The sequence below is a fragment of the Mixta hanseatica genome, from assembly GCF_023517775.1.
Classification (GTDB): Bacteria; Pseudomonadota; Gammaproteobacteria; order Enterobacterales; family Enterobacteriaceae; genus Mixta; species Mixta hanseatica.
Map to the genome: position 1 here is coordinate 1,478,990 of NZ_CP082904.1, position 230,686 is coordinate 1,709,675.

204 protein-coding genes, 3 tRNA genes and 2 pseudogenes (2 of these 209 cut by a window edge) are annotated in these 230,686 nt (G+C 55.2%); 112 read left to right on the forward strand and 97 right to left on the reverse strand.

The window, feature by feature from the left end:
* Together K6958_RS07195 and K6958_RS07200 are read right to left on the reverse strand one after the other, a co-directional pair.
* A protein-coding gene (locus K6958_RS07195; protein WP_249894000.1) for a L,D-transpeptidase family protein crosses the window boundary here: on the reverse strand, nucleotides 1–846 show its 5' portion. 312 nt of this gene lie to the left of the window's left edge; the window shows 846 of its 1,158 coding nt (coding positions 1–846); it begins with the start codon at nucleotides 844–846; its stop codon lies off the left edge, out of view.
* 192 nt (nucleotides 847–1,038) lie between these two features.
* Nucleotides 1,039–2,853: a glycoside hydrolase family 15 protein gene (locus K6958_RS07200; protein WP_249894001.1), complete on the reverse strand. Its 1,815-nt coding sequence runs from the start codon at nucleotides 2,851–2,853 to the stop codon at nucleotides 1,039–1,041.
* A 122-nt stretch (nucleotides 2,854–2,975) separates the two neighbouring features.
* Here K6958_RS07200 and K6958_RS07205 point away from each other — a divergent pair, with 122 nt between their 5' ends.
* The 3 genes from K6958_RS07205 (at nucleotide 2,976) to fetB (ending at nucleotide 5,287) form a co-directional block, all read left to right on the forward strand.
* The gene (locus K6958_RS07205) at nucleotides 2,976–3,761 is read left to right on the forward strand and encodes an SDR family oxidoreductase (protein ID WP_249894002.1); all 786 of its coding nucleotides are present in this window, start codon (nucleotides 2,976–2,978) and stop codon (nucleotides 3,759–3,761) included.
* A 114-nt stretch (nucleotides 3,762–3,875) separates the two neighbouring features.
* Entirely contained in the window at nucleotides 3,876–4,529 is a 654-nt protein-coding gene (gene fetA / locus K6958_RS07210; RefSeq protein WP_249894003.1) for an iron efflux ABC transporter ATP-binding subunit FetA, read from the forward strand.
* Complete coding sequence (gene fetB, locus K6958_RS07215; RefSeq protein WP_249894004.1) at nucleotides 4,526–5,287, forward strand: iron efflux ABC transporter permease subunit FetB; 762 nt, start codon at nucleotides 4,526–4,528, stop codon at nucleotides 5,285–5,287. Before fetA ends, fetB begins: the two co-directional genes overlap by 4 nt.
* On the opposite strand, the gene K6958_RS07220 is transcribed toward fetB, so the two are convergent.
* Nucleotides 5,284–5,859, reverse strand: a complete 576-nt coding sequence (locus tag K6958_RS07220; RefSeq protein ID WP_249894005.1) for a DedA family protein — start codon at nucleotides 5,857–5,859, stop codon at nucleotides 5,284–5,286. The two genes, fetB and K6958_RS07220, sit on opposite strands and share 4 nt — an antisense overlap.
* 176 nt (nucleotides 5,860–6,035) lie before the next feature.
* Here K6958_RS07220 and K6958_RS07225 point away from each other — a divergent pair, with 176 nt between their 5' ends.
* Both K6958_RS07225 and pbpG read left to right on the forward strand, forming a co-directional pair.
* On the forward strand, nucleotides 6,036–6,623 hold the full coding sequence (locus tag K6958_RS07225) for a Yip1 family protein (RefSeq protein ID WP_249894006.1): 588 nt from the start codon (nucleotides 6,036–6,038) through the stop codon (nucleotides 6,621–6,623).
* A gap of 341 nt (nucleotides 6,624–6,964) precedes the next feature.
* Nucleotides 6,965–7,900, forward strand: coding sequence for a D-alanyl-D-alanine endopeptidase (gene pbpG, locus K6958_RS07230; protein WP_249894007.1), 936 nt, complete (start codon nucleotides 6,965–6,967; stop codon nucleotides 7,898–7,900).
* Nucleotides 7,901–7,904: 4 nt separating this feature from the next.
* Here pbpG and K6958_RS07235 read toward each other — a convergent pair whose 3' ends face one another.
* Nucleotides 7,905–8,423 carry a GNAT family N-acetyltransferase gene (locus K6958_RS07235; RefSeq protein ID WP_249894616.1) on the reverse strand — a complete coding sequence of 173 codons (519 nt, stop codon included), beginning with the start codon at nucleotides 8,421–8,423 and terminating at the stop codon, nucleotides 7,905–7,907.
* A 210-nt stretch (nucleotides 8,424–8,633) separates the two neighbouring features.
* Between K6958_RS07235 and K6958_RS07240 the strand changes: the two genes are divergently transcribed.
* Nucleotides 8,634–11,075 carry a DUF3772 domain-containing protein gene (locus K6958_RS07240; RefSeq protein WP_249894008.1) on the forward strand — a complete coding sequence of 814 codons (2,442 nt, stop codon included), beginning with the start codon at nucleotides 8,634–8,636 and terminating at the stop codon, nucleotides 11,073–11,075.
* A gap of 249 nt (nucleotides 11,076–11,324) precedes the next feature.
* Here the strand turns inward: K6958_RS07240 and K6958_RS07245 are convergent, their stop codons facing one another.
* From K6958_RS07245 to dld, 4 genes are all read right to left on the reverse strand, one after another.
* Nucleotides 11,325–11,582: a bacteriocin immunity protein gene (locus K6958_RS07245; protein WP_249894009.1), complete on the reverse strand. Its 258-nt coding sequence runs from the start codon at nucleotides 11,580–11,582 to the stop codon at nucleotides 11,325–11,327.
* 5 nt (nucleotides 11,583–11,587) lie between these two features.
* On the reverse strand, nucleotides 11,588–12,322 hold the full coding sequence (locus K6958_RS07250; RefSeq protein WP_350355807.1) for a pyocin-S2/colicin E7-DNase domain-containing protein: 735 nt from the start codon (nucleotides 12,320–12,322) through the stop codon (nucleotides 11,588–11,590).
* Nucleotides 12,240–14,405, reverse strand: a complete 2,166-nt coding sequence (locus tag K6958_RS07255; RefSeq protein WP_249894011.1) for a colicin-like bacteriocin tRNase domain-containing protein — start codon at nucleotides 14,403–14,405, stop codon at nucleotides 12,240–12,242. The genes K6958_RS07250 and K6958_RS07255 overlap by 83 nt, the downstream gene beginning before the upstream one ends.
* Nucleotides 14,406–14,786: 381 nt before the next feature.
* Nucleotides 14,787–16,526 carry a D-lactate dehydrogenase gene (gene dld / locus K6958_RS07260; RefSeq protein WP_249894012.1) on the reverse strand — a complete coding sequence of 580 codons (1,740 nt, stop codon included), beginning with the start codon at nucleotides 16,524–16,526 and terminating at the stop codon, nucleotides 14,787–14,789.
* A 192-nt stretch (nucleotides 16,527–16,718) separates the two neighbouring features.
* On the opposite strand from dld, the gene bglX reads away from it, so the two are divergent.
* Complete coding sequence (gene bglX / locus K6958_RS07265; RefSeq protein ID WP_249894013.1) at nucleotides 16,719–19,016, forward strand: beta-glucosidase BglX; 2,298 nt, start codon at nucleotides 16,719–16,721, stop codon at nucleotides 19,014–19,016.
* Between the two features lie 125 nt (nucleotides 19,017–19,141).
* Here bglX and K6958_RS07270 read toward each other — a convergent pair whose 3' ends face one another.
* Both K6958_RS07270 and K6958_RS07275 read right to left on the reverse strand, forming a co-directional pair.
* Entirely contained in the window at nucleotides 19,142–19,891 is a 750-nt protein-coding gene (locus tag K6958_RS07270) for an SDR family oxidoreductase (RefSeq protein ID WP_249894014.1), read from the reverse strand.
* Between the two features lie 157 nt (nucleotides 19,892–20,048).
* Nucleotides 20,049–20,540: a YciE/YciF ferroxidase family protein gene (locus tag K6958_RS07275; protein WP_249894015.1), complete on the reverse strand. Its 492-nt coding sequence runs from the start codon at nucleotides 20,538–20,540 to the stop codon at nucleotides 20,049–20,051.
* 256 nt (nucleotides 20,541–20,796) lie between these two features.
* Between K6958_RS07275 and K6958_RS07280 the strand changes: the two genes are divergently transcribed.
* The 4 genes from K6958_RS07280 (at nucleotide 20,797) to idi (ending at nucleotide 25,643) form a co-directional block, all read left to right on the forward strand.
* A complete protein-coding gene (locus tag K6958_RS07280) occupies nucleotides 20,797–21,669 on the forward strand; it encodes an oxygenase MpaB family protein (RefSeq protein WP_249894016.1) in 873 nt (290 codons plus the stop codon).
* Between the two features lie 89 nt (nucleotides 21,670–21,758).
* The gene (locus tag K6958_RS07285; RefSeq protein ID WP_249894017.1) at nucleotides 21,759–22,868 is read left to right on the forward strand and encodes a suppressor of fused domain protein; all 1,110 of its coding nucleotides are present in this window, start codon (nucleotides 21,759–21,761) and stop codon (nucleotides 22,866–22,868) included.
* A 155-nt stretch (nucleotides 22,869–23,023) separates the two neighbouring features.
* Nucleotides 23,024–24,919: a methyl-accepting chemotaxis protein gene (locus tag K6958_RS07290; RefSeq protein ID WP_249894018.1), complete on the forward strand. Its 1,896-nt coding sequence runs from the start codon at nucleotides 23,024–23,026 to the stop codon at nucleotides 24,917–24,919.
* Between the two features lie 160 nt (nucleotides 24,920–25,079).
* Entirely contained in the window at nucleotides 25,080–25,643 is a 564-nt protein-coding gene (idi, locus tag K6958_RS07295; RefSeq protein ID WP_249894019.1) for an isopentenyl-diphosphate Delta-isomerase, read from the forward strand.
* On the opposite strand, the gene K6958_RS07300 is transcribed toward idi, so the two are convergent.
* Complete coding sequence (locus tag K6958_RS07300; RefSeq protein ID WP_249894020.1) at nucleotides 25,601–27,082, reverse strand: MFS transporter; 1,482 nt, start codon at nucleotides 27,080–27,082, stop codon at nucleotides 25,601–25,603. The two genes, idi and K6958_RS07300, sit on opposite strands and share 43 nt — an antisense overlap.
* A 198-nt stretch (nucleotides 27,083–27,280) precedes the next feature.
* Here K6958_RS07300 and osmF point away from each other — a divergent pair, with 198 nt between their 5' ends.
* The 4 genes from osmF to K6958_RS07320 are packed head-to-tail and all read left to right on the forward strand — an operon-like array spanning nucleotide 27,281 to nucleotide 31,045.
* A complete protein-coding gene (gene osmF / locus K6958_RS07305; RefSeq protein ID WP_277614718.1) occupies nucleotides 27,281–28,201 on the forward strand; it encodes a glycine betaine ABC transporter substrate-binding protein OsmF in 921 nt (306 codons plus the stop codon).
* Nucleotides 28,174–29,382 carry an ABC transporter permease gene (locus K6958_RS07310; RefSeq protein WP_249894021.1) on the forward strand — a complete coding sequence of 403 codons (1,209 nt, stop codon included), beginning with the start codon at nucleotides 28,174–28,176 and terminating at the stop codon, nucleotides 29,380–29,382. The genes osmF and K6958_RS07310 overlap by 28 nt, the downstream gene beginning before the upstream one ends.
* A complete protein-coding gene (locus K6958_RS07315; RefSeq protein WP_249894022.1) occupies nucleotides 29,379–30,314 on the forward strand; it encodes an ABC transporter ATP-binding protein in 936 nt (311 codons plus the stop codon). Before K6958_RS07310 ends, K6958_RS07315 begins: the two co-directional genes overlap by 4 nt.
* Nucleotides 30,311–31,045, forward strand: a complete 735-nt coding sequence (locus tag K6958_RS07320) for an ABC transporter permease (RefSeq protein ID WP_249894023.1) — start codon at nucleotides 30,311–30,313, stop codon at nucleotides 31,043–31,045. The genes K6958_RS07315 and K6958_RS07320 overlap by 4 nt, the downstream gene beginning before the upstream one ends.
* Here the strand turns inward: K6958_RS07320 and K6958_RS21360 are convergent.
* Together K6958_RS21360 and K6958_RS07325 are read right to left on the reverse strand one after the other, a co-directional pair.
* Nucleotides 31,026–31,133: a hypothetical protein gene (locus K6958_RS21360; RefSeq protein WP_491562428.1), complete on the reverse strand. Its 108-nt coding sequence runs from the start codon at nucleotides 31,131–31,133 to the stop codon at nucleotides 31,026–31,028. The two genes, K6958_RS07320 and K6958_RS21360, sit on opposite strands and share 20 nt — an antisense overlap.
* A 79-nt stretch (nucleotides 31,134–31,212) precedes the next feature.
* Nucleotides 31,213–31,947, reverse strand: a complete 735-nt coding sequence (locus K6958_RS07325; protein ID WP_249894024.1) for a MerR family transcriptional regulator — start codon at nucleotides 31,945–31,947, stop codon at nucleotides 31,213–31,215.
* A 188-nt stretch (nucleotides 31,948–32,135) separates the two neighbouring features.
* Here K6958_RS07325 and K6958_RS07330 point away from each other — a divergent pair, with 188 nt between their 5' ends.
* The 3 genes from K6958_RS07330 to ybiB all read left to right on the forward strand — a co-directional run bounded on the left by K6958_RS07330 (nucleotide 32,136) and on the right by ybiB (nucleotide 35,938).
* Entirely contained in the window at nucleotides 32,136–32,654 is a 519-nt protein-coding gene (locus tag K6958_RS07330; RefSeq protein ID WP_249894025.1) for a GNAT family N-acetyltransferase, read from the forward strand.
* A gap of 143 nt (nucleotides 32,655–32,797) precedes the next feature.
* A complete protein-coding gene (dinG, locus tag K6958_RS07335) occupies nucleotides 32,798–34,966 on the forward strand; it encodes an ATP-dependent DNA helicase DinG (RefSeq protein WP_249894026.1) in 2,169 nt (722 codons plus the stop codon).
* Between the two features lie 3 nt (nucleotides 34,967–34,969).
* Complete coding sequence (ybiB, locus tag K6958_RS07340; RefSeq protein WP_249894618.1) at nucleotides 34,970–35,938, forward strand: DNA-binding protein YbiB; 969 nt, start codon at nucleotides 34,970–34,972, stop codon at nucleotides 35,936–35,938.
* A gap of 9 nt (nucleotides 35,939–35,947) precedes the next feature.
* Here ybiB and K6958_RS07345 read toward each other — a convergent pair whose 3' ends face one another.
* From K6958_RS07345 to K6958_RS07360, 3 genes and pseudogenes are all read right to left on the reverse strand, one after another.
* Nucleotides 35,948–37,117 carry a M20 aminoacylase family protein gene (locus tag K6958_RS07345; protein WP_249894027.1) on the reverse strand — a complete coding sequence of 390 codons (1,170 nt, stop codon included), beginning with the start codon at nucleotides 37,115–37,117 and terminating at the stop codon, nucleotides 35,948–35,950.
* A gap of 101 nt (nucleotides 37,118–37,218) precedes the next feature.
* Nucleotides 37,219–38,303, reverse strand: a pseudogene (locus K6958_RS21245) (aldo/keto reductase).
* A gap of 144 nt (nucleotides 38,304–38,447) precedes the next feature.
* Nucleotides 38,448–39,080, reverse strand: coding sequence for a flavin reductase family protein (locus K6958_RS07360; protein WP_249894030.1), 633 nt, complete (start codon nucleotides 39,078–39,080; stop codon nucleotides 38,448–38,450).
* A gap of 124 nt (nucleotides 39,081–39,204) precedes the next feature.
* Here K6958_RS07360 and rlmF point away from each other — a divergent pair, with 124 nt between their 5' ends.
* Entirely contained in the window at nucleotides 39,205–40,140 is a 936-nt protein-coding gene (rlmF, locus tag K6958_RS07365; RefSeq protein WP_249894031.1) for a 23S rRNA (adenine(1618)-N(6))-methyltransferase RlmF, read from the forward strand.
* Nucleotides 40,141–40,144: 4 nt separating this feature from the next.
* On the opposite strand, the gene ybiO is transcribed toward rlmF, so the two are convergent.
* From ybiO to rhtA, 6 genes are all read right to left on the reverse strand, one after another.
* Complete coding sequence (gene ybiO / locus K6958_RS07370) at nucleotides 40,145–42,415, reverse strand: mechanosensitive channel protein (protein ID WP_249894032.1); 2,271 nt, start codon at nucleotides 42,413–42,415, stop codon at nucleotides 40,145–40,147.
* Nucleotides 42,416–42,839: 424 nt separating this feature from the next.
* The gene (glnQ, locus tag K6958_RS07375; protein ID WP_249894033.1) at nucleotides 42,840–43,562 is read right to left on the reverse strand and encodes a glutamine ABC transporter ATP-binding protein GlnQ; all 723 of its coding nucleotides are present in this window, start codon (nucleotides 43,560–43,562) and stop codon (nucleotides 42,840–42,842) included.
* A complete protein-coding gene (gene glnP / locus K6958_RS07380) occupies nucleotides 43,559–44,218 on the reverse strand; it encodes a glutamine ABC transporter permease GlnP (protein WP_249894034.1) in 660 nt (219 codons plus the stop codon). The genes glnQ and glnP overlap by 4 nt, the downstream gene beginning before the upstream one ends.
* 94 nt (nucleotides 44,219–44,312) lie before the next feature.
* Complete coding sequence (gene glnH / locus K6958_RS07385; RefSeq protein ID WP_249894619.1) at nucleotides 44,313–45,059, reverse strand: glutamine ABC transporter substrate-binding protein GlnH; 747 nt, start codon at nucleotides 45,057–45,059, stop codon at nucleotides 44,313–44,315.
* A gap of 335 nt (nucleotides 45,060–45,394) precedes the next feature.
* Nucleotides 45,395–45,898 (reverse strand): DNA starvation/stationary phase protection protein Dps, encoded by a 504-nt coding sequence (gene dps / locus K6958_RS07390; RefSeq protein WP_249894620.1) that lies wholly within the window; start codon nucleotides 45,896–45,898, stop codon nucleotides 45,395–45,397.
* Between the two features lie 380 nt (nucleotides 45,899–46,278).
* Nucleotides 46,279–47,190: a threonine/homoserine exporter RhtA gene (gene rhtA / locus K6958_RS07395; protein WP_249894035.1), complete on the reverse strand. Its 912-nt coding sequence runs from the start codon at nucleotides 47,188–47,190 to the stop codon at nucleotides 46,279–46,281.
* Between the two features lie 390 nt (nucleotides 47,191–47,580).
* On the opposite strand from rhtA, the gene ompX reads away from it, so the two are divergent.
* From ompX to K6958_RS07420, 5 genes are all read left to right on the forward strand, one after another.
* The gene (ompX, locus tag K6958_RS07400) at nucleotides 47,581–48,093 is read left to right on the forward strand and encodes an outer membrane protein OmpX (RefSeq protein ID WP_249894036.1); all 513 of its coding nucleotides are present in this window, start codon (nucleotides 47,581–47,583) and stop codon (nucleotides 48,091–48,093) included.
* A gap of 581 nt (nucleotides 48,094–48,674) precedes the next feature.
* Nucleotides 48,675–49,136 carry a manganese-binding transcriptional regulator MntR gene (gene mntR / locus K6958_RS07405; RefSeq protein ID WP_249894037.1) on the forward strand — a complete coding sequence of 154 codons (462 nt, stop codon included), beginning with the start codon at nucleotides 48,675–48,677 and terminating at the stop codon, nucleotides 49,134–49,136.
* A 282-nt stretch (nucleotides 49,137–49,418) separates the two neighbouring features.
* The gene (locus K6958_RS07410; protein ID WP_434085195.1) at nucleotides 49,419–50,543 is read left to right on the forward strand and encodes an HlyD family secretion protein; all 1,125 of its coding nucleotides are present in this window, start codon (nucleotides 49,419–49,421) and stop codon (nucleotides 50,541–50,543) included.
* On the forward strand, nucleotides 50,540–52,108 hold the full coding sequence (locus K6958_RS07415) for a DHA2 family efflux MFS transporter permease subunit (protein WP_249894039.1): 1,569 nt from the start codon (nucleotides 50,540–50,542) through the stop codon (nucleotides 52,106–52,108). Before K6958_RS07410 ends, K6958_RS07415 begins: the two co-directional genes overlap by 4 nt.
* A gap of 1 nt (nucleotide 52,109) precedes the next feature.
* On the forward strand, nucleotides 52,110–53,651 hold the full coding sequence (locus K6958_RS07420; RefSeq protein WP_249894040.1) for an efflux transporter outer membrane subunit: 1,542 nt from the start codon (nucleotides 52,110–52,112) through the stop codon (nucleotides 53,649–53,651).
* A 36-nt stretch (nucleotides 53,652–53,687) separates the two neighbouring features.
* Here K6958_RS07420 and K6958_RS07425 read toward each other — a convergent pair whose 3' ends face one another.
* Entirely contained in the window at nucleotides 53,688–54,041 is a 354-nt protein-coding gene (locus K6958_RS07425; protein WP_249894041.1) for a hypothetical protein, read from the reverse strand.
* Here K6958_RS07425 and K6958_RS07430 point away from each other — a divergent pair.
* Both K6958_RS07430 and K6958_RS07435 read left to right on the forward strand, forming a co-directional pair.
* Nucleotides 54,040–55,536, forward strand: a complete 1,497-nt coding sequence (locus K6958_RS07430) for a sugar porter family MFS transporter (RefSeq protein ID WP_249894042.1) — start codon at nucleotides 54,040–54,042, stop codon at nucleotides 55,534–55,536. The two genes, K6958_RS07425 and K6958_RS07430, sit on opposite strands and share 2 nt — an antisense overlap.
* Before the next feature lie 194 nt (nucleotides 55,537–55,730).
* Complete coding sequence (locus K6958_RS07435; RefSeq protein WP_249894043.1) at nucleotides 55,731–57,323, forward strand: ABC-F family ATPase; 1,593 nt, start codon at nucleotides 55,731–55,733, stop codon at nucleotides 57,321–57,323.
* Nucleotides 57,324–57,381: 58 nt separating this feature from the next.
* Here K6958_RS07435 and K6958_RS21170 read toward each other — a convergent pair whose 3' ends face one another.
* The 3 genes from K6958_RS21170 to moeA are packed head-to-tail and all read right to left on the reverse strand — an operon-like array spanning nucleotide 57,382 to nucleotide 61,024.
* Entirely contained in the window at nucleotides 57,382–58,974 is a 1,593-nt protein-coding gene (locus K6958_RS21170; RefSeq protein WP_277614719.1) for a sensor domain-containing diguanylate cyclase, read from the reverse strand.
* 48 nt (nucleotides 58,975–59,022) lie between these two features.
* Nucleotides 59,023–59,787 carry a molybdopterin-synthase adenylyltransferase MoeB gene (moeB, locus tag K6958_RS07445; protein WP_249894044.1) on the reverse strand — a complete coding sequence of 255 codons (765 nt, stop codon included), beginning with the start codon at nucleotides 59,785–59,787 and terminating at the stop codon, nucleotides 59,023–59,025.
* Nucleotide 59,788: 1 nt separating this feature from the next.
* On the reverse strand, nucleotides 59,789–61,024 hold the full coding sequence (gene moeA, locus K6958_RS07450; RefSeq protein ID WP_249894045.1) for a molybdopterin molybdotransferase MoeA: 1,236 nt from the start codon (nucleotides 61,022–61,024) through the stop codon (nucleotides 59,789–59,791).
* Nucleotides 61,025–61,276: 252 nt separating this feature from the next.
* On the opposite strand from moeA, the gene K6958_RS07455 reads away from it, so the two are divergent.
* The 8 genes from K6958_RS07455 to K6958_RS07490 all read left to right on the forward strand — a co-directional run bounded on the left by K6958_RS07455 (nucleotide 61,277) and on the right by K6958_RS07490 (nucleotide 70,543).
* On the forward strand, nucleotides 61,277–62,233 hold the full coding sequence (locus tag K6958_RS07455) for an isoaspartyl peptidase/L-asparaginase family protein (protein WP_249894622.1): 957 nt from the start codon (nucleotides 61,277–61,279) through the stop codon (nucleotides 62,231–62,233).
* 9 nt (nucleotides 62,234–62,242) lie between these two features.
* Nucleotides 62,243–64,099, forward strand: a complete 1,857-nt coding sequence (locus K6958_RS07460) for a dipeptide ABC transporter ATP-binding protein (RefSeq protein WP_249894046.1) — start codon at nucleotides 62,243–62,245, stop codon at nucleotides 64,097–64,099.
* 47 nt (nucleotides 64,100–64,146) lie between these two features.
* Nucleotides 64,147–65,685: a glutathione ABC transporter substrate-binding protein GsiB gene (gsiB, locus tag K6958_RS07465; protein ID WP_249894047.1), complete on the forward strand. Its 1,539-nt coding sequence runs from the start codon at nucleotides 64,147–64,149 to the stop codon at nucleotides 65,683–65,685.
* A 50-nt stretch (nucleotides 65,686–65,735) separates the two neighbouring features.
* Complete coding sequence (gene gsiC, locus K6958_RS07470; protein WP_249894048.1) at nucleotides 65,736–66,656, forward strand: glutathione ABC transporter permease GsiC; 921 nt, start codon at nucleotides 65,736–65,738, stop codon at nucleotides 66,654–66,656.
* Nucleotides 66,657–66,665: 9 nt separating this feature from the next.
* On the forward strand, nucleotides 66,666–67,571 hold the full coding sequence (gene gsiD / locus K6958_RS07475) for a glutathione ABC transporter permease GsiD (RefSeq protein ID WP_249894049.1): 906 nt from the start codon (nucleotides 66,666–66,668) through the stop codon (nucleotides 67,569–67,571).
* Between the two features lie 80 nt (nucleotides 67,572–67,651).
* On the forward strand, nucleotides 67,652–68,620 hold the full coding sequence (locus tag K6958_RS07480; protein WP_249894050.1) for a Gfo/Idh/MocA family protein: 969 nt from the start codon (nucleotides 67,652–67,654) through the stop codon (nucleotides 68,618–68,620).
* A gap of 65 nt (nucleotides 68,621–68,685) precedes the next feature.
* On the forward strand, nucleotides 68,686–69,108 hold the full coding sequence (locus tag K6958_RS07485; protein WP_249894051.1) for a lysozyme inhibitor LprI family protein: 423 nt from the start codon (nucleotides 68,686–68,688) through the stop codon (nucleotides 69,106–69,108).
* Between the two features lie 319 nt (nucleotides 69,109–69,427).
* Complete coding sequence (locus K6958_RS07490) at nucleotides 69,428–70,543, forward strand: PQQ-dependent sugar dehydrogenase (protein WP_249894052.1); 1,116 nt, start codon at nucleotides 69,428–69,430, stop codon at nucleotides 70,541–70,543.
* Nucleotides 70,544–70,599: 56 nt separating this feature from the next.
* Here the strand turns inward: K6958_RS07490 and K6958_RS07495 are convergent, their stop codons facing one another.
* Complete coding sequence (locus K6958_RS07495; protein ID WP_249894053.1) at nucleotides 70,600–71,256, reverse strand: HAD family hydrolase; 657 nt, start codon at nucleotides 71,254–71,256, stop codon at nucleotides 70,600–70,602.
* A gap of 252 nt (nucleotides 71,257–71,508) precedes the next feature.
* Here K6958_RS07495 and K6958_RS07500 point away from each other — a divergent pair, with 252 nt between their 5' ends.
* The gene (locus K6958_RS07500) at nucleotides 71,509–72,711 is read left to right on the forward strand and encodes a serine hydrolase (protein ID WP_249894054.1); all 1,203 of its coding nucleotides are present in this window, start codon (nucleotides 71,509–71,511) and stop codon (nucleotides 72,709–72,711) included.
* Between the two features lie 60 nt (nucleotides 72,712–72,771).
* Here K6958_RS07500 and K6958_RS07505 read toward each other — a convergent pair whose 3' ends face one another.
* The 4 genes from K6958_RS07505 to K6958_RS07520 all read right to left on the reverse strand — a co-directional run bounded on the left by K6958_RS07505 (nucleotide 72,772) and on the right by K6958_RS07520 (nucleotide 77,635).
* A complete protein-coding gene (locus K6958_RS07505; protein WP_249894055.1) occupies nucleotides 72,772–74,058 on the reverse strand; it encodes an HAAAP family serine/threonine permease in 1,287 nt (428 codons plus the stop codon).
* Nucleotides 74,059–74,575: 517 nt separating this feature from the next.
* Complete coding sequence (gene ybjG, locus K6958_RS07510; protein WP_249894623.1) at nucleotides 74,576–75,172, reverse strand: undecaprenyl-diphosphate phosphatase; 597 nt, start codon at nucleotides 75,170–75,172, stop codon at nucleotides 74,576–74,578.
* Nucleotides 75,173–75,174: 2 nt separating this feature from the next.
* Entirely contained in the window at nucleotides 75,175–75,912 is a 738-nt protein-coding gene (locus K6958_RS07515) for a phosphatase PAP2 family protein (protein ID WP_249894624.1), read from the reverse strand.
* Nucleotides 75,913–76,111: 199 nt separating this feature from the next.
* Complete coding sequence (locus K6958_RS07520) at nucleotides 76,112–77,635, reverse strand: aspartate:alanine antiporter (protein ID WP_249894056.1); 1,524 nt, start codon at nucleotides 77,633–77,635, stop codon at nucleotides 76,112–76,114.
* Nucleotides 77,636–77,925: 290 nt separating this feature from the next.
* Between K6958_RS07520 and ybjM the strand changes: the two genes are divergently transcribed.
* Entirely contained in the window at nucleotides 77,926–78,300 is a 375-nt protein-coding gene (ybjM, locus tag K6958_RS07525; RefSeq protein ID WP_249894057.1) for an inner membrane protein YbjM, read from the forward strand.
* Between the two features lie 55 nt (nucleotides 78,301–78,355).
* Here ybjM and K6958_RS07530 read toward each other — a convergent pair whose 3' ends face one another.
* Complete coding sequence (locus K6958_RS07530; protein WP_249894058.1) at nucleotides 78,356–78,619, reverse strand: GrxA family glutaredoxin; 264 nt, start codon at nucleotides 78,617–78,619, stop codon at nucleotides 78,356–78,358.
* Nucleotides 78,620–78,810: 191 nt separating this feature from the next.
* On the opposite strand from K6958_RS07530, the gene nfsA reads away from it, so the two are divergent.
* From nfsA to rlmC, 9 genes are all read left to right on the forward strand, one after another.
* The gene (gene nfsA, locus K6958_RS07535; protein ID WP_249894059.1) at nucleotides 78,811–79,533 is read left to right on the forward strand and encodes an oxygen-insensitive NADPH nitroreductase; all 723 of its coding nucleotides are present in this window, start codon (nucleotides 78,811–78,813) and stop codon (nucleotides 79,531–79,533) included.
* 19 nt (nucleotides 79,534–79,552) lie between these two features.
* Nucleotides 79,553–80,455 carry a 30S ribosomal protein S6--L-glutamate ligase gene (rimK, locus tag K6958_RS07540; protein ID WP_249894060.1) on the forward strand — a complete coding sequence of 301 codons (903 nt, stop codon included), beginning with the start codon at nucleotides 79,553–79,555 and terminating at the stop codon, nucleotides 80,453–80,455.
* An 89-nt stretch (nucleotides 80,456–80,544) separates the two neighbouring features.
* Nucleotides 80,545–81,030, forward strand: coding sequence for a YbjN domain-containing protein (locus K6958_RS07545; RefSeq protein ID WP_249894061.1), 486 nt, complete (start codon nucleotides 80,545–80,547; stop codon nucleotides 81,028–81,030).
* 388 nt (nucleotides 81,031–81,418) lie between these two features.
* Nucleotides 81,419–82,531, forward strand: coding sequence for a spermidine/putrescine ABC transporter substrate-binding protein PotF (gene potF / locus K6958_RS07550; protein WP_249894062.1), 1,113 nt, complete (start codon nucleotides 81,419–81,421; stop codon nucleotides 82,529–82,531).
* 121 nt (nucleotides 82,532–82,652) lie between these two features.
* A complete protein-coding gene (potG, locus tag K6958_RS07555; protein ID WP_249894625.1) occupies nucleotides 82,653–83,786 on the forward strand; it encodes a putrescine ABC transporter ATP-binding subunit PotG in 1,134 nt (377 codons plus the stop codon).
* Nucleotides 83,787–83,796: 10 nt separating this feature from the next.
* Nucleotides 83,797–84,741: a putrescine ABC transporter permease PotH gene (potH, locus tag K6958_RS07560; protein WP_249894063.1), complete on the forward strand. Its 945-nt coding sequence runs from the start codon at nucleotides 83,797–83,799 to the stop codon at nucleotides 84,739–84,741.
* The gene (gene potI, locus K6958_RS07565) at nucleotides 84,738–85,583 is read left to right on the forward strand and encodes a putrescine ABC transporter permease PotI (RefSeq protein WP_249894064.1); all 846 of its coding nucleotides are present in this window, start codon (nucleotides 84,738–84,740) and stop codon (nucleotides 85,581–85,583) included. The genes potH and potI overlap by 4 nt, the downstream gene beginning before the upstream one ends.
* Nucleotides 85,584–85,704: 121 nt before the next feature.
* On the forward strand, nucleotides 85,705–86,181 hold the full coding sequence (locus K6958_RS07570) for a YbjO family protein (protein ID WP_249894065.1): 477 nt from the start codon (nucleotides 85,705–85,707) through the stop codon (nucleotides 86,179–86,181).
* Nucleotides 86,182–86,240: 59 nt separating this feature from the next.
* Nucleotides 86,241–87,368 (forward strand): 23S rRNA (uracil(747)-C(5))-methyltransferase RlmC, encoded by a 1,128-nt coding sequence (rlmC, locus tag K6958_RS07575; RefSeq protein ID WP_249894066.1) that lies wholly within the window; start codon nucleotides 86,241–86,243, stop codon nucleotides 87,366–87,368.
* A gap of 80 nt (nucleotides 87,369–87,448) precedes the next feature.
* Here rlmC and K6958_RS07580 read toward each other — a convergent pair whose 3' ends face one another.
* The 6 genes from K6958_RS07580 to K6958_RS07605 all read right to left on the reverse strand — a co-directional run bounded on the left by K6958_RS07580 (nucleotide 87,449) and on the right by K6958_RS07605 (nucleotide 91,977).
* Nucleotides 87,449–88,180: an arginine ABC transporter substrate-binding protein gene (locus K6958_RS07580; protein ID WP_249894067.1), complete on the reverse strand. Its 732-nt coding sequence runs from the start codon at nucleotides 88,178–88,180 to the stop codon at nucleotides 87,449–87,451.
* A gap of 151 nt (nucleotides 88,181–88,331) precedes the next feature.
* Entirely contained in the window at nucleotides 88,332–89,000 is a 669-nt protein-coding gene (artM, locus tag K6958_RS07585) for an arginine ABC transporter permease ArtM (protein WP_249894068.1), read from the reverse strand.
* Nucleotides 89,000–89,716: an arginine ABC transporter permease ArtQ gene (gene artQ / locus K6958_RS07590; RefSeq protein WP_249894069.1), complete on the reverse strand. Its 717-nt coding sequence runs from the start codon at nucleotides 89,714–89,716 to the stop codon at nucleotides 89,000–89,002. The genes artM and artQ overlap by 1 nt, the downstream gene beginning before the upstream one ends.
* A 4-nt stretch (nucleotides 89,717–89,720) precedes the next feature.
* Nucleotides 89,721–90,452 (reverse strand): arginine ABC transporter substrate-binding protein, encoded by a 732-nt coding sequence (gene artJ / locus K6958_RS07595; RefSeq protein ID WP_249894070.1) that lies wholly within the window; start codon nucleotides 90,450–90,452, stop codon nucleotides 89,721–89,723.
* Between the two features lie 14 nt (nucleotides 90,453–90,466).
* Nucleotides 90,467–91,195: an arginine ABC transporter ATP-binding protein ArtP gene (artP, locus tag K6958_RS07600; RefSeq protein WP_249894071.1), complete on the reverse strand. Its 729-nt coding sequence runs from the start codon at nucleotides 91,193–91,195 to the stop codon at nucleotides 90,467–90,469.
* Between the two features lie 233 nt (nucleotides 91,196–91,428).
* Nucleotides 91,429–91,977 carry a lipoprotein gene (locus tag K6958_RS07605; RefSeq protein WP_249894072.1) on the reverse strand — a complete coding sequence of 183 codons (549 nt, stop codon included), beginning with the start codon at nucleotides 91,975–91,977 and terminating at the stop codon, nucleotides 91,429–91,431.
* Nucleotides 91,978–92,085: 108 nt separating this feature from the next.
* On the opposite strand from K6958_RS07605, the gene K6958_RS07610 reads away from it, so the two are divergent.
* Both K6958_RS07610 and K6958_RS07615 read left to right on the forward strand, forming a co-directional pair.
* Nucleotides 92,086–92,406, forward strand: coding sequence for a heavy metal-binding domain-containing protein (locus K6958_RS07610; RefSeq protein ID WP_249894073.1), 321 nt, complete (start codon nucleotides 92,086–92,088; stop codon nucleotides 92,404–92,406).
* A complete protein-coding gene (locus K6958_RS07615; protein WP_249894074.1) occupies nucleotides 92,403–93,227 on the forward strand; it encodes an N-acetylmuramoyl-L-alanine amidase in 825 nt (274 codons plus the stop codon). The genes K6958_RS07610 and K6958_RS07615 overlap by 4 nt, the downstream gene beginning before the upstream one ends.
* Before the next feature lie 41 nt (nucleotides 93,228–93,268).
* Here the strand turns inward: K6958_RS07615 and K6958_RS07620 are convergent, their stop codons facing one another.
* The 8 genes from K6958_RS07620 to K6958_RS07655 form a co-directional block, all read right to left on the reverse strand.
* The gene (locus K6958_RS07620; protein ID WP_249894075.1) at nucleotides 93,269–94,033 is read right to left on the reverse strand and encodes a ZIP family metal transporter; all 765 of its coding nucleotides are present in this window, start codon (nucleotides 94,031–94,033) and stop codon (nucleotides 93,269–93,271) included.
* Nucleotides 94,034–94,131: 98 nt separating this feature from the next.
* The gene (ltaE, locus tag K6958_RS07625) at nucleotides 94,132–95,133 is read right to left on the reverse strand and encodes a low-specificity L-threonine aldolase (protein ID WP_249894076.1); all 1,002 of its coding nucleotides are present in this window, start codon (nucleotides 95,131–95,133) and stop codon (nucleotides 94,132–94,134) included.
* A 108-nt stretch (nucleotides 95,134–95,241) separates the two neighbouring features.
* Nucleotides 95,242–96,915, reverse strand: a complete 1,674-nt coding sequence (locus tag K6958_RS07630) for a glycoside hydrolase family 13 protein (RefSeq protein WP_249894077.1) — start codon at nucleotides 96,913–96,915, stop codon at nucleotides 95,242–95,244.
* A gap of 40 nt (nucleotides 96,916–96,955) precedes the next feature.
* A complete protein-coding gene (locus K6958_RS07635; RefSeq protein WP_249894078.1) occupies nucleotides 96,956–98,623 on the reverse strand; it encodes a glycoside hydrolase family 13 protein in 1,668 nt (555 codons plus the stop codon).
* A complete protein-coding gene (locus K6958_RS07640; RefSeq protein ID WP_249894079.1) occupies nucleotides 98,607–99,764 on the reverse strand; it encodes an ABC transporter ATP-binding protein in 1,158 nt (385 codons plus the stop codon). The genes K6958_RS07635 and K6958_RS07640 overlap by 17 nt, the downstream gene beginning before the upstream one ends.
* An 85-nt stretch (nucleotides 99,765–99,849) precedes the next feature.
* Entirely contained in the window at nucleotides 99,850–100,695 is an 846-nt protein-coding gene (locus K6958_RS07645; RefSeq protein ID WP_249894080.1) for a carbohydrate ABC transporter permease, read from the reverse strand.
* Nucleotides 100,692–101,687 carry a carbohydrate ABC transporter permease gene (locus K6958_RS07650; protein WP_249894081.1) on the reverse strand — a complete coding sequence of 332 codons (996 nt, stop codon included), beginning with the start codon at nucleotides 101,685–101,687 and terminating at the stop codon, nucleotides 100,692–100,694. The genes K6958_RS07645 and K6958_RS07650 overlap by 4 nt, the downstream gene beginning before the upstream one ends.
* Nucleotides 101,688–101,777: 90 nt before the next feature.
* Entirely contained in the window at nucleotides 101,778–103,046 is a 1,269-nt protein-coding gene (locus K6958_RS07655) for an ABC transporter substrate-binding protein (protein WP_249894082.1), read from the reverse strand.
* 184 nt (nucleotides 103,047–103,230) lie between these two features.
* Here K6958_RS07655 and K6958_RS07660 point away from each other — a divergent pair, with 184 nt between their 5' ends.
* Nucleotides 103,231–104,163 carry a LysR family transcriptional regulator gene (locus K6958_RS07660; protein WP_350355808.1) on the forward strand — a complete coding sequence of 311 codons (933 nt, stop codon included), beginning with the start codon at nucleotides 103,231–103,233 and terminating at the stop codon, nucleotides 104,161–104,163.
* Between the two features lie 33 nt (nucleotides 104,164–104,196).
* On the opposite strand, the gene K6958_RS07665 is transcribed toward K6958_RS07660, so the two are convergent.
* From K6958_RS07665 to K6958_RS07680, 4 genes are all read right to left on the reverse strand, one after another.
* A complete protein-coding gene (locus K6958_RS07665) occupies nucleotides 104,197–104,481 on the reverse strand; it encodes a PTS sugar transporter subunit IIB (protein ID WP_249894084.1) in 285 nt (94 codons plus the stop codon).
* A 124-nt stretch (nucleotides 104,482–104,605) separates the two neighbouring features.
* A complete protein-coding gene (gene hcr / locus K6958_RS07670; RefSeq protein ID WP_434085212.1) occupies nucleotides 104,606–105,598 on the reverse strand; it encodes an NADH oxidoreductase in 993 nt (330 codons plus the stop codon).
* Complete coding sequence (gene hcp, locus K6958_RS07675; protein WP_249894086.1) at nucleotides 105,598–107,247, reverse strand: hydroxylamine reductase; 1,650 nt, start codon at nucleotides 107,245–107,247, stop codon at nucleotides 105,598–105,600. The genes hcr and hcp overlap by 1 nt, the downstream gene beginning before the upstream one ends.
* A gap of 137 nt (nucleotides 107,248–107,384) precedes the next feature.
* The gene (locus K6958_RS07680; RefSeq protein WP_249894087.1) at nucleotides 107,385–108,284 is read right to left on the reverse strand and encodes a LysO family transporter; all 900 of its coding nucleotides are present in this window, start codon (nucleotides 108,282–108,284) and stop codon (nucleotides 107,385–107,387) included.
* Between the two features lie 240 nt (nucleotides 108,285–108,524).
* Between K6958_RS07680 and ytfE the strand changes: the two genes are divergently transcribed.
* Nucleotides 108,525–109,190, forward strand: coding sequence for an iron-sulfur cluster repair protein YtfE (ytfE, locus tag K6958_RS07685; RefSeq protein WP_249894088.1), 666 nt, complete (start codon nucleotides 108,525–108,527; stop codon nucleotides 109,188–109,190).
* Between the two features lie 262 nt (nucleotides 109,191–109,452).
* Here the strand turns inward: ytfE and cspD are convergent, their stop codons facing one another.
* The gene (gene cspD / locus K6958_RS07690; protein ID WP_249894089.1) at nucleotides 109,453–109,680 is read right to left on the reverse strand and encodes a cold shock-like protein CspD; all 228 of its coding nucleotides are present in this window, start codon (nucleotides 109,678–109,680) and stop codon (nucleotides 109,453–109,455) included.
* 322 nt (nucleotides 109,681–110,002) lie between these two features.
* Between cspD and clpS the strand changes: the two genes are divergently transcribed.
* Complete coding sequence (gene clpS, locus K6958_RS07695) at nucleotides 110,003–110,323, forward strand: ATP-dependent Clp protease adapter ClpS (protein ID WP_249894090.1); 321 nt, start codon at nucleotides 110,003–110,005, stop codon at nucleotides 110,321–110,323.
* 56 nt (nucleotides 110,324–110,379) lie between these two features.
* Nucleotides 110,380–112,656, forward strand: coding sequence for an ATP-dependent Clp protease ATP-binding subunit ClpA (gene clpA, locus K6958_RS07700; RefSeq protein WP_249894091.1), 2,277 nt, complete (start codon nucleotides 110,380–110,382; stop codon nucleotides 112,654–112,656).
* A 162-nt stretch (nucleotides 112,657–112,818) separates the two neighbouring features.
* On the opposite strand, the gene infA is transcribed toward clpA, so the two are convergent.
* From infA to K6958_RS07730, 6 genes are all read right to left on the reverse strand, one after another.
* A complete protein-coding gene (infA, locus tag K6958_RS07705) occupies nucleotides 112,819–113,037 on the reverse strand; it encodes a translation initiation factor IF-1 (RefSeq protein ID WP_002211347.1) in 219 nt (72 codons plus the stop codon).
* A gap of 304 nt (nucleotides 113,038–113,341) precedes the next feature.
* On the reverse strand, nucleotides 113,342–114,064 hold the full coding sequence (aat, locus tag K6958_RS07710; protein WP_249894092.1) for a leucyl/phenylalanyl-tRNA--protein transferase: 723 nt from the start codon (nucleotides 114,062–114,064) through the stop codon (nucleotides 113,342–113,344).
* A 33-nt stretch (nucleotides 114,065–114,097) separates the two neighbouring features.
* Nucleotides 114,098–115,828, reverse strand: coding sequence for a heme ABC transporter ATP-binding protein/permease CydC (gene cydC, locus K6958_RS07715; protein WP_249894093.1), 1,731 nt, complete (start codon nucleotides 115,826–115,828; stop codon nucleotides 114,098–114,100).
* A complete protein-coding gene (gene cydD, locus K6958_RS07720) occupies nucleotides 115,828–117,594 on the reverse strand; it encodes a heme ABC transporter permease/ATP-binding protein CydD (protein WP_249894094.1) in 1,767 nt (588 codons plus the stop codon). The genes cydC and cydD overlap by 1 nt, the downstream gene beginning before the upstream one ends.
* A gap of 145 nt (nucleotides 117,595–117,739) precedes the next feature.
* Nucleotides 117,740–118,708 (reverse strand): thioredoxin-disulfide reductase, encoded by a 969-nt coding sequence (gene trxB / locus K6958_RS07725; protein WP_249894095.1) that lies wholly within the window; start codon nucleotides 118,706–118,708, stop codon nucleotides 117,740–117,742.
* A gap of 14 nt (nucleotides 118,709–118,722) precedes the next feature.
* A complete protein-coding gene (locus K6958_RS07730; protein WP_249894096.1) occupies nucleotides 118,723–118,965 on the reverse strand; it encodes a hypothetical protein in 243 nt (80 codons plus the stop codon).
* A 265-nt stretch (nucleotides 118,966–119,230) separates the two neighbouring features.
* Here K6958_RS07730 and lrp point away from each other — a divergent pair, with 265 nt between their 5' ends.
* The 6 genes from lrp to K6958_RS07760 all read left to right on the forward strand — a co-directional run bounded on the left by lrp (nucleotide 119,231) and on the right by K6958_RS07760 (nucleotide 128,476).
* The gene (gene lrp, locus K6958_RS07735) at nucleotides 119,231–119,725 is read left to right on the forward strand and encodes a leucine-responsive transcriptional regulator Lrp (RefSeq protein ID WP_017347019.1); all 495 of its coding nucleotides are present in this window, start codon (nucleotides 119,231–119,233) and stop codon (nucleotides 119,723–119,725) included.
* A 118-nt stretch (nucleotides 119,726–119,843) separates the two neighbouring features.
* Nucleotides 119,844–123,503 (forward strand): DNA translocase FtsK 4TM domain-containing protein, encoded by a 3,660-nt coding sequence (locus K6958_RS21365; RefSeq protein WP_249894097.1) that lies wholly within the window; start codon nucleotides 119,844–119,846, stop codon nucleotides 123,501–123,503.
* 190 nt (nucleotides 123,504–123,693) lie between these two features.
* Nucleotides 123,694–124,305 carry an outer membrane lipoprotein periplasmic chaperone LolA gene (gene lolA, locus K6958_RS07745; RefSeq protein WP_249894098.1) on the forward strand — a complete coding sequence of 204 codons (612 nt, stop codon included), beginning with the start codon at nucleotides 123,694–123,696 and terminating at the stop codon, nucleotides 124,303–124,305.
* Nucleotides 124,306–124,312: 7 nt separating this feature from the next.
* Nucleotides 124,313–125,656 (forward strand): replication-associated recombination protein A, encoded by a 1,344-nt coding sequence (locus tag K6958_RS07750; RefSeq protein WP_249894099.1) that lies wholly within the window; start codon nucleotides 124,313–124,315, stop codon nucleotides 125,654–125,656.
* Between the two features lie 98 nt (nucleotides 125,657–125,754).
* Nucleotides 125,755–127,047 carry a serine--tRNA ligase gene (gene serS, locus K6958_RS07755; protein WP_249894100.1) on the forward strand — a complete coding sequence of 431 codons (1,293 nt, stop codon included), beginning with the start codon at nucleotides 125,755–125,757 and terminating at the stop codon, nucleotides 127,045–127,047.
* A gap of 277 nt (nucleotides 127,048–127,324) precedes the next feature.
* A complete protein-coding gene (locus K6958_RS07760; protein ID WP_249894101.1) occupies nucleotides 127,325–128,476 on the forward strand; it encodes an MFS transporter in 1,152 nt (383 codons plus the stop codon).
* A 51-nt stretch (nucleotides 128,477–128,527) separates the two neighbouring features.
* Here K6958_RS07760 and pflA read toward each other — a convergent pair whose 3' ends face one another.
* From pflA to ycaO, 4 genes are all read right to left on the reverse strand, one after another.
* Complete coding sequence (pflA, locus tag K6958_RS07765) at nucleotides 128,528–129,271, reverse strand: pyruvate formate lyase 1-activating protein (RefSeq protein WP_249894102.1); 744 nt, start codon at nucleotides 129,269–129,271, stop codon at nucleotides 128,528–128,530.
* Between the two features lie 167 nt (nucleotides 129,272–129,438).
* Nucleotides 129,439–131,721: a formate C-acetyltransferase gene (pflB, locus tag K6958_RS07770; protein WP_249894103.1), complete on the reverse strand. Its 2,283-nt coding sequence runs from the start codon at nucleotides 131,719–131,721 to the stop codon at nucleotides 129,439–129,441.
* Between the two features lie 83 nt (nucleotides 131,722–131,804).
* Complete coding sequence (gene focA, locus K6958_RS07775; protein WP_249894104.1) at nucleotides 131,805–132,662, reverse strand: formate transporter FocA; 858 nt, start codon at nucleotides 132,660–132,662, stop codon at nucleotides 131,805–131,807.
* Between the two features lie 344 nt (nucleotides 132,663–133,006).
* A complete protein-coding gene (gene ycaO / locus K6958_RS07780) occupies nucleotides 133,007–134,764 on the reverse strand; it encodes a 30S ribosomal protein S12 methylthiotransferase accessory factor YcaO (RefSeq protein WP_249894105.1) in 1,758 nt (585 codons plus the stop codon).
* A 12-nt stretch (nucleotides 134,765–134,776) separates the two neighbouring features.
* On the opposite strand from ycaO, the gene K6958_RS07785 reads away from it, so the two are divergent.
* From K6958_RS07785 to kdsB, 12 genes are all read left to right on the forward strand, one after another.
* Nucleotides 134,777–134,995 carry a hypothetical protein gene (locus tag K6958_RS07785; protein WP_249894106.1) on the forward strand — a complete coding sequence of 73 codons (219 nt, stop codon included), beginning with the start codon at nucleotides 134,777–134,779 and terminating at the stop codon, nucleotides 134,993–134,995.
* Nucleotides 134,996–135,073: 78 nt separating this feature from the next.
* Entirely contained in the window at nucleotides 135,074–136,159 is a 1,086-nt protein-coding gene (serC, locus tag K6958_RS07790) for a 3-phosphoserine/phosphohydroxythreonine transaminase (protein ID WP_249894107.1), read from the forward strand.
* 77 nt (nucleotides 136,160–136,236) lie between these two features.
* Nucleotides 136,237–137,523 carry a 3-phosphoshikimate 1-carboxyvinyltransferase gene (gene aroA / locus K6958_RS07795; protein ID WP_249894108.1) on the forward strand — a complete coding sequence of 429 codons (1,287 nt, stop codon included), beginning with the start codon at nucleotides 136,237–136,239 and terminating at the stop codon, nucleotides 137,521–137,523.
* 205 nt (nucleotides 137,524–137,728) lie between these two features.
* Entirely contained in the window at nucleotides 137,729–138,412 is a 684-nt protein-coding gene (gene cmk / locus K6958_RS07800; RefSeq protein WP_249894109.1) for a (d)CMP kinase, read from the forward strand.
* A gap of 117 nt (nucleotides 138,413–138,529) precedes the next feature.
* Nucleotides 138,530–140,203 (forward strand): 30S ribosomal protein S1, encoded by a 1,674-nt coding sequence (gene rpsA, locus K6958_RS07805; RefSeq protein WP_103058073.1) that lies wholly within the window; start codon nucleotides 138,530–138,532, stop codon nucleotides 140,201–140,203.
* Nucleotides 140,204–140,290: 87 nt separating this feature from the next.
* Nucleotides 140,291–140,575, forward strand: coding sequence for an integration host factor subunit beta (gene ihfB, locus K6958_RS07810; protein ID WP_038627039.1), 285 nt, complete (start codon nucleotides 140,291–140,293; stop codon nucleotides 140,573–140,575).
* Nucleotides 140,576–140,779: 204 nt separating this feature from the next.
* Entirely contained in the window at nucleotides 140,780–143,041 is a 2,262-nt protein-coding gene (locus tag K6958_RS07815) for a ComEC family protein (RefSeq protein WP_249894110.1), read from the forward strand.
* A gap of 35 nt (nucleotides 143,042–143,076) precedes the next feature.
* Nucleotides 143,077–144,825, forward strand: coding sequence for a lipid A ABC transporter ATP-binding protein/permease MsbA (gene msbA / locus K6958_RS07820; protein WP_249894111.1), 1,749 nt, complete (start codon nucleotides 143,077–143,079; stop codon nucleotides 144,823–144,825).
* The gene (lpxK, locus tag K6958_RS07825; RefSeq protein ID WP_249894112.1) at nucleotides 144,822–145,796 is read left to right on the forward strand and encodes a tetraacyldisaccharide 4'-kinase; all 975 of its coding nucleotides are present in this window, start codon (nucleotides 144,822–144,824) and stop codon (nucleotides 145,794–145,796) included. Before msbA ends, lpxK begins: the two co-directional genes overlap by 4 nt.
* Before the next feature lie 61 nt (nucleotides 145,797–145,857).
* Entirely contained in the window at nucleotides 145,858–147,078 is a 1,221-nt protein-coding gene (locus K6958_RS07830) for a winged helix-turn-helix domain-containing protein (protein ID WP_249894113.1), read from the forward strand.
* A 68-nt stretch (nucleotides 147,079–147,146) separates the two neighbouring features.
* Nucleotides 147,147–147,329, forward strand: coding sequence for a Trm112 family protein (locus tag K6958_RS07835; RefSeq protein WP_249894114.1), 183 nt, complete (start codon nucleotides 147,147–147,149; stop codon nucleotides 147,327–147,329).
* Nucleotides 147,326–148,072: a 3-deoxy-manno-octulosonate cytidylyltransferase gene (gene kdsB, locus K6958_RS07840; protein ID WP_249894115.1), complete on the forward strand. Its 747-nt coding sequence runs from the start codon at nucleotides 147,326–147,328 to the stop codon at nucleotides 148,070–148,072. Before K6958_RS07835 ends, kdsB begins: the two co-directional genes overlap by 4 nt.
* 83 nt (nucleotides 148,073–148,155) lie before the next feature.
* Here kdsB and elyC read toward each other — a convergent pair whose 3' ends face one another.
* Nucleotides 148,156–148,974: an envelope biogenesis factor ElyC gene (gene elyC / locus K6958_RS07845; RefSeq protein ID WP_249894116.1), complete on the reverse strand. Its 819-nt coding sequence runs from the start codon at nucleotides 148,972–148,974 to the stop codon at nucleotides 148,156–148,158.
* A 123-nt stretch (nucleotides 148,975–149,097) separates the two neighbouring features.
* Here elyC and cmoM point away from each other — a divergent pair, with 123 nt between their 5' ends.
* The 7 genes from cmoM (at nucleotide 149,098) to K6958_RS07880 (ending at nucleotide 159,737) form a co-directional block, all read left to right on the forward strand.
* Complete coding sequence (gene cmoM / locus K6958_RS07850; RefSeq protein WP_249894117.1) at nucleotides 149,098–149,883, forward strand: tRNA uridine 5-oxyacetic acid(34) methyltransferase CmoM; 786 nt, start codon at nucleotides 149,098–149,100, stop codon at nucleotides 149,881–149,883.
* The gene (gene mukF / locus K6958_RS07855) at nucleotides 149,880–151,202 is read left to right on the forward strand and encodes a chromosome partition protein MukF (RefSeq protein ID WP_249894118.1); all 1,323 of its coding nucleotides are present in this window, start codon (nucleotides 149,880–149,882) and stop codon (nucleotides 151,200–151,202) included. Before cmoM ends, mukF begins: the two co-directional genes overlap by 4 nt.
* Nucleotides 151,183–151,899: a chromosome partition protein MukE gene (gene mukE, locus K6958_RS07860; protein WP_249894119.1), complete on the forward strand. Its 717-nt coding sequence runs from the start codon at nucleotides 151,183–151,185 to the stop codon at nucleotides 151,897–151,899. The genes mukF and mukE overlap by 20 nt, the downstream gene beginning before the upstream one ends.
* Nucleotides 151,896–156,374 (forward strand): chromosome partition protein MukB, encoded by a 4,479-nt coding sequence (gene mukB / locus K6958_RS07865; protein ID WP_249894120.1) that lies wholly within the window; start codon nucleotides 151,896–151,898, stop codon nucleotides 156,372–156,374. The genes mukE and mukB overlap by 4 nt, the downstream gene beginning before the upstream one ends.
* Before the next feature lie 147 nt (nucleotides 156,375–156,521).
* Nucleotides 156,522–158,327, forward strand: a complete 1,806-nt coding sequence (gene ldtD / locus K6958_RS07870) for a L,D-transpeptidase (protein ID WP_249894121.1) — start codon at nucleotides 156,522–156,524, stop codon at nucleotides 158,325–158,327.
* Between the two features lie 185 nt (nucleotides 158,328–158,512).
* Nucleotides 158,513–159,067, forward strand: coding sequence for a peptidoglycan L,D-endopeptidase MepK (gene mepK / locus K6958_RS07875; protein ID WP_249894122.1), 555 nt, complete (start codon nucleotides 158,513–158,515; stop codon nucleotides 159,065–159,067).
* Nucleotides 159,068–159,107: 40 nt separating this feature from the next.
* Complete coding sequence (locus K6958_RS07880; RefSeq protein ID WP_249894123.1) at nucleotides 159,108–159,737, forward strand: MBL fold metallo-hydrolase; 630 nt, start codon at nucleotides 159,108–159,110, stop codon at nucleotides 159,735–159,737.
* A gap of 48 nt (nucleotides 159,738–159,785) precedes the next feature.
* Here the strand turns inward: K6958_RS07880 and K6958_RS07885 are convergent, their stop codons facing one another.
* From K6958_RS07885 to pncB, 4 genes are all read right to left on the reverse strand, one after another.
* Nucleotides 159,786–160,976, reverse strand: coding sequence for an amino acid aminotransferase (locus K6958_RS07885; RefSeq protein ID WP_249894124.1), 1,191 nt, complete (start codon nucleotides 160,974–160,976; stop codon nucleotides 159,786–159,788).
* Nucleotides 160,977–161,161: 185 nt separating this feature from the next.
* Entirely contained in the window at nucleotides 161,162–162,253 is a 1,092-nt protein-coding gene (gene ompF, locus K6958_RS07890; RefSeq protein ID WP_277614720.1) for a porin OmpF, read from the reverse strand.
* 300 nt (nucleotides 162,254–162,553) lie between these two features.
* On the reverse strand, nucleotides 162,554–163,954 hold the full coding sequence (asnS, locus tag K6958_RS07895) for an asparagine--tRNA ligase (RefSeq protein WP_249894125.1): 1,401 nt from the start codon (nucleotides 163,952–163,954) through the stop codon (nucleotides 162,554–162,556).
* A gap of 196 nt (nucleotides 163,955–164,150) precedes the next feature.
* Nucleotides 164,151–165,356 carry a nicotinate phosphoribosyltransferase gene (gene pncB, locus K6958_RS07900; RefSeq protein WP_249894126.1) on the reverse strand — a complete coding sequence of 402 codons (1,206 nt, stop codon included), beginning with the start codon at nucleotides 165,354–165,356 and terminating at the stop codon, nucleotides 164,151–164,153.
* 252 nt (nucleotides 165,357–165,608) lie between these two features.
* On the opposite strand from pncB, the gene pepN reads away from it, so the two are divergent.
* Nucleotides 165,609–168,224 carry an aminopeptidase N gene (gene pepN, locus K6958_RS07905; RefSeq protein WP_249894127.1) on the forward strand — a complete coding sequence of 872 codons (2,616 nt, stop codon included), beginning with the start codon at nucleotides 165,609–165,611 and terminating at the stop codon, nucleotides 168,222–168,224.
* 95 nt (nucleotides 168,225–168,319) lie between these two features.
* On the opposite strand, the gene ssuB is transcribed toward pepN, so the two are convergent.
* The 5 genes from ssuB to ssuE are packed head-to-tail and all read right to left on the reverse strand — an operon-like array spanning nucleotide 168,320 to nucleotide 172,586.
* Nucleotides 168,320–169,108 (reverse strand): aliphatic sulfonates ABC transporter ATP-binding protein, encoded by a 789-nt coding sequence (gene ssuB / locus K6958_RS07910; protein WP_249894128.1) that lies wholly within the window; start codon nucleotides 169,106–169,108, stop codon nucleotides 168,320–168,322.
* The gene (ssuC, locus tag K6958_RS07915) at nucleotides 169,105–169,893 is read right to left on the reverse strand and encodes an aliphatic sulfonate ABC transporter permease SsuC (protein ID WP_249894129.1); all 789 of its coding nucleotides are present in this window, start codon (nucleotides 169,891–169,893) and stop codon (nucleotides 169,105–169,107) included. Before ssuC ends, ssuB begins: the two co-directional genes overlap by 4 nt.
* Before the next feature lie 11 nt (nucleotides 169,894–169,904).
* Nucleotides 169,905–171,050, reverse strand: coding sequence for an FMNH2-dependent alkanesulfonate monooxygenase (ssuD, locus tag K6958_RS07920; protein WP_249894130.1), 1,146 nt, complete (start codon nucleotides 171,048–171,050; stop codon nucleotides 169,905–169,907).
* Between the two features lie 15 nt (nucleotides 171,051–171,065).
* A complete protein-coding gene (locus K6958_RS07925) occupies nucleotides 171,066–172,025 on the reverse strand; it encodes a sulfonate ABC transporter substrate-binding protein (RefSeq protein ID WP_434085196.1) in 960 nt (319 codons plus the stop codon).
* 9 nt (nucleotides 172,026–172,034) lie between these two features.
* Nucleotides 172,035–172,586: an NADPH-dependent FMN reductase gene (ssuE, locus tag K6958_RS07930; protein WP_249894131.1), complete on the reverse strand. Its 552-nt coding sequence runs from the start codon at nucleotides 172,584–172,586 to the stop codon at nucleotides 172,035–172,037.
* Nucleotides 172,587–172,830: 244 nt separating this feature from the next.
* Here ssuE and pyrD point away from each other — a divergent pair, with 244 nt between their 5' ends.
* Nucleotides 172,831–173,841 carry a quinone-dependent dihydroorotate dehydrogenase gene (gene pyrD, locus K6958_RS07935; protein ID WP_249894132.1) on the forward strand — a complete coding sequence of 337 codons (1,011 nt, stop codon included), beginning with the start codon at nucleotides 172,831–172,833 and terminating at the stop codon, nucleotides 173,839–173,841.
* A 197-nt stretch (nucleotides 173,842–174,038) separates the two neighbouring features.
* The gene (locus K6958_RS07940) at nucleotides 174,039–174,584 is read left to right on the forward strand and encodes a cell division protein ZapC (RefSeq protein WP_249894133.1); all 546 of its coding nucleotides are present in this window, start codon (nucleotides 174,039–174,041) and stop codon (nucleotides 174,582–174,584) included.
* Between the two features lie 13 nt (nucleotides 174,585–174,597).
* Here K6958_RS07940 and K6958_RS07945 read toward each other — a convergent pair whose 3' ends face one another.
* Nucleotides 174,598–175,707 (reverse strand): YcbX family protein, encoded by a 1,110-nt coding sequence (locus tag K6958_RS07945; RefSeq protein ID WP_249894134.1) that lies wholly within the window; start codon nucleotides 175,705–175,707, stop codon nucleotides 174,598–174,600.
* Nucleotides 175,708–175,843: 136 nt separating this feature from the next.
* On the opposite strand from K6958_RS07945, the gene rlmKL reads away from it, so the two are divergent.
* From rlmKL to pqiC, 5 genes are read left to right on the forward strand one after another with little or no spacing between them, the layout of a single operon-like run.
* Entirely contained in the window at nucleotides 175,844–177,955 is a 2,112-nt protein-coding gene (gene rlmKL / locus K6958_RS07950) for a bifunctional 23S rRNA (guanine(2069)-N(7))-methyltransferase RlmK/23S rRNA (guanine(2445)-N(2))-methyltransferase RlmL (protein ID WP_249894135.1), read from the forward strand.
* A 5-nt stretch (nucleotides 177,956–177,960) separates the two neighbouring features.
* Nucleotides 177,961–179,880 carry an ABC transporter ATP-binding protein gene (locus tag K6958_RS07955; protein WP_249894136.1) on the forward strand — a complete coding sequence of 640 codons (1,920 nt, stop codon included), beginning with the start codon at nucleotides 177,961–177,963 and terminating at the stop codon, nucleotides 179,878–179,880.
* A 15-nt stretch (nucleotides 179,881–179,895) separates the two neighbouring features.
* Nucleotides 179,896–181,164, forward strand: coding sequence for a membrane integrity-associated transporter subunit PqiA (gene pqiA / locus K6958_RS07960; RefSeq protein ID WP_249894138.1), 1,269 nt, complete (start codon nucleotides 179,896–179,898; stop codon nucleotides 181,162–181,164).
* A complete protein-coding gene (pqiB, locus tag K6958_RS07965) occupies nucleotides 181,151–182,791 on the forward strand; it encodes an intermembrane transport protein PqiB (RefSeq protein WP_249894139.1) in 1,641 nt (546 codons plus the stop codon). The genes pqiA and pqiB overlap by 14 nt, the downstream gene beginning before the upstream one ends.
* Nucleotides 182,791–183,372 carry a membrane integrity-associated transporter subunit PqiC gene (gene pqiC, locus K6958_RS07970; protein ID WP_249894140.1) on the forward strand — a complete coding sequence of 194 codons (582 nt, stop codon included), beginning with the start codon at nucleotides 182,791–182,793 and terminating at the stop codon, nucleotides 183,370–183,372. Before pqiB ends, pqiC begins: the two co-directional genes overlap by 1 nt.
* Here the strand turns inward: pqiC and K6958_RS07975 are convergent.
* Nucleotides 183,350–183,601 (reverse strand): hypothetical protein, encoded by a 252-nt coding sequence (locus K6958_RS07975; RefSeq protein WP_249894141.1) that lies wholly within the window; start codon nucleotides 183,599–183,601, stop codon nucleotides 183,350–183,352. The two genes, pqiC and K6958_RS07975, sit on opposite strands and share 23 nt — an antisense overlap.
* A gap of 34 nt (nucleotides 183,602–183,635) precedes the next feature.
* On the opposite strand from K6958_RS07975, the gene rmf reads away from it, so the two are divergent.
* Nucleotides 183,636–183,818, forward strand: coding sequence for a ribosome modulation factor (gene rmf, locus K6958_RS07980; RefSeq protein WP_249894142.1), 183 nt, complete (start codon nucleotides 183,636–183,638; stop codon nucleotides 183,816–183,818).
* A 56-nt stretch (nucleotides 183,819–183,874) separates the two neighbouring features.
* On the opposite strand, the gene fabA is transcribed toward rmf, so the two are convergent.
* Both fabA and K6958_RS07990 read right to left on the reverse strand, forming a co-directional pair.
* A complete protein-coding gene (fabA, locus tag K6958_RS07985; protein ID WP_249894143.1) occupies nucleotides 183,875–184,393 on the reverse strand; it encodes a bifunctional 3-hydroxydecanoyl-ACP dehydratase/trans-2-decenoyl-ACP isomerase in 519 nt (172 codons plus the stop codon).
* Nucleotides 184,394–184,460: 67 nt separating this feature from the next.
* Entirely contained in the window at nucleotides 184,461–186,209 is a 1,749-nt protein-coding gene (locus K6958_RS07990; protein WP_249894144.1) for an AAA family ATPase, read from the reverse strand.
* Between the two features lie 169 nt (nucleotides 186,210–186,378).
* Between K6958_RS07990 and matP the strand changes: the two genes are divergently transcribed.
* Nucleotides 186,379–186,840 carry a macrodomain Ter protein MatP gene (matP, locus tag K6958_RS07995; RefSeq protein WP_249894145.1) on the forward strand — a complete coding sequence of 154 codons (462 nt, stop codon included), beginning with the start codon at nucleotides 186,379–186,381 and terminating at the stop codon, nucleotides 186,838–186,840.
* A 94-nt stretch (nucleotides 186,841–186,934) separates the two neighbouring features.
* Here the strand turns inward: matP and ompA are convergent, their stop codons facing one another.
* Both ompA and sulA read right to left on the reverse strand, forming a co-directional pair.
* Nucleotides 186,935–188,008 carry a porin OmpA gene (gene ompA / locus K6958_RS08000; RefSeq protein WP_249894147.1) on the reverse strand — a complete coding sequence of 358 codons (1,074 nt, stop codon included), beginning with the start codon at nucleotides 188,006–188,008 and terminating at the stop codon, nucleotides 186,935–186,937.
* Nucleotides 188,009–188,358: 350 nt separating this feature from the next.
* Complete coding sequence (gene sulA / locus K6958_RS08005) at nucleotides 188,359–188,865, reverse strand: SOS-induced cell division inhibitor SulA (protein WP_277614721.1); 507 nt, start codon at nucleotides 188,863–188,865, stop codon at nucleotides 188,359–188,361.
* A 209-nt stretch (nucleotides 188,866–189,074) separates the two neighbouring features.
* On the opposite strand from sulA, the gene K6958_RS08010 reads away from it, so the two are divergent.
* Nucleotides 189,075–189,692 (forward strand): TfoX/Sxy family DNA transformation protein, encoded by a 618-nt coding sequence (locus K6958_RS08010; protein WP_249894148.1) that lies wholly within the window; start codon nucleotides 189,075–189,077, stop codon nucleotides 189,690–189,692.
* Here K6958_RS08010 and yccS read toward each other — a convergent pair.
* Both yccS and K6958_RS08020 read right to left on the reverse strand, forming a co-directional pair.
* Nucleotides 189,689–191,836, reverse strand: coding sequence for a YccS family putative transporter (gene yccS / locus K6958_RS08015; RefSeq protein WP_249894149.1), 2,148 nt, complete (start codon nucleotides 191,834–191,836; stop codon nucleotides 189,689–189,691). The genes K6958_RS08010 and yccS overlap by 4 nt on opposite strands.
* Nucleotides 191,837–191,847: 11 nt before the next feature.
* Nucleotides 191,848–192,294, reverse strand: coding sequence for a YccF domain-containing protein (locus K6958_RS08020; RefSeq protein ID WP_249894150.1), 447 nt, complete (start codon nucleotides 192,292–192,294; stop codon nucleotides 191,848–191,850).
* Nucleotides 192,295–192,428: 134 nt separating this feature from the next.
* On the opposite strand from K6958_RS08020, the gene helD reads away from it, so the two are divergent.
* The gene (gene helD, locus K6958_RS08025; protein WP_249894151.1) at nucleotides 192,429–194,483 is read left to right on the forward strand and encodes a DNA helicase IV; all 2,055 of its coding nucleotides are present in this window, start codon (nucleotides 192,429–192,431) and stop codon (nucleotides 194,481–194,483) included.
* Nucleotides 194,484–194,503: 20 nt separating this feature from the next.
* On the opposite strand, the gene K6958_RS08030 is transcribed toward helD, so the two are convergent.
* On the reverse strand, nucleotides 194,504–194,962 hold the full coding sequence (locus tag K6958_RS08030; protein ID WP_249894152.1) for a methylglyoxal synthase: 459 nt from the start codon (nucleotides 194,960–194,962) through the stop codon (nucleotides 194,504–194,506).
* Between the two features lie 74 nt (nucleotides 194,963–195,036).
* Entirely contained in the window at nucleotides 195,037–195,687 is a 651-nt protein-coding gene (locus tag K6958_RS08035) for a DUF2057 family protein (RefSeq protein ID WP_249894153.1), read from the reverse strand.
* 189 nt (nucleotides 195,688–195,876) lie between these two features.
* On the opposite strand from K6958_RS08035, the gene K6958_RS08040 reads away from it, so the two are divergent.
* Complete coding sequence (locus K6958_RS08040; RefSeq protein ID WP_249894154.1) at nucleotides 195,877–196,302, forward strand: CoA-binding protein; 426 nt, start codon at nucleotides 195,877–195,879, stop codon at nucleotides 196,300–196,302.
* A 69-nt stretch (nucleotides 196,303–196,371) separates the two neighbouring features.
* On the opposite strand, the gene hspQ is transcribed toward K6958_RS08040, so the two are convergent.
* Entirely contained in the window at nucleotides 196,372–196,689 is a 318-nt protein-coding gene (gene hspQ, locus K6958_RS08045; RefSeq protein WP_249894156.1) for a heat shock protein HspQ, read from the reverse strand.
* Between the two features lie 63 nt (nucleotides 196,690–196,752).
* Nucleotides 196,753–197,943: a 23S rRNA (cytosine(1962)-C(5))-methyltransferase RlmI gene (gene rlmI, locus K6958_RS08050; RefSeq protein ID WP_249894157.1), complete on the reverse strand. Its 1,191-nt coding sequence runs from the start codon at nucleotides 197,941–197,943 to the stop codon at nucleotides 196,753–196,755.
* A 90-nt stretch (nucleotides 197,944–198,033) separates the two neighbouring features.
* Here rlmI and yccX point away from each other — a divergent pair, with 90 nt between their 5' ends.
* Nucleotides 198,034–198,312: an acylphosphatase gene (gene yccX / locus K6958_RS08055; protein ID WP_249894158.1), complete on the forward strand. Its 279-nt coding sequence runs from the start codon at nucleotides 198,034–198,036 to the stop codon at nucleotides 198,310–198,312.
* Between the two features lie 32 nt (nucleotides 198,313–198,344).
* Here the strand turns inward: yccX and tusE are convergent, their stop codons facing one another.
* Nucleotides 198,345–198,671 (reverse strand): sulfurtransferase TusE, encoded by a 327-nt coding sequence (gene tusE / locus K6958_RS08060; protein WP_249894159.1) that lies wholly within the window; start codon nucleotides 198,669–198,671, stop codon nucleotides 198,345–198,347.
* A 119-nt stretch (nucleotides 198,672–198,790) separates the two neighbouring features.
* Nucleotides 198,791–199,450: an FtsH protease modulator YccA gene (gene yccA, locus K6958_RS08065; RefSeq protein WP_249894160.1), complete on the reverse strand. Its 660-nt coding sequence runs from the start codon at nucleotides 199,448–199,450 to the stop codon at nucleotides 198,791–198,793.
* A 219-nt stretch (nucleotides 199,451–199,669) separates the two neighbouring features.
* On the opposite strand from yccA, the gene K6958_RS08070 reads away from it, so the two are divergent.
* From K6958_RS08070 to agp, 3 genes are all read left to right on the forward strand, one after another.
* Nucleotides 199,670–199,757: transfer RNA gene (locus tag K6958_RS08070), tRNA-Ser, on the forward strand.
* Nucleotides 199,758–199,959: 202 nt separating this feature from the next.
* Nucleotides 199,960–200,047: transfer RNA gene (locus tag K6958_RS08075), tRNA-Ser, on the forward strand.
* 355 nt (nucleotides 200,048–200,402) lie between these two features.
* Entirely contained in the window at nucleotides 200,403–202,055 is a 1,653-nt protein-coding gene (gene agp, locus K6958_RS08080; RefSeq protein WP_249894161.1) for a bifunctional glucose-1-phosphatase/inositol phosphatase, read from the forward strand.
* Nucleotides 202,056–202,113: 58 nt separating this feature from the next.
* Here the strand turns inward: agp and K6958_RS08085 are convergent, their stop codons facing one another.
* From K6958_RS08085 to wrbA, 3 genes are all read right to left on the reverse strand, one after another.
* Nucleotides 202,114–203,490: an NAD-dependent succinate-semialdehyde dehydrogenase gene (locus K6958_RS08085; protein ID WP_249894162.1), complete on the reverse strand. Its 1,377-nt coding sequence runs from the start codon at nucleotides 203,488–203,490 to the stop codon at nucleotides 202,114–202,116.
* Nucleotides 203,491–203,553: 63 nt separating this feature from the next.
* Entirely contained in the window at nucleotides 203,554–203,784 is a 231-nt protein-coding gene (locus K6958_RS08090) for a YccJ family protein (RefSeq protein WP_085072177.1), read from the reverse strand.
* Between the two features lie 24 nt (nucleotides 203,785–203,808).
* A complete protein-coding gene (wrbA, locus tag K6958_RS08095) occupies nucleotides 203,809–204,408 on the reverse strand; it encodes an NAD(P)H:quinone oxidoreductase (RefSeq protein WP_249894164.1) in 600 nt (199 codons plus the stop codon).
* 288 nt (nucleotides 204,409–204,696) lie between these two features.
* Here wrbA and K6958_RS08100 point away from each other — a divergent pair, with 288 nt between their 5' ends.
* Nucleotides 204,697–205,605: a DMT family transporter gene (locus K6958_RS08100; RefSeq protein ID WP_249894166.1), complete on the forward strand. Its 909-nt coding sequence runs from the start codon at nucleotides 204,697–204,699 to the stop codon at nucleotides 205,603–205,605.
* A gap of 3 nt (nucleotides 205,606–205,608) precedes the next feature.
* On the opposite strand, the gene rutG is transcribed toward K6958_RS08100, so the two are convergent.
* From rutG to rutA, 6 genes are read right to left on the reverse strand one after another with little or no spacing between them, the layout of a single operon-like run.
* Nucleotides 205,609–206,940: a pyrimidine utilization transport protein G gene (gene rutG, locus K6958_RS08105; protein WP_249894167.1), complete on the reverse strand. Its 1,332-nt coding sequence runs from the start codon at nucleotides 206,938–206,940 to the stop codon at nucleotides 205,609–205,611.
* A 44-nt stretch (nucleotides 206,941–206,984) separates the two neighbouring features.
* Complete coding sequence (gene rutF, locus K6958_RS08110) at nucleotides 206,985–207,509, reverse strand: NADH-dependent FMN reductase RutF (RefSeq protein ID WP_434085197.1); 525 nt, start codon at nucleotides 207,507–207,509, stop codon at nucleotides 206,985–206,987.
* 25 nt (nucleotides 207,510–207,534) lie between these two features.
* On the reverse strand, nucleotides 207,535–208,362 hold the full coding sequence (gene rutD, locus K6958_RS08115; RefSeq protein WP_249894170.1) for a pyrimidine utilization protein D: 828 nt from the start codon (nucleotides 208,360–208,362) through the stop codon (nucleotides 207,535–207,537).
* A gap of 7 nt (nucleotides 208,363–208,369) precedes the next feature.
* Nucleotides 208,370–208,756, reverse strand: coding sequence for a pyrimidine utilization protein C (rutC, locus tag K6958_RS08120; protein ID WP_249894172.1), 387 nt, complete (start codon nucleotides 208,754–208,756; stop codon nucleotides 208,370–208,372).
* Between the two features lie 26 nt (nucleotides 208,757–208,782).
* Nucleotides 208,783–209,514: a pyrimidine utilization protein B gene (gene rutB, locus K6958_RS08125; RefSeq protein ID WP_249894628.1), complete on the reverse strand. Its 732-nt coding sequence runs from the start codon at nucleotides 209,512–209,514 to the stop codon at nucleotides 208,783–208,785.
* Nucleotides 209,514–210,605 carry a pyrimidine utilization protein A gene (rutA, locus tag K6958_RS08130; protein WP_249894176.1) on the reverse strand — a complete coding sequence of 364 codons (1,092 nt, stop codon included), beginning with the start codon at nucleotides 210,603–210,605 and terminating at the stop codon, nucleotides 209,514–209,516. Before rutA ends, rutB begins: the two co-directional genes overlap by 1 nt.
* 319 nt (nucleotides 210,606–210,924) lie before the next feature.
* Between rutA and rutR the strand changes: the two genes are divergently transcribed.
* The gene (gene rutR / locus K6958_RS08135; RefSeq protein WP_249894177.1) at nucleotides 210,925–211,560 is read left to right on the forward strand and encodes an HTH-type transcriptional regulator RutR; all 636 of its coding nucleotides are present in this window, start codon (nucleotides 210,925–210,927) and stop codon (nucleotides 211,558–211,560) included.
* 80 nt (nucleotides 211,561–211,640) lie between these two features.
* Complete coding sequence (locus K6958_RS08140) at nucleotides 211,641–212,606, forward strand: metal-dependent hydrolase (protein ID WP_249894178.1); 966 nt, start codon at nucleotides 211,641–211,643, stop codon at nucleotides 212,604–212,606.
* 71 nt (nucleotides 212,607–212,677) lie between these two features.
* On the opposite strand, the gene cycA is transcribed toward K6958_RS08140, so the two are convergent.
* On the reverse strand, nucleotides 212,678–214,078 hold the full coding sequence (gene cycA / locus K6958_RS08145) for a D-serine/D-alanine/glycine transporter (RefSeq protein WP_249894179.1): 1,401 nt from the start codon (nucleotides 214,076–214,078) through the stop codon (nucleotides 212,678–212,680).
* Between the two features lie 296 nt (nucleotides 214,079–214,374).
* Between cycA and K6958_RS08150 the strand changes: the two genes are divergently transcribed.
* The 4 genes from K6958_RS08150 (at nucleotide 214,375) to K6958_RS08165 (ending at nucleotide 217,159) form a co-directional block, all read left to right on the forward strand.
* Nucleotides 214,375–215,073: an extensin-like domain-containing protein gene (locus K6958_RS08150; RefSeq protein ID WP_249894180.1), complete on the forward strand. Its 699-nt coding sequence runs from the start codon at nucleotides 214,375–214,377 to the stop codon at nucleotides 215,071–215,073.
* Nucleotides 215,074–215,234: 161 nt separating this feature from the next.
* Nucleotides 215,235–215,471 (forward strand): hypothetical protein, encoded by a 237-nt coding sequence (locus K6958_RS08155; protein WP_249894181.1) that lies wholly within the window; start codon nucleotides 215,235–215,237, stop codon nucleotides 215,469–215,471.
* Nucleotides 215,472–215,692: 221 nt separating this feature from the next.
* Nucleotides 215,693–216,415: an autoinducer binding domain-containing protein gene (locus K6958_RS08160; protein WP_249894182.1), complete on the forward strand. Its 723-nt coding sequence runs from the start codon at nucleotides 215,693–215,695 to the stop codon at nucleotides 216,413–216,415.
* Nucleotides 216,416–216,544: 129 nt separating this feature from the next.
* The gene (locus tag K6958_RS08165; RefSeq protein WP_249894629.1) at nucleotides 216,545–217,159 is read left to right on the forward strand and encodes an acyl-homoserine-lactone synthase; all 615 of its coding nucleotides are present in this window, start codon (nucleotides 216,545–216,547) and stop codon (nucleotides 217,157–217,159) included.
* Here the strand turns inward: K6958_RS08165 and K6958_RS08170 are convergent.
* Entirely contained in the window at nucleotides 217,156–217,491 is a 336-nt protein-coding gene (locus K6958_RS08170; RefSeq protein ID WP_249894183.1) for a GlpM family protein, read from the reverse strand. The two genes, K6958_RS08165 and K6958_RS08170, sit on opposite strands and share 4 nt — an antisense overlap.
* Nucleotides 217,492–217,558: 67 nt before the next feature.
* Nucleotides 217,559–217,783 carry a DUF2594 family protein gene (locus K6958_RS08175; RefSeq protein ID WP_249894184.1) on the reverse strand — a complete coding sequence of 75 codons (225 nt, stop codon included), beginning with the start codon at nucleotides 217,781–217,783 and terminating at the stop codon, nucleotides 217,559–217,561.
* A gap of 481 nt (nucleotides 217,784–218,264) precedes the next feature.
* Between K6958_RS08175 and uvrY the strand changes: the two genes are divergently transcribed.
* The 12 genes and pseudogenes from uvrY to K6958_RS08235 all read left to right on the forward strand — a co-directional run.
* Nucleotides 218,265–218,924, forward strand: a complete 660-nt coding sequence (gene uvrY / locus K6958_RS08180; RefSeq protein ID WP_249894185.1) for a UvrY/SirA/GacA family response regulator transcription factor — start codon at nucleotides 218,265–218,267, stop codon at nucleotides 218,922–218,924.
* Complete coding sequence (uvrC, locus tag K6958_RS08185; protein ID WP_249894186.1) at nucleotides 218,917–220,749, forward strand: excinuclease ABC subunit UvrC; 1,833 nt, start codon at nucleotides 218,917–218,919, stop codon at nucleotides 220,747–220,749. Before uvrY ends, uvrC begins: the two co-directional genes overlap by 8 nt.
* Before the next feature lie 71 nt (nucleotides 220,750–220,820).
* Nucleotides 220,821–221,369, forward strand: coding sequence for a CDP-diacylglycerol--glycerol-3-phosphate 3-phosphatidyltransferase (pgsA, locus tag K6958_RS08190; protein ID WP_249894187.1), 549 nt, complete (start codon nucleotides 220,821–220,823; stop codon nucleotides 221,367–221,369).
* A gap of 145 nt (nucleotides 221,370–221,514) precedes the next feature.
* Nucleotides 221,515–221,590, forward strand: a tRNA-Gly gene (locus K6958_RS08195).
* Between the two features lie 496 nt (nucleotides 221,591–222,086).
* The gene (locus K6958_RS08200; RefSeq protein ID WP_249894188.1) at nucleotides 222,087–224,753 is read left to right on the forward strand and encodes a two-partner secretion domain-containing protein; all 2,667 of its coding nucleotides are present in this window, start codon (nucleotides 222,087–222,089) and stop codon (nucleotides 224,751–224,753) included.
* Between the two features lie 98 nt (nucleotides 224,754–224,851).
* A protein-coding gene (locus K6958_RS08205) for an IS1-like element IS1A family transposase (protein WP_103215986.1) occupies nucleotides 224,852–225,549 on the forward strand; the annotation gives its coding sequence in 2 pieces (ribosomal slippage) (nucleotides 224,852–225,101 and nucleotides 225,101–225,549; 699 coding nt in all).
* Nucleotides 225,550–225,582: 33 nt separating this feature from the next.
* Nucleotides 225,583–227,223 (forward strand): ShlB/FhaC/HecB family hemolysin secretion/activation protein, encoded by a 1,641-nt coding sequence (locus K6958_RS08210; RefSeq protein WP_249894189.1) that lies wholly within the window; start codon nucleotides 225,583–225,585, stop codon nucleotides 227,221–227,223.
* Nucleotides 227,224–227,339: 116 nt separating this feature from the next.
* Nucleotides 227,340–228,091 (forward strand): annotated as a pseudogene (locus K6958_RS08215) (SDR family NAD(P)-dependent oxidoreductase).
* A complete protein-coding gene (locus K6958_RS08220) occupies nucleotides 228,091–228,639 on the forward strand; it encodes an ApeI family dehydratase (protein ID WP_249894190.1) in 549 nt (182 codons plus the stop codon). Before K6958_RS08215 ends, K6958_RS08220 begins: the two are co-directional and overlap by 1 nt.
* Nucleotides 228,640–228,659: 20 nt before the next feature.
* Nucleotides 228,660–228,953, forward strand: a complete 294-nt coding sequence (locus K6958_RS08225; RefSeq protein ID WP_249894191.1) for a phosphopantetheine-binding protein — start codon at nucleotides 228,660–228,662, stop codon at nucleotides 228,951–228,953.
* A 23-nt stretch (nucleotides 228,954–228,976) separates the two neighbouring features.
* The gene (locus K6958_RS08230) at nucleotides 228,977–230,134 is read left to right on the forward strand and encodes an aminomethyl transferase family protein (RefSeq protein ID WP_249894192.1); all 1,158 of its coding nucleotides are present in this window, start codon (nucleotides 228,977–228,979) and stop codon (nucleotides 230,132–230,134) included.
* 102 nt (nucleotides 230,135–230,236) lie between these two features.
* Nucleotides 230,237–230,686: the 5' end (the start) of a beta-ketoacyl synthase N-terminal-like domain-containing protein gene (locus K6958_RS08235; protein ID WP_434085213.1), read on the forward strand. 2,124 nt of this gene lie beyond the right edge of the window; only the first 450 of its 2,574 coding nucleotides appear in the window; it begins with the start codon at nucleotides 230,237–230,239; its stop codon lies beyond the right edge, outside the window.

Here is a 230,686-nt window from a genome sequence, read left to right on the forward strand (position 1 = left end):
AGAGACAATCTTGCTCACCGCTGGCGTCAACGTAATCGGTACTGGCGCACGCGATTTAAACTGCTCTTCGGTGGTGGAGAGCGGGTTATGGATCTCGACATAGCGCGAACCGTCCGGCTCTACCGTCGCCTTAACCGGCTGATCGATAAACTGTACGCGCGTACCGACCGGCACGTTATCGAACAGCCATTTAATATCGTCAGCGCGCAGACGTACACAGCCGTGGCTTACGCGCAGGCCAATGCCGAAATTGGCGTTAGTTCCGTGGATCGCGTACAGGCGGCCGATATAAAGCGCATAAAGTCCCATCGGGTTATCCGGACCGGCCGGGAATACCTCAGGCAGTGTCTCGCCGCGTTCAGCATACTCTTCATGCATTTTTTTGGTTGGCGTCCAGGTCGGGCCCGCTTTTTTGCGCTGCACGGTGGTCGTCCAGTTTACCGGTGTATCTTTGCCCAGCTCACCGATACCGATCGGCAGTACCACGACGGTTTTTGTGCCTTTCGGATAGTAATAGAGACGCATTTCGGCGCTGTTGATGACAATCCCTTCACGCGGCGCGTCGGGCAGAATCAACTGGTGGGGAATAATCAGTTTGGAACCGGCCTGAGGCAGATAAACGTCAACGCCGGGGTTGGCTTCGAGCATATTGCTCAGGCCCATTTGATACTGCGCAGCAAAGGCTTCCAGTGGAAGTTTGCTGTCCTGCGGGATGGTAATTTCCAGGTTTTCTCCCGTCAAACGGCTGTTAGCCGGAGGCAGAGGATAAACCACAGCAAGCGCCTGTTGGCTGAATGCCACCAGTGCTACTGCCAGTGAAGCGATCGCGCGAATGCTCTTTTTCATCTTATTTCAGTTGATTAATGCCATTAAGTGGCTTGTTAGAGAGTCGACCCAGGTGCGGCCAGTGTGACCGGCTGCACATTATATGTGCATAACCTCCTGTTGTGGAACCAGGATTTTTCGTAACAGCACCTTCATATCTTAACTCTATGTCATTTAACACAATCTTGCTTGCCCTGAAGGCGATTTTTACATTCAGGGTTGCCATTGCGGATCGTCGCCATCCAGTTTGCGGTTAAGAAAGAAGGCGGCGCTGATTAAGGCCAGGTGGCTGAGCGCCTGCGGGAAATTGCCCAGCGCGAAACCGTGAAAATCGAACTCCTCAGCGTACAGGCCCAGCGGGTTGGCGTAGCTCAGCAGTTTTTCGAATTCGAAATGCGCTTCTTCGACCCGTCCGGCGCGCGCCAGACACTCGACATACCAGAAAGAGCAGGCGACAAACGATCCCTCCCGGCCGCTTAGCGCATCAGCGGGCGTCTCTTCGCGGTCATAGCGCCAAACCATCCCGTCGCGCACCAGCTTCGCCTTGATGGCATCCAGCGTTGACAGCCAGTCGGGATCGGTCGCGCCGACAAAGCGTACCAGCGGCATTAACAGCATGGAGGCATCCAGCGATTTGCCGCGGCGCGTAGCGGTAAAATGGCCCAGTTCGGGATCCCAAAAATCCTGCCAGATCTCCTGACGAATTTCGCTACGCACCCGATCCCAGCGCTCGTAAGGCATCGGCAGCGATCGCTTCATCCCCAGACGTAGCGCGCGATCCAGCGCCACCCAACACATCAGGCGCGAATGCAAAAAATGTTGCGGCTCGCCGCGCATTTCCCATATGCCGGCATCCGGCTCCTGCCAGTGTTCGCACAGGTAATCGATAGTGCTGCAAACGTTGCGCCAGCCGCGCTCGGAGATCGCCTCGCCATATTTATTCGCCAGGTAAACCGCATCCATTAATTCGCCGTAGATATCAAGCTGCGTCTGTCGCCAGGCATCATTGCCGATGCGCACCGGACGCGACTCGCCATAGCCGGAAAGGTGCGTCAGCTCGCTTTCATGCAGCTCGGTGCCGCTATCAAGGCGGTACATTACCTGTAGCCGCTCTTTGTCGTGATGGCTGTTTTCCACGCAGTGGCCTACCCAATGGGTAAAGCGTTTTGCCTCATCAACGTAGCCCAGGCGCATCAGCGCATAGACGCTGAAAGAGGCATCGCGGATCCATGAGGCGCGATAGTCCCAGTTGCGTTCGCCGCCCAGCTCTTCCGGCAGGCCGAAAGTGGCGGCGGCGGCAATCGAGCCATGCTGCCATGAGGTTAGCAGCTTCAACGTCAGCGAGGAGCGCTTCACCATCTCCTGCCAGCGTCCGCGCCAGTTGCTTTGGTGGCACCAGTTGCGCCAGTAACGCAGTGTCTCCTTAAAGCAGATATCGGTTTGCAGGTTATCCAGATGATCGTCCTGCGCGCAGCCGAAAATAAACTCCGCATGCTCGCCGGTTTGCAGGGTAAAGGTGGCGACTGCCGCCTGGCGATCGAGCGAGAGCGGCACGGTGGAGGTCAGGCGCAGCGTGGGTTGCCCCTCGGCACTGAACAGCACGGCGTTATCACGTAGCTTCGCTTTCGGGGTGGCGCGCGCATAATCGTGCACCGGCGCGCAGCGCAACGAGAAGCGCCCCTGGCCGCGCACCATTTTCAGCCGCCGAATAATGCGCGGTTTGGTATCTTCCTGCTCGCAAATCGGCATGTAATCGGTGATTTCCGCCACGCCTTCGGCAGCCAGCCAGCGCGTTTGTAAAATATTGGTATCCGGCAGATAAAGCTGCTGACGACGACAGGCTTTCCAGTCGGGCGTCAGGCTGAATACACCTGCCTCATCGCTGTCCAGCAGGGCGGTGAAAACAGAGGGACTATCCAGATTGGGCCAACAAAAATAGTCGATGGTGCCGTCGTCCGCGACCAGCGCGCAGGTGCGCAGATCGCCGATGATGCCGTGATTACCGATAGGTCGTTTGATTTCAGCCATGCCGTTCCCCGGTTGCGCTGTTGAACTATTACTATAGACAACCCGGGCGGGGCTGGCGGCGCAGATGGACAGAGCGGCTATACTTGCTGTTCATTTATTAAGCGTAACAGAGGAGTGAAGCTATGCCGACAAACAAGGTGGCGGTGGTGACCGCATCGGATTCCGGCATCGGAAAAGCCTGTGCGATAATGCTGGCTGAGCAGGGTTATGATATCGGCATTACCTGGCGTTCCGATGAGAACGGCGCGCAGGAGACGGCCGAAGAGGTGCGAAAGCTGGGACGCCGGGCAGAACGGGTGCAGATGGATCTTTCCGATCCGCAGCAGGGCGGTAAAGCGCTGGAGGCGCTGATTGCGCAGCTGGGCCGCATCGATGCGCTGGTCAATAATGCGGGGACCAACGTAAAAGGCGACTTCCTGGATATTGCTTTTGATGAATGGCGCAAAGTCTTTACCGTTGACGTCGACGGCGCTTTTATTTGCGGACAGATTGCCGCGCGCCAGATGGTCAAACAGGGCGGGGGCGGACGCATTATCAATATCACCTCGGTACATGAACATACGCCGCTGCCGGGTTCGGTGGCTTACACCGCCGCCAAACATGCGTTAGGCGGCCTGACCAAATCGATGGCGCTTAGCCTGTTGCCGCAAAAAATCCTGGTTAACTCGGTTGCGCCGGGCGCGATCGCCACGCCGATGAATGATATGGAGAATGCGGACGCGCACAAGATTTCACTGCCGAATATTCCTGCCGGACGTCCCGGCGACACACGCGAAATCGCCAGTATGGTCGCCTGGCTCTGCTCCGAGTGGTCTGGCTATACCACCGGCCAGTCGTTTATTATCGACGGTGGTTTTATGCTCGCTAACCCGCAGTTTGCCGCCGCGCAACAGCAGGAAGCGCAATAATCTCTCTTTCAGCGTCATCAGCGCGCCGACGGGGCGGTCAACTGCCCCGTTTTGCTTTTCCGTTCCGCCGCCTTCCGCGTTATTATTGGTCGCCCGAGCAAAAAGGACGCGTTTATGGCTATGGATACTCCAGCGCTGGCGGTAGGTGACGTCAGCTATTGGCTGGCGGATAAGGTTCTGCTGGCTCCTCTCTCTTTTACGTTGCATCAGCATGAATGGGTCTGGCTCACTGGCCCTTCCGGCAGCGGTAAAACCACCTTATTGAAAATCCTTGCCGGGCTGCTGGCGCCGACGACCGGCAGCATCGCGTTACGCGGCGAGGAGATGACCGCGCTGAAGCCTGAGGCCTGGCGCCAGCAGGTCGCGTACTGTTTTCAGACGCCGCAGCTGTTTGGCGCAAGCGTCTATGATAACCTGGCTTTCCCGTGGCAAATTCGTCAGCGGCGACCTGATAAGCAGGCGTTGCGCGCCAGCCTGGCGCAGCTTAATTTAGCGCCGGATATACTGGAGCAGCCGATTGCCGACCTGTCCGGCGGCGAACGACAGCGCGTAGGGCTGCTGCGCTATTTACAATTTCCGCCGGCGGTGCTGCTGCTGGATGAGGTCACCAGCGCGCTGGATAACGAAAACAAAGCGCGGGTAAAACAGCTTATCCGGCAAACCGCGCAGCAACGGTCAATGAGCGTTTTGTGGATCAGTCACGACCCGCAGGAGATCGACGACGGCGCCCGTATTATCTCTTTAACCCGCACGGAAGCCAGACAATGAACCATCCCGCTATTAGTAACGCCTCGCTGGCGCTGGCCTTTATGCTGGTGCTGGTGGCGCTGATCGTCAGCCAGAAAGAGAAACTGGGGCTGCATAAAGATATTTTATGGAGCGTGGCGCGCGCCATCGTTCAGCTCACCCTGGTCGGCTACGTACTGCATACCCTGTTCGATTTTAATAACCGCTGGCTGACGCTTTTGATGGTACTGTTTATCTGCACCAACGCGGCGCTGCACGCGCGCAAGCGCAGTAAACGCATTGGCAACGCCTTTGTCATCACTTTTATCGCTATCGCTTCCGGCACCGCTCTGACGCTCTCTATTCTGGTATTAAGCGGCGCGATCGCCTTTGTACCGATGCAGGTGATCCCGGTTTCCGGCATGATCGCCGGCAACGCGATGGTGGCGGTAGGATTATGCTACACCCAACTCAATCAGCGCTTTGCTGATAACCGGCAGAAGGTTGAAGAGATGTTGAGCCTCGGCGCGTCGGTTAAACAGGCTTCGGCAACGCTGGTGCGCGACAGCATTCGCGCGGCCATGATCCCGACGGTGGATGCGGCGAAAACGGTCGGGCTGGTCAGCCTGCCGGGCATGATGTCAGGGCTGATCTTTGCCGGTATCGATCCGGTATTGGCGATTAAATATCAGATCATGGTGACCTTTATGCTGCTGGGAACGGCGGCGATCTCCACGATTATCGCCGCCTGGCTGGCTTACCGACGTTTCTATAATGCCCGAGCGCAGCTGGTATTTTAATCGTCATGCCGTCGCGACCAGCGGCGAAACGCCAGGCGCAGCAGCAGGACAAACACCACCGCCGCGGCCAGCCATAACAGATGTTTCAGATGATGATCGAGGCGGTGCAGCCATGGGGTAATCATTTCGCCGGCAAAATAGCCGAGCGTCACAAACACCAGCGACCAGATAAAGGCGCCGATAGCGTTAAAAACCAGGAATTTCAGCGGGCCGAGGCGGCTGGCGCCGATAATAATCGGCCCGATAACCCGAAAGCCGTACATAAAGCGTACGCCAATAATAAACAGCACCGGATAGCGGCGGATCATCCGGTTGGCGCGCTTCAGTTTGCCCTGATGTTTTTTAAAGCGACGCAGAATCCGGGAGCCGAAATGCCGCCCAATGTAGTAAAGCAGTTGATCGCCAAGAAAACCGCCGAGCATCACTGCCAGCACCACGCCGCTGTAGCGCAGCAGCTTTTCATGCGCCATGACGCCGCCCAGCAGGGCAAAAGTTTCCCCTTCCGCAATACAGCCAATCACGACGGCCAAATAACCATACTGCTCAATAAGTTGGTTGATATCGAAATGCAAAACGTACCGTCCCTTTTATTTGTAGCGTCAGGGTAAGTGTACACCCCGTTAACCAGGGCTTGCGAAAAAACGCGACGCCGGAAGCAGCTTACCTCCAGGTTGATGAAAAAATAGCCAGGCGAATTATACTTGAATGAAAGCCGCCGAGCCGGCGGTGAGTCGCTGAGGGCAATATCATGAACCATGTCTGGGGGCTTCTGGCGCATCCCGATCGGGAGATGCGCGATATCGAACGAGAAAATGAAACCGTTTCTCATCATTACACCCATCACGTTTTGTTAATGGCAGCGGTTCCGGTGATTTGTTCGTTGATCGGTACCACCCAAATGGGATGGTATCTCGGTGGAGGACGCACCGTCCCGCTGGCGCTTTCGACCGGGCTGATGCTGGCCGTGCTGTTTTACCTCCTGATCCTCGGCGGCGTGGCGGTGATGGGGCGGATAATTCACTGGATGGCGCGCGATTATCCGCAGCGGCCCAGCGTGCAGCGCTGTACGGTTTTTGCCGGCTATGTCGCCACCCCGCTGTTTCTGAGCGGCATTATCGCGCTGTATCCGCTGGTCTGGCTCTGCGTACTGGCTGGGGCGGTCGCGCTGGCCTGGACCGGTTATCTGCTTTACGTGGGCATTCCACAGCTGCTGAATATCGATCGTGAAGAGAGCCTGCGTTTTTCCGGTTCAACGCTGGCGATCGGCATTCTGCTGTTTGAGGTGCTACTGGCGCTGACGGTGCTGCTGTGGGGCTACGGTTTTCGTATGGGGTAAACGGGACGCTTGCAATTTGACGTGCCGAATCATTGTGGGCTACTTCAGCAAGCCACCGGCGCGTGGCTTGCTAATCCTTCTGTAACGCACTACTTGATTTATTTTTATGCCCCGATACTAACGCCTATCTGCACAGTGCCACGGTGCATAAGTTGGTTAAATACGCTTTTCGGCCTGAATAAAAGGCCCCCGTCGTTTACGCCCGGAAACGAATCTCTGATAGGAATTTACTGAGCGCCCAGCGTATTATGCTGCTTGCCAGCCGCCGCACCTGTTGAGCCTCGCGACGGCAGCCTGTGTTACGCACAGCGCGCAATCCTGAAACGGTAAGTTGTTAAACGATGCCCGCAAAATTTCGTTATTCGTTGTTGAGCCTGGCTTTTCTTTTTTCCGCGCCCGGGTTGGTGGGGCAGGCGCTAGCCGCGTCGCCACTAAGTACCCCTGCGCCGCTTTCGCAGCCGCAAATCGCCTCCGGCAGCGCGATGATTGTCGATCTGAATACCAATAAAGTGCTCTATGCCAGCCATCCGGATCGGGTCAGGCCTATCGCCTCGATCACGAAAGTGATGACCGCGATGGTGGTGCTGGATGCGCATCAGCCGCTGGATGAGATGCTGAATGTCGATATCAGCCATACCCCGGAAATGCGCGGCGTATTTTCCCGGGTGCGCCTGAAAAGCGTCATCAGCCGGAAAAATATGCTGCTGCTGGCGCTGATGTCTTCGGAAAACCGTGCCGCGGCCAGCCTGGCGCATCACTATCCCGGCGGCTATGACGCCTTTATTCGCGCCATGAATGCCAAAGCGCGCGCGCTGGGCATGACCAATACCCATTATGTCGAGCCGACCGGCCTGTCGATTCATAACGTTTCGACCGCCCGCGACCTGACCAAATTGCTCATTGCCAGCCAACACTATCCGCTGCTGGGCCAGCTTAGCACTACCCACGAAGAGATGGCGCGCTTCAGCAACCCGGACTATACGCTGCCTTTTCGCAACACTAACCATCTGGTCTATAAGCCGGACTGGCGTATTCAGCTCACCAAAACCGGCTTTACCAATCAGGCGGGGCATTGCCTGGTCATGCGTACGGTGATCAAGCAGCGTCCGGTAGCGCTGGTGGTGCTGGACGCCTTTGGCAAATATACGCATTTTGCCGATGCCAAACGGCTGCGCGACTGGCTGGAAACCGGCAAATCTGCACCGGTGCCAGCGGCGGCGCTGGCGTATAAAAAGCAAAAAACCGCCGACACGGCCAGCAACAGCGTGACAGAGTAATGCTTTACGCCTCCGCTGCTTGAGCGGCGGAGGCGAGGGCGCGCTGCATAATCAGTGTATCGCGCCAGGCACCATGCTTAAATCCCACCTCTTTTAATATGCCTACTTGGCGGAATCCCAGCCTGAGATGTAATTTCAGCGAGCCGGGGTTCTGCTCGCCGTTGCCGATAACCGCCAGCATCTGTCGCCAGGGGCCTTGTTCACAGCGCGCAATCAGCGCCGCCAGCAGAGCGCTGCCGATACCGCGTCCCGTTGCCTCGTGCGCCAGATAGATCGACTCCTCCACGCTATAGCGATAGGCCGGACGCGGACGATAAGGCGAGGCATAGCTAAAGCCTATAATGCGGCCCGCCTGCTCGGCGACCAGATACGGCAGTTCGTGCGTTCGCACCTTTAAAAAGCGCGCCTGCATTTCCGCCTCATCGGGCGGCGTTTCCTCAAAAGAGGCGCAGCCATGCAGGACATGCCAGGCGTAAATTTCAGCGATAGCGGCAATATCCGTCGCGCACGCGTCACGTATCATCAGTGATTCAGCCTTTTCAGACAACCCTTCTCCCGGTAGAGAATAAAACGCTACTGTGGCACAAACGCGCCGTTGCGTTTCATAACAAATTCTTATCCGCCGAGTCGATTTTTCTTCACGCTTTCCTATAGTGAAGCGGCAGGCAAAAGCATAAACTGGCGCGCGATCGCGGCGAGGCCGTGGAACAGAAACAGAGTGGAACGACCTTCGATGTCAAAGTGGTTACGATTAATGCGGGCAAGCCTGCTGGCGCTGCTGGTGCTGGCGCCGTTGGGCATTCACGCGGCGGATAATGCTGAAGATAGTGCGGCGGCAGGTGAAGAAGCCGTAGTAAAGGTGAATGCTTCGGTTGAACTGCCGAAGATGCAAAAAATCCTCGATAAAATCAAAGGGCAGGTCTCTGGCGAAACCAATGACGCGCAGCTTTCCCAGCTGAACGACATGGCGCTGGAGCTGTCAGGCAATGCCGACACGCTGGGGCAGGCGCTGATCCCGCAGCGTCAACAGCTGATGGCGCAGCTGGCGGTATTAGGTCCGGCGCCAAAAGCGGACAGCGGCGTGAAAGAGACGCCGGAAGTGACCCGCAAGCGCAACTCGCTGGAAAACCAAAAGCAAAAGCTGGATGAGCAAATCAAACAGGCGGAGGCGATCAAAGGCGGCTCGCTTAACCTCAGCGCGCAGATCGTTAATCTGCGGCGCGACAACCTGAAAACGCAGTTGGCGCTTAACTCCGGCAGTATTTTCGGCCCGCGTTTCTGGTCGCCGCTGTTTGGCATGCAGCAGATGGATGGCGATAAGCTGGCGAACTTCCGCACCGAGCTAACGGATTCCGTCGCGCTGGCGTGGGAGCCGGGCTGGCGGTTCGGCACCATTATGTGGCTGGTTGCGGCGGTGCTGATCGCCACGCTGGGCCGTCGCTACGGGGAAGAGTTCCTCGCCTGGATTAGCATCAACAAACTGCCGGAAGGGCGCTTGCGCCGCAGCTTCCTGGCGGCAGCGATCGCTCTGACCACGCTGGTGGCGGTGGTGCTGGCGTTTAACTTCCTCGATCAGGCCTTTACCCGCCGAGAAGAAGTTTCTGATGATGTGCAGGGTTTTGTTGATCGTCTGGTGCAGCTCAGCGTTTTCTGCGGCCTGATTGCCGGGCTGGGGCGTGCTTTTTTGTCAACGCGCCGTCCTTCATGGCGACTGCCGGCGATTTCCAATGAGGTGGCGCAGGCGCTGAAACCTTACCCGCCGCTGACTGCCACACTGGTCTTCATTTTCCAGACGGTGGAAGCGCTGAACAGCACCGTCGGCACCAGCGTCGGCACCACTATTCTGGCCAACGGCATGACAGCGCTGCTGGTCGGCGCTACCGCGCTCTCTATTAGCTTCCGCTCCAGCCGCGTGCGTCGTCGGCTGGTGCAGGAAGGGCAGGTGCCAGAGGCGAAATCGACGCTGGTCGGCCTGATTCAGATGTCGATTACCTTTATCGGGCTGGCGATCATGCTGTCGCTGATTATCGGCTACGTTACCCTGGCGCGCTTCCTGAGCTATGAATTGATCTGGCTGGGCATCGTCTGCGGCGCCTACTATTTCCTTAGCCATCTGGTGAGCGACGGCTGTGAAACGCTGCTATCGGTCAACAGCCCGACCGGCAAGCGGATGCAAAGCTCGCTGAATATTGATGAGCGTCATCTGTCGCAGGCGGCGGCGCTGTTATCGGCGCTGGGTAAAACCATTCTGCTGCTGTTTGCGGTAGTGGCGGTACTGAACGGTACCTTTGGCACCTCAACGCCGATTGAACTGCTGCAAAAGGCGGTGGAATTCTGGGGCGGGAAGGGGCTGGAGTCACTGAATATCGTGCCGGCGCATCTGGTCAACGCGCTGCTGTGCATGGCGATCGGCATTTATGTGCTGCGTTCAGTTCGCCGCTGGCTGGATAACGATTTCCTGCCGAAAACCACTATGGATACCGGCATGCGCGTTTCGCTGGTGACGCTGTTCAGCAATATCGGCTACGTGCTGGTGATTCTGCTGACGCTCTCGACCATGGGAGTGCAGTGGAACAAGCTGGCCTGGATTGTCAGCGCCCTGTCGGTGGGTATCGGTTTTGGCCTGCAGGAGATTGTGAAAAACTTTATCTCCGGTCTGATTCTGCTGACCGAACGTCCGGTTAAGGTAGGCGACCTGGTGAGCATCAGCGGCATTGAAGGGGATATTCGCCGCATTAACGTGCGCGCTACTGAGATTCAGCTAGGCGACAAATCCACGGTGATCGTGCCGAACTCACAGCTGATTTCACAGAACGTGCGTAACGCCACCATGGGTAATGCGCAGGGGGTGGTCACCATTACGCTGACCTTCCCGCTGGATATCGATCCGGTGCAGGTACGGGAAATTTTGCTGGCGGTATATAAAGAAAACGAACGCATCCTGGAGACGCCGGAGCCGTCGGTAAGCTTCAAGGATCTGACGCCGCAGGGCATCGTGCTGAGCGTCACCGGCAACGTCTCTAACCAGCGGCAAATCGGCGGCGCGAAAAGCGATCTGCTGTTCGATATCCTGACGCGTCTGCGTAAAGAGGGCATTGTGCTGTCACGTCCGCAGACGATGATTATCGAGCAGAAGAACGGTGAGATGGTGGTGAAGCAACCGCAGCAGTCGTAACAGGAAGTTGAAGGGCAGTGGCGTAAGACACTGTGCTGAGGCGAGACGCGCTTATTTAGCATTAAAGGTTTTTATTCCCCCAGCCGAACAGGCTTCGGTAGGGGGAATGTTAATGTCCACGCATGAGTATAGCGGTGCAATAATGGCGCTAATTGTGCGATAACTTATCGACCGGTATATGCTGGCTTGTTGCTGTTTCCGCTCATTAACGGGAAAACAGGATATACCCGCGATCAGGTTACCCTTTTATCAGGACGGTTTAAAACCAGGTTTGCCGTTAGCGGCACGCCACGCTTTAACTTCCTGAACAATCCCTTCCGGGCTGTCCTCTCTGTTATCCCGTGGATAAAAAATAAGATCGGAGCCGTCAGGGTGTTCCGTAAGACGTCTGAATTCATCCACCAATTTGTCATCTTCAGCTTCTGTTTCACCTTCCGCCCGACAGATTTTCCTGACAAACTCCAGAAATTCATTTTCCGTATAATCGGATAGGCTTTTATCAGACATGGCGGTTACCCCTCTTTTTTCGCATGAATTTCAATGTGATGTTTTGGCGTTAGCACCCTGATATTATCGATATCATAGACAGCCCCGCCTTTACCGACAGGTTTGATATGGTGAAGTTCGAAACGCTCACGTTTACCTGCCCGATCTTTTTCTGCTGTAAACGGCGACTTTCCCTTTTTTAAATGTACCTGGTTCTGCTTATTAAACTGCTTAGCCAGCTCCGCATCATTCCCCACCTCCGTCCAGAACGCCTTACGAAAGCTGTCGAAACTGCTGAAGGTGCGCCAGCGCAGCTTATCGGCGATCTGCACCGGAACTGGCGCGCCTTCTTCTTTACTGGCGGGATCGAGCCAGTTACCGCTCACCTCCTGTCCCGAACCCGTAACTTCTCCCGGCAAATTACGCGGGTCGTTGAACATAATATAAATTGGCTTCAGACCGGAGGCTACCGGTGGGATCAGAATCAGTTCACGGTAGCCGGTATCCCCGGCGGGAGGGAGTGCTTCAATAATGACCGTAGGCTGGCTGCCGTTCTGATTTCCCGTATGAATAATCACTTCCGGGATTTGCGGAACTTCCGGTGACAGCGGCTCCGTTCCCGGCGCTTTATCCGGCGTAATAAAAACCGGCACGCGCACACCCGCATCATCCGTCACTTCATAACGGTAGAAACCGGTATCCCTGTCCGGCCACATCGACATCTGCACCACCGACACGGCTACAGGCTGCGGGTGCCGCACCAGCGCAATGCCCAGCTGGTTTTCCCTGTTGCACCAGTTGAGCAGTCAGGGAAAGTTTAACCGTATCGTGGGCCTGTCTCAGTTCCGCTTCTGACGGTAAGCCCAGCACCTCTCCCGCCAGCATTACCGTGCTGATATCACTCCCCGCCATGCTGATGGCGGTCAGCATGGCAACCGCAGGCAATGGATGGCTGGTCTGTTGCAATATACGGCGTACCTCTGTGGCCCGCTGCCACAGACTGTCGGCTCCCTCTCCTGCAAAAGTAACGCTGCCGGTCTCGTGTCCGGCAAAGCTGAGTGGGGAACGGCTGAATGGTTCTGCGGAAGAAAACCCTCGCAGCACCACGGTTCCCGGTACAGCAAGCCGGGTCTGCGCCCATGCCTGGCGCTCCGCCAGGCTTTTTTGCGGCATAAAAGAGGGGGGTGCAGGAAAATTAAACGAGGGAATATTTATTACTGGTTTGGGCGTAATGATCTGCGGAATGTTTATTTCTGGTTTGCGAACAGCGATTTCGGGAATATTGATCTTAATAGTATTAGGTAATTTTACAGTTTCCACTCTTTGCCGGTCAGCCAATGGAATAGTTATCGCCTGCAATGCCGCTTCAATTTCCTGTTTCAGTTGGTCTGCTGATTTAATCCTGGCCGTTGCCATCGCCTCTTTCAGGGCGTTTTCCTGCTCCTCTTTTCGCTGTTGACGATAAGCCGCCACCGCTTTTTGGTTGGCTTCTGCCCTCTGCTGGAAAAAACGTTCGTTCGCGGCTGTATACATCACCTCATATTGCGCATGTATTTTAGCTGCTTCCTCACGTAATGCGGCAAGCTGCGCTTCCATTGCCGGTAGGCTGTTGCGCAGTTCGGTGACTTGCTGCAACAGACGCGCCGCTTTATCCGCTTCGCCTTTTGCGTGTGCAACAACAGCTTCAGCCTCCAGCGCTTCCGCACCGGCCCGCGCATGGATAATTTCGAATAATTTAATCTGCGCCCGTTGCGCAGCATAACTATCCTGTCTGAACAACACATTCTCGTCATCAGTCAAATCCGGCAGCTTATAATCCGGGCTTTGAATACGCGGTAGTGCAGCATTGAGCTGATCAAGCTGGGATGTCAGCGCCCACTCAGTTTTTTGTTTTTCTGCCAGCTCGTTCAGCTGTTTCAGGTTTGAGGCCGGTATGACATCGATCACCGAAATATAGATCGGTTCCTGTTGTGCTTCAGACGGAAAATACACGATGGCATCATGGGTATTATTACCGCCTGCCGGCATCACACTTGCCGGAGCATCATCTTTAACGTCTGAAATCACATCTGCGGGCTGGTTGGCTGCCGACTGAGTTTGATCGGATATGCGGATATGGAGCGGCGGCATCCCGTTCACCAACCTGACCTGGTAAACATCTTTACGTGGCGTGGCGACAGCCTGTACGACTTGCACCTGTTCAGCAGGCTCTGTTTTCCCCGGCCGCACCACCGCGATAAGCTGTTTTTCATCCTTTACGATATCCTGGATACGGGCCTTTACCGGCACGGTGCCTGCGAGCGGTAAAGCTTCTGGCGCAATATCGGTGACTTTTTCCGCCAGCAGCGCCTGCACAATACGATCGTGAATTGGCCCCATATAATCGGGGTCGTCTTTAGCGAGGGTCGTGGGCAATAACGATCCAACTACGACGCCTGCAAAACGACCGGCTAAAGGGGCCGCCTCCGTAACCAATCCCGTCAGGCGGGAGAGGGCGGTTTCAATCGCGCCAGTGACCGTTTTCGATTTTAAAAAAGTGAAACCCCACAGACCATCAATCACAGAAATGTTTATCGACATTCCCGCCGCTATTGATGCCTGGGCTTCAGGAAATAGTGATAGATTGACGCGGGTACTTCCTGAAGCCGATCCGCTATTGCCATTCCCTCCACCCTTTCCCTGGCTGCTGGTACTGTTACCGCCTCCGGTATAATGATGCACTGTCCAGCCACCTGGATCGGTGGTGGTGGTCCATCCTTTCCCGCCGTTAGGTCCGCCTGAACCTGAAACGCCGTTAACGCCCCCTGTAGGTCCACGACTATCTTTTCCATCTCCACCACTCATTTGGGTGTTCTCCTTGTCATTGTTATCAAATCGTTTTTGGTCCTAAAATCCTGACGATCTGGCGTTATATATCACGCCACGTCAGACAAGTGGGGGGGATGAATCACGAAAACGTATCCCTTTTTCATCAACCTCTGATGAAGTGGAGCGGTACAAAAAGTAACTTGATAGCGATCATCTGCCTTGAGCGCCTTTTGGAAGGGGGATGCAGGGATCGATGCAGAAGAAACTGAACATGTAGAGAAAGCAAAATTGATGGGTAATTCGTTAGCCTGGTTTGTTGCATGACCCGTCATTTCCCTGGAGAGGCGCCAGGGCAATCTTCGCCCATGTGCCTCTCTTCCCGTGAGCAGGAAAGCGTTCCCGCCCGTAATGGCAACCTCAGCCTGCGGGATGGTCCGGCCCGCAGTCGCAGCCGGCCCAGTGCTTGCGCTTGCTGGTTTTACCAATGCCGGGGTTAAAACTATTGGTGGGATCGAGCTGCTGATAAAAGGCTTTCATCTGCGGCTTCGCCTGGTAGAGATGGCCGACGTTATGCTCCGCTGGATACTCCGCGCCGCGCTGGTTTAAGATCTCTAACATCTTCTCTTTCAGCGCGTGGGCGTCCACGCCTTTCTTCACGATATAATCCTGATGGAAAACGTGGCACATAAAATGGCCATAATAGAGGCGATGCACCAGCTTATCGTCAAACTCCGGCGGCAGCTTCTCAAACCAGTCGCGATCGTTACGGCGCAGCGCAATATCCAGCGGCAGAATATCTTCCACTTCGTCATGATGCGCCGCGTGATAGCGCACCGCCGCGCCGGCAGCGGCGAAGCGATGTAAGAAGGCTTTCGATCCCTCTTCATCGGTACATTCAAAATAGTCGCCGCCGCCTTCGCGGAAAAAGTCTTTTAAAAACTGGCGCGCTTCTTCCACGCCGTCGCCGGACATTTTCAGCATCAGATGATGTTCATAGCGATCGCGCCAGGTTTTCATCCGTTTGGGCAGATGGGTGGGGAACAGGGCGCTCAGCTTTTGCAGCATGCGGTCAGTAAAGTGCGGACGGAACAGCGGAATATGGCTCAGCATCGCATCAATGCGCCCCTTTAAGGTAAAGAAGCGCGGCATATTGTCAGTACCCAGCCGGTCGATCATGATAAAGGTATCTTTCCCGTACTTCTCGGCGATGTCATACATATCGCGGTGCATATATTCGCCCGCTACCGGCAGGTTTTTGAAATGGGCGAGAATATGGCGGCGGATATCCTCCAGCGCCGCGGTATCGTTGCTGCCGATATAAAATACCTGCTGCTTTTTCTCCGCTTCAAAGGTATCCAGCCGCACGGCGAAAACGGCCAGCTTACCGGCGCAGCCGGAGGCTTCATACAGGCGGCTGGCGTCGGCATTAAAGCGTGACGGCGTATCCGCCTCGACGTCACGCAAGCGCTCCACATAGTGATGATCGGAAGCCTGACGGGCATCGTAGCGCACATCGCTCTCGCGCCAGGTTTCATCATCCAGCCGCCCGAGGATCTGCTCCGGCGTGCTGCCGAGTTCAATCCCCAGATGGTTAACCAGCTTTAGCTGTCCCTGCTCATCTAACTGGGCATAGAGCGCCATTTCGGTATAGGCCGGGCCGCGTTTCACCAGCGCGCCGCCGGAGTTATTACAAACGCCGCCAAGTATGGAGGCGCCGATACAGGAGGAGCCGATCACCGAGTGCGGCTCGCGTCCCAGCGGCTTAAGCATCTTTTCCAGTTGAAACAGCGTACTGCCGGGAAACGCCAGCACCTGCTTGCCTTTATCCAGCAGTTGAATACGGTCCATACGCAGGGTGCTGATAATCACGATCTCGCGGTCGTAATCGTTACCGTTCGGCGTCGAGCCTTCGGTCAGGCCGGTATTAGCCGCCTGCATCAGAATAATTTTATCTGCCGCCACCGCGGCCTTCAGTACGCGCCACAGCTCCAGCAGCGAGCCGGGAAAAACCACCGCCAGCGCATCGCCCTGGCCGGAGCGGAAGCCTTTGCGGTAGCGTTCGGTTTTACGTGGATCGGTCAGCAGATGGCTACCGCCAACGATGCGGCGCAGTTCATTAATCAGGTTTTGACTGGCAGAGTGAGTATGAGGGTGCATATCCATTGTCCTGTTATGTGGGTCAAATTTACTGTAGCAGCTCAGACACAAAAGCGTTCAACGGCAAAACTTCCTGCTATTCTCTTGCTGTTGCACGCTGTCGCTAACTTATTGCTGTAGCACCTATTACCCTTCATACTTCGCGCTGCAGGTATAGAACCCGTCCCGCGTTTTTGTTGAGAGCCCAATCTGATGAAATGGATTTACTCCCTGAGTCTTGCAGTTTCTCTGGCGGTGCAGCCCGCCTTCGCTGACGATATATTTGGTCCACATCCTATGACGCCAGAAGCGCGCGATGCGTTTGTCACCGATCTGCTGGCGAAAATGACGCTGGATGAAAAAATTGGTCAGCTGCGACTGATCAGCGTCGGACCGGATAACCCGAAAGAAGCGATCCGCGACATGATCCAAAAAGGGCAGGTCGGCGCGATTTTTAATACCGTGACCCGTCCCGATATCCGCGTCATGCAGGATCAGGTGATGCAGCTGAGCCGCCTGAAAATTCCGTTGTTTTTCGCCTATGACGTAGTGCACGGGCAGCGCACGATCTTCCCTATTCCGTTAGGCCTGGCGGCCAGCTGGGATCTGGATGCGGTCAGCCGCGTCGGGCGCGTCTCAGCGTATGAGGCGGCGGACGATGGCCTGAATATGACCTGGGCGCCGATGGTGGACGTAACGCGCGAGCCGCGCTGGGGCCGGGGATCGGAAGGTTTTGGCGAAGATACCTTCCTGACCGCCAAAATGGGCAGCACCATGGTTGAGGCGATGCAGGGCAAAAGCCCGGCAGATCGCTATGCATTAATGACCAGCGTGAAGCATTTTGCGCTGTACGGCGCGATCGAAGGCGGGCGCGATTATAATACCGTGGATATGAGCCCGCAGCGCATGTTCCAGGATTACATGCCGCCCTATAAGGCGTCGCTGGACGCCGGCAGCGGCGGGGTGATGGTATCACTGAATGCCATTAACGGCGTGCCGGCCACCGCTAACGGCTGGCTGCTGAAAGATCTGCTGCGCGACCAGTGGAAATTCAAAGGGATCACCATCAGCGATCACGGCGCGATTAAAGAGCTGATCAAGCATGGCGTCGCCAGCGACCCAGAGGATGCGGTGCGGGTAGCGCTGAAAGCCGGTATCGATATGAGTATGGGCGATGTCTACTACAGCCAGTATCTGCCGGGGCTGGTGAAGCGTGGCGTGGTATCGCAGCAGGAGATTGACGATGCGACGCGCCACGTGCTGAACGTGAAATATGATATGGGGTTGTTTAACGATCCTTACAGCCATCTGGGACCGAAGGGCAGCGATCCGGCAGATACCAACGCGGAAAGCCGTCTGCATCGCGAAGATGCGCGCGAAGTGGCGCGTAAAAGCATGGTACTGCTGAAAAACCGTCTGGATACGCTGCCGCTGAAAAAATCGGGCACCATTGCGCTGATCGGCCCGCTGGCGGACAGTCAGCGCGACATTATGGGCAGCTGGTCGGCGGCGGGCGTAGCGAAGCAATCGGTCACGCTGCTGCAAGGGATGAAAAACGCCACTGCCGGTAAGGCGACGCTGCTGTATGCCAAAGGCGCGAATATTACCGATCATAAAGGCATTCAGGATTTCCTGAACCTGTATGAGCAGGCCGTTAGCGTGGACAGCCGCACGCCGCAGCAGATGATTGATGAAGCCGTGGCGACGGCGAAAAAAGCGGACGTAGTGGTAGTGGCGGTAGGCGAAGCGCAGGGCATGGCGCATGAGGCTTCCAGCCGTACCGATCTGATGCTGCCGGAGAGCCAGCGAAAACTGCTGGCGGCGCTGAAAACCACCGGCAAACCGCTGGTGCTGGTGTTGATGAACGGACGCGCGCTCTCATTGGTGCATGAGGATCAGCAGGCCGATGCGCTGCTGGAAACCTGGTTTAGCGGCACCGAAGGGGGCAATGCCATCGCCGATGTGCTGTTTGGCGACTATAACCCGTCAGGCAAGCTGCCGGTTTCCTTCCCACGCTCGGTAGGGCAGATCCCGATCTATTACAATCATCTGCCGACTGGTCGTCCCTATAATTCAGCGAAACCGAACAAATATACCTCGCACTATTATGATGCGGTTAACGGCCCGCTTTATCCCTTTGGTTACGGCCTGAGCTACACCCGCTTCCACGTTTCGCCGGTGAAGCTCTCCTCAACCACCATGCCGCGCAATGGCAAAGTCGAGGCCAGCGTTACGGTAACCAATACTGGCAAGCGCGATGGCGCAACGGTAGTGCAGCTCTATCTGAACGATGAAGTCGCCAGCATCAGCCGTCCGGTCAAAGAGCTGCGCGGCTTTAAGCGCATCATGCTGAAAGCGGGCGAATCGCAAACCGTGAATTTCCCGATTGATGTGGAAGCGCTGAAATTCTGGAACCAGCAGATGCAGTGGGGCGCGGAGCCAGGCAAATTCAAGGTGATGATTGGCCTGGATTCGGTGCGAACGCAGGATGCGGAATTCACTTACCTGTAAGAGGAAGCCTCACGGATGAGGCGTTGGCCTTTTCAGGCGAGGCCTGAAAACAGGACGCTGAAGCAGGACAGTATGCAGAGCCGACCGTTAAGCACGGTCGGTTTTTTTGTTTTTAAGCGTGTGACTTACCTGCCGCCAGCCATATCGAGAAAGCTGCCGGTTACGTAGGAGGCTTCATCGGAGAGCAGCCAGGCAATCGCCTGCGCCACCTCTTCGGGTTGGCCGCCGCGCTTCATCGGCAGGTTATCTTTCACTCGATCGACGCGTCCCGGCTCGCCGCCGTCGGCATGCATCTCGGTGTAAATCAGACCTGGCCGCACGGCGTTAACGCGGATGCCCTGCGCCGCCACTTCCAGTGCCAGGCCGGTCGTTAGCGTATCAACAGCGCCTTTCGAGGCGGCATAGTCAACATACTCATGCGGCGCGCCAAGCCGTGAGGCCGCAGACGAGACGTTAACAATCGCGCCGCCCTGACCGCCGTGGCGCAGCGCCATACGCTTCACCGCTTCACGCGCGCAGATAAAGCTGCCGCTGACGTTAGTAGCGAAAACCGTGGCGATACGCCGGGCATCAAGTTGCTCAATTGAGGCCTGCTGCTGCAGGATACCGGCATTATTCACCAGTCCGGTTAGCGGGCCAAGCTGGCGATCGATCTGTTGGAACATCGCCACCACCTGCTCTTCATCGGCAATATCCGCCGCTATCGCGATGGCGCTGCCGCCGCGCTGACGAATCAGCGCCACGACCTCTTCCGCTCGCGCCTGCTGGCTGCGATAGTTAATGCAGATCGTATGGCCTTTTTGCGCTAACAGCAGCGCAGTAGCGCGGCCAATACCGCGGCTCCCGCCGGTAATCAAGGTGATGTTATTTTTCATGGGTGAGGTCCGTCTGGCGATATTTTTAAAGGAAGATGATTGATTAAAACAGATTTAACATAAATTTTACAAATAAAAAGCCGATCGGCAGCCAACCGATCGGCTCATTCATGCTCTGCTAAAAACGCCTGATGAGATCACTTCATGATTGCCACCGTCAGGCAGCGTGCTGATTAACCTGCTGTTCTGCCAGCATGGTGAGTTTCTCATCGGTCGCTTTTTCTTCGTCCAGGGTATTTTGCAGGATAGAAATAACGTTGTCGTAACCCAGATTTTTCGCCAGCGCCATTAACGAGCCGTAGCTGGAGATTTCATAATGTTCGACTTTCTGAGCGGCAACGATCAGGCCCGCATCGCGCACTGGCCCTTCTTCCACTTCCTGAATAATCTCCTCGCCTTCTTTGATCAATCCTTCCATTGCGACACAGGTGACACTTTCCATTTCCACATTGTCGAGAGACTGGATAACCTGATCGAGGCGTTCGATATGGCCTTTGGTCTCTTCCAGGTGCTGTTTAAATCCTTCGACAAGTTGAGTTTCAGTGGCGGCCTCGGCCATTTTCGGCAGTGCCTTGGTTAACTGAACTTCAGCACTGTAAACATCGCTTAGAGTATGAACAAACAGATCGTTTAACGATTGCATAGTCATAACGCTTATCTCCCTATTAATTAGGTGTTGGTGTGCTGCGGTTGCCATAAAAGCCTGGTAGAAGGTATGACGGCAGGCAAATCATCTGCGTTTCGCTTACAAGCGGATGAAAGATAACGTTTTCCCGGGATTTATACTTTGCTTACTGAATATTGATCTTATTAATCAACCGTTTGCTGCAGGCGTAATTCTGCGTAAAAGAGTGTATGAGTTTATTGCAGAGCGTGCCGGCAGGCAGAGAAGTGATGGATATATAATGGAATTCTTACGCAGACGTATTGAAAAGCAGGTTTTCCGCATCAATGGGCTTTCGCTTAATGAGTTTGACCTCTCTCAGCCGCCGGGCGATCCCGGACTGTTTGGGCCAGACAGCCAGGTTTGGCCGGTGCACGGTGATTTTACTTCGATGCTGTGCGGCGGCATCGGCGCGCTGCTGCTACAGATGCTGCATCCTTCGGCGCTGGCGGGCGTTTGGGATCACTCCTCTTTTCGTCAGGATATGCTGGGTCGTTTGCGCCGTACCAGTCAGTTTGTTGCGGTCACCACCTTCGGCAATCGCGCCGATGCACTAACGCTGATTGAACGGGTAAAGCGCATTCATTTACAGGTGAACGGCGTCGACGCTTACGGAAATCCCTATGCTGCCAGCGATCCCGCGCTATTAACCTGGGTGCATGTCGCCGAAGCCAGCTGTTTTCTTGCCGCCCATTTGCGTTATAAAAACCCGGCGCTCAGCCTTGCCGAACAGGATCTTTACTATGCGCAGGCGGCTCGGGTCGCCGAAGCGCTGGGCGCACGGCAGGTGCCCAAAAGCGTGCAGGCGGTAGAGGCGTGGCTGCAACAAATGCGTCCGCAACTGCGCTGTGACGATCGTACGCAGGACGTCATCAGGCTGTTGCGGCAGGCGCCGGCGCCCAGCCGACCGGCGAAACTGGTGATGGGCACGCTTATGGAGGCGGGCATGGGGCTGCTGCCCGACTGGGCGCAGCAGATGAGCGGCCTGTCCCGCAGCGCGCGGCGCCAGGCGACTATCGATCGACGCATCCGCCTGCTGGCGGCGATACTGCGCTGGTCGGTGCGCAATGGTGCCTGGCCGCGCGCAATGCGGCGTATGGGGCGCGATTTTTGAGATTATTACCCTTGCCGCTGTGTCGCAATAAGCGAGATCCTGCTCTATTCTCGGGGAAGCTGGATTCCTCCACGTTGCGTTGAGGCACTATGACATATTCGCAGTTGATTGCTGAGGTAACCAATCAGCAACAGACGTTAACCGCCATCATCGAACAGACTGAACGGGCCGCCTATTTTTATATTTGGCCCACCGAGCCGTTTCGCTCGCGTTTCGCAGTGCGCGGCTGCTGGTTGCGTAACCTGCTGCCCGCGCCGTTTGAAGAGGACAGCGCGGCGATAGAGCAGGGGATCGCGCCGCTGCTGAGCGCCGACTGCTGTCGCACGCTGGAAGCCGAGCCGCCGCTCGATCCGGCCGGTCTGCAAATTATCTGGGAGCCGACCGACGACGGCGCAGCGGTCTGGTATCAGGGGCAACTGCTGGCGGTGATCCCCGGCTGGAGCCTTTATCAGAATAAGCAGGTCAGCTTTTCAGCGGGCTGCATCAAAGAAAATCGCCTGACCGCGCCGCTGGGATCGGCCTCGACCAATCACTATTACGCTCAGGCGCTGGCGCACCGCCAGTTCTGGCGCGACTGGCATGACGGGCATCTCTGGCAGCCGGTGCAGCACGATCTGCTGCAAAGCTACGAATCCCACTATGGTCCTTCGCTCAAATATTACACTATCGACCAGGGGCAGTGGCCGCCAATGGCGATTTCACAACATTATCATCAGGGTGTCTGGTACTTCTTCACCCTGGGCATGTGTATCCGACCGATGCCGTGGGTTGATTTTCTTTATGAAGATCTGGCGCCTCAGTATCGCCGTACGGAGCTGGCGATGGCGATTGATGCGGAAGTGATGACGGAAGATAACGCTATCCAGATGGCCAGCGCGCTGGCTAACTATGCGCACTACCCCTGGAGCAGTCTGAACTGGCTGGGCGAAGGCCATACGCTGCCTTCCTCTGTTGCGCCGGTGGGTTTTGAAGGATTTCTGCTTTCCGCTACGCTGGGCACGGAAGGCGGTCAGTTCGCCTTGCCGAAACGCGAAGGCGAGCGGGTGAATTTACTGTGGGCTACGCCGGTTACTGCCACTGAACAGGCCTTTGCCCAGGCGGATGACGAAGGCGGCATTCAGCTGGTGACGCGCCTGTTGCAGTACGGCGCCACGCATATCTTCCGCCCCCGTCAGCAGGTGGTTGAGCAGGAGGAGTAACGCCCCTTTTTCTGGTTTTTTCTGTTACGGATGATTCCCGCCTTCACGCCTGGCAATATTTTTGTAAAGTGTGACAGCGATCGCCTAAAGTAAGGTTTTTACATGCCGTTAACATCAGAAGGGCAATAAGGCCCTTCTTGTTACCGAGTGTGGTCATGTTAAAAACAACGCAGGCACGCTTTACGGCGGCGATCGTCGCCTTTTTCCTGGTGCTGATGGTGATTACCGTTGTGGTAATCAACCTTTTTGTCGCCCCGCAGTTAAAAAATAACGAAGAACGCCTGGTGCGCTACGAAGTGGATACGCTCGCCGCACGCATCATTGAACAGATGAATCGCGTTCAGGCTCAGCAGCGCACCATTACCGAAGCGGTGAGCGTGCTGGAAAGCGCCGCTATTGATAATCTGCTGCCGGCGCTGGTCAACCAATATCACGACAGTAACGTTTTTGGCGGCGGCATCTGGCCGTTGCCGAACATGCGCGCCGCGGACCGGGAAAAATTCAGCACCTTTTTTGCCCGTGACGCCAGCAACCAGCTGCAGCTGAACACCTTCTGGAACTCGCCGGAAGCGGATCGCTACTATGAGCAGCCCTGGTATAAAGCGGGGCTCGCCGCCCGGCAGGGCGAATGCGCCTGGGCTAACGCTTATCAGGATGCCGCCAGCCCGCAGCCACGCACTAACTGTGCGATGGCTATCTATCGCAACGGCGCGGTCTGGGGCGTCGCCACTATCGACGTAACGCTGGGGTTCTTTAACCATCTGGCGAAAGAGATGGGCGCAGCGATATCGGGTCGCGTACTGATCGTCGAGGCCGATGGCAAAGTGGTCGGCAATGCGGCGCTGGTTAATGGCACGCCAAAGCTGCAATATCTGAACGAGCTTAACCTGCCGATGGCCGCGCCGCTGAAAGCGCTGCTGGCGAACGCTGGCAAGCAGCCGGTGGAAAGCCAGTATCAAAGCGAAGAGGGCGACCGTACGCTGTTTGTGCAGCAGATTGCCGGCAGCCCCTGGTATCTGGCCAGCGATGTGCCGACCAGCCTGTTAACCCAGCAGACCCACTCTATGATTACGCGGCTCGGTATGGTACAGGTGCCGTTAGCTATCATACTGCTGCTGGTGCTGCTGGGCTTTATCCGCAGCATGATGAAACGCCTGAGCCTGCTTAACGACAATATCCTGGCGCTGTCGACCGGCGGAGCCGATTTAACTCAACGCCTGCCGGCCAGCAACAGCCCGGAATTTAACGCCGTGGCGCAAAGTTTTAACGACTTTATCAGCTATCTTCAGGGGCTGATGCGGCAAGTGGGCGACAGCGCGCTGGCCATTACCTCGGCCTCCCGCCAAATCGCCAGCGGCAACCTCGATCTCTCGGCGCGTACCGAAGAGCAGTCCAGCTCAATTGTGCAAACCGCAGCCTCAATGGAAGAGTTAACCGGCACCGTGCGTCAGAATGCGGACAACGCCACCCACGCCAACCAGCTGGCGGGCGAGGCCTCGAAAGTGGCGGAGCGCGGTACCGGCGTGGTGCGGCAGGTGGTGGCGACCATGGGCGAAATTGATGCCTCTTCGCGTAAGGTGGTGGATATTATCGGCGTGATCGACAGTATCGCCTTCCAGACTAATATCCTGGCGTTGAACGCGGCGGTGGAAGCCGCGCGGGCCGGGGAGCAAGGACGCGGCTTCGCCGTAGTAGCCAGCGAGGTGCGCAATCTGGCGCAGCGCTCCGCCAACTCGGCGCGCGAAATTAAAAAGCTGATTGAAACCTCGGTAGCGAATATTGATGCGGGCAGCCAGTTGGTAAACGAAGCGGGCCGCACCATGGATGAGCTGATGCAGGGCGTCAGCAGCGTGACCACGCTGATGAGTGAAATCATGTCCGCCAGCCGCGAACAGAGCATGGGAATCGAGCAGGTAAACGTGGCGATTAACCAGCTGGACAGCACCACGCAGCAGAACGCCGCGCTGGTAGAGCAGGTTTCCGCCGCCGCTCAGGCGATGGAAGAGCAGAGCGTGCAGCTGGAGCAGGTGGTGACCCGTTTCAAACTGTAAGCGTGCCGGCGACAGGCTCCGCTGTCTCTACAGGCAGCGGAGCAAAGAGGCTAAGCAGGTTACTTTTTTGTACATATTATGATGATTAACAGGAGTTTTTTTCCGGCAGAAGGCCCGGCAGATATGCCACAATAGTTGGGATTAATCTGAAGGAGCCCGTATGTCCGCTATTGAAGTTATCCTTGTCGATCATCTTGATCGCCCGACCGGCAAAATGGAGAAGCTGGAGGTGCATGAAAAAGGTTTACTGCATCGCGCGGTCACGGTGTATGTCTTTAACCATCAACATCAGCTGTTATTGCAGCGCCGCGCCAGCGGTAAATACCACTGCGGCGGCTTGTGGAGCAATACCTGTTGCGGCCATCCTTACCCTTATGAATCGACCCAGCATGCGGCCGAACGGCGACTGCGGGAAGAGATGGGGCTGGATTTAACCCTGACGCCGATGTTTGAACTGAGCTATAACCTGCCGCTGAGCAACGGGTTGACCGAGCATGAGTATGGTCACGTATTTTTCGCCTTCAGTGATGCCCAGCCGCAGCTCAACCCTGAAGAGGCGGACGCCAGCCGCTGGCTCTCGCTGGAGGCGATTCAACAGGAGATAACGCACGACCCGGCGCGCTTTACCCCCTGGTTTTTACACACTTTCGCGCGCATTCCCGATCAGCTGACGCGCTTTATTCAGCGTGCCGGGTCGGTAAAATCCTCGGCATCCACGTCATAACCCGACGGCTCCCAGCGCACCAGCAGCAACGCAATCAACCCGGCCAGCGGAGCCAGCACGATTACCCAAAACACGCCGGTATCCAGCATCGCTGTCAGCAGCGGGAATAAAAACAGCGACAGCGTTGAGCTGGCGCGCATCAGAGTCTGATTCAGGCCAACGCCCACGCCGCGCAATGAGACCGGATAGCTCAGCGAAGCATAGGTCATGGTATGTGAGCCGGGACCAAAGCCCTGACCAAACAGAAACAGCGCCAGCATCGCGATCGCGGCCATCGCTTCCGGCAGCGCCTGCGGTCGGCCAATCAGTGCCAGCCCGAGCAGCGCGATAAGCTGACAAAGATAACCCGCCACCGTCATGCGCCAGGCGCCGAGCCGGGGAACCAGCCGTACCGCCAGCAGCCCGCCGACAAAAGCGAACAGCAGATTCAGCGCCAGCGAAACCAGGATAGTGGTCAGCATCGATTGCGCCAGAAAACTGGAAATAATCACCGGCAGGCCGAAGGCGACCGCGTTATAGGCAAATGAGGAAGCGATAGAGATCACCGTCGCCAGCAGCGTACGCTTCAGGTAGACACCGCGCAGCAGTGCGCCATAGTTGCGCCAGCCTGCCCGACGCGGACGCGGCTGCGCCCGTAGATCGGCATCGCTGGCGACCTGCGCGTTAATGCCCCAGGCGCTGCGTAAAATCGCCGCCGCGCCGTGCAGATCGCCCTGATTTGCCGCCCAGACCGGCGACTCGCTCATATAGCGGCTGCGAATGGCGATAATCACCAGTGCCGGCACCGCGCCAAATCCGAGAATGAGTCGCCACAGCCAGTCGGTATGACTTTCCGGCAGCACGCTATACAGTACCAGCACCAGCAGGTAAGAGACACTGATGGCGGCATACCAGGTCGGGCACCACATGGCGATACTGGCCGCTTTATTGCCGCGTCCCTTCAGCCGCGAAAACTCAGCCAGAAACGCCATCGCCACCGGTAAATCGATACCGACGCCGAGGCCCATAACAAAACGCGCCCCTGCCAGCACATATTCATTAGGCGCAAAGGCGCAGGCCAGCGCGGCAACCACAAAGAAAAACATATCCGCCATAAACACCCGATAGCGGCCGATTTTATCGGTCAGATAGCCGCCAATCAGCGCGCCGATAATCGCGCCAAAGGTGATCGCGGAGGCCACCATGCCGGCGGCGGCGGGGGTCAGATCAAACTCGCGTGCCACATCCTTCATGCCGAAGGCCAGCGCGCCCAGATCGTAAGCGTCAAGAAACACGCCGCCTAACGCAATCGCCACCACAATATGCGCATTGTTGCGTGCCTGCGTGCTGCTATTAACCAGATGTGAGACATCGGAGGGCTGGCGTATCCAGGCCGTTTCCCCTGTTGCGTCCGGGCGGTGCGTGGCTTGCTGCCCGGCTGAAGTGATCAATTCAGTCATGATGTTAAATAAATTATAAGTGTTGGGATTACGAGCATAACCGCATGATGCGGTACGCTAAATTCCATCTGGTTATATGTTACTTCTTACCTGCCCTAAGCCTGCGTTACGTCGCGCAGAAATATGTTATTTATGCAGCGGGCGCCGGGATTTGCGCTACGCTTTGACAGGATAACTTTGCTAAAAAGGAAAATTGCCATGGCTTTTGCTACTGCGCGTCGCGGTTTAGTCGCCTTTGCCGCCCTGATGGCGCTGGTTGGCACCGCGCAGGCCGCCGATGCGCTGCGCGTTGGTTCAAAAATCGATACGGAAGGCTCGCTGCTGGGCAACATTATTCTGCAGGTGCTGGATAAGCATGGCGTGCCAACGGTGAACAAAATTCAGCTGGGCAATACGCAGGTGGTGCGCGGCGCCATCACGGCGGGTGAGCTGGATATCTACCCCGAATATACCGGCAATGGCGCATTTTTCTTTAATCTGGCGGGCGATGCCGCCTGGAGAAACGCGCAGGCGGGCTATGAAAAGGTTAAGACGCTGGACGCGCAGAAAAACCAGCTGATCTGGCTGACCCCCGCGCCGGCTAACAATACCTGGACCATTGCGGTACGCGGCGACCTGGCGCAGAAAAATCAGCTTGCGTCGCTGGCCGATCTTAGCCGTTATCTTAAGCAGGGCGGCACCTTTAAGCTGGCCGCCTCCGCCGAATTTATCGAGCGCGCCGATGCGCTGCCCGCCTTTGAAAAAGCCTATGGCTTTAAGCTCGAACAGGATCAGCTACTGTCGCTGGCGGGCGGCGATACCGCCGTCACCATTAAGGCGGCGGCGCAGCAAACGTCCGGCGTGAATGCGGCAATGGCCTATGGCACCGACGGGCCGGTGGCGGCACTGGGGCTACAAACGCTCAGCGATCCTAAAGGCGTTCAGCCGATTTACGCGCCCGCGCCGGTGATCCGCGCCGCGGCGCTGAAGCAGTACCCGGAGCTCGCTGCCTGGCTAAAACCGGTATTTAGCGCGCTGGATGAAAAAACCTTACAGTCGCTAAACGCTAAAATCGCCGTTGAAGGTCAGGATGCGAAAAAGGTGGCCGCTGAATGGCTGCAACAGCAAAAACTGCTGTGATCGACAGCAGCAAAATCCTGCGGCGCCTGATCCCGCGTAACCGCGTTCTGCTCCTGCTGACAGCGCTGTTGGTCGCGGCGCTGTTTATCTTACCTTTTGCCAGCTTTGCGCCTAACCGACTGGTATCCGGCCAGCCGGTGATGCTGAGCGAACTGTTGCAGGGCGCTGGCTGGCTGATCCTGCTTATCCTGCCGTTACTGCTGCTGCTGGTGTGGCAGCCCATTAATCGTCCGACGCTGATCCTGACGCTGGCGTTAAGCGAGATCCTGCTTACCCTGCTGGTGGCGCTCGGCGGTCATGCGGCGCAAATGCTGGCCGGGCAGGGCAGCGCGCTGGCGCGCACCGGTTTCGGCAGCGGGCTGTGGGCGGCTGGCGCGCTGTGCCTGCTGATTGCCGCAGACAGCGTAATGCGCCTGACGCGCAGCGCGCCGTGGCGGCTGCTGCTGAACGCGCAGGTCTGGCTGCCGCTATTGGCGCTGCTGCTCGGCGGGCAGCTCGATCAGCTGGCGCTGCTGAAAGAGTACGCCAACCGCCAGGAGGTGTTTGACCAGGCGCTGTCGCGGCATCTGCTGCTGCTGGTCGCGACGCTGCTGCCAGCGCTGCTGCTGGGCGTACCGCTGGGCCTGCTCTGCTATCGTCGCGCACGCTGGCAAAGCGTGATTTTTTCCGTGCTGAACATTATCCAGACCGTACCCTCAGTGGCGCTGTTCGGCCTGCTGATCGCGCCGCTGGCGGGGCTGGCCGCGCGCTTTCCCTGGCTGGGGCGGATCGGCGTCAGCGGTATCGGTCTGGCTCCGGCGCTGATTGCGCTGGTGCTCTATGCGCTGCTGCCGCTGGTGCGCAGCGTGGTGGCGGGCCTGCAACAGGTACCGGACGGCGTGCGGGAAAGCGCCTGCGGTATGGGCATGTCGCGCGGACAAATTTTTTGGCAGGTGGAGATGCCGCTGGCGCTGCCGGTGCTGCTCAGCGGCCTGCGTGTGGTAACAATCCAGACGGTAGGCATGGCGGTTATTGCCGCGCTGATTGGCGCAGGCGGCTTTGGCGCTATTATCTTTCAGGGGCTGCTCAGCAGCGCGCTGGAACTGGTACTGTTAGGCGTCATTCCGGTGATCGCGCTGGCGGTGCTGGTGGATACGCTGTTTAAAATCGCGATCTCGCTGCTGCAAAGGAACGCCTTATGATTCAGTTTAATCAGGTCAGTAAATATTTTGCCGGTAAGGCGGCGGTTGACAACATCAATCTGCATATCGCCGCCGGTGAGTTCACCGTGCTGATTGGTACCTCCGGTTCGGGTAAATCCACCACGCTGAAGATGATTAACCGGCTAATCGAGCATGACGAGGGCACGATTCAGTTTGCCGGCGAGGAGATCCGCAGCTTCAATCCGCAGGCGCTGCGGCGGCGGATGGGCTATGCCATTCAGTCGATTGGACTGTTTCCGCATTGGACGGTGGAAAAAAATATCACCACCGTGCCGGGGCTGCTGAAGTGGCCGCAGGCGCAAAAGCAGGCACGGGTCAGTGAGCTGTTAGCGTTGCTTAACCTGGAGGATAATTTGCGGCAGCGTTATCCGCATCAGCTTTCCGGCGGACAGCAGCAGCGGGTAGGCGTGGCGCGTGCGCTGGCGGCCGATCCGGAAGTGCTGTTAATGGATGAGCCGTTCGGCGCGCTCGATCCGGTCACGCGCGGCGCGCTGCAGCAGGAGATGCTGCGCATTCATCGCCTTTCCGGGCGCACCATTGTACTGGTAACCCATGATATTGATGAAGCGCTGGCGCTGGCGGATAACATTGTGCTGATGGACAACGGGCGCATCGTCCAGCAGGGCAGGCCGGTCGAACTGTTGACTCGTCCCGCCAACGATTTTGTGCGTGACTTTTTTGGCCGCAGCGAGCTGGGCGTGCGCCTGCTCTCGCTGGGCAACGCGGGCGGCGCGGCCCGGCGCGGCGAATGGCTGGAAGCGGCGCCGGTCGCGGCCGAGATGTCGCTACGCGAAGCGCTTTCCCTGTTTATCGCCCGACAAACCGATAAGCTGCCGGTGATTGATGCGCAGGGCGTGCCGCTGGGCGTGCTGCATTTCAGCGATCTGCTGCGTCAGCGGGAGGGGGCATGAAACGGCTAATGCGCGATCCGCTGCTGTGGCTGATGGCGCTATTTATCGCGCTGCTGCTGCTGATGCCCTGGAGCGGGCCGCTGTTTGCCCGCTGGTTCCCGCAGCTGGATCGCCCGGTCTATCAGCAGGAGAGTTTTTTCCAGTTGGCGCTGGCGCATCTGCGTCTGGTGACGTTTTCCAGCCTGGCCGCAGCGCTGATAGGTCTTGGTGCGGGCATCGCAGTGACGCGCCCCGCCGGGCGCGAGTTTCGTCCGCTGGTGGAAACGCTGGCCGCCGCCGGGCAAACCTTTCCGCCGGTAGCGGTGCTGGCGGTGGCGGTGCCGGTCATCGGTTTTGGCGAGCAGCCGGCGATTATTGCACTGATGCTGTACGGCATTTTGCCGGTGCTGCAGGGCACGCTGGCCGGGATCGAATCGGTGCCCGCCAGCGTCAAAGAAGTGGCGAAGGGCGCGGGCATGAGCGGCTGGCAGAGTTTAACGCGCGTTGAGCTGCCGCTGGCCGCGCCGGTAATTATCGCCGGGGTACGCACGTCGGTAATTATTAATATCGGCACCGCAGCGATAGCTTCTACGGTAGGGGCGAAAAGTCTGGGATCGCCGATTATTATCGGTCTGAGCGGGTTTAATACGGCGTATGTGATTCAGGGAGCGGTGCTGGTGGCGCTACTGGCACTGGTGGTGGACCGGCTGTTTGAGCGCCTGCAGCGCTGTTTTAGCGGGAATGTAAAATAATGGTATAGCCCACCAGCATCAGACCGCCGGTGCCGCCGACCGCCATAATGAAAAACAGAGTGCCAACCAAAAATTTTTGCCAGTTCATAATACTGCCTGTAACGATAACACAAGAGAGCGGATCATAACCCGATCCGCTCCTGGCGACTAGGCAATTTGCGCTCTTTTTAACTCGGTCCGTGCAGGCTGATTGAGAAGCCCTGCTCATGCCAGTGAGCAAACTGCTCCATTTGCCGGCGGGTCAGTTTCTTACCGGTCCAGACAAATATTTTCTGGCCTGGAAACAGCTCTGGCCTCGGATGATCCAGCGGCTCCGCCAGCACATCGACACGCCAGCCCTGCTGACAAAGACGCCAGGCTTCCAGCCAGATGCGGGTGCGATCTTCCACTCCCCAACCAATCAGCAGCGCATCTTTGCCCGCTTTTTTACGCGAGCCGGTCAGACAAAAGGCGACGTAATCGATCAGGGCGCCGTCCAGCAGACTGCACATTGCTTTTGCGGTATTTTGATCAAGGCCCAGCCGCTGGCGAACCGGCACAAAAACGTGATCGATAAGCGCATCGACGGGGTTCTCGCGGCCGAGGTTAGCGATTTTCGCCCGCAGTTTTGCCGGCCGTACGTGCCGCAGCACGGACATCACCTCTTCCTGTAACGCAACCCAGCCATCGTGGGTATCTACGTTATCGCCTTCCAGCAGAGCTTTCACTTTGCCCACCGGCACACCGCTCTCTATCCAGCGCTTAATCTCTTCGATACGCTGAACATCTTCGTCATCAAACTGTCGGTGCCCGCCTTCGGTGCGCTGTGGCTTAAGCAGCCCATAGCGACGCTGCCATGCGCGTAACGTTACAGGGTTAATACCACAGCGTTCGGCGACATCGCCGATGCTGTACAGGGCCATTGACTGCCTCAACTTGCATTTAAGATACATTATCTGCGTTAACCTTAGCGGAGCTGAGTTAACTTGTACATGATTTTTTTAGTTGTACAACTTGATCCAGGCCGCAAAGCCGGTAAATCTCAGAGGTCCGTGTGCTGTTTGTGATCCTTTTGCGCCGCAGGCGCAGAGTATTTACTCATGGAGCAATAATGATTGAATATCAGGCTGTTAATCGGCAACAGGCGCTGAGCGAGCTGGAAGCGCTGACCGACGTGCTACAGGGCTGCGTCAGCGCAGGCGCCAGCGTAGGATTTATCGATCCTGGCGATCGACAAATAATGAGAAATTTCTGGCAGGATACTTTTGATGGCCTGGAGCGTGGCGATCGGGTGCTGCTGGTGGCGCGGCAGGAACAGCGCATTGTCGCTACGGTGATGGTGCTATGGAATATGATGCCCAACGGGCGGCATCGTGCTGAAATCAGCAAGCTGCTGGTGCATCCCGCGGCGCGGCGGCAGGGCATTGCGCGTCAGCTGATGGCGCTGGCCGAGCAGCGGGTTAAGCAGGAGGGGCGCAGTTTAATGGTGCTGGATACCCGCAGCGGCGATATCGCCAGCCTGCTTTATCTGTCGCTGGGCTGGGAAATCGCCGGAGCCATCCCTTATTACGCCCAGTCCACGGAAGGAGTGATGGATGCCACCACGGTGATGTATAAGCGGCTGGCCTGAGGCTGGCCGTACGCCACAGCAGGTTACGCCCAGCGCTGCGGGCGCAGCCTGCCGGAAACGCGGTTCCAAATTTGCCGATAAGCGGCTGACGTCAGCTTCATACTGTGTAAAAATACAGGTTATCAACGCAGGAAGAGAGCAAGATGGCATTAACCGCAGCGTTAAAAGCGCAGATTGGCGAATGGTATAAAGCGCTGCAGCAGCAGGTTCCCGATTTTATTCCACGCGCGCCGCAGCGGCAGATGATTGCCGAAGTGGCGAAAACCCTGGCCGGTGACGACGGACGTCATCTGGCGATAGAAGCGCCGACCGGCGTGGGTAAAACCCTTTCCTATCTTATTCCCGGCATTGCCGTTGGCCGTGCCGAAGAGAAACCGCTGATCATCAGCACCGCAAACGTCGCGCTACAGGATCAGATCTTCAGTAAGGATCTGCCGCTGCTACAAAAAATTATTCCCGAGCTGAAATTTACCGCCGCCTTTGGGCGCGGGCGCTATGTCTGCCCGCGTAACCTGAATGCGCTGGCGACCGACAGCGAAAAGCAGGGCGATCTGCTGTTGTTTCTTGATGACAATCTGGTAGCGAACAAAGATGAGCGCAAGCTCTGCACGAAGCTGGAGAAAGCGCTGGATCGACATCAGTGGGACGGCCTGCGCGATCATTGTGAAGAGGCGATCGACGATACGTTATGGCAACGCTTAAGCACCGATAAGGCCAACTGTCTGGCGCGAAACTGCCATTGGTATCGCGAATGTCCCTTTTTTGTCGCCCGGCGAGAGATCGAGCAGGCGGACGTGGTAGTGGCTAACCATGCGCTGGTGATGGCGGCGCTGGAAAGCGAATCGGTGCTGCCGCCGGCGAAGCATCTGCTGCTGGTATTAGATGAAGGCCATCATTTGCCAGAGGTGGCGCGCGATGCATTGGAAACCAGCGCCGATATTACCGTTGGCTGGACCAGCCTGCAGCTCGATCTGTTTGTACGCCTGGTGGAAACCTGTATGGCGCAGTTTCGGCCGAAATCGCCGCCGCCGCTGGCCAATCCCGAACGGCTAAAAGCGCACTGCGATGAATGGCGTGAACATCTGGCCAGCCTGACGCGCATCCTGGCGCTATGGCTGCCGCCGGAGCCGCAGGAAGGCGAGTACCGTTTTGAGATGGGCCAGCTGCCGGAAGAGATGCAAACCCTGTGCGCGCGTCTCTTTAAGCTGAGCGATGGATTACGCGGACTGGCGGAAGGGTTGTTGAACGATCTCAGCGAAAAAAGCGGGCAGTACGATGTGGTGCGTCTGCATCGCACTATGCTGCAGATGAACCGCGCTTTCGGCTGGTTTGAAGGCATCAGCAAGCTATGGCGGCTGGCGGCGATGGAGCAGGCCTCCGGCGCGCCGGTGTCGAAATGGGTCAGCCGCGAGCTGCGTGAAGGCCAGCCGCATCTGTTTTTCCACTGCGCCGGCATTCGCGTAAGCGAACAGCTGGAAAAGCTGCTGTGGCGCAAAGTGCCGCACGTGGTGCTGACTTCGGCGACTCTGCAGTCGCTGAACAGCTTTAACCGTCTGCAGGAGCTTTCCGGCCTCAGCGAAAAGGTCGGCGATCGCTTTGTGGCGCTCGGCTCGCCGTTTAATCACGTTGAGCAGGGCAAACTGATCATTCCGCAGATGCGCTATGAGCCGCTGATGGCTAATGAAGCGCAGCATATCGCCGAGATGGCCCATTTCTTCCGCCATCAGGTGAAAGCGGGCCAGCACAAAGGGATGCTGGTGCTGTTTGCCAGCAATCGCGCCATGCAACAGTTTTTAACGCATCTGAGCGATTTGCGGCTGATGCTGCTGGTGCAGGGCGATCAGCCGCGTTACCGGCTGGTGGAGCTGCACCGCAAGCGGGTAGAGCAGGGCGAGGCGAGCGTGCTGGTGGGGCTGCAATCTTTTGCCGAAGGGCTGGATTTAAAAGGCGAGCTGCTTTCTCAGGTACATATTCATAAAATTGCTTTTCCACCGGTGGACAGTCCGGTAATTTTGACCGAAGGGGAGTGGCTGAAGAGCCTGAAGCGCTACCCGTTTGAGGTGCAAAGTCTGCCCAGCGCCTCATTTAGCCTGATCCAGCAGGTGGGACGATTGATCCGCAGCCATCAGTGCTTTGGAGAAATTGTGATTTACGATCGGCGGTTGATCACCAAAGCATACGGTGCGCGCCTGTTAAAAGCCCTGCCGGTTTTTCCCATAGAGCAGCCGCCGATGCCCGAAGGGGCGATAGCGCCGGTGAGCAGCAGCAAGCCCGCTCCGGCGGCGCGGCGTCGAAAAAAGGAAAAGCGTTAAATGTTGCAGTACAACAAACTGATTAAAGAAGTAGGCCGTGGTAAAAATCATGCGCGCGATCTGGATGAAGAGACCGCGTATCAGCTCTATCGCGCCATGCTTAATGATGAGGTGCCGGATCTGGAGCTGGGTACGCTGCTGATCGCGATGCGCATCAAAGGAGAAGGTGAGGCGGAGATGGCTGGCTTCTACCGCGCCGTGCAGGAGCGCGTGCTGCGGCTGACGCCGCCTGCGGGCCAGCCGCTGCCGATCGTTATTCCCAGCTATAACGGCGCGCGCCGTCAGGGCAATCTGACGCCGCTGCTGGCGTTGCTGCTCTCGCGTCTGGGTTTTCCAGTAGTGGTGCATGGCGTCAGCGAAGACGCGACGCGCGTCACCAGCGAGACGGTGTTTCAGGCGCTGGGCATTGCGGCGGTTAACGATGCGCAATGTGCTCAGGCGAAGCTGGATCGGGGCGAACCGGTGTTTATCACCGTAGACCATCTTTGCGCGCCGCTGGCAAAACAGCTGGGGCTGCGCTGGCGCATGGGCGTACGCAACAGCGCCCATACACTGGCCAAGCTGATCACGCCTTTTGACGAGGCGGCGGCGCTGCGTTTTGCCAGCGTTTCTCACCCTGAATATATTCCGCGCGTCGCCAAATTCTTCAGCGCGCAGGGCGGCAAAGCGCTGTTGCTGAACGGCACGGAAGGAGAGGTTTACGCCAATCCGCTGCGCTGTCCGGCGATTAACCTGATCGACGGCGCGGGGGCGCAGCCACAGGAACTGGTGGCGCGTCAGCCGGAGTGCGCCTGCGATCTGCCGGAAAGCAAAGAGGCGACGGTGACCGCCGCCTGGATCCAGCAGGTGCTGGATAAATCGCGTCCGGTGCCGCCATCGCTGCGGCTGCAGATTGCCTGCTGCTATCTCGCCAGCGGGCGCAGCGCCTCGCTGGAGGAAGGTCTGGCGGCGCTGGCGGCGGCGGGCTATTAGCCTGAGCGTTTAGCGGCGATTGATCGGCAGTGGTAAATGGTTCTCAACCAGCCGCTGCCAGAAGGTGACGGCCGGCTCAATCAACGCATCGTTAAAGTCATAGCTGGCGTTGTGCAGCGCCTGAGAAGGCGTGTCGCCGTCGGCCCCGAGCCAGAAATAGGCGCCGGGGCAGGCCTCCAGCATGCAGGCGAAATCTTCTGACGCCATGGAGGGGTTCACCTGCCAGCGCACCTGCTGCTCACCAAACTGCTCAATAGCCGCATCGCGCACGCGTGCGGCGGGCAGAGCATGATTCTGCGTCACCGGATAACCGGGATACCAGCAAATCTTACCCGCCACCCCCAGCGGCTGTGGCAGAGCATCAACAAACGAATCGATAAGCCCACGCACTTTCTCTCTGACTTCGCTTTGTAAACAGCGCACCGTGCCGCGTAGCGTTACCGCTTCCGGGATCACGTTAATCGCCTCACCGCCCTCAATCTGGGTTACGCTGACCACCGAAGAGGCCAGCGGTGATAGTCGACGCGCCGGAATGGTTTGCAGCGCCAGGATCAGCTGCGCCGCCGCCACGATGGGATCGGCGCCGCATTCCGGCATGGCGGCGTGACAGCTTTTGCCGGTGAGGGTAATTTCAAACGAGTCGAGAGAGGCCATCATCGCGCCATCGTTAATCGCCAGCGTGCCCAACGGCAGGCCAGGCCAGTTATGCAGCGCATAAATCGCATCCATCGGAAAGCGCCGGAACAGCCCTTCTTCCACCATCTTGCGTGCGCCGCCGAGGTTCTCTTCGGCGGGCTGGAAGATAAAATGCACGGTGCCGCTGAAACGACGCGTTTGCGCCAGCCATTTCGCACTGGCCAGCAGGATAGCAGTATGCCCATCGTGACCGCAGGCATGCATGGCGCCGGGGCGCTGCGAGCGCCACGGCGCTTCTCCGCGTTCGGTAATTGGTAGGGCATCCATATCGGCACGCAGACCAATCGTCGGGCCGGGGCCGCATTCCAGCGTGCCGATTACGCCGGTTTTGGCGATTCCGGTCGCCACCTGCAAACCAAAGCTGCGCAGTTGCTCAGCAACAAAAAGGGCGGTTTGCTGTTCCTGATAGCCCAGCTCTGGCTGAGCGTGCAGCTGGCGGCGCCACTGCACCGCCTCTTCAATTAACGCTGCGGGTAATCTCATAGCAATCCTCACTTCAGGCCATGCCGCTTTGCATGGCGGAATAACTTCACTCTAGAAGAGAGAATCGGCGTAGTCTATCGGCGGCGACGGAAAACGGATGCTTACTTTATTGCTAAATCACGGCGCTGTTCCAGAGTAGCGAAATATTCACGCAGAAATACCTCTTCCGCCGGGTCCAGCCGATCCATACCGGCGGTATAGCGGTGCCAGTAAGGGTAACGCGGCGCTGGACGGGTCGCTTGTTCAATGCGGCTGCGCTGCGCGTCGCTCAGCGACAAATCAGCCGCGGCCAGGTTATCGCGCAGGTGCTCCTCATTACGTGCGCCAATAATCAGCGAGGTAATGCCGGGGCGGGTCAGCAGCCACGCCAGGCAAACGCGCGCCGGCGATACGCCATGCTCTTCACCAACCTGCGCCAGCACCTCAATCACATCATATGCGTGGTCCATATCGTGCACGTAAGGTTCGGGCCAGCCGTTGCCCTGACGGGATGCCGAACTGGTTTTCTGACCGCGCCGCACCGTACCGGTTAATAAACCTTCGCCCATCGGTCCCCAAATCAGCGTGCCGACGTTTTGATCCAGCGCCAGCGGCAGCAGCTCAAACTCCGCCTCGCGCGATTCCGGCGTGTAGTAAATCTGCTGGCTGGTCGGTTTGCTCAGCCCCAGCTGCTCGGCTTTACCCAGTGTCTTCATCATCTGCCAGCCGCTATAGTTAGAGGTGCCCCAGTAGCGAATCTTGCCGCTTTGCACCAGCGAGTCCAGCGCATAAAGCGTCTCTTCAACCGGGTTACGCCATCCCAGTTATGGATCTGCAAAATATCGATATGATCGGTTTTCAGGCGGCGCAGGCTGTTTTCACAGGATTTAATCAGGTGATGACGCGTGGCGCCGCTGTCGTTGGGATCGTCGCTCATCGGGCTACGCGCTTTGGTCATCAGCAGTACTTTTTGTCGCAGCTCGCCGAGCGCTTCGCCCAGTACGCTTTCCGCTTCGCCTTTCGAGTAGAGATCGGTGGTATCCACGGTATTTACGCCCGCTTCCAGCGCGATCTCCAGAAAGCGCCGCGCCGTTCGCGCATCGACATTGCCCACTTTTTCGAAGCCGTTGCTGCCGCCGAACGTCAATGTCCCCATGGTTAAGGTGGAAAGATAAAGTCCGGACTGACCCAGCTGACGATATTGCATTCTTTTCTCTCTCTGTTAGTTAAATGCTTTATTAATGAGCCTGGCAAAGTGACGGCGATCACGCAAAAAACAGCAGAGCAACAGGGAAACGTCAGAGCGGCAGGGGAGGAAGCAGCAGGCCGGGAGCGAGGCCCGGCTGCGGGGTTATTTTTTGCGCGCATCCGGGCGTTGCAGATCGAAACGCTGGGCATCGCTGATGCCATACCAGGCGCTGGGACCGCCGGCGCGCAGCACCGGCTGTGCCTTGCTGGTCTGATAGATGCCTTCTTCCAGCAGGGCATCATCAATATGGACCGCCACCACTTCGCCGAGGATCAGCCAGCTATCGAGCGGCGCGCCATCGGCGTTTTGCAGTTGGAGATGCTGCGTCAGGCGACACTCAAAATTAACCGGGCTTTCCGCCACCATCGGCGCCTGCACCAGATCGCCCTGCAGCGGCGTCACGCCCGCTAACACAAATTCATCCACATCCTGCGCTACCGAGGCAGAGCTTTCGTTGGCCGCTTCCGCCAGCGGACGGGTAACCAGATTCCAGACAAACTCTTTGGTTTCCAGGATATTGCGAACGCTGTCTTTTTTACCGAGGCTGGCGAAGCCGATAATCGGCGGCTGATAGTTAAAGCTGTTAAAGAAGCTGTAAGGCGCCAGATTGCGCACGCCCGCGGCGCTGAGCGAACTGATCCAGCCGATAGGGCGCGGCGCGACAATCGCATTAAAAGGGTCGTGCGGCAAACCGTGGCCGGCACGCGGTTGATAGGTATAGCGTTGACGAGACATAATTATCCTTATCGTTAAGCGATAGCTTCATCTTAGCCGCTTCGGCGTGAAAAAATGCGCGTCAATTGTTTACGGTTTTTTCCGGAGCGGGTATCTTACGCGCCGTTACCCAAGAGAGAGCCTGATGAAACAGCCCGCTACGAAAAACCAACTGCATCCCCGCAACCGTCATCGCGAGCGCTATGATTTTGCGGCGCTGAGCGCGGCGCATCCGCCGCTGCAGACTTTTATTATCACCACGCCGCGCGGCGACAGCTCGATCGACTTTGCCGATCCGCAGGCGGTAAAAACGCTGAACCAGGCGCTGCTGAAACACTTTTACCAGATCGATAACTGGGACATCCCGGATGGCTTTCTTTGCCCGCCGGTGCCGGGACGCGCGGATTACCTGCACTGGCTGGCCGATCTGCTGGCGCAGGATAGCGGGCAGCAGGTGCCGCGCGATATTAATGTGCTGGATATCGGCTGCGGCGCAAACTGCATCTATCCGCTGATTGGCTATCGTGAATATGGCTGGCGTTTTACCGGTTCAGAGGTGAATCCGCAGGCAATGAAAGCCGCCGGGGCGATCCTTGAGGCTAACCCGACGCTGCGGCGCGCTGTTCGTTTGCGTCGTCAGCCGAACAGCGACCGCATGTTCCAGGGCATCGTTCATAAAAATGAGTTCTATCACGCCGTGGTATGTAATCCGCCGTTCCATGCCTCCAGCGAGCAGGCGGCCGAAGGCAGCGCCCGTAAAGTGCGTAATTTAGGCCTGGCGAAAGATGCGCCGCTCAATTTCGGCGGCCAGCAGGCGGAACTCTGGTGTGAAGGCGGTGAAAAAGCATTCATTGGTCAGATGATTAGCGAAAGCGTGAGCTATGCGCGCCAGGTGATTTGGTTTACCTCGCTGGTATCGCGCCGCGAGCATCTGCCCGCGCTGCGTCAGGCGTTAACTGACGCAGGCGCGCTGGAGGTGCGGATCGTGGATATGGCGCAGGGGCAAAAGCAGAGTCGCTTTATCGCCTGGACCTTTCAGGATAGCGCGGCACGAACGCGACTGATGAAGCCGCGCCCCTGAGTCTTTATTCCGGCGCCGGCAGGCTGGCCGCCGCGTCGTTGTTCTCGCCGCCGGGCGGTACCACCTGTACCGTCTGACGCGGCGCCTTAATGCCCGCTGCATCAAAATGTTTTTTCACCAGCTCATCCAGCGCAAAGCGCACGGTCCACTGCTTTAACGGCTGAGTGGTAATCGACACGCGCACGGTAAAAGCGCGCTCGGTTAACCCCACCAGACCGGCAAAGTTCGGCTCGCCAATAATAAAGTCGCGTATATCTTCACGTGCCATCAGTTCATCCACGGCGGAGCGCAACGCAGCGTTGGCGCTATCGCTATTTTCGCTGCGATCGACATCGTAATTAGCGACAAAGGAGCCGATACCACGTACGAAGTTGGCGAAGGTGGTAATCGATGACCAGGGAATAATATGGTAAGCGCCGGTATCCTGGCGTACCCCCACCGAACGGATCGACATGCGCTCGACGGTGCCGGTAAGCGGCCCGATAGTCACCAGATCGCCGGTGTTCATGCCGTTTTCAAACTGAATGAAAATCCCGGTAATAATATCCTTAACCAGCGTTTGCGAACCAAACGAGACCGCCAGCCCCAGCGCACCGGCCCCCGCCAACAATGGCGCGATATTGACGCCAATTTCCGACAGCAAAATCATAATGGTGATGGTGCTGATGACCACCGCCAGCGCGTTGCGGAACAGCGTTAGCAGCGTGCGCGTACGGGCGCTGGGCATCGGTCGGCCATGGATATCGGAAGAGAGACGGCTCTCGATCAGGCTGGCCAGCAGCGTCCAGCCAACGACGGAGAAGAGCAGAATCATAAAGACCCGGATCAGCACATCTACCAGCCGCTCGCCCGCGCCCGCGGTGAGCCAGTACCAGAGGTCAAATAGATGCCAGGCGTTCAGCAGCAGCAGCAGCACGGCAAATACCGTCAGGATGCGCGCGGCTTTCAGCATAAACCAGATCCAGCCGTTGACCCGATTTTGTAGCTCCGGGTAGTTGCGGCGCAGCTCGGGAGATAGGGTAATAGTTTTATTGATCCAGCGCGTCAGTATGCCGGAAACCTCCGCGCCAAGGCCGATAATGATCAGGCTGTTCAGCGTCGCCGACATCATGAATTTTAAGCTGTTGCCAGGATCAAAGATGGAGAAGAAGAACAGCACGATAAAGTAGGCGCTGGCTACCCAGTGCCAGACAAAGGCGAAAGCGCGGATAAACAGTGCGAAAAAAGAGAGTGAGCGCTCAGCAAGGGCATTCAGTTCGCGCTGGATAATGCGGCGGTTATGAAATATCAGCCACAGCGCCCAGCCGGTCATCAATCCCATAATAACCACGTTAACCAGCGCGCCGGTCTGCTCGTTGACGCGATTAGAGACAATCGGCACTACCACCATTAACCCGTAACCAATTACGCCGCTAAGCCAGCCAAGGCGGGTATTCCAATAGTGCGCTCGCGTGTCATTAATAGCAAAAGGGCGCAGATCAGGGAAGCGTGGGCAGAAAATCAGTCGCAGCACCGCCTTAAAGAATTCAACCAGCGCAAAGGCATTCAGGAACAGCCCCTGCTGTTGGGCAATAGTGCGGTTGTCCGCGTTGAGGTTGTTGCTGAGCATCTGTCCGACGAACAACGCCAGCGCCAGCAGTAGGAGATCAATAACAAAGGCGCCGATAATCGCTAACGGCAGACGTAGAAAGCTGCACGGCTGGTTGCTTTTTTTGCGCCCCCAGCGGCCCATACGCTGATAAAGCGGTATGGCTATAGTGCGTATCGTCCAGTAAAAGGTAAACAGCGCTACGGCCAGCATGGAAAAGTGACTGAGTGCGTTAAAAAAAGTAGCTTTGTTAAAAGCATTGTGCGGCGCGGAGATGATGTTGTGATAGAGATGCGTAAGGCTGCCGGCGAACTGACCGCCATATTGCCGCGTGATATCGGTGACGCTTTCCAGGACGGTTTTTTCTTCTTTCTTCTTAGCCGCGTTCGGCGGCGTTAGCACTGGCTCATCGGTGGCGGCAGGGCTGGCGGCAGCATCGCGCAGCTGTTTAATCAGCGCCTGGCGCGACTCGTCATTTTCCAGGATGGTCGCCAGCGCAAGCCAGGCGGCTTTTTTCTCTTCAACGGTAGGCTCATGCGTAGCCGCGTCATCCGCAGGTTTTTGCGCCTGCTGGCTGGCAACGGCGGCGGGCGGCGAAACCGCCTGTGCGGCCGGTATCAGGCATAGCAATAATAAACAAAGCATTCCCTGACGCAGATCGCGCCACATGACGTTTATTCCCAACATCTCTCTCTCCAGTGACAACCGGTACCGCAGAAGCGCCTGAAAAGTATAGACGTTGATATTAAAGCGATAGTCTGAATCCACAGGAAAGGCTGACAGGAGCGGGTATCAGCGATAATGGGATAAAATGGCGGGGTGATTACGTTAAGTTAAAGCGGCCTGCACAGGAGCTCTGACTTATTACTGGCATGGAGGTCACTTCATTCAGACGGCTCAGCAGCCAGGGTACGGGGCGTCCCGGCAGAAGAGTAAAGCGTCCCGCGCCATGGAGGGCGCGGGCCGAGCTGTCAGGGATGACGCTTTTTGCGTCTTTACGATCGGCCGGGACGGCCCGTGCAGACACGGTTTTATCCGTCGGACCGGATAACCCGCCAGGATGCCCCGCGCAGGCACGGTTTTGGCTTCTGAGCGGAGCAGGACGATGGCATCAGGAAACGTGCTGTAAAAACTCGCGCAGACGTTCGCTGGGCGGGTTAGAGATCAGCGCATCGGGCGCACCATCCTCCGCGATACGGCCTTTATCGATAAAGATCAGACGTGAAGCCACCTGTTGCGCGAAGCCGACTTCGTGGGTCACGATAACCATCGTCATCCCTTCCTCCGCCAGATTCTGCATTACCTTTAACACTTCATGACGCAGCTCCGGATCGAGCGCGGAGGTCGGCTCATCGAACAGCATCATCTTCGGCTTCACCGCCAGCGCGCGCGCAATGGCTACGCGCTGCTGTTGGCCGCCTGATAGCTCGGAAGGATAATGATGGGCGCGCTCCGCCAGACCGACCTTCGCCAGCAGCGCTTTCGCCAGCTCATGCGCCGCCTCTTTTTTGGCACCGCGTACGCGGATTGGGCCAAAAGCGACGTTTTCCAGTGCGGTCATCTGCGGAAACAGATGGAACTGCTGGAAAACCATGCCGGCTTCCTGACGGATCAGGCGCTCATCCACTTTGGCATCGTTAACCTTCAAGCCATCGACGATCAGATCGCCGCTGGTAATCTCTTCCAGCTTATTAATACAGCGCAGCAGGGTAGACTTACCGGAGCCGGATGGTCCAATAATTACCACCACTTCACCCTGATTAATCTTCAGATCGATATTGTGCAACACTTGGGTCGAACCAAAGTGCTTGGAGACGTTTTTAAATTCAATCACAGGATTTTCATCCTTTTTTCAAGGCGACGCAGTACGTAGCTTAACAGCAGCGTAATAACCAGATAGATAACCGCGACCGCGCTCCAGATTTCCAGCGCGCGGAAGTTACCGGCGATAATTTCCTGCCCCTGACGGGTCAGCTCGGCAACGCCGATAACGATAAATAGCGAGGTATCCTTAATGCTAACGATCCACTGATTGCCCAGCGGGGGCAGCATACGACGCAGCGCCAGCGGCATAATCACATAGCGCAGCGTTTCCCGACGTGACAGGCCCAGCGCCAGACCTGCTTCACGGAAACCTTTGTTGATCGACAGCACCGCGCCGCGGGTGATCTCCGCAATATAGGCACCGGAGTTAATCATAATGGTCACTACCGCTGCGGTGAACGGATCGATACGTAAGTCGGGAATGGCCATCGGCAGGGCGAAATAGATGAACATTACCTGCACCACGATTGGCGTACCGCGAATCAGCTCAATAAAGACCAGCGCAATATTATTGGTAAGCCAGCCACCCCAGGCGCGGGCGAAACCGGCGATAATGCCGATTATCAGCCCGCCGATCAGGCCAAGCACTGAGATCAGCAGGGTCATTTTGGCCCCTTCCAACAGAAGGGGAACGGCTGGCCAGATGACGCTCCAGTCAAATTCCATGGTGTTTTCTCCGGAAAAAATCCGTCATTGTTGCAATAGAGAAACGCAGGGATGCACGGGCATCCCTGACGTAATTAATGCGTAAGGTTCAGGTTTATTTCGGCTCGGTGCCGAACCATTTTTTATAAATAGTATTGTAGGTACCGTTGTCACGCAGGGTTTTCAACGCGCCGTTAATCTTCTCGCGCAGGTCGTCGCTGCCTTTCGGCAGCGCAATGCCATACTGCTGCGCTTCAATGGAGTCGCCTACCGCTTTAAACTGCCCGCGGCCTGCGGTATGGATAAAATAGAGAATATTTGGCGTATCGTGCAGCACCGCGTCCGCACGGTTGGTGCCTAACTCCATATAGGCGTTATCGATGTTCGGAAACTGACGCAGGTCTTTGGTTTTGATATGCGCTTTCGCATAGTCAACTGAGCCAGTGCCGCTCTTCACCGCGACCACTTTGCCGTTAAGATCGTTGATGCCTTTTACTTCATCATTATTGGCTTTCACCATCACCGTCAGGCCGCTTTTGTAGTAGCCGTCAGAGAAATCGATCGCTTTTTTACGTTCCTCGGTAATGGTTATCCCCGCCAGGGCCAAATCGACATTACGCGTCTGCAGCGCAGGAATAATGCCGCTGAAATCCATCGGTTTCAGACTCCAGGAGAGGTTGAGCTGTTTTGCCACGGCATCCCACAAATCAATGTCAAAGCCGACATATTTATCGCCTTGCTTAAATTCAAACGGGACGAACGCGGTATCGGTCGCGACAATCAGTTTTTTCTCCGCCGCGGTGGCGGAAACGGCAAACGTTAACGCTAAAGCAGCCAGGGAAAACTTTAAAACAGACTTCATCATTTTATCCTTATTACCGATGCGGCACCTGGTGCACCGCTGTTGCTGGTAGTCATATGAAAAATCTATGCCAACTTTATTTTCTCAGGCTAAACCGGTGATTAACGGACAGCTATGGCGCTAATATTCAGATAATTCCGTTGATGCACCAAAATAAAGCCCACTTTTGGTGCATTGCTATAATTTGGTGCAGTGCACTCTCAGGGATTGAGCCAGAAAAAAGTGGGAAGATGAACGATGAAGTGTTTAAATTGTTAAATATGTCATAAATTGGTGTTAAAAATACAAAAAAAAGCGGATGGCATCCACCCGCTTCTTGACTGACCGAAGTCAAATTATTCGATGTTTGATTCAATAAACCACAGGAACTTATCCAGATCGCGTGACGCAGCGGTGAAGATATCCGCAGTGTCTTCATCGTTCACTTCGCTAATCGCTTTACGCACGTCGTTAGCGACCAGACCATAGCGGTCTGCCAGCGCCTTCAGGTGATCCTGTACGCTGTGAATATTCAGTGGGTAGCTCTGCAGCGGTGTTTTATCTACCACTACCTGTGCGGTACCCAGCGCAACGCCGCCCAGCTGTACCACACGCTCTGCCATGGTGTCCTGGTGATCGGTGATCGCGGTACGGAAGCCGTCCAGCATCTCATGTACGCCGATAAAGTTAGCGCCACGCATATTCCAGTGCGCCTGCTTAGTGATCAGCGACAGGTCGATGAATTCGACAACCAGACGATTAAGTACCTCGATGGTGGCTTTTTTCTCACTCTCTGCCACGTCATTACGGGTGTAGATCAGATCGGAAGATTTCGTTTTAACCAGTTTTGCGGTACTCATCATTAATATCCTCTAATGTCGTATGTCCTAATTAAGCACGGAATTAAGTATAGCACCGGATTTAAGGTCTGCAGAAAAGTTACTGCCTATTGAACGGATAGCGTTTATCAAATTGTCGTTTAAGGAAATTTTTTCATTGTTGAGTGCACTTATCAGCCTGAGTTTATAACGTAGACGAATAGAATATTACTTAACTTATTGAAATTTAGAAGTGATTTTTAGAGTTGTAGGATGGAGAGATAATTGATAATAAATCTTATTAAATATAACAAAATATAAACAAGATAATATCATTTCACTGTTGCAAATAAGCTCGGCAAATAAATGAATGCTTATTCAGCCTGTTAAGCCAGGCTAAATAAGATTATTCGCAGACACGCTTAATCAGCGCATTTTCCACTTTCCGTTACGGCAACATGACGCGGGCGGCTGGTGATAGTTGAACCGGCCGACGCGATAATAATCGCCAGTAACCCCAGCCATTGCCCCAGCGTCAGCGACTCGTTAAGAAACAGCATGCCGGACATCGCGGCCATTGCTGGTTCCAGGCTCATCAATGTGCCGAAGGTGCGCGCCGGTAATCGCGTTAGCGCCATCATTTCCAGCGAGTAGGGCAGGGCGCTGGAAAGCACCGCCACCGCCAGCGCCACCGGCAGGATAGAAAGCTGCCAAAGGGTATCGGCGGCAAAGGTTAATCCCAGCGGTACAAAAATCAGCGAGCCAATTATTGATCCCATCGCTACTGTCGCCGGGCCGTGATCCGCGCCGGCGCGTTGGCCCGCCAGAATATAGACCGCCCAGCAGGCCCCGGCGGCAATCGCCAGCGCGGCGCCCAGCGGATCGACATAACTGAGACTATGCCCCAGCGGCAGCAACCACCATAGCCCCAGCACTGCCAGCAGCACCCAGATAAAATCAGTGGCGCGGCGTGAGCCTAACAGCGCCAGCGTCAGCGGGCCGGTAAATTCCAGCGCAACCGCCACGCCGAGCGGAACGGTACGAATGGAAAGATAGAACAGATAGTTCATCGCCCCCAGCGCGACACCGTACAGAATCAGCGCTTTGCGCTGCTGACGGGAAAAGCGTAGCCGCCAGGGTTTAAAGATCAGGCTAAGAATTAGCGTGCCGATGCCCAGGCGCAGCGCGGTAATACCGGTTGCCCCCGCGCTGGGAAATAGGGTTTTTGCCAGCGCCGCTCCGCACTGTATAGAAATCATGGCGATCAGAATCACCATAATCGGCATAAGGGTATGTGAAGAAAGAAGCGATTTCCGCCAGGCGCGCAATGACATCCTGTTACCAGCCTTAAATATCCATCAGATTGTAACCAGGCGACAGTGTAACGTCGGACAAAAAAAAGTCACCGACAAAACAATTTTTTATCGTTTAAAGCACAAACGGCAGTGTCGGGCTGAGCGATTATTAACCATTAACGCCGTTTTTACGTAAAGAAGTGTCAGGTTTAATTAAGAACAATCTTAATGAACCTTTTTTTAATCAAGGACAACAGAGAGGATTAAAGCGGAAATTCATAAGAAAAAAGAATGACATAAGAAAATTCATTAACTTTCTGTTACACCAAACTATTGGTTAGACAACCATTTCGAGGCAGAGTTTCCCGCTAACTTTTGTTATATTTTCAGCGTTGTCAGGAGAGAAGTACTATCACATTTGAGGTGGTTATGAAAAAAATTGCATGTCTTTCAGCACTGGCTTGTGTACTGGCAGTATCTGCCGGTTCCGCAATGGCTCAAAGCACCGTTACTGGCGGTTACGCTCAGAGCGATATGCAGGGCGTTGCGAATAAAGCTAACGGCTTCAACCTGAAATATCGTTACGAAGACGGTTCTAACCCGCTGGGTTGGATCGGTTCTTTCACCTACACCGAGAAAGATCGTAGCGAAGACGGCTTTTACAATAAAGGCCAGTACTACAGCATCACCGGTGGTCCGGCTTACCGTCTGAACGACTGGGCCAGCATCTACGGCGTAGTAGGTATCGGCTACGGTAAATTCCAGCAGAACGAACAGGCTGTACGTAACAAGACCGACAGCAGCGATGTTGGCTTCTCTTACGGTGCTGGCCTGCAGTTCAACCCTTATGAAAGCTTCGCTATCGACGTAGGCTACGAGCAGAGCCGTATCCGCAACGTTGACGTTGGCACCTGGATCGCAGGCGTTGGCTACAGCTTCTAATCTTGCCGCTGGCAGGATAACAAAAACGGCCCCCTAAAGGGCCGTTTTTTTATGGCTGTTATCTACAGAAAAGATCTTTTCAGATAAAGCCCGGGTAGCCTGGCGGCAAAAAAGCGCGTTTAGCCGCGCCAGATAAGGTGTGGGCAATTTGCGCTTTCGGTACAGTTGCCTGCCAAACGTTCCAACAGCATTAAGCGCAGACGAAAAGGTGACTGGGTCAGCAGACACAGAATGCCCCGCCAGCTGAAGTTTGCCTGGCGCGTGCGCTGAACACATCTGCCACAGTCCAGACAGCGTTTCATTGTGTTCATGGATACCTCCGAATTAACGTCTGACAATGACCAGGCACAGCCCTGTGATAAACAGCAGAAACAGCAACAGCAACAGGTAAGGCTCATTCATTTTAGCTCCTCCGCTGTCAGATTAGGCTGACTACTTTATCAACAAATATAGCACTGGCTATATCCTTTAGCCAATGCTAATCAGCTACAATTTGTGCTTCGTAGCTGATGGTTTACAATGACGCACCAATACACCGGCAGTGCCTGATAATGACCGGTTGAAAAATAAGAGGAAGCTGAATGAGTCGTCGCGCAAAGCCTGCTCCTGCCAGGATTAATGGGCCGTTAAAAGAAATTGAAGAGCATGTTGAAGGGTTCCGACAGGTTCGTGAGGCGCATCGCCGTGAGTTAATCGATGACTATGTTGAGCTGATTTCAGATTTGATTCGTGAGTTTGGCGAAGCGCGTCAGGTGGATATGGCAGCGCGTTTAGGCGTATCGCAGCCCACCGTAGCGAAGATGCTAAAGCGTCTCGGCAGTGTAGGACTGGTGGAACAGGTGCCTTACCGCGGCGTTTTTCTGACCAGCGAAGGAGAGAAGCTGGCTGAAGAGAGCCGGGCGCGCCACCATGTCGTAGAGATGTTTTTGCTGGCGTTGGGGATCAGCCCCGATACCGCGCGCCGCGATGCCGAGGGCATTGAACATCACGTTAGCGATGAAACATTAAGCGTTTTCCGCCAGTTTTACGAAAGCCGCCAGTAACAGCCAAGCCATCACGGCCAGCTCGCCCGTTTTTATCCTCTTTAAGGCCTGTGCGGTTGCAGGCTTGCCCGGCGGCGCGTTTTTAGCGTCGCCGCTTTAGGTTACGCTGAAAGCGCAACCGCTCAGGCCTCGCTTCATCCCGCCATCAGGCCCACTTCCTTTATCCCTGTGTATTTCCCGCTACACTCAATTTGTCAATTACTCCTGGCATATGTAATTTTTACTTCTATGGTTAATCTCAAATCGTAAGTTCAGGATTTGTGCTGCAGGAAAATGGAACCTATGACTCATGCAAACGACACGTCGACCGATGATGATAAAACACATCAGAATAACGACGAAAGCCAGCAGGAACAGGAACAACCACGTAAACGCCCCGGAAAAAAACCGCTGATTATCTTAGGCATCGTGGTGATAGTAATGATTATCGTGGCGCTTTTCTTCTGGTTGAGCACGCGTAATGAAGAGACCACCGATGACGCCTTTACCGAAGGTAATGCGGTGACCATCGCCGCCAAAACCTCCGGCTATGCGGTGAAGCTGCTGGTTAATGATAACCAGCGGGTTAAAAAAGGTGATTTGCTGCTCTTGATCGATCCGCGTGATACCCAGGCGCAGCGTGACCAGGCGAAAGCGCAGCTTGGTCTGGCGCAGGCGCAGCTGCATCAGGCCGAGGCGCAGCTGGCGCTATCGAAAGTGCAGTATCCGGCCCAGCGCGATCAGGCGCTGGCGCAGCAGGCGCAGGCGGAGGCTAATCTGCTTAACGCACAGTCAGACTATCGCCGGTTGCGCGGCGTGGACCCGCGCGCGACGTCGCAGCGTAATATCGATACCGCCAGTGCCCAGTTGCGTTCCGCGCAGGCGCAACTGCAAAGCGCGAAGGCGCAGGTAGAAGTGGCCTCGCAGGTCGCGCTGCAAATTCGCCAGCAGGAAACCAACGTTGAAGCGCGCCGCCAGCAGGTGGAACAGGCGCAGGCGCAGCTTAATGTCGCCGAGCTGAATCTCTCTTATACCGAAGTGCGCGCGCCTTACGATGGTTTCGTGACTAAACGTAATGTGCAGCTGGGCTCGTTAGTGCAGGCGGGCAGCTCACTCTTTTCGCTGGTGTCGCCCGATATCTGGGTCACCGCTAACTTCAAAGAGTCACAGCTGGAACGCATGAAACCGGGTGACCGAGTCACTATCGGCGTCGATGCCTGGCCGGATATGGAACTGGAAGGGCACGTAGACAGCATTCAGATGGGGTCCGGTTCACGCTTCTCTACCTTCCCGGCGGAAAACGCCACCGGCAACTTTGTTAAAATTGTGCAGCGCGTGCCGGTTAAAATCGTGATCGACAAAGGGCTGGATCCGAATAAACCTCTGCCGCTGGGACTCTCCGTGGTGCCTAAGGTTACGGTGGAATGAGTCATAGCCAAAGCTGGCAGCCGACCAGTAATCCCTGGCTGGTCGCGGTGACGGTGACGCTGGCGGTATTCATGGAGATCCTGGATACCACCATCGTCAACGTAGCGCTGCCGCATATTGCCGGCACGCTCTCTTCCAGCTACGACGAATCGACCTGGGTCCTGACCTCCTATCTGGTGGCGAACGGCATCGTGCTGCCGATCTCCGCTTTCTTTTCCCGACTGTTTGGCCGTAAGCAATACTTTTTGATCTGTATTGTGATGTTTACTATTTGCTCGTTCCTGTGCGGCATCGCCACAGAGCTGTGGCAAATTATCCTGTTCCGTATTCTGCAGGGCTTTTTTGGCGGCGGGCTGCAGCCGGTACAACAGTCGGTACTGCTGGATTACTTTAAGGCGGAAGATCGCGGCAAAGCGTTTGGCCTCTCCTCGATTGCGATTATCGTCGCGCCGGTGGTTGGGCCGACGCTGGGCGGCTGGATTACGGATAATTACAGCTGGCGCTGGGTCTTCTTTATTAACGTGCCGGTGGGTATTCTGGCCACGCTGGCGATCTATCAGCTGCTGGAAGATCCGCCGTGGGAGCGGCGCTGGGCAAAAGGCAAACTGACCATCGATTATATCGGCATCAGTTTGATTACGTTGGGCCTCGGCTGCTTACAGGTAATGCTGGATCGCGGCGAAGATGAAGACTGGTTCGCCTCGCACTTTATCCAGTTCTTTGGCGTAATGACCTTTATTGGCCTGACCGGGGCGATCTACTGGCTGATGTATGCGCGTAAGCCGGTGGTGGAGATTGGCGTGGTGCGCGACCGCAACTTCTGGGTGTCCGGCCTGTTGATGGCGGGCATGGCGATGATCCTCTACGGCAGCTCGGTGGTTCTGCCGCAGTTGGCGCAGCAGGATCTGGGCTATACCGCCACCTGGTCTGGGCTGGTGCTGTCGCCGGGCGCTATCCTGATTGTGCTGACGATCCCACTGGTGCTGAAGCTAATGCCGCTGGTGCAGACGCGCTGGATTATCGCCTTTGGCTTTACCTGCCTGGCGGTGTCGATGTTTTACTCTTCCGGCCTAACGCCGCAGGTGGATTTCACCACGCTGGTCTTAATGCGTAGTGCGCAATCGATCGGCCTGGGATTCCTGTTTGTGCCGCTGACCACTATCGCCTTTGCCACCATTCCGCAGCGGCTGAATGCCGATGCCTCGGCGCTGTTTACCATGTTCCGCAACGTTGCCGGCTCGATTGGCATTTCGCTCTCTACCGCGGCAATAACCGAGCGTGAACAGGTACGCAGCGCGCATCTGGTACATAACATGACGCCGTTAAATGAGCAGTTTAATCTAACCGTAGAGCGCTGGGCGCAGAGCATTCGCGACTTTAGTTCGGCAGTCGGCGATCCGCTGACGCTGGCGACCGGCCAGCTCTATCAGGAAATGATCGTGCAGGCGCGTATCCTGGCCTATGTCGATGTCTTTGTCGGGCTGGGTATCGTCGCCTTTATTTTGATTCCTTTATGTTTCCTGCTTTCGCCGGTTAAAAGCGAAGGCAGCGCAGGAGCACACTGACATGAACGTTACCAAAGGGATAATGCGTTCGCACCCCGGCCTGCTGGCTTTATCGTTGCTGCTGGCAGGTTGCGCGATGGGGCCCGATTACCAACCGCCACAGCCGCAAACGCCCGGCAGCTGGCGCGATCTGGTGTCGCAGGCGGCGTCAAAGCCGCAGAGTAGCGCCGTCAACCCCAACTGGTGGCGCAGCTTTAACGATCCGCAGCTGAATAGCCTGATCGATCGCGCCATTGCCGGCAATCTGTCGCTGCAGCAGGCGGTCCTGCGTATCGCCGGCGCGCGCGAGCAGCTGGCGCAGGCGCGCGGCGGGCTGTTCCCCTCAATTAACGGCAGCGTTTCCGCCCGGCGTCAGCAACTGGGCGCGAAAGGGATGCTGGAATCCAGCGGCGCGTACGCGGGGCTGGATGAAAACGCGCCCGAGCTGCGTTCGTCGCTTGATAGCCTGACGCAGCCGATCAATCTCTATCAGGGCAGTTTTGATGCCTCGTGGGAGCTGGATCTGTGGGGCAAAGTACGTCGGCAGGTTGAAGCCGCCAATGCGCAGCAGCAGGAATTGATCGAAAGCCGTAACGATGCGCTGGTTTCGCTGGAAGCCGAAGTCGCGCGTGCTTATCTGCAGCTGCGCGGCGCGCAGTCGATTACCCGCACGCTGCTAACGCAAATCGATGTGGCGCAGCAGACGCTGGAGCTGACGCAAAGCCAGCAGCGTAACGGTCTGGCACCACAGCTGGATGTGGAAAATGCCCGTGCGCAGCTCAGCTCGCTGCGTGCTCAGCTGCCGCAGTATCAGGCGCAGGCACGCCAGGCGATGAACGGCCTGGCGGTGCTAATGGGCAAACCGCCCGGCGCGCTGGATAGTGAACTGGCTGCTGAAAAAGCGCTGCCCGTCTTGCCTGCCGCCGTACCGGTAGGCATTCCCTCTACGTTGGCGCGTCGCCGCCCTGATATCCGTCAGGCGGAAGCCAGCCTGCATGCCGCCACCGCCAATATCGGCGTGTCGGTCGCGCAGCTATTTCCCAGCCTGTCATTAACCGGCCAGCTGGGGGTGCGTAATACCGACGCCAGCTACCTGGATAACTGGAGCAGCCATTTCTACAGCTACGGCCCGACGCTGTCGATTCCGATTTTCCAGGGCGGCAGGCTGGTTTCCAGCGTGAAACTATCACGCGCTCAGCAGGCCAGCTCGGCGTTAAACTATCGGCAAACGGTGCTCACCGCGCTGCAGGATGTGGAAAATGCGCTGGTCAGCTACCGCACCGATCAGGAGCGGGTGACCCAGATGGATGAAACCGTCAGCGCGCTACAGAGCAGTTTTGATTTAGCCAGCGACAGCTATAAAAAAGGCCTGTCCACCTTTCTGGATGTGCTGGACGCGCAGCGTCAGCTGGCGCAGGCCAAACAGCAGGCGGAGCAGGCGCGGGTGCAAAGCAGCCTGGATTTAGTCGCGCTGTACAAAGCGCTCGGCGGCGGTTGGGAAAATTACCAGAACCTCACGCTGCCGCAGTTTAATGTTTTTGGCCCGGCGACGCCCGCCAGTTAACAAGCCTGAAGCGCGAGGAAAAGCGTCCTGCCCCGGCTACTCATCATAAGCCGCCAACGACAAACTGGCGGCTTTTTCACTACGCTGCTTGCCTGGCGCAGGTGATTTCTTTGTCATATATTTTAAAATAAACATTCCTTTTCGCCGTGAAAACGAAACGTGCGCCGTTAACGGTGAGAAAGGCTTTTCTGCCCGTTTACGCCCTTCGTAAATAAAAAAATGTGATATGCCTCGGTATTTATACGCGAGATCATGACCACCGCCACAAAATTGCCATTCCACTATTCTTATAAATGAAAAAAATAATCTATGTTGTGCAGTGAAAGGTTTGTGTTCTGTCAGCAGGGCACAGTCAGATTTCCACCTCAACCAGGTTGCTGGAGTCATCATGCCAAAAGAACAATACCTTACGCTGAGCAAAGCCTCCGGGCCAAACAGCAGTACACCCGCAGAACCCTTCGTTAAAGTGATCGCGCTGGTCGCTACGCTGGGCGGATTGCTGTTTGGCTACGATACCGGCGTTATTTCCGGCGCGCTGCTGTTTATGGGCGACGAACTGCATCTCACCCCTTTTACCACCGGTCTGGTAACCAGCTCGCTGCTGTTTGGCGCCGCTTTCGGCGCGCTGCTGGCCGGTCACTTCGCCTCTGCCGCCGGACGGCGGAAAATCATTTTGGTGCTGGCGGTCATTTTCGCTATTGGCGCGCTGGGCACTTCGCTGGCGCCTGACGTGCACTGGATGGTCTTTTTCCGCCTGGTGCTGGGCGTCGCGGTTGGCGGCGCGGCGGCAACAGTGCCGGTCTATATTGCGGAAATCGCCCCGGCCAATAAGCGTGGCCAACTGGTGACCTTGCAGGAGCTGATGATCGTCTCTGGTCAGATGCTGGCCTATATCTCTAATGCCTCTTTTAACGCTATCTGGGGCGGGGCGGAGACCTGGCGCTGGATGCTGGTAGTGGCGACCGTACCGGCGGTGCTGCTGTGGTTCGGCATGATGTTTATGCCCGATACGCCGCGCTGGTATGCGATGAAAGGGCGTCTGGCGGAGGCGCGCCGCGTACTGGAGCGCACCCGCGCCAAAGACGATGTCGAATGGGAGCTGACCGAAATTGAAGAGACGCTGCAGGAGCAGGAAAACCAGGGCAAACCGCATCTGCGCGAATTGAAAAAGCCCTGGCTGTTCAAGCTGTTTCTGATTGGCATTGGCGTGGCGGTGATCCAGCAGCTGACCGGCGTCAATACCATTATGTACTACGCGCCGACGGTATTAACCAGCGTTGGGATGAGCAACAGCGCCGCGCTGTTCGCCACCATCGCCAACGGCCTGATTTCGGTACTGATGACCTTTGTCGGCATCTGGCTGTTGGGTAAAATCGGCCGCCGCACCATGACGATGATTGGGCAGTTTGGCTGTACCGCCTGTTTATTCTTTATCGGCGCGATAAGCTGGCTGATGCCTGAAACCGTTAACGGCCAGCCGGATATGCTGCGCAGCTATATGGTGCTGCTGGGGATGCTGATGTTTCTCTGTTTCCAGCAGGGCGCGCTGTCGCCGGTGACCTGGCTGCTGCTGTCGGAAATTTTCCCGACGCGCCTGCGCGGTATTTTTATGGGCGGCGCGGTATTCGCTATGTGGATCGCCAATTTCCTTATCTCGCTGATGTTCCCGATCATGCTGGCGTCGGTGGGCCTGGCGGGCGCCTTCTTTATTTTTGGCGCCATCGGCATTGGCGGCGCGATCTTTGTGTTTAACTGCATACCGGAAACGCGCAACCGCAGCCTGGAGCAGATTGAACACTATCTGCGCGACTGGCTCTCGCCCGATCGGGCGACGTCAGCACTGCCTGCGCCGATCGGACAGAAAGCGGAACAGCACGGCGGCTAAGGGAGTCACGCAAGGCTGGCGGTATTCGCCAGCCTTTTTTTATGGCACAATGCCCGCCAAATTTCGTTATCCCGTAAAATAATTCGATACGCAGCAAGGCGACAGAGTGGCGGATTTTTATCAGCGAGCCGCGATAACGCCCCTGCAGGTTGAATTATCACGGGAACATTCCCCGCATAAGTAAGGCAATCCCTGTGCTAGTTTCCAGCAACGTTACCATGCAGTTTGGCAGCAAACCGCTGTTTGAAAATATCTCCGTTAAGTTTGGCGGCGGCAACCGTTACGGTCTGATCGGCGCCAACGGTAGCGGTAAATCAACCTTTATGAAGATTCTGGGCGGCGATTTAATGCCGACCGCCGGCAACGTCTCCTGTGACCCTAATGAGCGTATCGGTAAACTGCGCCAGGACCAGTTCGCGTTTGAAAAATTCAGCGTACTGGATACCGTCATCATGGGACACGATGAGCTGTGGCAGGTGAAGCAAGAGCGCGATCGCATCTATGCGTTGCCGGAAATGAGCGAAGAGGATGGCTATAAAGTCGCCGACCTGGAAGTGCTGTATGGCGAAATGGATGGCTATACCGCGGAAGCGCGCGCCGGTGAACTGCTGCTGGGCGTGGGTATCCCGCTGGAGCAGCACTACGGCCTGATGAGCGAAGTCGCGCCGGGCTGGAAACTGCGTGTGCTGCTGGCGCAGGCGCTGTTCTCTAATCCCGATATTCTGCTGCTGGATGAGCCGACCAACAACCTGGATATCGATACCATTCGCTGGCTGGAGCAGGTGCTGAACGACCGTAACAGCACCATGATCATTATTTCGCATGACCGTCACTTCCTGAACATGGTCTGCACCCATATGGCGGATCTGGACTACGGCGAGTTGCGCATCTACCCGGGCAATTACGATGAATATATGACCGCCGCCACCCAGGCGCGCGAGCGTCTGCTCTCAGATAACGCCAAGAAAAAGGCGCAGATCGCCGAGCTGCAGTCATTCGTCAGCCGCTTTAGCGCCAACGCCTCTAAATCACGTCAGGCAACGTCACGCGCCAAGCAGATCGATAAAATCAAGCTGGACGAGGTGAAAGCCTCCAGCCGTCAGAACCCGTTTATCCGCTTCGAGCAGGATAAAAAGCTGTTCCGTAACGCGCTGGAAGTGGAAGCGCTGACTAAAGGCTTTGATAACGGCCCGCTGTTCCGCGATCTCAATCTGCTGCTGGAAGTCGGCGAAAAGCTGGCGGTGCTGGGCACCAATGGCGTGGGTAAAACCACGCTGCTGAAAACCCTGGTGGGCGATTTGCAGCCGGAGAGCGGCACGGTGAAATGGTCCGAGAACGTGCGCATTGGCTACTATGCGCAGGATCACGCGGAAGAGTTTGATAACGATCTGAATGTCTTTGACTGGATGAGCCAGTGGAAGCAGGAAGGCGACGATGAACAGGCGGTACGCAGCGTGCTGGGTCGTCTGCTGTTCGGTCAGGATGAGATCAAAAAGCCGGCAAAAGTGCTGTCGGGCGGCGAAAAGGGCCGCATGCTGTTTGGCAAGCTAATGATGGAACGCCCTAATATCCTGATTATGGATGAGCCGACTAACCACCTGGATATGGAATCGATCGAGTCGCTGAACATGGCGCTGGAAATGTATCCGGGCACGCTGATCTTCGTTTCTCACGACCGCGAATTCGTTAGCTCGCTGGCGACGCGCGTGCTGGAAATTACGCCGGAGAAAGTCATCGACTTCAGCGGCAGCTATGAAGATTACCTGCGCAGCAAAGGCGTGCAGTAATCGCTGGCGCTGAGCGCAACGAAACCGTGCTAAAGGCCGCCGCAAGGGCGGCCTTATTTTATGCCTGCGACGGCGGCATATTGCTCATCCACACCTGATTCTTGCCCCGGCGTTTCGCCTGATAGAGCGCCTCATCCGCCTTGTCGATAAACTCCATGGGCGAAATGCCAGCAAATACCCGCGGCTGCCAGTGCATGCCGATACTGATGGTCACCACCTTTTCCGCCACACTGCTTGCCTGATGCGGCATCCTGAGCTCCGCTACTGCGCGTGCCGCCTGTAGGGCGATCAGGTGCGCTTCCGGCTGGGTTTTATCCGTCAGGACGATCATGAACTCCTCGCCGCCATAACGGGCCAGCAGGTCATCATGCCGCAGGGGCAGCTGTTTTAAACATTCCGCCACGTTACGCAAGCATTCGTCGCCCGCCAGATGACCATAGGTATCGTTATAAGCCTTAAACGAATCGACATCGATCAGCAAAATCGTTAACGGTGAACGCAATTTTATTGCACGCTCCATCGCTCTTGGCATAAACCAGTCCAGCTGGCGCCGATTTGCCAACCCGGTCAGTCCATCCATTAGCGCCAGTCCCTGCAAGGTGCGGTTCACATGGGTGAGTTGATCGTGCACTCGCGTCAGCTCCAGCTGATTACGCAGGTTAAGGCGGATATGGTGCATCACAATAAACCCGAGCAGAAACAGCAGCGCCAGCAGCACCAGGTTGAGCAGAACATAGCCGATTGAATCGGCAATCCAGTCCTGACGCACCGCCTGCAAGTCGTAACCTGCGGTGACCACCAGCGGATAGTTTTTCAGGCTGGCATAGCCAAAAATGCGCGGACGTCCATCAACGGCGGCGCGATAGATGGCGGCGCCGCTGGTGGTAGTGGTTAACAACTGGGTAAACAACGGACTGAGAGAGATGTTGCGGTTAATCAGCGCTTCACTGTAGGGGCGAATGTAGACCAGCTTTGCATCCGCCTTCATCAGCGCCATTAAATCGCGATCGCCCAGATTGTAGTAATCGTACACCTGGCGGAAATAATCGAGGCGAATCGAGGCCATCACCACGCCGCGAAAAGAGCCGTCAGGATTGTTCAAACGTGCGGAAACCGGGATCACCATATTGCCGCTGATACGGCTGCGGACCACGTTACCGATATGCAGTTTGTTGTCGACTGAACGCAGGTGAAAGCGAAAATATTCCCGATCGGCGATACTGGTTTGCGGTAGCGGCGTCGCCTCGGAAAAGAGTGCGGGATAGCCCGAAGCGTAGTAAATAGCCATGCTGTCCAGCGGCGACAGGGCCGCTTTACGCGCGCGCAGCAGCTGTTGCAGCTTATCTTTCTGTTGATCGATACCGTACTGGTTAATACGATCGCGCACATCCTGCAGGGTCAGGTCGATTTGCAGAAATGTATCTTCCGCCTGACGGGAAAGCGACACCGAGAGGTTGCGCGCGTTTTCTTCGGTAAGGTGCAGCGTCCGTTGCCAGCTGCTCCACAGGCTCCAGCCATTGATAGCGATAACCGCGCTGCTGATGACGAACAGAAACACCAGCATCATCTGACGCAGCATCGGTTTTGCAGCGCGACTCTCGCTCTCTGCTTTATTCAACGCCTGCGCCTGAGGCGCGTTTCCATTTTCCATGTTTCAACTATAGCCAGGGAAAGGGAAGCTGCTGAATAACCAGTTTAATTAAGCACAAGCGGCACCGCACACTTCACAGGCTGGATCTTTCGCCACGTTCATTTCACGAAACTGGAGCGTCATGGCGTCATACATCAGCAGCTTGCCGCTGGCCGCCGCGCCGTAATGGGTCAGCAGGCGAATCGCTTCCATCGCCTGCAGCGAACCGATCACCCCCACCAGCGGAGCCATAACGCCCGCTTCGACGCAGCTCAACGTATCGCTGCCGAACAGACGGCTAATACAGCGGTAGCAGGGCATATTTTCATCCTGCCAGCTGAAAACGCTGATCTGGCCCTCCATACGAATCGCCGCGCCGGAAACCAGCGGAACACGCCGCTGTCGGCAAAGACGATTCAGCTGCTCGCGCGTCTCGACGTTATCGCTACAGTCCAGCACCACCTGGTGCTGCGCCACCAGCGCATCCAGCGCCGCATCATCCAGCCGGGCGTTAACGGCGCGCAGCTGGATTAATGGGTTGATCTGCGCCAGTCGTCGCCGCGCCGATTCCACTTTCGCCGCGCCAATCTCTGCGTCGCTGTGCAGTACCTGACGCTGCAGGTTGGAAAGCGAAACGGTATCAAAATCGAGCAGGGTCAACGTGCCGACGCCAGCCGAGGCGAGATAAGGGCTGGCGGCGCAGCCCAGCCCGCCCAAACCCACCACCAGCGCGCTGGAGGCTTTTAGCCGCTCCTGACCATCAAAGTCAAAGCCGCGCAGCACAATCTGCCGGTTATAACGCAGGGTTTCATTATCGCTCAGCTCTGGCAGCATCTTAGCCTCCCAGCAAAATATTGAAGGGCTCGATCTCTACCCATTCGCCCGGCTCAACGTGGCCGCGGTCACGCTCCAGTACGATAAAACAGTTCGCCTGGCTGAAAGAGCTGAACACGTGCGAACCCTGATGACCGGTGCTGGACACCTGCAGTTCGCCGTCTGCGCCACGGCTGACCACGCCGCGCTGAAAGTCGAGGCGGCCAGGGCTTTTCTTCAGGCGCGTAGCGGCGCGCGCGCGCTGGCGCGGCGGTAGGGCGGCCCCCTGTTGACCGCTTAGCTTCGCCAGCAGTGGCTGTACCAACTGATAAAAGGTCACGGCAGCGGAAACCGGGTTACCCGGCAGGCCGCAAAACCAGCTGTTGCTCAGGCGGCCAAAAGCGAAAGGTTTGCCTGGCTTGATCGCCAGCTTCCAGAAGGTGATGGCGCCCAGTTCGTCCAGCATCGCTTTGGTGTAATCAGCTTCACCCACCGAAACGCCGCCACTGCTGATGACCACATCCGCCTCGCGATCCGCCTGAATAAAGGCGGTGCGCAGCGCCTGCGGATCGTCGCGAATAATGCCGAGATCGATCACCTCACAGCCCAGCTGATCCAGCATCAGCCGGACGGTAAAGCGGTTGGTATCATAAATCTGGCCCGCCGCCAGCGGCTGACCTACCGGCTGCAGCTCATCGCCCGTAGAGAAAATGGCGACCCGTAGCCGACGCACTACCTTGACTTCGCCGATGCCCAGCGAGGCGATCAGCGGCAGTTCCGCTGCGCCGAGACGCACGCCCGCCGCCAGCACGCTGTCGCCCTGACGAATATCTTCTCCGGCGCGGCGAATATTTTGCCCGGCGCTGACCTGCGCGGTAAAGCGGATGCGATCGCCTTCCGTTACAGTTTGTTCCTGCATTACCACCGCCTCGGCGCCTTCCGGCACCGGCGCGCCGGTCATAATGCGGATGCAGCTGCCTGCGGGCCATTCGCCGCTAAAGGGCGCGCCGGCAAAGGCTTTACCGGCCACCGGCAGCGCGTCGCCGTCGGCGATATCGGCCATGCGCAGCGCATAGCCATCCATCGCCGAATTATCAAACGGTGGTACATCGAGCGGGGATATCACCGGGGCGGCGGTAATGCGTCCGGCGGCGGCGTAAATCGATAAGGTTTCGTGCTCGTTAAGAGGGGAGAGCTGATCCAGCATTTTTTGCCGGGCTTCTTCAAGGGAAATTAATCCCACAGTAAAACTTTCCATTTGGCCTCCGGCCAGAACTCACAGATAACGCCTATTATGGCGCGAAATGCGGTAACGATCACCCCGGCAGCGCACCTGTGGCTTATTCGGCGTTTTTTTGGTTATGAGATATAACGCTTTGTTATTAAACCTTACCTGGCTTAACGCTTTACATCGCCCCTGCCGCTACCTATAGTCAAAATTTGCCGAAAAATCATAACATCACATCTATTCAGCCGTTTCCGGCGGATTCAGAACACAGGGTAAATAATGATGGGCAGAGCAGCTATTGCCATTCACGGCGGCGCGGGCGCGATTGCGCGTTCGGCGCTGAGCGCGGAGCAGGAGCAGCATTATCTCCAGGCGTTAAGCGATATCGTTGCCAGCGGACAGGCGATCCTCGCTGCGGGCGGCAGCGCGTTGGATGCGGTGACCGAAGCGGTGCGCCTGCTGGAGGAGTGCCCGCTGTTTAACGCTGGCAAGGGCAGCGTCTTCACCCATCAGGGCACCCACGAGCTGGACGCCTGCATTATGGACGGATGTAGCCAGGATGCCGGCGCGGTGGCTGGCGTGGCGCATATTCGCAACCCGATTTTGGCTGCGCGCGCGGTGCTGGAAAAGAGCCCGCACGTGTTGCTATGCGGTCGCGGCGCGGAATTGTTCGCTCAGGAGCAGGGGCTGATGCCGGTCGCGGCCGATTTCTTTTCAACGGATGCCCGCTGGCAGCAGCTGGAGCGCGCGCGCGCCAGCCAGCAAACGCTGCTGGATCACGACGGCGCGGCGCAGGAAAGCGCACCGCTGGATGCTGACCGTAAGCTGGGCACGGTGGGCGCGGTGGCCTGCGATAGCGCGGGCCATCTCGCCGCCGCCACCTCAACCGGCGGCATGACTAATAAACGGGTCGGACGCATCGGCGATTCGCCGCTGCCGGGCGCGGGCTGCTTCAGCAACCGTCGCGTGGCGGTTTCCTGCACCGGCACCGGCGAAGTTTTTATCCGTACGCTGGCGGCCGGGGATGTCGCCGCGCTGATGGAGTATGGCGGCCTGAGTCTGCGGCAGGCCAGCGAGCACGTCATTTTCGACAAGATCCCGGCGTTGGGCGGCAGCGGCGGCCTGATCGCCATTGATGCCGAAGGGAATATCGCCCTGCCGTTCAATACCGAAGGCATGTATCGCGGCTACGGTTATGCGAATGAACAGCCGGTAGTTGAGATTTACCGGCAAGCTTAAGGAGCCAGCATGCAACAGCCTTCCTCATTACCGCTGGCCGCAGAGAGCGTGCTGGCGGTACGCAATCTTAGCGTTAGCTTTAACCAGCAGGGCCATGTGACTCAGGCGGTACGCCAGCTCTCGCTGGAGGTACGGCGCGGTGAAACCCTGGCGCTGGTGGGCGAATCCGGCTCGGGGAAATCGGTCACTTCGCTGGCGTTGATGCGCCTGATTGAACAGAGCGGCGGCCGTCTGGATAGCGGCGAGCTCTGGCTGCGGCGGCGTGATAATTCGCTGGTGGATCTGGCGCAGCTGCGTCAGTCACAGATGCGCACCATACGCGGCGCAGATATGGCGATGATTTTCCAGGAGCCGATGACCTCGCTGAACCCGGTCTTTCCGGTCGGCGAGCAGATCGCCGAGTCGGTGCGGCTGCATCAGGGCAAAAGCCATCAACAGGCGCTGGCGGAGGCGCGGCGGATGCTCGATCTGGTGCGTATCCCCGAAGCGCAAAACGTGATGACGCGCTATCCCCATCAGCTTTCCGGCGGTATGCGCCAGCGCGTCATGATCGCCATGGCGCTCTGCTGTCGTCCGGCATTGCTGATAGCCGACGAGCCGACAACCGCGCTGGATGTCACTATCCAGGCGCAGATTTTGCAGCTGATCCGCGTGCTGCAAAAAGAGATGGCGATGGGGGTGATTTTTATTACTCACGATATGGGCGTGGTGGCGGAAATGGCCGATCGGGTGCAGGTGATGTACCGCGGCGAAGTGGTGGAAAGCAACGATACCGCCACGCTGTTTAGCATGCCGCAGCAGGCCTATACCCGGGCGCTGCTGGCGGCGGTGCCACGCCTGGGAGCGATGCATGGTCAACCGGCGCCGCGTAAATTTCCCCTGCCGGGCGAGCAGGAGAGCAGTGAGACGCTGACGGACACGGTCAAACGCCATCAGGCGCCGATTCTGGAGGTGCGTGATTTAGTCACGCGTTTTGATATTCGCGCTGGCCTGCTAAATCGCGTTAAGTGGCGGGTACATGCGGTAGAGAAAGTGAGCTTTGATCTGCACGCCGGTGAAACGCTGGCGCTAGTAGGGGAGTCGGGCTGCGGTAAATCGACGACCGGCCGCTCGCTGCTGCGGCTGGTCGAGAGCCAGGGCGGCAGCATCACCTTTAACGGCCAGCGCATCGATCGGCTGAAGCCGCATCAGTTGGCGCACCTGCGTCGGGATATTCAGTTTATCTTCCAGGACCCTTACGCCTCGCTCGATCCGCGTTTGACCGTCGGCTTTTCCATTATGGAGCCGCTACTGATCCATAAGGTGATGTCACGCGCCGAGGCGGAAAAACGCGTCGCCTGGCTGTTGGAAAAGGTGGGGTTGCTGCCGGAACATGCCCGGCGCTATCCGCATGAGTTTTCCGGCGGGCAGCGGCAGCGCATCTGTATTGCCCGCGCGCTGGCGTTAAATCCCAAAGTGGTGATCGCCGACGAGTCGGTTTCGGCGCTGGATGTCTCGATCCAGGCGCAGATTGTCAATCTGATGCTCGATTTACAGCGTGAATTCGGCATCGCCTTTCTGTTTATTTCCCACGATATGGCGGTGGTGGAACGCATCAGCCATCGTGTGGCGGTGATGTACCTGGGGCAGATCGTGGAGATCGGTCCGCGCCAGGCAGTGTTTGAACATCCTCAGCATCCCTATACGCGCAAGCTAATGTCCGCGGTGCCGGTGGCCGATCCGGGCTCTCGCCGCCGCGAGCGGGCGCTGCTGGTGGATGAATTACCCAGCCCGCTGCGCACGCCCGGCGATGAGCCCACCGTTGCGCCGCTTATTCAGGTTGGGGCAGATCATTACGTGGCCCGGCATACCATCAGCGGCGCCTGACGGCCCGGCTTTTGCATAACCCAGAAGGGACTAAGGAGAATAGCAATATGACCAAACACACCACCCGCAGATGGCTGTTAACCGCCGGCCTGCTCAGCAGTTTCGCCGCTGCGCCCGGCTGGGCAGCAAAGGATGCGGTGATCGCCGTCGGCTCTAACTTCACCACGCTCGATCCTTACGACGCCAACGACACGCTGTCGCAGGCGGTGGCGAAATCTTTTTATCAGGGGTTGTTCGGCTTTGATAAGGATATGAAGCTGGTAAACGTGCTGGCGGAAAGCTATCAGGCCAGCCCCGACGGTCTGACCTGGACCATCAAGCTGCGCTCCGGGGTAAAATTTCAGGACGGCACCGATTTTAACGCCGAGGCGGTAAAGGTGAATCTCGATCGCGCCAGTGATGAAGATAACCACCTGAAGCGCTATAACCTGTTTAAACATATCGCCACCACCGAAGTTATCGATCCTACTACGGTGAAAATCACCCTGAAGCAGCCGTTCTCCGCCTTTATCAATATTTTGGCCCATCCGGCGGCGGCGATGATTTCCCCGACCGCGCTGAAAAAATATGGCAAAGAGATCGGTTTCCATCCGGTCGGCACCGGCCCTTATCAGTTCGTCACCTGGAATCAGACCGATTTCGTGAAGGTGAAAAAATGGGAAGGCTACTGGAAGCCAGGCTATCCGAAACTCGATAGCATTACCTGGCGTCCGATTGTGGATAACAATACCCGCGCCGCGATGCTGCAAACCGGTGAAGCCAACTTTGCCTTCCCGATCCCTTATGAGCAGGCCAAGCTGCTGGAGAAAAACAGCAAGCTCGATTTAGTCAGTACGCCATCGATCATGCAGCGTTATATCAGCTTCAACGTGACGCAGAAGCCGTTTGATAACCCGAAAGTGCGCGAGGCGATCAACTATGCCATTAACCGTCAGGCGCTGAGCAAAGTCGCTTTCGCCGGTTACGCCACGCCAGCCACCGGCATCGTGCCGCCTTCTATTGACTATGCTCAGAGCTACCCGGCGATTGAATACAACCCGGCGAAGGCGCGACAGCTGCTAAAAGAGGCGGGCTTCCCCAACGGTTTTAGCACCACGCTCTGGTCTTCGCATAACCACAGCACCGCGCAAAAAGTGTTGCAGTTTACCCAGCAGCAGCTGGCGCAGGTGGGCATTAAAGTGAAGGTTACGGCAATGGATGCCGGCCAACGCGCGGCGGAAGTGGAAGGGAAAGGGCAAAAAGAGAGCGGCGTGCGCATGTTCTATACCGGTTGGTCCGCCTCGACGGGCGAAGCTGACTGGGCGCTGACGCCGCTGTTCGCCACCGCCTCCTGGCCGCCGGCTATCTTTAATACCGCCTTTTACAGCAATGAGCAGGTGGATAAAGATCTGAACGACGCACTGAAAACTACCGACGCGGCGAAAAAAACGCAGCTGTATAAAGATGCACAGGATCGTATCTGGAACGATCGTCCCTGGGCGCCGCTGGTGGTGGAAAAACTGGTTTCGGCGCATAGCAAATCGCTGAGCGGTTTTTACATGATGCCTGATACCTCATTTAATTTTGATGAAGCCGATCTGAAGTAATGTCCGCGTCGCCAGCCGCTGAGGCTGGCGTCTGCGGCGCAGGGAAACGCATGCTGAACTATTTCCTTAAACGCCTGCTGGGATTAATACCGACGCTGCTGATTGTGGCGGTGCTGGTGTTTCTGTTTGTTCATTTACTACCGGGCGATCCGGCGCGGCTGGTGGCCGGACCGGAAGCGGACGCCAGCGTCGTAGCGCTGGTGCGCCAGGATTTGGGGCTGGATAAGCCGCTGCCGCAACAGTTTCTTCATTTTATGGGCAACGCGCTGCGCGGCGATTTTGGCACATCGATGGTGTCGAAAAGGCCGGTATCTGAGGAGATCGCCTCGCGCTTTCTGCCGACGCTGTGGCTGACGCTGAGCAGTATGGTCTGGTCGGTGATCCTTGGCATGGCAATCGGCATTGTCTCTGCCGTCTGGCGTAACCGCTGGCCGGATCGCATCGGCATGACGCTGGCGGTATCGGGCATCTCTTTCCCCGCCTTTGCGCTGGGGATGCTGCTGATGCAGGTCTTCTCCGTGGAGCTGGGCTGGCTGCCGACCGTCGGCGCGGAGGGCTGGCAGCACTATATTTTGCCGTCAATCACGCTGGGCGCGGCGGTAGCGTCGATTATGGCGCGCTTTACCCGCGCTTCTTTTATTGAGGTGATGCAGGAAGATTATATGCGCACCGCCCGCGCCAAAGGGGTGCGTGAATCGTTGGTTATCGTCAAACATGGCTTGCGCAACGCGATGATCCCGGTGGTGACCATGATGGGGCTGCAGTTCGGTTTTCTGCTGGGCGGGTCGATTGTGGTGGAGGTGGTGTTTAACTGGCCAGGCCTGGGACGCCTGCTGGTAGATTCGGTAGAGATGCGCGACTACCCAGTGATACAGGCGGAAGTGCTGCTGTTTTCACTGGAGTTTATCCTGATCAATCTGATTGTGGATATGCTGTATGCCGCCATTAATCCGGCGATACGTTACAAATAAGGAGCTGCAATGAAAAACTGGCGACGAGAGGCAGCTCTGAAAGCGATGCCCCTGCAACAGCGCGATCGGGTACGGACGCCGTGGCGTGAATTCTGGCGACGCTTTCGCCATCAGCATGTGGCGCTGGCGGCAGGCGTGTTTGTGCTGCTGCTGGTTGTGCTGGCAGCCTTTGCGCCCTGGATTGCGCCCTTCGATGCGGAAAACTACTTCGACTATGACCGGCTGACGGAAGGCCCTTCCGCCATGCACTGGTTTGGCGTCGACTCCCTTGGGCGCGATATCTTTAGCCGGGTGCTGGTCGGCACACGCATCTCGCTGCTGGCAGGCTTTTTTTCTGTAGCTATCGGTGGGGCGATCGGCACCGTGCTCGGTCTGCTGGCCGGTTACTATGAGGGCTGGTGGGATCGCATTATTATGCGCATCTGCGATGTGCTGTTCGCCTTTCCGGGGATTTTGCTGGCGATTGCTGTGGTAGCGATCATGGGCAGCGGCATGTCCAACGTGATCGTGGCGGTGGCGATTTTCAGCGTGCCCGCTTTTGCTCGTCTGGTGCGCGGCAATACGTTGGTGCTGAAACATCAAACCTTTATCGAGTCGGCGCGCAGCATCGGCGCCTCGGACTGGACGATTATTTTGCGCCATATTCTGCCCGGGACGGTCTCGTCGATTGTGGTTTATTTCACCATGCGCATCGGCACCTCGATTATTACCGCCGCCAGCCTGTCGTTTCTTGGACTGGGCGCGCAGCCGCCTACGCCGGAGTGGGGCGCAATGCTCAACGAGGCGCGGGCGGATATGGTAATGGCGCCGCACGTGGCGATTTTCCCCAGCCTGGCGATCTTTCTTACTGTGCTGGCCTTTAACCTGCTGGGCGACGGCCTGCGCGATGCGCTCGATCCGAAACTGAAAAGCTAACGCCGCCTGCGACGGGCAAATTCCCCGTCGCGCCTTTCGCTGTCTACACTTACCCTTCAAAGAGCGAAAAGGAAAAAAAGATGAAGCCGTTAACATGGGCAATTATTGGGCCAGGCGCTATTGCGCATCAGTTTGCCGCCGCACAGAGCGCGCTGGGCCGGCAACTCTACGCGGTCGGCGCCAGAAATCGGGCGAAAGGCGAGGCGTTTGCGCAACGCTACGGTATTGAACGCGTATTTGATGATATCCCACAGATGCTGGCCGATCCGCATATCGATGCGGTCTATATCTCTACGCCACACGCCAGCCATTTCAGCTGGATGAAGCAGGCGCTGGAGCAGGGCAAGCATCTGCTGGTGGAAAAAGCGATTACCGTCAGCAGCGATGAACTGAATGAGATTAACCGTCTGGCGGCGGAAAAACAGCTGATTGTGGCCGAGGCGATGACGCTGTTTCATATGCCGCTGTTTCATCAGTTGAAAGCGCTGATTGAGAGCGGCAAGCTCGGCAAGTTGAAAACCATTCAGGTCTCTTTTGGCACCGTTAAAGAGGCCGATCCCAGCAACCGTTTCTTTAATCCGGCACTGGCAGGCGGCGCACTGTTGGATATCGGCACCTATGCGCTCTCGTTTGCGCGTTTTTTCCTCAGCGAGCAGCCGAACCAGCTGTACACCACGGTCAGCAAATTCAGTACCGGCGTCGACGAACAGTGCGGCATTCTGCTGCAAAACAGTCAAAATGAAATGGTCACTATCTCGCTGGCGTTTCGCGCCAAAATGCCGAAGCGCGGCATCGTCGCCTGTGAACGGGGCTTTATCACCGTTGAGGATTTTCCGCGTGCGCAGCAGGCGCAGCTAAGCTGGGCAGACGGCACCAGCGAAATCCTCGAAGCGGGTGAAACCGACCGCGCGCTGCAGTATGAAATCCTGGCGCTGGAAAAATATGCCGCCGAGGGTGCGAATCCGCTGCACTATCTGACTAACGATGTGGTGGCGCTGATGAGCGATATTCGTCAACGCTGGGGCATCCGCTTCCCCTTTGAACCCTGAAACCGTCGCGGGCAGACAGGCTGCCCACTGAAGTTGCGCGCAGCCGCCACTATTGAGGTCATCGAATGAAGTTCAACGCATTATTACTGCTTTCACTGATATTTCCTGTCATCGGTCTGGCGGCGCAGCCGGGTGAAAATATTGATAAGCAGCTACAGGATTGCAAACTACACGCTAACAGCACCGCCGATAACGCAGCCTGTTACAGCCGCGCAATTCAACAGTGGGATGGCGAGCTGAATAAGCAGTATCAGCTGCTGCTGAAAACACAGCCGGCAGACGTCAGGCAAAAAATCACCGCCGCACAGCGTAGCTGGCTGCACTATCGCGACGGCTATAACGAGGCGATCGCCGCCTATTATCAGCAGCAGCAGGGCACCATCTGGCCACTGGTGGCGGCTGAGGCAAAACTGAACGTGATTCGGGATAAAGCAATCGATTTATATAAACTGCGCGTCAGCACCGATTTAGCGGCGGAGCAGGAATAAGGCCGCCCGGCCGCAGGCATACAGGCCAGCGGAAGCGGTAAAAGATTAGCGCAAGTTGTTAAAAGCAGGGCGTTGAGGGTTTTGCCTTAATCCCTGCGCCAGTTGGTTTTAAAATTTATAAAGGGGCACAGGCGGCATAACTAAAGGGATGTGAACGTGAAAGATAAAAAAAAGCCCGCCAGCAGACGGGCCAAACACCAGGGAAATTAAATATTAACGCCTGTTGAAATATTAGTTTGCTTTGACACTCGGGCAAGTTTTAAGCACGAAAGCGTGAAAATAATCACAGTTTACTTTCTGTTTTCTAAAGGAGTGTGTCATGACTCGTCCATTAATTTCTCTGGCCCTAAGCGGGGCGCTACTGTTTTCAGCCCCGACGCTGGCGGCGCAGGTTACGGTGCAGCAGCTGCAGGATAAGCTCGATCATCCCTGGTCACTGGCTTTCTTACCGGATAATCAAACCATTTTGCTTACCGAGCGCTCAGGCGCGCTGCGTCTGTGGCAGCCGGATAAGGGGCTGTCGCAGCCGATTGAAGGCGTGCCGGAGGTGTGGCATCAGCGTCAGGGCGGCCTGCTGGATGTGGCGCTGGCGCCAGATTTCAGCCAAAGCCGCCGCGTCTGGCTGAGCTATACCGAAGCGGATAACCGCGGCCGTGCCGGGGCGGTGGTGGGCTATGGCCAGCTGAGCGAAGATGCGCGTCGGCTGGCGGATTTTAAGGTCGTACTGCGCCAGGAGCCGAAGCTTTCCAGCGGCGCTAACCTCGGCACGCGTCTGGCCTTCGACCGGCAGGGCTATCTGTGGATTGCCTTTGGCGATAACTTCCGCAGCGCCAGCGCCCAGGATTTGGATAAGCTCACCGGCAAGCTGGTTCGCCTGAAAGGCGATGGCACGGTACCGGAGGATAACCCTTTTACCCAACGGCAAAATGCGCGTCCGGAGATTTGGGCTTATGGCCTGCGCAATCCACAGGGGCTGGCGCTGAATCCCTGGACGCAGGAAATGTGGGAGAACGAACATGGCCCGCGCGGTGGGGATGAGGTGAATATCCCACAGAAAGGGAAAAATTACGGTTGGCCGCTGGCGACCTGGGGCGTCGACTATAGCGGAGATAAAGTGCCGGAATCGCAGGGCGGCGAGGCGCCGGGCACCGAGCAGCCGGTCTACTGGTGGAAAAACTCGCCCGCTATCAGCGGCATGGCCTTTTATAACAGCGCACGTTTTCAGCCCTGGAAAAATTCGTTGTTTATCGGTGCGTTGAAAGAGAAAAATTTGATTCGCCTGAGCCTGAATGGCGACAAGGTGATTGAAGAAGAGCGCCTGTTGCAGGATCGCGGCGAGCGCATACGTGATGTGCGTCAGGGGCCGGATGGCTACCTGTATGTGCTAACGGATGAGAGCAACGGTAAGCTGCTGAAGGTAGGGTTGCAGCCCTGAATGCGCGGCGGTGCGTGAACCGGCCCGATCCCGTTAGCGCGGGATCGGGCCGGCAGCTATTTCACCCAGCGGGAAACCTCCCAGCCGCGCTGACGCGCCTCCTGCATCAGCTGGCTATCAGGGTTGATGACGCAGGCGTGATCCGCCTGTTCCAGCAGCGGTAGATCGGTAATGGAATCGCTGTAGGCCCAGGTGTGATGAAACTCTTTTTCCTGCCGTAGCGATTTCCAGCCGGTCAAATGGGGCGCTTTAGCCGTTTGCCCATTAACCGGGCTGCACGGCTGACCGCTGTAGCGATCGTTAATAATTTCCACGCTAACCGCCAGCGCGCCATGCAGGCCAAGCCGCTGGGCGATAGGCGTTAACAGGTGATCGCCCCCGGGCGAGATCAGCATAATGGTGTCGCCGCGCTGCTGATGCCAGGCAAGCCGTTCACGAGCGGCGGGATAGACGCGCGGCATAATATCACGCTGAATAAAGCGGCGAACCCAGCCGCTGACCGTCAGGGTAGCCATACCGGTTAGCGGGGCCAGCGTTCTGTTCATATAGGCTTCCAGCGGGATCTCTCCCTGACGGTACTGCGCCATTAATGCCTGTTCCTCGGCGATTAAGGTCTCCGGCGCGTAGCCCTGCGATACCAGCCAGCGCATCCACAGGCTGTTGCTGTCTGCACTAATCAGCGTTTCATCAAGATCGAAAAGCGCTAAATCCATGGTGATTCTCCTCGGAGCGGGTTTAATCAGATTAGCGGAGTTTTGTGATCGTCTTAATTGATTTACGCAAAATCAGAATCCCCCCTGGTCGCTGTGATTTGTCTTAAGGCGCAGACTAAGGTTTTTCTAATAAACTCTAAGAAACTTTACGAAGCAGCCGTTTTAATCAGCGCCCCGACAGGTTAGCGTAGGACGCTGCTATTCATATCCTTATGAAACTTATGATATTTCCACAGGTTATTTGATTCCATCATGAAAAAAATGCGCCTTTACGCCGGCGTGGGTTCGCTGGCGCTCTGCGGCACGCTGCTGCTGCTTCCCGTTGTTGTTACTGCTGAACAGGCGCCTGCCGCGCCGCAAATTGAAGCCAAAGCCTGGGTGCTAATGGATTATGCCAGCGGCCATGTGCTGGCGGAGGCCAATGCCGATCAGCGCCTTGATCCGGCCAGCCTGACCAAAATTATGTCCAGCTATGTGATCGGCCAGGCGCTAAAAAGCGGCAAAATCACCCGCGACGATATGGTGACGGTGGGACATGACGCCTGGGCGACCGGCAATCCAATCCTGAAAGGCTCATCGCTGATGTTTCTCAAGCCTGGCGACCGCATTCCGGTATCGGAGCTGAATAAAGGCATAGTGATTCAGTCAGGTAACGACGCCAGCATTGCGCTGGCCGATTACGTGGCAGGCAGTCAGGATGCCTTTGTCGGGCTGATGAATAATTACGCTAACGCGTTGGGGCTGAAAAATACTCATTTTAAAACCGTGCATGGGCTGGATGCGGAGGGCCAGTACAGTACCGCGCGTGATATGGCGCTGCTCGGGCAGGCGCTGATCCGCGACGTGCCGGAAGAGTATGCGCTGAATAAAGAGAAGTCTTTTACCTTTAATAATATTACCCAGCGCAACCGCAACCGCCTGCTATGGAGCACCAATCTGAACGTGGACGGCATCAAAACCGGGCACACCTCAGGCGCGGGCAATAATCTGGTAGCCTCGGCGACCGAAGGAAATATGCGCCTGATCTCGGTGGTGCTGGGCGCAGAGACCGACAGTATCCGCTTCCGGGAAAGCGAAAAGCTGCTGACGTGGGGCTTTCGTTTTTATGAAACGGTGACGCCGGTGAAGGCCGATGCGCCGTTTGCCCAGCAGCGCGTCTGGTTTGGCGATCGCAAGGAAGTGTCGCTGGGCGTGGCGCAAGATGCCGCCCTGACCATTGCGAAAGGGCAGATGAAAAATCTGAAGGCCAGCTATACCCTTAGTTCACCGCAGTTGCAGGCGCCGCTGAAAAAGTATCAGCCAGTCGGGACCATTAACTTCCAGCTGGATGGGAAAACCATTGCGCAACGGCCGCTGGTGGTGCTGGAGCCGGTGCAGGAGGGCGGGTTCTTTAGCCGGATGCTCGACTTTATTATGATGAAGCTGAACGGCTGGTTTGGGCAGTGGTTCTCGTAGCCGCGCTTTGCGTGTAGAAGGGAGCTAAGGCCAGCAGAACGCTGGCCTGGTTTGCAATAGTTAGCCGAGCAGGGAGAAGATAATCGCGGAGATGGAGATCAACCCGATCAGCGTGACAAAGATATTGCTCAGCGCACCGCTGTAGCGGCGCATCGCCGGTACTTTGTTAATAGCGTACATCGGCATCAGGAACAGCAGCACGGCAATAATCGGTCCGCCCAGCGTTTCAATCATGCCAAGAATGCTGGGATTCCAGGTGGCAACCAGCCAGGTGGTCAATAGCATAAACAGGGCGGTAATGCGGTTCAGCTTGTTCTCGCTCATGGTTTTGCCGCGCGCGCGCAATGATTTAATCATCAACCCGTTAAAGCCTTCGCGCGCCCCCAGATAGTGACCAAGAAACGATTTAGTAATCGCCACCATCGCCACAATCGGCGCCATCCACGCCATCATCGGCGTATTAAAATGGTTGGCCAGATAAGAAAGAATTGAAATGTTTTGCGCCTTGGCTTCCGCCAGATTGGCTGGCGACAGCGACAGCACGCAGCTGAAGACGAAAAACATCACCGTCAGCACCATCATCATATGGCTGAGCGCCAGAATGCGTGAGCATTTAGCTTCTGCCTCTGCGCCATACTCCTGACGTTTGGCGACCGCGAAGGCGGAAATGATCGGCGAATGATTAAAAGAGAACACCATTACCGGTAGCGCCAGCCACAGCGTCATTCCCAGCCCGTTACCGCTGCCGCTTAATGAGGCGTGCTGGAAAATCGCGCCGCTCCAGTTCGGGATCAGCCACAGCGCCAGCAGCATCAGCACCGCCACAAACGGAAACACCAGCAGGCTCATGGTCTTCACGATCGCCTCTTTCCCAAAGCGCACGATAGTCATCAGCCCGACAATCAGCAGCAGCGCCAGCAGCGCGCGCGGCGGAGCCTGCAGATGCAACTGATGGGTCAGAAAGCTTTCTACCGTATTGGTGATTGCCACGCTGTAAACCAGCAGGATGGGATAAATCGCCAGAAAATAGAGCAGCGTGATGATCTTACCGGCGCCGACGCCGAAATGTTCTTCCACTACTTCGGTAATATCTGCGCCCGATTTACTACCGGAGAGCACAAAGCGACACAGGCCGCGGTGCGCATAATAGGTCATCGGAAAGGCCAGCAGGGCCATAATAATCAGTGGGATCAGCCCGCCGATGCCGGCGTTGATTGGTAAAAAAAGTACCCCTGCGCCAATCGCGGTGCCATACAGCCCTAACATCCACATGGTATCGGTTTTACGCCAGCTGCTGACGCGCGTTGTCGCCTGCTCGTTCTGGATTGCGGTTTGCTGTGAAGCCATTACCATCTCCATGAGTAACGTATGAATATTAAATCGCCAGCGCTCAGTTTTATCCTGCAAATTTTTCGCCGTCGATAAATAGAATGAATATTGGAATTCTCCATTTTCGCGGCACACTCTACCACCATCTAAATAAGTTAAAAGTGCCAGAAGCACTCTGACAGGTGATAACGATCACACTGCGACAAATAAATTAGGTCGGATAAGCTGGATGTTTAATTATTTTTAATTTAATTCTCTAATTTTGTTGTTAAAGCTGGAGGATAAGGCTGATCTTTTATTTATTTACTGGTTGTAAATACCGAGCCTGGTTGCCTGTTTTTTAAACGCTTTTATTTTTATTTATATTGAAATCAGTAAGTTGTAATTGAAATTGCCTGCTGTTGATGCCGATTGCGCAATCTCATTAATTATAAAGCCTGTCGTTTGCGCAATAAGTCAGGGCAGGAGGCATCAGATGATAAATACCACAGGATAAAAAACAGGCCTGTTAAACAGGCCTGTCAGCGAAGGGAAATTAATTACGCACCCAGCCTTTTCTGATCAGCAGGGAAAAGAGCAGGCGATAAATCTGATGCAGCAATTTCATTAACGGCTCGCCGTACCACGGCCAGGCCATTTGCGAGAACAGGCACCCCAGGATACCTACCAGTAGGCCGCCTAACATATCCATTGGCCAGTGTACGCCAAGGTAAACCCGCGACCACGCAATGGCCGTGCCGATCGCCAGTAGTAGCACGCCGGACCAAAGGCGATGCCAAAAGATAAACGCCAGCGCAAAGGTAAAAATCGCGGTGCCATGGTTGCTGGGATAAGACTCGTTAGGCTCATGCGACAGGAACTGATGGCCCAGTCCCATGGCGAAAGGGCGCGGATGCGGAAACACTAGCCCCACGCCCCATGAGATCGCCATGGCACAGAGCAGAGCAATGCCGGTTTTCAACACCAGCGCCCGAACGCCGCTATGCGGGCCCCACAGCCAGAGTGCGGCGATCAGCAGCGGGACGATGGCGATTAAATCTTTGGCGATAAAGGTCGCCAGTTCCAGTAACCAGGCCGCAGAATCCGGCGTGGCGTTGATCCAGAGAAATAGCGTCCGGTTCAACTCTTCCATCATTATATCTTCCTCATCTTATTCATCAGATGCGTTACGCACCCGTAGATCAACAGCTGCACCAGCCAAACCCACCAGCCAGCCCATAAATTATGGGAAAGGAAATGCGCGCCGCGCATCATCTGTCCATATCCCATCGCTAAACCCAGCGCGATCGCGCCGCCCCAGCAGAGCCAGGCCATTCTGGGACGCGACGGCCAGTAAAGAAAAAACAGCGCCATTAAACTGAAGCCGCTTGAGGCATGCCCGCCGGGGAAACAGCGGCCGGGGCCGCTTTCCACCGGCACGGCACCGAGCAGCGGATAAGAGAAAGCTTTGCCGCCAAACTGCACCAGATCCCAGGGGCAGGAGTGCGCGCTGGTTGCTTTCAGCACCCCTACCGCCAGCGACCCGACGCCGATCAGCAACGCTACCAGCACCCAATGCTGTTGACGACGCATCAGACCTGCCAGCAGCAGCAAAACGCCGGTGGCAATCACCACATATTTCAACAGGCGGTGGTTTATGAGATCCAACCAGGCGTTATCCTTCCACGGAAACTGCTGCGTCATAGGATCGAACCAGTAACCGGTTAGTGTCATATCCAGGCTTCCGTCACGCGCCAGCCATAAAAACAGCAGGCCAAAAAACATCAGTAAAACAGCATGGATAGCGTAAAAGCGCGTGGATAAAGGGTAAAGCGCGTTAATCCTAATCGGGAGGAGTGTTTCGTGTTGGTTTAACTTTGAAGAGAGTTGCATGACCGTGCCCATCGCCTGATACAGAGGGGCCATAGTGCGCAGCGGCGCTTAAGAAAACATTAAGAGGCAAAAGCAAGGCATAAAAAAACCCGCTAATCATCGATTAACGGGCTCCACAATTTGGGATTTCAAAGAAAAGCAGTGGCACTTATTCAGACTCCCCTTGTGTAGAGAAGTTCGCGGCCGGATTAAAATATTTTTAACCGCCCAGCGCCGGCCAGATAATCACGATCAGCGTCCCTGCCAGCGTCAGCAGAACATTAGCGATAGCGTAGGTGCCGGCATAGCCCAGCGCCGGGATATTACTGCGCGCGGTATCACTGATAATTTCCATCGCCGGCGCACAGGTGCGTGCGCCCATAATCGCCCCGAACAGCAGCGCGCGGTTCATCCGCAGCACGTAGGCGCCAAACAGGTAACAGAGCACCACCGGCAGCAGGCTGACCGCCAGGCCGCTCAGCAGCATCAGCAAGCCGGTTTCGCCCAGCCCCTGGCCCAGACCGCTGCCCGCGCTCAGGCCCACGCCCGCCATAAACACCATCAGGCCGATAATGAAAAAGGCGCAGAAAGCCAGCAGATCGGTGACCTGACTGTGAATAGAGATAAAGCCGATACGATCCGCCAGGCTTTTCACGCGTCTGGCTTCGCCGCTGACCTGCAGCACGTCGCCTTTGTTCAGCATGATGCTTTCATCAATCGGCATTTCAATCTGGCTGCGGATAACGCGGTTAAGAAAACAACCGTGATCGGTCAGCTTTAAATGGCTCAGGCGCCGGTTGACCGCATTGTTATTCTTGACCACGATCTCTTCCGTTACGATGCGCATATCCAGCAGATCGCGATCGAACACCTCTTTACCGTTACGGAAGCTGGGATCGAGGCGCGCATGGGCATCGGGATAGCCGACCAGGGAAATTTCATCGCCCAGCTGCAGCACTGCGTCGCCGTCGGGGCTGGCCAAAATGCCGTTGCGACGAATGCGCTCAATATAGCAGCCGGTCTGACGGTAAATGCCCAGCTCGCGCAGGTTTTTTCCGTCGGCCCACGCCACCAGCTCCGGGCCAACGCGATAGGCGCGGATCACCGGCAGATAAACTTTGCGCTGGCTGTCGGTATCCAGGCCGCGTTCACGTGCGATTTGCTGAGCGCAGGTCGGCAGATCCTGATGCTGCAGGCGCGGCAAGTAGCGCGCGCCGAAAATCAGGCTGACCAGGCCTACCAGGTAGGTCAGGGCATAGCCCAGGCTGAGGTGATCCTGCATCTGGCCAAGCAGGTGGCTGTCGTTCATCGACTGCCGCAGCGTATCGCCTGCGCCAACCAGCACCGGCGTAGAGGTCATCGCGCCCGCCAGCATGCCCGCCGTTAGCCCAATATCCCAGCCGAACGCTTTGCCTAACGCCAGCGCTAATAGCATGGCGCTGGAGACCATCACCAACGCCAGCATCAGATAATTTTTACCGTCGCGGAAAAAAATAGAAAAGAAATTGGGGCCCGCTTCCACACCAACGCAGAAAATAAAAAGCATAAAACCCAGGCTAAGCGCATCGGTATTAATTGAAAAATGCTGCTGGCCCAGTAATAGTGAAACCACTAAAACACCAATGGAATTACCCAGTTGCACTGAACCCAGCCGTAATTTACCCAGGCAAAGTCCTAAAGCCAGTACAACGAATAATAACAATATATCATTCCGGCTTAACAAATCTGCGACGTTTATATTCACGTATTAACTTCTTGTTTACCAGTAACTTGTTGAAAGACCTGAAATTCCAGGCTACCGTTAATTCCTGTAATCGCGATGGTAAGCCGGTCAGGTTACCGTCTGGAAAGATGTATTCAGGAGTAAGTATCGAGTGGCGTTCATTTTATTCATTTATTCCTCAGACCTCCAGCGAAAGCCATAGCGAAAACAAAAAATTTTATTAACTTTTAGCTGTTAATTGTTTAACAGCCTTCGGCGTGAATAGTTATTTTTTGACGATCCTGGTTAGCAGAAATAAACGAGGAAAAATTATGCTGTTGTATGGCGTCCGCTGGCCGGGCGTACTGATGTGTATGTCGCTTTACTGCGCAACATTTTTCCTGACTCGTTACGGCGTTGCTGAAGATGCGCCGGGGCAAACCTCTGAGCAAACCGGGCTGCTGCTGTTTATGCTGCCGGGCCTGATCGCGGGACTAATCAACCGCAATACGCCGCTGGCGCTGGCATTGTTGGCGGCGCTAGCCGCAACGCCTTGCTGCCTGCTGCTCGGCTTCAGTTCCGCGGTAATGCGGTTTTCGCCGCTGCAGGAGTTAGCCTGGATGACCAGCGCTATCTTCTGGTGCGGCTTCGGCGCGCTGTTGGTGATGCTGTGGCGTACCCTGGCCGCCTCGCGCATAACGCGTTAGCAGCGATAAAAAAACCGGCGCGCGACAGCGGGCCGGTTTTTTTTACGTCGGTTGTTTACAGCGCGACGCCCAGGTTCGCTTTGCTCCAGGCGTTAAAATCGGTAAAACCGCCGACATGCTGCTGATCGACAAAAATCTGCGGAACGGTTTCCACTGGCTTACCGGTTTTTTGTTCCAGATCCGCTTTGGTAATGCCTTCTGCCTGAATATCAACGTAGCGGAAAGTAAAATCGTCACGCTCTGCGGTCAACTTCTCCGCCAGTTCTTTTGCACGCACACAGTAAGGGCAGCTCGGGCGACCAAAAATGACTGCAAGCATCGTTATCTCCTTTATGTCACATTTTTGTGTGAATTATGTCACACTTTTACCTTCAGTAAAGGCATCATGAACCGCAACCGTCGTGATTGTAAAGCAGACTCTGCCTGTTGGTACAATGTGCACAGGCTATGCGCCAGGGTGCCCGTTAGGCTTTACTATAAAATGTTTCAATAACACTTCCGGAGATTGACATGACGCCGACTATTGAACTGTTACGTACGCATCGTTCGATTCGTGCTTTTACCGATCAACCGATTAGCGATGAACAGCGTGAGGCGATTATTGCCGCCGCGCAGTCGGCTTCCACATCCAGTTTTTTACAGTGCTCTTCTATTATCCGCATCACCGATAAAGCGCTACGCGAACAGCTGGTGACACTCAGCGGCGGCCAGCAGTATGTGGCGCAGGCAGCAGAGTTTTGGGTGTTCTGCGCCGATTTCCAGCGCAATCTGCAAATTTGCCCGCAGGCGCAGCTGGGGCTGGCGGAGCAGCTGCTGTTAGGCTGCGTCGATACGGCGATTATGGGACAGAATGCGATGGTAGCCGCCGAGTCGCTTGGGCTGGGCGGCGTTTATATTGGCGGCATCCGTAACAGTATTGAGCAGGTGACCGACCTGCTGGGCCTGCCGCAGCATGTGCTGCCGCTGTTTGGTATGTGCCTCGGCTGGCCGGAGCATGAACCCGATCTGAAACCGCGTATGCCCGCAACGATGATGGTGCATGAAAATCGCTATCAGCCGCTGGATCGCCATCAGCTTGATGAGTACGATCGCCAGCTGGAAGCTTACTATCAGCAGCGCGACAGCAATCAACGCAGCGATAATTTCAGTAATCACATTCGCCGTACTATCGTGCGCGAAAGCCGTCCATTTATTCTTGATTACCTGCATAAGCAGGGCTGGGCAACGCGATAACGGCTGCGGAGAACGCCGGGTGAAAATAGCCATCCTTTCCCGTGACGCAACGCTTTACTCCTGTAAGCGTCTGCGTGAGGCCGCGCTGGCGCGCGGTCACCAGGTTGAAATCATCGACCCGCTTTCCTGTTATATGAACATTAATCCGGCTTCGGCGGCGGTGCACTATCGCGGCGAGCCGCTGCCGCATTTCGATGCGGTAATCCCGCGTATCGGCCCGGCGACCACCTTTTACGGCACTGCGGTGCTGCGCCAGTTTGAAATGTGCGGCAGCTATCCGCTGAACGAATCGGTGGCGATAACCCGTGCGCGTGACAAGCTACGCTCGCTGCAGCTGCTGGCGCGTCAGGGCATCGATATGCCGGTGACCGGCTTTGCCCATTCGCCTGACGATACCCACGATTTGATTGAGATGGTCGGCGGCGCGCCGCTGGTAGTCAAGCTGGTGGAAGGAACGCAGGGTATCGGCGTGGTGCTGGCCGAGACGCGGCAGGCGGCGGAAAGCGTGATTGATGCGTTTCGCGGGCTGAACGCGCATATTCTGGTGCAGGAGTTTATTAAAGAGGCGCAGGGCCGCGATATTCGCTGTCTGGTGATCGGCAATGAGGTAGTGGCCGCGATTGAGCGCGAAGCAAAAGAGGGCGATTTTCGCTCTAATTTGCATCGTGGCGGCTGCGCCCGCCGCGTGGAGATCACGCCGCGCGAGCGGGAAATGGCGGTGCGGGCGGCAGCCACGCTCGGTCTGGACGTGGCGGGGGTGGATATCTTGCGCGCCCGGCGCGGCCCGCTGGTAATGGAAGTCAACGCCTCGCCGGGTCTGGAAGGCATTGAAAACACTACCGGTTTAAATATCGCCACCATGATGATCGCGTGGATTGAACAACATGCCCGCCCCGGTTTCAGTCTGAAAACCGGGGGTTAACCGCTCTTTTTGACCTACGGACGTGGTTTTCGGGTTGCTTTTTCCGTAAGCTATTGCGCTCATTTCATCGCGGTATAGGGCAGTAGCATATGGATTCACTCGTCGTTCCAGACTTAGACGTATTACGACGTTGGCTGGATCAACAAAGCATTACCTGGTTTGAGTGTGACGCCTGTCAGGCGCTACATTTGCCGCACATGCAAAACTTTGATGGCGTTTTCGATGCCAAGATCGATCTGGTCGATAACGTCATTCTTTTCTCCGCCCTCGCCGAAGTGAAACCGACGGCGCTGATCCCGCTGGTGGGCGACCTTTCACAAATTAATGCCGCCTCGCTGACGGTAAAAGCTTTTCTCGATATTCAGGATGATAACCTGCCCAAGCTGATTGTCTGCCAGTCGCTAATGACCAACGCTGGCATTACCTATGGCCAGTTTGCGCACTTCCTGCGCCAGAGCGAAGAACAAATCTCCATGGTGATTATGGAGGCTTTCGCCAATAATCTGTTGATGAACGGCGAAATTGAGGAAGAAGAGCTCATCGTTCCCGGCAGCCGATTGCCTGTCCTGCACTGAGTCACCCTTACGCGATCCCTTGCTTTTTTGCACCGCTTGCCGTTGTTCTTATCGGGCAAGCGGCGCAATTCACATTTTTATTCTGCGCTTTGCCCTTTAATGCCAGATATTTCTCGCCGTTTATGTCCTGTTTGGCGTATCACATAGATGAAACATGCATAAATAATCGATAAAAGGCGTTTTTTACTCTGAGGTATAGCCTGATCGCCGCGCTGCGGCTATGCTTGCGGGGCTGCATAAGCTATGCAGTAAACGCGGCAGAGCTATCAGTTTTTCCTGTTATGCCTGCGATGAATAATGATGCATTCTCTCTTTTTACATGCAGGAAGCCGTTTGGTTTCTTTTGTCAGCATCTGAAGATTGACCCCGTTTCTGGAGGAAGGAAAACATGTTAAACAACCACGGCAAAAAATGGTTGTCTGGTGTGATAGCTGGTGCGCTGATGGCAGTTTCCGCCGGCACGATGGCGGAACAGAAAACCCTGCATGTGTATAACTGGTCGGATTATATTTCACCGGATACCGTACCGGGCTTTGAGAAGCAGACCGGCGTTAAGGTGGTTTATGACGTTTTCGACTCCAACGAGGTGCTGGAAGGCAAACTGATGGCGGGCAGTACCGGCTACGATGTGGTGGTGCCGTCGTCCAGCTTTCTGGCGCGTCAGCTGCAATCCGGCGTGTTTCAGGAGCTGGATAAGAGCAAGCTGCCCAACTATAAAAATCTCGATCCTGAGCTGCTGAAAAAGGTTGAGCAGCACGATCCGGGCAATAAATATGCCATCCCTTATCTCTGGGCGACCACCGGTATCGGCTATAACGTTGAAAAAGTGAAAGCGGCGCTGGGCAAAGATGCGCCGGTCGACAGCTGGGATCTGGTGCTGAAACCCGAGAATCTGGAGAAGCTAAAAAGCTGCGGCGTCTCTTTCCTGGATGCGCCAGAAGAGATTTTCGCCACCGTGCTGAACTATCTTGGCAAAGATCCCAACAGCAGCGATGCGAAAGACTATTCCGGCGCGGCGACCGATCTGCTGTTAAAGCTGCGGCCGAATATCCGTTATTTCCACTCTTCTCAATACATTAACGATCTGGCTAACGGCAACACCTGCGTGGCGATCGGCTGGGCCGGGGATATTCTGCAGGCGAAAAACCGCGCGGCGGAAGCGAAGAACGGCGTCAATATCGCCTACAGCATTCCGAAAGAGGGCGCGCTGGCCTTCTTCGATATGATGGCGATCCCTAAAGATGCGAAAAATCTTGATGCTGCCTATCAGTGGCTGAACTACATCATGGATCCGCAAGTGATTGCGCACATTTCCGACAAGATGTTCTACGCTAACGGTAACAAGGCGTCGCTGCCGCTGATTAGTGAGGACGTTCGCAACAACCCAGGCATCTTCCCGGGGCCGGAAACCATGTCCAAACTGTTCGTACTGAAAGTACAGGAACCTAAACTTGATCGTGTGCGTACTCGTGCATGGACCAAAGTGAAAAGCGGTAAGTAATTCGTTCGACGCGAATCACCATCGCAGGTTAATGACAACAGAGGCGCGGTATCGGCCTCTGTTGTCTCATTTGTGCGGCCGCGTGCCGCGAGTTTCCGCTACGTGCCGGAGAGAGATGTTAGTGAACGACGCGATCCCCCGTCATCCCCAAAAAACCGCAAAGGCGCTAACGCCGCTGCTGGAAATCCGTAACCTGACCAAATCATTTGATGGGCAGCACGCCGTCGACGATGTCAGCCTGACCATCTATAAAGGCGAAATTTTTGCGCTGCTTGGCGCGTCAGGCTGCGGTAAATCAACCCTGCTGCGTATGCTGGCGGGATTTGAGGCGCCGACCCACGGGCAGATTCTGCTGGACGGTCAGGATCTCTCCCATGTGCCGCCCTATCAGCGCCCGATTAATATGATGTTTCAGTCTTATGCGCTCTTCCCTCATATGACAGTGGAGCAGAACATCGCCTTCGGCCTGAAGCAGGATAAGCTGTCGAAGGGCGATATCGCTGAACGCGTCGCGGAAATGCTGGCGCTGGTACATATGCAGGAGTACGCCAAACGTAAGCCGCATCAGCTTTCCGGCGGGCAGCGTCAACGCGTGGCGCTGGCGCGCAGCCTGGCGAAGCGACCGAAGCTGCTGCTGCTGGATGAGCCGATGGGCGCGCTGGATAAGAAACTGCGCGACCGTATGCAGCTGGAAGTGGTGGATATTCTGGAGCGCGTCGGCGCGACCTGCGTGATGGTGACGCACGATCAGGAAGAGGCGATGACCATGGCGGGGCGTATCGCCATTATGAATCGCGGCAAGTTTGTGCAAATCGGCGAGCCGGAAGAGATCTATGAACATCCGACCAGCCGCTACAGCGCGGAGTTTATCGGCTCGGTGAATGTGTTTGAGGGTTTGCTGCGCGAACGGCGCGCGGATGGCCTGGTGATCGACAGCCCGGGACTGGTGCATCCGCTGAAGGTGGCCTCAGACATCTCCATTATGGATAACGTGCCGGTCTCTATCGCGCTGCGTCCGGAAAAAGTGATGCTGTGCGAACAGGTGCCGGCCGACGGCTGCAACTTCGCCGTGGGAGAAGTGGTGCATATCGCCTATCTGGGCGATCTGTCGATTTATCATGTGCGGTTGCATAGCGGACAGATGATCAGCGCGCAGCTGCAAAACGCGCATCGCTTCCGTGAGGGCGCGCCGACCTGGGGCGATGAAGTTCGCCTCAGCTGGGACGCCAACAGCTGCGTCGTGCTGACAGTATAAGAGGGCAGAGATGAAACAACCCGCTGCTGCCGCGCATGCCGGCAATGTTGGCCGCACGCTAACCCGGCTGAAAACCGCTCACGGGCGCAAACTGGTGATCGCGTTGCCTTATCTTTGGCTGGCGCTGTTTTTCTTGCTGCCGTTTTTGATCGTGCTGAAAATCAGCTTTGCCGAGATCGCGCGCGCCATTCCGCCCTATACCGAGCTGCTCTCCTGGGCGGACGATCAGCTGACGCTGGTGTTTAACCTGGCGAACTACCTGCAGTTGACGGACGATCCGCTTTATATCGACGCCTATCTGCAGTCGCTGAAGGTGGCGGCGATCTCTACGCTGATCTGCCTGCTGGTGGGCTATCCGCTCGCCTGGGCGGTGGCGCACAGTAAACCCTCGGCGCGCAATATTTTGCTGCTGCTGGTGCTGTTGCCGTCGTGGACCTCTTTCCTGGTGCGCGTCTACGCCTGGATGGGGCTGCTGAACAGCAATGGCATTCTTAACCGTTTTCTGCTGTGGCTGGGCGTTATCGATCATCCGCTGGCCATCCTCTACACCAATACCGCGGTCTATATCGGTATCGTTTACTGCTATCTGCCGTTTATGGTGCTGCCGATCTATACCGCGCTGACGCGCATCGACTATTCGCTGGTGGAGGCGTCGCTCGATCTGGGCGCGCGCCCGCTAAAAACCTTCTTTAGCGTCATCGTGCCGCTGACCAAAAACGGCATCATCGCCGGATCGATGCTGGTGTTTATTCCGGCGGTAGGGGAGTACGTGATCCCGGAACTGCTGGGCGGGCCGGACAGCATCATGATTGGCCGCATTCTGTGGCAGGAATTTTTCAATAACCGCGACTGGCCGGTGGCCTCGGCGCTGGCGGTGATTATTCTGCTGATCCTGATTTTGCCGATCATCTGGTTCCATAAGCATCAAAACAAGACTCTGGGAGAAAAGGCATGAGTAATCTGCCCGCGGTTCGCTCTCCGTGGCGGCTGGTCATCCTGCTGCTCTGCTTTAGTTTTCTCTATGCGCCGATGCTGCTGCTGGTGGTCTATTCCTTTAACAGCTCGCAGCTGGTGACGGTGTGGGAAAGCTTCTCGCTACACTGGTATCAGGTGCTGTTCGAGGACAGCGCGATGATTAGCGCGGTCACGCTCAGCCTGACTATCGCCGCGCTCAGCGCCACCGCCGCGATGGTGCTGGGTACCATTGCTGCGGTGGTGATCGTCCGCTTTGGCCGCTTTAAAGGTTCCACCGGCTTCGCCTTTATGCTAACCGCGCCGCTGGTGATGCCGGATGTGATCACTGGCCTGTCGCTGCTGCTGCTGTTTGTGGCGATGGGATACGCTATCGGCTGGCCCAGCGATCGCGGTATGCTCACCATCTGGCTGGCGCACGTTACCTTCTGTACCGCCTACGTGGCGGTAGTGATCAATTCACGCCTGCGCGAGCTGGATCGCTCGATTGAGGAGGCGGCGATGGATCTCGGCGCAACGCCGCTGAAAGTCTTTTTCGTCATTACCGTGCCGATGATCGCGCCGGCGCTGGTTACCGGCTGGCTGCTGGCGTTTACCCTGTCGCTGGATGACCTGGTGATCGCCAGCTTTGTTACCGGCCCTGGCGCCACCACCTTGCCGATGGCGATATTCGCCACCGTGCGGCGCGGCGTGAACCCGGAAATTAACGCGCTGGCCTCGCTGATTCTGTTTGTCGTCGGGCTGGTGGGCTTTATCGCCTGGCGCTTTATGGCGCACGAGGAAAAGCAGCGGGTGCGTGATATTCAGAAAGCGAAACGTAGCTAAAATCCGAAACCTTTGCCACTATAACAACAGGCTTCACAGGCGGTTAGTCCGTTCCGGTTCGGTTTCCGGATCGGTCTGCCGCCGTTGTCGTCGCCTTGTCGCAACGGGAGGAGTTCGGTGCATGTCGGAAGTGTTCAGATTCGGTAAGGCGGCGGCGGATGCGCAACAGGCACCGGTGCCGGTGATGATTGCCGGCCAGGCGATTATCGCCACGCGTTGTATCAGCGTGCTGCTGCTGGTGAATGAGCTGGGTTATGACGGCATAGCTGATTTTATTCATCGTAGCGCCCAGGCGTGGGATTCCACGCTGATTTTTATCGCCAGCCAGATGCTGTTTTTTGTCGAACTGCGCTGCGCGCTGACGCTGATGCACGGCTCGCGTCGGGGGCGTCTGCTCTATGCGCTAAGCCAGGCTGTCGTGCTGCTTTATCTGTGGGCTGCCTCTATTGGCTGGATTTACCCGGAGATTTTCAGCATTAGCGGCGCGAACAACGTAGAGATTTTCCATCGCCTGATCATGCATAAGTTGCCCGATCTGCTGGTGCTGCTGCTGCTGTTCGTTCCCGCCAGCAGTCGGCAATTTTTCCAGCGTCGCTGAGCGGCGGGTGCTACAATCCCGCCCCGCAACCGGCACTACCATTCATTACAGGCTAAATCATGCATTGCGCACTTTACGATGCAGACCGCTGTCGTTCCTGTCAGTGGCTGACAACCCCTTATTCACAGCAGATGCAAATGAAACAGACCCATTTGCAGACGCTGCTACAGGCATTTCCCGTTGACGACTGGCGGCCGCCAGTAGAATCGACGCAGCAGGCCTTTCGCAATAAAGCCAAAATGGTGGTAAGCGGCAGCGTGGAGCGTCCGGTACTGGGCATTATGCAGTCTGACGGCCCGGTGGATTTAACCGCCTGTCCGCTCTATCCCGCCAGCTTCGCGCCGGTGTTTGCGTTACTGAAGCCGTTTATCGCCCGCGCCGGTCTGACGCCCTATAACGTGGCGCGCCGCCGCGGCGAGCTAAAATTCCTGTTGCTTAGCGAAAGCTCGCTGGACGGCAAGCTGATGCTGCGCTTTGTGCTGCGCTCGACCGCCAAGCTGCAGCAGCTGCGCGCCGCGCTGCCGTGGCTCCAGCAGCAGTTGCCGCAGCTGTCGGTGATCTCCGCCAATATCCAGCCGGTACCGATGGCTATCCTCGAAGGAGAAGAGGAAATTGCGCTAACGGAAAACCAGCTGTTGGCCGAGCAGCTTAATCATGTCCCGCTCTATATTCGGCCACGCAGCTTCTTCCAAACCAACCCGGCGGTGGCGGCGCAGCTGTATGAGACCGCGCGCCAGTGGGTCAGCGCGCTGCCGGTGAGCTCGATGTGGGATCTGTTTTGCGGCGTGGGCGGCTTTGGCCTGCACTGCGCGACGCCGGAGATGCAGCTGACCGGCATTGAAATCAGCGCCGAGGCGATCGCCTGCGCGCAGCGTTCGGCACGGCAGATTGGGCTGGAAAAGGTGCAGTTTGCTGCGCTGGATTCCACGCGCTTTGCTACGGGCGAAGGAGAGGTGCCGGATCTGGTGCTGGTTAATCCGCCGCGCCGTGGCATTGGCGCTGAGCTGTGTGATTACCTGAGCCGTATGGCGCCGTCATGGCTGCTCTATTCCAGCTGTAACGCCGAGAGCATGGCGCAGGATATTGCGCGTCTTGAGCACTATGCTATTCGGCGGGTGCAGCTGTTTGATATGTTTCCGCATACGGCGCATTACGAAGTGCTGACGCTGTTGCAGCGACGCCAGTAGCAGATCGGAGAAGCCTTCCCGTCTCCCGGGAGCGTGCAGAACCCACGGGAAAGTCGCTCTCCGATCCGCATGTTTCACGCTTAGTGGGCAAACCACTTATCGTTAATTTTTTGCAGCGTGCCGTCCGCTTTCACCGCGTCCAGCGCCGCGTTCAGTTTGGTCAGCAGCGCCTGGTTATCCGGGCGCACCGCGATACCCAGACCGGTGCCGAAGTATTGCGGATCGGTCACTGCCTGTCCTACGGTACCCAGCTGCGGATTAGCCTTCAGCCATTCATTGACCACCGCCGTATCGCCAAAGACCCCGTCGAGACGACCGTTTTTTAAATCGAGTATCGCATTCTGATAGCTGTCGTAGGCGACGGTTTTGACTTCAGGGTGTTTATCCTGCAGATAGCGCTGGTGGGTGGTGCCGTTTTCCATCCCGATGCGTTTTCCTTTCAGCGCTGCGATATCGGCATATTTGTCTTTTTCCGCAATCACTACCGCTGAGTTAGCGTAGTAGGGCTGGGTAAAAGCGACCTGTTTGCTGCGCTCAGGGGTAATATCCATGCCGGAAATCACCGCATCATAGCGACGAAACTTCAGGGCCGGGATCAGGCTGTCGAACGGATTGTTGGTAAAGGTGCACTCCGCTTTCATTTGCTGACAGAGCGCCTGCGCCAGATCGATATCAAAGCCGACGATTTTGTTTTCGCTATTCAGTGATTCAAACGGCGGATAGGTGGCCGAAGAGGCGAAACGAATTTTTTCCGCTGCGCTTGCGTTAAGCGCGACGCCTGCCAGCGCGGCGGCCAGTAACCATTTTTTCATTGGGAGTGCTCCTGTTTCTCATTATGCTTTTTTGCCCAGCGGCGAGAAACAAGATGCCACTTAATGAATGATTATGCAATATAAATGGATAAATAATGAAAAAGGCGGATTTCCCCGCCTTTTTATCTACGCTGTGGCGATTAACCCGCGGTTAGTTGCGTCGCTCAAAGGCTAACGCGCGATGCTCAATCAGGCGCATCATTAATGTAAGCAGGCCGTTAACGCAGAGATAGATCAGACCGGCAGCGGCGAAGACCATCACATCATAGGTGCGGCCATAAAGCAGCTGTCCGTGGCCCATCACTTCCATTAACGTAATGGTGTAGGCCAGCGAGGTACTTTTAAACACCAGCACCACCTCATTGGACCAGGAGGAGAGCGCGCGTTTAAAAGCGTACGGCAGCAAAATCCGTAGGGTATCACGGCGCGTCATGCCGAGCGCTGCGCAGGATTGCCACTGGCCGGCAGGAATAGCGCGAACCGCGCCATAGAACAGCTGCGTGGTGTAGGCGGCGCTATTTAATGACAGGGCCAGCAGGGCGCACAGCCAGGGCTGGGAAAGCAGATGCCACAGCCAGTCAACCTTTTGCAGGGCGGGAAACTGCCCCGGACCGTAATAGATCAAAAAGATCTGCACCAGCAGCGGCGTACCGGTGAACAGCGTGATATAGCCTTTCACCAGCTGGCTGAATACCGGCGTTTTCAGCGCCAGCACCATGGTAAACAGCAGGGAGAGGATCAGCGCCGTCACCAGCGAGGCGACCGTTAGCGTCAGGCTGGTCTGTAGCCCTTGCATCAGTTCAGGAAGATAGTCCAGCATCAGCTGTTCCCCCGTTCAAAACGCGTGGTGCGCAGTTCGATACGTTTCAACACCGCCTGACTTAGCAGGGTAATAATCAGATAGATCGCCGCCGCCACCAGATACCAGGTAAACGGCTCCTGGGTGCGGGTAGCGATACTGCGGGTTTGCAGCATCAGATCGTTGACGCTGATCAGCGAAACCAGAGCGGTATCTTTCAGCAGTACCAGCCACTGATTTCCCAGCCCCGGCAGGGCATGACGCCACATCTGCGGCATAATCAGGCGGAAGAAAATCGCTGATTTTTTCATCCCCAGCGCCTGACCGGATTCCCACTGGCCTACCGGCACCGCTTTCAGCGCACCGCGCAGCGTTTGCGAGGCGTAGGCGGAGTAGAGGAACGACAGCGCGATCACGCCGCACAGGAAAGGGCTGACGTCAAAGTTATCGATCTGCATCTGTACCGGCAGCTTTACCAACCCCAGGTTGATCACAAATCCGTCAGAGAGCGTGAGCAGCAGCTGAGAGGCGCCGAAATAGATAAACAGCACCACCAGAATTTCCGGCAGGCCTCGGATCAGCGTCACCAGCGCGGTGCCAACCCAGGCGAGCGGTCGCCAACGCAGCGATTCCCAACCGGCAAACAGCATCGCCAGAGCCAGGCCGACCAGCAGCGCGCAGACGGCAAGGCCGACGGTCATCCCGGCGGCGCTTGCAAGAGGAAAGAATTCGTTCATTTAATTACTGCTGAAACCATTTGCTGTAGATGGTTTTCCAGGTGCCGTCAGCTTTGACTTTATCCAGCGCGGCATTCAATTTCTCCTGCAGCGCGCTATTGCCCTGACGCACCGCAATGCCCAGGCCGGTGCCGAAATAGGCTTTGTCAGTAACTTTCTCGCCGACCGCCGCCAGATTCTGGTTTTGCTTCAGCCATTCATTGACCACCGCCGTATCGCCGAATACCGCATCAATACGACCATTTTTCAGATCGAGAATCGCGTTTTGATAGCTGTCGTAAGGCACGGTCGTAATATCGCTGTGCTTGTCCGTCAGGTATTTCTGGTGCGTAGTGCCGTTCTGCACGCCAACGCGTTTGCCTTTCAGCGCCGCGACATCGGCCACTTTGGCCTTCTGGGCGATAAATAGCGCCGAGTTGTCGTAGTAAGGTTTGCTGAACAGCACCTGCTTTTCACGCTCCGGGGTGATATCCATTCCGGCCATCACCGCATCGAAACGACGGAATTTCAGGCTGGGGATCAGGCTATCGAACGCCTGATTGGTAAAGGTGCAGGTAGCGTTCATCTCTTTGCACAGCGCATTAGCCAGATCGACGTCGAAGCCCATAATTTTGTTATTGGCATCGACAAATTCAAACGGAGGGTAGGAGGCTTCCGTGGCGAAGCGAATGGTGTCGGCGGCGGAAGCACTCAGGCTGATACCAGCTAACAGCGCAGCAAGAACAATTTTTTTCATCTTTATGGCCCTGATCAGTGCGAGAGATAATTGGCAAACGCCTCGGTTTGCGGCTGTGTAAAACGGCTGGCGTCACCCTGTTCAACAATATAGCCATTTTCCATGTACACCACGCGGCTGGCCGTTTTACGGGCGACTTCCACCTCATGGGTAACGATGACCTGCGTAATGTTGGTTTGCGCCAGTTCACGAATAATGCTGACGATCTGCGCGGTGATTTCCGGGTCGAGCGCGGCGGTGGGTTCATCGAACAGCAGCACCGCAGGTTCCATCATCAGCGCGCGGGCAATGGCCACGCGCTGCTGTTGCCCGCCGGAAAGCTGTAGCGGAAAACGATCGGCGTGCGGCGTCAGGCGCAGACGCTCCAGCAATTTATCGGCGCGTTGATGGGCATGTTCTTTCGACAGCCCCAGCACGCGGCAGGGCGCTTCAATCAGGTTCTGCTTAACCGTCAGATGCGGCCAGAGATTGTATTGCTGAAACACCATGCCGACGTTTTGACGCAGCTCGCGGATGGGGTCATCGCCGGGCTTTTTGCTGAAATCGAAATGGTGACCGGCAATGCTGAGCGTACCGGAACGCGGCATTTCCAGCAGATTGAGTACGCGCAGGAGCGAGCTTTTACCGGCGCCGCTGGGACCCAACAGCACCAGCGTCTCGCCCTGCGGGCAGGTTAGCTGGATATCGAACAGCGCCTGTTGGGCGCCATAGAAGCAATTTATACCGTTAAGTTGAATACTCATGCGCCAAAAATGAATAGCAATTGATGCCGCGAATCTTAACGCTCACAGAATAGTTATGCAATCATTGTGCGTTAAAATTTATTAATGAATAGAGGAATAGCTAAAGCGTAGCACAAGATCCTGGCCTGCTGCGCAGATGGGGTGAATAACAAGGAAGATTCTGGTCTGGTCGGATAACCATAGCCCCGCCTGATGGCGGCGCTATGCATAAAGATGGGTAATGATCGGCGAATTTATTTTTCCAGCAGCTGGCTTAACGCGCCGCCGCCGGGACGCTGCCAGTTAGCCACGTAACGCACGTCATCAACCGTCCAGCAGGTGCCTTCGCGCACCATTAGCACTTCATCCTGCCAGCTAACGCTTTTATCTTTTTCGACTTCGCGCGTCAGCTCAACGCGTAGCGGGATATTACGCGCGTCGGTATTAGGGATGCGCGACGCATCGGCTACTTTCGCCCGAGCGGGCCCCTGGGCCAGGCTGGAGAAGAGATCGCCCTGACGCCATTCGGCTGGCTTATCGCTTTGCGCATTGGCTTTTAGCAGGCTTTGATAGAGTTTTTCACTCAGATACGGGCGATAACGCGCCAGCAGCTGGCTGTCCGGTAGACCCTGAGTGGGCTGCGCGATGCGTAGATCATAGAATTTTTGCGCTACCGTATCTGGCCCGCCATCCACACAAGGGGCTACGCGCGTACCGATATCTTTATAGGCAGGCTCCACGGTAGTACAGGCGCTCAGCAGCAGAACAGCCGGCAGCAGGGCGGCAAACGCTTGGTTTTTCATCTCATTTTCCTTATGGTCAACGGGTAACGCTTTGTTTTAGCATAAAGTATAGCCGCGCTTTTTAGCTGCACGGGCTAAACTAGCGCTGAATCAGAAAAGGAGAAGAGAATGAAATTAACCACTACGCCTACCCTGGAAGGACAAACCATTACTGAATATTGCGGCGTCGTCACCGGCGAAGCGATTCTCGGTGCCAATATTTTCCGTGATTTCTTTGCCGGTATTCGTGACATCGTCGGCGGCCGTTCCGGCGCCTATGAAAAAGAGCTACGCAAGGCGCGCGAGATCGCTTTTGCCGAGCTGGAGTCACAGGCGAAAGCGCTGGGTGCAAATGCGGTGGTCGGTATTGATATCGACTATGAAACCGTCGGCAAAGAGAGCAGCATGCTGATGGTCAGCGTAAGCGGTACGGCAGTAAAAACCCGGTGAGAGTTGCTGTCGGGTTGAGCCTGCTGCTGCTCTGGCTGCTGGCCGGCTGTACCTCAGGGCTGGAGCAGCGTCAGGGCTACAGCGTTGATTCCCGAGTGGCGGCGCAGGGCGCCAGGCCGCGCGTGAAAACCGTGGTTATCCACTATACGGCAGAAGATTTCTCCACTTCGCTGGCAACGCTGACCGATAAAGAGGTCAGCGTGCATTATCTGATCCCCACGCAGCCGCCGCAGCATCGCGACACGCCGCTTATCTGGCAGCTGGTGCCGGAGCAAGAGTTGGCCTGGCACGCCGGGATCAGCTACTGGCGCGGCGCCACCCGGCTCAACGACACCTCCATCGGCATTGAACTGGTCAATCCCGGCTACCGCCGGACGGCGCAGGGGCGGCAGTTTTATCCTTTTTCCCCGGCCCAGATGGCCGCGCTGCTGCCGCTGCTGCGCGACTTAATCAACCGTTATCATATTCCGCCGCAAAATATCGTCGGCCACAGCGATATCGCCCCGCAGCGCAAGCAGGACCCGGGGCCGCTGTTTCCCTGGGCGCAGCTCGCCACGCACGGCATCGGCGCCTGGCCGGATGCGCTCAGGGTGGAAACGCTGTTGCAGGGGCGCGATCGCTTTCAGCCGGTGGCGCAGGAGGCGTTGCTCACGCTGCTGGCACGCTACGGCTATGAAGTTAGCGCGGCGACGACGCCCGAACAGCAGCGTCGGGTAATCGCCGCCTTTCAGATGCATTTCCGTCCGGTAGACTATCGCGGCAGCGCGGATGCGGAAACCCTGGCGATTGCGCAGGCGCTGGTAGAGAAATATGGACGTTAAGGCGGCGCGCCTGCTGGCGTTATGGCATGGCTGCCAGCGGCTTATCCGCCGAGCTTGCTCAGCACAAAGGCCGCCAGAAATCCCGCTACGGTGACCAGGCCGGCGAAATTATGCGTTTCCTCAAACGCTTCCGGGATCATGGTATCCACCAGCATGGCGAGAATGGCGCCGGCGGCGATAGCGGTAGTAGCCGCCACCACATCGGGAGAGAAATTCTGAAACAGGGTATAACCCGCCAGCGCGGCCAGACCGGAGGCGAGAGCGATGCCGCCCCAGACGCCAAACACGTAACGTGCGGAGCGGCCGGCTCGCTTCATGCCGGCCGCGCTGGAGAGGCCTTCGGGGATATTGGAAAGAAAGATGGCGATAACGGCAACCACGCTCACCGCGCCGCCGTGCAGCATCGACAGCCCGATCACGATCGATTCCGGTATGCCGTCCAGGAGCGCGCCGATGGCGATAGCCATGCCGCTGCCGCTCTCTTCATCCTCTGACGGCTGGCGGCCGTTGGAGCGTTTACGATGCTTGCCGCCGCTGCGGGTCAGCACCCAGCCGGCAAGGGTATAGATCGCCGCGCCGCCGAGAAAGCCGACGGCCGTGGAGTCAAACCCGCCGGTTTTGTAAGCTTCATCCATCAGCTCAAAAGAGAGCGCGGAGATCAGCACGCCGCTGCCAAAAGCCATAATCGCTGCGATCAGGCGCTGCGGCACGGCAAAAAACCAGGCGATACCGGCGCCTATCACCAGCGCAAAGCCGGAAATAAATCCCCAAAAACCCGCCTGTGCCCAAAGTGGAATCGCCGCCATCCTCTTCTCCTGTAGTGTTAAGGCCATAGTGGCTGCGAGCGCAACCCAACCTCATCACTATAGGAAAGAACCGCCGCCGCTTCCTGCGCCTTTGCCCGTTACCGGGCGGCCAGAAACGCCTTCCACTGTTTTACAACCTGCTGCAGGGCGGCGCGATCGACGTCCAGATGGGTGACCAGCCGCGTCACCGGGCCCGTCGACAGCAGAATATTACGCGCCTGCATCCAGGCCTTTAACGGCGCGACCTGTTCCGGCGGCAGCTGGGCAAAAACCATATTGGTATGCTGACTGACGTTGATATCCAGCTCGCCAAGCTGCTCCGCCAGCCAGCGGGCGTTATCGTGATCCTCTTTCAGGCGCATCACGTTATTCTCCAGCGCATACAGTCCGGCTGCCGCCAGAATGCCCGCCTGACGCATCCCGCCGCCGGTCATCTTACGCCAGCGCCGCGCACGCTGAATAAAGTCCGCATCGCCGCACAGCAGCGAACCTACCGGAGTACCTAGCCCTTTTGACAGGCAGATGGTGAAGGTATCGCAATAGCGGGTCAGGGATTCCAGCGGCAGATCCAGCGCGACGGCGGCATTGAAAATGCGTGCGCCGTCGATATGCAGCGCCAGCTGATGGTCGCGCGTAAAGCTCCAGGCCTCAGCCAGATAGCCCACCGGCAACACTTTACCGCCAAAAGTATTTTCCAGGCTTAACAGACGTGTACGGGCAAAGTGAATATCGTCAGGTTTTATCGCCGCCGCGACCTTATCCAGCGGCAGCGAACCATCTTCCGCCGCCTCTATCGGCTGGGGCTGAATGCTGCCCAGCACCGCCGCGCCGCCCGCTTCATATTTATAGTTGTGCGCCTGCTGGCCTACGATATATTCATCGCCGCGCTGGCAGTGAGTGAGCAGGGCGACCAGGTTGGCCTGAGTGCCGGTGGGTAAAAACAGCGCGGCCTGTTTGCCGCTCAGGCGTGCGGCCTCCGCCTCCAGCGCGTTAACGGTAGGATCGTCACCGTAAACGTCGTCGCCGGTGCGGGCGGAAACCATGGCCGACAGCATCGCTGGCGACGGGCGGGTGACGGTATCACTGCGTAGATCTATCACTAAGAGGCTCCTTAAATAAAAACGGGCAGCCGGGCCGCCCGTGAGAATAGCTTAAGGATGTTTTACCGCAGCCCGCTGCTTTATGCCAGCCGTTGGTCGCGCTGGGGATTAAAAGCGATAGATGCGCGCCTCCCAGGGCCTTAGCCGGAGTGTCTCCGCCGCGGTTGCGTAGTTCATCAGCAACGGCGCCAGGCCGTCCGACGGCATCTGCTGCTCGTCACAGTGCGCCTCTTCGCCGCTCAGGTTGCAGAGGATCAACAGCCGATCTTCATCCAGCGTACGGGTATAAGCATACATTTGCGGATGCGCTTCCATTAACAGCTGATAGCGCCCGTAGACCAGCGTCGGCTCGCTTTTGCGCAGGCGAATCAGCGCGCGGTAGAAGTTCAGTACTGACTCAGGCTCCTGCTGCTGGCGCGCTACATTGATACCTTCATAGTTGGGGTTTACTTTCAGCCAGGGCGTCGCGCTGCTGAATCCGGCATGCGCTTCATCACTCCACTGCATGGGCGTACGCGAATTGTCGCGGCCGATGCTGCTCAGAAAAGCGAGGATGTCGGCGTCGTTCATACCCTGCTGGCGTAGCTGAACGGCGTAGTTGCGCGCCGAGACATCGTTAAAATCATCAAGGCTGTCGAAGCGGGTATTGGTCATGCCGATTTCCTGCCCCTGATAGATAAAGGGCGTGCCCTGCATCAGGAAATACATCGCGGCGATGGCGGTGGCGCTTTCGCGCCAGTAGCGTCCGCTATCGCCCCATTTAGCGATTACGCGCGGTACATCGTGGTTTTCCACATACAGCGCGTTCCAGCCGCGATTTTCCAGGGCGTGCTGCCAGCGAGTGAAAATTGCTTTCAGCGCGCCAAGATCGAGCTTGTCGACGCTGGTGGTTTCCCACAGCCGGACATGCTCAAACTGGAATATCATATTCAGCCGGCCGCGATCTTCGCCTACCCATTCTTCCGCCTGTTCTGCCGATGCGCCGTTCACTTCGCCCACCGTCATGATGTCGTAATGGTTGAAAACCTGGGTACAGATCTCATCGACATAATCGAACAGGCCATCGTAGTTAAGATGGCGCTCAAAGGAGGGCACATAGCGCAGCCCCTGTGGATTGGGCATATCGGCCAGCGTCGGCTCTTTTTTCATATGGCAGATGGCATCGATGCGAAAGCCGTCTATTCCTTTATCCAGCCACCAACGCATCATGGCATAAATGGCGGCGCGCATTTGCGGGTTTTCCCAGTTCAGGTCAGGCTGACGGGCAGAGAAAAGGTGCAGAAAATATTGTCCGGTTGCCTGATCCTTTTTCCATGCCGACCCCTTAAAAATGCTTTCCCAGTTGTTCGGCTCTGCGCCGTTTTTACCGTCGCGCCAGATATACCAGTCGCGTTTCGGGCTATCTTTGGCGGCGCGCGACTCAATAAACCATGGATGTTCATCGGAGGTATGGTTCACCACCAGATCGATAATCAGCCGCATGCCGCGCGCATGGACTTCCTGTAACAGGCGGTCAAAGTCGTCCATGGTGCCGAACTCCGTCATGATCGCCTGATAGTCGCTAATATCGTAGCCGTTATCATCGTTGGGCGATTGATACATCGGGCAGATCCAGATGACATCGATGCCTAACTCCTGCAGATAATCCAGCTTGCTGGTAATGCCATTCAAATCGCCGATGCCGTCACCGTTGCTGTCCATAAAGCTGCGTGGGTAAATCTGATAGGCTACGGCCTCTTTCCACCAGTTTTTACGTGGCCGGTGGGTGATTTGGTTGTGCATAGTCTCTTTCCCGTCAGTTAAGTTCAGCGGTTGTCCTGATTCAGCGGGCGCTCTCAGGGCGACGCAGCAGTAGCATAAACGCCTCCCACGGCTGCAGCGCCAGCGTTTGCTGCCAGCCATTGCGCGGCGCATAGTTGGCGATCAAACAGTCGCCGCTCAGGTTTTGTAGCCCTTGCGGCAGATCCAGCGTTAGCGGGTCGCCAGAAAAGTTGCCCATCACCAGCAGCCAGCGGTCGCCCAGCGTGCGCTGATAAGCAAACAGCTGCGGATGCTCAGCCAACAGCATTTGATAATCGCCATAGACCAGGATGTCGTGCTGTTTACGCAGCTGCACCAGCCGCTGGTAATGATAAAAAATAGAGTTTTTGTCGTGCAGCGCGGCCGCTACGTTAATCTCATGATAGTTGGGATTGACGCCAATCCACGGCTCACCGCGGGTAAAACCGGCATGGGGCCGATCGTTCCACTGCACCGGCGTACGGGCATTATCGCGGCCGTTGGCGTAAATGCCGGCCATCATCTCTTCATGAGAGACGCCGCTGGCCAGATATTCCCGGTAGCGGTTATGGCTTTCCACGTCACGGTAGGCTTCGATGCTGTCGAAACGCACGTTAGTCATGCCAATCTCTTCGCCCTGGTAGATATAGGGCGTTCCCTTCAGCCCGTGCAGCACGGTCGCCAGCAGTTTGGCGGATTCGATGCGGTAGCGATCGGGATCGCCGAATTTGGAGACGGCGCGCGGCAAATCATGGTTGTTCCAGAACAGCGAATTCCAGCCGCACTCCGCCAGCCCGGTCTGCCATTTATCGATCACCGATTTAAACGTCAGCAGCTCAAACGGTTTGCTGCGCCATTTGCCTAACTCCGCATCCCAGGTCTGAACGATATGTTCGAACTGGAACACCATCGACAGCTCTTCGCGCGCCGGATCTGAATAGAGCCGCGCGATTTCCGGCGTCGCACTCCAGGTTTCTCCTACCGTTAACACATCTCGCTGACCGAAGGTGGCGCGGTTCATCTGTTGCAGCAGTGGATGCAGATTGGCCCCGTTAGCCATAATTTGTTTATCCACCTCTTTACCAATCAGGTCGATGACGTCCATGCGAAATCCCCCGATCCCCTTATCCAGCCACCAGTTCATCATCTGGTGCACTTCCTGCTGTACCTTAGGGTTTTCCCAGTTCAGATCTGGCTGGCGGCGGGTAAACTGATGCAGATAATATTCCCCCGTGACCTCATCATATTCCCAGCCGCTGCCGCCGAAATTCGAGCGGTAATCGTTCGGTGGACCGCCGTCAGCGGCCGGGCTACGCCAGATATAGTAATCACGCCAGGGATTATCTTTGGATTTTCTGGCTTCGATAAACCACGGATGCTCATCCGAGGTATGGTTCACTACCAGGTCCATCAGAATACGAATATCGCGGCGGGCTGCCTCGGCAATCAGCTGCTCCATTTCGGCCAGGGTGCCGAATTCAGGAGCGATATCCTGATAGTCAGAGATATCGTATCCGTTATCATCCATCGGCGAGCGGAACACCGGGGAGAGCCAAATCACATTGATTCCCAGCGTTTGCAGATAGTCCAGCCTGGCGATAATCCCGGCTAAATCGCCAATGCCGTCGTCGTTGGTATCCATAAAGCTGCGAGGGTAGATCTGATAAACCACCGCGTTATGCCACCACTTCTTTTCAGTTACTGGATTCATAGCGAGTTCCGTTAGCGTTAGAGGATGAGTGGGACGGCTCCGCCGTCTGCAGGCGCGCAAACGCCTTGCCCGCGCGATCAAACAGATAGCAGTACGCCGCCGGTAATTGAATGCCGACCGTATCGCCGGTAACGATCGGCGAGCGGTCGGCGTTGCGTACTACCCAGGGATCGCCGGCGTTGCCGTTATCCAGATAGAGGTAGGTTTCATTGCCCATATGTTCGACAAATTTCACTTCGCCCAGATATTCACACTGCTGGGGATCGCCCCACTGAATATGCTCGGGCCGGATGCCCAGGTTGACGCTTTCGCCTTCGGCTTCTGGCGGCGTGGCAATGGGCAGCAGCAATGTTTTACCGTTATCCAGCATCACCAGGCTCTGCTGCTCGCCGCTGCGCTGGAGAATTGCCGGAATCAGGTTCATCCGCGGCGAGCCGATAAACTGCGCGACAAATTCATTGGCCGGACGATCGTAAAGCTCCAGCGGCGTGCCCACCTGCTCAATATGGCCTTTATTGAGCACCACAATCCGATCGGCCAGCGTCATCGCCTCTACCTGATCGTGGGTAACGTAAACAATGGTGGCGCCCAGCCGCTTGTGCAGGGCGGCGATCTCCATACGCATCTGTACTCGCAGCGAGGCATCCAGGTTAGAGAGCGGCTCATCAAACAGAAACAGCTTAGGCTCACGCACGATTGCCCGCCCAATAGCCACCCGCTGGCGCTGGCCGCCGGAGAGATCTTTCGGGCGGCGATCGAGCAGCGGCTCCAGCTGTAAAATTCGCGCGCTTTCGCGTACCCGGGCATCAATTTCCTGCGCTGAAAAACCGGACAGTTCCAGGGCAAAGGCCATATTTTTGTACACGCTCATATGGGGATAAAGCGCATAAGACTGGAACACCATGCCGATGCCGCGTTCGGCAGGAGTATCGTCATTCACGTAAACATCATTGATATACATGCTGCCGCTGCTGATCTCTTCCAGACCGGCAATCATGCGCAGCAACGTTGATTTGCCGCAGCCGGAAGGGCCGACAATCACCACGAACTCACCGCTGTTGATCGCTAAATCCAGCGACTTAATTACCTCCGCCGATTTGCCATAGCGCTTTTGCAATTTTTCCAGCGTTAACTGTGCCATTGTTCGCTTCCTGTTTTCGGATTCACCGGACAGGGCAGGGCCGCTTGCGGGCTGCGCCTGTCTGAAGAGAAGGGTTCGTTGCTGCCTATCCTTTTACCGCGCCGCTGGTAAGACCGCTGACGATGCGTCTCTGGAAGATCAATACCATGACGATGATCGGCAGCGTGACGATGACCGACGCCGCCATAATGCTGCCCCAGGGGAGCTCATACTGAGAGACGCCCTGAAACATCCCAATCGCCACCGGAACGGTGCGCTTTTCGCCGCTGATGATAAAGGTCAGCGCAAACATAAATTCGTTCCAGGCGCCGATAAAAGCCAGCAGACCGGTAGTGACCAGCGAAGGTCCCATAATGGGAGCAAATACGCGGCTGATAATTATCCAGGTACTGGCGCCGTCGACGATAGCGGCCTCTTCCAGCTCGACCGGAATCGACTTCATAAAGGTGGTCAGCACCCAGATAGTGAAGGGCAGGGAGAAGGTGGTGTAAGAGAGCACTAACGCGCCCAGCGAGTCATACAGACCGAGAAAACGCACCAGTTCAAACATCCCCGACAGCACGGCGACCTGCGGAAACATTGATACGCATAAAATGGTAAACAGCAGGTATTTACGCCCGCGAAAAGAGATGCGCGCCAGGGCAAAGGCGGCAGTAATCGACACCAGCAGACAGATGCCTACGGTGATGGTCGCCACCGCTACCGAGTTCAGCAGACTGCGGGCGATGCCGTTATCCACCAGCGCCGTAACATAGTTGCCCCAGTGAAAACCGCTGGGCAGATAATGGGTTTGAAACAGCTCCTGGCCTGCCCGCAACGAGGTCAGGATGGCGTAATAAAAAGGGAAAACGCAGATCGTGCAGGCAATAAGGGCGCTAAAGTAAATCAGCGATTTATGGGCCAGCTGGCGTTGTTGACGGCTCAGTTTCATTGTTTTTCCTCTTTATCGTTCAGGCGTGAGACATAGAGGAAGCAGGCGGCCACCCCGGCTACCAGCATAAAGACCAGCACGGAGGCGGCGGAGCCGCTCCCCATCTCCTGATAACTCATGATCTGATCGCGCGCATAGCTGGACATCGACTGCGTTGCTTCGCTGTTAGAGGTCAGGACATAGATCAGGTCGAAAACCCGCATCGCATCCATCATGCGAAAGATCAGTGCCACAATCATGGCGGGCATAATTAACGGCAGTGTGATGCGCCTGAAGCGTTGCCAGGCGTTGGCGCCGTCCACGCGCGCCGCTTCATACAGGTCGCCTGGGATCAGTTGCAGCGCGGCCAGCAGCATCAGCGCCATAAAGGGGGTAGTTTTCCAGACGTCGGTAATCACCACTGCCCACATCGAAAGCGAAGGCTCAGCCAGCCAGGCCGGATGGCCATCAATAATGCCGAAGGTGTTCAGCAAATCGTTCACCACGCCGTACTGATCGTGGAACATCCAGCCCCACATTTTGGCGGTAACGATGGTGGGAATCGCCCAGGGCACCAGAATGGCGGTGCGCACCACTGCCTGACCACGAAACTTCTGATTCATCAACAGCGCCAGCAGCAGCCCCAGCACCAGTTCGCAGGATACCGATACCGCGCTAAACCAGAAGGTGTTCATCACCGCATGCCACCAGAGCGGATCGGCAAGAACGCCATAGCTGCCGTCGGCGGCATAAGAAAAGTAATTATCCAGGCCGACGAAGCTGTAATCCTGCGGGGCGTCCAGCCTGGCGTCGGTAAAGCTGAAAAATAGCGTGCGCAACAGCGGCCAGCCGGCGGCCAGCGCCAGCAGCGCTAATGCGGGAGCGATCAGCCACCAGGCGATACGGCTACGTCGTTTTTGATGGTTGAGCTTTTTGCGGACTTTTTTGCAGTCTGTCGAGGCGCCGGGGACGGCGGCATCGGGCGGGGTGAGCGTTTGCGTGTACCGTTTCATGAGACAACTCCAGGCGGTTAACCAGGCCGTGACACCGTGGCGATACGGACCAGCCCCGGGACGGGGGCCGGTCGGGCAATAAAAGGAAACTTAACGCCACCGTTTGCCTTTGATGCGATCCAGCCGCTGCTGTAAGGCGGCCACGGCTTTGGCGCCATCGGTACGACCGCGCAGCACGTCAAATGTGGCGTTATAGATGGCATTGGAAACCCGGGCGTATTGCCCTTTGGTCTGGGTGGCCGGACGCGGAACGGCATCCGCAAATATTTGCCTGAACTCCGCCAGATAAGGCGCGCGTTCCAGCACCTCCTTATCGTCATACAGCGCTACGCGGGTTGGCGCATAGCCCAACAGTTTTTGCGCCGTTTTCTGCGACTCGCTATCGCTGACCATTTTTAACAGCGCAATTGCCGCTTCGGGGTTTTTGGTCGCGGCATTGATTGACCACTGCCAACCGCCCAGCGTGCTCACTGATTTACCGCCTTCTCCTTTCGGTAGCGACATCACCCCGACTTTGCCCTTAAGCGCGCTGTCATCGCCCTGGCTTAATACATAGGCGTAAGGCCAGTTGCGCATAAAGAGCGCGTCGCCATTCTGGAAGACGGCGCGGGACTCTTCTTCTTTGTAACCCAGCACCCCCGGCGGCGCTATTTTGCCGATCCAGGCGGCGGCCATATCCAGCGCCCTGGCCGCCTGAGGATTATTAATCGTTACCTTGCCGTTGCTATCAATAAAAGAGCCGCCGTTGTGCGAATCGATCCACTCCAGCGCGTTACAGGTTAGCCCTTCATAAGATTTACCCTGAAATATCAGCCCCCAGAAATTAGCGTGGCCGGCATCGCGCTCCGCTTTTTGAATACGGGTGGCGATGCGCGTTAACTCTTCCCAGGTGGTGGGCGGCTTCTCACCATATTTTTCCAGTAGATCTTTGCGATAGTAGAGCGCGCCGGCATCAAGGTAGGAAGGAACCGCTTTAACCCGGCCGTTTACGGTGTCGTTCTGCCAGGCGCCGGGGAAGAAATCATTTTTCATCGCGGAAACATGATCGGTGAGATCGAGCGTGTGCTTATCCAGCAGGCCGATCCATACCGTATCTGACTGGAACAGATCGACAGCGTTTTCATCATGCGCGGCAAACAGCTGTTGCAGCAGCGCCAGCTTTTCATCGGAGGCAGGAGGGAGATCGATAAACTGTAACGTGTGGCCTGGATTCGCCGCCTCGAACCGGCTTTTAACATATTTACAGTATTCCTTCCCGCCCGGCGTGGAAGGGCACTCCATGCGCAAGGTATCCGCATGCGCCATAGTGAACGCGCTGGTCAACGCCGCGGCGATCATACTCAGTGTCAGTTTCTTCATTTTTCCTCGTCCTGTTCTGTCCAGAAAAGTATGCAGGAAAGGCTTTCGGCTGCGCCGAATGCACCGTTCCGGTGCCTGTAATAAACCGCTCCGGTATGGCAAGACGTTATCGAATCGTGACAGCTGACAGAAATCGTATTTCCTCGCTGTGATATAGAAAAAATCTATATCAACCACCTTAAGCGTGATCATGGATAAAATTCTGCGTCAGTTCATCGAAGTCGCTACTTTTAAAAATGTGAGTCATGCGGCAAACAAGCTCTGCCTGAGCCAGCCGACATTGACCCACAATATGAAAAAACTGGAAGAAAACATGGGAGTAACCCTGTTTGATCGCACCTCGACCGGGGTGAAGCTGACGGAATATGGCGAACTGTTGCTGGAGCAGGGACGCATGATGCAGCGTATCTATGATAATACCCTGGTTAAAATTGCCTTTATTAAGGAGCGACAGGAGCAAAGCCTGAGGGTGGGCACCGGACACGCCTGGTGGCACCTGTTTGTGAAGGACACCTTTAACGACCATCGCGAACGCTATCCCACCGCGAATATTCATGTCGATTTAGGCAATCATTTGTGGCTGATGGAGCTGCTGCTGAGTGGCGATATCGATCTGTTTATCGGCCATGAAATTCAGGGGCTGAATCCCAAGGCGGGCATCAGCTTTCTGCCCTTATTCAGTACCGCTAACAGCCTGTTTGTGCGTGCTGCTCATCCTCTGTTAAACCTGCCTGTCGAGCCGGAAAAATTAGTGGATTATCCCTGTGTGATGATAACCCCGGATGCGGTGCGCCATCAGCATATCGTTGATGATATGCAGCCGAAGAAGCGCGAACGTAATCAGTATCATTTAACGGAAAGGGTGATCTATTCTACTAATTGCATGCTGGCCGCTATCGATATTGTTAACAGCTCCGATGCCGTTATGCCTTATCCCGCCTGTGTAGCAGGCTATTTTAGCCGTTATGGTATTGTGCCTTTGCCGTTATCTCAGGAAAGCAGCAGGGCGATGGTGGGGATTTATTTGCGGCGGGAAAATGCGGATGCGCCGCATATCAAACAGGCGATGACGCTGATTTATCAGCATCTGCAGCAGCATGCTGATTTGTTGCAATAAACAGGGCCGGAATCGACCCTGTTTCATTGAGTTTTATCGGTCGGCGGCCAGCCTTTCCAGCCCGCCGGCGGCGATGATTTCCTGATAAAAGGTTTTCGCCTTGCCGGGGCCGATAACCAGCTGGTATTCCGTTTTGTGTGGCTTATCGACGCTGACCACGGCGTTGACGCCTTCCACTTCAGCCACGCTTTTTTTATCCAGCAGGTTATCATCGCGCAGCTGGACGCGCACCCGACTGGCGCAGTAGACCAGCTGTGTCAGATTATCGGCGCCGCCCAGCGCCTGCAGCAGCCGCTCCGCCCGTTGGTTCATTTCCATTTCTACCTCTTTAAACATGAGATTAATAAAAAAGTATACTGAGGCGCCGATAAGGAAATGAAATCGATTTTCGTCGCGTTGATATAGTTAAAATCTATACCCAACGGCGGCGTTTTCCGTGCCGTCAGGCCAGCTCGATATCGCCTGCGGGCTGACAGCTACAGGCCAGCACGTAGCCCGCCGCGATCTCTTCCTCCGTCAGGCCAACGGTACTGCTGGTTTGATAGTCGCCGCTGACCACACGCGTTTTACAGCAGCCGCAGACGCCGGCACGGCACACCGCTTCTACCGGCAGCTTATGCTGCTCCATCGCCGCCAGCAGCGACCAGCTGGCCGGGAAGGCAGCGCTTTTCAGCTGCTGTGACGCGCTGCTCAGATGATAGCGCACGCCGTTATCCTCCACCTCAACAGGCGCGGCGGCGGTAAACTGCTCGCGTAATACCTGAACCGCGCCCAATGCGCGCACGTCGCTTTCCGCCCGATCCATATAGGGCTGCGGACCGCACATCATCACCGTGCGCTGGGCGATATCCGGTACCTGTCGCGCCAGAATCTCTACGCTCAGGCGGCCCGCCAGCATCGGCGCTTCCGGCCGCTGTTCAGCGATAATCGTTAGTTTCAGCCACGGGCGCAGCGCTTGCAGTTCGGCGGCAAAAATTACATCACGCGGCGAGCGGACGCTGTAGATCAGATGCACATCGGTTTCCGGGCGGTGGCTGTGCAGCCAGCGTGCCATCGACATCACCGGCGTAATGCCGCAGCCGGCCGCCAGCAACAAATAGTGTGAAGCGGGGTGCTGTTCGCAGCTGAAGCTGCCCTGCGGATCGGATAGCCAGACATAGTCGCCGGGCTTCACCTGGCGGGTTAACCAGCCGGAGCCTTTGCCCTGTTCGATATAGCGAATCGTCAGGGTGATAAAGCGGCTTTGGCCCGGCGTGGAAGAGAGGGTATAAGCGCGCACCTCATCGCTGTTGCCAATGCGCACCAGGGCGAACTGACCGGCCTGCCAGCGGTAGAAATCATGATCGATCAGCGCCAGCGTCCAGACATCGGGCGTTTCCTGGGTAATATGGTGCACCTGCATACGCCAGGGGCAAAGGGTGGTGGTGTTCATGATTACTCCTGTGGCGGCAGAATAGCGGCAAGATCGTTTTCAACAGTGGTAACCGGAATCATGCCAAATTCTTTTTGCAGAATGGCAAGCAGGTTATCGGTCAGGAAGGCCGGAGCGGTGGGACCGGTGCGGATATTTTTCACCCCGAGCGACAGCAGTGTCAGCAGCACCACGATCGCTTTTTGTTCGAACCAGGAGAGGATCAACGACAGCGGCAGATCGTTAACGCCGCAGTTCAGTTTTTCCGCCAGCTTAACCGCCAGCACAATCGCAGCGTAGCTGTCATTGCATTGACCCACGTCCAGCAGGCGCGGCAGGCCTTCCAGCGTCCCAAAATCGAGTTTATTAAAGCGATACTTACCGCAGGCCAGCGTCAGGATCAGGCAGTCGTCCGGCACCGCCATCGCCAGATCGGTATAGTAGCTGCGTTTGTCACGGCTACCGTCACAGCCGCCGACCAGGAAGACATGACGCAATTTTTTCTGCGTGGCGAGTTCAATGATTGAGTCACAGGCATCCAGCAGTACGCGACGGCCAAAGCCGACGGTAATTTCATGCGGTATTTCGCTCCACGGGAAACCGGCCATGGTTTGCGCCTGAGCAATCACCGGCGAGAAATCATCGCCGTCGAGATGGTTAACGCCTGGCCAGCCGACAATGCTGCGCGTCCAAATGCGCTGCTGATAATCACCGGGGTTAGGATCGATAATGCAGTTAGACGTCATCACAATCGGGCCGGGGAAACGGGCGAATTCGCTTTGCTGGTTTTGCCAGCCGCTGCCGTAGTTGCCCACCAGATGAGGATATTTGTTCAGCTCCGGATAACCATGCGCAGGCAGCATTTCGCCATGAGTATAGACGTTAATGCCGCTACCGGCGGTTTGCTCCAGCAGCAGCTGCAGATCTTTGAGATCGTGACCGGAAATCAGGATCGCTTTGCCCGCGACGGGACGCACGTTAACCTTAACCGGCTGCGGATCGCCGTAGGTGGTGGTTTGCGCCTCATCCAGCATCGCCATAATCGAGAAATTCATTTTGCCGATATGCATCGCTTCCGCCAGCAGCGTCTCGATATCGTTCGGACGCGTGCCGAGCCACGCCATGATCTGATGATACTGGTGATAGATCTCGTTATCGTAATGGCCATGCACGTGCGCATGTTCCATATAGGCGGCGGCGCCTTTCAAACCATACAGACAGAGCAGACGCAGTCCGACCACATCTTCATGATCGTCGCCAGCATTCAGCGCAAAGGCGTGCGCCTGCTGCTGCAGAACGTCGGCTTCGCTGCCGTTCAGGGCCAGATCGATCAGTGGATGCTGCGGCGCGCCCAGGCCCAGCACTGCGCAGCGGATTTTTAAATTATCGCGATAGCGCTGCGCCTGCATGGCGTATTCGATAATACGCTCAGAGTCGAAGTTAACGTTAGTCAGGGTGGAGAAAAAGGCGCGCGGCGCAAAGCTGTCGATTTCATGATCGATAATACTGCCGCCGCGGGCATGTAAAGCCCATGCGGAGAGGCTTTGCAACACTGCAATCAGCAGATCCTGCAAATCGGACGTTTGCGCGGTTTTACCGCACATTCCCTGCGCCCAGGCGCAGCCGTTGCCTGCGGGTGTACGGATGGTTTGCTCACATTGCACACAAAACATACTGTTATCTCTTTATAAGGTGTATTTCAAATGCAACTTTAAAGAGAGGCGCCGCTGGCAGGCAAGCGCCGCCTGAAATAATCGAGGCTCGATTGATCTAAAGCAAAAAAGAAACCAGCGGGCGCGCCGCCAGCCTGTTAAGAAGAAAAGAGGGCAATCAGCACTGGTGCCGCCAGGCTCAAAGCAAAACCATGTACGATGGCGGCGGGGACGATTTCCACCCCGCCGGCACGCTGTAGCACGGGAAGCGTAAAATCCATAGAGGTGGCGCCGCACAGGCCCAGCGCGCCTGAACGCTGCTGGCGGATCATCAGCGGGATTAGCATGATGGCCACCAGCTCGCGCAGCAAATCGTTAAAGAATGCCGCGCTGCCGATAACCGGGCCGAAGCTTTCCGTCATTAAGATGCCGGAAAGCGAATACCAACCATAGCCGCTGGCCAGTGCCAGTCCGGTGGTTAAGGGCAGCCCCAGCACCAGGGCCGCCAGTATGCCGCCGACAAATGCGCTTACGCAGACTACTACCGCAACGATCATCCCACGTCGGTTCAGCACAATCTGACGCAGCGTCATACCGCTGCCGCGCAGCTGCAGGCCCACCAGGAACAACAGCAGGAACAGCGCATATTCGCTCGCCTGGGTAGCGTGATGTAAAAAAGTCCAGCCGGTCAGGCCCAGCAAGAAGCCCAGCACCACGACGCCCAGCAGCTTCAGCGATTCCAGCGCCATATGCAGACGAGAAGGCAGCGCCTCCTGCTGGTGATGATGGCGCCACGGGCGCCGCTTTTCCAGCAGGCGCAGCGCCAGCAGGTTACAGGCCAGAATAGCAATTACGCTGACGCTGGCGATATGTAGAATAGCCAGCAGGTTAGCCGCCAGATTATCCAGAAACGCCAGGCTGATGCCCATAAAGAAGAGGATGACATAGACCATCCAGCTCAGCAGGCGGTTGACCAGCCGTCGCAGAGCGGGGGATTTAAGCGGCAGCAAATAACCGATAACCAACGGCAAAAGAATGATCAGCAGTCCTGAATACATATCCCTGTAAAATCCATAAGTTAATTTAAAGAACCTCACGCTAACCAAAAAAGAGAAAAGCGTAAAGCCTGAGGTGCAACTTATTGTTAGCGCTTAGCGAACACCTCTTTTATCAGCAAAGAGTTTACGCCGCTATTTTTCCATAAGAGCGGTTTTTATCTGCGCTGCGCAAAATTGTATGGCTTGCGCTTAAAGGTGCATTTAAAATGCATCTTATAATTTCAGCAAAAGGTAAAAGCAATGTCTTTACGTAATCTCTCTTTAGGTGAGCTGGCTATCGCTATCCCCGGCGCAACCGAGCTGTTCCATCAATACAATCTCGATTTCTGCTGCGGAGGTAAACAGACGCTGGAAAAAATGGCGGCCAAACGCAATCTGGATATTGACCAGCTTGAAGCGGCGTTGCAGCGGTTAACACAGCAGGAAAGCGGGGAGCAGGACTGGCGTAACGCGCCGCTTCCTGCGCTGATTAGCCATATTATTGAACGCTATCATAACGTGCATCGTCAGCAGCTGCCCGACCTGATTATGATGGCCGAAAAGGTTGAGCGCGTGCATGGCGCAAAACCGGCCTGTCCGCGCGGGCTGGCCAATGTTCTGCAGGCGGTCTGGCAACATCTCAGCGATCATATGATGAAAGAAGAACGCGTGCTGTTTCCGATGATTGAGCAGGGAATGGGGGCACATGCCGGTAATCCAATCGCGGTAATGGAATTTGAACATAATGAAGCGGGCGAGCAGCTGGAAGTGATTAAGTCTTTGACTAATGATCTTACCCCGCCGGAAGGCGCCTGTACTACCTGGCGCGCCCTGTATAGCGGCACTGAACAGTTTATTAAAGACCTAATGCAGCACATCCATTTGGAAAATAACCTGCTGTTTCCGCGCGCGCTGCGCGGCGAGTAACAAACTAAAAAATCAGGCGCGACAGCGGGTTAATGCGGCGCGGCACAAATGGTTTAGCCAAAAATCGTACAGCCTTTATTCTTAGCCTGGCGCGACGATGAGAGCGCTAATCATCACGTCGCAATCATTAAGAATAACGCGCAAGGTTGAAAAACCGCAGGTCAGCCCCACCTGTTAAAGGTAACCAACATGTTTAATAAAAATGCCAGCATCCGTCGCTGGCATTTTTTAGTCGGGTTGTACAGAATGTGTTAACACGGGTTCAGGCGTGTATGCCTTCGGCCGCTTCCACCGGAACAATGAGGCTGGCATGATTGCCTTTCGGGCCTTGATGAACATCAAACTGCACCTGTTGTCCGGCCTTGAGCGTCCTGTATCCCTCCATTTGGATTGAGGAATAGTGGGCAAAGATATCATCGCCGCCGCCGATCGGGCAGATAAAACCGAATCCTTTGGCGTTGTTGAACCATTTAACTGTACCCTTCTCCATACTTCTGGTTCCCTCGCAAGACGTTTTTATACTGGGTAGGTGAGGTAGTGGAAGCCGTATAGAGTTGTTTAAAACTCCATCAGCTTGTGCTTGTAGAATGTAGAGAAACAAGGGTAAGCGTCAAGCCATCGGCCGGTTCAGGCATTGATAAAATCGCTAAACTTTGAGGTAGTTAACGCTATTGCCAAATTTGTGATAGCGGTCGCGCCTGTAGCCCAACGGATATTTTTCACCCGCGCGAAGCCGGATGGCGCGCGTGTTACACTGTTAATATGGCATGCGGCTTTCGTGCCAGTGCGCAACACAGAATCGACGGAACATTATGGGAAACACTAACGACTGGCTTAACTTTGAACATCTTGCAGAAGAGAAACTGCGCGAAGGTCTCAAGCCGCCTTCGATGTATAAAGTTATACTCAACAATGACGATTACACTCCTATGGAATTTGTTATTGACGTTCTGCAAAAGTTCTTTTCTTATGATATTGAGCGTGCAACGCAACTGATGCTCAAAGTGCATTATCAGGGCAAAGCGATTTGCGGCGTCTTTACTGCCGAAGTGGCGGAAACCAAAGTGGCGCTGGTGAATCGCTACGCGAAAGAACATGAGCATCCGTTGCTGTGTACGCTGGAAAAAGCCTGATCGGCATTGTGCTATTCCGGCATGAACCGTAGGGCGATAATTGGGGGAGGTGCCTAATGCTCAATCAAGAACTGGAACTCAGTTTAAACATGGCTTTCGCCAGAGCGCGTGAGCACCGTCATGAATTTATGACCGTCGAGCATCTGTTGCTGGCTTTGCTCAGCAACCCGTCGGCCAGAGAGGCACTGGAAGCCTGTACGGTGGATATAGTGGCTCTGCGGCAAGAGCTCGAAGCCTTCATCGAACAAACCACGCCGGTGCTGCCGGTAACGGAAGAAGAACGCGATACGCAACCGACGCTCAGCTTCCAGCGTGTGTTGCAGCGTGCGGTTTTCCACGTTCAGTCGTCCGGACGCAGCGAAGTGTCTGGCGCAAACGTGCTGGTGGCTATTTTTAGCGAGCAGGAGTCGCAGGCGGCTTATCTGCTGCGCAAGCATGAAGTTAGCCGACTTGATGTGGTGAACTTCATTTCTCACGGTACGCGTAAAGATGAACCGGGCCAGTCGCAGGGGCCGGAAAATCAAATTAATGAAGAGCAAGCAGGCGGGGAGGAACGTATGGAAAACTTCACCACCAATCTTAACCAGCTTGCTCGCGTTGGCGGGATCGATCCGCTGATCGGCCGCGACAAAGAGCTGGAGCGTACCGTTCAGGTGCTATGCCGTCGCCGTAAAAATAACCCGCTGCTGGTGGGGGAATCAGGCGTCGGTAAAACCGCTATCGCTGAAGGTCTCGCCTGGCGCATTGTGCAGGGCGACGTGCCGGAAATCATTAAAGACTGCACCATCTATTCACTGGATATTGGTTCGCTGCTGGCCGGCACCAAGTACCGTGGCGACTTTGAAAAGCGTTTCAAGGCGCTGTTAAAACAGCTGGAGCAGGATGAGAACAGTATTCTGTTTATTGATGAGATCCATACCATTATCGGCGCGGGCGCGGCTTCCGGCGGCCAGGTCGATGCGGCTAATCTGATCAAACCGTTGCTGTCGAGTGGGCGCATCCGCGTGATGGGGTCCACCACCTATCAGGAATTCAGCAATATCTTTGAAAAGGATCGTGCGCTGGCGCGCCGTTTCCAGAAAATCGATATTACTGAGCCGAGCGTCGATGAAACGGTACAGATCCTTAACGGACTGAAGCCGAAGTATGAAGCGCATCACGATGTACGCTACACCGCGAAGGCCGTACGCGCCGCGGTTGAGCTGGCGGTGAAATATATCAACGATCGTCATCTGCCTGATAAGGCGATTGACGTCATTGATGAAGCGGGCGCCCGTAGCCGGTTAATGCCGGTCAGCAAGCGCAAGAAAACCGTTAACGTGGCGGATATCGAGTCGGTAGTGGCGCGTATCGCCCGTATTCCGGAAAAAAGCGTTTCCGCTACCGATCGCGATACGCTGAAAAACCTCGGCGAACGCCTGAAAATGCTGGTATTCGGTCAGGATAATGCAATTGAAGCCTTAACCGAAGCAATCAAAATGAGCCGCGCCGGTCTGGGACATGAGCGTAAGCCGGTGGGATCTTTCCTGTTTGCCGGCCCGACCGGGGTAGGTAAAACCGAGGTGACGGTACAGCTGGCGAAGGCGCTGGGCATTGAGCTGCTGCGTTTTGATATGTCCGAGTATATGGAACGTCACACCGTAAGCCGGCTAATTGGTGCGCCTCCGGGCTACGTTGGTTTTGACCAGGGCGGTTTGCTGACCGATGCGGTGATCAAGCATCCGCATGCGGTTGTGCTGCTGGATGAGATCGAGAAAGCGCACCCGGATGTCTTTAACCTGCTGCTGCAGGTGATGGATAACGGCATGCTGACCGATAACAACGGCCGCAAGGCGGACTTCCGCAACGTGGTGCTGGTGATGACCACCAACGCCGGCGTGCGTGAAACCGAGCGTAAATCTATTGGTCTGATCCATCAGGATAACAGCACCGATGCGATGGAAGAGATCAAAAAGATCTTTACGCCGGAGTTCCGTAACCGCCTTGATAATATTATCTGGTTCGGTCATCTTTCCGCTGAGGTTATTCATCAGGTGGTGGATAAATTCATCGTGGAATTGCAGGCCCAGCTGGATGCGAAAGGCGTGTCACTGGAAGTCAGCGACGAAGCGCGTGAATGGCTGGCGGAAAAAGGGTATGACAAAGCGATGGGCGCACGTCCGATGGCGCGTACCGTGCAGGAAAACCTGAAAAAACCGTTAGCCAACGAACTGCTATTTGGTTCGCTGGTGGATGGCGGATCGGTGTCGGTCACGCTGGATAAAGAGAAAAACCAGCTTGCCTATCATTTCGTCAGCGCCGAGAAGCGCAAAACGGAAGGTACGGTACACTAAGCAGCCCGTCAGAAAAGCACAAGGCCGGAGAAATCCGGCCTTTTTTTATCTGGGCATCGTTAACAGCCAGGTACGCCTTATGGCAGTACAAAAGCAAAAGGCCAGATAATCTGGCCTTTATTATTAGTCAGGCGTTAATCTTCTCATTAACGCACAACCTTATTAACGACTACGGAAGACAATGCGGCCTTTGCTCAGGTCGTACGGGGTCAGCTCAACAGTGACTTTGTCGCCCGTCAGGATGCGGATGTAGTTTTTGCGCATTTTACCGGAGATATGAGCGGTAACCACGTGTCCGTTTTCTAATTCCACGCGGAACATGGTGTTAGGTAACGTATCAAGTACGGTACCCTGCATTTCAATATTGTCTTCTTTGGCCATCGAATCCTCTGGGTGGACTTCCAAGTTTTGAATCGGCAAGATAATGCCGAATTCCACGAATTATGTAAAGAATTGTTGGTTATTATACCAACGCCCGCATGCACCTGTAGCGCAGCATACAGGCATAACTTTCGTCGTCTGATGACAGTGACGTTAGCGAGGGGGAATAGCGGCTAAGAATCTGTTAACCGGCCACAGCCAGAAACAGTTCTGAAGATGCGTGGTGATTCCCAGCCTGGTAATTCCGATGCGCTTACGCAATAGACGGACGACATACCAAACTTTCCTATTATACCACTATTCCTCACCGTTGCGTGTAAAACATCGGCTCGGGGGAAAAAAGCGTATCGGTCACCCAGCAAGTTTCGCTCACCGAGGCGGTAGCCAGGCGGCTTAGCGCCAGTAAATAATCGACACGGGCAATTTCTTTGGCGCCGAGCGATGCGGTATGCGGGTTAAGCACCTGACAGTCAATCAGCTGCCCGCCATGTCGGGCAAAGTGTTGGCAGAACACCAGCAGCGCGGTTTTCGACGCGTTTTCGCTGCGGCTGAACATCGACTCGCCGCAAAAAATCTGCCCCAGCGCCAGACCATACATTCCCCCGACCAGCTCCTGATCGCGCCAGACTTCGATCGAATGCGCATGACCCAGATCGTACAGTCGCCACCAGGCGCGCTTAACCTCCGGGGTGATCCAGGTGCCTTCGTCACGATCGCTGGCGCAGCCTTCGATCACCTCAGCAAAAGCGCGATTCATGGTCACGCGATAGGGCGAGCGGCGGTGAAACCGCTTCATGCTGCGGCTGCAATGAAAGCCATCGGGCAGGAGGACCGCACGCGGATCGGGCGACCACCACAAAATAGGATCCCCCGGCGAAAACCAGGGGAAAATGCCGCGATAATAGGCATTTAGCAGACGTGCAGGGCTCAGGTCGCCGCCCATCGCCAGCAGACCATTAGGTTCACGCAGCGCCATTTCCGGCGGCGGAAAGTTAAGCGATTCGCGTGACAGCTGAATCAGTCGCATCTTTCGAAAGCCCCGCAGTCTCAGAAGCTATGACTATAGCGTAAACCGCTGCTGAAAATGCCAGTAGCGTCCGCCTTTTGTGATTAATTCCGCATGCGTTCCCTGCTCGATAATTTCTCCCTGATCCATCACGTAGATCCGATCGACCTTATCCAGCCCCTGCAGACGATGCGTCACCATGATCACCGTTTTGTCGGCGGTAACCCGCGCCAGCAGGGCGAGAATATGCTGTTCCGTCTCCGCATCCAGACCTTCGGTCGGTTCATCAAGCAGCATGATTGGTCCATTGTGCAGCAGCGCCCGGGCAATTGCCAGACGGCGTAATTCACCGCCGGAAAGCTGACGGCCGCCTTCACCCAGCCAGGCGTTAAGCCCTTCGCCCGCCAGCAATTTCTCCAGTCCCACCTGCGCCAACATCACGCTCAGGGCTTCATCGCTGCTGCCCGGCGCGGCCAGCAATAAATTATCGCGCAGCGTCTGGTTAAACAGATGCACCCGCTGACTGACTACGCTAATCGTCGCGCGCAAAGCAGGTTCACTCCACTGGCGCAGCGGCATGCCCTGCAGCCAGATCTCGCCATGCTGCGTATCCCATGCGCGCGTCAGCAGCTGTAGCAATGTGCTTTTGCCGCAGCCGGTCGGGCCGAGCAGCGCAACGGTTTCGCCGACGTTAACCGTGAGCGTCAGGCGCTGCAGGGCAGGGGAAACCGCGTCCGGATAAGAAAAGGTGACCGCTTTTAACGCCAGCGTCCCGGGAGCAGGAATATCAGCGCGTTGCCCGGCTGGAAACTGCACGGCAGGCGTTTGTTCGATAATCTCACTGACGCGTTCAGCGGAGGCGAAAACCTGTCCAAGATGCTGGAACGCGGTACCCACCGGCGCTAACGCTTCGAATGCCGCCAGGCTGCAAAAAACCAGCAGGGCGATGAGCGCGCCGGGCTGCGGCCAGTCGCCTACGCCGCCGGCGCTAAGCCAAAGCAGCAGGGTAACCGTCGCACCGCTAATCAGCAGCAGCAGAGCCTGCGACAGGCCCGTCAGGCTTGCCTGCCTGCGCTGCGCCTGCTGCCAGCGCTGCTCTACCGTATCCAGTTGTGAACGCCACTCTTCAACGCTGCCATACAGCGAAAGCTCAGCCTGCGCCTGTAGCCAGTGGGTCAGCTGCAGGCGGTAGCGCGCCCGCTCGACGGTAATAATTTCGCCGGATGGTCGCCCGGCGCGATAAAACAGCGGCGGAAGCAGCAGCAGCGTCAGCAGCATACTGGCGCCCAGCGTCAGCGCCAACGACACATCCAGCCAGCACAATCCCAGAGTGACCACTACGATCGCCACCAGCGCGCCGCAGAGCGGCGAAATAACCCGTAAATAGAGATGATCGAGCGTATCGACATCGGCAACAAAACGGTTCAGTAAATCGCCCTGACGCAGATGGCTAAGCCCGGCGGGCGCGAGCGGCAGCAGGCGGCTAAAGGTAAATACGCGCAGATGTTGCAGTACGCGAAACGTCCCGTCATGACTGACCAGGCGTTCAAAATAGCGGGCGACAGTGCGAATAATCGCCGCGCCGCGCACGCCCGCCGCAGGCAGCATATAGTTAAAGCTGTAAAGCCCGGCGCTGCCTGCCAACGAGGAGGCCGCCAGAAACCAGCCAGAGAGCGTTAGCAGTCCCGTGCTGGCCAGCAGCGTAACAATAGCCAGTATCACGCCGATAAGCAGACGCCAGCTATGACGGCGATAGAGACGCAGAAAAGGTCGTAGTTTGGCCATCAGGCGATATCTCCCTGACGATGGGTCAGCAGGGTGGCGAACGGCCCCGGCTGACAGGTAAGCTGTTGCCAGCTGCCGCGTTGAATAATCTGGCCTGCGCGCATCACCCAGATTTCATCCCACTGCCCCAGCTCATTCAACTGGTGCGTTACCAACAACGTGGTTTGTTGCTGCGATGCGGCCAGCAGCGCCCGCATCACATGCTGTTCACTGCGTGCATCCAGGCTGGCGCCTGGTTCATCCAGCAGGAGCAGCTGACAGGGTTTTAGCAACGCCCGCGCCACGGCAATGCGCTGTGCCTGGCCCACCGACAAGCCCATAGCCCAATCGCCCGTTTCGCTATCCAGCCCCTGCGGCAGTTGGGAAATAAACTCATCGACGCCGGCTAATGCGAGAACGTCCTGTAAACGCGCCGCAGAAACCTGCTGGCCATTAAGAATATTTTCGCGCACCGAGCGCGCCGGCAGATGCGGATTTTGCCCTACCCAGGCAACCTGCTGATGCCAGCCGCGACGTTGTAGATCGCGCAGCTCATGACCGTTGATTCGTAACGAGCCCTGATAGGGCAAAAAGCCCAGCAGCACATTGATGAGCGAACTTTTTCCTGCGCCGCTTTGGCCCACTAACGCTACCCGCTGGCCTGGCGATAAAGTAAAATCGAGCGGCCCCGCGAGCAGGACGCCGTTCGGCGCCATAATTTTTAATTCGCTGGCCTCAATCTGCAACGGCAGATCGGGTGAGGGCGCCGGTTTATCTTCTGCCGCCGCCGGTTGCGGCGAGGAGAGGAAAGTCTCCAGCGCATCGGCCGCGCCTATCGCCTGGGCTTTGGCATGATAAAAGGCGCCGAGATCGCGCAGCGGCTGAAAGAATTCCGGCGCCAGAATTAACGCCAGGAAGCCAGCGAAAAGCGTCACCTGGGTGCCATAATGACCAAAATTGAGCTCGCCCAGATAGGAGAAGCCGAAATAGACGGCAACAATGGCGATAGAGATTGACGCGAAAAATTCCAGCACCGCCGACGACAGAAAGGCTAGCCTGAGCACTTCCATGGTGCGCTGGCGAAAATCCTCCGAGGCGGCAGCGATCGACCGCGCTTCCGCCGCGCCGCGATGAAACAGCCGCAGCGTATCCAGGCCGCGCAGCCGATCGAGAAAGTCGCCGCTCAGCCGCGCCAGCGCCAGAAAATTACGCCGGTTGGCATCGGCGGCGCCCATGCCCACCAGCGCCATAAACAGCGGGATAAGCGGGGCCGTGGCCAACAGAATCAAGCCGGCGGCCCAGTTTACCGGAAATACTACCAACAGAATCAGGCCGGGGATCAGCACGGATAAGGTCATCTGCGGCAGATAGCGAGCATAATAGTCCTGCATCTCTTCGATCTGCTCCAGCAGCAGGCTTGCCCAGTTGCCGACGGGCTTTTCCTGAATCCAGGCGGGGCCAAGCTGCTGTAAACGGTCAAGCACCTGTTTGCGCAGGGTGCGCCGTATCTGTTCTCCCGCCCGATAGCCCGCCTGTTCGCGCAGCCAGCTGAGCAGGGCGCGCGCCATAAAACAGAGCAGCAGCAGGCCCATTGACGAGAGCCACCGATCGCGCGGCTGCTGCTCGCTGATCAGCTGGTGCATCAGGGTAGCCAACAGCCATGCCTGCGCAATAATCAACAGGGCGCTGATCACGCCCAGCAGCGTCGAAAGGGTGGTCCAGGGGCGGGCGTACAGGCGTTGCTGACGCAGCCAGCGTGTGAGTTGGTGTTGACGTTTCTTTTCCATCCGGGGCCGTTTCACAAGAAAAACAGGCTGGCCGATATCGCCAGGGGATCTGCCAGTAGAGGCGCAGGCAATGTAGCATGGCAGAAAGAAAAAAGGCGACAGTTGAACTGTCGCCTCAGAAAAATAAGATCAGTTAATTAACAAGTTACTTATCGTTTTTAACCAGGCCGTCTAAATAGCGTTCCGCATCCAACGCGGCCATACAGCCGGTACCGGCGGAAGTGATCGCCTGACGATAGGTATGATCCATTACGTCGCCGGCGGCAAACACGCCCGGGATGCTGGTTTGGGTGGCGTTACCCTGCAAACCTGACTGCACTTTGATGTAGCCATTTTCCAGTTCCAGCTGACCGGCGAAAATAGCGGTGTTCGGGCTGTGGCCGATAGCGATAAACAGACCCGCTACGTCCAGCTCTTCCGTCAGCTCGCTGTTCTGCGTGCCGCGCAGACGTACGCCGGTCACGCCCATCTGGTCGCCCAGCACCTCATCCAGCTCGCGTTCGGTATGCAGCACAATATTGCCGCTGCTGACTTTTTCCATCAGACGATTGATCAGGATTTTCTCGGCGCGGAAGGTATCGCGACGGTGAATCAAGTGAACTTCAGAAGCGATATTCGACAGGTAAAGCGCCTCTTCAACGGCCGTATTGCCGCCGCCGACCACGGCAACTTTCTGCTTACGATAAAAGAAACCGTCACAGGTTGCGCAGGCGGAAACGCCTTTACCTTTGAACGCCTCTTCAGAAGGCAGGCCCAGGTAGCGAGCGGAAGCGCCGGTCGCGATGATCAAGGCGTCGGCAGTATATTCGCCGCTATCGCCCACCAGACGGAACGGACGGTTTTGCAAATCGACCGTATGGATATGATCGAAAATGATCTCGGTATTAAATTTCACCGCATGTTCATGCATGCGTTCCATTAGCAGCGGACCAGTTAGATCGTTAGGATCGCCAGGCCAGTTCTCAACGTCGGTAGTGGTAGTTAGCTGGCCGCCTTTTTCCAGGCCGGTAATCATTACCGGATTCAGGTTAGCGCGTGCAGCGTAGACGGCTGCGGTATAGCCCGCCGGACCAGAGCCCAGAATAAGCAATTTACTGTGTTTGGCCGTGCCCATGAGATCCTCATTAGTTAACTGGCAACATGGAGCAAGATTGTAGGGAATTTAACGCCGCAAAAAAAGCGTTCTGCGCTTTTGTTAGCAATTGATGCAACAGGTTTTACCGATAGCGCGGGAGCAGGCGGAACAAGGGCGCTGAAAAACGCCCGTAGAAAATAAATTGCAGGCAAAACGCGCAAAATAACCGGTGAAAAATGGCGATGCCCGCTAAGGGCTGGCATGTTCTCCTGATTTTCAATGTTTTGCTTTGACAATCGCCTGCGCTTTTGCGAAAACATTGTGGGAAGCAGAGAATATTTGGGCTATGTAAACAGAGTTTCGTACCAGCTTTTGCGTACAACGCCGAATAAACTCAGTCTGTCATTCGTAATGACGCATGGTGTGGACAGACAGCATGCGTCATGCGGATGGGCGCTGCAATAGCAACAGGCTCTATGTCTTCACTGACGAAAGACCCTGCACAGTGATTTTGTTCAGGGTATGGCAGGTAAAGGGAAGGAATGAAGAGAGACAATAATAATGGTAGACAATAAAAAACGCCCCGGAAAAGACCTCGACAGAATCGACAGAAATATCCTGAATGAGCTGCAGAAGGATGGTCGTATTTCTAACGTGGAGCTTTCAAAACGCGTTGGCTTATCGCCCACGCCGTGCCTTGAACGCGTACGCCGCCTGGAACGTCAGGGCTTTATTCTTGGCTATACCGCGTTGCTCAATCCTCACTATCTTGATGCGTCGCTGCTGGTCTTCGTTGAGATTACTCTGAATCGCGGTGCGCCTGATGTGTTTGAACAATTTAACGCCGCTGTGCAAAAACTTGAGGAAACTCAAGAGTGTCACCTCGTTTCCGGTGATTTTGACTACCTGCTGAAAACGCGTGTGCCTGACATGTCCGCCTACCGTAAACTGCTGGGCGAAACCTTGCTGCGCCTGCCAGGCGTTAACGATACGCGCACTTATGTGGTGATGGAAGAAGTCAAACAGAGTAACCGGTTGGTTATTAAGACGCGATAACACAGGACAGGTGCAAAACCTGGTGGTATTCGATACACTCCTGTGAATTCATACAGGCACAGCGTCGGTTAGCCCGGCGCTGTTTCCTTCATAGTTTACAGGTACCTGGAGAGTTCTCTTGAGCCAGGAATATACAGAAGATAAAGAAGTGTCCCTTAAGCCGCTTAGTAGTGGTCGCCGTCTGCTCGAAGCGTTGCTGATCCTTGTCGCGCTATTCGCTGTCTATTTGATGGTGGCGCTGGTTAGTTTTAATCCTTCCGATCCCAGTTGGTCTCAGACCGCCTGGCATGAACCCATCCATAATCTGGGCGGCAATGTCGGCGCCTGGCTGGCCGATACGTTACTGTTTATTTTTGGCGTGATGGCGTACGCCATTCCGCCAGTGATCCTCGGCCTGTGCTGGATAACCTTCCGCCAGCGCGATCGCCAGGATTACATTGACTATTTCGCCGTCGGCCTGCGGCTGATCGGCGTGCTGGCGCTGGTGGTGACCACTTGTGGCCTCGCCGCGCTGAACGCTGATGATATCTGGTATTTCGCCTCTGGCGGCGTTATCGGCAGCCTGGTCAGTAACGCGATGGCGCCCTGGCTGAGCGGTGCTGGCGGGACGCTGGCTTTGCTGTGTCTGTGGGCGGCGGGATTAACCCTGTATACCGGTTGGTCCTGGCTGACCATCGCCGAGAAAATCGGCGCGGTGGTAATGGGCGTGCTGACCTTTGCCAGCAACCGCTCGCGCGCTGACGAAGCCTGGTACGAAGAGGATGACGAACATCCGGCGCCCACCATTAAACGGGCGGTTCAGCTGGATGATGAGGACGATGATATTCTGCTGGCGCCGCCGCGTAAGCTACAGACCGTTGAAGATGACGTAGAAAAGGCGGAAGTCGATCCTCTGTTGGCTAAAACGCCAGTTGTCGCCAGCGCCGCGGCCGCTCAGCCTACCGCTGCCTCGGCGCCTGTGCAACCTCAGGCGGCCGCTCAGTCGTTAGCCGCGCCTGCCGCCGCGCCGCAGGCAACTGGCGCGCCGAAGCCAACAGAGCAGCGGAACAATGCGCCGACAGGCGATAGCACAGCCGCGCTGGCCGCTTCTCCTGCCGCCGCCCAAACCGAGAGCGCCACACCGCCGCTTTACCGCTTTGAAATGCCGCCGCAATCCAGTGTTGCTTTCACACCGGCAGAAGAGGATGACGGCCCGCAAATGGGTAACTGGCAAGAGGCGACAACCTCCTCGTCAGCGCCGGGCGCTGCCGCAGCCGTCACTGCCGCCGCAACCGCTGCGCAAACCGGCGGCGCTCCCTTTATGCCGGCCAGCGTGCCTGAAGAGATTAATCCGCAGATTAAACAGGGCATCGGGCCTGAACTGCCGCGTCCGAAACCGGTTAAGTTGCCTACGCGCCGTGAACTCGCGTCCTGGGGCATTAAGCTGCCGTCTCAACGCCTGGCGGAAGAGAAAGCTAAGCAGGAAGCACAGCAGCAGGCTGCGCCTCAGCCTGATGATGAACAGTCCACTGTCGAAGACGAAAATCAGTTACGCGATGCTTTTATGGCGCAGCAGCAGGCGCGCTATGGCGCTGATTATGCCGTTGAAGAAGATGAACATGCCCAACAGCAGGAGCAGGCGGCACTGGCGCAACAGTTCGCGCAGCAGCAGCAGCAGCGCTACGCGCATGTTGAAGCGGCGGCACCGGACGCATCGCAAGCTACGCCCGCGGAACAGCGCTATCAGCCGGATGAAGCGGTGACGCCTGCGGCGCCTGACGTTCATCAGCAGGCTACTCAGGTTCAGCAGCGTTATGTTCAGCCCACGCAGCCCGATGTCACCTGGCAGCATCAGCCGCAGCCGAGCACGGCGCCAGTGGCTGAGGTTCATCCGCAGGAGGCCGTCACGCCGCCGCGTGATGTTCCAGCCTTTACCCTCGATCCTGCTGCCGCCTTTGATTTCTCGCCGATGGAAGATCTGATCGATGAGGGCCCCAGCGAGCCGCTGTTTACCATTGCCGCTACGCCTGAGCCGGACATGCCGGTAACGGAACCGCAGTGGCAGCAGCCGACGCCAGAGCCGCGCTATGCCGCTCAGCCGACGGATGTCCCAGCGCCGCAGATGCTGCAGCCTGTCGAGCCGGTTCAACGCGCCGCCGAGCCGCCTGCGACTCAATGGCAAAACAGCGCATCGTCCGCCTTTACGCCGGCGGCGGCCGAAGCCGCGCCACAGCCTGAAAGCAACGAATCACTGGCGGATAGCCTGATTCATCCGTTCCTGATGCGACATGAACAGCCAACCTATAAACCGACAACGCCGTTGCCGACGCTCGATCTGCTGACCTCGCCGCCTGCGGAAGAGGAGCCGGTTGATATGTTTGCGCTGGAGCAGACTGCCCGTCTGGTTGAGGCGCGTCTGGCGGATTATCGGGTTAAAGCGGAAGTCGTCGGCATTTCGCCTGGCCCGGTTATTACCCGTTTCGAGCTGGATTTAGCCCCGGGCGTAAAGGCCGCGCGTATCTCTAATTTGTCACGCGATCTGGCCCGTTCGCTTTCCGCGGTGGCAGTGCGCGTGGTTGAGGTGATCCCTGGTAAACCTTATGTCGGCCTTGAGCTGCCGAATAAGCATCGCCAGACCGTTTACCTGCGTGAGGTGCTCGACTGCGCCAGCTTCCGTGATAATCCGTCGCCGCTTTCGGTGGTGCTGGGGAAAGATATCGCGGGTCAGCCGGTGGTGGCCGATCTGGCCAAAATGCCTCACCTGCTGGTTGCGGGTACTACCGGTTCCGGTAAATCGGTCGGCGTGAACGCGATGATCATCAGCATGCTGTATAAAGCGACGCCGGAGCAGGTGCGCTTTATTATGATCGATCCGAAAATGTTGGAGCTCTCCGTTTATGAAGGGATTCCACATCTGCTGACGGAAGTGGTCACCGACATGAAAGATGCGGCGAACGCGCTGCGCTGGAGCGTTGGCGAGATGGAGCGCCGTTATAAATTAATGTCGGCGCTCGGCGTACGTAATCTGGCGGGCTACAACGAGAAAATCGAACAGGCGGAAGCGATGGGACGTCCTATCCCGGATCCATTCTGGAAGCCGGGCGACAGTATGGATACGCTGCCCCCGACTCTGGAGAAACTGCCGTATATCGTAGTTATGGTCGATGAGTTTGCCGATCTGATGATGGCGGTAGGCAAAAAAGTGGAAGAGCTGATCGCTCGTTTGGCCCAGAAGGCGCGTGCGGCAGGGATCCACCTGGTGCTGGCGACGCAGCGTCCGTCGGTTGATGTGATTACCGGCCTGATTAAGGCTAACATTCCGACACGTATCGCCTTTACCGTATCCAGCAAAATCGACTCCCGTACTATTCTTGATCAGGGTGGCGCTGAATCGCTGTTGGGCATGGGCGATATGCTCTATATGCCGCCCAACTCTTCGATTCCGGTGCGTGTGCACGGGGCCTTTGTGCGCGATCAGGAAGTGCATGCGGTCGTGCAGGACTGGAAAGCGCGTGGTCGACCGCAGTATATTGAAAGCATTACCGCGGGCGAAGAAGGTGACGGCGGCGGTCTGGGTCTGGATGGCGGCGACGAAGAGCTGGATCCGCTGTTCGATCAGGCAGTGGCGTTTGTTGTGGAAAAACGTCGCGCCTCTATCTCCGGCGTTCAGCGTCAGTTCCGTATCGGCTATAACCGCGCGGCGCGTATTATTGAGCAGATGGAAGTGCAGGCTATCGTCTCTCCGCCTGGGCATAATGGTAACCGTGAGGTTCTGGCACCGCCGCCGCACGAAATGTAATAAAATGGGGTTTGCGCTGTCAAAGGTTAGACGGGCCGGAATTTTACCGGCCCGTTGTTTATTTAAGCATCAGAAGCGGTGAGCCGCGTCGCTTTCAGTATTTTCTCCTGTCAGGAAGCGAATTGTCAGTCTAATTTGTAATAAGGCCGCCTGATGCGGAATATAACGACTTAAAAAGGAATCGGTAGTCATGAAAAAATTAGTACTTGCTTGCGGTTTACTTTCAGCGTTGACCTCCGCCAGCGCGCTGGCCGATGCTTCCAGTGAATTACAGCAGCGTCTGGACAAAGTCAGCAGCTTCCACGCCAGCTTTAACCAGAAGGTTACCGACAGCAGCGGATCGAATGTGCAGGAAGGCGAAGGGGAGCTGTGGGTAAAACGTCCCAACCTGTTTAACTGGCATATGACCGCGCCGGATGAGAGCGTTATTATTTCAGACGGTAAAACCCTGTGGTTTTACAATCCTTTTGTTGAACAGGTCAGTGCCACCTGGCTGAACAGCGCCACCAGCAATACGCCTTTTATGCTGATTGCCCGTAATCAGCGCAGCGACTGGCAGCAGTACAATGTGAAACAGCAGGGCGATAATTTTGAACTGACGCCGAAAACCGATGCCGGCAACCTGAAACAGTTTATGATTAACGTTTCCGGTAATGGCACCATCAATCAGTTCAGCGCCATCGAGCAGGATGGCCAGCGCAGCAGCTACGTGTTGAAAAGCCAGAACAACGGACCGGTTAGCGCGGATAAATTCACCTTTACGCCTCCGAAAGGGGTGACGGTAGACGATCAACGTCAGTGAGGTTGAGTTGAGTAATCTCTCCCTTGATTTTTCTTCCGAACAGTTCCAACCGTTGGCCGCGCGTATGCGGCCAACCACGCTGGAACAGTATATCGGACAGCAACATCTGCTGGCCCCCGATAAGCCGTTAACGCGCGCTATCGAAGCGGGCCACCTTCATTCAATGATTCTGTGGGGGCCGCCCGGCACCGGTAAAACCACGCTCGCCGAGCTGATTGGCCGTTACGGCAATGCGGACGTTGAGCGCATCTCGGCCGTGACCTCCGGCATTAAAGAGATCCGCGAGGCGATCGAACGCGCGCGACAGAACCGCCAGGCAGGCCGCCGCACCATTCTGTTTGTTGACGAGGTGCATCGCTTCAATAAAAGTCAACAGGATGCGTTTTTACCCCATATTGAAGATGGCACCATTACCTTTATTGGCGCGACGACGGAAAACCCCTCTTTTGAACTCAACTCCGCGCTGTTATCGCGCGCGCGCGTCTACCTGCTGAAATCCCTGACCGTCGAAGATATCGAAACGGTATTGCAGCAGGCGCTAACCGATAAAGAACGCGGACTGGGCAAGGAAAATATCGTCCTGCCTGAATCCACCCGGCGGATGATTGCCGAGCTGGTTAACGGCGATGCGCGCCGGGCGCTGAATACGCTGGAAATGATGGCCGATATGGCTGAAAGCGATGCGCAGGGTAAGCGGGAATTAACGCCTCAGCTGTTAAATGCGGTTTCCGGCGAACGTGCGGCGCGCTTTGATAATAAAGGCGATCGCTATTACGATTTGATTTCCGCGCTGCATAAATCGGTGCGCGGTTCTGCGCCCGACGCGGCGCTTTACTGGTATGCCCGCATCATTACTGCCGGTGGCGATCCGCTGTATGTCGCGCGTCGTCTACTGGCCATCGCTTCAGAAGATGTTGGCAATGCCGATCCGCGCGCCATGCAGGTTGCGATCGCCGCATGGGATTGCTTTACCCGCGTCGGCCCGGCGGAGGGCGAACGCGCCATCGCTCAGGCGATTGTTTATCTGGCCTGCGCGCCGAAAAGCAACGCGGTCTATACCGCCTTTAAAGCGGCGATGCGCGATGCGCGTGAAAAACCTGACTTCGACGTACCGGAGCATCTGCGTAACGCGCCGACTAAATTAATGAAAGAGATGGGGCTGGGCAAGGCGTATCGCTATGCGCACGACGAGCCGAATGCCTACGCCGCCGGCGAAGACTATTTCCCCGCCGAAATGGCGCAAACGCGTTACTATCAGCCCACCAGCCGCGGGCTGGAAGGGAAAATTGGCGAAAAGCTCGCCTGGCTTGCGGAACAGGATCAAAATAGCCCGACAAAACGCTACCGCTAGTCCAGACGTTGCGGTAAGGTTAGCGCTCAGCCAGGTGGGCCCTGAAGGAACGCTTTGGTTCAAAACCTTTTTTTAATCACAGTAAGCACAGGATAAGCATGCTCGATCCCAATCTGCTGCGTAACGAGCCAGACGCAGTCGCAGAAAAACTGGCACGCCGAGGATTTAAACTGGATGTGGAAACGCTGCTCTCCCTTGAAGAGCGCCGTAAAGTGCTGCAGGTAGAAACAGAAAACCTGCAGGCTGAGCGTAATGCGCGTTCCAAATCCATCGGGCAGGCTAAAGCGCGCGGGGAAGATATTGAGCCGCTGCGTCAGGAAGTCAACGCGCTGGGCGAGCGTCTGGATGCGGCTAAAGCCGAGCTGGATGTGTTGCAGCAGCAGATCCGTGATTTTTCACTGGCGTTGCCTAACCTGCCTGCAGATGAAGTGCCGCTGGGCAAAGATGAAACGGAAAATCAGGAAATCCTGCGCTGGGGCGAACCGCGTCAGTATGATTTTCCGGTGCGCGATCACGTTGACCTCGGCGAGATGGCAAAAGGGCTGGATTTCGCCGCTGCCGTTAAGCTGACCGGCTCGCGCTTTGTGGTCATGCAGGGCCAAATCGCCCGCCTGCATCGCGCCCTGGGCCAGTTTATGCTCGATCTGCATACGCAGCAGCATGGCTATACCGAAACCTACGTGCCTTACCTGGTTAACCACGCCACGCTGTTTGGCACCGGCCAACTGCCTAAGTTCGGCGAAGACCTGTTCCATACCCGTCCGTTGGAAGAAGAGTCAGACAGCAGCAACTATGCACTGATCCCAACCGCGGAAGTGCCGCTGACTAACCTGGTGCGTGACGAGATCGTTGAGGAAGAATCGCTGCCGATTAAACTCACCGCTCATACGCCTTGCTTCCGTGCTGAAGCCGGTTCCTACGGCCGTGATACGCGTGGCCTGATCCGTATGCACCAGTTCGATAAAGTGGAGATGGTGCAGATTGTTCGTCCGGAAGATTCCATGCAGGCGCTGGAAGAGCTGGTCGGCCATGCGGAGAAAGTCCTACAGCTGCTGAACCTGCCGTACCGTAAAGTGCTGCTGTGCACCGGTGATATGGGCGCCAGCGCGGCGAAAACTTACGATCTGGAAGTCTGGCTGCCGGCGCAGAATACCTACCGTGAGATCTCTTCCTGCTCTAATATGTGGGATTTCCAGGCTCGCCGTATGCAGGCGCGCTGCCGCAGTAAAAATGATAAGAAACCGCGTCTGGTGCATACGCTGAATGGCTCCGGCCTGGCGGTAGGCCGTACGCTGGTTGCGGTACTGGAAAACTATCAGCGGGCTGATGGCCGTATTGAAGTGCCAGAAGTGCTGCGCCCTTATATGGGCGGCCTAACCCTTATCGGTTAATTAGCGCCATAAACGATCAGGCCCGCCGTCATTCCCGGCGGGCTTTTTTTATTAAAATAAATATATCGTTATTAACCGGATTTTTATTTCTACCTGCTTGAATTTAAAATTAAAAATCTTTGGGCTGTATAAGTTTTATGCGTCAAAAATCTTCCCAGGATAAAAATTTTAAATCGGAGCGGGACAAATTGTGCGTCGGGCAAATTCGGCTGATTGACTTTAAAAACAAGAGTGGCAATATTCGCGCACTTTCTCTTTCTTCCCTGTGATTTAACCCATGTTCACCTGGTCTCGTCCCGTTGTGCTGTTGCTCTGCGGCCTGCTGCTGCTGACAGTATCTATTGCCGTGCTTAATACTCTGGTTCCTTTGTGGTTGACCCACGATAATCTGCCAACCTGGCAGGTCGGCGTAGTGAGTTCATCCTATTACACCGGTAACCTTATCGGGACATTACTGGCGGGCTGGCTAATCAAGCATTATGGCTTTAATCGCAGCTACTATTTTGCTTCGCTGGTTTTTGCTGTCGCAACGATAGCGCTGGGCCTGAATGAGGGCTTCTGGAGCTGGTCGCTGTGGCGTCTGCTGGCGGGTATCGGTTGCGCCTGGATTTGGGTGGTGGTGGAAAGCGCATTGCTTTGTAGCGGCACGTTGCGCAATCGTGGCCAGCTGCTGGCTGCCTATATGATTGTTTACTATTTGGGCATGGTTGCCGGTCAGCTGCTGGTGAGCAAAGTCTCTACCGAGCTGCTGAATGTTTTGCCATGGATTACCGCGGTGATTGCCGCTGGTGTGCTGCCGATTATCTTTATGAAGATTAGCGCTGCGGCGTCTGAGGATGAAGAGGCGCCGAGCCGTATGTGGCCGATGCTGCGTCGTCGTAGTTCACGGCTTGGCATCAACGGCTGCATTATTTCGGGCATTGTATTAGGTTCCCTGTATGGCCTGATGCCGCTCTATCTTTCTCATCAGGGTATCAGTGACGCTAACGTCGGTTACTGGATGGCGTTGCTGGTAAGCGCAGGCATTGTCGGACAGTGGCCGGTAGGCCGCATGGCCGATCGCTATGGTCGTCTGCTGGTGCTGCGGGTGCAGGTGTTTATTGTCATCCTTGGCTCGATTGCCATGCTCAGCAATATGGCGATGGTCCCGGCGCTGTTTATCCTGGGCGCCGCCGGCTTTACCCTTTATCCGGTAGCGATGTCATGGGCATGTGAAACGGTTAAGCATCATGAGCTGGTGGCGATGAATCAGGCTTTACTGCTGAGCTACACCATCGGCAGCCTGGCAGGGCCGAGTATGACGGCGATGCTTATGCAGAACTACTCCGATCGCTTACTGTTCGTGATGATTGCCGCTGTAGCATTCATCTATTTAGTGATGCTGCTGCGTAAAGCGGACCATCACATTACGCCAGTGGCGCAGGCCTGAGTCGAATGAAAAAGGGCGACATGATGTCGCCCTTTTTTTATTGGTTACAGGTTAATACATGACCTTATGACCGTAACCTTCCAGAATATGTTTTATACGTTCCATGGTTTCCGCTTTTGGCGGCTTGACGCCGTCCAGCTTATATTCCTCACCCATGGCGATCCATTTATGCTTGCCCAGTTCATGATAGGGCAGTAGTTCAATCTTCTCGACGTTTTGCATATCACGGGTAAATTCGCCCAGGCGATGCGCTGAGTCATCATCATCGGTATAGCCCGGTACGATAACGTAACGGATCCAGGTGCGAATGCCTTTTTTAGCAATATAACGGGCAAAATCCAGCGTGCGATGATTAGAGACACCCACCAGGATTTGGTGAACATCATCATTGATCTGTTTCAAATCGAGCATCACCAGATCGGTGACGTCCAGCAGCTCGTCGATAACCGGATCGTATCGACGTACAAAGCCGTTGGTATCAAGGCAGGTATGAATGCCTTCCGCTTTACAGGCGCGGAACCAGTCACGGACAAAGGCAGCCTGCAGTATCGCTTCGCCGCCAGAAGCCGTAACGCCGCCCCCGGATGCGTTAATAAAATGACGATATGAAAGAACATCTCGCATCAGTTCTTCCACTGTAACCTCTTTGCCTCCATGCGTATCCCAGGTATCGCGGTTATGGCAATAGAGGCAGCGCATCAGGCAGCCCTGAAAAAAGGTAATAAAGCGGATGCCCGGCCCATCAACGGTGCCACAGGATTCGAATGAGTGAATACGACCGACGGATGTTGACATTGCGATGAGTTCTCCAAAGTGAACCTGCCTGGCAGGTGACGCAGTCTTTAGGGGCTGCTGCGTTAAGTTGAGTCTGCTTTGCCAGATGACCTCAGTATAGATCTCTGGCAAACCAGGCTGCTGGTAAAAAGGCTCCCGCAGGAGCCTTTTATCAGACCAAGGAAGGATTACAGCGACTGGGTGAAAGTACGTGTAATGACATCCTGCTGCTGCTCTTTTGTCAGCGAGTTAAAACGTACCGCATAACCGGAAACGCGAATGGTCAGCTGCGGATATTTTTCCGGATGATCCATCGCATCCATCAGCATTTCACGGTTCATGACGTTTACGTTCAGATGCTGACCGCCCTCAATCGCCGCTTCATGATGGAAGTAACCATCCATCAGGCCCGCCAGGTTAGTTTTACGCACATCGTCATCTTTACCCAGCGCGTTTGGTACGATAGAGAAGGTATAAGAGATACCATCTTTAGCATAAGCAAACGGCAGTTTAGCGACAGAGGTCAGCGAAGCAACGGCACCTTTCTGGTCACGACCATGCATTGGGTTAGCGCCTGGTCCGAAAGGTGCGCCAGCACGACGACCATCTGGGGTGTTACCTGTTTTCTTACCGTATACCACGTTGGAGGTAATGGTCAGCACAGACTGAGTCGGTACGGCGTTGCGGTAGGTATTCAGTTTCTGAATTTTCTTCATGAAACGTTCAACCAGGTCGCAGGCCAGATCGTCAACGCGCGGATCATTATTACCAAACTGCGGATATTCACCTTCGATTTCAAAGTCTGTCGCCAGACCATCTTCATCGCGAATCGCTTTCACTTTGGCGTATTTGATGGCGGAAAGTGAGTCTGCCGCTACGGACAGGCCGGCAATACCACAGGCCATGGTGCGGTAGACATCACGGTCATGCAGCGCCATCAGCGCAGCTTCATAGCTATATTTATCATGCATATAGTGAATGATATTCAGCGCGGTCACATACTGTTTCGCCAGCCAGTCCATAAAGTGGTCAAGGCGAGCCATAACGGTATCGAAATCCAGCACTTCATCCATAATCGGCGCTTCTTTCGGGCCGACCTGCATTTTCATTTTCTCATCAACGCCGCCATTGATTGCATACAGCAGCGTTTTGGCGAGGTTGGCGCGCGCACCGAAGAACTGCATCTGTTTACCGACAATCATCGGGCTGACGCAGCAGGCGATAGCGTAGTCGTCGTTGTCAAAGTCAGGACGCATCAAATCGTCGTTTTCATACTGGACGGATGATGTATCAATAGAGACTTTGGCTGCATACTTTTTAAAGTTAATCGGCAGCTGTTCTGACCACAGGATGGTCATGTTCGGCTCCGGAGACGGCCCCATGGTGTACAGGGTATTCAGGAAGCGGAAAGTGGTTTTAGTGACCAGCGTACGACCATCTACGCCCATACCGGCCAGCGATTCAGTCGCCCAAATCGGGTCACCGGAGAACAGTTCATCATATTCCGGGGTACGCAGGAAGCGAACCATACGCAGTTTCATCACCAGATGGTCAATCAGCTCTTGCGCTTCCAGCTCGCTCAGTTTACCTGCCTGCATGTCGCGTTCGATATAGACATCAAGGAAGGTAGAAACTCGGCCAAAGGACATCGCTGCGCCGTTTTGTGATTTCACTGCGGCCAGGTAGCCGAAATAGGTCCACTGTACTGCTTCACGTGCATTGGTCGCCGGACGAGAGATATCGCAACCATAAGATGCCGCCATCTCTTTCAGCTGACCCAGCGCGCGATGCTGATCGGCAATCTCTTCACGCAGGCGGATCGTTGCTTCAAGGTTAACGCCATTGATCAGATCGTCCTGCAGTGAGGTGAACTGAGCAAATTTATCCTGCATCAGATAATCGATACCGTACAGTGCGACGCGACGGTAGTCGCCGATAATACGGCCGCGACCGTAAGCATCCGGCAGCCCGGTCAGCACGCCTGATTTACGGCAGCGCAAGATTTCAGGGGTATAAACATCGAATACGCCCTGGTTATGCGTTTTACGGTATTCGGTGAAGATTTTTTTCAGCTGTGGGTCCAGCTCGCGGTTATACGCTTTGCAGGAGCCTTCCACCATTTTGATCCCGCCAAAGGGAATAATGGCGCGTTTCAGCGGCGCGTCAGTTTGCAAACCGACAATTTTTTCCAGGCCTTGATCGATATAGCCTGCACCATGTGAAGTAATGGTTGCTGCAACGCTGGTATCGAAATCAACCGGCGCATGGGTGCGGTTTTCAATTTTGATGCCTTCCAGCACTTTATTCCACAGCTGGATGGTGGCATCAGTCGCACCGGCCAGGAAGGATTCGTCTCCTTCATATGGCGTATAGTTTTTCTGAATGAAATCGCGAACGTTAACTGATTTCTGCCATTCGCCGGCGGTAAAACCTTCCCAGGCGGCAGCCAGTTTCTCATTGAGCTCGGTCATAATATACCTACCTTCTGATAAAAGTTCTTTTTTGGAGCCAACAGGAAAATATCTGTCGGCTCGAATTCGTCGTGCAGTTGCTGCTAATGTGCGGTGTTGCCGCGCAGATAAATAAACCAGTAGGTCAACCCTACCAATAGCCCGCCACCGATAATGTTGCCAATAGTGACTGGAATCAGGTTATCTATGATGAAATGGCTCAGCGTCAGGTTGGGAAACTGAGCGGCGGTTGCGCCTGTCGCCTGCCAAAATTCCGGTGAGGCGAAATCATGAATAACGATAGCCATAGGAATCATGAACATATTAGCGATGCTGTGCTCAAAGCCGCAGGCAACGAACATCGCAACCGGCAGGGCCATGGCCAGCATCTTGTCGGTCAGGCTGCGACCTGAGTAGCTCATCCAGATGGCCAGGCAAACCATTAAATTCGCCAGCGTGCCGAGGCAAACAGCCTCAATAAAGGTGTGATGCATTTTATGATCGGCGGTTTGTAAAACATTTAATCCCCACGCGCCGTTAGCCACCTGATGTTCGCCGGAAAGCCAAATAAGAGCGACAAAAAACAGCGCGCCAAACAGGTTGCCGATGTAAACGTTGATCCAATTGCGCGCCAGCTGACCCCAGCTAATACGCCCGCTGGCTTTCGCCACAACAATTAAAACGGTTGAGGTAAACAGGTCTGCGCCACATACCACGACCAGCATCAGGCCAAGGGAAAAGCAGAGACCGCCGATCAGTTTTGCCAAACCATAAGGAATATCAGCCGTTCCGGTGGTGGCGGTAATATAAAAAACGAACGCAATAGAGATAAATACGCCAGCGTTAATGGCCAGAAAAAAGGTTATTAACGGATGTTTATTTGCTTTATAAACGCCAGCTTCTTCTGCGGCTTTCGCCATTGCCTGTGGCAATAATAAATTGAAAGGGTTGTCAGCATTCACACTAACGTACTCCCATAAAAAATCGTCGTAGAGATACTAACAAAGGAGTATTTAGCGGAAATTGATATAGATCATATTTGCCTAGCGCCTGAAGAGACGAAGCGGGAATTAATAGAGGGGTATTAGGCTTAACCTTTTGATTTTAATATATAAAATTTATTTTAAATTATACATTTAAAATTGAAGAAGGCATTTAATGCACAAAAGGTTATTATTGCAAAATAAGAGAATTAGGCTTAAATGTTATTGCTGGAGAATATAGAGTAACTCGATATTAACATCGGATTAACTAAAAAAGCCAGCTGGGTTTAGCAGCTGGCCAGAATTTACAGGGATAACGTTATTTATTTCCAGTTATTCCGCTTGGCCTGTTGTAATTTCTCATAGGCAGCAAGCAGAGCCTGATGCGCAGGGAACGCCTTGAGATCCAGATCAACCGGCTGTAGGCCATAAAAAGGCGCTTCGCCATTAATCGCGGACGAGGCGGCCTCAACGGCCTCTGCGCCATACATACGAACAAACGCGTGATAATACTGGGTCGGATCGCGTTCTTCTTCCTGCGAAAGCAGCAGCAGCGTTTGCAGGCAGCGATAGTAGTTAGCGCGTTCAGCCGTAAATACCGAACCATTAAACTCCATGGTCCATTCGGTCCAGATCAGAGCCTGATCGAGATCGCCGCCAGCCAGAGCCAGCATCGCTTTCAGCTCGCCGATACGCAGGGTGTACCAGCCGTTATCTTTGCCTGTCGCCAAGCCAAGCAGCTCGCGAACGCGAGTAAAATCATCGTGGCCTTCTTCATCTAACTGCTCGATTAGCGCCAGATAATCCGCTTTATCCCATTGGCTGTCAGGCAGCGCCAGCAGGGTTTCACGCAGGCCTGCGCCCATATTATTATTCGCCAGCAGCAGATCTTCCGCCGGATAAATGTCCGACATGCCCGGAACAATAATACGGCAGGCGTAAACGTCCAGATGTTCATAATCTGCAATATAAACGTCTTTATCTTCCGCTTTGAAAATGGCCATCAGCGTGGCGAATTCTTCTTCGGTCGTGCCGTCAAAGCGCCAGTCGACAAACGGATAATCGGCTTCTTCTTTAAACAGGTCCCATGAAATCGAGCCGCTGGAATCGATGAAATGTGTTTCCAGGTTGGCATGTTCCGCGACTTCTTCATCATCAAAGGTTGGCGGCGTAAAGACATCCAGATCTTTCAGGCTGCGACCCTGCAGCAGCTCCGTTACGGTACGCTCCAGCGCCACGCCAAAATCGGGATGAGCGCCGAAAGAGGCAAAGCAGGTACCGTTAGTCGGGTTAAATAAAACCACGCAGATTACCGGATATTTGCCGCCTAACGAGGCATCATAAGCAAAAATCGGGAAGCCTTCAGCTTCAAGGCTGTTAATGGCTTCTACCACGCCCGGGTAGCGATCCAGTACCGCCTGCGGGATAGCGGGCAGACTGATCGCTTCGGCGATAATGCGGTTTTTTACATAGCGTTCAAATACTTCAGACAGGCCCTGTACGCGCGCTTCATTACGCGTGTTACCGGCAGACATGCCGTTTGAAACATACAGGTTGCCGATGATATTCATCGGGATATATACCGTCTGCTCGTCAGATTGGCGGGTGAAAGGCAGGGCGCAAATTCCGCGCTCGGCATTCCCTGACTGCAGATCGATAAGATCGCTGGCGCTCAGCTCATTTTCCGGATCGTAAAACTGGCGCAGGCGCGGATCCAGAATGCCTGCTGGCAGGCTGTCATCTTCGGGCAACGGGAACCATTTTTCATTAGGATAATGAACAAATTCGCCGTTAGCGATGGTTTCGCCTAACCAGAAGTCAGCGAAAAAATAGTTCGTTGACAGACGTTCGAAATACTCACCCAACGCGGAGGCCAGCGCGGCTTTCTTACTGGCGCCTTTACCATTCGTAAAGCAAAGCGGGCAATCGCGATCACGAATATGCACCGACCAGACGTGAGGCACGGGATTCAGCCAGGAGGCCTCTTCAATGTTGAAGCCAAAGTCCTGCAGCTTCTGTTGGAAGCGAGTAATGGAATCTTCCAGCGCGGCGTCTTTGCCTGGGATAAAGGTTTGAGTCATGTAGCCTACTATATGTTGGTTGAGCGTAAAGCGCGCAATGATACGTATTTTCTGGCGCTGACGCTATTGGCGGACGGTGATTTCATTCCCGACAGGATGGCAAAATTATTATTTTCTTTCTGGCTTTATCATTCCGTTAAGCGTGGAGCCTCACAAAATATCGTGCCGCTTTGCTTTCGCCATACAAGCTGTTGCGGCAGGGCGCGGGAAAATGGGATCGCGCCCGGATAAATGTTTGCAGCATGCCGGTGGCAGTGATAAAACCGATAGCCTATTCATAATCAACAGATCTGACAGTGGTGACGGGAAATGACGCAGATTTATAATTTTAGCTCCGGCCCAGCAATGTTGCCGGTAGAAGTGCTTCGTCGTGCAGAACAAGAGCTTTGCAACTGGAATGGGCTGGGCACCTCGGTAATGGAAATCAGCCATCGCAGCAAAGAGTTTATTCAGGTTGCGGAAGAAGCAGAAAAAGATTTACGCGATCTGCTGAAAATCCCCGAGAACTATAAAGTTTTATTCTGTCAGGGCGGCGCGCGCGCGCAGTTTGCCGCGGTGCCGATGAATCTGTTGGGCGCGGCGAAAACCGCCGACTATATCGACGGCGGCTACTGGGCGCATAGCGCTATCCAGGAAGCGCAAAAATACTGTACGCCGAACGTGATTGATGCCAAAACCCAGGTGAATGGCAAACGCGCTTTGCTGCCGATGCGCGAATGGACGTTAAGCGACGATGCCGCCTATGTCCATTTTTGCCCGAATGAAACTATCGACGGCCTCGCCATTGATGAACAGCCTGATTTTGGCGATAGGGTTGTCGTGGCCGACCTCTCTTCCACTATTCTTTCCCGTCCGCTGGATATCAGCCGCTACGGTGTCATTTACGCCGGCGCGCAGAAAAATATCGGCCCGGCCGGCCTGACGCTGGTTATCGTACGTGACGATCTGTTGGGTAAGGCGCAGCAGGCGCTGCCAACCGTGCTGAATTATAAGGCGCTGGCGGAAAATGATTCTATGTACAATACCCCGCCGACGTTTGCCTGGTACCTTTCCGGCCTGGTATTTAAATGGTTGAAAGAGCGCGGCGGCATCAGCGAAATGGATAAAACCAATCAGGCCAAGGCGGATTTACTGTATGGCGTTATCGACCGCAGCGATTTTTATCGCAATGACGTTGCCGTCAGCAACCGCTCACGCATGAATGTGCCTTTCCAGCTGGCCGATGCCGCGCTGGATAAACTTTTCCTTGAAGAATCTTTCGCTGCCGGGCTGCATGCATTGAAAGGGCACCGTGTTGTCGGCGGTATGCGCGCCTCCATTTATAACGCGATGCCGTTGGAAGGGGTAAAAACCCTCACCGAATTTATGATGGATTTCGAACGTCGGCACGGCTGATCCGCGGTTTAATCATTTTAGAAACCTCGCCAGGCGCGAGGTTTTATTGTACTGGCTTTACGGAGAGAAGTTTTCACATGCAGGAATCCCTGACACTACAACCCATAGCACGCGTTGACGGCACGGTAAATTTGCCTGGCTCAAAAAGCGTCTCGAACCGCGCTTTACTGCTGGCTGCGCTGGCGCAGGGGACGACACGGCTGACTAACCTCTTAGACAGTGACGACGTTAAACATATGCTGAATGCCCTTGCCGCATTAGGCGTCAGCTATAAGCTGTCAGCGGATCGTACCGTTTGTGAAGTTAACGGCATCGGGGGGCCGTTGAAAGCAGCACAGCCGCTGGAGCTGTTTCTTGGCAATGCGGGAACCGCGATGCGCCCTCTGGCTGCCGCGCTCTGTCTGGCCAGTAATGACATTATTCTGACCGGCGAGCCGCGCATGAAAGAGCGCCCCATCGGGCATCTGGTTGATGCGCTGCGTCAGGGGGGGGCGCGCATTGATTATCTGGAGCAGCTCGATTATCCCCCGTTACGCATTCATGGCGGTTTTAACGGCGGAGAGGTGAGCGTAGACGGCAGCGTGTCAAGCCAGTTCTTAACGGCTCTGTTAATGGCGGCGCCGCTGGCCGCGCAGGATACCGAGATCGTGATTAAAGGCGATCTGGTCTCGAAACCCTATATCGATATTACGCTGCACCTGATGAAGACTTTTGGCGTAACGGTAGAAAATAACCACTACCAACGCTTTTCAATCCGTGGGCAGCAGCGCTATGTTTCGCCTGGTCACTATCTGGTGGAGGGCGATGCCTCTTCCGCCTCTTACTTTCTTGCCGCCGCAGCGATAAAGGGCGGCACGGTGCGCGTGACCGGCGTAGGACGCAATAGCGTCCAGGGCGATATCCGTTTTGCCGACGTACTGGAAAAAATGGGTGCTAAAATCGAGTGGGGCGATGATTATATCGCCTGTACGCGCGATAAATTACGCGCTGTCGATCTGGATATGAATCATATTCCTGATGCGGCGATGACCATTGCCACCGCGGCATTATTTGCGGAAGGCACCACAGTTTTACGCAACATTTATAACTGGCGCGTAAAAGAAACCGATCGGCTGTCAGCGATGGCGACAGAGTTGCGTAAAGTCGGCGCCGAAGTGGAAGAGGGGCATGACTTTATTCGTATCACGCCGCCGCAACGCCTGAGTGCAGCGAGTATCGGTACCTATAACGATCACCGAATGGCGATGTGTTTCTCGCTGGTGGCGCTCTCGGATACTGCCGTTACCATTCTTGATCCAAAATGTACCGCTAAAACGTTCCCGGACTACTTTGAACGTCTGGCGTCAATCAGCACTTTAGCCTGAAAAACTGCCGTTGCTACCGGTTTACGGCGTGACGGCTAACGCATTTCGTCATTTTATCTGTTAGCGGAAGTTCTTAAAAAGAAGAATATTTGGCAGCTGTCTATGCTTAAAGATAACGTTCTGAATGATTGCAGCGTATAATATGCCGCGACTTGTGAATGAGTGCAGGTAGCCATAGAACGACCAGCAGCGACAGGAGAATAAAATGACGGCAACAGCCCCGGTAATTACCATTGATGGTCCAAGCGGCGCGGGCAAAGGCACGCTCTGCAAGGCGATGGCTGAGGCGCTGCAGTGGCATCTGCTTGACTCTGGTGCTATTTATCGCGTATTAGCGCTGGCAGCCCTTCATCATCAGGTAGATATCGAATCAGAAGAGGCGCTGGTGCCTATCGCCGCGCATTTGGATGTGCGCTTTATTTCCACCGAAGGTGAAATGGCGGTCATTCTTGAAGGCGAAGACGTAACGGGTGAAATCCGTACGCAGGAAGTCAGCAACACGGCATCAAAAGTGGCGGCTTTCCCACGCGTGCGTGAAGCTTTACTGCGTCGTCAGCGCGCGTTTCGCGATGCGCCTGGCCTGATTGCGGACGGTCGCGATATGGGCACGGTGGTTTTTCCCGATGCGCCAGTGAAGATTTTTCTCGACGCCAGCTCTGAAGAGCGTGCGCACCGCCGTATGCTACAGTTGCAGGAGAAGGGCTTTAGTGTTAACTTTGAACGCCTTTTAGCCGAGATAAAGGAGCGCGACGAGCGCGACCGTAACCGAGCTATTGCGCCGCTGGTGCCCGCGCAAGATGCGCTAGTGCTGGATTCAACCAGCATGAGTATTGAGCAAGTGATTGAAACTGCGCTCAATTATGCCCGTGACAAACTGGCTTTATCGTAAGCTGGCGGCAGAACAGATGTAATAACCTGGTGATAAGGAACGTCATCAGGCATGTTAAACAACCCCATCCGGCAGGAAGTCAGGTGGACGTTAAATTTACCTATCTAAAGATTAAATATGACTGAATCTTTTGCTCAACTGTTTGAAGAATCCCTGAAAGAAATCGAAACCCGCCCGGGTTCCATCGTTCGCGGTGTTGTTGTTGCTATCGACAAAGATATCGTACTGGTTGACGCCGGTCTGAAATCTGAGTCCGCCATTCCGGCTGAGCAGTTCAAGAACGCCCAGGGCGAGATTGAAATCCAGGTTGGTGACGAAGTTGACGTTGCTCTGGATGCAGTAGAAGACGGCTTCGGTGAAACCCTGCTGTCTCGTGAGAAAGCGAAGCGTCACGAAGCATGGCTGATGCTGGAAAAAGCTTACGAAGAAGCTGCAACTGTCACTGGCGTGATCAACGGCAAAGTCAAGGGCGGCTTCACTGTTGAGCTGAACGGTATTCGTGCGTTCCTGCCGGGTTCCCTGGTTGACGTGCGTCCGGTGCGCGATACGCTGCACCTGGAAGGTAAAGAGCTTGAGTTCAAAGTAATCAAGCTGGACCAGAAGCGCAACAACGTTGTTGTTTCTCGTCGTGCCGTTATCGAATCTGAAAACAGCGCAGAACGCGACCAGCTGCTGGAAAACCTGCAGGAAGGCATGGAAGTCAAAGGTATCGTTAAGAACCTCACTGACTACGGCGCCTTCGTTGACCTGGGCGGCGTTGATGGCCTGCTGCACATCACCGACATGGCATGGAAACGCGTTAAGCATCCGAGCGAAATCGTTAACGTTGGCGACGAAATCACCGTTAAGGTGCTGAAGTTCGATCGCGAGCGTACCCGTGTATCTCTGGGCCTGAAACAGCTGGGCGAAGATCCGTGGGTAGCTATCGCTAAACGTTATCCGGAAGGTACTAAACTGACCGGTCGCGTAACCAACCTGACTGACTACGGCTGCTTCGTTGAAATCGAAGAAGGCGTTGAAGGCCTGGTGCACGTGTCTGAAATGGATTGGACCAACAAAAACATCCATCCGTCCAAAGTTGTTAACGTGGGCGACGTGGTAGAAGTGATGGTTCTGGATATCGACGAAGAACGTCGTCGTATCTCTCTGGGCCTGAAACAGTGCAAATCCAACCCGTGGCAGCAGTTTGCGGAAACCCATAACAAGGGTGACCGTGTTGAAGGTAAAATCAAGTCAATCACTGACTTCGGTATCTTCATCGGCCTGGAAGGCGGCATCGACGGTCTGGTTCACCTGTCTGACATCTCCTGGAACGCGACTGGCGAAGAAGCGGTTCGCGAGTACAAGAAAGGTGACGAAATCGCCGCTGTGGTTCTGCAGGTTGACGCAGAGCGCGAGCGTATCTCCCTGGGCGTTAAGCAGCTGGCAGAAGACCCGTTCAACAACTACATCTCTCTGAACAAGAAAGGTGCCATTGTTACTGGTAAAGTGACTGCAGTTGACGCTAAAGGTGCTACAGTTGAATTAGCAGACGGCGTTGAAGGCTACCTGCGCGCTTCTGAAGCTTCACGCGACCGTATCGAAGACGCAACTCAGGTGCTGAACGTTGGCGACGAAGTTGAAGCTAAATTCACCGGCGTTGATCGTAAAAACCGCGTTGTAAGCCTGTCTGTACGTGCTAAAGACGAAGCTGACGAAAAAGATGCTATCGCTACTGTTAACAACAAACAGGAAGAAAGCAACTTCTCTAACGCTATGGCTGAAGCATTTAAAGCCGCTAAAGGCGAGTAATCGTCTTCGGGTTCCGGGTTGCCTGTTGGCGCCCGGCACCTGTAGCAAGCTGTCAGACCATTCCCACAGGGATTAACCGGAGGACTAATGACCAAGTCAGAACTTATTGAAAGACTTGCGGCCCAGCAAACTCATATCCCGGCGAAAGCCGTAGAGGATGCGGTAAAAGAGATGCTTGAGCATATGGCCACGACGTTGGCTCAAGGTGAACGCATCGAAATCCGGGGGTTTGGCAGTTTCTCTTTGCATTACCGTGCGCCGCGCGTCGGCCGCAACCCTAAAACGGGTGATAAGGTGGAACTGGAAGGTAAATACGTTCCCCACTTTAAACCGGGTAAAGAGTTGCGCGACCGGGCGAATATTTACGGCTAAGGCAAAATGACGATAGATAAAAAACGACACCTGATGGTGTCGTTTTTTTTGCGTTAAATTCAGCTAATGCGAATTTGCTCGCAGCAGGCCGCCTTCCTCTGTAAACCGTAAAATCTTATTGCGCCCTCGCTTCCGCTAATGCCTGCAGCCCTCTGCGTTTAACTGGTCAATTCGGCATACTCCCTGGTTTCTCAGGATGAAACTATGCCATATCCTCTCCATGTGCTGGCCTTACTGGTCACGTTGGCGACGCTGCCGTTACTCTTTTTAGCGCAGCTGCCAGAGGTTAACCATCTGAACGGTATGCTTATCGTCGCACTGGTCTTGCTCATGCTGCCGCAGCGACTATTGCGCTCTATGGGGATCGTCGGAATGTTAATGGTCTGGGCATTACTGGCCGCACAGCAGTTCATCGAGCCGATCGTCAAGTTATCCGCAGGTATTATCAACGCGCGTACTGAAATCACCCATGTGCTGCATGAGAAAGGGCGGCTGACCGTAAAAATAGTTGAGCATGACCATCAGCGGCTTTTTCCGCCGGTGTATGCCAGCGTCACGCCAGAGAAGTTTGAAGAGACGTGGTGCGCCGGCCAACGCTGGGAGATGGCGCTACGTCTGCGTCCGGTGCATGGCCGCCTGAACGAAGGCGGTTTTGACGCCCAGCGTTTTGCTCTGGCAAATGTCACCCCACTCCAGGGCAGGCTGCTTAGCGCCAGAGTGCTCGATAGTCGCTGCTCCTGGCGCCAGCGCCTGATGACGTATGCTCAACGGCAATACCAACATTTACCCTGGCAGGGCGTAATGGACGCCTTGCTTTTTGGCGATCGACAGGGAATGAGCGCGGAAACAAAAGACCTGCTGAGGGATACCGGCATTGCACATTTAATGGCGATATCCGGTATGCATATTGGCCTCGCCGCCTGGCTGGGATGGTTAGTCGCCAGACTAGTACAGTTTTTGCTGCCGGCATGGCGTATCCGCTATCCGTTACCGTTATTGTTTAGCCTGAGTGTAGCCGCCGTCTACTGTTGGCTGTCAGGCAGTAATCCGCCAGTGTTAAGGGCGATAACTGCACTCACGCTATGGGCGCTGGTGCGTTTTCAGGGGATTAACTGCAGCAGCTGGCAGATTTGGCTGATTTGTGTTGGCGCGATCCTGTTTATTGATCCGATGGCAGTGCTGTCGGATAGCTTTTGGCTTTCGATAGTAGCGGTAGCCATTTTATTGATTTGGTTTCAGTGGTTTCCTTTGCCGGCTCGTTGGCGCTACCGTAAACGCTGGATGCTTTTCCAGCTAACGCATTTGCAACTGGGGATGCTGCTGTTGCTTGCGCCTGTGCAAATTTTTATTTTTCATGGTCTGAGCCTGACTTCGTTGCCCGCGAATCTGTTAGCGATACCAATCGTCTCTTTTATTACGGTACCGGCACTGCTGTTTGCCTTGCTGATGCCTGTCGGCTGGCTGGCCTCACCGCTCTGGTGGGTAGCCGATCGCTCTCTGGCGCTGACCTTCCATCTGTTATCCCTCCTGCCGCAGGGATGGCTATGGCTGGGAAAAGAGGCGCTAATCGTCAGTCTTATCGTCTGGTTATTACTTATCGCTTTTCGTCTGGGCTGGTGGCAGCGCGCGCCCACCGCGCTGTTCGCTGCCTGCTGTTTGCCTGCGCTATGGCATATGACGCGCGTTGAGCCTGAATGGCGGCTTGATATGCTGGATATCGGTCATGGACTGGCAATGGTTATCTCGCGTAATGGGCATGCGTTGATTTATGACACCGGCAATCGCTGGCCGGGGGGAAGCGCCGCCCGGCAAACGTTGTTGCCATGGTTACGCTGGCACGGACTGACGGTAGATGAAATCATTATCAGCCATCAGCACCTCGATCATAGCGGTGGATTAGCCGATATGCAGCAGGCCTGGCCCAGAGCCGTGGTACGCAGCGCGCTGACCTTAGCGGGTCATCAACCCTGCGTAGCGGGAATGCGCTGGCAATGGCAACAGCTGGAACTGGAAGCGCTTTGGCCGCTGACGCTCGGCGCGCAGGGCCATAATAATGACTCTTGCGTGGTGCGGATTGATGATGGGCGTTATCGGATATTGTTAACGGGCGATTTAGAAGCGGCGGCTGAAAAAGCGCTGCTGCGTCGCGATCGCTTAGCGCTACGGGCGGATATTATTCAGGTGCCGCATCATGGCAGCAAAACTTCATCTTCCGCCGTGCTGTTGCGTAACGTCAAGGGCAGCCTGGCGCTGGCGTCAGTGGCGCGTTATAACGCCTGGCGCTTACCTTCGGACGAGGTCATCAGGCGCTATGGTAAAAATGGCTACCGCTGGCGTGACACATCGCGCTCCGGGCAGCTGAGCGTAGGATTTTATCGTGATGGATGGCAAGTCAAGGGGTTAAGAGAACAAATAATGTCCCGCTGGTACCATCAGTGGTTTGGCGTCCAGAGTGAATCCAGGTAAAATAAGCGGCTATTTCAAACAATGCTGGTTAAATAATGCATCAAGATAAAGATCTCTCAACATGGCAGACGTTTCGTCGCCTTTGGCCGATGATCGCACCGCATAAAGCGGGACTGATTGTGGCAGCCGTAGCGCTGATCATCAACGCGGCAGGCGATACCCTTATGCTGTCATTGCTGAAACCTTTACTGGATGAAGGCTTTGGTAAGGCCGATAAGTCGGTCTTAATATGGATGCCGCTGGCCGTTATTGGCCTGATGCTGGTGCGCGGTGTCACCAGTTATGCTTCAAGCTACTGTATTTCATGGGTTTCCGGTAACGTGGTCATGAATATGCGCCGTCGCCTATTCAACCATATGATGGGAATGCCGGTCTCCTTCTTCGATCAGCAGTCAACCGGGACGCTGTTGTCGCGTATTACCTATGATTCTGAACAGGTTGCCTCTTCCTCTTCCAGCGCGTTGGTAACCGTAGTTCGTGAAGGCGCATCGATTATCGGCCTGTTCATTATGATGTTTTACTACAGCTGGCAGCTGTCGCTGATCCTGATCGTGCTCGCGCCGGTTGTTTCTATGGCTATTCGCACCGTCTCCAAGCGTTTTCGCAGCATCAGTAAAAATATGCAGAACACCATGGGACAGGTGACCACCAGCGCTGAGCAGATGCTGAAAGGGCACAAAGAGGTGCTTATTTTTGGCGGACAGGATGTAGAAGCTAAGCGTTTCGATAAAGTCAGCAACCGCATGCGCCATCAGGGAATGAAGCTGGTTTCCGCGTCCTCTATTTCCGATCCTATCATTCAGCTGATCGCCTCTCTGGCCCTGGCTTTTGTTCTCTATGCCGCCAGCTTTCCCAGCGTTATGGATACTCTGACCGCAGGGACCATTACCGTGGTCTTTTCTTCGATGATTGCGCTGATGCGTCCGCTGAAATCATTAACCAACGTTAATGCGCAGTTTCAACGCGGCATGGCCGCGTGTCAGACACTGTTTTCTATTCTTGATAGCGAGCAGGAAGTGGATACCGGGACGCGCGTTGTCGAACGGGCGAAAGGGGATATTGAATTCCGTAACGTGACGTTCAGCTATCCGGGGCGCGATGTGCCGGCGCTGCGTAATATTAATCTGGCGATTCCGGCCGGCAAAACCGTGGCGCTGGTTGGGCGTTCTGGCTCGGGTAAATCAACCATCGCCAGCCTGCTGACGCGTTTTTATGATATTCAGCAGGGGGAAATCCTGATGGATGGCCACGATCTGCGTGAATATACCCTGCGTTCCTTGCGTAATCAGGTGGCGCTGGTTTCGCAAAATGTTCACCTGTTTAACGACACCATCGCCAACAACATCGCCTACGCACGCAATGAGGTTTACAGCCGGGAAGCGATTGAGAAAGCGGCTGAGATGGCGCACGCCATGGACTTTATCCGTAAAATGGATAACGGTCTGGACACCGTGATTGGTGAGAACGGCGTCCTGCTCTCTGGTGGGCAGCGTCAGCGTATCGCTATCGCTCGCGCCCTGTTGCGTGACAGCCCGGTGCTGATTCTGGATGAGGCGACTTCGGCGCTGGATACGGAATCTGAGCGCGCTATCCAGTCCGCGCTGGATGAACTGCAGAAAAACCGTACTTCGCTGGTTATTGCGCATCGCCTTTCCACCATCGAAAAAGCCGATGAAATTGTGGTGGTTGAAGATGGGCAAATTATTGAACGTGGTACGCATGATGAATTGCTTAGCCAGCGGGGCGCCTATGCGCAGCTGCATAAAATGCAGTTTGGTCAATGATTGAACGCATCTGGAGCGGTCGCTCGACGTTATATGTATTGCTGCTGCCGTTCAGCCTGCTGTATGGGCTGATCACTTACCTTATCCGGCTTAGTTATCGGCTGGGCCTGCGTCACGCCTGGCGGGCGCCGGTGCCGGTAGTGGTGGTGGGTAATCTTACCGCGGGCGGCAACGGCAAAACGCCGGTGGTTATCTGGCTGGTAGAGCAGTTGCAGCAGCGCGGGCTGCGTCCGGGCGTGGTTTCGCGCGGCTATGGTGGTAAGGCTGACCACTATCCGCTGGTGCTGAACGCCGCCACCTCGACGCAGGAAGCCGGCGATGAGCCGGTTCTGATCGCTCAGCGCACCGGCGTGCCGGTTGCCGTGGCGCCGGTGCGTAGCGAGGCGGTGAAAGCGTTACTCGCCGCCGGTCCGTTGGATGTGATCGTGACGGATGACGGTTTACAGCATTATGCTCTGGCGCGCGATATTGAAATCGTGGTGGTAGATGGCGAACGGCGCTTTGGCAACGGCTGGTGGTTACCGGCAGGCCCGATGCGTGAGTGTGCCAGCCGTCTGCAACAGGTCGATGCCGTGATGGTCAATGGCGGCGAGGCAAGGGAAGGCGAACTGGCAATGACGCTGCGACCAGGCGAAGCGATTAACCTGAAAACGCGCGTCAGCTGTCCGGTATCTGCCTTATCGCCCGTGGTAGCGATGGCTGGCATCGGTCATCCGCCGCGCTTTTTCTCTACGCTGCGTCAGCATGGGGTTGAGGTGGTGCGCGCCGTCCCCTTTGCCGATCACCAGGCCTACAGCGAGGCGAGCTTAACAACGCTCACGCCCGGCAATGAACCCTTAATCATGACGGAAAAGGATGCGGTAAAATGTCGGGCTTTCGCGCAGGAAAACTGGTGGTATTTACCGGTTGATGCGTGCTTCTCCACCACGGCAGAGCCGTTATTGCAAAAAATCATCGCGCTGTGCCGCTAGCGGTTTAACAGCGCTGCGCAGAGCCACTAAACTGGTGCTATCTGAATGAAAGGAAAAGCTGATGGCACCCGTTTCTCTTTCCCGTCAAACTGCCCGCAACCTGCATCTTGCAGCGCAAGGCTTGCTGCACGCCCCTAAACGCAAAGCCACTTATCACGATCTGCTGACTACCATCAGACGTATGTCGCTGCTGCAAATCGATACTATTCATGTGGTCGCGCGTAGTCCGTATCTGGTGCTGTTCAGTCGTCTCGGCGACTATCCCATCGCCTGGCTGGAGCAGGCGCTGGCGTCAGGCAGCCTGTTTGAATATTGGGCGCATGAGGCCTGTTTTATCCCAGCCGAAGATTATCCGCTATTGCGCCATCGCATGCTGCAGCCGGAAAAGATGGGCTGGAAATACAGCGCGACATGGATGGCGGAGCATGCCGATGAGGTGGCGCGTCTGCTGCAACACATTGCTGCGCATGGCCCGGTACGCTCCGCGGATTTTGCCACCGCGCCCGGACATCAGCCGGGATGGTGGTCGTGGAAGCCGCATAAACGTCACCTGGAAAATCTGTTTACCGCCGGGGAGTTGATGGTAGTTGGACGACAAAACTTCCAGCGTATTTACGATCTGCGCCAACGGGTGCTGCCGGAATGGAATGATGCCTTGCACATGCTTAGCGAGGAAGAGGCGCAGGAGCAGATGCTGCGCAACAGCGCGCGTAGCCTGGGGATATTTCGCGCCGAGTGGCTGCCGGACTATTATCGGCTGAAACGTGTGGCGCTAAAAAATCTGATGGCGCGCTGGCAGGAAGAGGGCTTTGCCGTCCCGGTGATGGCAGAAGATATGGGCGCGATGTGGCTGCATCATGAAGCGCTGGCGCAGCTGGAAAAGCCGCTTAAGGCCAGCCATACGGCAATTCTGTCGCCTTTTGATCCGGTGGTTTGGGATCGACGTCGCGCGCTGGCGCTATTCGATTTTAACTATCGGCTGGAGTGCTATACGCCGGAAGCAAAACGTCGTTATGGTTACTTTACCTTGCCGCTACTGCACCGGGGCGCATTGAAGGCGCGGCTGGATGCAAAGATGTTACGCCGCGAGCGCTGCCTTGAGATTAAAAATTTCTGGCTGGAAGAAAAAATCAGCGTCAGCGCCGGCATGCTCAATGACCTGCGTAAAGCTATCGCACGCTTTGCCCGTTGGCAGGGCGCGGAGCAGGTCAGGATAGAAAAAGGGCCCGCTATGCTGTTACAGGGTATCGGAACCCACTGGTCGCTGACGAATGAAGCGTGACATTATCGCCCATTCGGCGGCTGTGTTATGCTTGCCATCCTGAGGCTTCGGTCCATTACGGAGGAAACATGGATCACCGTTTACTTGAAATCGTTGCTTGTCCGGTCTGTAACGGCAAGCTCTACTTTAACAAAGAGCAGCAAGAGCTGATTTGTAAACCAGATGGCCTGGCCTACCCGGTTCGCGACGGGATTCCGGTTCTGCTGGAAAACGAAGCCCGTACGCTATCAGCAGACGAGATACATCCATGAGTTTTGTCGCCATCATTCCGGCTCGTTTTGCATCAACACGTTTACCCGGTAAACCGCTGGTTGATATTCACGGTAAACCGATGGTGGTGCATGTAATGGAGCGCGCACTACAGTCGGGCGCCGACCGTGTCATTGTTGCGACCGATCATCCTGACGTGGCGGCGGCCGTGACGGCGGCTGGCGGAGAAGTCTGTTTGACGCGGCCCGATCATCAGTCCGGCACCGAGCGGCTGGCTGAAGTCATCGAGCAGTATCAGTTTGCCGATGATACGATCATTGTTAATGTGCAGGGCGATGAGCCATTAATCCCACCCGGCATCATCCGTCAGGTCGCTCACAACCTGGCTGGTTCCGAGGCGGGCATGGCGACGCTGGCGGTGCCAATCACCGAGGCGGAAGAAGCGTTTAATCCCAACGCCGTTAAGGTTGTACGCGATGCGCAGGGCTATGCGCTTTATTTCTCGCGTGCCACTATCCCATGGGATCGCGAGCGTTTTGCCCAGTCGCGTGACAGCATCGGCGGCAGCCTGCTGCGCCACATCGGCATTTATGCCTATCGCGCAGGTTTTATTCGTCGCTACGTCAGTTGGGAGCCCAGCGAGCTGGAGCAGATCGAACTGCTGGAGCAACTGCGCGTATTGTGGTACGGCGAAAAGATCCATGTCGATGTCGCAGAGACCACGCCGGCAGCGGGCGTCGATACCGCCGAAGATTTGGCTCGCGTGCGCGAGGCGTTACGCTAAATAGCCGGCCCTACAGGGAGAAACCCAACGGGCTTCTCCCTGTGACTTCTCATCTCTCCCGATGTGATCTCCAGCCTGGCCTTTTACGGTTGTTTATCGCTTAAGCGGGCGTTCTGCCTCGGCGGCAACGCCTCCTCAGCCGCGGTTTTACCATTCAGGCTCTGCCACAGCGCGCCCAGTCCTTCATAAACCGCCCGTTCGCTATGACTCAGCCACAGCGGCGCAGGCAATGCTTTTTCCCACCAGTTAAGCGGCGAATCAATTGCCATCTGATTGGCCGGCGCGGCAATTGGCGTTAACCCCTGATGATGGAAAAAGGTCATGGCGCGCGGCATATGGTTGGCGGATGTCACCAGCAGAAAAGCGCGTTGGCCGACAATCTGCTTAACCGCCATCGCTTCATCGTCCGTATCCCGTGGCCGATCGAGCTGGATAATGTCCGCTGGCGGCACTCCTAAGGATAGCGCCACTCGGGCTGCCACTTCCGCATTGCTGACCGGATTGGTTAACGCCGGACCGCCGGTAAAAATCATTTTAGCGCCGGGATGCATGCGCCATTGCCGTACCCCTTCGGTTACGCGCGCCAGGCTGTTGCCGATCAAATTCGAGCTGGGCGCCCACGCCGGATTCCAGGTATAGCCGCCGCCGAGCACCACGATAAAGTCCAGCGGGGCGGTTGCATTATAGGTGGGGTAACGCTGCTCCAGCGGACGCAGCAGGCTATCCGCCACTGGCTGCAGGCTCAGGGAAAAAAGCATAATCCAGGCGGCGGAAACGAGGATTTTCCCGCTTTTCTGCCAGTGCGAGAACCAAAGCAGCAAAAGCCCGGCCGCCATCAATAAAAGCAGGAGCGGCAAAGGCAGCAACAGGCCGCCGACAATTTTTTTTAGGGTAAAAAGCATAAATACGGATTCCTTTTGTCCGAAAAAACATCATCTGATAGCCAGACTCTGCATCAAAGGTTCATTCTGCGTCGGGGTATGACAAAATAGGCGCTCAGAAACAGCAAGCACCGGAGCTGAGGCATGCAGGATCGTAACTTTGACGATATTGCCCTTAAATTTGCGCAAAACATTTACGGTACCACCAAAGGGCGAATTCGTCAGGCCATCCTGTGGCAGGAGCTGGATGCGTTGCTGAAAACCTTGCCGGATCGGCCGTTGCGCATTGTGGATGTCGGCGGCGGTCAGGGGCAAATCGCCTGTGGACTGGCCGCGCGCGGCCATCAGGTGTTGCTGTGCGATATTTCCAGCGAGATGCTGCAGCGCGCGCGTGAACATGCGGCGCAGCAGCATGTGCTGGACAACATGCAATTCGAACAAATTAGCGCGCAGCAGGTGGCGCAATATTTGGATAAGCCAGCGGATCTGGTATTGTTTCACGCGGTGTTGGAATGGGTCGCCGAACCGGAAGCGATCCTGGCGACGCTGTACGAAGCGCTGGCGCCGGGCGGCATATTATCGTTGATGTTTTACAACCTGCACGGGCAGATATTAAGTACGGCGGCGCACGGTAATTTCGGCTGGCTGGAAGTTGGCATGAAGAAAGGCAAAAAGAAAACGCTTTCGCCCGATTATCCGCGCGATCCCCAACAGGTCTATCAGTGGCTGCAATCCTGCGGCTTCATTATTGAACGCCGCGCCGGCATTCGGGTATTTCACGATTACATGCACGATAAACAACGACGAATAGATGAATTTGATCGGCTGTTGGCAATAGAAACCCAATATTGCCGCCAGGAACCCTTTATCAGCCTGGGGCGTTATATACATGTCACGGCGCGCAAACCCGGCCCGAAGGACCTACTATGAGTGATTTTTCCCAGACTGTCCCGGAGCTGGTCTCCTGGGCGCGGAAAAACGATTTTTCCGTTTCGTTACCCACCGAACGTCTGGCATTTCTGCTGGCTATCGCCACGCTAAACAGCGAGCGCATGGATGGGGAAATGAGCGAAGGCGAATTGATCGATGCGTTCCGTCACGTCAGTAACGCTTTTGAACAAACCCATGAAACTGTGGTGGTTCGCGCGAATAATGCGATAAACGATATGGTGCGTCAGCGCCTGCTTAATCGCTTTACCAGTGAACTGGCGGATGGCAACGCCATCTATCGTCTGACGCCGCTGGCGATCGGCATTACCGATTATTATATCCGTCAGCGTGAGTTCTCCACTCTGCGTCTCTCTATGCAACTCTCGATTGTCGCCCAGGAGCTGAAGCGAGCGGCGGATGCGGCGGAAGAGGATGGCGATGAGTTTCACTGGCACCGCAACGTTTTCGCGCCGCTGAAATATTCGGTAGCGGAGATTTTCGACAGCATCGATTTAACCCAGCGCCTGATGGATGAGCAGCAGCAATCGGTAAAAAATGATATCGCCGCGCTGCTTAACCAGGACTGGCGCGCCGCTATTTCCAGCTGTGAACTGCTGCTCTCGGAAACTTCCGGCACGCTACGCGAGCTGCAGGATACCCTGGAAGCCGCGGGCGACAAGCTGCAGGCGAATCTACTGCGCATTCAGGATGCGACGCTCGGCAGCCCGGATCTGGGATTTGTCGATAAGCTGGTGTTCGATCTGCAAAATAAACTCGATCGCATCATTAGCTGGGGCCAACAGGCGATTGACCTGTGGATCGGTTATGACCGCCACGTGCATAAATTTATTCGTACCGCGATCGATATGGATAAAAACCGCGTCTTTGCCCAGCGCTTACGCCAGTCGGTGCAGAACTACTTTGAACAGCCATGGGCGCTGACCTATGCCAATGCCGATCGTCTGTTCGATATGCGTGATGATGAGCTGACGCTGCGTGATGAAGAGGTCACCGGCGAGCTGCCTTCGGAACTGGAATATGAAGAGTTTAATGAAATCCGTGAACAGCTTGCAGCGATGATTGAAGAAGCGCTGCAGATTTATAAAACGGAAAACAGACCGCTTAACCTCGGTGAGGTGATGCGGGAATATCTGGCGCAGTATCCACGGGCCCGTCATTTTGACGTGGCGCGCATTGTCGTCGATCAGGCGGTGCGTTTAGGCGTGGCGGAAGCTGATTTTTCCGGGTTGCCGGCGCAATGGCAGCCCATTAATGATTACGGAGCCAAGGTGCAGGCACATGTCATCGACAAATATTGAACAAGTGATGCCAGTTAAAATGGCTCAGGCACTGGCCAATCCGCTTTTTCCCGCGCTGGATAGCCAGCTGCGTGCGGGACGACATATCGGCATTGAAGAGCTGGACAACCATGCCTTCTTAATGGATTACCAGGAATACCTTGAAGAGTTTTACGCGCGCTATAACGTCGAGTTAGTGCGCGCGCCGGAAGGCTTTTTCTATTTACGTCCGCGTTCTACCACGCTGATCCCGCGCTCGGTGCTTTCTGAGCTGGATATGCTGGTGGGGAAAATCCTCTGTTACCTCTATCTTAGCCCGGAACGCCTGGCGAACGAGGGGATTTTTACCCAGCAGGAGCTGTATGACGAGCTGGTCAGCCTGGCGGATGAAGGCAAGCTGTTGAAGGTGGTTAACCAGCGCTCGACCGGCTCCGATCTCGATCGCCAAAAGCTGCAGGAAAAGATGCGCGCGTCGCTGAATCGCCTGCGTCGGCTGGGCATGGTGTGGTTTATGGGCAACGACAGCAGTAAGTTTCGCATTATGGAATCCGTTTTTCGCTTCGGCGCCGATGTTCGCAGCGGTGACGATCCGCGCGAAGCGCAGCTGCGTATGATTCGCACCGGCGAAGCCATGGCGCTGGAAACAGCGGAAAACAGCGAAGAAGAGGCGGATAGCCAGCAGCGCCAGGCGGATATGGCGGAGGATGAAGAGGAATGATTGAACGCGGCAAATTTCGCTCGCTAACGCTGATTAACTGGAACGGTTTTTTTGCGCGCACATTTGAGCTTGATAACCTGGTCACCACGCTGTCAGGCGGCAACGGCGCCGGTAAATCCACCACCATGGCGGCATTTATTACGGCGATGATCCCCGATCTGACGCTGCTGCATTTCCGTAATACCACCGAGGCGGGTTCCACCAGCGGATCGCGTGATAAAGGGCTGCACGGTAAGCTGCGTCCGGGCGTCTGCTACTCGGTGCTGGATGTGGTCAACTCACGCCATCAGCGCGTTGTCGTCGGGGTGCGCCTGCAGCAGGTGGCCGGACGCGACAAGAAGGTGGATATCCGTCCGTTCAGCATCCACGGTCTGCCCACCTCGTTGCACCCTACTGAAATGTTGACCGAAACGGTCGGGACACGCCAGGCGCGCGTGCTGCCGCTCAACGAGCTGAAAGATCGCGTTGAGGCGATGGAAGGGGTGCAGTTTAAACAGTACAACTCCATTACCGATTACCACAGCCTGATGTTTGAGCTGGGTATCGTTGCGCGTCGTCTGCGCTCGGCCAGCGATCGCAGCAAGTTTTACCGTCTGATTGAAGCCTCGCTGTACGGCGGGATCTCCAGCGCCATTACCCGCTCGCTGCGTGATTATCTGTTGCCGGAAAACAGCGGCGTACGCAAAGCGTTTCAGGATATGGAGGCGGCGCTACGTGAAAACCGCATGACGCTGGAAGCGATTCGCGTCACCCAGTCCGATCGCGACCTGTTCAAGCACCTGATCTCGGAAGCCACTAACTATGTGGCGGCGGATTACATGCGTCACGCCAATGAACGCCGCATTCATCTGGATGGCGCGCTGGCGTTGCGTAATGAGCTGTTCACCAGCCGCAAACAGCTGGCTGCGGAACAGTACCGCCATGTAGAAATGGCGCGTGAACTGGCGGAGCACAGCGCGGCGGAAAGCGATCTGGAAACGGACTATCAGGCGGCCAGCGATCACCTGAACCTGGTGCAGACGGCGGTGCGCCAACAGGAAAAAATCGAGCGCTACGAAGCGGATATTGATGAGCTGAGCTACCGTCTGGAAGAGCAGAACGAGGTGGTAGCCGAAGCGCGCGAAGTGCAGGAAGAGAACGAAGCGCGTCGGGAAGCGGCCGAGCTTGAAGTCGATGAGTTGAAAAGCCAGCTGGCGGACTATCAGCAGGCGCTGGATGTTCAGCAAACGCGCGCCATTCAGTATCAGCAGGCGCTGCAGGCGCTGCAGCGCGCGCAGGAAATTTGCCGTCTGCCTGAGCTAAGTATTGATAACGCGGAAAGCTGGCAGGAAACGTTCCAGGCGCGTGAGCAGGAGGCGACGGAAAGCCTGCTGATGCTGGAACAGAAAATGAGCGTGGCCGAAGCGGCGCACAGTCAGTTTGAGCAGGCCTTTGAGCTGGTATGCAAAATCGCCGGGCCGGTCAGCCGCAGCGAAGCGTGGCAAACCGGGCGCGAGCTGCTGCGTGATGCCGCGAACCAGCGCCATCAGGCTGAACAGCTGCCATCGCTACGCATGCGCCTGTCTGAAATGGAACAGCGTCTGCGCGAGCAGTACGAAGCCGAACGTTTACTAAACGAGTTTTGTAAGCGTCAGGGCCAGCAGTATGAGGCGCATGAGCTGGAAGCGCTGCAGCATGAGCTGGAGGCGCGCATTGAGCAACTGTCGCAGAGCGTAGCCGACGCCGGCGAACAGCGCATGCTGATGCGTCAGGAACTGGAGCAGCTGCGCGAACGCATCACCCAGCTAACGGCCCGCGCGCCGCACTGGCTGGCGGCGCAGGAGATCCTGACCCAGCTGAGCGAACAAACCGGCCAGCCGCTGGAAAACAGCCAGCAGGTTACCGAGTTTATGCAGCAGCTGCTGGAGCGCGAGCGCGAAACCACGGTCGAACGCGATGAAGTGGCGACGCGCAAACGCGAAACCGAACAGCAGATTGAGCGCTTAAGCCAGCCTGGCGGCTCGGAAGATCCACGTCTGAACGCGCTGGCCGAGCGTTTCGGCGGCGTCCTGCTGTCGGAAATTTATGACGACGTCACCTTTGAAGACGCGCCTTACTTCTCGGCGTTATATGGTCCGTCGCGTCATGCCATCGTGGTGCCCGATCTCTCGTTGATCCATGAACAGCTGGATGGCCTGGAAGATTGCCCGGAAGATCTCTATCTGATCGAAGGGGATCCGCAATCTTTTGATGACAGCGTTTTCAGCACCGAAGAGCTGGAAAAAGCGGTGGTGGTGAAGGTCGCCGAACGCCAGTGGCGTTATTCGCGCTTCCCTAAAGTGCCGCTGTTTGGTCGCGCCGCGCGCGAGAAACAGCTGGAGTTACTGCATGCCGAACGCGAGCAGCTGGCGGAAACCTACGCCACGCTCTCTTTTGACGTACAGAAAACCCAGCGTTTGCATCAGTCCTTTAGTCGTTTTATCGGCAGTCATCTGGCGGTAGCGTTTGAAGAGGATCCGGAAGCGCAAATCCGTCAGCTGAGCGCGCGTCGCGGCGAAATCGAACGCGCTCTGAATGCGCATGAAAGCGAAAACCAGCAGCAGCGTCAGCAGTTTGAGCAGGCAAAAGAGGGTGTGGCGCAGCTGAACCGTTTGCTGCCGCGCGTCAGCCTGCTGCTGGATGAAACGTTGGCGGATCGCTGCGAAGAGCTGCGCGAATTAATGAGTGAGGCGCAGGAGGCGGCGCGCTTTGTTCAACAGCACGGCAATCATCTCTCCCGTCTGGAGCCGCTGCTGTCGGTGTTGCAGAGCGATCCACAGCAGCATGAGCAGTTAAAAGCAGATTATCAGCAGGCGCTGCAGGTGCAGCGTGAAGCGCGTCAGCAGGCGTTTGCGATTACTGAAGTGGTGCAGCGTCGCGCGCATTTCAGCTATGCGGATTCCGCCGGTATGCTTACCGGAACCAGCGATCTGAACGAAAAACTGCGCCAGCGCCTGGAGCAGGCGGAAGCGGAGCGGGCGCGAGCGCGTGAACGTCTGCGCGAGCATCAGGCGCAGCTGACGCAATATTCGCAGGTGCTGGCCTCGTTAAAAAGCGCTTACGACGCCAAACGCGACATGCTGAAAGAACTGCAGCAAGAGATGCAGGATATCGGCGTACAGGCGGATTCCAGCGCCGAAGAGCGTGCCAGAATTCGTCGTGATGAATTGCATAATGCGCTCAGTCATAACCGCTCGCGGCGCAACCAGCTGGAAAAACAGCTGACCTTCTGTGAAGCGGAAATGGACGGCCTGCAGAAAAAGCTGCGTCGTCTGGAACGCGATTATCATATCAGCCGCGAGCAGGTGGTCAGTGCCAAGGCGGGCTGGTGCGCCGTGATGCGTATGGTGAAAGACAACGGCGTGGAGCGACGTCTGCATCGTCGCGAGTTGGCCTATCTGGGCGGTGATGAGCTACGTTCGATGTCGGATAAGGCGCTGGGCGCGCTGCGTCTGGCGGTCGCCGATAATGAACATCTGCGCGACGTGCTGCGTCTCTCAGAAGATCCCAAGCGCCCTGAGCGGAAAATTCAGTTCTTTATCGCCGTTTATCAGCATCTACGCGAGCGTATTCGTCAGGATATTATCCGTACCGACGATCCGGTTGAAGCCATCGAGCAGATGGAGATTGAGCTTAGCCGCCTGACGGAAGAGCTGACCGCCCGCGAGCAGATGCTGGCTATCAGCTCGCGCAGCGTGGCGAATATTATTCGTAAGACGATACAGCGCGAGCAGAACCGTATCCGTCAGCTTAACCAGGGGCTGCAGAGCGTGAGCTTTGGTCAGGTGCGCAGCGTGCGCCTGAATGTTAACGTGCGTGAAAGCCACGCGACGCTGCTGGACGTGCTCTCTGAGCAGCATGAACAGCATCAGGATCTGTTTAACAGTAACCGGCTTACCTTCTCTGAGGCGCTGGCTAAGCTGTGGCAACGTCTCAATCCGCAGATTGATATGGGGCAGCGCACGGCGCAAACTATCGGTGAAGAGCTGCTGGATTACCGTAACTATCTGGAAATGGAAGTTGAGGTAAACCGTGGTTCGGATGGCTGGCTGCGTGCTGAAAGCGGGGCATTGTCAACCGGTGAAGCGATCGGTACCGGGATGTCGATTCTGGTGATGGTGGTGCAAAGCTGGGAAGAGGAAGCGCGTCGCCTGCGCGGCAAAGATATCAGCCCGTGTCGCCTGCTGTTCCTGGATGAAGCCGCGCGTCTTGATGCTAAATCGATCGCGACGCTGTTTGAGCTTTGCGAACGTCTGGAGATGCAGCTCATCATCGCTGCCCCGGAAAATATCAGTCCGGAAAAAGGCACCACCTATAAACTGGTCCGTAAGGTGTTCAACAATACGGAGCATGTGCATGTAGTAGGTCTGAGAGGCTTCTCAGCCGATCCGCTGCCAGGCGCGACCGCATCACGCTCGGAGCAGGACCAGTCGGAGGATGAAAAAACGCAGGTATAAATGTAGTAAAACTGTTGCCTCGCGTTTAATCTAATCAACGGCATTTGCTCTATGAGACAAATGCCGTTGTTCGTTTATATACTTATTATAATAATTAACAGTCTTCACGGTTTATTAACCGCGGACCAAAGCAGGCAGGGGGCAAGGATGTTGCTGGCAAAATATAAAGCAATGCGAAAAACAACGCTGGCTTGGGCAGTTGCAATCAGCCTGATACAGATATCTGGCGCCGGGGCGGCGATCATTACGGCGGTTCCGGTGGAAAGGGCCAGTGAAACCATGAGCGCGGCCGCAGGACAACAGCAAATGTTGGCCGCACTGCCGCAGGGCGTGAAGCCTTTCTATACCGGAACGCTGGCCTCACTCTACGCTGCGCGTCAGATGCAGCCTCTCTGGCAGGACAAAGATGCGGTACAGCAATTCCAGCAGCAGCTGGCCGAAGTAGCAATTTCTGGCGTTCAGCCGCAGTTTACTCAGTGGGTAGAGCAATTAACGGATCCTGAGATCACCGGTATGGCGCGCGATATTGTGTTATCGGATGCGATGCTGGGTTATCTGCAATTTGTTGCCAACGTGCCGAAGCAGGGCGAAAGCTGGCTCTATAGCCGGGTGCCTTACAAAATGGCGCTGCCGCCGCTTTCGGTCACTAACCAGTGGCTGGCGGCGGTTGATGCCGGGCATTTGAACAGCTTCGTTAATTCATTAGTGCCGCAGCATCCTCAGTATATCCGCATGCACAACGCGCTGAAGCAGCTGCTGGCGGATAATCATCCGTGGCCGCAGCTGAAGGATAAACAGACGCTGCGCCCCGGACAGGTCAGCGATGATGTGCCAGCGCTAAAAGAGATTTTGCAGCGTACCGGTATGCTGTCGGTTAACGATGCACCCGCGCCCAATGAGGATGCGGTAGCGTCTGACAGCGCTAATCAGAGCGACCAGCTGGCTACCGTCAGCCCTTCTGCGACCAATGTTGCCGACGTGCCGGCCGCAACGCCGGAAAATCCAGGTAATGTTGCCGCGTCACAGCCGGTCGCCACTGAGGCCAATGTTTATGGCCCGGCGCTGATTGAAGCGGTGAAGCGTTTTCAACGCTGGCAGGGTCTGGAAGCTGACGGCGCGATCGGCCCACGCACGCGCGAATGGTTAAACGTTTCGCCGCAGCTACGCGCCTCGCTGTTGGCGCTGAATATTCAGCGTTTGCGCCTGCTGCCGGATGATATGCGTAATGGCATCATGGTGAACATCGCCAACTATTCGCTGGTTTATTACGCTGACGGCAACGAAATTTTATCGTCGCGCGTTATTGTCGGCCGTCCCGATCGTAAAACGCCGCTGATGCGCAGCGCGTTGAATAATGTGGTGCTGAATCCACCGTGGAATGTGCCCACTACGCTGGTGCGGCAGGATATTATTCCCAAGGTTAAGCGCGATCCCTCTTACCTGTATCAGCACGGCTATACACTGCTTTCAGGCTGGAGCAACGACGCCGAGGTCATCGATCCCAGCATGATTGACTGGAGCATGGTTTCGGCGGCGACCTTCCCGTATCGCATTCGTCAGGCGCCAGGCGCCCATAACTCGCTGGGACGGTTTAAATTCAATATGCCAAGCTCCGATGCAATCTATTTACACGACACGCCAAACCATAATCTTTTTCAGAAAGATATTCGAGCGCTAAGTTCAGGTTGCGTGCGGGTAAATAAAGCCTCGGAATTAGCGAATTTACTGTTGCAGGATGCCGGCTGGAATAATGCACGTATCTCCAGCAGTTTACAGCAGGGCGATACGCGCTATGTGCCTATTCGTCATCGTGTTCCGGTTAATTTATTCTATCTTACCGCCTGGGTAGCTGATGACGGCAAGACACAATTCCGCACAGATATTTACAATTACGACACCACCGCGCAGTCAGGTACGCGCATCCTGACTCAGGCCGGTCAGCTACTGCTTTAATTATTGATTCATGACTCTTTTTCCCGGCTGTCTGTTCTTTCAGGCAGCCGGCTTATGAGTGGTATTTACGTTTATCCTCACATTACTGCCGTTTACTACCTTGACGTCATTCGAAGTGGCAGTTAAGGTGCGGACTTGTGTACTTTTTGCACGGTTCGCTTTCTTTTTTCAGGTAAACGCAATTTATGGCTAATTTTGATTCACAACGTCGTAAGCTGCTGGTTTTTGGTGGTGCGGCAGCAGGGCTTGCGCTGCTTCCAGGCTCAGCTCTTGCCTCAGTTTCGACTTCTCGTCCTCGTATTCTTACGCTTAATAATCTTCATACCGGTGAAACACTAAAAACCGAGTTTTTTAATGGGACAAGTTACGATCCGGATGAGCTGGCGCGGCTGAATCATTTTTTCCGCGATTATCGGGCTAATAAAATTAAAAGTATCGATCCAACGTTATTTGATCAACTTTATCGCTTACAGGCGATGCTGGAGAATCGTAAACCAATCCAGCTCATTTCTGGCTATCGCTCATTGGCCACCAATAATATGCTGCGCGGAAAAAGTAAAAGCAGCGGCGTGGCGAAACATAGCTACCATACACTTGGGCAGGCGATGGATTTCCATATCGAAGGTATTTCTCTGAGTAATATTCGCAAAGCGGCGCTAAAAATGCGCGCGGGTGGTGTAGGATATTATCCACGTAGTAACTTTGTACATATCGATACCGGGCCGGTGCGCCACTGGTAATGCAGAGAATGCCCGCCGGCTGAGCGGGTCATGGAGCTTTATGGATTATCATATTATTCCCGTCACGGCGTTCGCGCAGAACTGCTCGTTGATTTGGTGCAGCGAAACGCGTGAGGCCGCGCTGGTCGATCCCGGCGGCGATGCGGAACTGATTAAACAGCAGGTTGAAGCGCAAAACGTTAAGATAAGCGCAATACTGCTGACCCACGGTCATCTTGATCATGTGGGTGCCGCCGCCGAGCTGGCCGCCTATTATGGCGTAGAGATTATCGGGCCGCAAAAACAGGATGCCTTCTGGCTGGAAGCGCTACCTACGCAAAGCCAAATGTTTGGCCTGGCGGAATGCGCGCCGTTAACGCCCGATCGCTGGCTGGAAGAGGGTGAAACGGTAAAAGTCGGTAAGGCAACGCTGGAAGTTTTGCACTGCCCTGGTCATACGCCGGGACATATTGTCTTTTACCATCGCGACGGGCGCTTATTAATTTCCGGCGACGTGATATTTAATGGTGGCGTCGGACGTACCGACTTTCCGCAGGGAAGCCATCAGGCGCTGATTGATTCCATTAAAAATAAGCTGCTGCCGCTTGGCGATAATATTACCTTTATTCCCGGTCATGGGCCAATATCCACCCTGGGCCGTGAACGCATCAGTAATCCTTTTTTAATCTGAGCAGTAAATAAAAAATGGGCCAGCGGGCCCATTTTTTTGCCTTTGGATTTATAGCACGGCGACAATGGCTTCGCACAGCGCGGCCATATTATCTGGCGTCATGCCTGCTACGTTAACTCGACCTGAATTCACCGCATACACGCCAAACTCTTCACGCAGACGAATAACCTGATCTTTATTCAGCCCGCTGAAAGAGAACATGCCGTTCTGACGAATAATAAAACTGAAGTCGCGGTTAGCGCCTTTTTCCTGCAGCGTATTAACGAAAAGCTGGCGCATGCGATGAATGCGCTGACGCATATCCGTTAACTCCTGCTCCCAGATAGCGCGCAGCGCGTCGTTACCCAGAATAGTCGCCACTACGGCAGCACCGTGCGCCGGCGGATTAGAGTAGTTCGCACGGATGGTATATTTGACCTGGCTGAACGCGGTATCGGCTACGCCTGCCTCTGCGGCTACCAGCGTAAAGGCGCCCACACGCTCGTTATAAAGGCCAAAGTTTTTCGAGTATGAGCTGGCAACAATCAGCTCCTGGTGGCTGGCAGCAAAAATCCGCAGCCCTTCAGCATCTTCTTCCAGACCACGTGCGAAGCCCTGGTAGGCAAAATCAAACAGCGGCAGCCAGCCGCTTGCCTTAGAGAGTTCCGCCAGCTGAGACCACTGCTCTGCGGTAGGATCGATTCCGGTTGGGTTATGGCAGCAGCCGTGGAATAACACGACGTCGCCAGCTTTGGCGCCGCGCAGGCTGGCCAGCATTGCGTCAAAATCGAGCTGATGGTTTTCAGCATCGTAATAATCATATTCGCAGACTTCGAGGCCGGCAGAATTAAAGACGTTTTTGTGGTTTGGCCAGCTGGGGTTGCTGATCCAGACGCGCTTAGCGCCGGTTTGCGTCGCCAGAAAATCAGCGGCCACGCGCAGGGCGCCGGTTCCGCCAGGGGTTTGCGCGGTGCGGGCGCGTTTTGCGCTAATAATCGCGCTATCCTGACCAAATAGCAGCGCCTGGGTGCAGCGGGCAAAGTCAGCCAGGCCATCAATGCTGAGATAATTTTTTGTGGTTTCGTTTTCCAGCAGATACTGCTCGGCTTTCTTTACGCTGGTTAATACTGGCGTTTGTCCGGTTTCATCTTTATAGACGCCGATGCCAAGGTTGATTTTATTCGGGCGGTCATCGTTGCGGAAAAGATCGGCTAAACCAAGAATAGGATCGGCGGGTGCAGCAGTGATATTTTCAAACATGTGAGAGGTCCGTAAGCTTCAAGAAAAGCGAAATGAAGCCTCAGGTTAACGCCAGAAAGTGGAAATGCCAACCGTTTGCGAGAAAAAGAATCGTGAATAAAAATGCGGGAACAGGGCAAATAAAAACGGGGCATAAAGCCCCGTTTTTGAACCTTAAGAACGTAACGTTCTGCGACAGGCTGAACTTAGAACTGGTAAACCAGGCCTACTGCTACGGTGTCGCCAGAGCCGATTCCCAGCTCATTGTCGTCATCAATCTGGTTAATGATGTAGTCAACGTAGGTAGACATGTTTTTGTTGAAGTAGTAGGTTGCGCCCACTTCAAAGTATTTAACCAGGTCAACGTCGCCAACGCCTTCAATGTCTTTGCCTTTAGTCTGCACATAGGCGATAGACGGACGCAGACCAAAATCAAACTGATACTGTGCAACCAGTTCGATATCCTGAGTTTTATTTGCGAAGCCAGATACGTCGCCGACGCCAGCAATGGTGCCAGAGATACGGGTAGCGTTACGGCCTTCACCATAGCTTGCAGCCAGGTAGACATTGTTCGCGTCATATTTCAGCGCGGTGCCCCAGAACTCTGCACGGTCGCCGCGACCCAGATCAGCAACAGTATTCTGGTCATTAGTGCGATCCTGAGAACTATAAGAGCCTACAATGCCAACACCGATCGGTGAAACATAAGAGGTTGAGAAGCCGTAGCCGTCGCCGTTAGAGCGCTGCAGCTCGTCACGCTCGTTTTTGCCCTGATACTGAACTGCGAAGTCCCAGCCATCAACCAGACCAAAGAAATTGCTGTTACGGTAAGTCGCCACGCCGCCGGTACGGCTGGTCATGGTGTCAGACTGAGCGAAGTCACCGCCGAATTCAGGCAGGACGTCGGTCCATGCCAGAGCATCATAAGCGATGCCGTAGTTACGGCCGTAATCGAAAGAGCCATAGTTGCCGAATTTCAGACCAGCAAAGCCCAGACGGGTTTTGTTACCTTCCTGAGCATCTTCGCCTTCAGAGTTGTTGGCGCTGAATTCATATTCCCATTGACCGAAACCGGTCATCATGTCGTTAATCTGGGTTTCGCCTTTGAAGCCCAGGCGAATATAAGATTGATCGCCATCGCCGGCATAGCCGTCGTCATCAGAGAAGTAGTGCAGACCAACCGCTTTGCCGTACAGATCCAGCTTGTTACCATCTTTATTATAAACTTCTGCTGCATTGGCTGCTCCGGCAGCTAACAGAGCAGGAATAACCACTGCCAGAATATTGCGCTTCATCATTTCTTATTACCCTCATTGGAGTTATTTGGACACCTGCCACTGCCGTCAAGATTTCTTTACAAAGGCTTGATCAGAGTTTGGTGTCTTCCTGTGTCTGCAGGCATCTTTCCATTCGCCGCCAGGTAATTCTACCCCGAAAATGCTACTAAACCCTAATAGTAGTTTCATAAAGAAAATATGTATTACAAAATGTAAAAATAAGGGAACTTTGTGAGACAACTCAAAATTTACAAAAATAAAAAAAGGCTGACAGAGTCAGCCTTTGTATATATATGAATTTCTTATATTTAATGCCAGATATTAGAAACTGGCGTTACGCGGGGTACGTGGAAAAGGTATAACGTCCCTTACATTTTGTACGCCAGTGACATAAGCGATCAAACGTTCGAAGCCTAAACCAAAACCAGAGTGGGGCACGGTGCCGTAACGGCGCAGGTCGCGATACCACCAGTAGTCTTCTTTATTCAGGCCCATTTCATTGAGACGCTGGTCCAGGACGTCCAGGCGTTCTTCACGCTGGGAGCCACCGATAATTTCACCAATCCCCGGCGCCAGCACGTCCATCGCCGCCACGGTTTTACCATCTTCATTAAGGCGCATATAAAAAGCCTTAATGTCTTTGGGATAGTTTTTCACCACCACCGGTGCCTGGAAGTGTTTTTCCGCCAGGTAACGCTCATGCTCGGAGGAGAGGTCAATACCCCATTCAACCGGGTTCTCAAATGTCTGGCCGCTGGCTAACAGAATATCGATCGCATCGGTGTAATCGACACGAGCAAAATCCGCCGTGACGAATTTTTCCAGACGGCTAACGGCTTCTTTATCCACGCGCTCGGCAAAGAACGCCATATCATCTGCGCGCTCGCTTAATACCGCTTTAAAGACATACTTCAGCATCGCTTCCGCCAGGTCCGCCGCATCATCCAGCGAAGCAAAGGCAATTTCCGGCTCCAGCATCCAGAATTCCGCCAGGTGGCGGCTGGTGTTAGAGTTTTCAGCACGGAAGGTAGGGCCGAAGGTATAAATTTTGGAGAGGGCGCAGGCGTAGGTTTCGCCATTCAGCTGACCGGAAACCGTCAGGAACGCTTCTTTACCAAAGAAATCTTCATTGAAATCGACTTTGCCCTGCGCGTTACGCGGCAGGTTCTCTAAATCCAGCGTGGAGACGCGGAACATCTCACCGGCGCCTTCGGTATCGGACGCGGTGATCAGCGGCGTGGAAACCCAGAAATAGCCATTTTCATGGAAAAAGCGGTGCAGCGCCTGAGCCAGCGTATGGCGCACGCGCGCCACGGCGCCAATCAGATTGGTACGCGGACGCAGGTGAGCGACTTCACGCAGATACTCAATGCTGTGGCGTTTTGCCGCCATCGGATAGGTATCCGGATCGTCTACCCAACCCACTACCTCAACGGCCGTCGCCTGAATCTCAAAACTCTGTCCCTGGCCCGGAGATTCAACTACGTTGCCCGTGACGATAACGGAACAACCGGTCGTTAAACGCAGCACTTCGCTCTGGTAATTAGGCAGAGAATTATTGACGACAGCCTGAACGGGATTAAAGCAGGAGCCGTCATACACGGCGACAAAGGAAATACCGGCTTTTGAATCTCTTCGGGTACGTACCCAACCGCGCACGGTGACTTCTTCGCCAACCGCAACCTGGCCGAGCAGTACGTCCGCTACAGGCACTACGCTCATAAAGTTCTCTCTTTATTAGTTCGAAAATAAACAGGTTAACCCCGAATTTAGGGCTAATCTATGTTACTTGCCGTCCGGCAGGACACAAGCAGAATTCACCGTCGGGCAACAGTTTTCTTTTTATTTCGCGAATTAATCAAGATAAGCAGGGAAAACGCTCGTCAGCGCGCTGAAAAATCGCGCTGACGATTGGCCGTTAGCTGGCTTTTTTCACTAACGGGAGATCGAAGGCTTTACGTAGCGCGCGAACAAAGGCTTTATCCTGGCAGATAGTTTTGCCCGGGCTGTCCGAGAGTTTGGCGACCGGCTTCCCGTTGCACTCCACCAGCTTAATCACAATATTAAGCGGCTTAACGCCCGGGATATCGCAGGTCAGGCGAGTGCCGATGCCGAAAACCACGTTGGTGCGCTGGCCAAAGTGGCGATAAAGATCCAATGCCTTGTTGAAATCGAGGTTATCGGAAAATACCAGCGTTTTGGTCTGCGGATCGATCTCTAACTTTTGATAATGCGCCAGCGCTTTTTCACCCCATTCCACCGGATCGCCCGAGTCATGGCGCAGTCCCTGGTAGCGGTTGGCGAAGCCAGGCCCGAAATCACGCAGAAAAGCGTCCATGGTGATGCAATCCGTCAGGGCAATGCCCAGCCGATCGTCATACTCATCCAGCCAGGCCTGCAGCGCCGCGCGTTGGCTATTGGCCAGCACCGGGCTGATTTGCTGATGCGCTTGAAACCACTCATGCGCCTGGGTGCCGACCGGCGTGATGCCCAGCTGACGGGCCACATCATAGTTGCTGGAGCCGACCAGCCAGGGGAAATCCTGCTGAAGCGCGCTGACGATCGCCAACTGCACATCGCGCGAAAAGCGGCGGCGGGTGCCAAAATCCATCAGGCGGAAGCGCGACATATCAAGATCCTGCGTCAGCTGCTTAAAGTCGCTGATTTTTTCCTGCAGGCGTTCCACAGCCATTTCCGGCGTCGCCTGCGGTGAACGGTGGCGATGAACCACTTCGCTAATCAACGCCAGCAGTGGAACTTCCCACATAATGACTTCGCGCCACGGCCCGCTGATGCGAATATCCAGCTTACCCGCATGGTTGCGCACTTTCACCTGCTCCGGGTTATAACGGAACGCTTTCAGCCACGCCAGGTAGTCAGGTTTAAAAAAAGGCAGACCGGCAAGCCAGGCCGACTCCTCATCCGTCATTGCCAGCTGGCTCATCAGCGCGATCTGGGACTTGATTTCATCAGCATAGATACCTAACAGATCGTCGCCCCGGCAACGGAACTCTGCGGTAACGGTCACGTCATGATAGCGATGAAACACAGCCTGTTGCATATGCAGCTTGTAGGCATCGGTATCAAGCATCGTGGTTAAAATCGGGGAAGCGTATCGTGTCATGGTGCGTTTCAGCATCCTCTTGCGCGGGGCGTTTCCGTAGGTGTAAACAGGTCGCAAAGATAAAAAGTATAACCTGCCAGCAGATTAATAGAAGCCAATCACAGCATAAAATCGGGTGAGAGGTCGAGGAGAAACGTGCCATTGTAAACAGGATGTAGCATTAACTGCGAAAAGCGGGGTTTCAACATGGCAAGCCGGACGCAACCGGAATAGACTTAGCGGGTTAAACCATTGTTGATACGAGAAGAGTTTATGACGCAAAAGCCGCAAGTAAAGTACCGCCATGATTACCGGGCGCCAGATTACACCATCACCGATATCGACCTGACCTTTAATCTGGACGCCAGCGTTACCCGCGTTACCGCTGTCAGCAGGGTTAAACGCCTTGGCGATAATCAGGCCGAGCTGCGTCTTGACGGCGGAGAATTAACGTTGGTTTCGCTGACGGTTGATGACCAGCCGTGGGACGCTTATCGCCTGGAAGAGGGCGCGCTGGTGCTGACCGGCCTGCCGGACAATTTTACGCTGCAAATCGTCAACGATATTCACCCGGATAAAAACAGCGCGTTGGAAGGATTATATCAATCCGGCGAGGCGCTCTGTACGCAGTGCGAGGCGGAAGGCTTCCGTCATATTACCTGGTATCTGGATCGTCCGGATGTGCTGGCCCGCTTCACCACCACGCTGATCGCCGACCGGGCGCGTTATCCATTCCTGCTCTCCAACGGCAACCGCGTGGATGCCGGACAGATGGACGATGGCCGCCACTGGATTAAATGGCAGGACCCGTTCCCTAAACCTTGCTATCTGTTTGCGCTGGTGGCCGGTGATTTCGATCTCTTGCGCGACAGTTTTACCACGCGCTCCGGCCGCGATGTCGCGCTGGAAATTTACGTCGATCGTGGCAATCTCGATCGGGCCGACTGGGCGATGACCTCGCTGAAAAACAGCATGAAATGGGACGAGGAGCGCTTTGGCCTCGAGTATGACCTTGACGTCTTTATGATCGTCGCGGTGGATTTCTTTAATATGGGCGCGATGGAGAATAAAGGTCTCAACATCTTTAACTCTAAATATGTGCTGGCGAAGGCGGAAACCGCCACCGATAAAGATTATCTCGGTATTGAAGCGGTGATCGGCCACGAATATTTCCATAACTGGACCGGTAACCGCGTGACCTGCCGCGACTGGTTCCAGCTCAGCCTGAAAGAGGGGCTGACGGTATTCCGCGATCAGGAGTTCAGCTCCGATCTCGGTTCGCGCGCGGTAAACCGCATTGATAATGTGCGCATCATGCGCGGCGCGCAGTTTGCGGAAGATGCCAGCCCGATGGCGCATCCGATTCGCCCCGAGCAGGTAATTGAAATGAACAACTTCTATACGCTGACGGTGTATGAGAAGGGTTCAGAAGTGATCCGTATGATGCACACGCTGCTGGGCGAAGAGAACTTCCAGAAAGGGATGCAGCTCTATTTTGAGCGTCATGACGGCAGCGCCGCCACCTGTGAAGATTTTGTCCAGGCGATGGAAGACGCCTCTCATATCGACCTGACGCAGTTCCGCCGCTGGTACAGCCAGTCCGGCACGCCGGTGCTGACTATCCGCGACGACTATAATCCGGAGCTGGAGCAATATACGCTACACGTTACGCAGATGACGCCGCCCACCGCCGATCAGCAGGAGAAGCTGCCGCTGCATATTCCGCTGGATATTGAGCTATATGACGATAACGGCGAGCCGATTCCGCTTCAGCACAATGGGGAGTCGATCCATCATGTTCTGAACGTGACGGAAGAGTTCCAGACCTTTATTTTCGATAAGGTTTGGCACCAGCCGGTGCCTTCGCTGCTGCGTGAGTTCTCCGCGCCGGTTAAGCTGGACTACAGCTGGAGCGATGCCCAGTTAACCTTCCTGATGCGTCATGCACGCAATGATTTTGCGCGCTGGGATGCGGCGCAAAGCCTGCTGGCGACACATATCAAACTCAACGTGGCGCGCTTCCAGCAGGGGCAGCCGTTATCCCTGCCGCTGCACGTGGCTGACGCGTTCCGCGCGGTGCTGCTGGATGAACATAGCGATCCGGCGTTAATGGCATTGATTCTGACCTTACCGAGCGAAAATGAAATTGCCGGCCTGTTCGATACCATCGATCCGGAAGCCAACGCCGCGGTGCGCGATGCGCTGATGCGTACGCTGGCGGTTGAGCTGGCCGATGAGTGGTTGGCGATTTATAACGCTTATCAGACGCCGGAGTATCGCGTTGAACATGCGGATATCGGTAAACGGGCGCTGAAAAATGTCTGCCTGAGCTATCTGGCGCTGGGCGATGCTACGCTGGCAAACCGTCTGGTGCAGGCGCAGTATCAGCAGGCTAACAACATGACCGATGCTCTGGCGGCGCTGACGGCGGCGGTGATGGCGCAGCTTGACTGCCGTGATGAGATGCTGAGCGCATGGGATGAGCGCTGGCATAAGGATGGTCTGGTGATGGATAAGTGGTTTACGCTGCAGGCCACCAGCCCGTCGCTGGATGTGCTGACGCGCGTGCGTGCGCTGCTAAACCATCGCTCTTTTAGCATGGGCAACCCGAACCGCGTCCGTTCGCTGATTGGCGCTTTCGCCTCGGCTAACCCGGCGGCGTTCCATGCTAAAGACGGCAGCGGTTATCGCTTCCTGGTGGAGATGCTGACCGATCTCAACAGCCGTAACCCACAGGTGGCGGCGCGGATGATTGAGCCGCTGATTCGCCTGAAACGTTACGACGCCGAACGTCAGCGGATGATGCGCGAAGCGCTGGAACAGCTGCGCGATCTGGAGAATCTCTCCGGCGACCTGTATGAGAAAATCAGTAAGGCGCTAAGCGCGTAATACAGAAAGCAAAAAGGCGGCAGTAGCCGCCTTTTTACTGCGCTTCACGCAAAGCGCGGAAATGTTCAGGCACAAGACGTAAGGTGTGGAGAAGTTCAGTTACGGAACGCATGGCGCGGCAGATCGTCCATCGGCCGATCGCGCTGCATAACCCGTTCCAGCACTTCTGCCTCCAGCTCCGCCAGCCGCACCGAGCCGCGGCGGCGTGGGCGGGGTAAATCAATCACTAAATCCAGCCCGATTTTTCCCTCTTCAATCAGTAATACCCGATCGGCTAACGCCACCGCCTCACTGACATCATGCGTCACCAGCAGCACGGTAAAATTTTGCTGACGCCAGAGGTTTTCAATCAGCTCCTGCATTTCGATACGCGTCAGGGCATCCAGCGCTCCCAGCGGTTCATCCAGCAGCAGCAGACCGGGGCGATGAATCAGCGCGCGCGCCAGCGCCACGCGTTGCCGTTGGCCGCCCGATAAGGCAGCGGGCCATTCACGGGCGCGATCGGCAAGATTGACCGCTTCCAGCGCCTGCAACGCCGCCGGACGCCAGTCTCCGCGCAAACCCAGGCCAACATTATCGATCACCCTTTTCCACGGCAGCAACCGGGCATCCTGAAACATCAGCCGCGTCTCTTCGTGGGCTGAAGCAAGCGGCGCCTGGCCTGCCAGCAGCTCGCCTGCGCTCGGCGCCTCCAGTCCGGCGAGCAGACGCAACAGCGTGCTTTTGCCGCAGCCGCTGCGCCCAACCACCGCCACAAACTGACCGGCAGGAATATGCAAATCGATGCCCTGCAGAATAGAACGATCGCCAAAGCGTTTGCTGACGCCCTGTAATCCGATGGGCGTGCCGATATTAAGTCGTGATGGCGTTGCGCCAGCATTCATATTACCGCCTCCTTCTGTTGATAAGCCGGATGCCAGCGTAACCACGCACGTTCCAGCAGAACGGCGCTGACGTCCGCCAGCTTGCCCAGCAGCGCATAAAGAATAATGGCGACCACCACCACATCCGTTTGTAAAAACTCGCGGGCGTTCATCGCCAGATAGCCGATGCCGGAGTTGGCTGATATGGTCTCTGCGACAATCAGCGTCAGCCACATCAGACCGAGCGCAAAGCGTATGCCGACCATAATCGAGGGCAGGGCGCCAGGCAGCATTACCTCGCTAAACAGGCGCCAGCCGGAAAGGCCATAGCTGCGCGCCATCTCCACCAGCCCGCGATCGATATTACGGATGCCGTGAAAAGTATTGAGGTAGACCGGAAACAGCGTGCCGAGCGCAACCAGGAAAATCTTGGCCGCCTCATCAATGCCGAACCACAAAATAACCAACGGGATCAGCGCCAGATGCGGAATATTGCGTAACATCTGCACTGAGGTATCCAGCAGGCGCTCGCCCCAGTGGGAAGCGCCGGCGAGCAGCCCCAGCGTCAGACCCAGGGCGCCGCCGATGGCAAAGCCGGTGAGCGCCCGCCAGCTACTGATCGCCAGATGCTGCCATAGCTCGCCGCTGGCGCTGAGATGCCAGAACGTCAGCACCACGCTTTGTGGCGCAGGCAGAATACGCGTGGAAAGCCAACCGGTCTGTGAAGCGATTTGCCAGATTGCCAGCAGCGCCACCGGCAACAGCCACGGCACCAGCGGATGTCGGGAACTCAGTTTAATGCTCATCCGCGGCTCCTTTAGCTTTGTGACACTTTCTGCGGGGCGAAATCATTCGCTACCGCCTCGCCGTACGCCTGAACCTGGCGCGCCGCGGGGATCTCCGGCACCGCCAGATCCAAATGAGGGAACAGCAGTTCGCCGACCCGATACACTTCTTCCAGATGCGGATAGCCGGAGAGAATAAAGGTTTCAATGCCGAGATCGGCATACTCCTGCATACGCGCCGCCACCGTGGGGCCATCGCCTACCAGCGCGGTGCCGGCGCCGCCGCGCACCAGGCCGACGCCCGCCCACAGGTTAGGACTGATCTCCAGTTTATCGCGGCGCCCCTGATGCAGCGCGGCCATGCGCTGCTGGCCCACCGAATCGGTACGCGCCAGCGCCGCCTGCGCTTTGGCGATCGTGGCGTCATCCAGATGCGATATCAGCCGTTCTGCGGCCTGCCAGGCTTCGCTATTGGTTTCACGCACGATGACATGCAGGCGAATACCGAAGCGTACCTGGCGGCCCTGCGCTGCGGCTTTGGCGCGCACCTGCGCGAGCTTCTCTTTGACCAGCGCTGGCGGTTCGCCCCAGGTCAGATAAACATCTACCTGTTCGGCCGCCAGATCCTGCGCCACCGGTGAAGAACCGCCGAACCACAGCGGCGGGCGCGGCTGTTGAACGGGTTTAAACATCAGCCTGGCGCCGCGCACCTGCAGATAATCCCCCTGATAATCTACGGTTTCCCCTTCCAGCACCCGTCGCCAGATGCGGGTAAACTCGGCAGATTCCGCATAGCGTTCGGTATGGTCGAGAAAAATGCCGTCGCCCGCCAGCTCTTCCGGATCGCCGCCTGTGACCAAATTAAACAGCGCGCGGCCGTTAGAAAGCCGATCCAGCGTGGCCGCCTGGCGGGCCGCCTGCGTCGGTGAAATCACGCCGGGACGCAGCGCGACCAGAAAACGCAGCCGTTGCGTTACCGGAATCAGCGACGCGGCGACCAGCCAGGCATCTTCACAGGAGCGACCGGTCGGGATAAGCACGCCGCCAAAGCCTAAACGATCCGCCGCCTGAGCTATCTGTTGCAAATAACCGTGGTCGACCGGGCGAGCGCCTTCCGCCGTGCCAAGATAGTGACCGTCGCCATGGGTAGGTAAAAACCAGAATACGGATAACGTCATAATAATTCTCCTTATTCACTGAACGGTTGCGCCACGCCAGATATGGCTGGTGACGTCGAGCTTCACGGGAAGCAGATGGTTTTGATAGAAGAGATCGGAGGTATGCTGCTGCGCCTGGACGGTGGTTTCGTTAACCGGCGTAATGCGGGTCGGCGGACGATGATCGAGATAGCTATCGATCACGCTCTCCGGCAGGCCCATGCTTTGCGCCAGCAGCCTGACGCTTTCCGCGCGCTGGCTTTGGGTCAGGGCGTCCGCCTGGCTAAAAATATCCAGTACCGACTGAATAAATTCGCCGTGGGCCTCGGCATAGCTGCGTGTCGCCAGGTAAAAAGAACCGGTGAGATTGAGCGCGCTGCCATCGGTAAGCACCCGCACATGGCCCTGCTGTAGCGCCGCAGAGTAATAAGGATCCCAGATGGCCCAGGCATCGACATTGCCCTGCTGAAAAGCGGCGCGGGCATCGGCAGGCGTCAGCCAGACCGGCTGAATATCCTTAAAGCTCAGCCCTGCCTGTTGCAGCGCGCGCAGCAGCAAATTATGCGAGCTGGAGCCTTTCTGCAGGGCGACTTTACGCCCCTTCAGATCGGCGACCTTTTTGATCGGGCTGTTATCGGCGACCAGAATCACTTCGGCCCGCGGCTTCGGCGGCTCGGATCCGACATACAGCAGGTCAGCGCCTGCCGCCTGGGCAAATAGCGGCGGAATATCGCCGGTGCTGCCTAAATCGATACTGCCCACGTTTAGCGCTTCCAGCATTTGCGGGCCGGCAGGGAACTCGATCCAGCGAATCTGGGTATGCGGATAGCGCTGTTCCAGCAGCTGGTGGGATTTAGCCAGCACCATGCTGACCGACCCTTTTTGATAGCCGATGCGAATCGCCTCTGGATCCTGGTTGGCGGCCTGTAGCGTGGTACTGATGCTGAGCAACGCCATCAGCAGCGCGCCAACTAACGGTTGAGAAAAACGTAGCATGCGTGCCTCCTAAACCACATCAGCCAGACGCGCTTCACGTCGCTGCAAGGCGAACCAGAAGGTGCTTAACGCATCATCCAGCCGTGCAGCCAACAGATCGCTCAATTCCGGCTGCCGGTCGTAATGGGCGATCTGGCTGTCGTCGGCAAAAATGCCATGCAGCACTTCCTGCGCCTTCAGCGCGTTAAGCACCGGCTTTAAGGCATAATCTACCGCCAGCATATGAGCCAGCGTGCCGCCGGTTGCCAGCGGCAGCACGACTTTATGTTCCAGCGCGCGTTCCGGCAGCAGATCCAGCAGCGTTTTCAGCGCGCCGGAGAAAGAGGCCTTATAGACCGGCGTGGCGACAATTACGCCATCCGCCGCGGCCAGATCCTCTTTCATCGCCAGCAGAGCAGGGGAATCGAAACGCGCGTACAGCAGATCCTCCGGACGGAAGTTATGTAGATTCCACGGCGTCACCTCCACGCCACGCTGTTCAAGCGCCTGCTGACACAGCGTCAATAGCGCCGTGGACCGCGAGGGAAAACGCGGGCTTCCCGCCAGAGTAATAACGCGCATAGCCACTCCTTATAACATTTAGTTATTGATTAAAGGTTATTGAGAACTTATAGCTGCATCCTGACAGAGCCAACGGCGGCCTTTAAATGATTTATCCGGCAATAAAAAGCTATTTTTGCGCTAAAGCAGAACAGAGAAGGGGAAAAGCGGGTTAACTGAGGCGCCAGTTTAACAATTCTGGCTTTTTATGGCGGTTATACCGGATAATACCGCCCCGTTTGCCACCGGGAATTCAGGAGAGTCCATGTTTTACCCCCTCGCACGTAAAGCCTTGTTCCGTCTCGACGCTGAACACGCCCATGAACTGACGTTGCAGCAGCTGCGCCGCATTGGCGGCACGCCGCTGGAGGGCTTAATTCGCCAGCGTTTGCCTGCCCGGCCTGTGAAGTGTATGGGGCTAACGTTTAAAAACGCGCTTGGCCTGGCGGCCGGGCTGGATAAAAACGGCGAATGCATTGATGCTTTCGGCGCGATGGGCTTCGGCTTTGTTGAAGTGGGAACGGTCACGCCCCGTCCACAGCCGGGTAATGATAAGCCGCGACTGTTCCGCCTGATTGAAGCCGAAGGGATCATTAACCGGATGGGGTTTAATAATCTGGGGGTGGATCAGCTGGTTGAAAACGTCAAGCGCGCCAGCTTCAATGGCGTATTAGGCATCAATATCGGCAAAAATAAAGATACGCCGGTAGAGCAGGGCAAAGATGATTATTTGGCCTGTATGGAAAAAGTCTACCCGTATGCCGGTTATATTGCGGTTAATATCTCATCGCCGAATACGCCGGGTTTACGCACCCTGCAATATGGCGAGGCGCTGGACGATTTGCTGATGGCAATAAAAGCACAGCAGAAGATTCTGGAAAAGCGTCATCTGAAATATGTGCCGGTTGCGGTAAAAATTGCGCCCGATCTTTCCGAAGAAGAATTGGTACAGATTGCCGATAGCCTGGTTCGCCATCAAATTGATGGCGTAATCGCCACTAATACCACGCTGGATCGCTCGCTGGTGAGCGGATTGAAATATAGCGAAGAGGCAGGCGGTTTAAGTGGACGCCCGGTACAGTTACGCAGCACCGAAGTGATTCGCCGTCTGTCGCAGGAGCTGCAGGAAAGAGTGCCGATTATTGGCGTGGGCGGCATTGATTCGCTAATGGCGGCGCGCGAAAAAATGGCCGCCGGGGCGACGCTGGTACAAATTTATTCCGGTTTTATTTATAAAGGCCCGGATTTAGTAAAAGAGATTGTGACTCATCTCTGACCTTTCTTGCAGAATCTGGCCGGGGGCTTTTAATCTGTTTCCGGCTGGTTTATATTTTGTCTATTCCTTGTTCGTTTCAGGATAATATTATTCGCGGCAGGTTAATTCCTTTTTATGTGCTGTCCGGGGTCGGCTCAATTGGCATCGGACAATAAATCAGCCTGTTTTTGCAACCCTCAACTGTAGTAAGGCAAACCATGAAGATAAAACCTGACGACAAATGGCGTTGGTTTTTCGATGCAGAGCAGGATCGTATGATGCTCGACTTAGCGGATGGTATGCTGTTTCGCTCTCGTTTTTCCCGCAAAATGTTAACGCCGGACGCCTTTAACGAGGCGGTGTTTAATGTTGACGATGCGGCGCAGTTTTATGCCTGGCAAGAAAGCTGCCGTGAAACGACGCTCAGCGAAGAACAGTGTGATGACTTGTTATTAAATGCGCTGGTGGCCTGGCGCTTTATGAAGCCGCTGATGCCGAAAAGCTGGCACTTTCGCGTTTGCCAGCGTTCATTCTGGCAGCCGGGCGTCAGCGATCTGGTGACGGTTACGCTGGAAGAAAACGGCGAAGAGGCGAGGATGCTGGTTATCGAGGCGGGCGAAAACGCCGCGCTTTGCGTGCTGGCCCAGCCTGAGCTGCAGGTCGCCGGTAAAACCATGGTGCTGGGCGATGCGATTAAAATTATGCATGACCGCCTGCAGCCGTGGCAGGCGGAACAGGCGCAGCGTTACGCCTGGGCGGGCTAAGCGTTTCGGCGCTTTACGCCAGCTCGATATCGCCGTCCGGAATACAGCTGCAGCTTAAAACGGTGCCGTCACTGCGGATGGCATCCTGCTTTAACGCTTTGACCTTGCCGGAAACCAGCTGCATTTTACAGCTGCCGCACAGACCGGCGCGGCAGGAATAGGGAATGCGGTGGCCCTGCATTTCCAGCTGCTCCAGCAACAGCTGCTGATTATTGCCGCTAAAGCTGCTGCCGCGGTAGCGGATGGTGACGCTTTTCTCCGCTTCCTCTTTTACCGCCAGCGTCTCGACGACCCGACCCGCGCCATAGCTGCGCGCCGGCTGCGTGGCTATCACCTCCAGCGTATCGCCCGCGCGTATCACGCCGCTGTTGCAGGCCAGCAAATTCAAGCCAAAATCCACATCGCCGCTGCCATCCTGCGCGCTGCGGAAGCCTTGCAGCGTTTTCAGCGGTTCGCCGTTGGGATGTTTTTCCCCACGCTCCGGGCTGATGGTGGTAAAAATACAGCGGCTGCACGGCTTGGCGACCTCAAACTCGATCTCACCGATGCGCAGACGCTGCCAGCTGTCTTCTTCCCAGGCGCGCGCGCCGGTAACCACCAGGTTCGGACGAAACTGCTCCAGACGCACGCTGGCCGGGCAGCGCTGCTGCAAATCGTAGAGCGAGGCCTCGTTCATCAGCAAAAAAGGGTAGCCATCGGCAAAGCCAAGCGGCACCTGCGGCCGGCGCTTCACCCGCCGCGTCATCTCCGGACCGGTCCAGCGCAGCTGTACCGGAATGGGGAAGAACCCGCTCAGCCATTCATTGATCGGCTGCGGCGCGATACGGGCGGTAAAGTGGTTGCCCCAGACTTCGGTCGCGGCCTCCTGCGGCTGGAAGTCGCTAAAGCGCAGGGCGGCGCGGCTGTTATCCGGCGCCTGCAGCCACAGCCCATCCGGGATCGGCGCTGGAATAAACTGCACCAGCTGCGGATACTGGCGGGCAGTAATAAAGGTGCCGTCCTGCGTCGTCAACATAAACAGGCGGTCAAAAGCCAATCCGCTCTCTTGTACCTGAGCATGCGAAAGCTGTAGCCCGCGCATCGATTTAACCGGATGAATAAACAGGCGTGACAGGACGATCATAGAGCTCTCCGTGCTGCGCTATCGGGGCGCCTGGCCACGACAGCAGGAATCTGCGGCTAAAGGAAGCTAACTTTATGACATGCGGCGGTGATTAGCTATAATGCGCAACAATTTTCCTAATACTGTAAGTGACGATATGAATTCTCTGTTTGCCAGTACGGCGCGTGGGCTCGAAGAGCTATTAAAGAGTGAACTGGAAACGCTGGGGGCACAGAACCTACAGGTGGTCCAGGGCGGCGTACATTTTCAGGGAGACGATCGTTTAATGTACCGCAGCCTGCTGTGGAGCCGGCTGGCGTCGCGTATTCTGCTGCCGCTCAGCGAATGCTCGGTATACAGCGATCTCGATCTCTACCTCGGCGCACAGGCGATTGACTGGACTAATCTGATTGACGGCACCTTCGCCGTGCATTTTAGCGGCACTAACGAAGCGATTCGCAACAGTCAGTTTGGCGCATTGAAAGTGAAGGATGCAATCGTCGACAGCTTCACCCGTAAAAATCTTCCGCGTCCGGATGTCGATCGTGAACAGCCGGACGTGCGTATTAACGTCTGGCTAAATAAAGATACCGCCAGTATTGCCCTCGACCTGAGCGGAGAAGGGATGCATCAGCGCGGTTATCGCCAGCAAACCGGCCTTGCGCCGATGAAAGAAAACCTGGCGGCGGCGACGGTGCTGCGTTCCGGCTGGCTGCCGGGCACGCCGCTGCTTGATCCAATGTGCGGCTCCGGCACACTGCTGATCGAGGCAGCGTTGATCGCCAGCGATCGCGCGCCGGGTCTGAACCGCCGTCACTGGGGTTTTCACGGCTGGAAAGCGCATCAGCCTGAGCTGTGGCGTGAGCTGATTGACGAAGCGCAAACCCGCGCCCGCCAGGGCATTGCGCAAACGTCTTCGCGTTTCTTTGGCTACGATAATGATGAGCGCGTGCTGGAGCGCGCGCGCGGCAACGCCCGTCGCGCCGGCGTGGCCGATCTGTTCACTTTTGCGGTGCAGGATGTTGCGCAGCTCAGCAACCCGCTGCCGCAGGGACCGACCGGCACCGTGATCAGTAACCCGCCGTACGGCGAACGTCTGGAAAGCGAGCCGGCGCTGATCGCCCTGCACAGCCTGCTGGGACGCGTGATGAAAAGCCAGTTCGGCGGCTGGCATCTTTCGCTGTTTAGCGCCTCGCCGGATCTGCTGAGCTGTTTACAGCTGCGCGCCGATCGCCAGTTTAAAGCGAAAAACGGCCCGCTGGACTGCGTACAGAAAAACTATCAGTTGGCGGCGACCAGCGGCGACGGCGTTCCGGCTCAGATAGCGGAAGATTACGCCAACCGTTTACGCAAAAATATGAAGAAGCTGGATAAGTGGGCGCGTCAGGAGGGCATTGAGTGCTATCGCCTGTATGACGCCGATTTGCCGGAATATAACGTGGCCGTCGATCGCTATGCTGACTGGGTAGTGATTCAGGAGTATGCGCCGCCGAAAACCATTGATGCCATGAAGGCGCGCCAGCGTCTGTTTGACGTGATTAGCGCCACGCTAACGGTGCTGGAGCTGCCGGCGAACCGCCTGGTGCTGAAAACCCGTGAAAAGCAGAAGGGCAAAAGCCAGTATCAAAAACTGGGCGAGAAAGGCGAATACTTTGAAGTACGCGAGTTTAACGCCCGCTTCTGGGTCAACCTTACCGACTATCTCGATACCGGCCTGTTTATCGATCACCGTCTTGCCCGCCGGATGCTGGGGCAAATGAGCAAAGGCAAAGATTTTCTCAATCTGTTTGCCTATACCGGTAGCGCCAGCGTGCATGCCGGACTGGGCGGTGCGCGTTCTACTACCACTGTGGATATGTCGCGTACCTATCTGGAGTGGGCGGAACGCAATATGCGTTTAAACGGCCTCAGCGGTCGTCAGCATCGTCTGATGCAGGCGGATTGCCTGAGCTGGCTGCGTGAAAGCCAGGAACAGTTCGATCTGATCTTTATCGATCCGCCGACTTTCTCTAACTCAAAACGTATGGAAGAGAGCTTTGATGTGCAGCGCGATCATTTGCAACTGATGCGCGATCTGAAACGCCTGCTGCGCGCGGGCGGCACCATTATGTTCTCGAATAACAAGCGCGGTTTCAAAATGGATCATCAGGGGCTGGCCGGACTCGGCCTGCAGGCTCAGGAGATCACCGCAAAAACGCAGTCGCAGGATTTTGCCCGCAACCGCCATATTCACAACTGCTGGCTGATTACGCACGCCGGTAAGGAATAAGCTGTATGTCACTGATTAGTATTCACAATGCCTACCTTTCGTTCAGCGATGCGCCGCTGCTGAATTATGCCGAACTGCATATCGAAGAGAACGAGCGCGTTTGTCTGGTCGGGCGCAACGGCGCCGGTAAATCCACGCTGATGAAAATCATTAACGGCGAACAGCCGCTGGATGATGGCCGCATAATTTATGAGCAGGATTTGGTGGTGGCGCGCCTGCAACAGGATCCGCCGCGTAATATCGCCGGCACGGTGTATGATTTCGTGGCCGAGGGCGTCGCCGAACAGGCGGAGCACCTGAAAGCCTATCACGCGATTTCGCATGTAGTGATGAACGACCCCAGCGAGAAAAACCTCAATGAGATGGCGCGTCTGCAGTCCCTGCTGGATCACCATAATCTGTGGCAGCTGGAGTCGCGCATTAACGATGTGCTGCAACAGATCGGCCTGGAGCCGGAGGTGGAGCTGTCGTCGCTTTCCGGCGGCTGGCTGCGTAAGGCGGCGCTGGGACGCGCGCTGGTCAGCAATCCGCGCGTGTTGATGCTGGATGAGCCGACCAACCATCTGGATATTGAAACCATCGACTGGCTGGAAAACTTCCTGAAAACCTTCCAGGGCAGCATCGTCTTTATTTCCCATGACCGTTCTTTTATCCGCAATATGGCGACGCGTATTGTCGATCTCGATCGCGGCAAGCTGGTTTCCTGGCCGGGCGACTATGACAAATACCTGGAAGGGAAAGAGGAGGCGCTGCGCGTTGAAGAGATGCAAAACGCTGAATTCGATCGCAAACTGGCGCAGGAAGAGGTGTGGATCCGCCAGGGAATTAAAGCGCGTCGTACCCGTAACGAAGGCCGTGTACGTGCGTTGAAAGCGCTGCGTCGGGAACGTTCAGAACGACGCGAGGTGATGGGCAAAGCGCAGATGCAGGTTGAAGAGGCTTCACGCTCCGGCAAAATCGTCTTTGAGCTGGAAAACGTTAATTACAGTATCGGCGATCGCACGTTGGTAAGAGACTTTAGCGCCCAGGTACAGCGCGGCGATAAAATTGCGCTGATTGGCCCTAACGGCTGCGGTAAAACCACGCTGCTGAAACTGATGCTGGGGCAACTGCAGGCGGACAGCGGCCGCGTGCATAGCGGTAGCAAACTGGAAGTGGCCTATTTCGACCAGCACCGCGCGATCCTCGATCCGGATCGCACGGTGATGGATAACCTCGCGGAAGGCAAACAGGAAGTGATCGTCAACGGTAAGCCGCGTCACGTTCTGGGCTATCTGCAGGAGTTTCTGTTCCATCCGAAGCGGGCGATGACGCCGGTCAGGGCGCTTTCCGGCGGAGAGCGCAACCGTCTGCTGCTGGCGCGTCTGTTCCTGAAGCCCAGCAATCTGCTGATCCTCGATGAGCCAACCAACGATCTGGATGTGGAAACGCTGGAGCTGCTGGAAGAGCTGATCGACGGCTATCAGGGCACCGTGCTGTTGGTGAGCCACGATCGTCAATTTGTTGATAACACCGTAACCGAATGCTGGATCTTTGAAGGCAACGGCGATATCGGTACCTTTGTCGGCGGCTATCATGATGCCCAACAGCAGCGAGCCGCCTCGCGCCAGAGCCGCGCCGCGCCGGCAGTGAAAGCAACGGCGGAAAAACCGACAAAAAATGATCCGCTTAAAAGCGAGGCAAAACCCGCCAGCACTAAGCTAAGCTATAAGCTGCAACGTGAGCTGGATCAGCTGCCGCAGCAGCTTGAGGCGCTGGAAAACAGGATAGAGCAGCTGCAGCTACAAATGGCGGATGCGAACTTTTTCACCCAACCGCATGAGAAAACGCAGCCGGTCATTTCTGCGCTGGCGGAGGCGGAGCAGCAGCTGGAAACCGCATTTGAACGCTGGGAATATCTTGAATCGCTGAAAAACGGCGGCTGAAATCGGGAGTAGGGTATGTGTTCAGCTGAACACCCGCAACACTGGATACTTTGTCCACAGTGTGACCTGATGACGCAGTTGCCATCGGTCGCGATTGGGCAGAAAGCCAGCTGCCCGCGCTGTCATACTACGTTGATTACTAACTGGAGCGAGCCGCGCAAGCGGCCCTCTGGCTATGCGTTGGCCGCGCTGTTTATGTTGCTACTGGCTAACCTGTTTCCTTTCGTCAATATGCACGTCTCTGGCCTGAGCAGTGAAATCAGCCTGATGGAAATCCCCCGGGTGATGGTTTCCGAGGATTACGCCAGTCTCGCCACGCTATTTATGCTGTTCGTCCAGGCGGTGCCGGCCTTTTGTATGGTGGCTATTCTGCTGCTGGTCAATCGGTTGCCGCTACCGCAACGTTTGCAGATTGCGCTCGCCCGCATACTGTTTCAGTTAAAGAGCTGGGGCATGGCGGAGATCTTCCTCGCCGGGGTGCTGGTCAGTTTTGTTAAGCTGATGGCCTACGGCGATATCGGCATCGGCACCAGCTTTGTGCCCTGGTGCTTATTCTGTTTGCTGCAGCTGCGCGCTTTTCAATGCGTCGATCGGCGCTGGCTGTGGCGTCAGATTGCCTCAGAGCCGCCGTTGCCAGCCGCGCCGCGCGCCGGCATTAGCGGGCTAAAGCAGGGGATGCGATCTTGTCGGTGCTGTACGGCGGTGCTGGCGGCCGATCGTTATCTCTGTCCACGCTGCGGAACGGCGGGCCATGCGCGTCGTCGGCACAGCCTACAATGGACGCTGGCGCTGCTTTTCACTTCGATCATTGTTTATATTCCTGCCAATATTTTACCGATTATGGTTACCGAGGCGCTCGGCGACCGTATGAATACCAATATTATGGCCGGGGTAATTGTGCTCTGGAGCGATGGATCGTATCCGGTGGCGCTGGTAATTTTTATCGCCAGTATTATGGTGCCGTCGCTAAAAATGGTGGCGATTGGCTGGCTGTGTTGGGATGCCCAGGGACACGGCAGGCGCGACAGTGAAAAAATGCATCTGATTTATGAGGTGGTGGAGTTCGTCGGTCGTTGGTCCATGATTGACGTGTTTGTAATTGCGGTACTTTCCGCGCTGGTGCGCATCGGACAGCTAATGAATATCTATCCGGCGCCCGGCGCACTGCTGTTTGCCGCCGTGGTCATCCTGACTATGTTTGCTGCAATGACCTTCGATCCCCGTCTGACGTGGGATCGCGAACCAGAAAATGAGCTGAAGGAGCCGAGCCTTGACGGAAAATAATCACGGCGTTGCGAAGGTCGACCAGATCAAGCGCTGGTCGCCGGTATGGATAATCCCTATTGTAACCGTGCTGATCGGCGCCTGGATCCTGTTTTATCATTTCAGTCATCAGGGGCCGGAAGTCACGCTAATCACCACTAATGCAGAAGGCATTGAAGGCGGTAAAACGGCGATTAAAAGCCGCAGCGTTGATGTGGGCGTGGTGGAAAGCGCGGTGCTCACTGACGATCTGCACCATGTAGAAATTAAAGCCCGGCTGAATGCGGGCATGGAAAAACTACTGCACGGCGACAGCGCTTTTTGGGTGGTTAAGCCGCAGGTCGGACGCGAAGGCATCACCGGCCTCGGCACATTGTTATCCGGCGCATATATCGAACTTCAGCCCGGCAGTAAAGGCGAAAAGCCCGAACACTATAAACTACTGGATGCGCCGCCGCTGGCGCCGCCAGATGCCAAAGGGATCCGTATCGTGCTCGACAGCACCAAGGCGGGCCAGCTTAATCCTGGCGACCCGGTGCTGTTCCGCGGCTATCGCGTCGGCTCGGTGGAAACCAGCAGCTTTGACGCTGATAAACGCGCTATGCAGTATCAGCTATTTGTCGCGGCCCCTTACGATCGGCTGGTCACCTCGAACGTGCGTTTCTGGAAGGATAGCGGCATCGCGGTAGAGATGTCCGCCTCCGGCATGCGCGTTGAAATGGGTTCGTTGACCACGCTGTTCAGCGGCGGCGTCAGTTTTGACGTGCCGGATGGCTGGGAACTGGGCGTACCCGCCGAGAACAAAGCGGAATACCATCTGTATGACGATCAGCGCAGCATTCAGGATTCGCTCTATACCACCCATCTTGATTTCCTGATGTTCTTTAGCGATTCGATTCGTGGCTTGCAGCCGGGCGCGCCGGTAGAGTTCCGCGGCATCCGTCTGGGAACGGTCGCGCAGGCGCCTTATACCGTGCCAGGCTGGAACCAGTCGCTGAATACCGATTACCGCATCCCGGTACTGGTACGCATTGAACCCGATCGCTTTGTTAATCGACTCGGCGGTGACTTTGATATCAGACAGCATCTGCGCGACGGTAAAAAGCGCGGCCTGCGGGCTTCGCTGAAAACCGGCAATCTGCTCTCCGGCTCGTTGTATATCGATCTCGATTTCTACGACAACGCGCCGCAGTATAAAGGCCCGGAAAAGGTCGCTGGACTGGAGATCATTCCAACCGTCAGCGGCGGTCTGAGCCAGATTCAACAGAAGCTGATGGATGCGCTGGATAAGATTAACAATCTGCCGCTCAATCCGATGATTAATCAGGCCACCGGCACGCTGAAAGAGAGCCAGCGAACGCTGCGCGAGCTGCAAAAAACGCTGGATAATGTGAATAAGATCACCGCCAGTCCGTCGATGCAGCAGCTGCCGCAGGATATGCAGCAAACGCTGCGCGAGCTGAATCGCAGTATGAAAGGGCTACAGCCGGGATCGCCGGCCTATAACAAGCTGGTTGGCGATATGCAACGGCTGGATCAGGTGCTGCGTGAGCTGCAGCCGGTGCTGAAAACGCTCAATCAAAAGAGCAACGCGCTGGTATTTGAAGCTAAACCGGGCGAAGACCCACAGCCAAAGAGGGCGAAATAATGACGAAATGGATGCCACTGCTGGTGCTGGCATTAAGCGCCTGCAGCAGCAGCACGCAAACCACGATGTATCAACTGCCGACGGGAACGTCGGCAGCAACGGCGGTGGTGAGCCAGAACGCATTCGGGCTGGCTCATCCGCAACCGATCTGGGTTGAACGCGTTTCGGTGCCTGATTATCTGGCGGGCAATGGCGTGGTTTACCAAACCAGCGACGTGAAATACGTTATCGCCGCTAACAATCTCTGGGCCAGCCCGCTCGATCAGCAGCTCCAGCAAACGCTGGTTACTAACCTCAGCCATGCACTGCCGGGCAGGCTGATTTCAGCCGCGCCGCTGGGCGAACAGCATGATACCCTGAACGTTAACGTCACCGGTTTTCATGGTCGTTTCGATGGGCAAGTAGTGATTAGCGGTAGCTGGATGCTGGAGCATAACGGGCAAATTCAGCGGCAGAATTTCAATTTGACGCTGCCGCAGCAGGAAGATGGCTATGATGCGATGGTCAGAACGCTGGCGCAGGGCTGGCAACAAGAAGCGCAGCGTATGGCGACGGCTTTCAGTACCTTAAAAAATAATTAATTTTTCTTAAGTGAATTCCGGTTCGCTGACGTTGAGCGCGTTTGCGGACCGGATTTTTTTTGTGCAGAATCATCCCTTTACCCAAACCATCGATTTGCGTAGCGGAAAAACCTTCAAAAATAGCCTGGGCATGTGACAATGGCGTGAAATTTGCGCATTGATCTTTTTCAGCGATGAGGGTAGAAAAGAAAAGTGGTTGCGCATTTTGTGACCATTGTTTTCTTTCCACCAGTTCCACCATACCTGAATGAGGGAAATGAGGCATGAAGAGACAGAAACGAGACCGTCTGGAACGAGCACATTCACGCGGCTATCAGGCTGGCATCACCGGGCGTTCAAAAGAGATGTGTCCTTATCAAATGCTTGAGGCTCGGTCTCACTGGTTGGGAGGTTGGCGAAAAGCCATGGAGGACAGGGCGGTTAGCGTAAGTGCCGTGATGGCCTGACGGCCTGTCAGAAAAAGGATAACCTCCGCATTTGCGGAGGTTTTTAATTCAGCGGATTAAAACGCGGCGGTATCTTTAAACAGACCCACTTTCAGGTCGCTGGCGGTATAGATCACATTACCGTCAACCAGCACTTCGCCATCGGCCACGCCCATTACCAGTTTACGGTTGATTACGCGTTTAAAGTGAATACGGTAGGTCACTTTTTTCGCCGTAGGCAGCACCTGACCGGTAAATTTCACTTCACCTACGCCCAGCGCGCGGCCTTTGCCTTCAGCGCCCAGCCAGCCAAGGTAGAAACCAACCAGTTGCCACATCGCATCCAGACCCAGACAGCCCGGCATTACCGGATCGCCAATAAAGTGACAGGCGAAGAACCAGAGGTCCGGATTAATATCTAACTCAGCTTCTACGTAACCTTTGTTATAGTTACCGCCTTCTTCGCTCATTTTGACCACGCGGTCCATCATCAGCATATTGCCAGACGGCAGCGGCGGGCCTTCAGCGCCAAACAGTTCACCGCGACCAGAGGCAATCAGGTCTTCTTTTGTATAGGATTCGCGTTTTTCTACCATGTTTCATTAAGCCTTTTTTTAGTGAATCAAGAACATTAGCTAACAGGTGTAAGCTGAACAACTCCGATCAGCTGTGGTTAAACCAGTTTAGCCAACGTAGAGGCCAGGGACGCTGACGCGCCTCCTGCTGATTAAATTCTGTGATGCGTGCCTGAATAGTCTGCAACAGGCAAGGCGCGTCCTCTTTTTTCCAGGGCGCACCGGTCAGTAACGGCAGCGCCTCATCCACCTCGCTGACCGCCCAGATATGAAACTCGCCGGCCCGTACCGCATCGACGATTTGCTGTTGCAAACAGAGATGACGCACGTTGGCAGCGGGGATAATCACCCCTTGTTGGCCGGTTAGGCCGCGCTGTTGGCAAACCTCGAAAAAGCCTTCGATCTTTTCATTCAAGCCGCCTACCGGCTGCACATGCCCGAACTGATCCACGGAGCCGGTAACCGCGATTTGCTGATTGATCGGCTGCTCGGCCAGCGCGCTGACCAATGCGCACAGTTCGGCAAGGGAGGCGCTGTCGCCATCCACTTCGGAATAGGATTGCTCAAACACCAGCGAAGCTGAGAAGGGCAGCTGCTGATCCAGCTCCAGTTCGGCAATCAAAAACGCCTGCATAATCATCATGCCCTTCGCATGAATATTTCCGCCCAGCTCGGCTTTGCGTTCAACGTCGTTGAATTCGCCATCGCCCACGTGAACTACGCAGCTGATACGCGAAGGCTCGCCGAAGGCGCGCGGATGTCCAGGAAATTCCACCACCGACAGGCCGTTGATTTGCCCCACCACGGCGCCTTCCGTCTCGATGAGGATTTGATCCTGCAAGATTTCATCGCGCATACGCTCCGGCAGGAAACTTTCACGCCAGACGCGCGCGTCCAGCGCAGCCTGCAACGCAGCAGCGTCCAGCTGTTCACCGTACAGCGCGGCATCACGCAGCTGCCGCCCCAGCCAGGCCGGACAAAGCGGCAGCGTAGCGCGGTCGCCGCTATAGCGTACAGCTTCCTGCAACAGGACAGGCCAGAAATCCGCGGCGATGGGGGGGAGGTTCGCCTGCTGTGCCAGCGCGCTTACCCAGCGGCACCATAACGCCATCTCTTCTTCGTCTTCCAGCTGTAGGCTTTCTTCATATTCGCTGTAGATAGCCAGCGACGTCAGCTCAGGCTCCATCTCCTGGAAATCGGCCATCGCCTCGCGATCGCCGCACAGCACCAGCTTTAACTGCAGCGGCATCGACGGAATGGTGATCGGCAGCGGGCGTGACTCATCCGGCGACAGCCAGTCGAAACGCTGCTGCGTGATAATTTGCTTCAGCCGCAGCCAGAGCAGCGGCTGCGCCAGCAGTGAACGCAGCGAAAGCAGCAAAGTGCCGCCGTTAGCCCGATGGAGCAGACCCGGCTGCAGGCTGATGCGCTGGGAAAAAATACGTACGCAGCCAAAAAGCTGTTCAGATTCGATCCAGTCGGCAAAATGTACGCCGCCGCGGCTGGCGAAAGGGACATCTGCTGATTTTGCAGGCTGCCAGGTTATCTGCTCGTCATTAATCAGATAGTTACCGCCGTAAAGGGCTTCCGTCGGGCTACTGTTATGCTGTAATGTCTGCGCCAGCAATGACAGATTCTCACTGTTTTCCGCGCAGCGCACCAGCATCAATGGAAAAGGCGCGCTGCTGTTCTGCAGCAGGCTGGCCGCATCAAACAGACGAGGCTGAACGTCGGGCAGAACATCGCCGACATTATCGCTAAAGACGCGGGAAAAAAGAGACTGGAAGCTTTCGGCATCAGGCTGTAGCGCCTGCCATGCAAGTCGGTTGCTGGTCAAAGTAATCGTATTTGTCTGAATAAATGAAAAGCGCGATTATACAGCTTTTCAGGCTGTTACGCACGGCAGAGATCTGACTGATTGTTCAGGCGCCGCTGCGCCTTTCTCTGCCGCAAGTCGTAAAAAAGCTGTTATTCTTAGTTTGTTACCTGCTCACGATGAGATTCCGATGAAATATCAGCAGCTGGAAAATCTTGAAAGCGGATGGAAATGGAAATACCTGGTAAAAAAATACCGGGAAGGTGAGCCGATCACCCGATACATTGAAATCAGCGCCGCTCAGGAAGCCGTTAAGGCTTTGCTGGCGATGGAAAACCATCCGATAGACGTGCTGAAATGGATAGAGCAGCATATTAATCCGGCGCTGGAAAATCGTATGAAGCAGACGATCCGCGCGCGCCGTAAGCGCCACTTCAATGCCGAACATCAGCATACGCGTAAGAAATCGATCGATTTAGAATATCTGGTGTGGCAAAGGCTGGCGGGACTGGCGCAGCGTCGCAACAGTACCTTATCGGATACTATCGTACAGTTAATTGAGGATGCTGAGCGCAAAGAAAAATATGCCAGCCAGATGTCGACGCTACGTCAGGATCTGCAGGCGATTTTAGGCAAGGATGATGTGAGTTAACGCGGGGGAAAGCGGCTCGTTACTTTTTTGCTGGTTTCCTGCTGCTGCAGCCAATAAAAAACCCCGCCGGAGCGGGGTTTTTTTAACGTATTACTTAAGCCTGCGGCTGAGTAACAACGTCTTTCAGACCTTTAACTTCGATTTCTACGCGACGGTCCGGACCCAGGCAGTCGATCAGGGCGTTACGGCCTTTCACGCTGTCACAGGTGTTGCCAGTAACTGGGTTAGATTCACCCATGCCACGTGCAGAGATCTTGTCAGCCGGAATACCTTTAGAAACCAGGTAGTCAACCACGGACTGAGCGCGTTTTTCAGACAGCTTCTGGTTGTACTGCTCTGAACCGATACGGTCGGTGTAGCCCAGAACAACAACGGAACCATCTTTCGGGTCCATTGAGCTCAGCTGAGAGTACAGCTGATCCAGTGCCTGCTGGCCTTCGCCTTTCAGGGTCGCTTTGTTGAAGTTGAACAGCACGTCTGATTTCAGCGTGAAGTGCTTGGTTTCAACAACCGGAGCCGGAGCCGGAGTCGGGGCTACAACCGGAGCTGCTGCATCGTCCTGACCGAAACGGTAAGACAGGCCTAAGCTCAGCATGGCGTTATCAGGACGGGTACCCACGGTGCCTGCGTCGCCGATGTTGTTAACCCACTGGTAGTCCAGACGGGTAGCCCAGTTTTTGTTCAGTGCGTATTCAACACCAACGGCTGCCAGCGGAGAAACGCCGGTGTCGTGGTCGTTACGGCTGATGTCGGTACCTACTACGTGCTGAGTAGAGTCAGCGCGCCATACCATACCACCCAGACGGGTATAAACGTCCAGGTCATCCATAATCGGGTAGCTCAGTTTCGCAGCCAGCTGGATGCCCTGTGCTTTAAATGCGCCGTTAACTACGTCGCCTTTGTTAGGCATACGACCAAGCCAGTCGTAACCCAGTTCAAAGCCCAGGTAAGGGTTAGCCTGATAACCTACGAATGCACCAGCGCCCAGCTGGCTTTCGTGAGTTGGGCCATCGTTGTTCACGTAGTTGTTACCGTAGTAACCAGTATCGTGATACTGAGACCAGCCCAGTTTGGCACCGGTGTACCAGGTGTCATCTTTCGGTGCGGCCTGCGCTACGGTAGCGAAGCCAGCCAGTGCCACTGCAATTGCGATAGCTGTCTTTTTCATTTTTTGCGCCTCGTTATCATCCAAATAGGCAAGGAGCTTAAAATAAGCTCTTGGTTGTAATCCTTCGCCGGGTCCTTTTGCTCGATTATTACTCTACCGGAAAACGGAGGTTATTGAGCACCCTGGCGAGATAAAGTCTACAACGTGGCGAGAAACTTACAAGTAAGATGTGAAGGCGGTCGGTAAAAAAAGGGCGTTTCATACACAAATTTTAACATTGATCGCCCGTTTTAACGGTAAAAGAAAGCTTATTTGGCGCGGCAAAAGCGAGGTTTGGCCGCGTGGGAGTAGAATCAGCGGGTTATCAAAAGAAAGTGAGGATTTTTAGCTGAGATTTATCTTATATTTACTTAATGATACAAAGTTGAGTGAATTTTCAGCCGGTTTTTTTGTCCGCTGGAACAAGATGCGCCAGATTGGGGCCGCATTATCAGTCCCAGCGCCTGACCTGCAGAGGCCGCTTCTTCCAGCCGACGATGATCTTTTTCGCTAATATCGTCGGCAAACCAGCCTAAAACCACGCTGTAGTTTCCCGTCTGCAACGCTTTAACCATCGCTTCAACCGTACTGAATTCCTGATGGTAGGGAATCTGCATCATTTTATTCAGCGGCAGGCCGGAAGCCTTCAGCCAGTGCCGACTGATCTTTTGCGGCGGCGTGAGCCAAAGCTGCCAGCGCGACTGCGTACCCAACTGCTGTAATAGCGGCAGGAGTAACAGCTGCGTTAGCCCTGGCTGAGCTTCACTATAGCTTAGCTCGCTAATCCAACCGGTGGTTAATACCGGCGATACGGCAGCGCGCGAATGGCCTGGCAAAGCAGAACGAGCAAAAGAAGACTTCAGTAAGTGAGTACGCATGATTATCAGCTCATGTGGTTACTGTATGGATATACAGTAATGCGCTAGCGGGCTAAGATCAACCTCATTTTTTGAAAACGTCTCGCACTTTTAATATGCAAATGGATGCAAACTCATTTAGTAATTGAACCATTAATAAGAATTCCCTATGTTTTAGCTGTTGTAAAACAGTAAGTTAGTTTACGTTTCTTAAGGAAAAGGAGCAGCATATGGATTCTTACCAGAGGATTATCCAGTCAAAACAACAGCTGGCGGCATTGGGGAATATTACCGTACGTTCGCAGTTCGGCGGCTATAGTCTGGCCGTTGAAAAAGTGGTATTCGCCTTGGTTACCGAGGGCGAGCTTTATCTGCGCGCCAGCGAACCGCTAAAACGCTATCTCCGCACGCAATCGCTGCCGGCGCTGGTGATTGATAAACGCGGTATGGCTATCAAGCTACGCTATTACCGTATCGATGACGCGTTATGGAATAACCCGCCGTTGTTGCTCACGCTCTCTCAATCAGCCCTTGCGCTTGCGCAGCGGCAAAAAAGCGCCCGGCAAAATAATGTGCGGCTTAAGGATCTGCCGAATATGGGCATACGCATGGAAATGTTGCTGCGCGAGATAGGGATCAACAGCGTTTGCGCGCTGCGCGAAGCAGGGGCGAAAAGATGCTGGTTACGCTTAAGAATGCGTAACCAGCATTTAGGGCTGAACTGCCTGATGGCGTTGCAGGGCGCCATTTCAGGTCATCATCAGGCGGCGCTGCCTGCCGAGATCAAACAAGAGCTGCGCGACTGGTTTAACTGCACCGTACGCTGGGAAAAAAGAGGACAAAACTAACCCGCGGCCGGTGAGGCCAACTGCTTTTTCAGACGGGCAATTTCCGGCAGCAGCGCAATCAACAGGCCAATTTGTTGCAATACCAGCTGCGCTTGCGAATCCGCTTCGCTGTCAAAACGGGCAATACGAGCGGCAAGCTCATTCATCATCTGCTGCGTTTGCTGCTCGCTAACCACATTCACCTGTAAAACGTCATCAACATAGCAGACGGCATCATCCAGCAACGCCAGTAATTCCGGCTGGGTTATTTTTGCGCGATGGGCGCCCAACGCGGAAATATAGCTTAAAAAAGAGTGGTTCAGGCACAGCAGCCGGAATGCCGCTTCGCGCAGCTGCGGATCCGGGCGCATTTCGGTTGAAAGGTTAGAAACCACCGAGGCCAGCTCAGCATCGCCATTATGGGCATCGCGACGCGCGATACGGTATGCCAGGCGGTTATCTTTCCCCTGATGATACTGTTCCAGAATCGCATCCAGATAACGGCAGTTAGCCGTTAGGGTCTTTTCTGCTACCGCCGGCAGACGACGAAAACGCCAGTCTGGCCAGATAAAACTCACCGCCAGCCAGGCGATGCCGCAGCCTAACAGCGTATCGACAATACGCGGAACGGCGATATCAAAGCCTTCGCCGAGCAAATTAAAGCACAGCAGCACCAGCAGCGTAATAAACATCGTAGCATGCGCATACTGCACCTGGCGGAAAGCAAAAAACAGCACGCCCGACAGCACAATCAGCAGTAGTTGCCCATCAACGGACGGTACCAGCCATAGCACCGGCAAACCAATGGCGATACCGGTCAAGGTGCCGATAATGCGCAGCGCCAGACGGCGGCGCGTGGCGTTATAACCCGGCTGACAAACAAACAGGCTGGTTAATAAGATCCAATAACCGCGCTCCAGGCCGGTAAGCTGAATAAAGGCGTAGCCGACGCACAGTACTAACGACATCCGCACGGCGTGGCGAAACAGCGGTGACTCCGGCGTGAGATGACGGCTGATGCGCAAACGAATATCGCTCCAGCCGGTTAATCCCTCGCTGGAAAGATGCGTATCGCTGCCGTGCCGATGCGCCTGTTCCAGCGCCTGTTCCGACTCTATCGTTGCCAGCTGGGCATCAATCGCTTTTAAATTATTCAGTAAATAACGCAGCGCTTTGTGGCGCGCTTTATCTTGCGGCGTATCGGGCAGCCGATCCAGCGCTGCCTGCAAATGGTTAAACGCGCGCTCAAAGCGCACGTCATGCTGATAGGTGCGCTGCAGCAAAATCGCATCGGAGAGCTGTCGGCAGGCGCGCGCCTGCATCGTCAGTAGCCGCTGAAAGCGGAACAAAATTTCACTGTAGCGCCACTCCTGGCGCAGCGCGTGATATTGCACATGGGAAGAGCTGGCGCGTTCATGGATATCCTGCGCCACAAAGTAATAGTGCAACGTTCGCCGCGTGCCGCGTTGCCCGCGATCGCCGCGCAGCCGGCTTTGAATAGAGGTTTTGCTCTCGTTAAGTACGGCAACCAGCTTGCTGTTTGCCATCGCCACTTCCACCAGCCCGCCATCGTCCTTTTCTTCCATATCGGGATCGAACAGGCTGGCCTTAGCCTCCAGATAATTGGCCAGCATGCTGTAGCTGCGCGCCATATTTTCCTGCAGCGGGCGGATAGGAAACAGTAGATGTCCCGTCAGCGTCAGCAGGTTATACCAGATGGCCCCCAACAGCAGCAGGATCGGCTGAAGATACCACTGTGAAAAGAGCCCCGCGCCCAGCATGGTATAAATGGCGATCAGCAGCGCACCAAAGGCGATGGTGGCGTAGCGCTGGCCAAGTGCGCCCAGCAGGATAAAACCCCAGGTAGAAAAGGCCAGACCGAGAATAAACAGCCACGGCCAGGGGAAAAGCAACTCCACGGAAACCGAGGCGATGCAAAAACAGAGTAGCGTAATCAGCAGATTACGCAGTCGACCGGTGAAGCGGTCATCCAGATCGGCCAGCGCGGCGGCAACCACCCCAAGCGTCAGCGGCAGCGTCCAGACTACCTGATGGATCCACCAGGGAAAGGCGGCGGCGCCAGCCAGCGCCAGAAAAATGCGGGTTAAATAAAGCCCGGTACTGTTAGCCGTATAACGACGCAAACCCGCGGTTAACGCGATCATGGATGATGACCTTACTGATAACGACGACGCGCATTGGCTTCACGTGCCGCACGCGCTTCTTCCGTTGAGACGACCCGGCGGCCAACCGGCCATAGCGCGATAGCAGCCAGTTTAAAGTTAGCAATACCCACCGGAATGCCAATAATACTGATGCATTGTGTAATGCCCAGCATGATATGAGAGAGGCATAACCACCAGCCAAAGAAGATAAACCAAAAGATATTCAACAAAGTGCCACCGGTATTCAGCAGCGCATTGCTGTGATCGGGACGCAGCTCATCCACATGCACCGCCTCGTTACCATAGGGCAGCAGGGAAAGTTTGGTTATCTCCCAACAGGAGCGCGTCAGCGGCAGCGTAAAGATCAGCACAATGCTGACCAGAGTAGCAAACAACCAGCACAGCGTGGTAAAGAAGCCACCCAGCACAAAGTTAAGGATATTCAAAACGGTACGCATTACAGGCTTCCTTTAGAAAACAAAATTTATCCAACTCCTGTGCTTGATTGTAACCTGTTTTAATCCTGGAGCGGTAAACTACGGCTCGGTAGACTAACGGGCAAAGCGAATTCATCCACCTTTGGTTATAACGCATGGAACTAAAAGCAACGTCGCTCGGTAAACATCTGGCGCAGCATCCCTATAATCGGGTGCGGCTGTTAAGCGCCGGGGTAGAAGTCAGCGGTGAAAAACATGAGTATCTAATCCCGTTTAACCAGCTGCTGGAGATTAAATGCAAACGCGGCCTGATCTGGGGAGAGCTGGAGTTTACGCTGCCGGATGACAAAGTTGTGCGGCTGCATGGCACCGAATGGCAGGAAACGCAGCGTTTTTACCATTATCTTACCCAGGCCTGGCAGCGCTGGAGCGAGGAGATGAGCGAAATCAGCGCGCAGGAGCTGGCATCGCTGGCAGCGACCTTACAACAGCAAGAGCAACAGGATCGCTGGCTTAAGCAGAGCGAGCTGGCTGAATGGCAGCAGCAAATTGCAGAGACCCTCTCCGCTTTGCCGCTGCCCGTTTCCCGGCTGGAAAGTTTTGATAACTGCCGAGCGGTGTATCAGCAGTGCCGGGAATGGTTATGCCATGGCGAAAGGGCGCGCACGAAGCGTAACGATGCCTGGACCCAGCGCATGCTGGAAGATCATACGGATTTCTTCGCGACGATAGAGTCAGCCCCGCTCAATCTTTCGCAGGCGCGCGCGGTAGTTAACGGCGAAGAGTCGTTGCTGGTGCTGGCAGGCGCCGGCAGCGGTAAAACCTCGGTACTGGTGGCGCGCGCTGGCTGGCTGTTGCAGCAGCAGCAGGCGCAGCCGCAGCAAATATTACTGCTGGCGTTTGGTCAGCAGGCGGCGCAAGAGATGAACGAGCGCATCCAGTCCCGGCTGCCGGCTAACGCGCCAGAAGCCCGCACTTTCCATGCGCTGGCGCTGCATATCATCCGCGAGGGCAGCAATAAAAGCCCGCTGATATCGCATCTGGAGACCGACAGCGAGGCGCGTCGCAAGCTATTGATTGAGGCCTGGCAGCAGCAGTGCGCGGAAAAAAAAGCGCATGCCAACGGCTGGCGACAGTGGTTGACGGAAGAGCTGGAGTGGACGGTGCCGGAAGGCGATTTCTGGCAGGATCGGGCACTGACGCAACGGCTGGCGAGTCGCCTGGAGCGCTGGGTGAGTCTGATGCGTATGCACGGTGGCGCGCAGGCGGCAATGATTGCCGACGCGCCAGAGGCGATCCGCGAGCGCTTCGCCAAACGCGTTAAGCTGATGGCGCCGCTGCTAAAAGCATGGAAAAACGCGTTAAAAGAGGAGGGCGCCGTCGATTTTTCCGGCCTGATACATCAGGCGGTGAACCTGCTGGAGAAAGGACGGTTTATTAGTCCATGGAAGCATATTCTGGTGGATGAATTTCAGGATATTTCGCCGCAACGGGCGCTTCTGCTGGCCGCTTTGCGTAAACAGAATCGGCAAACCAGCCTGTTTGCCGTGGGCGATGACTGGCAGGCGATCTATCGCTTTAGCGGCGCGGAAATGACGCTGACTACCGCGTTTCATCATTACTTTGGCAGCGGCGATCGCTGTGTACTGGATACCACCTGGCGTTTCAACGATCGTATCGGCGACATCGCGAACCGTTTCGTACAGGAAAACCCGCATCAGCTTGCTAAACCGCTTAACAGCCTGACCAAAGGCACAAAAAAGGCGATTTCGCTGCTGCCTGACGATCGGCTGGAAGATTTGCTGAATAAACTGAGCGGCTATGTTTTGCCGGAGGAGCGGGTGCTGCTGCTGGCGCGCTATCATCATCTGCAGCCGGCATTACTGCACAAAGCTAAAACGCGCTGGCCCAAACTCAAGCTTGAGTTTATGACGATCCACGCCAGCAAAGGGCAGCAGGCGGATTATGTGATTCTGTTAGGGCTGCAGGAGGGCAATGATGGCTTCCCGGCCCCGCCGCGCGAAAGCGTAATAGAAGAGGGGCTGCTGCCCCAGCCGGAAGATTTTCCCGATGCGGAAGAGCGGCGTCTGGCTTATGTCGCTTTAACGCGAGCGAAGCAGCAGGTCTGGCTGCTTTATAATCGCCAGCAGCCATCGGTATTCGTAGAGAATTTTAAACGTCTTGGCGTCCCGCTGCTGCGTAAGCCTTAGGCATAGCGAAACAGACGCGTTTATTTAAGGCGCGTTTGCAGATAAGTTTGATAATCGGGGATCTGAATCGTCACAGCCTGATTAAATAACGGTGATTTAATCAAGAAGTCGGCGGTGGAACGGTTAGTCGCCGTGGGGATATTCCAGACGGTAGCAAGGCGCAGCAGCGCTTTAACGTCCGGATCGTGCGGCACGGCATTCAGCGGATCCCAGAAGAAGATCAACAGGTCAATTTTGCCTTCGGCGATAAGCGCGCCTACCTGCTGATCGCCGCCCATCGGGCCGCTCAGCATGGCATTCACCTCAAGGCCGGTGGCGCGCTGAATCAGGTTGCCGGTGGTGCCGGTGGCATAAAGCGTATGGGCGTCCAATAGCGCTTTATGCTGGCTGACCCACTCCAGCAGTGCGGTTTTGCAGTGATCGTGTGCCACCAGGGCAATGGTTTTCGCTTCGGCAAGCGTACGGCTGGTTTGCTCCATGAATGCATCCTGTTGAGAATAGGGTGGAAAATCGGGAAACAAACCACGAGTTTACCGCTGCGCGGCGGTAAACATCAACTTGGCCGTAGCGCTTTCATCCAGCTGACCAGCCGCTGGCGCGTGGCGCTGTCTACCTGATGAAACCACAGCTGAAACAGGCGCTCCCCTGGCATATTTGCGCCAACCACATCGACCGGAAATTTATCCTGTTGCATGCTTAACGGAGGCTGCTGGGCAAAACGCGGTACGGATGCTACCTGACCGTTGCGGTTATAGGCGATCAGCGCCTTTTCCAGATCGGTCTGATGCCCATCCGGTAAAGGCAGGCGATCGCGGCGGCTGGCCACCGTCTGGCCTTTTTCGTCTATCAGAATAAACGCGCTGTTTTTATCAAACTGACGCCGATCGCGCAGGTTTTCCAGCGCGGGCAGCCGAATAGAGATAGATTTGGTGTTAGCGACAAAGGTCACGATTAAAGGGGCGGAGATATAGCTACGCCTGGCATTGCCATGAGATGTGTCGAGTACTTTTTCCACACGGAACAGGAGCTGATGCTCCCCATTGTCCAGCTCCAGTCCATCAGCGCCCTTCAGCAGCGAGCCTGAAATTTTGCGTCCGTCCAGTACCAGTAAATCGATATTGGGATCGAGCTTGAGCGTAGTCGCGTAACAGGATGTTGCGAACAGCAACGCAAACATACCTGAACAGATCAAACGCAGCTTCATTATTTCTCCAGAAGGCGCACGGGAATCCCGGCAGTGAATGTATCAAATTCTTACATTATGGCAGCATGTTAACATTTTAACATATTATTTCGTGCCCTGAATCGCTAAATGCGCACAAGGATGCTGGCTGTTCATTCCCACAGCATAAATAACCTAAAATGGGACAATTCATTGTATCAGGAGTGACTTATGAACGATCAGATGATTGCCGATGTACTGCGTTCCACCCGCACTATTGCGCTGGTGGGCGCCAGCGATAAACCGACCCGTCCCAGCTATGGTGTTATGGCCTGGTTATTGCAACAGGGATATCACGTTATCCCTGTCAGCCCAAAGCTGGCAGGCCAAACATTACTGGGGCAGAAAGTCTATGCCGCGCTGGCGGATATTCCTGAGCCGGTTGATATGGTAGATGTGTTCCGTAACTCAGAGGCGGCGTGGGGCGTGGCGCAGGAGGCGATCGCCATTGGCGCGAAAACGCTCTGGCTGCAGCAGGGCGTGATCAATGAGCAGGCGGCAGTGCTGGCTGGAGAAGCAGGACTTAACGTCGTAATGGACCGCTGTCCTAAAATCGAAATTCCCCGTCTGGGATTATTGAAAAATCAGGCGCAATGACGCGTTAAGGCGAGTTGAGTCCGGCAGAGCGGAAAGAAAAATGAGATGCCTGGCATGCCAGGCATAATTTTAGTGACGTAAACGAGGAGATAGTAACTGCTGACGAACCGACTCAGCCAGCTCATCTAACGAAGGCTGCTCGGGATGAACCGTTTGCGCTTCGCCGGCAAGCTGAGCTTCGGCCAGATAGGTATGAATCGGCTCACCGTCATCGTCTTCGGTAACGACATGATACCAGGGCGCAGTACGTAACGTCTCATTTGCGCCAACATCATCAATATCCGGGTCGTCTAACGAATACTCGGGATCGACATCAACTACCACGCCCAGAAAGCCCAGCATCTTATGACGCACCTGCTGACCAATTCCAAATTTACTGGCAATCATCAATACCTCCTGACAAACATTGCCCCTAACCCTTAATATGAGGGCGCAAGCATCGTTTTCAAGTTACAGCACGCGGCAGGCAAACCCCTTCAGATAAAGACCTTCAGGATAGCTGGCGATAACCGGGTGATCGGCAGCCTGGCGGAACTGCTCTATAAATTGTACATCACGATGCGCGTCTACGGCGGCGTCAGCGATAATTTTCTGAAATAAATCAGTCGCCATCAGGCCGGAACAGGAGAAGGTCAGGAGCATACCGCCCGGATTCAGCAGCTGCATCGCCAGCATATTGATATCTTTATAGCCGCGACAGGCACCCGCCAGCTGATTTTTGTTTTCAACAAACTTAGGCGGATCCATCACGATAAGATCAAACTTTTCACCCTGGTCGCGATAGCTGCGCAGCAGCTTAAACACGTCATCACGCACGAATTGCGCCTTCGTGACATCCAGGCCATTCAGCTCGATATTCTGACGCGCCACATCCAGCGCCGCCTGCGACGTATCCACGCTGATCACTTCACGGCAGCCGCCAAGCAGTGCGGAAACCGCGAAGCCGCCGGTATAAGAAAAGCAGTTAAGCACGCGTTTATCTTGCGCATAGCGACGCGTAGCAAAGCGGCTGTCGCGCTGGTCCAGATAGTAGCCGGTCTTATGGCCGGTACGAATATCCACCAGCAGCTTCATGCCATGTTCGCTGATCGGCAGCAGTTCAGGCGGCAGCTCGCCGCAAACCGGTCCCTGCGCCAGCTCCAGCCCCTCTTTTTTACGCACCGCCACATCCGATCGATCGTAAATGCTGCAGTCGGGATAGCACTGCTGCAGGGCGGAAATAATCGCCGGGCGCTGGTATTCCGCGCCCGCGGAAAGCAGCTGCAGCACCAGGAAGGCGCCAAAGCGATCGATGGTCACGCCAGGCATGCCGTCGGATTCGCCGGCGATTAACCGGTAGCTGTCCAGACCGTCACGCGCCGCCAGCCAGTCACGCAGTTGCTGAGCAGCCTGCAAACGGCGGACAAAGAAGGCGATATCGACAGATTCGTCCTGCTGCCAGCTCCAGACGCGCGCGCGGATTTGCGAATCAGGTGAAAAGGCGGCGCGGGCCAGCCATTTGCCCTGGCTGTCACAAACGTCAATGGTTTCACCACGCTGGGCTTTACCCTCCATACGCGCGACGGCGCCGGAAAAAACCCAGGGATGACGACGGAGCAGGGACTTTTCACGTCCCTTAGCGAGAATCAATCGAACGGTCATATTTTGCTATGCTTACCAACGGAAAATGAGGCGACATTGTCCGGTGGTTACCGGCAAAATGCAATCAGCGGACATCAGGGGGAGGGCGCAATGACGCAACAATGTATTAAAGCCTGGGTGCATGGACAGGTACAGGGCGTGGGATTTCGCTATAGCACCCAGATGCAGGCGCAGCAGCTGGGTCTGACCGGCTACGCGCGCAATCTGGACGACGGCAGCGTAGAGGTGTTGGCCTGCGGCGCAAGCGAGAGTCTGGATCAGCTGGTGGCCTGGTTAAAGGCGGGCGGCCCGCGCAGCGCGCGCGTCGATCGCGTATTAACTGAGCCGCATCAGCCCGGTGAAATACCGCCGCGCTTTACCAGCGGCTAACCGCGCGGGGCGGAGTTTGCCTCGCTAAACACTTACAGGCACTTAACCGGTTTAGGCAGCCCGGCTATTTTTGTCGCCTGTTTTGCCGGGCCGTCAGGAAACAGACGGAACAGATAGCGGCTGTTGCCTTTTTCCTCACCGAATTTTTGTGCCATGGCTTTAACCAGCATTCTCACGGCCGGCGAAGTGTTAAACGTTAGATAAAACTCGCGAACAAAATGCACCACTTCCCAGTGTGCCTCGCTCATCGTAATCGACTCTTCCGCTGCGATATGCAACGCCAGCGCTTCGCTCCAGTCCGCGCTATTCAGCAGATAGCCCTGCGCGTCGCGCGCGATTTCTTTACCTTCAAACAGCACGATGTAGCCTCACTTATTTAACTGACGGCTATATTAGCAAACTTAACGGCGGCAAAAAATAAGGCCCCGCCGGTGGGCGAGGCCTGTAGCATGCGTTGAAAATAACCGCTGCTGAATGCTTAGTTATTACGCGAGAAGCCCAAAATGCTCAGCAGGCTGATAAAGATATTGTACAGCGAGACATACAGGCTAATGGTAGCGCGGATATAGTTGGTCTCGCCGCCGTGAATAATATTGCTGGTTTCCCACAGGATTGCGCCGGTAGAAAACAGAATAAACAGGGCGCTGATAGCTAGCTGTAGAGCTGGCAGCTGCAGGAACAGGTTAGCGACTACCGCCACCAGCAGCACCACAAAGCCCGCCATCATCATTCCGCCAAGGAAAGACATATCCTTGCGCGTCGTCAGTACATAAGCAGAACAGCAGAAAAACACCAGCGCGGTACCGCCCAGTGCCAGCGCAATGGCATCGCCCATGCCTGCCGCCAGGAAAGAGTTCAGAATCGGCCCCAGGCTATAGCCGAGGAAACCGGTAAAGGCGAAGGCGGCGAGGATACCGGCCGGGCTATTGGCCAGGCGGTAAGTTAAAAACATCAGGCCGTAAAACCCAACCAGCATCAGGATCAGGCCCGGCGCCGGCAAGTTGAGTAAGGTACTGGCGGTCGCGGTCGCGGCAGAGAAGGCCAGCGTCAGCCCCAGCAGGAAATAGGTGTTGCGCAAAACTTTATGCGTGCTCAGCAACGATGTGCCGGCACCAGAGCGGGAAACAATACGATCCATAATGCACCTCATACAGGGGTCACAATCTTAGCGCAGAGCATACGAAGCGCAGGACAAAGGGAAAAGGCGCTTTACCCTTCTTTACGCGTGAAGCCGCTGTTTTTGTGAGCCAAATGGCGAATATGCCAGCAAATAAAAGCGCTTTGACTGTTTTTCAGCCGAACAGCAGGGCAGCCTATTTACATTGCATCGAGGGGTGTTTATAGTTCGCCTCATTGCGGAGGGGTGGCCGAGCGGCTTAAGGCAGCGGTCTTGAAAACCGCCGATGGGAAACCATCCGAGAGTTCGAATCTCTCCTCCTCCGCCACTAAATTTACGACGGGCCAGCAGCAATGCTGGCCCGTTTTCGTTTGTGCCGCCTGCGCTTCTGCTTACCTTTTCAGCGCGGCGCTGCGAAAATAGTCAGTCAGATATTTTTTATATAAAAGGGGCTTGCACAAGCAGAATCAAGCCGTTAGACTGCGTCGCACAATATGACATGTCAGCAACGCAGTTGCAGATTGTCTTGCGGAGGGGTGGCCGAGTGGCTTAAGGCAGCGGTCTTGAAAACCGCCGATGGGAAACCATCCGAGAGTTCGAATCTCTCCTCCTCCGCCAAATTTTAAGAGCCAGCACAGCGTGCTGGCTTTTTTTATGGCTGTGATAGCGCCGCCCCTCACATTTTTGCCTGCGCCCCACGGCGAATTTAGTCAGCGTCGCGTTTGGCTTGTTAGGGTTTAATTCCCCGCAGCGCGAACGAAACGGCACGCTTCTAAAACATCTCGTTACTTTTCAATTAGCTATTCCGATTAAAACGCAGTGTCGCACGTCTGTTATAGTCCTGATACGATAGAGAGCCCGCTTCCGCTGCCGCAAAGTATGGCGCCGGGCGGCATGCTATACCCATTATTGGCGCTGATGCCCTGCGGTCAGCAGCCAGCCAGTCATCATCGGATCGAATGGAACAGTAACAATGATCAAAAAACTCAGTCTTTGCGCATTGTCGGTTATTGCGGCGTTACCTGTAGGATTTTCCGCCCACGCCGCTGATGGCGATCTGCAACTTCAGCAGGTATTAATGCTTAGCCGTCATAACCTGCGGGCTCCGTTGGCTGATAACGGCAGCCTGCTGGCGCAGTCGACCAAAAAGGCCTGGCCCCAATGGGATGTACCCGGCGGCGAGCTGACCATCAAAGGCGGCGTGCTGGAAGTCTATATGGGACGTTACACGCGGGAATGGCTGGCGCAGCAGGGGCTGATTAAAAATGATGCCTGTCCATCTTCCAACGAGGTTTTCGCTTACGCTAACAGCCTGCAGCGTACCGTAGCGACCGCGCAATATTTTGTGACCGGCGCGTTTCCTGGCTGCGACGTTACCGTTACGCATCAGGATGAAATGGGCGCGATGGATCCTGTCTTCAATCCGGTCATTAGCAATGACAGCGACGAGTTCAACAAGAAAGCGCTGGCGGCCCTGAATGCGCAGGGTGAAAAGCTGAGCCTTAAGCCAGCGTTCCAGCGTCTGGAAAAAATTGTCGATTATAAAAACTCACCGGCCTGCGCCGGTAAAAAGCAGTGCGCGCTGAGCAGCGACAATCAAAATAAATTCAGTGCGGAAAATGGCAAAGAGCCGAACGTAGCCGGCCCGCTGAAAGTGGGTAATTCGCTGGTGGATGCCTTTACCCTGCAATATTACCAGGGATTACCGTTGGATCAGGTCGCCTGGGGACAGATTAAAACGCCAGAGCAGTGGCAGGAGCTGGCGGCGATCAAAAACGGCTATCAGGAGGCGTTATTTACCTCGCCGGAGATCGCCCGTGAAGTCGCGGCTCCGCTGATTGATTACATTCGTAGCCAACTGGTGGATCAGGATAAAGCTTCCGCGCCGAAAGTGACGTTAATGGTAGGCCATGATTCCAATATCGCCTCGCTGCTGGCAGCGCTGGATGCCAAAGCCTATACGCTGCCAGGTCAGTATGAAAAAACGCCGATTGGCGGCCAGGTGGTGTTTGAGCGCTGGCACGATGCGAAAGCGGATAAAGATCTGGTGAAAATTGAGTATGTTTACCAGACCGCCGATCAGCTGCGTGATGCCGAAGCGCTGAGTCTGAGAAACCCGCCCAAACGCGTCACGCTGCAGTTAAACGGCTGCCAGACGGATGCTAACGGTTTCTGTTCCTGGGAGCAGTTTAGCAACGCGTTAAATGTGGCTCTGCAGGGCACCGCGCTGCAGCCTGCCGAGGCGAAACCAGCCGCGACGCCGGCCGCAGCCGCTGCTCCGGTATCCGATACGGCAGCGAATAAAGCGGAAGCGGATAAAGCCGCCAAACCGGCTGCTGACAAACCGGCCGCGGATAAGGCCGCCGAGCAGGCAAAAGCGGCGGAAAAACAGGCCGCCGAGCAGGAAGCGGCAGCAAAAGCGGCGGTAGAAAAAGCCCAGGCTGATGCAGACAAAGCGAAAGCGGCAGCGGCGAAAGCCAAAGCGCAAGCTGAGCAGGCGGCAAAAGATAAAGCCGCAAGCGATAAGGCCGCAGCGGATGCGCAGCCGAAAGCGGACCCGCAGCCAAAAGCAGCGGATGAGAAAGCTCAGCAGGCACCTGCGAAACAGACGGAAGCGGCCAGCTAATCGCCAGCCACATAATAAAAAAGGGAGCCTCAGGCTCCCTTTTTTATTATGTGGCAGTTTACTGCCCGGAAACGACCACCAGTTTCTGGTTCACAAACTCTTTAATGCCCAGATCCGATAGTTCGCGTCCATAGCCTGAACGTTTTACACCGCCGAAAGGCAGCTCGGCTGCGGTATCGCTGGCAGAGTTAATAAATACCATGCCGGTTTCGATGCGTGACGCCATGCGCTTACCGCGAGCAATATCGCCGGTAAACACCGCGCCGCCGAGGCCATAATGGGAATCATTGGCCAGTTGTACCGCTTCGTCATCATTTTCAACCACATAAACCTGCGCTACCGGGCCGAAAAACTCAGTGAAATAAGCCGGATTATCGCGAGTGATATGGGTCAGGATAGTAGGCTGATAGAAACAGCCGGGGCCAGATATCACCTCGCCACCATAGTGCAGGGTAGCGCCTTTGGCTACCGCCTCTTCAACCTGCTTTACCAGCGTATCGCGCGCGCTGGCGGAAGAGAGCGGACCCAGCGTACTGTTTTCATCCAGCGGATCGCCGATTTTGACCGCTTTAAAGGCCTCGGTGAATTTTTCGAGGAAACGATCGGCGACGCTGCGCTGAACGATAAAGCGTTTCGCGGCGGTACATACCTGACCGGCATTGCTCAGGCGCGCCTGCACGCCCTGACGAACGGCTTCCTCTAAATCGCAATCATCCAGCACCACAAATACATCATTGCCACCAAGTTCAAGGGTAGTCTTCTTCAGATACTTCCCGGCCTGCTGCGCCACTGCGCTTCCGGCGCGCTCAGACCCGGTCAATGCGGCGCCCTGTACGCGGTCATCGGCAATCAGTTCGGCCACTTTATCACTGGAGATAAACAGGTTGGTCCATGCGCCTTCGGGCGCGCCCGCTTCGCGCACCAGCTGTTCAAAGACGCTGGCGCAATGCGGAACAATCGCCGCATGTTTAGCCAGTACCGGATTGCCGGCCGCCAGGTTTGGCGCCAGCACGCGCATCAGCTGATAGTAAGGGAAGTTCCACGGCTCGACGGCGACCAGCACGCCAAGAGGATGATGTTCAACCCACGCCTCGCCTAACTCGGTAGGATAGGGCACCGGCTGTAAAAATTTTTCAGCATGTTCCGCATAGTAGCGCGCAATCTGCGCGCAAATCTGCACTTCGCCACGGCTCTGCTTCAGCAGCTTGCCCATTTCAAGGCTGGCTATTTTTGCCAACTCATCTGCGCGGCTATCTATCAGGTCCGCCAGCTTATGCAGTACCTGAATGCGCGGCTGAATATCTCCCTTTGACCAGGCGGACTGATAAAGCTGCGCAGCGGTTTCCAGCGCCTTTTCTACATCGTCATCGCTGTGCTCAGGCCAGGTTTTAATCACTTCATTGGTTGCGGGATTAACAGACTGGTAAGTTGACATAGGGGGCTCCTTGCGCGGAATAAAAAAAGGGCGGGAAAATCCCGCCCGCAGGAAGAGGGCTGACTAGACGTTTTTACGTTCAACCACCACGTCATCCCAGGTCAGGACATCTGCATCGGTTTTATCGAAGGCGCGAAACAGCACGTCATCGTTACCCTGCTGGCGCCAAATCTCTTCCGCCAGTTTTTCATCGTAATTTGCTACTTCAAAAATTGCCTCAGCAATCTCAGGTGAGGTATGGCGCAGGCTTGCCCATTCGCCAACATGATGTGCTTTGGATTGTTGCGTTGCCATAATATTCTCCTGTGTTGATTGAGACTATCCGTTAAGTTTTACCGCCAGTTGGGCGACATGTTTACCCTGGAAGCGAGCGATATTCAGTTCTTCTGCCGTGGGCTGCCGCGATCCATCGCCGCCGGCATAGGTCGAGGCGCCATAAGGCGTGCCGCCGCGTACCTGGCTGATATCAAACATCTCTTTAGTGCCGTAGCCGATAGGCACCAGCACCATGCCGTGATGGGCCAGCGTAGTCCAGGTTGAGGTAATGGTCTGTTCCTGCCCGCCGCCGGTGCCGGTCGAGGTAAATACGCTGGCCAGCTTGCCGTACAGCGCGCCGGAGGCCCACAGGCCACCGGTACGATCAAGGAAAGTACGCATCTGACCAGACATATTGCCAAAACGGGTAGGGGTGCCGAACAAAATGGCGTCGTACTGCGGCAGTTCGTCTGGTGTGGCTTCCGGCGCTTCCTGTTGGGTTTTACCGCCAACCTGAGCAAAGCGCTCGGCATCCATGGTTTCCGGCACTCGCTTAACCGTCAACTCGGCGCCGCTAACGCCGCTTGCGCCTTCAGCGACCGCTTTTGCCATGGTTTCGACATGGCCATACATGGAGTAATACAGCACCAGAATTTTCGCCATTGTTCAGCTCCCTGTGGAAAGTTGTCGATCTAGCCGGCGCTCAGCCGGACGCAGTTACTTTTTCGGCGTAGCAGGCGTTTTATCACCTGATTCCGGCGCCTGTTTCGGATCGTCTTTACTCTGCTGGGATTGTTTCTGGGTCATAACGTTCTCCTGTAGCAATGAAAGATAACTTCAGTAACAGAGTATAGAAGAACTCAGCGAGCTTGCCTGGAACCCGTAATGACCATTGACCCGTTGCAGTGAGATCAGCACACTGGCAGCCTTTGTTGTAAGGAATAGAAAACTATGTCGGGCCGGTTCTCTCGCTACAAATGGGCGCTTACGCTGCAGGAAGGCATTCTGATCTTTATTACCATGATCTGGGGCGGCACCTTTATGGTGGTGCATCATGCCATGACCCTTAGCGGCCCCTTCTTTTTCGTTGGCGTGCGCTTCGCCACCGCAGCGCTTCTGTTGCTGCTGTTTTCCTGGCGTTCGTTGGGCGACTTTACGCGCCGTGAACTGCTTTCAGGCCTGTGGATAGGGATCGCCATCGCCTGCGGCTACGGCTTACAAACCTGGGGCATGCAAACTATCTCCGGCAGCCAGTCGGCCTTTATTACCGCGCTCTATGTGCCGCTGGTGCCGCTATTGCAGTGGGCATTTCTGGGCAAAATGCCCGGCGTGATGTCATGGTGCGGCGTGGTGCTGGCTTTTTGCGGGCTGATGCTGGTGGCCGGCCCGGAGAGCGGCGGTCTGGCGCTTAGCCGGGGCGAGGTCGCCACCTTGCTCAGTACGCTGGCGATTGCGGCGGAAATCATTCTCATCAGCGCCAGTGCGGGGAAGGTCGATATTCGCCGCGTGACCATTGTGCAACTGGGCGTGGCATCGCTGTGCTCTTTTCTACTGATGCAGCCCAACGGTGAAAGCGTGCCCGCCATGTCGCCCTGGCTTTGGGGCAGTGCCCTGGGGCTGGGGCTGGCCAGCGCGCTGATTCAGGTGACGATGAACTGGGCGCAGCGCAGCGTTTCCCCTACGCGCGCGACGGTTATCTATGCCGGCGAGCCGGTGTGGGCAGGCGTGTTTGGGCGTATTGCCGGCGAACGGCTGCCTGGCGCGGCGCTGTTAGGCGGCGCGTTGATTGTTCTGGGCGTATTAGTCAGTGAGTTTAAGCTGAAAAGGCGGGCAAAAACCCAACCCGCCCTGGAAGAGTAAAGGCTAACGGTTCTGCCGCACGATGCCAGTCTCGCTTAGCGGCGTAATGCGGCGATAGCGCAGGATAGCGTGCAGAATAATTGCCCCGAAGGTCGCGGTGCCGATGCCGCCAAGGGTGAAGGCGCCGATTTTCAGCGAGAAGTCGCCCGCGCCCAGCACCAGCGTCACCGCAACCATAATCAGATTGCCGTTCTTGTTTAGATCCACCTGATTCTGCAGCCAGATGCGCGCGCCCGCGACGGCGATCAGACCAAAGACCACAATTGAGGCGCCGCCGATAACCGGTGCGGGAATGGTATGGATCAGGGCGCCAAACTTAGGTGAAAAGCCAAGCAGCAAGGCGATCAGTGCGGCGGCAACAAACGCCAGCGTAGAGTAAACGCGCGTGACGGCCATCACGCCGATATTTTCCGCATAGGTAGTGACGCCGCTACCGCCAACGCTGCCGGAAAGCAGAGTCGCCAGTCCGTCGCCGACAAAAGCTCGGCCAATATAAGGGTCAAGATTGCGTCCGGTCATGCCGGCGACCGCTTTAATATGTCCAAGATTTTCCGCCACCAGGATCACCGCCACCGGCGCGATCATGGTAATGGCGGAGAATGAAAATACCGGCGCGGTGAGCGGCGGGAAACCCAGCCACGGCGCGCTGGCGAGCGCGCTGAAATCGACCGGCTTGCCGAGGGCGAATCCATTGGTTAATAAGGCGTACAGCGCCCAGGCGGCGATAAGCCCAACCAGAATCAGCAGGCGCTGCACCATCCCCCGGGTAAACACCGCGACCGTCCCGATACAGAGGATGGTCAGCACCGCCATCCAGCTGTCAAAAACCGAAGCGGAGACGCTGCGTACCGCGATGGGCGCCAGGTTCAGCCCAATCGCCATCACCACCGCGCCGGTCACTACCGGCGGCATCAGTCGCTCTATCCAGTCTGTGCCCGCCTTGATTACCACTGCGCCGATCAAGGTATACAGCAGGCCGCAGGCAATGATACCGCCCAGCGCGATGCCCAGATGCGGATTAAGCCCTTGTCCGTTAAAGCCGGTGACGGCGATCACCACGCCAACGAAAGCGGCGCTGGAGCCGAGATAACTGGGCACGCGCCCGCCGGTCACCAGAAAGAACAGCAGGGTGCCGATGCCGGACATCATGATCGAGAGATTGGGATCCAGCCCCATCAGCAGCGGCATAAGTACGGTCGCACCGAACATCGCCACCGCATGCTGTAGGCCAAGGATTACCGTCTGCCCCAGCGGCAGTGTCTCATCCGGGGCGATAATGCCATCTTCGTCTGTCGCCGTTTTTTTATGCCATTGAGGAAACCAGGAATGCGCCATTATTTTCTCCTGCAAGGGAAAAGGGATGAGCCGCCGCAGCGGGGTTAGCAGGCTTCCTGCCGCAACAAAGGGTGATAGCCGCGATCGAAATAGATCAGGCCGGATCCCTGCTGATTACAAACCAGCGCCTGCGCCTCACAAAACAGGATATCGTGCGTACCCACGCTGACCGTCTGACTGATGCGACAGTCAAAAGAGACCGCCGCGCCATTCAGGATCGGCGCGCCAGTGGCCAGCGTGGCCCAGTCGGCAGCGATAAAACGTTCCGCCATCGGCGTTTTGCCGCCGAACAGGTTTGACAGCGCCTCATGCTCCGCCGCCAGGGTATTTACGCACAGCACCTGATTCTGCATAAAGGCGGGCCATACCGAGGCCGAGCGGTTCAGACAAACCAGCAGCGTCGGCGGCGAGTCGGTGACGCTGCAGACGGCCGAGGCGGTAAAACCGGCGCGGCCGCCGGGGCCGTCCGTGGTGATGATATTTACGGCGGCGCCGAGGCGGGCCATGGCGTTACGAAAGTCCTGTTTCTCTACGCGTGAGAAGGCGGAGGATAAAGCGGTATGAGACATAATCATTCCTCATGTGTCGGGCGGCTCAGACACGCAGCGTGTCCGGTAGCATCTCTGTCAGGGGAGCAGCAACGTCAGGCGTCGCGTCAAGCCATGCCAGCAGCAGCTGGTTAAAAGTCTGGCTGTCGGTGACGCTCATGGCATGCCCGCCCCAGTTCATTACCTGAAGCGTGGCGTGGGGCAGCGCCTCACACAATTGCTGCGAGCAGGTCCAGGGCACCAATAGATCGTCGCGGCTGCAGAGCGCCAGCACCGGCTGGGTGATAGCGGCAGCCGTGGCGCGAAAGTCAGCGTTCATCAATGCCTGCAGACGCCGCAGCAGGTTTTCCATTCCCTGAAAATGGGCGCACTGTAGCGCTTCCTCTGCCTCAACGCGTGCTTGCTGGGCGCTAAGCCAGTCGGCAGGATAAAGAAACAGCGGCTGCGCGCGTACCCAGGCCTCCACGCCGACGTTAAGCAACAAATCCTGACGGACGCGAAAGCAACGACGCGTATGCGCATCAAGCGTCAGCCAGCCGTTTACCACCACCAGACGATTGACATGCGCTGAGTAGTCTAACGCCAGCTGCAGTCCAATCAGGCCGCCAAGCGCATGGCCTATTACATCAAAGCGCTCAATGCCTGCCCGTTGTAAACTTGCTGCCAGCTCGGCGGCCATCTCGCGCAGGCTGTAGCCTTCAGGCAGCGGGTCGGCATTACGACCGGTGCCGCGCTGATCATAACTCACTACCCGATAGCGTTCCCGCAGCGCGTTTAACTGCGGCAGCCAAAAGCTGCCCAGGCCGCCTAAGCCCGCCGCAAGTACCAGCACCGGCGCGTTATCGTTGTCGCAACCCGTAATATCCAGATGCATTTGTGCCTCACTTAGCGATATGCGCAGTAGTGGCGATTTCTACCAACGCTTCTGGCTTCACCAGCCCGCACTGAATACAGAAGCGAGCCGGTTTATCGCCCGGAAAATATTCAGCGTATGCCTGGTTTATGGCGGCGTAGTGGGCCCAGTCGGTCAGGAAAATCGCATTGAAGGTCACATCCTCAAGGGTGCCGCCCGCTGTTTCGATCACCCCTTTAATGGTTTCCAGCACGTGACGCGTCTGCGCGGCGGGATCGCCGACGTGAACCACATTGTTCTGCCGATCGAAGGGCAGCGTACCAGAGACATAGACCACGCCGTCCGCCAGCGTACCGGGAACGAAAGGGGCGATAGGGGTGCCGCTGCCGGGCGGAATAATCACTTGTTTAGGCATCGGGATAGCTCCTGTTTATCAGCGGTTCAGGCCTGGCGCTTCAACGGTTGTTCCGCCAGCGTGGCGCAAAAGGTAGTGACATCGGAAACCCAGCCAAAAAAGGTTTCGATATTAAAAATGGCTGCCTGCTGGGCAAAGGGCGGGCCCGCCTGCAGGGTGGCGTCCTCCAGCACGATGCCGAAATATTCCAGGAAAAAGCCGTCGCGCAACGTCGATTCTACGCACACGTTAGTGGCGATGCCGGTAAAGACCAGATGGCGGATGCCGCGACTGCGCAGCATGCCGTCAAGCGGCGTATGGTAAAAGCCGCTATAACGCGGCTTGGGCAGGACGATGTCGTCCGGCTGCGGCTGCAGACCCTCTACCAGCGCATAATCCCAGCCGCCTTTAGCCAGCAGTTTGCCCTGTAGCTGCGGCTGTTTGCGCATGGTTTTTAACGCGTTGGATTTGTGATAATTCGGCGAGCCGGCGTCCCCGGCCTCCACGTAGCGATCGTCCCAGCCGTTCTGAAACCAGATAATCTGTATGCCGGCGGCGCGCGCGGCCTGCACAGCAATGGCGATATTCTCAATCACCGGCCGAGTGGCGGAAACGTCAAAGCCCGCCAAATCCAGATAGCCGCCGGGGCTGGCGTAGGCATTCTGCATATCTACTACAATCAATGCCGTTTGCGCCGGCGGGAAAACAATAGGTTCCGGACGGGCGGGCAGCGTTACGGTCGCCTGCTGGCTGGCGCTGGTGCAAGTAACTGCGTTCATCATGCTACCTCCTGCGCGGCGGCGATAACGTGTGTACGGCAGGCTAACAGCGGCTGAATGCGCTCGCCAAAGGCTTCAATGCCCTGTAAAAAATCATCAAAGGTCAATAGCACGCCCTGAGTTCCCTCCACGGCGGCCACCTCGTCCAGCATATGCGCCACGCTGGCGTAGGAGCCGACCAGCGTACCCATATTGATATTCACCGCAGAGGTAGGGTCGGCCATTTGGCGTACGTTGGTATCGCTGCCGGAGCGTTTATCCTGCTGACTCTGGGTGGTCAGCCAGGCCAGCGCCTCCTCATCCGCGCCCGCCTTATAATGTTCCCACTTCGCACGCGCCGCCTCGTCCGTTTCATCAGCGATAATCATAAACAGCACAAACGAACCGACGTCACGTCCGGCGGCATCGGCCGCGGCTTTCATGCGCGCCGCCGTCGGCGCAAAAGCAGCCGGGGTATTCACGCCTTTACCAAAGCAAAAGTTGTAGTCGGCATGCTGCGCGGAAAAGGCCATCCCGGCGTCGCTTTGCCCGGCGCAAATCACTTTCATCGCTTTCTGCGGCCGTGGGCTAAGACGGCAATCGTTCATGGTAAAAAATTCGCCTTTCAGGTCGGATTTGCCGCTGCCCCATAGATCACGCAGCACCGTAACGTATTCGGTCAGATAGTCGTAGCGACGCGAGAAATAGTCGTCGCCCGGCCACAGGCCCATCTGTTCATACTCCGGCTTCTGCCAGCCGGTTACCAGGTTAACGCCAAAGCGCCCCTCGGCTACCGAGTCGATCGTTGCGGCCATGCGCGCCACAATCGCCGGCGGCAGGGTAAGAGTGGCGGCGGTGGCATAAATTTCGATGCGGGTGGTGACCGCTGCCAGTGCCGCCATTAGCGTAAAAGACTCCAGATTGTGATCCCAGAACTCGGTTTTACCGCCAAAGCCGCGCAGCTTGATCATCGATAACGCAAAATCGAAATGATACTGCTCCGCTTTCTGTACGATCGCCTTGTTCAGCGCAAAGGTCGGCATGTACTGCGGCGCGTTGCTGGAGATCAGCCAGCCGTTATTACCAACCGGGATAAAAACGCCAATTTTCATATGAAGCCCTCATGGAAGTGGATTGCCATTATGCGCAGCGGGGCTTCCTGCCTGTCCTGTTCCGGCGGCGCGCAAAACAGATAAAGCAATTGGTGTGCCATGATTAATAATATATTGATTTTATTGATATTATTTTTGGGGTGAGGTACAGGATAATAATGTAATGCGCTAAAACAGACCATTTGGTCAAAATACGCTGCACGAAAATCAGGCAGGGCATGCCCAGCCATCAGCTGGCTGACCGATTGCTAAATATTTCTTAACTTAACCGACCAGCTGCTAAGATGCAGCGCGAGCATCGTTCAGGAAAAGGATCAGGGTGAAAGTGGTAAATAAGGCACCAACACGCCGTTCACAGGCGGCAGCGGCAAAGCGTTCAGCAATTCTTGACGCGGCGCTGGAATATTTCTCGCAGTTTGGTATGCACGGCACCAGCCTCGATAAAGTGGCTGAACGCGCCGGTATATCGAAAACCAATCTGCTTTATTACTTCCCCTCTAAAGAAGCGCTCTATATCGCAGTACTGAAAGATATTCTTGATGTTTGGCTGGCGCCGCTGCGGGCGCTGCGCGAGGATCAGGAGCCGCTGGCGGCGATTCGGCATTATATTCAGCTTAAGCTGGAAGTCTCGCGCGACCATCCCCAGGCTTCGCGCCTGTTCTGTCTGGAAATGTTGCAGGGCGCGCCGTTGTTGAAAGCCGAGCTGGAAGGCGACCTGAAAGCGCTGATTGATGATAAATCACGGGTGATTGAAAACTGGGTGGCGCAAAAACGGCTGGCGCCGGTAGAGCCGCAGCATCTGGTGTTTATGCTGTGGGCGACCACGCAGCACTATGCAGATTTCGCCGTACAGGTTGAGGCGATTACCGGCCAGACGCTGAATGATGAAGCATTTTTTAACCAGGCGGTGGCTAACGTACAGCATATGGTGACGGAAGGTATCCGCGTGCGCTAAAAAGCGATTAAAAAACTTTACCTCCAGCGAAGCGGAATTGCGCCAGGCTTATAGCGTGATCTGGTAACGCAGGAGAAAGCATGGATTCCGTTTCCCAACTGGTTTTGGGCGCCTCGGTAAGCATGGCGGCAATGGGGCGCAAAGCGCCGCTCTGGCAGTCGGCGCTGGTGGGCGCGTTTTGCGGCACCTTGCCCGATCTGGATGTTTTCCTCGATCATGGCGATGCGATTAGCAATATGACTCTGCATCGTACCGAAAGTCATGCACTGGTCTGGCTAACGCTGGTTTCACCGCTGCTGGCGTGGCTGATTGCCGGCGTGGTCAGACAGCGTTTTCAGTGGGTTCACTGGTGGCCTGCCGTCTGGCTGGCGTTAATCACCCATCCGCTACTTGACCTGATGACGGTCTACGGCACTCAGCTGGGCCTGCCTTTTACCGATTATCCCTGGGCTATCGGCAGCATTTATATCGTCGATCCGCTTTATACCCTGCCGCTGATTATTTGTCTGATCGTCGCCCTGTGGCGACGCCAGCCGCGCTGGAGCCGCATCGGTTTGCTGCTCAGCTCCACTTATTTGCTGTGGAGCATGGCGGCCCAGGGCATTGCGATCCATCAGGTGGCGCCGCAGGTAGCGCAGCAGCTGGGTGAAAAGCCTCGCTTACTGGTTACTCCCACCGCGTTCAATACCCTGGTATGGCGCGTAGTCGCCGTCACGCCTGAACGCTACTACGAAGGATACTGGTCGTTGCTGTCGCCGCGCCGTCCGCTGCAGCTTAGCGTACAGGATCGCGGCATGGCGCTTTATCAACAGCTGAAAGGGGATGCGTATACGGAGCGGGTCGCCTGGTTCAGCCATGGTTTTTTCGCTATGCAGCAGCGTGACGGTAAGCTGCTGATCGGCGATTTACGGATGGGCGAGGCGCCAAATTTCACCTTCACCTTTGATCTGGGGCGCCCCGATGCGCGAGACCCTCATCCCTCAAGGCTACCTTCAGCCAGGCCTTCTCTGGCACAAACCTGGCAGCAATTTCGTCAGCGCCTGTAATAAAAAAGGGGCGAACAAGGGTTCGCCCCTGAAGGGTATCAGCGTCAGGATACCCCGCACCGGATTGCGCTTTACCGCGCCGCGGCCTTACGGCTGCGCAACCACCAGCCAATGGCCAGCAGAATAAACCACAGCGGCGTAACCATCAGCGCCTGACGCGTATCTTCCTGCAGCGTCAGCAGCACGATGACAAACACGAAGAAAGCCATACATACCCAGCACATCAGCTTGCCCAGCGGCATTTTAAAATGCGACTGCTGGTGGCGCTGCGGATACTTTTTGCGATAGGCCAGATAAGAGCACAGGATAATGCTCCAGACAAACATAAACAGAATGGCCGAGACGGTAGTAACCATCGTAAATACCGTCATCACGTTCGGGATCAGGTAAATCAGCGCCACGCCAACCAGCAGACAGAGACAGGAGAAAAGCAGCCCTGCCGTAGGGACCGCGCGCGCAGAAAGACGACCAAAAGCGCGATGCGCTACGCCCTGTTCCGCCAGGCCATACAGCATCCGGCTGGTAGAAAAGATACCGCTGTTAGCCGAGGAGGCGGCAGAAGTTAATACTACAAAGTTGACAATGCTGGCCGCCGCCGGCAGGCCAATCAGCATAAACATTTCAACAAACGGGCTGCGATCGGCCACCACGTGGTTCCAGGGCGTCACCGCCATAATTACCATCAGCGCCAGCACATAAAACATGATAACGCGCAACGGAATGGCATTAATCGCGCGCGGCAGCACCTTATGCGGATCGTGCGTTTCCGCAGCGGCGGTACCCACCAGTTCAATACCGACAAACGCAAACACGGCGATCTGGAAACCAGCAAAAAAGCCGCTTAAACCTTTCGGGAACATCCCTCCTTCATTCCAGATATTCGACAGCGAGGCGGTGCCGCCGCCCGGTGAAGGATAATGAATCGCCACTAATACAATGCCGGTGACAATTAACGCCACGATAGCCACGATTTTGATGATGGCGAACCAGAACTCCAGCTCGCCAAACAGCTTAACCGTCACGATATTGAGCGCCAGAAAGGCTACAACGCAAAGCAGGGCGCTCATCCAGATGGAAAAATCGGGGAACCAGAGCTGGAAATAGGAGCTGATGGCGACAACGTCGGCAATGCCAGTGACCACCCAGCAGAACCAGTAGGTCCACCCGGTAAAATAGCCCGCCCACGGACCAAGCAGGTCGGCGGCGAAATCGCTAAACGATTTATACTCCAGATTGGAAAGTAATAGCTCGCCCATGGCACGCATCACAAAAAACAGCATAAAGCCGATGATCATATAGACAAAAATGATCGAGGGGCCTGCCAGGCTGATGGTTTTTCCGGAGCCCATAAACAGGCCGGTGCCGATAGCGCCGCCGATAGCAATCAGCTGAATATGGCGGTTATGAAGACTACGCCGGAGCTTATCCGGGCTCTCTGCTTTCTGCAGCGTTTCTTTGGTTTGATCTGTCATCAAATGGTTCCTGTCTGTGATGTTGTCCGGCTCTGCTGGCCGATATTTATCAGGCTTACCGGCAGGTAAGTTGGCATAAGATAGTGTAATTAACAGATTATCAGCTAATCATTTTTGCCAATCCTACAGGATTAAACTCATGATGTTGGCATCATTTATTTACAATTAGCGAGAAGGCGCAACTTTTATCCAGTGCTGATGTAAAAAACGGCAAAATGCTCAACTTTCCCAGTAAAGATCGGGTTACAGACTACACTTAATCGACAAGCGTAACGGTTTACCAGCGGAGGAAGCGGGTGAAAATCATAGCGATAATGCTGATGATTATTTTGGCTGGACTGGCGAGCGTGCCCTGGTTACAGCGCCATCTTCCATCGCACTGGAACCCCTTTACGCCGCTGGAGGTCAGCGATCCGCCAGGGCTGGTTACGCGCTATAAACTCCAGCGTATCCGCCACGATCCGGCTGCCTGTCTGGCCGTGCTGCAGCGGGCGCGCGAGGCGGGATTCATCAGTTTTACCCAACCTGCCGCCATACGCGGCACCTGCTCGCTGGAAAGCCCGATTCGTATTCAACGCTTTGCCCGGGTGACGCTCAGTAGTAGCTTTTTAGCCAGCTGCCCGCTGGCGGTAAGCAGCACCATGTTTGTCATTCAGGCCAATCAAATGGCCGTAGCAAGCCCGCTGGCGTCGCCGTTACGGCGCATCGATCATGTCGGAAGCTATGCCTGCCGCAATATCTATCATCGTGCCCAGGGGCGCTTAAGTGAACATGCAACGGCGGATGCCTGGGATGTCACAGCGTTTCGGCTGGCGAACGGTACACAGATTAGTGTGGAGCGCGACTGGCACAAAACGGGCGCAGAGGCGGCTTTGCTGCATCAATGGTTTAACAGTAGCTGCGCCTGGTTTGGCAATTCATTGGGTCCGGATTATAACGCGGCGCATGCCAGTCATTTTCATCTGGGGATGCGCGGTTACGCACTTTGCCGCTAATTTATAGCTGTTTTATAACGGGATTATGATGCCGGAGAGCTAATTTACGCCAGGTGTCGTTGGGTCTTATGCTATAACACAGCGCAAAACAGGTTAGCGCCATTTAATAGAAATGCAGATTTTTTTAAAAAGGTTAATAGCGATGAACGAAAAAAGCGGTCATGGAAAAATTGTTTTTTGCGGCAATATCGGCATTAACAATCAGCTTATGTTATAGGTCTTGCTATGATATTGTTTCGCAAGAATATTATTGCAGCATTTTTTTGCGGGCGCAAAAGGCGAAGCAGGAGAACGGCTTTTCCGCGCAGCCAGCTGAAATTGTCAGGGGATTGAATAATTTTAAGAAAAATCTTATTCTTTCTGTTTGTTCGCTCAATAATGAGTTGGTACAGGATTGATTAACATAACTTTACTAAATTATAAGGATTAACGCGGCGTTAGCCAGAACAATTATATTACATTTGCTTAACGGATCATAAAGACAGCATCAGGTCATCCAGGAACGCTTAAGCAATATAATTAAAAGACTTTTTTCGAGAGCATTTAATTTTTTGTTACATCGGTGGCAGTTTGACTTAAACCACGGCGCGAGCAGGCTTCGCGTACCGGTGAGGCTTTAATGACGTTCGATGATTACTTCGCCTGGCGCAAGGAGGTCGAGGCTCGCTTTTTTTTACTAAATAACACTGAAGAGTTAACGAATACATTACAGCAGCAAGTTGAGGCGCTGGGGCTGGAGCATTTTGCTTTACTTATCCGCCATCCTGTTCCCTTTACACGGCCTAAAACGTTTCTTTTTACTAACTATCCAAAGAGTTGGATAAAGCGATACGAAAAACAAAATTATTATGCTATCGATCCTATTCTTCGTGTTTGCCAGCTGCCAGGAAAATTTATACTGTGGCAAGATGCCGTTTTCGATCGGAATGAAATATTCTGGCAAGAGGCGAAAGAGCATGGGCTGATTTCGGGCGTTTCTTGTTCGCTGATGGCGCTTAATCGGGCGCTCGGTATATTATCGGCATCATCGAAAAAAACAGTGAATATGTTGACGTTCCTGCCGGAACAACAATTAAGACTACAGTATCTTTTGGAACTGTCATTGCAAACTTTACAGCGTTTAGACGATACCTCAATGCGCATTTTAGATATAACCTTAAGCCAGCGTGAACTGGAAATATTAAAATGGACGGCGGAAGGGAAAACGGCGGTAGAAATTTCACTGATTCTGGCTATCTCGCCCCATACGGTAAATTTCCATCAGAAGAATTTGCAAAGGCGGTTCAATGCACCGAATAAAACCCAGGTGGCCAGCTACGCAGCGGCAATGGGGTTATTGTGAGCGTTAGCGCAACTACTAAATTTAGTAGTTTCATAAGGTTAACCAGTTGTCTACCCTTCGGCCTGGGTATCAGCTGGGCTAACGCCGTATGAATGCGGCTTAAACGAGGGAGTGCGACAGGGGAATATGATGAAGATTATCCAAACCCAGCTAAAGGATATGCCATCCTCGTTATTAGCGGAGTTGGGCAGTTATCGCTATAGCGTGTTTGCACGCGGCGAAGGGTGGTCCATACCTTCCCGGCTCAGTACACCGGGGCAGGAATATGATCGGTTTGACCGCTCTGATGTCACCTGGCTTCTCGCCTGGCATGCACGTATGGGTATTTGCGGCTGCGCACGGTTAATACAGTGGCAGGAACCGGGAAACGTTGAGGGCATTAGCGTCCCGTTCGATCGTAAAGAAGCAGTATGGGAGATGTCCCGCTTTTCAGCCCGCCTGGATGTGGATGCTGAATTACCGCTAACGATTCTTTGGCATGCGGTGCAGCTGGCGGAGCTTTCCGGCATCGATTATTTAGTCAGCGCGGCGACACCCATGCTGGAGCAGATGTTTGAACAACATAAAGTAGGGTTTGAACCGCTCACGCCGGGTTTAATTCAGTCTGAAGATAACCTTTTCGCGGTTAAAATTCCGGTTAAGCAGCCACAGCTGGCGGAAAAGTACCGTGGCGCCCGCCGCTTTAGCCCCGAAGAGGTGCTGCCGTCGCTGGGCGTGTCCATTAACTGGCAATCGGGACGTTAATGCCAGCGCGTCCATAGCGTAATCAGTAACCATGCGGCCAGCACCCAGCATAGTACGGCGCTGGCCAGCGCAACAGGCAGCCGCATCATACCGATAAAAAACCACAACGAAAGTAAATAAAAGAAGTAGGGCAGAATCGCCCACATGCCAAAAATCAGCGTAGTACGTAATGCGTTCACGCCTTTATCGGTCGCCACCAGATAATGGGCTATCAGCGCAAAGGTAGGAAAAAGAGGCAGCAGGCCAGCAATATAGTAATTTTTACTTTTCGCCAGTATTCCAATCGCCACCACTACCAGTGCGCCGATAAGCGCCTTCAACAGCAGACCCATTGTTTACTCCACGACAAAAGGGATAACATGCGTGAAGAACTACGTAAAATCAATGGGTTTTCTCGTTTTAGCGACGGTAGGCGGCTTTGATTTGACCAATCGTATCAGTGAAGGTTTCCGCCTGCTGGGGATCGTCCAGCTGGGCAATGAGGCGTTCCATATTAATAATCACTTTCCCCGCATCCGCCTGGCCCATGCCTTTCAGCATCATTGTGACCATCGCCTTCAGACAGGCAACTTCGTTCGCCAGTTTTTCGGTATCTTGCGCCGTGTTAAAATCGTTATAACCCATAGTTTCTCCTTGATAAAATGTGGCAAAGTTTTGAACAATTGCTCAAATCTGCGATAGCAAGAAAGTATAACATAAATTATGAGACTGTTTTCTCGGTTAGCCCGAGGCCCGCAGAATGAAATCGCGTTGTGAGCTGGCACGCTAAATAAAAAATTTGGCCTATTTCGGCGGGACAAAAATTCGATTCAGGAGGTTATTCCGCCAGGGGCAGACAGCGCGAGGGGTTAATTTAAGCTTTTGTATATAAAGGATTTTAAATTCTTATATGCTTTTTTGCTTATTTTTTAACGGATTTAACGCTTTATTATCGCTGGGCGGAAATAGCCGCGTCGTGGGGGGAATAACCGGCGCAGAAGCCGGTAATTACCCACCTCTAAAAAAACGGTGAATTATGTTCAAACCTGTCCAGAAAGAGAGTAACATTAAGGCGATTAATTAAAGTGTCGCCCATAAACACCACCATTTCCGGAGAAATCCTCTTTTGATTAGCATTCTTCTTGTGGATGACCACGAACTGGTACGCGCAGGGATTCGTCGCATACTGGAAGATATCAAAGGTATACAGGTAGCCGGCGAGGCATGCTGCGGTGAGGATGCGGTTAAATGGTGTCGAACCCACCAGGTTGATGTGATCCTGATGGATATGAACATGCCGGGCATTGGCGGCCTGGAGGCAACGCGTAAAATCGTACGTTTCAATCCTGATGCTAAAATCATTATGCTGACTATCCATACGGAGAATCCGCTGCCGGCGAAAGTGATGCAGGCAGGGGCGTCGGGCTACCTCAGCAAAGGCGCCGCGCCGCAGGAAGTGATCAGCGCGATTCGCTCGGTTCATGCTGGCCAACGCTATATCGCTTCCGATATCGCTCAGCAGATGGCGCTGAGTCAGATTGAACCGGAAAAAGGAGAATCTCCTTTCAGCTGTTTGTCGGAACGGGAATTGCAGATTATGCTGATGATTACCAAAGGGCAGAAAGTCACAGATATTTCTGAACAGCTTAATCTTAGCCCTAAAACCGTTAACAGCTACCGCTACCGTATGTTTAGTAAACTGAATATCAATGGTGACGTAGAGTTGACGCATCTGGCCATCCGACATGGCCTGTTTAATGCGGAGTCGTTGATCAGTAGTGAATGAAGTTTTTGATGCAAAATCCTTTCTGAAAACCGTCACCAGCCAGCCGGGTGTCTACCGGATGTATGACAGTGGCGGTACGGTTATTTACGTTGGTAAAGCCAAGGATCTGAAAAAGCGCCTCAGCAGCTATTTCCGTAGCAATCTCGCCAGCCGTAAAACCGAAGCGTTAGTGGCCAATATCGATCATATTGATGTCACCGTTACCCATACCGAAACGGAAGCGCTGCTGCTTGAACATAACTACATCAAGCTCTATCAGCCGCGCTACAACGTGCTGCTGCGCGACGATAAATCCTATCCTTATATCTTTTTAAGCGGCGATCCCCATCCCCGGTTGGCAATCCATCGCGGCGCCAAACACGCAAAAGGGGAATATTTCGGTCCGTTCCCTAATGGCTATGCGGTACGTGAGACCCTGGCGCTGCTGCAAAAAATATTTCCGGTGCGTCAGTGTGAAAACAGCGTTTATCGCAACCGCTCGCGTCCTTGTCTACAGTATCAGATTGGGCGCTGCCTGGGGCCCTGCGTGGCGGGCCTGGTTAGCGAAGAGGAATATGCCCAGCAAACTGAATATGTCCGGCTGTTTCTTGCCGGAAAAGACGATCAGGTACTGAATATGCTGGTGAGCCGCATGGAACAAGCGAGCCAGACGCTGCGCTTTGAAGAAGCTGCTCGCCTGCGCGATCAGATTCAGGCCGTACGTCGAGTCACTGAAAAACAGTTTGTCTCTAATCAGGGCGATGATCTTGATGTGATCGGCGTCGCTTACGATGCCGGTATGGCTTGCCTGCACGTACTTTTTATTCGCCAGGGCAAGGTATTGGGCAGCCGCAGCTATTTCCCGAAAATTCCAGGCGGCACCGAGCTGGCGGAAGTTGTGCAAACCTTTGTTGGCCAGTTCTATCTGCAGGGCAGCGAATCACGCACATTACCGGGTGAAATCCTGCTTGATTTTAACCTGCCTGAGCGCGAGCTGTTGGCGGACTCCCTCAGCGAGCTGGCGGGCCGCCGCATTCATATCCAGAGTAAGCCGCGTGGCGATCGCGCGCGTTATCTTAAGCTGGCGCGCACCAACGCCGCTACGGCGCTGGTGACCAAACTCACGCAGCAGTCCACTATTCATCAGCGGCTGGCGGCGCTGGCCGAGGCGCTTAATTTACCGCATATCAAGCGGATGGAATGCTTTGATATTAGCCATACCATGGGTGAGCAAACGGTCGCGTCCTGTGTGGTATTCGACAGCAATGGTCCGCTACGTGCGGAATATCGTCGTTATAATATCAGCGGCATCACGCCAGGAGATGATTACGCGGCGATGAATCAAGTGCTGCGGCGGCGTTACGGTAAGGAGCTGGAAGCGGAAAAGGTGCCGGATGTGATCCTTATTGACGGCGGGAAAGGGCAGCTGGGACAGGCGAAGCAGGTTTTCGCCGAGCTTGACGTTAGCTGGGATAAACATCATCCGCTGTTGCTGGGGGTGGCGAAAGGCAGCGATCGTAAAGCCGGTTTGGAAACGCTGTTCCTCGAGCCGGAGGGCGAAGGGTTCTCGCTGCCGCCCGATTCACCGGCGCTGCATGTGATTCAGCATATTCGTGATGATTCCCATAATCATGCGATAACCGGGCATCGTAATAAGCGGGCTAAGGTTAAAAATACCAGCGCGCTGGAAAGTATTGAAGGCGTTGGCCCTAAACGGCGTCAGCAGCTGTTAAAATATATGGGCGGCTTACAGCCTTTAATGAACGCCTCGGTTGAGGAGATAGCCAAAGTACCCGGCATTTCTCACGCCCTGGCGGAGAAAATCTTTTACTCGTTAAAACACTAACATTGAATCCCTGGTGGCAATGTAGCAACATACGGGTAAACCCTACTCATGCCAGACAGTTAGCGTACCTTATGCAATTGAATATACCGACGTGGCTCACCCTGTTTCGTGTTGTGCTGATCCCTTTTTTTGTGCTGGCGTTTTATTTGCCCTTTCATTGGGGGCCGATGGTTTGCGCCATTATCTTTGTCATAGCGGCGATTACCGACTGGTTTGATGGTTTTCTGGCGCGCCGCTGGAAACAGTCGACCCGCTTTGGCGCTTTCCTTGATCCGGTAGCGGATAAGGTGATGGTGGCCATGGCGCTGGTGCTGGTGGCAGAACATTTTCACGCCTGGTGGATTACGTTGCCTGCGGCGACTATGATTGCGCGTGAAATTATTATCTCTGCCCTGCGTGAATGGATGGCGGAAATCGGTAAGCGCAGCAGCGTTGCGGTCTCCTGGATCGGTAAAGTCAAAACGACAGCGCAGATGCTGGCCCTGGTGGCGCTGCTATGGCATCCCAGCCAACTGGTTTCCGCCGTGGGCGTGGTGGCGCTTTATATCGCTGCGGTGCTGACTTTCTGGTCGATGTTCCAGTATTTAAGCGCGGCGCGCGGCGATCTGCTTGAGCACTGATCGATGTGGTGTAAAAAGCAGCAATTGAATGACGCGCCAGAATAATCTGGTTGACTCAGCTGTTCAGGCCAGTAGAATGCAACACATCGGACGGTAAGAATATTGCCAGAAGGTTAAAAAAATCAGTAGCTTGTTACTGATGATTGCGGGAATAGCTCAGTTGGTAGAGCACGACCTTGCCAAGGTCGGGGTCGCGAGTTCGAGTCTCGTTTCCCGCTCCAGATTTAGCGTTGCAGAAGGTTATTCCAGCTGCAGCGCAGCGAAAAGGGCCTTACGGCCCTTTTTTCATTTCAGCAACACCCACTTATGTTTCCCCTCAACGGTTTCGCCAGACATCTCCTTTGCATTTCTATTAGCGCCTCGCTCTTTTTTACCAGGATTTACGATTTACCGCCATCGCCTTTGAAGAGTATTGTGCAAACAGCGTCATCTTTACGCGGCATGCGTCTCATCGGCTTTTTCTGCTTTGGACGATGTTTTAATCTTGCAGCGTTACACCTTTTTAGATGAACGCTGCGCCTGGACAGGAAAGGCGCGTATGTAGTGCGCCGACACGCTTTACCGTTAGCAAATGGAAATATTGCAGAGCAGATTTAATGATCATTAAATCTGCGGCCGAAACAGGATAGCTGAGGCTGCGGACATCTATTGTTTCGCTACTTGCTGTTAGCCGTTTCAGGCACCGACAACAATGATAGTGACAACAGGTAAAACAGTATGAGAAATCGCATAAGCAGGCCCACGTACCTAAAATACCATCCAGTAGCAACGTTTATTCTGTTATCTTTAGCTGGCGTGGCGCAGGCCGATTCCGTCAGCAAGCTGACAAATTCCGTTGTTAATGGCGTAACGGTTGTTAATATTAACGAAGCGAATGAGCATGGTGTTTCTCATAATATCTATAATAAATTTAATGTGGATAAAAAAGGGCTGATCTTTAATAACAGTCAAAATGCTATAAAAACCACGTTGGCAGGGGATATACAAGGCAATAGCAATCTGACATCAGGCGCAGCGAAAGTCATTCTTAATGAAGTTATTTCTAAAAACCAGAGTGCCCTGCAGGGCTGGTTAGAAGTAGCTGGAAACAAAGCGCATCTTATTATTGCTAACCCAAATGGCATTAGCTGTCAGGGCTGCGGTTTTATCAATGCGGAAAAAGTGACTGTCACTACCGGTAAACCCGATATGCAGAACGGTATGCTGAAAGGCTATAACGTTAATGGCGGGATGGTGACGCTCGCCCAGCTGGAAAGCGCCTCGCCAACGGAAATCTTAGCGCGCTCCGTTATCGTTAGCGGCAAAGTTTTTGCTGAAGAGCTCGCGGTGGTAACCGGAAATAACTATGTTGATATAACAGGAAAAACAACCGGCACGGTCAAAGCGCAGGGCTATCGCCAGACGTACGGTATCGATGTTGCGGCTCTCGGTGGCATGTATGCCAATAAGATTAAGCTGGTTAGCAGTGAAAAAGGCGTTGGAGTGCGCAACAGCGGTATTATCGCGGGTAACGCTGATATACAGATCGATAGCAGTGGCAAAATTATTAATAACAATGCAAAAATACAAGCGGCCGGATCGATACTGGTCAAGGCACAACAAGGTCTGGAAAATATCACCGGTAGAATAAGCAGTAATAACTCTTTAACTATAGATATGCCCAAAGGATCAATTGATAATAATCGCGCAGGGATGATTGCGGCAGAAAAAGATATTACTGTAAGCAGCAGCGCATTTAATAACATCAATGGGAAAATATCAGCGGGCGGTACGCTGGCAATCAATACACATAATAATACATTGCTTAACCGTGGAAAGGGCGATTCCGTCGGAATTCATGCCACCGTAGTGAAGCTGCAAACGGGCTGGCTGGATAATCATCATGGTCTGGTAAAGGGCCACAGTATCGATGCGGCGGCGTCCAGCCTTTATAATAACGATGGCACGATTGAAGCTACCGGCGATATGAAAATAAGCAGTAACGCAAATATAGACAACCGGCAAGGGTTAATCCGCTCCACTGTGGGCTATCTTCATCTTGATGTTGCCAGAGGTAGCATCAACAACGGCAATACAAGAACAGCCGATACATTTAGCGGCGATTCGCAAGGAATCATTGCTGGCGAGGGAGGTATTAACATTAATACTACTTCGTTCGATAATCGCACCGGGCAAATCGCATCGAAAGGGGATATCTCTATTACTGCTACATCGGGTATGGATAACTATCAGGGTAAAGTAACAGGCGACAAAAATATCTCCATGAAAGCAGGTTCACTATTCAATGGTCAGGCTGGTATTAGCAGTACGGGAAATATTGATGTCGAGCTGGAAGATACTTTTGCCAATAATATCGGCATCCTCAATTCTGACGAAGGTAACATCATAATAAAGGCCATGCATGTTAATAATAAGGGCGGGATTATAAACGGCAGTGATGTTAATATTCAGGTGAAATCCACTCTGGATAATAGCGCTGCTTTAATGGTGGCGAATAAAAATTTAATCATAACTGCCGCTGGCATGGTGAATAACAGCAATGCCGAGGACTTTGGTACTGTTTATGGCGGTTACCTGGCAATGCCGAATCAAAAGGGAGGCATGGTTGGCAGGGAAAACGTTGTCATAGATGCCGGGCAATTGAATAATGAAAATAGCCGTATCGTTTCCGAATTTGGTGCGCTCGCGATTAAGAGTAAGAAAAATATTAATAACGCACTCGGTAGAATCGTGGCTAATTCAGGTGCTTCCCAGATTAACGCGCAAAGTATTAATAATGACGAAGCTACGATAAGCAGCAAAGGGAGCATGACGATTAATACGGTCTCACTGTCTAATTACGGTTCAGGCAATCCTATTGATAATGATGCAACCGGGATTATCGCTGCTGATAAAAATTTAACGGTTAATATAGGTAGCAACTTCGTTAATTACGGTTGGGTAAATGCCAATGAGAATGCTTCTGTTACGGTAGCTGGCATATTTTCTAATCGTAATGTTGTTAGTGCTGGACAGGATTTAACGATTACCACAAAAAATAACATTTACAACTATCGAGACATGGCTGCAGCTAACCATCTGCTGCTTAAAGCTTCTGCAAACATAAAAAATATGTCGGGTGCTAATATAAAAGGAGTGGTGTCAACCGCAGTTGAGGCTAAAGGCGAATTGGTCAATCAGGGGAATATTGTTAGCGATAACAAGTTAATCTTTCATGTCGACAAAAATATCTATAATTACAGTAATATATTAACCAGTGGATCGGCCATTATCCACGGGAAAAATTTGTTAAACAGTGGTAGTAAAGCTTATATGGGGGGAGTAATGGGCATGGAGCTAAAAGCCGATAACATTTCCAATAGCGGGACATTTGTTGGGCTTTAATTGAGGAATAAAAGCGGTAGGTCGATTACCGCTTTGTTCATTGGGTGATGCTGCCAACTTACTGATTTAGTGTATGATGGTGTTTTTGAGGTGCTCCAGTGGCTTCTGTTTCTATCAGCTGTCCCTCCTGTTCAGCTACTGACGGGGTGGTGCGTAACGGCAAAAGCACCGCCGGACATCAGCGCTATCTCTGCTCTCACTGCCGTAAAACATGGCAACTGCAGTTCACTTACACCGCTTCTCAACCCGGTACGCACCAGAAAATCATTGATATGGCCATGAATGGCGTTGGATGCCGGGCAACTGCCCGCATTATGGGCGTTGGCCTCAACACGATTTTACGTCACTTAAAAAACTCAGGCCGCAGTCGGTAACCTCGCGCATACAGCCGGGCAGTGACGTCATCGTCTGCGCGGAAATGGACGAACAGTGGGGCTATGTCGGGGCTAAATCGCGCCAGCGCTGGCTGTTTTACGCGTATGACAGGCTCCGGAAGACGGTTGTTGCGCACGTATTCGGTGAACGCACTATGGCGACGCTGGGGCGTCTTATGAGCCTGCTGTCACCCTTTGACGTGGTGATATGGATGACGGATGGCTGGCCGCTGTATGAATCCCGCCTGAAGGGAAAGCTGCACGTAATCAGCAAGCGATATACGCAGCGAATTGAGCGGCATAACCTGAATCTGAGGCAGCACCTGGCACGGCTGGGACGGAAGTCGCTGTCGTTCTCAAAATCGGTGGAGCTGCATGACAAAGTCATCGGGCATTATCTGAACATAAAACACTATCAATAAGTTGGAGTCATTACCTGTTCATTGAGTTGATTAATGACAAATCCAGTTGGCCTTATACGTTTGGTTTTTTTATTACCCTGTTTTGCTGCAGCACAAAGTAACGTGGAGCAGTTGATAAAAGAACAGCAAAATAACGATAGCGCTGTTCGCCAACAAAACCAGGTAAAGAAAAAAGATATCTATTCCAGCCACGAAACCAGAGAAACGGATAATCTTACGCTTCCTGATGAGCGCCCTTGCTTCAGGATAGATAAGATGATTGTAAAGCATAGTTTTCTAAAACAATCAGTCACAGATAAAATCAAGGAAGATAGTGTGGGGCGATGCCTGGGAAAACAAGGGATAACGCTGCTGGCGCAAAAACTGCAAGACCGATTTATTAATGCGGGCTATGTTACGACACGGGTTGAAATTCCGCTACAGGACTTATCCTCCAATGTGCTGATATTAAATGTTATCCCCGGAAGAATTGATGAACTGACGATTGTAAATGATCATGTTTCTCGTGTCATTCTGCCTTTTAAGCAAGGCGATATTCTTAATGTCAGGGATGTTGAACAGGGCCTGGAAAATCTACAGCGTGTGCCGGGTATGGATGTTAAAATTAATATTGAACCAGCAAAACGTGAGGGATACAGTAAAATCATCGTTTATCCTAATCGTAAAAAAAAGGGCAATATTCGCGTGTCGGCTAATAACTGGGGCGATAAAAACACTGGGGGCTATGTAATGGGTGCTTCAGGATATGCCTATAACCTGGCTCATCTAAACGATATCTTTTACCTTTCCGGTAGCCGAAGCGTATCAGGTGGCTATAGCAGCATAAGCAGCGATTATTCTTTCCCATTGGGTTATTGGGAGTATGAAGTTTTTTACAGTCATAGCTATTCTCGTCAGCGGATAGATTTAGACGATCTCAATAACTATAGCGGTGAAAGCCACTATGTGAGTATCAAAAGCGCCAGAATGCTTTATCGCGACAGAGATAAAAAATTTGCCGCCTTTATCGAAGCGTTAAGAAGGAAGTCTGACTATCAACTGGGTGACATTGAACTGGCACGGCAAAAACGCGATATGAGTAACGTTCGTCTTGGCATTAATTATAAACAAAACTATGCTGCTGCCATGCTCGATAGCACCCTGGCGTATCAGCGTTTTACTCGCTGGGGCGGCGGGCACCTGGCGCCTGATATGGCTGCGGGCGAGGTAAGTTCAACCAGCCAGCGGCTTAATCTGGATGTAAATTATATTAGGCGACTGAGCGATAGCTCTTTATCCGCCTACTATGACCTTAAGCTGGCGATACAATATGCGCCTGCAGCTTTAGTTTTACAGGATCAGCTCTCGCTTGGTAGCCGCTGGGACGTGCGGGGCTTTGAAAACAGTACGGGTCTCTATGGCGATAAAGGATTTTATCTGCAAAACACCGTGAGTTTCCCGACGAAGTTTACGGGGGGTGAATATTATAGTGGCCTCGACTATGGCGAAATTTCAACTTCGTCCTCTTCGCAGCAGCAGGGCGCAACAAAAAGATTAATGGGCGCAACCGCAGGTGTAAAAGGCAGCATCAACTCGCTGGGATACGACCTCTCATTTTCCGTTCCGCTGCGTTATCCTGCCGAATTGAAAACCAATCGGATGACGCTGAGCTTTAATTTGTTTTATCTAATATAATAATTAAAACAATAAAAAGGAAGGGCGCAAATAGCTTTAACAATGTCGCATGATAGAATATATGCTATTGCCGTCGTTGCTATTGTTGCGGATAATTAATCTCACAGGGCGTGAATATGTATATGTATAATGATCTTGCCAATAAAATTGTGTTAGTCACCGGGGCCAGCGGCGATATTGGATTGGCTATCTGCAGGCAGTTCCTACAGCAGCAGTGTCAGGTTTATGCCCTGTATAAGTCTCACCGCGATGGGCTAACGCAATTAAAAAGCAGCCATCCACAGGGGGAGCAGCTGCATATTATTCCGTGCGATTTAACCGATGGCACGGCGATTGAGCAGCTTTGCATCTATCTGGCTAAAACGGCGGGAAACGTTGATATTCTGGTGAATAACGCCGGCATGGTAAGAGACAGCCTGTTCGCCACTATGCGTTTCGAAGAATTCAGCAGCGTGATAGAGACTAACCTGTTAGCGCTCTTCAGGCTGACCAAACGGGCGCTAATGCTGTTAAGAGGTTCTGAGGCGCCGGTGATTATCAATGTCACTTCGATTGCGGCGCTGGTCGCCAGTCCGGGGCAAATTAATTACAGCACCTCTAAAAGCGCCATTTTAGGTTTTACGCGCACGCTGGCGGCGGAAATGGCGCCAGCGTGCGGGTTAATGCGGTAGCGCCCGGAATGATTGAATCCGGCATGGTTAAAAAAGTCCCCCGGACCGTGGTAAGAGCAATGATTAACAGCATCCCGCTGAAACGGTTAGGGCAGTGCACGGAGATCGCTAATGCTATTGTTTATTTAAGTTCGTCCGCCTCCAGTTACATTGTGGGGCAAACCCTGGTTATTGATGGCGGCCTGGTTATGCGCTGATGAAGAACGATTCTATTCCACCGCAGGTTTTTCTTGAAATGGGCGGCTGGCGGCAGCCTTTGTTAATGGTCGATCGGATTAATAATTATCAATATGGTGAAAATGGCTCAATTCAGGTGATTAAGCATATAACCTATAACGAACCCTATATGCAGGGGCATTTTCCGGACAACCCCATTATGCCTGGTGCGATCATCGCTGAAGTCTTTGGTCAGGCAAGCGAGTACTTCTCATTCCTGACGGATATATGCGATATCTATCGTCAGCGTTATGGTGTCAAACTGCAATCGCTGCATGATATTTGCAGTGAAATCGAACGTCCGGATATGAGAGATATTATTCGCGGTCGGCGTGCCCAGGTCCAGGGCGTTTTAGCTGCGCAGAATCTTAAATTTAAAGATATTGCCTATCCAGGGGATACGCTTGAGGTAGCAAGCCAGCTGATCTTTTCAGATAACAATGGCTTTAAACATTATTCCGTTAGTGCTCACGTTGGGAAAAGGCTTATTAGCAAAGGAACTATTATCAATTACCGGGAAGTAAAATAATAACAATTAGGAAAATTATTATGGAAGATATGCAGAAAGATATAGCCGAGCGTAAAGCGATCCTGCTCACCCTTAAAAAAGAAATCATTCAACGTTTAAATATTCAACGTGAACCCGGCCAGATTGATGATGATACGCCGCTGTTTGGCAATGGTTTGAAGCTTGATTCAGTGGATGCGACAGAAATTCTGGTACTGCTTGATAAGGTTTTCGATGTTCAGATCAGCGAAGGTGACGATCCTGCATTTATGCGCACTCTTAATAATCTGGCCTCTTTTATTATTCAGAAAACCAGAGCCGTCAAACAACCCTAACAACAAGTGACCAGGAAATCGACATGACCGTGCTTCATGACTTGCATTTAGCTAATCAGGCCAGAATGGGCCGATATAATCATAAAGACGTGCCTGCTTCTTATCACGAGTCAGCCTGTGAGTACCGGGCCGTAAGAGAAAATGCGCTGTTGGTTGATTACTCGCATATGTCGATTGTCAGCGTAATGGGCGAGGATGCCTGGGTACTGGTGAATTACTGCGTTTCTGCTGATGTGGCTGCCCTGCGTGATGAACAGGCGCTTTATTCACTGATGCTGGATGAAAAGGGCATGCTACAGGGAGACCTTTATATTCTTTGCACTGAAGAGGGTTATTACCTGCTGACGGAAAATATGTCCTGCGCGCAGGTTATCGCCTGTTTACAACAGGCGTTACAGATGGCTGAGGCGCTGGATATTCAACAGGCGCCGCAAATCAACGCGCTGGATGAAGCGGGGTGGGGCGCGGTGTTGCTGGAAGGGCCATACTCGTGGGAAATAGTGGCAGAAATTTACGGTTTTGATGTTATCGGTTTGCCCTACCATGAATTTATGCCTACCTCTGACGATCTCATCCTCCTCCGCTGCGGTAAACATGGCGAATATGGCTATTTAATGGTGGGAGAGCAAAGCGCGCTGGCAGCGCTGTGGCTAAAACTGCTCAAAGCCGGCGAGAGGTTTCAGTTGAAAGCGGGCGGCCTGGATTATCAGCAAATCGTCAGGATTGAAAATCCCTGTTGGGACGCCCGCAGCATGAACGAGTGGCGTAATCCCGTTGAGCTGCAGCTGCAGTGGGCCATTGATTACCATAAAGAGGACTTTATTGGGAGATCGGCGGTTGAGGCGATCTCTCATCACGGCGTCACGCGTAAGCTTATCGGCATTATTCCGCAAGAAGAACGCGCGATAATCAGCGCCAATGATCGGGTGCTGATCGAGAAGCAAGAAGTGGGGAAGATTATAAAAAGCATTTATTCGCCTGCCCGAGACGCTTTTATTGCCCTGGCGATGATCGATACCGCCTGGGCCTGGTCCGACATTTCAGGGTTTAGACTGCAAACCGCGCAGGGCAACATTGCGGCGATGACGCAAAATCTGCCTTTCCTTTATAACCTCAGTATGCGGGTAAGCCCAACGGAACACAGTTTTACTGATGCCGCCAAACGTCGCTATACGGAATAGCGGATAAGGCCGTAAGCATTCCGCGCGTTATGCGGGTCATAGATTAATTAACAGCCGGGCATGGCCTGGACGCCAACGCTGATGACGTTATTTTCGTCAGGGATGAAGATGAAAAACCGAAAAAGAGTGGTTATTACCGGCATGGGGATATTGTCGCCGCTGGCTGATAATATCGTGGACTTTCGCCAGGCTTTATTCGCTAAAAAATGTGCGATTACTGACAGTCAACGCTTTTCCCGCTGGTTTCCCCATGCCCGTGCGGCGGAAATCCTTTATGCAGGAGGGTATCCTGAGCTTTCAGAGCAGATTATCCAGTCACTCGATAACGCTGCGCTCTGGGCCTATAAGGTGGGCAAAGAGGCGCTGACGCAGGCCGGGCTGGTTAGCCATCGGGCGAGCCTTGAAGAAACCGGGCTGATAATTGGCGTCTCCTCAGCCGGAACCGAGGCTTTTCTGCCGCTCTTTGAGCGGCGCATTCAGGACTTCTCGCTGGCAAAAGCGATCTATTCCGGCGGTTTTTCCTCCTGCTGCGCCAGCGTCTCCAGTCTGCTG

Bases quoted from the DNA above. Each gene is read 5' to 3' on its own strand.
- K6958_RS07200 (WP_249894001.1), bottom strand. From the start codon at position 2,853: ATGGCTGAAATCAAACGACCTATCGGTAATCACGGCATCATCGGCGAT.
- K6958_RS07205 (WP_249894002.1), top strand. From the start codon at position 2,976: ATGCCGACAAACAAGGTGGCGGTGGTGACCGCATCGGATTCCGGCATC.
- fetA (WP_249894003.1), top strand. From the start codon at position 3,876: ATGGCTATGGATACTCCAGCGCTGGCGGTAGGTGACGTCAGCTATTGG.
- fetB (WP_249894004.1), top strand. From the start codon at position 4,526: ATGAACCATCCCGCTATTAGTAACGCCTCGCTGGCGCTGGCCTTTATG.
- K6958_RS07225 (WP_249894006.1), top strand. From the start codon at position 6,036: ATGAACCATGTCTGGGGGCTTCTGGCGCATCCCGATCGGGAGATGCGC.
- pbpG (WP_249894007.1), top strand. From the start codon at position 6,965: ATGCCCGCAAAATTTCGTTATTCGTTGTTGAGCCTGGCTTTTCTTTTT.
- K6958_RS07235 (WP_249894616.1), bottom strand. From the start codon at position 8,423: ATGATACGTGACGCGTGCGCGACGGATATTGCCGCTATCGCTGAAATT.
- K6958_RS07240 (WP_249894008.1), top strand. From the start codon at position 8,634: ATGTCAAAGTGGTTACGATTAATGCGGGCAAGCCTGCTGGCGCTGCTG.
- K6958_RS07245 (WP_249894009.1), bottom strand. From the start codon at position 11,582: ATGTCTGATAAAAGCCTATCCGATTATACGGAAAATGAATTTCTGGAG.
- K6958_RS07255 (WP_249894011.1), bottom strand. From the start codon at position 14,405: ATGAGTGGTGGAGATGGAAAAGATAGTCGTGGACCTACAGGGGGCGTT.
- dld (WP_249894012.1), bottom strand. From the start codon at position 16,526: ATGCACCCTCATACTCACTCTGCCAGTCAAAACCTGATTAATGAACTG.
- bglX (WP_249894013.1), top strand. From the start codon at position 16,719: ATGAAATGGATTTACTCCCTGAGTCTTGCAGTTTCTCTGGCGGTGCAG.
- K6958_RS07270 (WP_249894014.1), bottom strand. From the start codon at position 19,891: ATGAAAAATAACATCACCTTGATTACCGGCGGGAGCCGCGGTATTGGC.
- K6958_RS07275 (WP_249894015.1), bottom strand. From the start codon at position 20,540: ATGACTATGCAATCGTTAAACGATCTGTTTGTTCATACTCTAAGCGAT.
- K6958_RS07280 (WP_249894016.1), top strand. From the start codon at position 20,797: ATGGAATTCTTACGCAGACGTATTGAAAAGCAGGTTTTCCGCATCAAT.
- K6958_RS07285 (WP_249894017.1), top strand. From the start codon at position 21,759: ATGACATATTCGCAGTTGATTGCTGAGGTAACCAATCAGCAACAGACG.
- K6958_RS07290 (WP_249894018.1), top strand. From the start codon at position 23,024: ATGTTAAAAACAACGCAGGCACGCTTTACGGCGGCGATCGTCGCCTTT.
- idi (WP_249894019.1), top strand. From the start codon at position 25,080: ATGTCCGCTATTGAAGTTATCCTTGTCGATCATCTTGATCGCCCGACC.
- K6958_RS07300 (WP_249894020.1), bottom strand. From the start codon at position 27,082: ATGACTGAATTGATCACTTCAGCCGGGCAGCAAGCCACGCACCGCCCG.
- osmF (WP_277614718.1), top strand. From the start codon at position 27,281: ATGGCTTTTGCTACTGCGCGTCGCGGTTTAGTCGCCTTTGCCGCCCTG.
- K6958_RS07310 (WP_249894021.1), top strand. From the start codon at position 28,174: ATGGCTGCAACAGCAAAAACTGCTGTGATCGACAGCAGCAAAATCCTG.
- K6958_RS07315 (WP_249894022.1), top strand. From the start codon at position 29,379: ATGATTCAGTTTAATCAGGTCAGTAAATATTTTGCCGGTAAGGCGGCG.
- K6958_RS07320 (WP_249894023.1), top strand. From the start codon at position 30,311: ATGAAACGGCTAATGCGCGATCCGCTGCTGTGGCTGATGGCGCTATTT.
- K6958_RS21360 (WP_491562428.1), bottom strand. From the start codon at position 31,133: ATGAACTGGCAAAAATTTTTGGTTGGCACTCTGTTTTTCATTATGGCG.
- K6958_RS07325 (WP_249894024.1), bottom strand. From the start codon at position 31,947: ATGGCCCTGTACAGCATCGGCGATGTCGCCGAACGCTGTGGTATTAAC.
- K6958_RS07330 (WP_249894025.1), top strand. From the start codon at position 32,136: ATGATTGAATATCAGGCTGTTAATCGGCAACAGGCGCTGAGCGAGCTG.
- dinG (WP_249894026.1), top strand. From the start codon at position 32,798: ATGGCATTAACCGCAGCGTTAAAAGCGCAGATTGGCGAATGGTATAAA.
- K6958_RS07345 (WP_249894027.1), bottom strand. From the start codon at position 37,117: ATGAGATTACCCGCAGCGTTAATTGAAGAGGCGGTGCAGTGGCGCCGC.
- K6958_RS07360 (WP_249894030.1), bottom strand. From the start codon at position 39,080: ATGTCTCGTCAACGCTATACCTATCAACCGCGTGCCGGCCACGGTTTG.
- rlmF (WP_249894031.1), top strand. From the start codon at position 39,205: ATGAAACAGCCCGCTACGAAAAACCAACTGCATCCCCGCAACCGTCAT.
- ybiO (WP_249894032.1), bottom strand. From the start codon at position 42,415: ATGTTGGGAATAAACGTCATGTGGCGCGATCTGCGTCAGGGAATGCTT.
- glnP (WP_249894034.1), bottom strand. From the start codon at position 44,218: ATGGAATTTGACTGGAGCGTCATCTGGCCAGCCGTTCCCCTTCTGTTG.
- glnH (WP_249894619.1), bottom strand. From the start codon at position 45,059: ATGAAGTCTGTTTTAAAGTTTTCCCTGGCTGCTTTAGCGTTAACGTTT.
- dps (WP_249894620.1), bottom strand. From the start codon at position 45,898: ATGAGTACCGCAAAACTGGTTAAAACGAAATCTTCCGATCTGATCTAC.
- rhtA (WP_249894035.1), bottom strand. From the start codon at position 47,190: ATGTCATTGCGCGCCTGGCGGAAATCGCTTCTTTCTTCACATACCCTT.
- ompX (WP_249894036.1), top strand. From the start codon at position 47,581: ATGAAAAAAATTGCATGTCTTTCAGCACTGGCTTGTGTACTGGCAGTA.
- mntR (WP_249894037.1), top strand. From the start codon at position 48,675: ATGAGTCGTCGCGCAAAGCCTGCTCCTGCCAGGATTAATGGGCCGTTA.
- K6958_RS07410 (WP_434085195.1), top strand. From the start codon at position 49,419: ATGACTCATGCAAACGACACGTCGACCGATGATGATAAAACACATCAG.
- K6958_RS07415 (WP_249894039.1), top strand. From the start codon at position 50,540: ATGAGTCATAGCCAAAGCTGGCAGCCGACCAGTAATCCCTGGCTGGTC.
- K6958_RS07420 (WP_249894040.1), top strand. From the start codon at position 52,110: ATGAACGTTACCAAAGGGATAATGCGTTCGCACCCCGGCCTGCTGGCT.
- K6958_RS07430 (WP_249894042.1), top strand. From the start codon at position 54,040: ATGCCAAAAGAACAATACCTTACGCTGAGCAAAGCCTCCGGGCCAAAC.
- K6958_RS07425 (WP_249894041.1), bottom strand. From the start codon at position 54,041: ATGATGACTCCAGCAACCTGGTTGAGGTGGAAATCTGACTGTGCCCTG.
- K6958_RS21170 (WP_277614719.1), bottom strand. From the start codon at position 58,974: ATGGAAAATGGAAACGCGCCTCAGGCGCAGGCGTTGAATAAAGCAGAG.
- moeB (WP_249894044.1), bottom strand. From the start codon at position 59,787: ATGCTGCCAGAGCTGAGCGATAATGAAACCCTGCGTTATAACCGGCAG.
- moeA (WP_249894045.1), bottom strand. From the start codon at position 61,024: ATGGAAAGTTTTACTGTGGGATTAATTTCCCTTGAAGAAGCCCGGCAA.
- K6958_RS07455 (WP_249894622.1), top strand. From the start codon at position 61,277: ATGGGCAGAGCAGCTATTGCCATTCACGGCGGCGCGGGCGCGATTGCG.
- K6958_RS07460 (WP_249894046.1), top strand. From the start codon at position 62,243: ATGCAACAGCCTTCCTCATTACCGCTGGCCGCAGAGAGCGTGCTGGCG.
- gsiB (WP_249894047.1), top strand. From the start codon at position 64,147: ATGACCAAACACACCACCCGCAGATGGCTGTTAACCGCCGGCCTGCTC.
- gsiC (WP_249894048.1), top strand. From the start codon at position 65,736: ATGCTGAACTATTTCCTTAAACGCCTGCTGGGATTAATACCGACGCTG.
- gsiD (WP_249894049.1), top strand. From the start codon at position 66,666: ATGAAAAACTGGCGACGAGAGGCAGCTCTGAAAGCGATGCCCCTGCAA.
- K6958_RS07480 (WP_249894050.1), top strand. From the start codon at position 67,652: ATGAAGCCGTTAACATGGGCAATTATTGGGCCAGGCGCTATTGCGCAT.
- K6958_RS07485 (WP_249894051.1), top strand. From the start codon at position 68,686: ATGAAGTTCAACGCATTATTACTGCTTTCACTGATATTTCCTGTCATC.
- K6958_RS07490 (WP_249894052.1), top strand. From the start codon at position 69,428: ATGACTCGTCCATTAATTTCTCTGGCCCTAAGCGGGGCGCTACTGTTT.
- K6958_RS07495 (WP_249894053.1), bottom strand. From the start codon at position 71,256: ATGGATTTAGCGCTTTTCGATCTTGATGAAACGCTGATTAGTGCAGAC.
- K6958_RS07500 (WP_249894054.1), top strand. From the start codon at position 71,509: ATGAAAAAAATGCGCCTTTACGCCGGCGTGGGTTCGCTGGCGCTCTGC.
- K6958_RS07505 (WP_249894055.1), bottom strand. From the start codon at position 74,058: ATGGCTTCACAGCAAACCGCAATCCAGAACGAGCAGGCGACAACGCGC.
- ybjG (WP_249894623.1), bottom strand. From the start codon at position 75,172: ATGGAAGAGTTGAACCGGACGCTATTTCTCTGGATCAACGCCACGCCG.
- K6958_RS07515 (WP_249894624.1), bottom strand. From the start codon at position 75,912: ATGCAACTCTCTTCAAAGTTAAACCAACACGAAACACTCCTCCCGATT.
- ybjM (WP_249894057.1), top strand. From the start codon at position 77,926: ATGCTGTTGTATGGCGTCCGCTGGCCGGGCGTACTGATGTGTATGTCG.
- K6958_RS07530 (WP_249894058.1), bottom strand. From the start codon at position 78,619: ATGCTTGCAGTCATTTTTGGTCGCCCGAGCTGCCCTTACTGTGTGCGT.
- nfsA (WP_249894059.1), top strand. From the start codon at position 78,811: ATGACGCCGACTATTGAACTGTTACGTACGCATCGTTCGATTCGTGCT.
- K6958_RS07545 (WP_249894061.1), top strand. From the start codon at position 80,545: ATGGATTCACTCGTCGTTCCAGACTTAGACGTATTACGACGTTGGCTG.
- potF (WP_249894062.1), top strand. From the start codon at position 81,419: ATGTTAAACAACCACGGCAAAAAATGGTTGTCTGGTGTGATAGCTGGT.
- potH (WP_249894063.1), top strand. From the start codon at position 83,797: ATGAAACAACCCGCTGCTGCCGCGCATGCCGGCAATGTTGGCCGCACG.
- potI (WP_249894064.1), top strand. From the start codon at position 84,738: ATGAGTAATCTGCCCGCGGTTCGCTCTCCGTGGCGGCTGGTCATCCTG.
- K6958_RS07570 (WP_249894065.1), top strand. From the start codon at position 85,705: ATGTCGGAAGTGTTCAGATTCGGTAAGGCGGCGGCGGATGCGCAACAG.
- rlmC (WP_249894066.1), top strand. From the start codon at position 86,241: ATGCATTGCGCACTTTACGATGCAGACCGCTGTCGTTCCTGTCAGTGG.
- K6958_RS07580 (WP_249894067.1), bottom strand. From the start codon at position 88,180: ATGAAAAAATGGTTACTGGCCGCCGCGCTGGCAGGCGTCGCGCTTAAC.
- artM (WP_249894068.1), bottom strand. From the start codon at position 89,000: ATGCTGGACTATCTTCCTGAACTGATGCAAGGGCTACAGACCAGCCTG.
- artQ (WP_249894069.1), bottom strand. From the start codon at position 89,716: ATGAACGAATTCTTTCCTCTTGCAAGCGCCGCCGGGATGACCGTCGGC.
- artJ (WP_249894070.1), bottom strand. From the start codon at position 90,452: ATGAAAAAAATTGTTCTTGCTGCGCTGTTAGCTGGTATCAGCCTGAGT.
- artP (WP_249894071.1), bottom strand. From the start codon at position 91,195: ATGAGTATTCAACTTAACGGTATAAATTGCTTCTATGGCGCCCAACAG.
- K6958_RS07605 (WP_249894072.1), bottom strand. From the start codon at position 91,977: ATGAAAAACCAAGCGTTTGCCGCCCTGCTGCCGGCTGTTCTGCTGCTG.
- K6958_RS07610 (WP_249894073.1), top strand. From the start codon at position 92,086: ATGAAATTAACCACTACGCCTACCCTGGAAGGACAAACCATTACTGAA.
- K6958_RS07620 (WP_249894075.1), bottom strand. From the start codon at position 94,033: ATGGCGGCGATTCCACTTTGGGCACAGGCGGGTTTTTGGGGATTTATT.
- K6958_RS07630 (WP_249894077.1), bottom strand. From the start codon at position 96,915: ATGCACAACCAAATCACCCACCGGCCACGTAAAAACTGGTGGAAAGAG.
- K6958_RS07635 (WP_249894078.1), bottom strand. From the start codon at position 98,623: ATGAATCCAGTAACTGAAAAGAAGTGGTGGCATAACGCGGTGGTTTAT.
- K6958_RS07640 (WP_249894079.1), bottom strand. From the start codon at position 99,764: ATGGCACAGTTAACGCTGGAAAAATTGCAAAAGCGCTATGGCAAATCG.
- K6958_RS07645 (WP_249894080.1), bottom strand. From the start codon at position 100,695: ATGAAACTGAGCCGTCAACAACGCCAGCTGGCCCATAAATCGCTGATT.
- K6958_RS07650 (WP_249894081.1), bottom strand. From the start codon at position 101,687: ATGAAACGGTACACGCAAACGCTCACCCCGCCCGATGCCGCCGTCCCC.
- K6958_RS07655 (WP_249894082.1), bottom strand. From the start codon at position 103,046: ATGAAGAAACTGACACTGAGTATGATCGCCGCGGCGTTGACCAGCGCG.
- K6958_RS07665 (WP_249894084.1), bottom strand. From the start codon at position 104,481: ATGGAAATGAACCAACGGGCGGAGCGGCTGCTGCAGGCGCTGGGCGGC.
- hcp (WP_249894086.1), bottom strand. From the start codon at position 107,247: ATGTTTTGTGTGCAATGTGAGCAAACCATCCGTACACCCGCAGGCAAC.
- K6958_RS07680 (WP_249894087.1), bottom strand. From the start codon at position 108,284: ATGTATTCAGGACTGCTGATCATTCTTTTGCCGTTGGTTATCGGTTAT.
- ytfE (WP_249894088.1), top strand. From the start codon at position 108,525: ATGTCTTTACGTAATCTCTCTTTAGGTGAGCTGGCTATCGCTATCCCC.
- cspD (WP_249894089.1), bottom strand. From the start codon at position 109,680: ATGGAGAAGGGTACAGTTAAATGGTTCAACAACGCCAAAGGATTCGGT.
- clpS (WP_249894090.1), top strand. From the start codon at position 110,003: ATGGGAAACACTAACGACTGGCTTAACTTTGAACATCTTGCAGAAGAG.
- clpA (WP_249894091.1), top strand. From the start codon at position 110,380: ATGCTCAATCAAGAACTGGAACTCAGTTTAAACATGGCTTTCGCCAGA.
- infA (WP_002211347.1), bottom strand. From the start codon at position 113,037: ATGGCCAAAGAAGACAATATTGAAATGCAGGGTACCGTACTTGATACG.
- aat (WP_249894092.1), bottom strand. From the start codon at position 114,064: ATGCGACTGATTCAGCTGTCACGCGAATCGCTTAACTTTCCGCCGCCG.
- cydC (WP_249894093.1), bottom strand. From the start codon at position 115,828: ATGGCCAAACTACGACCTTTTCTGCGTCTCTATCGCCGTCATAGCTGG.
- cydD (WP_249894094.1), bottom strand. From the start codon at position 117,594: ATGGAAAAGAAACGTCAACACCAACTCACACGCTGGCTGCGTCAGCAA.
- trxB (WP_249894095.1), bottom strand. From the start codon at position 118,708: ATGGGCACGGCCAAACACAGTAAATTGCTTATTCTGGGCTCTGGTCCG.
- lrp (WP_017347019.1), top strand. From the start codon at position 119,231: ATGGTAGACAATAAAAAACGCCCCGGAAAAGACCTCGACAGAATCGAC.
- lolA (WP_249894098.1), top strand. From the start codon at position 123,694: ATGAAAAAATTAGTACTTGCTTGCGGTTTACTTTCAGCGTTGACCTCC.
- serS (WP_249894100.1), top strand. From the start codon at position 125,755: ATGCTCGATCCCAATCTGCTGCGTAACGAGCCAGACGCAGTCGCAGAA.
- K6958_RS07760 (WP_249894101.1), top strand. From the start codon at position 127,325: ATGTTCACCTGGTCTCGTCCCGTTGTGCTGTTGCTCTGCGGCCTGCTG.
- pflA (WP_249894102.1), bottom strand. From the start codon at position 129,271: ATGTCAACATCCGTCGGTCGTATTCACTCATTCGAATCCTGTGGCACC.
- pflB (WP_249894103.1), bottom strand. From the start codon at position 131,721: ATGACCGAGCTCAATGAGAAACTGGCTGCCGCCTGGGAAGGTTTTACC.
- ycaO (WP_249894105.1), bottom strand. From the start codon at position 134,764: ATGACTCAAACCTTTATCCCAGGCAAAGACGCCGCGCTGGAAGATTCC.
- K6958_RS07785 (WP_249894106.1), top strand. From the start codon at position 134,777: ATGTTGGTTGAGCGTAAAGCGCGCAATGATACGTATTTTCTGGCGCTG.
- serC (WP_249894107.1), top strand. From the start codon at position 135,074: ATGACGCAGATTTATAATTTTAGCTCCGGCCCAGCAATGTTGCCGGTA.
- aroA (WP_249894108.1), top strand. From the start codon at position 136,237: ATGCAGGAATCCCTGACACTACAACCCATAGCACGCGTTGACGGCACG.
- cmk (WP_249894109.1), top strand. From the start codon at position 137,729: ATGACGGCAACAGCCCCGGTAATTACCATTGATGGTCCAAGCGGCGCG.
- rpsA (WP_103058073.1), top strand. From the start codon at position 138,530: ATGACTGAATCTTTTGCTCAACTGTTTGAAGAATCCCTGAAAGAAATC.
- ihfB (WP_038627039.1), top strand. From the start codon at position 140,291: ATGACCAAGTCAGAACTTATTGAAAGACTTGCGGCCCAGCAAACTCAT.
- K6958_RS07815 (WP_249894110.1), top strand. From the start codon at position 140,780: ATGCCATATCCTCTCCATGTGCTGGCCTTACTGGTCACGTTGGCGACG.
- msbA (WP_249894111.1), top strand. From the start codon at position 143,077: ATGCATCAAGATAAAGATCTCTCAACATGGCAGACGTTTCGTCGCCTT.
- lpxK (WP_249894112.1), top strand. From the start codon at position 144,822: ATGATTGAACGCATCTGGAGCGGTCGCTCGACGTTATATGTATTGCTG.
- K6958_RS07830 (WP_249894113.1), top strand. From the start codon at position 145,858: ATGGCACCCGTTTCTCTTTCCCGTCAAACTGCCCGCAACCTGCATCTT.
- K6958_RS07835 (WP_249894114.1), top strand. From the start codon at position 147,147: ATGGATCACCGTTTACTTGAAATCGTTGCTTGTCCGGTCTGTAACGGC.
- kdsB (WP_249894115.1), top strand. From the start codon at position 147,326: ATGAGTTTTGTCGCCATCATTCCGGCTCGTTTTGCATCAACACGTTTA.
- elyC (WP_249894116.1), bottom strand. From the start codon at position 148,974: ATGCTTTTTACCCTAAAAAAAATTGTCGGCGGCCTGTTGCTGCCTTTG.
- cmoM (WP_249894117.1), top strand. From the start codon at position 149,098: ATGCAGGATCGTAACTTTGACGATATTGCCCTTAAATTTGCGCAAAAC.
- mukF (WP_249894118.1), top strand. From the start codon at position 149,880: ATGAGTGATTTTTCCCAGACTGTCCCGGAGCTGGTCTCCTGGGCGCGG.
- mukE (WP_249894119.1), top strand. From the start codon at position 151,183: ATGTCATCGACAAATATTGAACAAGTGATGCCAGTTAAAATGGCTCAG.
- mukB (WP_249894120.1), top strand. From the start codon at position 151,896: ATGATTGAACGCGGCAAATTTCGCTCGCTAACGCTGATTAACTGGAAC.
- ldtD (WP_249894121.1), top strand. From the start codon at position 156,522: ATGTTGCTGGCAAAATATAAAGCAATGCGAAAAACAACGCTGGCTTGG.
- mepK (WP_249894122.1), top strand. From the start codon at position 158,513: ATGGCTAATTTTGATTCACAACGTCGTAAGCTGCTGGTTTTTGGTGGT.
- K6958_RS07880 (WP_249894123.1), top strand. From the start codon at position 159,108: ATGGATTATCATATTATTCCCGTCACGGCGTTCGCGCAGAACTGCTCG.
- K6958_RS07885 (WP_249894124.1), bottom strand. From the start codon at position 160,976: ATGTTTGAAAATATCACTGCTGCACCCGCCGATCCTATTCTTGGTTTA.
- ompF (WP_277614720.1), bottom strand. From the start codon at position 162,253: ATGATGAAGCGCAATATTCTGGCAGTGGTTATTCCTGCTCTGTTAGCT.
- asnS (WP_249894125.1), bottom strand. From the start codon at position 163,954: ATGAGCGTAGTGCCTGTAGCGGACGTACTGCTCGGCCAGGTTGCGGTT.
- pncB (WP_249894126.1), bottom strand. From the start codon at position 165,356: ATGACACGATACGCTTCCCCGATTTTAACCACGATGCTTGATACCGAT.
- pepN (WP_249894127.1), top strand. From the start codon at position 165,609: ATGACGCAAAAGCCGCAAGTAAAGTACCGCCATGATTACCGGGCGCCA.
- ssuB (WP_249894128.1), bottom strand. From the start codon at position 169,108: ATGAATGCTGGCGCAACGCCATCACGACTTAATATCGGCACGCCCATC.
- ssuC (WP_249894129.1), bottom strand. From the start codon at position 169,893: ATGAGCATTAAACTGAGTTCCCGACATCCGCTGGTGCCGTGGCTGTTG.
- ssuD (WP_249894130.1), bottom strand. From the start codon at position 171,050: ATGACGTTATCCGTATTCTGGTTTTTACCTACCCATGGCGACGGTCAC.
- K6958_RS07925 (WP_434085196.1), bottom strand. From the start codon at position 172,025: ATGCTACGTTTTTCTCAACCGTTAGTTGGCGCGCTGCTGATGGCGTTG.
- ssuE (WP_249894131.1), bottom strand. From the start codon at position 172,586: ATGCGCGTTATTACTCTGGCGGGAAGCCCGCGTTTTCCCTCGCGGTCC.
- pyrD (WP_249894132.1), top strand. From the start codon at position 172,831: ATGTTTTACCCCCTCGCACGTAAAGCCTTGTTCCGTCTCGACGCTGAA.
- K6958_RS07940 (WP_249894133.1), top strand. From the start codon at position 174,039: ATGAAGATAAAACCTGACGACAAATGGCGTTGGTTTTTCGATGCAGAG.
- K6958_RS07945 (WP_249894134.1), bottom strand. From the start codon at position 175,707: ATGATCGTCCTGTCACGCCTGTTTATTCATCCGGTTAAATCGATGCGC.
- rlmKL (WP_249894135.1), top strand. From the start codon at position 175,844: ATGAATTCTCTGTTTGCCAGTACGGCGCGTGGGCTCGAAGAGCTATTA.
- K6958_RS07955 (WP_249894136.1), top strand. From the start codon at position 177,961: ATGTCACTGATTAGTATTCACAATGCCTACCTTTCGTTCAGCGATGCG.
- pqiA (WP_249894138.1), top strand. From the start codon at position 179,896: ATGTGTTCAGCTGAACACCCGCAACACTGGATACTTTGTCCACAGTGT.
- pqiC (WP_249894140.1), top strand. From the start codon at position 182,791: ATGACGAAATGGATGCCACTGCTGGTGCTGGCATTAAGCGCCTGCAGC.
- rmf (WP_249894142.1), top strand. From the start codon at position 183,636: ATGAAGAGACAGAAACGAGACCGTCTGGAACGAGCACATTCACGCGGC.
- fabA (WP_249894143.1), bottom strand. From the start codon at position 184,393: ATGGTAGAAAAACGCGAATCCTATACAAAAGAAGACCTGATTGCCTCT.
- matP (WP_249894145.1), top strand. From the start codon at position 186,379: ATGAAATATCAGCAGCTGGAAAATCTTGAAAGCGGATGGAAATGGAAA.
- ompA (WP_249894147.1), bottom strand. From the start codon at position 188,008: ATGAAAAAGACAGCTATCGCAATTGCAGTGGCACTGGCTGGCTTCGCT.
- sulA (WP_277614721.1), bottom strand. From the start codon at position 188,865: ATGCGTACTCACTTACTGAAGTCTTCTTTTGCTCGTTCTGCTTTGCCA.
- K6958_RS08010 (WP_249894148.1), top strand. From the start codon at position 189,075: ATGGATTCTTACCAGAGGATTATCCAGTCAAAACAACAGCTGGCGGCA.
- yccS (WP_249894149.1), bottom strand. From the start codon at position 191,836: ATGATCGCGTTAACCGCGGGTTTGCGTCGTTATACGGCTAACAGTACC.
- K6958_RS08020 (WP_249894150.1), bottom strand. From the start codon at position 192,294: ATGCGTACCGTTTTGAATATCCTTAACTTTGTGCTGGGTGGCTTCTTT.
- helD (WP_249894151.1), top strand. From the start codon at position 192,429: ATGGAACTAAAAGCAACGTCGCTCGGTAAACATCTGGCGCAGCATCCC.
- K6958_RS08030 (WP_249894152.1), bottom strand. From the start codon at position 194,962: ATGGAGCAAACCAGCCGTACGCTTGCCGAAGCGAAAACCATTGCCCTG.
- K6958_RS08035 (WP_249894153.1), bottom strand. From the start codon at position 195,687: ATGAAGCTGCGTTTGATCTGTTCAGGTATGTTTGCGTTGCTGTTCGCA.
- K6958_RS08040 (WP_249894154.1), top strand. From the start codon at position 195,877: ATGAACGATCAGATGATTGCCGATGTACTGCGTTCCACCCGCACTATT.
- hspQ (WP_249894156.1), bottom strand. From the start codon at position 196,689: ATGATTGCCAGTAAATTTGGAATTGGTCAGCAGGTGCGTCATAAGATG.
- rlmI (WP_249894157.1), bottom strand. From the start codon at position 197,943: ATGACCGTTCGATTGATTCTCGCTAAGGGACGTGAAAAGTCCCTGCTC.
- yccX (WP_249894158.1), top strand. From the start codon at position 198,034: ATGACGCAACAATGTATTAAAGCCTGGGTGCATGGACAGGTACAGGGC.
- yccA (WP_249894160.1), bottom strand. From the start codon at position 199,450: ATGGATCGTATTGTTTCCCGCTCTGGTGCCGGCACATCGTTGCTGAGC.
- agp (WP_249894161.1), top strand. From the start codon at position 200,403: ATGATCAAAAAACTCAGTCTTTGCGCATTGTCGGTTATTGCGGCGTTA.
- K6958_RS08085 (WP_249894162.1), bottom strand. From the start codon at position 203,490: ATGTCAACTTACCAGTCTGTTAATCCCGCAACCAATGAAGTGATTAAA.
- K6958_RS08090 (WP_085072177.1), bottom strand. From the start codon at position 203,784: ATGGCAACGCAACAATCCAAAGCACATCATGTTGGCGAATGGGCAAGC.
- wrbA (WP_249894164.1), bottom strand. From the start codon at position 204,408: ATGGCGAAAATTCTGGTGCTGTATTACTCCATGTATGGCCATGTCGAA.
- K6958_RS08100 (WP_249894166.1), top strand. From the start codon at position 204,697: ATGTCGGGCCGGTTCTCTCGCTACAAATGGGCGCTTACGCTGCAGGAA.
- rutG (WP_249894167.1), bottom strand. From the start codon at position 206,940: ATGGCGCATTCCTGGTTTCCTCAATGGCATAAAAAAACGGCGACAGAC.
- rutF (WP_434085197.1), bottom strand. From the start codon at position 207,509: ATGTCTCATACCGCTTTATCCTCCGCCTTCTCACGCGTAGAGAAACAG.
- rutD (WP_249894170.1), bottom strand. From the start codon at position 208,362: ATGCATCTGGATATTACGGGTTGCGACAACGATAACGCGCCGGTGCTG.
- rutC (WP_249894172.1), bottom strand. From the start codon at position 208,756: ATGCCTAAACAAGTGATTATTCCGCCCGGCAGCGGCACCCCTATCGCC.
- rutB (WP_249894628.1), bottom strand. From the start codon at position 209,514: ATGAACGCAGTTACTTGCACCAGCGCCAGCCAGCAGGCGACCGTAACG.
- rutA (WP_249894176.1), bottom strand. From the start codon at position 210,605: ATGAAAATTGGCGTTTTTATCCCGGTTGGTAATAACGGCTGGCTGATC.
- K6958_RS08140 (WP_249894178.1), top strand. From the start codon at position 211,641: ATGGATTCCGTTTCCCAACTGGTTTTGGGCGCCTCGGTAAGCATGGCG.
- cycA (WP_249894179.1), bottom strand. From the start codon at position 214,078: ATGACAGATCAAACCAAAGAAACGCTGCAGAAAGCAGAGAGCCCGGAT.
- K6958_RS08155 (WP_249894181.1), top strand. From the start codon at position 215,235: ATGGAAAAATTGTTTTTTGCGGCAATATCGGCATTAACAATCAGCTTA.
- K6958_RS08160 (WP_249894182.1), top strand. From the start codon at position 215,693: ATGACGTTCGATGATTACTTCGCCTGGCGCAAGGAGGTCGAGGCTCGC.
- K6958_RS08165 (WP_249894629.1), top strand. From the start codon at position 216,545: ATGAAGATTATCCAAACCCAGCTAAAGGATATGCCATCCTCGTTATTA.
- K6958_RS08170 (WP_249894183.1), bottom strand. From the start codon at position 217,491: ATGGGTCTGCTGTTGAAGGCGCTTATCGGCGCACTGGTAGTGGTGGCG.
- K6958_RS08175 (WP_249894184.1), bottom strand. From the start codon at position 217,783: ATGGGTTATAACGATTTTAACACGGCGCAAGATACCGAAAAACTGGCG.
- pgsA (WP_249894187.1), top strand. From the start codon at position 220,821: ATGCAATTGAATATACCGACGTGGCTCACCCTGTTTCGTGTTGTGCTG.
- K6958_RS08200 (WP_249894188.1), top strand. From the start codon at position 222,087: ATGAGAAATCGCATAAGCAGGCCCACGTACCTAAAATACCATCCAGTA.
- K6958_RS08210 (WP_249894189.1), top strand. From the start codon at position 225,583: ATGACAAATCCAGTTGGCCTTATACGTTTGGTTTTTTTATTACCCTGT.
- K6958_RS08220 (WP_249894190.1), top strand. From the start codon at position 228,091: ATGAAGAACGATTCTATTCCACCGCAGGTTTTTCTTGAAATGGGCGGC.
- K6958_RS08225 (WP_249894191.1), top strand. From the start codon at position 228,660: ATGGAAGATATGCAGAAAGATATAGCCGAGCGTAAAGCGATCCTGCTC.
- K6958_RS08230 (WP_249894192.1), top strand. From the start codon at position 228,977: ATGACCGTGCTTCATGACTTGCATTTAGCTAATCAGGCCAGAATGGGC.